Origin of the sequence: Blautia pseudococcoides (assembly GCF_001689125.2) — a bacterium.
In the GTDB taxonomy this organism is placed as follows: Bacteria; Bacillota; Clostridia; order Lachnospirales; family Lachnospiraceae; genus Blautia; species Blautia pseudococcoides.
In genome coordinates this window covers 4,760,093-4,990,778 of the sequence record NZ_CP015405.2, presented here as the reverse complement: position 1 = coordinate 4,990,778, position 230,686 = coordinate 4,760,093, and the positions used below count along the sequence as shown (strand labels likewise).

Annotated in this window: 193 protein-coding genes, 6 pseudogenes and 2 riboswitches (2 of these 201 cut by a window edge); of the genes and pseudogenes, 37 read left to right on the top strand and 162 right to left on the bottom strand. The window is 42.5% G+C overall.

The genetic code is table 11. The features are described from left to right. The 11 genes from A4V09_RS23390 to A4V09_RS23340 form a co-directional block, all read right to left on the bottom strand. Window positions 1–47, bottom strand: partial view of a hypothetical protein gene (locus tag A4V09_RS23390; protein ID WP_065544454.1) — the 5' end (the start) only. 181 nt of this gene lie to the left of the window's left edge; only the first 47 of its 228 coding nucleotides appear in the window; its start codon is at window positions 45–47; its stop codon lies beyond the left edge, outside the window. Window positions 48–774: 727 nt separating this feature from the next. Then, the gene (locus A4V09_RS23385) at window positions 775–1,476 is read right to left on the bottom strand and encodes a response regulator (RefSeq protein WP_065544453.1); all 702 of its coding nucleotides are present in this window, start codon (window positions 1,474–1,476) and stop codon (window positions 775–777) included. Continuing rightward, window positions 1,469–4,048 (bottom strand): ATP-binding protein, encoded by a 2,580-nt coding sequence (locus A4V09_RS23380; protein ID WP_065544452.1) that lies wholly within the window; start codon window positions 4,046–4,048, stop codon window positions 1,469–1,471. Before A4V09_RS23380 ends, A4V09_RS23385 begins: the two co-directional genes overlap by 8 nt. 99 nt (window positions 4,049–4,147) lie before the next feature. Then, a complete protein-coding gene (locus tag A4V09_RS23375) occupies window positions 4,148–4,798 on the bottom strand; it encodes a potassium channel family protein (protein WP_065544451.1) in 651 nt (216 codons plus the stop codon). Window positions 4,799–4,825: 27 nt separating this feature from the next. Beyond that, window positions 4,826–6,172 (bottom strand): TrkH family potassium uptake protein, encoded by a 1,347-nt coding sequence (locus A4V09_RS23370; protein ID WP_065544450.1) that lies wholly within the window; start codon window positions 6,170–6,172, stop codon window positions 4,826–4,828. 207 nt (window positions 6,173–6,379) lie between these two features. Then, a complete protein-coding gene (ytvI, locus tag A4V09_RS23365) occupies window positions 6,380–7,537 on the bottom strand; it encodes a sporulation integral membrane protein YtvI (RefSeq protein ID WP_065544449.1) in 1,158 nt (385 codons plus the stop codon). Between the two features lie 297 nt (window positions 7,538–7,834). Next, window positions 7,835–8,446 (bottom strand): NUDIX hydrolase, encoded by a 612-nt coding sequence (locus tag A4V09_RS23360; RefSeq protein ID WP_065544448.1) that lies wholly within the window; start codon window positions 8,444–8,446, stop codon window positions 7,835–7,837. Window positions 8,447–8,448: 2 nt separating this feature from the next. Next, window positions 8,449–9,087 (bottom strand): ECF transporter S component, encoded by a 639-nt coding sequence (locus tag A4V09_RS23355; RefSeq protein ID WP_065544447.1) that lies wholly within the window; start codon window positions 9,085–9,087, stop codon window positions 8,449–8,451. A 149-nt stretch (window positions 9,088–9,236) separates the two neighbouring features. Then, window positions 9,237–9,355, bottom strand: a riboswitch (FMN riboswitch). 244 nt (window positions 9,356–9,599) lie between these two features. Continuing rightward, a complete protein-coding gene (locus A4V09_RS23350) occupies window positions 9,600–10,202 on the bottom strand; it encodes a tyrosine-type recombinase/integrase (RefSeq protein WP_084043754.1) in 603 nt (200 codons plus the stop codon). 39 nt (window positions 10,203–10,241) lie between these two features. Then, entirely contained in the window at window positions 10,242–10,979 is a 738-nt protein-coding gene (locus A4V09_RS23345; RefSeq protein ID WP_065544446.1) for a CPBP family intramembrane glutamic endopeptidase, read from the bottom strand. Further along, window positions 10,976–11,551, bottom strand: a complete 576-nt coding sequence (locus tag A4V09_RS23340) for a TetR/AcrR family transcriptional regulator (protein ID WP_065544445.1) — start codon at window positions 11,549–11,551, stop codon at window positions 10,976–10,978. The genes A4V09_RS23345 and A4V09_RS23340 overlap by 4 nt, the downstream gene beginning before the upstream one ends. Window positions 11,552–11,751: 200 nt before the next feature. Here A4V09_RS23340 and A4V09_RS25665 point away from each other — a divergent pair, with 200 nt between their 5' ends. After that, window positions 11,752–12,180, top strand: a complete 429-nt coding sequence (locus tag A4V09_RS25665) for a helix-turn-helix transcriptional regulator (protein WP_330396474.1) — start codon at window positions 11,752–11,754, stop codon at window positions 12,178–12,180. Between the two features lie 189 nt (window positions 12,181–12,369). Here A4V09_RS25665 and A4V09_RS23330 read toward each other — a convergent pair whose 3' ends face one another. The 7 genes from A4V09_RS23330 to A4V09_RS23300 all read right to left on the bottom strand — a co-directional run bounded on the left by A4V09_RS23330 (window position 12,370) and on the right by A4V09_RS23300 (window position 18,772). Then, window positions 12,370–12,666, bottom strand: a complete 297-nt coding sequence (locus A4V09_RS23330; protein WP_065544444.1) for a Txe/YoeB family addiction module toxin — start codon at window positions 12,664–12,666, stop codon at window positions 12,370–12,372. Continuing rightward, entirely contained in the window at window positions 12,667–12,918 is a 252-nt protein-coding gene (locus A4V09_RS23325) for a type II toxin-antitoxin system Phd/YefM family antitoxin (protein ID WP_065544443.1), read from the bottom strand. A gap of 285 nt (window positions 12,919–13,203) precedes the next feature. Then, the gene (locus A4V09_RS25035; protein WP_065544442.1) at window positions 13,204–13,419 is read right to left on the bottom strand and encodes a GlsB/YeaQ/YmgE family stress response membrane protein; all 216 of its coding nucleotides are present in this window, start codon (window positions 13,417–13,419) and stop codon (window positions 13,204–13,206) included. Window positions 13,420–13,612: 193 nt separating this feature from the next. After that, on the bottom strand, window positions 13,613–15,598 hold the full coding sequence (locus tag A4V09_RS23315; protein ID WP_065544441.1) for an alpha-glucuronidase family glycosyl hydrolase: 1,986 nt from the start codon (window positions 15,596–15,598) through the stop codon (window positions 13,613–13,615). Window positions 15,599–15,637: 39 nt separating this feature from the next. Then, entirely contained in the window at window positions 15,638–16,498 is an 861-nt protein-coding gene (locus A4V09_RS23310; RefSeq protein ID WP_331481677.1) for a carbohydrate ABC transporter permease, read from the bottom strand. After that, window positions 16,485–17,390: a carbohydrate ABC transporter permease gene (locus A4V09_RS23305; RefSeq protein WP_065544440.1), complete on the bottom strand. Its 906-nt coding sequence runs from the start codon at window positions 17,388–17,390 to the stop codon at window positions 16,485–16,487. Before A4V09_RS23305 ends, A4V09_RS23310 begins: the two co-directional genes overlap by 14 nt. 71 nt (window positions 17,391–17,461) lie before the next feature. Beyond that, window positions 17,462–18,772, bottom strand: coding sequence for an ABC transporter substrate-binding protein (locus A4V09_RS23300; RefSeq protein ID WP_242963897.1), 1,311 nt, complete (start codon window positions 18,770–18,772; stop codon window positions 17,462–17,464). Between the two features lie 307 nt (window positions 18,773–19,079). Between A4V09_RS23300 and A4V09_RS23295 the strand changes: the two genes are divergently transcribed. From A4V09_RS23295 to A4V09_RS23285, 3 genes are all read left to right on the top strand, one after another. Then, window positions 19,080–20,858, top strand: a complete 1,779-nt coding sequence (locus A4V09_RS23295; RefSeq protein ID WP_065544439.1) for a sensor histidine kinase — start codon at window positions 19,080–19,082, stop codon at window positions 20,856–20,858. Further along, window positions 20,852–22,375 (top strand): response regulator transcription factor, encoded by a 1,524-nt coding sequence (locus A4V09_RS23290; protein WP_065544438.1) that lies wholly within the window; start codon window positions 20,852–20,854, stop codon window positions 22,373–22,375. The genes A4V09_RS23295 and A4V09_RS23290 overlap by 7 nt, the downstream gene beginning before the upstream one ends. 490 nt (window positions 22,376–22,865) lie before the next feature. Beyond that, window positions 22,866–23,888 carry a reverse transcriptase family protein gene (locus tag A4V09_RS23285; protein WP_065544437.1) on the top strand — a complete coding sequence of 341 codons (1,023 nt, stop codon included), beginning with the start codon at window positions 22,866–22,868 and terminating at the stop codon, window positions 23,886–23,888. Window positions 23,889–23,921: 33 nt separating this feature from the next. Here A4V09_RS23285 and A4V09_RS23280 read toward each other — a convergent pair whose 3' ends face one another. The 4 genes from A4V09_RS23280 to kduI form a co-directional block, all read right to left on the bottom strand. Next, the gene (locus tag A4V09_RS23280; RefSeq protein WP_065544436.1) at window positions 23,922–24,707 is read right to left on the bottom strand and encodes a DUF7402 domain-containing protein; all 786 of its coding nucleotides are present in this window, start codon (window positions 24,705–24,707) and stop codon (window positions 23,922–23,924) included. 70 nt (window positions 24,708–24,777) lie between these two features. Then, a complete protein-coding gene (locus A4V09_RS23275) occupies window positions 24,778–25,416 on the bottom strand; it encodes an RpiB/LacA/LacB family sugar-phosphate isomerase (protein WP_065544435.1) in 639 nt (212 codons plus the stop codon). Between the two features lie 45 nt (window positions 25,417–25,461). Further along, window positions 25,462–26,262, bottom strand: a complete 801-nt coding sequence (locus A4V09_RS23270) for a gluconate 5-dehydrogenase (protein WP_065544434.1) — start codon at window positions 26,260–26,262, stop codon at window positions 25,462–25,464. Between the two features lie 42 nt (window positions 26,263–26,304). Continuing rightward, entirely contained in the window at window positions 26,305–27,168 is an 864-nt protein-coding gene (gene kduI, locus A4V09_RS23265; RefSeq protein ID WP_065544935.1) for a 5-dehydro-4-deoxy-D-glucuronate isomerase, read from the bottom strand. A gap of 202 nt (window positions 27,169–27,370) precedes the next feature. Between kduI and A4V09_RS23260 the strand changes: the two genes are divergently transcribed. Next, the gene (locus tag A4V09_RS23260) at window positions 27,371–28,234 is read left to right on the top strand and encodes an AraC family transcriptional regulator (protein ID WP_065544433.1); all 864 of its coding nucleotides are present in this window, start codon (window positions 27,371–27,373) and stop codon (window positions 28,232–28,234) included. A 100-nt stretch (window positions 28,235–28,334) separates the two neighbouring features. Here A4V09_RS23260 and A4V09_RS23255 read toward each other — a convergent pair whose 3' ends face one another. Both A4V09_RS23255 and A4V09_RS23250 read right to left on the bottom strand, forming a co-directional pair. Next, window positions 28,335–28,562, bottom strand: coding sequence for an HPr family phosphocarrier protein (locus A4V09_RS23255; RefSeq protein WP_065544432.1), 228 nt, complete (start codon window positions 28,560–28,562; stop codon window positions 28,335–28,337). 142 nt (window positions 28,563–28,704) lie between these two features. Next, entirely contained in the window at window positions 28,705–30,759 is a 2,055-nt protein-coding gene (locus A4V09_RS23250; protein ID WP_084043751.1) for a glycoside hydrolase family 127 protein, read from the bottom strand. Between the two features lie 162 nt (window positions 30,760–30,921). Between A4V09_RS23250 and A4V09_RS23245 the strand changes: the two genes are divergently transcribed. After that, a complete protein-coding gene (locus tag A4V09_RS23245; RefSeq protein WP_065544430.1) occupies window positions 30,922–31,767 on the top strand; it encodes a helix-turn-helix domain-containing protein in 846 nt (281 codons plus the stop codon). Here the strand turns inward: A4V09_RS23245 and A4V09_RS23240 are convergent. Then, window positions 31,761–32,753 carry an N-acetylmuramoyl-L-alanine amidase family protein gene (locus A4V09_RS23240; protein ID WP_065544429.1) on the bottom strand — a complete coding sequence of 331 codons (993 nt, stop codon included), beginning with the start codon at window positions 32,751–32,753 and terminating at the stop codon, window positions 31,761–31,763. The genes A4V09_RS23245 and A4V09_RS23240 overlap by 7 nt on opposite strands. After that, the gene (locus A4V09_RS23235; RefSeq protein ID WP_065544428.1) at window positions 32,750–33,628 is read right to left on the bottom strand and encodes a helix-turn-helix domain-containing protein; all 879 of its coding nucleotides are present in this window, start codon (window positions 33,626–33,628) and stop codon (window positions 32,750–32,752) included. Before A4V09_RS23235 ends, A4V09_RS23240 begins: the two co-directional genes overlap by 4 nt. Before the next feature lie 134 nt (window positions 33,629–33,762). Here A4V09_RS23235 and A4V09_RS23230 point away from each other — a divergent pair, with 134 nt between their 5' ends. After that, the gene (locus A4V09_RS23230; RefSeq protein ID WP_065544427.1) at window positions 33,763–35,076 is read left to right on the top strand and encodes a glycoside hydrolase family 27 protein; all 1,314 of its coding nucleotides are present in this window, start codon (window positions 33,763–33,765) and stop codon (window positions 35,074–35,076) included. Window positions 35,077–35,403: 327 nt separating this feature from the next. On the opposite strand, the gene A4V09_RS23225 is transcribed toward A4V09_RS23230, so the two are convergent. From A4V09_RS23225 to A4V09_RS23215, 3 genes are read right to left on the bottom strand one after another with little or no spacing between them, the layout of a single operon-like run. Then, window positions 35,404–37,053, bottom strand: coding sequence for a DUF2264 domain-containing protein (locus A4V09_RS23225; protein ID WP_065544426.1), 1,650 nt, complete (start codon window positions 37,051–37,053; stop codon window positions 35,404–35,406). 10 nt (window positions 37,054–37,063) lie between these two features. Further along, complete coding sequence (locus A4V09_RS23220; protein ID WP_065544425.1) at window positions 37,064–38,203, bottom strand: glycoside hydrolase family 88 protein; 1,140 nt, start codon at window positions 38,201–38,203, stop codon at window positions 37,064–37,066. 41 nt (window positions 38,204–38,244) lie between these two features. Next, on the bottom strand, window positions 38,245–42,408 hold the full coding sequence (locus tag A4V09_RS23215) for a family 43 glycosylhydrolase (protein ID WP_242963896.1): 4,164 nt from the start codon (window positions 42,406–42,408) through the stop codon (window positions 38,245–38,247). 205 nt (window positions 42,409–42,613) lie between these two features. Here A4V09_RS23215 and A4V09_RS23205 point away from each other — a divergent pair, with 205 nt between their 5' ends. Further along, window positions 42,614–45,079, top strand: a complete 2,466-nt coding sequence (locus A4V09_RS23205; RefSeq protein WP_065544424.1) for a glycoside hydrolase family 2 TIM barrel-domain containing protein — start codon at window positions 42,614–42,616, stop codon at window positions 45,077–45,079. Between the two features lie 24 nt (window positions 45,080–45,103). Then, a complete protein-coding gene (locus A4V09_RS23200; protein WP_065544423.1) occupies window positions 45,104–46,480 on the top strand; it encodes an MATE family efflux transporter in 1,377 nt (458 codons plus the stop codon). A 289-nt stretch (window positions 46,481–46,769) separates the two neighbouring features. On the opposite strand, the gene A4V09_RS23195 is transcribed toward A4V09_RS23200, so the two are convergent. From A4V09_RS23195 to A4V09_RS23130, 14 genes are all read right to left on the bottom strand, one after another. Continuing rightward, window positions 46,770–47,714, bottom strand: a complete 945-nt coding sequence (locus tag A4V09_RS23195; protein WP_065544422.1) for an AraC family transcriptional regulator — start codon at window positions 47,712–47,714, stop codon at window positions 46,770–46,772. A 4-nt stretch (window positions 47,715–47,718) separates the two neighbouring features. After that, complete coding sequence (locus A4V09_RS23190) at window positions 47,719–49,464, bottom strand: glycoside hydrolase family 35 protein (protein ID WP_089280607.1); 1,746 nt, start codon at window positions 49,462–49,464, stop codon at window positions 47,719–47,721. A 126-nt stretch (window positions 49,465–49,590) separates the two neighbouring features. After that, the gene (locus tag A4V09_RS23185) at window positions 49,591–51,177 is read right to left on the bottom strand and encodes an extracellular solute-binding protein (protein WP_065544421.1); all 1,587 of its coding nucleotides are present in this window, start codon (window positions 51,175–51,177) and stop codon (window positions 49,591–49,593) included. Window positions 51,178–51,259: 82 nt separating this feature from the next. Next, window positions 51,260–52,168 (bottom strand): carbohydrate ABC transporter permease, encoded by a 909-nt coding sequence (locus A4V09_RS23180; RefSeq protein WP_065544420.1) that lies wholly within the window; start codon window positions 52,166–52,168, stop codon window positions 51,260–51,262. 12 nt (window positions 52,169–52,180) lie between these two features. Next, the gene (locus tag A4V09_RS23175; RefSeq protein ID WP_242963895.1) at window positions 52,181–53,143 is read right to left on the bottom strand and encodes an ABC transporter permease; all 963 of its coding nucleotides are present in this window, start codon (window positions 53,141–53,143) and stop codon (window positions 52,181–52,183) included. 233 nt (window positions 53,144–53,376) lie between these two features. Then, window positions 53,377–54,414, bottom strand: coding sequence for a LacI family DNA-binding transcriptional regulator (locus A4V09_RS23170; RefSeq protein ID WP_065544419.1), 1,038 nt, complete (start codon window positions 54,412–54,414; stop codon window positions 53,377–53,379). Window positions 54,415–54,739: 325 nt separating this feature from the next. Then, window positions 54,740–55,048 (bottom strand): helix-turn-helix domain-containing protein, encoded by a 309-nt coding sequence (locus tag A4V09_RS23165; protein ID WP_065544418.1) that lies wholly within the window; start codon window positions 55,046–55,048, stop codon window positions 54,740–54,742. 8 nt (window positions 55,049–55,056) lie between these two features. Then, window positions 55,057–55,473: a response regulator gene (locus tag A4V09_RS23160; protein ID WP_162291129.1), complete on the bottom strand. Its 417-nt coding sequence runs from the start codon at window positions 55,471–55,473 to the stop codon at window positions 55,057–55,059. Between the two features lie 16 nt (window positions 55,474–55,489). Next, the gene (locus tag A4V09_RS23155) at window positions 55,490–57,181 is read right to left on the bottom strand and encodes a sensor histidine kinase (protein ID WP_065544416.1); all 1,692 of its coding nucleotides are present in this window, start codon (window positions 57,179–57,181) and stop codon (window positions 55,490–55,492) included. A gap of 14 nt (window positions 57,182–57,195) precedes the next feature. Continuing rightward, window positions 57,196–58,839 (bottom strand): type 2 periplasmic-binding domain-containing protein, encoded by a 1,644-nt coding sequence (locus A4V09_RS23150; protein WP_065544415.1) that lies wholly within the window; start codon window positions 58,837–58,839, stop codon window positions 57,196–57,198. Window positions 58,840–59,136: 297 nt separating this feature from the next. After that, window positions 59,137–60,942 (bottom strand): aminopeptidase P family protein, encoded by a 1,806-nt coding sequence (locus tag A4V09_RS23145; protein WP_065544414.1) that lies wholly within the window; start codon window positions 60,940–60,942, stop codon window positions 59,137–59,139. A 24-nt stretch (window positions 60,943–60,966) separates the two neighbouring features. Continuing rightward, the gene (locus A4V09_RS23140) at window positions 60,967–63,108 is read right to left on the bottom strand and encodes a Tex family protein (protein ID WP_065544413.1); all 2,142 of its coding nucleotides are present in this window, start codon (window positions 63,106–63,108) and stop codon (window positions 60,967–60,969) included. A gap of 67 nt (window positions 63,109–63,175) precedes the next feature. After that, window positions 63,176–64,657: a xylulokinase gene (xylB, locus tag A4V09_RS23135; protein WP_065544412.1), complete on the bottom strand. Its 1,482-nt coding sequence runs from the start codon at window positions 64,655–64,657 to the stop codon at window positions 63,176–63,178. A gap of 1 nt (window position 64,658) precedes the next feature. Next, complete coding sequence (locus A4V09_RS23130; protein ID WP_065544411.1) at window positions 64,659–65,372, bottom strand: helix-turn-helix domain-containing protein; 714 nt, start codon at window positions 65,370–65,372, stop codon at window positions 64,659–64,661. A gap of 211 nt (window positions 65,373–65,583) precedes the next feature. Here A4V09_RS23130 and A4V09_RS23125 point away from each other — a divergent pair, with 211 nt between their 5' ends. Continuing rightward, window positions 65,584–66,186 (top strand): hypothetical protein, encoded by a 603-nt coding sequence (locus A4V09_RS23125; protein ID WP_065544410.1) that lies wholly within the window; start codon window positions 65,584–65,586, stop codon window positions 66,184–66,186. Window positions 66,187–66,234: 48 nt separating this feature from the next. Here the strand turns inward: A4V09_RS23125 and A4V09_RS23120 are convergent, their stop codons facing one another. Further along, window positions 66,235–66,666: a DUF2752 domain-containing protein gene (locus tag A4V09_RS23120; protein ID WP_065544409.1), complete on the bottom strand. Its 432-nt coding sequence runs from the start codon at window positions 66,664–66,666 to the stop codon at window positions 66,235–66,237. Between the two features lie 103 nt (window positions 66,667–66,769). On the opposite strand from A4V09_RS23120, the gene A4V09_RS23115 reads away from it, so the two are divergent. Further along, a complete protein-coding gene (locus A4V09_RS23115) occupies window positions 66,770–67,546 on the top strand; it encodes a DUF975 family protein (protein ID WP_065544408.1) in 777 nt (258 codons plus the stop codon). A 717-nt stretch (window positions 67,547–68,263) separates the two neighbouring features. Here the strand turns inward: A4V09_RS23115 and A4V09_RS23105 are convergent. The 13 genes from A4V09_RS23105 to A4V09_RS23045 all read right to left on the bottom strand — a co-directional run bounded on the left by A4V09_RS23105 (window position 68,264) and on the right by A4V09_RS23045 (window position 80,586). Continuing rightward, a complete protein-coding gene (locus A4V09_RS23105) occupies window positions 68,264–69,469 on the bottom strand; it encodes a cofactor-independent phosphoglycerate mutase (protein WP_065544407.1) in 1,206 nt (401 codons plus the stop codon). 11 nt (window positions 69,470–69,480) lie between these two features. After that, a complete protein-coding gene (locus A4V09_RS23100) occupies window positions 69,481–70,698 on the bottom strand; it encodes a homoserine dehydrogenase (protein WP_065544406.1) in 1,218 nt (405 codons plus the stop codon). Between the two features lie 4 nt (window positions 70,699–70,702). Beyond that, on the bottom strand, window positions 70,703–71,146 hold the full coding sequence (locus A4V09_RS23095; protein ID WP_065544405.1) for an ACT domain-containing protein: 444 nt from the start codon (window positions 71,144–71,146) through the stop codon (window positions 70,703–70,705). 74 nt (window positions 71,147–71,220) lie between these two features. Further along, a protein-coding gene (prfB, locus tag A4V09_RS23090) for a peptide chain release factor 2 (RefSeq protein WP_099421556.1) occupies window positions 71,221–72,343 on the bottom strand; the annotation gives its coding sequence in 2 pieces (ribosomal slippage) (window positions 71,221–72,267 and window positions 72,269–72,343; 1,122 coding nt in all). Window positions 72,344–72,379: 36 nt separating this feature from the next. Next, the gene (locus A4V09_RS23085) at window positions 72,380–72,622 is read right to left on the bottom strand and encodes a hypothetical protein (RefSeq protein ID WP_065544403.1); all 243 of its coding nucleotides are present in this window, start codon (window positions 72,620–72,622) and stop codon (window positions 72,380–72,382) included. Window positions 72,623–72,757: 135 nt separating this feature from the next. After that, window positions 72,758–75,328: a preprotein translocase subunit SecA gene (gene secA, locus A4V09_RS23080; protein WP_065544402.1), complete on the bottom strand. Its 2,571-nt coding sequence runs from the start codon at window positions 75,326–75,328 to the stop codon at window positions 72,758–72,760. Between the two features lie 180 nt (window positions 75,329–75,508). Continuing rightward, window positions 75,509–75,952, bottom strand: coding sequence for a winged helix-turn-helix domain-containing protein (locus A4V09_RS23075; RefSeq protein ID WP_242964168.1), 444 nt, complete (start codon window positions 75,950–75,952; stop codon window positions 75,509–75,511). 101 nt (window positions 75,953–76,053) lie between these two features. After that, window positions 76,054–76,593 carry a ribosome hibernation-promoting factor, HPF/YfiA family gene (gene hpf, locus A4V09_RS23070; protein ID WP_065544400.1) on the bottom strand — a complete coding sequence of 180 codons (540 nt, stop codon included), beginning with the start codon at window positions 76,591–76,593 and terminating at the stop codon, window positions 76,054–76,056. 209 nt (window positions 76,594–76,802) lie between these two features. Further along, window positions 76,803–77,261: a hypothetical protein gene (locus A4V09_RS23065; protein ID WP_065544399.1), complete on the bottom strand. Its 459-nt coding sequence runs from the start codon at window positions 77,259–77,261 to the stop codon at window positions 76,803–76,805. A gap of 239 nt (window positions 77,262–77,500) precedes the next feature. Next, complete coding sequence (gene dapB / locus A4V09_RS23060) at window positions 77,501–78,259, bottom strand: 4-hydroxy-tetrahydrodipicolinate reductase (RefSeq protein WP_065544931.1); 759 nt, start codon at window positions 78,257–78,259, stop codon at window positions 77,501–77,503. Between the two features lie 130 nt (window positions 78,260–78,389). Then, on the bottom strand, window positions 78,390–79,280 hold the full coding sequence (dapA, locus tag A4V09_RS23055; RefSeq protein ID WP_065544398.1) for a 4-hydroxy-tetrahydrodipicolinate synthase: 891 nt from the start codon (window positions 79,278–79,280) through the stop codon (window positions 78,390–78,392). A 76-nt stretch (window positions 79,281–79,356) separates the two neighbouring features. Beyond that, a complete protein-coding gene (locus A4V09_RS23050) occupies window positions 79,357–79,845 on the bottom strand; it encodes a cob(I)yrinic acid a,c-diamide adenosyltransferase (protein ID WP_065544397.1) in 489 nt (162 codons plus the stop codon). A gap of 105 nt (window positions 79,846–79,950) precedes the next feature. Next, window positions 79,951–80,586, bottom strand: coding sequence for a single-stranded DNA-binding protein (locus A4V09_RS23045; RefSeq protein ID WP_018593169.1), 636 nt, complete (start codon window positions 80,584–80,586; stop codon window positions 79,951–79,953). A gap of 197 nt (window positions 80,587–80,783) precedes the next feature. Between A4V09_RS23045 and typA the strand changes: the two genes are divergently transcribed. Both typA and adhE read left to right on the top strand, forming a co-directional pair. Then, the gene (typA, locus tag A4V09_RS23040) at window positions 80,784–82,613 is read left to right on the top strand and encodes a translational GTPase TypA (RefSeq protein WP_065544396.1); all 1,830 of its coding nucleotides are present in this window, start codon (window positions 80,784–80,786) and stop codon (window positions 82,611–82,613) included. 240 nt (window positions 82,614–82,853) lie between these two features. Next, the gene (gene adhE, locus A4V09_RS23035) at window positions 82,854–85,472 is read left to right on the top strand and encodes a bifunctional acetaldehyde-CoA/alcohol dehydrogenase (protein WP_065544395.1); all 2,619 of its coding nucleotides are present in this window, start codon (window positions 82,854–82,856) and stop codon (window positions 85,470–85,472) included. 149 nt (window positions 85,473–85,621) lie between these two features. Here adhE and A4V09_RS23030 read toward each other — a convergent pair whose 3' ends face one another. The 5 genes from A4V09_RS23030 to A4V09_RS23010 form a co-directional block, all read right to left on the bottom strand. Further along, window positions 85,622–85,885, bottom strand: a complete 264-nt coding sequence (locus A4V09_RS23030) for a type 1 glutamine amidotransferase family protein (RefSeq protein WP_242963894.1) — start codon at window positions 85,883–85,885, stop codon at window positions 85,622–85,624. A 79-nt stretch (window positions 85,886–85,964) separates the two neighbouring features. Beyond that, window positions 85,965–87,092 (bottom strand): polysaccharide deacetylase family protein, encoded by a 1,128-nt coding sequence (locus A4V09_RS23025; protein WP_065544393.1) that lies wholly within the window; start codon window positions 87,090–87,092, stop codon window positions 85,965–85,967. Window positions 87,093–87,419: 327 nt separating this feature from the next. Beyond that, window positions 87,420–88,835, bottom strand: coding sequence for an alanine/glycine:cation symporter family protein (locus tag A4V09_RS23020; protein WP_065544930.1), 1,416 nt, complete (start codon window positions 88,833–88,835; stop codon window positions 87,420–87,422). 127 nt (window positions 88,836–88,962) lie between these two features. Then, window positions 88,963–89,057, bottom strand: a riboswitch (glycine riboswitch). Between the two features lie 148 nt (window positions 89,058–89,205). Further along, complete coding sequence (locus tag A4V09_RS23015) at window positions 89,206–90,396, bottom strand: dicarboxylate/amino acid:cation symporter (protein ID WP_065544392.1); 1,191 nt, start codon at window positions 90,394–90,396, stop codon at window positions 89,206–89,208. Between the two features lie 36 nt (window positions 90,397–90,432). Next, a complete protein-coding gene (locus tag A4V09_RS23010; RefSeq protein WP_065544391.1) occupies window positions 90,433–90,993 on the bottom strand; it encodes a manganese efflux pump MntP in 561 nt (186 codons plus the stop codon). 191 nt (window positions 90,994–91,184) lie between these two features. On the opposite strand from A4V09_RS23010, the gene A4V09_RS23005 reads away from it, so the two are divergent. Then, a complete protein-coding gene (locus A4V09_RS23005; RefSeq protein ID WP_065544929.1) occupies window positions 91,185–92,759 on the top strand; it encodes a glycoside hydrolase family 43 protein in 1,575 nt (524 codons plus the stop codon). A gap of 103 nt (window positions 92,760–92,862) precedes the next feature. Here A4V09_RS23005 and A4V09_RS23000 read toward each other — a convergent pair whose 3' ends face one another. From A4V09_RS23000 to A4V09_RS22775, 48 genes are all read right to left on the bottom strand, one after another. Continuing rightward, window positions 92,863–93,516: a CatA-like O-acetyltransferase gene (locus tag A4V09_RS23000; RefSeq protein ID WP_065544390.1), complete on the bottom strand. Its 654-nt coding sequence runs from the start codon at window positions 93,514–93,516 to the stop codon at window positions 92,863–92,865. A 211-nt stretch (window positions 93,517–93,727) separates the two neighbouring features. After that, entirely contained in the window at window positions 93,728–94,369 is a 642-nt protein-coding gene (locus tag A4V09_RS22995; protein WP_065544389.1) for a putative ABC transporter permease, read from the bottom strand. Between the two features lie 299 nt (window positions 94,370–94,668). Beyond that, window positions 94,669–95,772 (bottom strand): sensor histidine kinase, encoded by a 1,104-nt coding sequence (locus A4V09_RS22990; protein WP_065544388.1) that lies wholly within the window; start codon window positions 95,770–95,772, stop codon window positions 94,669–94,671. Window position 95,773: 1 nt separating this feature from the next. Further along, the gene (locus A4V09_RS22985; protein ID WP_065544387.1) at window positions 95,774–96,421 is read right to left on the bottom strand and encodes a response regulator transcription factor; all 648 of its coding nucleotides are present in this window, start codon (window positions 96,419–96,421) and stop codon (window positions 95,774–95,776) included. Between the two features lie 17 nt (window positions 96,422–96,438). Then, on the bottom strand, window positions 96,439–96,996 hold the full coding sequence (locus A4V09_RS22980) for a hypothetical protein (protein ID WP_157123553.1): 558 nt from the start codon (window positions 96,994–96,996) through the stop codon (window positions 96,439–96,441). Between the two features lie 229 nt (window positions 96,997–97,225). Continuing rightward, the gene (locus tag A4V09_RS22975; protein ID WP_065544385.1) at window positions 97,226–98,272 is read right to left on the bottom strand and encodes a DUF4340 domain-containing protein; all 1,047 of its coding nucleotides are present in this window, start codon (window positions 98,270–98,272) and stop codon (window positions 97,226–97,228) included. Window positions 98,273–98,288: 16 nt separating this feature from the next. After that, a complete protein-coding gene (locus A4V09_RS22970) occupies window positions 98,289–100,409 on the bottom strand; it encodes a glycoside hydrolase family 3 C-terminal domain-containing protein (protein WP_065544384.1) in 2,121 nt (706 codons plus the stop codon). Window positions 100,410–100,646: 237 nt separating this feature from the next. After that, window positions 100,647–102,212 (bottom strand): response regulator transcription factor, encoded by a 1,566-nt coding sequence (locus A4V09_RS22965; RefSeq protein ID WP_065544383.1) that lies wholly within the window; start codon window positions 102,210–102,212, stop codon window positions 100,647–100,649. Then, a complete protein-coding gene (locus tag A4V09_RS22960) occupies window positions 102,205–103,995 on the bottom strand; it encodes a sensor histidine kinase (protein WP_065544382.1) in 1,791 nt (596 codons plus the stop codon). The genes A4V09_RS22965 and A4V09_RS22960 overlap by 8 nt, the downstream gene beginning before the upstream one ends. After that, entirely contained in the window at window positions 103,955–104,122 is a 168-nt protein-coding gene (locus tag A4V09_RS24760; protein WP_157123552.1) for a hypothetical protein, read from the bottom strand. Before A4V09_RS24760 ends, A4V09_RS22960 begins: the two co-directional genes overlap by 41 nt. A 7-nt stretch (window positions 104,123–104,129) precedes the next feature. Then, a complete protein-coding gene (locus A4V09_RS22955) occupies window positions 104,130–104,978 on the bottom strand; it encodes a carbohydrate ABC transporter permease (protein ID WP_065544381.1) in 849 nt (282 codons plus the stop codon). A gap of 4 nt (window positions 104,979–104,982) precedes the next feature. Beyond that, window positions 104,983–105,885 (bottom strand): carbohydrate ABC transporter permease, encoded by a 903-nt coding sequence (locus tag A4V09_RS22950; RefSeq protein ID WP_065544380.1) that lies wholly within the window; start codon window positions 105,883–105,885, stop codon window positions 104,983–104,985. A gap of 230 nt (window positions 105,886–106,115) precedes the next feature. Further along, window positions 106,116–107,483 (bottom strand): extracellular solute-binding protein, encoded by a 1,368-nt coding sequence (locus A4V09_RS22945; protein ID WP_065544379.1) that lies wholly within the window; start codon window positions 107,481–107,483, stop codon window positions 106,116–106,118. Window positions 107,484–107,730: 247 nt separating this feature from the next. Beyond that, window positions 107,731–109,110: an extracellular solute-binding protein gene (locus A4V09_RS22940; RefSeq protein WP_065544378.1), complete on the bottom strand. Its 1,380-nt coding sequence runs from the start codon at window positions 109,108–109,110 to the stop codon at window positions 107,731–107,733. 176 nt (window positions 109,111–109,286) lie between these two features. After that, on the bottom strand, window positions 109,287–110,534 hold the full coding sequence (locus A4V09_RS22935; protein WP_065544377.1) for a hypothetical protein: 1,248 nt from the start codon (window positions 110,532–110,534) through the stop codon (window positions 109,287–109,289). Continuing rightward, a complete protein-coding gene (locus A4V09_RS22930) occupies window positions 110,535–111,425 on the bottom strand; it encodes an ABC transporter ATP-binding protein (protein WP_065544376.1) in 891 nt (296 codons plus the stop codon). Window positions 111,426–111,436: 11 nt separating this feature from the next. Further along, window positions 111,437–112,219, bottom strand: a complete 783-nt coding sequence (locus tag A4V09_RS22925; protein WP_065544375.1) for a hypothetical protein — start codon at window positions 112,217–112,219, stop codon at window positions 111,437–111,439. Beyond that, window positions 112,206–112,739, bottom strand: a complete 534-nt coding sequence (locus A4V09_RS22920) for an RNA polymerase sigma factor (protein WP_065544374.1) — start codon at window positions 112,737–112,739, stop codon at window positions 112,206–112,208. Before A4V09_RS22920 ends, A4V09_RS22925 begins: the two co-directional genes overlap by 14 nt. 153 nt (window positions 112,740–112,892) lie before the next feature. Further along, window positions 112,893–113,696: an LPXTG cell wall anchor domain-containing protein gene (locus A4V09_RS22915; RefSeq protein ID WP_065544373.1), complete on the bottom strand. Its 804-nt coding sequence runs from the start codon at window positions 113,694–113,696 to the stop codon at window positions 112,893–112,895. Between the two features lie 39 nt (window positions 113,697–113,735). Beyond that, complete coding sequence (locus A4V09_RS22910; protein ID WP_065544372.1) at window positions 113,736–120,266, bottom strand: discoidin domain-containing protein; 6,531 nt, start codon at window positions 120,264–120,266, stop codon at window positions 113,736–113,738. A gap of 332 nt (window positions 120,267–120,598) precedes the next feature. Then, the gene (locus tag A4V09_RS22905; RefSeq protein ID WP_065544371.1) at window positions 120,599–121,363 is read right to left on the bottom strand and encodes a hypothetical protein; all 765 of its coding nucleotides are present in this window, start codon (window positions 121,361–121,363) and stop codon (window positions 120,599–120,601) included. 21 nt (window positions 121,364–121,384) lie between these two features. Next, window positions 121,385–121,633 (bottom strand): barstar family protein, encoded by a 249-nt coding sequence (locus A4V09_RS22900; RefSeq protein ID WP_065544370.1) that lies wholly within the window; start codon window positions 121,631–121,633, stop codon window positions 121,385–121,387. After that, window positions 121,630–122,127, bottom strand: a complete 498-nt coding sequence (locus A4V09_RS22895; RefSeq protein WP_065544369.1) for a ribonuclease domain-containing protein — start codon at window positions 122,125–122,127, stop codon at window positions 121,630–121,632. The genes A4V09_RS22900 and A4V09_RS22895 overlap by 4 nt, the downstream gene beginning before the upstream one ends. 14 nt (window positions 122,128–122,141) lie before the next feature. Further along, entirely contained in the window at window positions 122,142–122,969 is an 828-nt protein-coding gene (locus tag A4V09_RS22890; protein WP_065544368.1) for an HAD family hydrolase, read from the bottom strand. Between the two features lie 18 nt (window positions 122,970–122,987). Next, window positions 122,988–123,320: a nucleotide pyrophosphohydrolase gene (locus A4V09_RS22885; protein ID WP_065544367.1), complete on the bottom strand. Its 333-nt coding sequence runs from the start codon at window positions 123,318–123,320 to the stop codon at window positions 122,988–122,990. A 107-nt stretch (window positions 123,321–123,427) separates the two neighbouring features. Beyond that, window positions 123,428–123,577 carry a hypothetical protein gene (locus tag A4V09_RS24755; protein WP_157123551.1) on the bottom strand — a complete coding sequence of 50 codons (150 nt, stop codon included), beginning with the start codon at window positions 123,575–123,577 and terminating at the stop codon, window positions 123,428–123,430. Window positions 123,578–123,948: 371 nt separating this feature from the next. Then, window positions 123,949–124,776: an alpha/beta fold hydrolase gene (locus tag A4V09_RS22880; RefSeq protein WP_065544366.1), complete on the bottom strand. Its 828-nt coding sequence runs from the start codon at window positions 124,774–124,776 to the stop codon at window positions 123,949–123,951. A 21-nt stretch (window positions 124,777–124,797) separates the two neighbouring features. Beyond that, window positions 124,798–126,081, bottom strand: a complete 1,284-nt coding sequence (locus tag A4V09_RS22875) for an MFS transporter (protein ID WP_065544365.1) — start codon at window positions 126,079–126,081, stop codon at window positions 124,798–124,800. Between the two features lie 4 nt (window positions 126,082–126,085). Further along, complete coding sequence (locus A4V09_RS22870; protein WP_065544364.1) at window positions 126,086–126,802, bottom strand: ABC transporter permease; 717 nt, start codon at window positions 126,800–126,802, stop codon at window positions 126,086–126,088. Further along, entirely contained in the window at window positions 126,799–127,515 is a 717-nt protein-coding gene (locus A4V09_RS22865) for an ABC transporter ATP-binding protein (protein WP_065544363.1), read from the bottom strand. Before A4V09_RS22865 ends, A4V09_RS22870 begins: the two co-directional genes overlap by 4 nt. A gap of 89 nt (window positions 127,516–127,604) precedes the next feature. After that, window positions 127,605–128,258, bottom strand: coding sequence for a TetR/AcrR family transcriptional regulator (locus A4V09_RS22860; RefSeq protein ID WP_065544362.1), 654 nt, complete (start codon window positions 128,256–128,258; stop codon window positions 127,605–127,607). Between the two features lie 180 nt (window positions 128,259–128,438). Next, on the bottom strand, window positions 128,439–128,942 hold the full coding sequence (locus A4V09_RS22855) for a GNAT family N-acetyltransferase (RefSeq protein WP_065544361.1): 504 nt from the start codon (window positions 128,940–128,942) through the stop codon (window positions 128,439–128,441). A 17-nt stretch (window positions 128,943–128,959) separates the two neighbouring features. Further along, window positions 128,960–130,435, bottom strand: coding sequence for a bifunctional metallophosphatase/5'-nucleotidase (locus tag A4V09_RS22850; RefSeq protein WP_065544360.1), 1,476 nt, complete (start codon window positions 130,433–130,435; stop codon window positions 128,960–128,962). 26 nt (window positions 130,436–130,461) lie between these two features. Beyond that, on the bottom strand, window positions 130,462–133,728 hold the full coding sequence (locus A4V09_RS22845; protein ID WP_065544359.1) for a UvrD-helicase domain-containing protein: 3,267 nt from the start codon (window positions 133,726–133,728) through the stop codon (window positions 130,462–130,464). 265 nt (window positions 133,729–133,993) lie between these two features. Beyond that, window positions 133,994–135,964, bottom strand: coding sequence for a glycoside hydrolase family 127 protein (locus tag A4V09_RS22840; protein WP_330396473.1), 1,971 nt, complete (start codon window positions 135,962–135,964; stop codon window positions 133,994–133,996). Beyond that, complete coding sequence (locus A4V09_RS22835) at window positions 135,952–137,997, bottom strand: glycoside hydrolase family 31 protein (protein ID WP_065544357.1); 2,046 nt, start codon at window positions 137,995–137,997, stop codon at window positions 135,952–135,954. Before A4V09_RS22835 ends, A4V09_RS22840 begins: the two co-directional genes overlap by 13 nt. Before the next feature lie 37 nt (window positions 137,998–138,034). Continuing rightward, window positions 138,035–138,877, bottom strand: a complete 843-nt coding sequence (locus tag A4V09_RS22830) for a carbohydrate ABC transporter permease (RefSeq protein WP_065544356.1) — start codon at window positions 138,875–138,877, stop codon at window positions 138,035–138,037. A 2-nt stretch (window positions 138,878–138,879) separates the two neighbouring features. Then, window positions 138,880–139,785 (bottom strand): carbohydrate ABC transporter permease, encoded by a 906-nt coding sequence (locus tag A4V09_RS22825; RefSeq protein WP_065544355.1) that lies wholly within the window; start codon window positions 139,783–139,785, stop codon window positions 138,880–138,882. A gap of 117 nt (window positions 139,786–139,902) precedes the next feature. Further along, window positions 139,903–141,195, bottom strand: a complete 1,293-nt coding sequence (locus A4V09_RS22820) for a sugar ABC transporter substrate-binding protein (protein ID WP_065544354.1) — start codon at window positions 141,193–141,195, stop codon at window positions 139,903–139,905. A gap of 214 nt (window positions 141,196–141,409) precedes the next feature. Continuing rightward, on the bottom strand, window positions 141,410–142,156 hold the full coding sequence (locus A4V09_RS22815) for a response regulator transcription factor (protein WP_065544353.1): 747 nt from the start codon (window positions 142,154–142,156) through the stop codon (window positions 141,410–141,412). Further along, complete coding sequence (locus tag A4V09_RS22810; RefSeq protein ID WP_065544352.1) at window positions 142,128–143,909, bottom strand: sensor histidine kinase; 1,782 nt, start codon at window positions 143,907–143,909, stop codon at window positions 142,128–142,130. Before A4V09_RS22810 ends, A4V09_RS22815 begins: the two co-directional genes overlap by 29 nt. Window positions 143,910–144,128: 219 nt before the next feature. Next, window positions 144,129–144,761: a DUF3786 domain-containing protein gene (locus tag A4V09_RS22805; RefSeq protein ID WP_065544351.1), complete on the bottom strand. Its 633-nt coding sequence runs from the start codon at window positions 144,759–144,761 to the stop codon at window positions 144,129–144,131. A gap of 18 nt (window positions 144,762–144,779) precedes the next feature. Further along, window positions 144,780–147,893: an alpha-mannosidase gene (locus A4V09_RS22800; RefSeq protein ID WP_065544350.1), complete on the bottom strand. Its 3,114-nt coding sequence runs from the start codon at window positions 147,891–147,893 to the stop codon at window positions 144,780–144,782. A 247-nt stretch (window positions 147,894–148,140) separates the two neighbouring features. Further along, window positions 148,141–149,382: an MFS transporter gene (locus A4V09_RS22795; RefSeq protein ID WP_065544349.1), complete on the bottom strand. Its 1,242-nt coding sequence runs from the start codon at window positions 149,380–149,382 to the stop codon at window positions 148,141–148,143. A 9-nt stretch (window positions 149,383–149,391) separates the two neighbouring features. After that, the gene (locus A4V09_RS22790; protein WP_065544348.1) at window positions 149,392–150,726 is read right to left on the bottom strand and encodes an ABC transporter substrate-binding protein; all 1,335 of its coding nucleotides are present in this window, start codon (window positions 150,724–150,726) and stop codon (window positions 149,392–149,394) included. 22 nt (window positions 150,727–150,748) lie between these two features. Then, entirely contained in the window at window positions 150,749–151,588 is an 840-nt protein-coding gene (locus A4V09_RS22785) for a carbohydrate ABC transporter permease (RefSeq protein ID WP_065544347.1), read from the bottom strand. A 12-nt stretch (window positions 151,589–151,600) separates the two neighbouring features. Beyond that, entirely contained in the window at window positions 151,601–152,509 is a 909-nt protein-coding gene (locus A4V09_RS22780) for a carbohydrate ABC transporter permease (RefSeq protein WP_065544346.1), read from the bottom strand. A gap of 275 nt (window positions 152,510–152,784) precedes the next feature. Continuing rightward, window positions 152,785–153,720, bottom strand: coding sequence for a sugar phosphate isomerase/epimerase family protein (locus A4V09_RS22775; protein WP_065544345.1), 936 nt, complete (start codon window positions 153,718–153,720; stop codon window positions 152,785–152,787). A gap of 276 nt (window positions 153,721–153,996) precedes the next feature. Between A4V09_RS22775 and A4V09_RS22770 the strand changes: the two genes are divergently transcribed. Continuing rightward, complete coding sequence (locus tag A4V09_RS22770; RefSeq protein WP_065544344.1) at window positions 153,997–155,793, top strand: sensor histidine kinase; 1,797 nt, start codon at window positions 153,997–153,999, stop codon at window positions 155,791–155,793. A gap of 3 nt (window positions 155,794–155,796) precedes the next feature. Beyond that, entirely contained in the window at window positions 155,797–157,275 is a 1,479-nt protein-coding gene (locus A4V09_RS22765) for a helix-turn-helix domain-containing protein (protein ID WP_065544343.1), read from the top strand. Between the two features lie 60 nt (window positions 157,276–157,335). Here A4V09_RS22765 and A4V09_RS22760 read toward each other — a convergent pair whose 3' ends face one another. Beyond that, entirely contained in the window at window positions 157,336–158,172 is an 837-nt protein-coding gene (locus tag A4V09_RS22760; RefSeq protein ID WP_065544342.1) for an MBL fold metallo-hydrolase, read from the bottom strand. A 270-nt stretch (window positions 158,173–158,442) separates the two neighbouring features. Between A4V09_RS22760 and A4V09_RS26610 the strand changes: the two are divergent. The 3 genes and pseudogenes from A4V09_RS26610 to A4V09_RS22750 form a co-directional block, all read left to right on the top strand. Further along, a pseudogene (locus tag A4V09_RS26610) lies at window positions 158,443–158,659 on the top strand (transposase zinc-binding domain-containing protein); the annotation flags it as partial. A 262-nt stretch (window positions 158,660–158,921) separates the two neighbouring features. Then, entirely contained in the window at window positions 158,922–159,107 is a 186-nt protein-coding gene (locus A4V09_RS22755) for a hypothetical protein (RefSeq protein WP_065544341.1), read from the top strand. Between the two features lie 257 nt (window positions 159,108–159,364). After that, entirely contained in the window at window positions 159,365–160,315 is a 951-nt protein-coding gene (locus A4V09_RS22750; protein WP_065544340.1) for a hypothetical protein, read from the top strand. Between the two features lie 157 nt (window positions 160,316–160,472). Here A4V09_RS22750 and A4V09_RS22745 read toward each other — a convergent pair whose 3' ends face one another. From A4V09_RS22745 to A4V09_RS22730, 4 genes are read right to left on the bottom strand one after another with little or no spacing between them, the layout of a single operon-like run. Beyond that, complete coding sequence (locus A4V09_RS22745; RefSeq protein WP_065544339.1) at window positions 160,473–161,957, bottom strand: glycoside hydrolase family 32 protein; 1,485 nt, start codon at window positions 161,955–161,957, stop codon at window positions 160,473–160,475. Window positions 161,958–161,968: 11 nt separating this feature from the next. Continuing rightward, window positions 161,969–163,639, bottom strand: a complete 1,671-nt coding sequence (locus tag A4V09_RS22740) for a type 2 periplasmic-binding domain-containing protein (RefSeq protein ID WP_065544338.1) — start codon at window positions 163,637–163,639, stop codon at window positions 161,969–161,971. 13 nt (window positions 163,640–163,652) lie between these two features. Then, window positions 163,653–164,549, bottom strand: a complete 897-nt coding sequence (locus A4V09_RS22735; protein ID WP_065544337.1) for a carbohydrate ABC transporter permease — start codon at window positions 164,547–164,549, stop codon at window positions 163,653–163,655. Between the two features lie 17 nt (window positions 164,550–164,566). Continuing rightward, a complete protein-coding gene (locus A4V09_RS22730; RefSeq protein WP_065544336.1) occupies window positions 164,567–165,505 on the bottom strand; it encodes an ABC transporter permease in 939 nt (312 codons plus the stop codon). A gap of 339 nt (window positions 165,506–165,844) precedes the next feature. Between A4V09_RS22730 and A4V09_RS22725 the strand changes: the two genes are divergently transcribed. Then, a complete protein-coding gene (locus A4V09_RS22725) occupies window positions 165,845–166,870 on the top strand; it encodes a LacI family DNA-binding transcriptional regulator (protein WP_065544335.1) in 1,026 nt (341 codons plus the stop codon). On the opposite strand, the gene A4V09_RS22720 is transcribed toward A4V09_RS22725, so the two are convergent. After that, window positions 166,867–167,793 carry a DUF4982 domain-containing protein gene (locus tag A4V09_RS22720; protein WP_162291127.1) on the bottom strand — a complete coding sequence of 309 codons (927 nt, stop codon included), beginning with the start codon at window positions 167,791–167,793 and terminating at the stop codon, window positions 166,867–166,869. The two genes, A4V09_RS22725 and A4V09_RS22720, sit on opposite strands and share 4 nt — an antisense overlap. A gap of 62 nt (window positions 167,794–167,855) precedes the next feature. Here A4V09_RS22720 and A4V09_RS22715 point away from each other — a divergent pair, with 62 nt between their 5' ends. The 10 genes and pseudogenes from A4V09_RS22715 to A4V09_RS22665 all read left to right on the top strand — a co-directional run bounded on the left by A4V09_RS22715 (window position 167,856) and on the right by A4V09_RS22665 (window position 174,455). Next, window positions 167,856–169,073: an AAA family ATPase gene (locus A4V09_RS22715; RefSeq protein WP_084043745.1), complete on the top strand. Its 1,218-nt coding sequence runs from the start codon at window positions 167,856–167,858 to the stop codon at window positions 169,071–169,073. 12 nt (window positions 169,074–169,085) lie between these two features. Next, window positions 169,086–169,307 (top strand): hypothetical protein, encoded by a 222-nt coding sequence (locus A4V09_RS22710; protein WP_065544332.1) that lies wholly within the window; start codon window positions 169,086–169,088, stop codon window positions 169,305–169,307. A 270-nt stretch (window positions 169,308–169,577) separates the two neighbouring features. Then, window positions 169,578–169,880 (top strand): DUF6788 family protein, encoded by a 303-nt coding sequence (locus A4V09_RS22705; protein WP_065544331.1) that lies wholly within the window; start codon window positions 169,578–169,580, stop codon window positions 169,878–169,880. Next, window positions 169,877–170,368 carry a DUF3990 domain-containing protein gene (locus tag A4V09_RS22700; protein WP_065544330.1) on the top strand — a complete coding sequence of 164 codons (492 nt, stop codon included), beginning with the start codon at window positions 169,877–169,879 and terminating at the stop codon, window positions 170,366–170,368. Before A4V09_RS22705 ends, A4V09_RS22700 begins: the two co-directional genes overlap by 4 nt. After that, window positions 170,368–170,607 carry a hypothetical protein gene (locus tag A4V09_RS22695; protein ID WP_065544928.1) on the top strand — a complete coding sequence of 80 codons (240 nt, stop codon included), beginning with the start codon at window positions 170,368–170,370 and terminating at the stop codon, window positions 170,605–170,607. Before A4V09_RS22700 ends, A4V09_RS22695 begins: the two co-directional genes overlap by 1 nt. A gap of 2 nt (window positions 170,608–170,609) precedes the next feature. Beyond that, window positions 170,610–170,825: a DUF3791 domain-containing protein gene (locus A4V09_RS22690; RefSeq protein WP_065544329.1), complete on the top strand. Its 216-nt coding sequence runs from the start codon at window positions 170,610–170,612 to the stop codon at window positions 170,823–170,825. A gap of 594 nt (window positions 170,826–171,419) precedes the next feature. Then, window positions 171,420–171,881, top strand: a complete 462-nt coding sequence (locus A4V09_RS22680; protein ID WP_242963892.1) for a helix-turn-helix domain-containing protein — start codon at window positions 171,420–171,422, stop codon at window positions 171,879–171,881. 2 nt (window positions 171,882–171,883) lie between these two features. Further along, the gene (locus A4V09_RS22675; RefSeq protein ID WP_065544327.1) at window positions 171,884–172,771 is read left to right on the top strand and encodes a HipA domain-containing protein; all 888 of its coding nucleotides are present in this window, start codon (window positions 171,884–171,886) and stop codon (window positions 172,769–172,771) included. A 112-nt stretch (window positions 172,772–172,883) separates the two neighbouring features. Beyond that, the gene (locus tag A4V09_RS22670; protein ID WP_065544326.1) at window positions 172,884–173,105 is read left to right on the top strand and encodes a hypothetical protein; all 222 of its coding nucleotides are present in this window, start codon (window positions 172,884–172,886) and stop codon (window positions 173,103–173,105) included. Between the two features lie 295 nt (window positions 173,106–173,400). Further along, window positions 173,401–174,455: pseudogene (locus A4V09_RS22665) on the top strand (tyrosine-type recombinase/integrase). Between the two features lie 410 nt (window positions 174,456–174,865). Here A4V09_RS22665 and A4V09_RS25820 read toward each other — a convergent pair. From A4V09_RS25820 to A4V09_RS22640, 7 genes are all read right to left on the bottom strand, one after another. After that, window positions 174,866–174,988: a hypothetical protein gene (locus tag A4V09_RS25820; RefSeq protein ID WP_274537181.1), complete on the bottom strand. Its 123-nt coding sequence runs from the start codon at window positions 174,986–174,988 to the stop codon at window positions 174,866–174,868. Window positions 174,989–175,707: 719 nt separating this feature from the next. Further along, on the bottom strand, window positions 175,708–176,430 hold the full coding sequence (locus A4V09_RS22655) for a class I SAM-dependent methyltransferase (RefSeq protein WP_065544325.1): 723 nt from the start codon (window positions 176,428–176,430) through the stop codon (window positions 175,708–175,710). A gap of 44 nt (window positions 176,431–176,474) precedes the next feature. Next, window positions 176,475–179,399 (bottom strand): type 2 lanthipeptide synthetase LanM, encoded by a 2,925-nt coding sequence (gene lanM / locus A4V09_RS22650; RefSeq protein ID WP_065544324.1) that lies wholly within the window; start codon window positions 179,397–179,399, stop codon window positions 176,475–176,477. Window positions 179,400–179,796: 397 nt separating this feature from the next. Next, window positions 179,797–179,949, bottom strand: coding sequence for a hypothetical protein (locus A4V09_RS24750; RefSeq protein ID WP_157123550.1), 153 nt, complete (start codon window positions 179,947–179,949; stop codon window positions 179,797–179,799). A 564-nt stretch (window positions 179,950–180,513) separates the two neighbouring features. Next, window positions 180,514–180,669: a hypothetical protein gene (locus A4V09_RS24745; RefSeq protein ID WP_157123549.1), complete on the bottom strand. Its 156-nt coding sequence runs from the start codon at window positions 180,667–180,669 to the stop codon at window positions 180,514–180,516. Window positions 180,670–180,820: 151 nt separating this feature from the next. Then, the gene (locus A4V09_RS22645) at window positions 180,821–181,702 is read right to left on the bottom strand and encodes a sensor histidine kinase (protein WP_157766999.1); all 882 of its coding nucleotides are present in this window, start codon (window positions 181,700–181,702) and stop codon (window positions 180,821–180,823) included. A 421-nt stretch (window positions 181,703–182,123) separates the two neighbouring features. Further along, window positions 182,124–182,840 carry a LytR/AlgR family response regulator transcription factor gene (locus A4V09_RS22640; protein ID WP_084043742.1) on the bottom strand — a complete coding sequence of 239 codons (717 nt, stop codon included), beginning with the start codon at window positions 182,838–182,840 and terminating at the stop codon, window positions 182,124–182,126. Window positions 182,841–183,112: 272 nt separating this feature from the next. On the opposite strand from A4V09_RS22640, the gene A4V09_RS22635 reads away from it, so the two are divergent. The 4 genes and pseudogenes from A4V09_RS22635 to A4V09_RS22620 all read left to right on the top strand — a co-directional run bounded on the left by A4V09_RS22635 (window position 183,113) and on the right by A4V09_RS22620 (window position 185,726). Further along, on the top strand, window positions 183,113–183,469 hold the full coding sequence (locus tag A4V09_RS22635; RefSeq protein WP_065544321.1) for a helix-turn-helix domain-containing protein: 357 nt from the start codon (window positions 183,113–183,115) through the stop codon (window positions 183,467–183,469). A 782-nt stretch (window positions 183,470–184,251) separates the two neighbouring features. Further along, window positions 184,252–184,838, top strand: a pseudogene (locus A4V09_RS26605) (IS110 family transposase); the annotation flags it as partial. An 11-nt stretch (window positions 184,839–184,849) separates the two neighbouring features. After that, on the top strand, window positions 184,850–185,389 hold the full coding sequence (locus A4V09_RS22625; RefSeq protein ID WP_408606844.1) for a Mu transposase domain-containing protein: 540 nt from the start codon (window positions 184,850–184,852) through the stop codon (window positions 185,387–185,389). Beyond that, window positions 185,379–185,726: an ATP-binding protein gene (locus tag A4V09_RS22620; RefSeq protein ID WP_242963891.1), complete on the top strand. Its 348-nt coding sequence runs from the start codon at window positions 185,379–185,381 to the stop codon at window positions 185,724–185,726. The genes A4V09_RS22625 and A4V09_RS22620 overlap by 11 nt, the downstream gene beginning before the upstream one ends. A 21-nt stretch (window positions 185,727–185,747) precedes the next feature. Here A4V09_RS22620 and A4V09_RS22615 read toward each other — a convergent pair whose 3' ends face one another. The 13 genes from A4V09_RS22615 to A4V09_RS22555 all read right to left on the bottom strand — a co-directional run bounded on the left by A4V09_RS22615 (window position 185,748) and on the right by A4V09_RS22555 (window position 201,149). After that, on the bottom strand, window positions 185,748–186,548 hold the full coding sequence (locus A4V09_RS22615) for an ABC transporter permease (RefSeq protein ID WP_065544318.1): 801 nt from the start codon (window positions 186,546–186,548) through the stop codon (window positions 185,748–185,750). Continuing rightward, complete coding sequence (locus A4V09_RS22610) at window positions 186,545–187,342, bottom strand: ABC transporter permease (protein WP_065544317.1); 798 nt, start codon at window positions 187,340–187,342, stop codon at window positions 186,545–186,547. Before A4V09_RS22610 ends, A4V09_RS22615 begins: the two co-directional genes overlap by 4 nt. After that, window positions 187,326–188,318, bottom strand: coding sequence for an ABC transporter ATP-binding protein (locus tag A4V09_RS22605; RefSeq protein WP_065544316.1), 993 nt, complete (start codon window positions 188,316–188,318; stop codon window positions 187,326–187,328). Before A4V09_RS22605 ends, A4V09_RS22610 begins: the two co-directional genes overlap by 17 nt. A 2,210-nt stretch (window positions 188,319–190,528) precedes the next feature. Continuing rightward, on the bottom strand, window positions 190,529–191,728 hold the full coding sequence (locus A4V09_RS22600) for a radical SAM protein (protein WP_065544315.1): 1,200 nt from the start codon (window positions 191,726–191,728) through the stop codon (window positions 190,529–190,531). 16 nt (window positions 191,729–191,744) lie between these two features. Next, entirely contained in the window at window positions 191,745–192,521 is a 777-nt protein-coding gene (locus A4V09_RS22595; protein WP_065544314.1) for a bifunctional 3-deoxy-7-phosphoheptulonate synthase/chorismate mutase, read from the bottom strand. A 19-nt stretch (window positions 192,522–192,540) separates the two neighbouring features. Further along, window positions 192,541–193,737 carry a methionine adenosyltransferase gene (gene metK, locus A4V09_RS22590; RefSeq protein WP_065544313.1) on the bottom strand — a complete coding sequence of 399 codons (1,197 nt, stop codon included), beginning with the start codon at window positions 193,735–193,737 and terminating at the stop codon, window positions 192,541–192,543. Between the two features lie 85 nt (window positions 193,738–193,822). Continuing rightward, a complete protein-coding gene (locus A4V09_RS22585; RefSeq protein ID WP_065544312.1) occupies window positions 193,823–194,929 on the bottom strand; it encodes a radical SAM protein in 1,107 nt (368 codons plus the stop codon). A gap of 24 nt (window positions 194,930–194,953) precedes the next feature. After that, entirely contained in the window at window positions 194,954–196,312 is a 1,359-nt protein-coding gene (locus A4V09_RS22580) for a class I adenylate-forming enzyme family protein (RefSeq protein WP_065544311.1), read from the bottom strand. A gap of 26 nt (window positions 196,313–196,338) precedes the next feature. Next, entirely contained in the window at window positions 196,339–197,241 is a 903-nt protein-coding gene (locus tag A4V09_RS22575) for a glycosyltransferase family 2 protein (protein WP_065544310.1), read from the bottom strand. 2 nt (window positions 197,242–197,243) lie between these two features. Next, entirely contained in the window at window positions 197,244–198,335 is a 1,092-nt protein-coding gene (locus tag A4V09_RS22570; RefSeq protein ID WP_065544309.1) for a radical SAM/SPASM domain-containing protein, read from the bottom strand. Window positions 198,336–198,348: 13 nt separating this feature from the next. Continuing rightward, window positions 198,349–199,065: a PIG-L deacetylase family protein gene (locus tag A4V09_RS22565; RefSeq protein ID WP_065544308.1), complete on the bottom strand. Its 717-nt coding sequence runs from the start codon at window positions 199,063–199,065 to the stop codon at window positions 198,349–198,351. Then, window positions 199,028–199,903, bottom strand: a complete 876-nt coding sequence (locus tag A4V09_RS22560) for a sugar phosphate isomerase/epimerase family protein (RefSeq protein WP_065544307.1) — start codon at window positions 199,901–199,903, stop codon at window positions 199,028–199,030. The genes A4V09_RS22565 and A4V09_RS22560 overlap by 38 nt, the downstream gene beginning before the upstream one ends. A 34-nt stretch (window positions 199,904–199,937) precedes the next feature. Next, window positions 199,938–201,149, bottom strand: a complete 1,212-nt coding sequence (locus tag A4V09_RS22555) for a DegT/DnrJ/EryC1/StrS family aminotransferase (protein ID WP_065544306.1) — start codon at window positions 201,147–201,149, stop codon at window positions 199,938–199,940. 269 nt (window positions 201,150–201,418) lie between these two features. Here A4V09_RS22555 and A4V09_RS22550 point away from each other — a divergent pair, with 269 nt between their 5' ends. Then, window positions 201,419–202,582 carry an IS110 family RNA-guided transposase gene (locus A4V09_RS22550; RefSeq protein ID WP_065544305.1) on the top strand — a complete coding sequence of 388 codons (1,164 nt, stop codon included), beginning with the start codon at window positions 201,419–201,421 and terminating at the stop codon, window positions 202,580–202,582. A 114-nt stretch (window positions 202,583–202,696) separates the two neighbouring features. On the opposite strand, the gene A4V09_RS22545 is transcribed toward A4V09_RS22550, so the two are convergent. The 15 genes and pseudogenes from A4V09_RS22545 to A4V09_RS26600 form a co-directional block, all read right to left on the bottom strand. Continuing rightward, window positions 202,697–204,784: a radical SAM/SPASM domain-containing protein gene (locus A4V09_RS22545; RefSeq protein WP_162291126.1), complete on the bottom strand. Its 2,088-nt coding sequence runs from the start codon at window positions 204,782–204,784 to the stop codon at window positions 202,697–202,699. Between the two features lie 97 nt (window positions 204,785–204,881). Next, window positions 204,882–206,615: a B12-binding domain-containing radical SAM protein gene (locus tag A4V09_RS22540; protein WP_065544303.1), complete on the bottom strand. Its 1,734-nt coding sequence runs from the start codon at window positions 206,613–206,615 to the stop codon at window positions 204,882–204,884. Window positions 206,616–206,956: 341 nt separating this feature from the next. After that, window positions 206,957–207,211 (bottom strand): acyl carrier protein, encoded by a 255-nt coding sequence (locus A4V09_RS22535; RefSeq protein WP_065544302.1) that lies wholly within the window; start codon window positions 207,209–207,211, stop codon window positions 206,957–206,959. 50 nt (window positions 207,212–207,261) lie between these two features. After that, window positions 207,262–208,185 carry a radical SAM protein gene (locus A4V09_RS22530; RefSeq protein WP_162291125.1) on the bottom strand — a complete coding sequence of 308 codons (924 nt, stop codon included), beginning with the start codon at window positions 208,183–208,185 and terminating at the stop codon, window positions 207,262–207,264. A 51-nt stretch (window positions 208,186–208,236) separates the two neighbouring features. Further along, complete coding sequence (locus tag A4V09_RS22525; protein ID WP_065544300.1) at window positions 208,237–209,649, bottom strand: glycosyltransferase; 1,413 nt, start codon at window positions 209,647–209,649, stop codon at window positions 208,237–208,239. 2 nt (window positions 209,650–209,651) lie between these two features. Then, window positions 209,652–210,593, bottom strand: a complete 942-nt coding sequence (locus A4V09_RS22520) for a 3-oxoacyl-[acyl-carrier-protein] synthase III C-terminal domain-containing protein (RefSeq protein WP_065544299.1) — start codon at window positions 210,591–210,593, stop codon at window positions 209,652–209,654. 17 nt (window positions 210,594–210,610) lie between these two features. Next, window positions 210,611–211,687, bottom strand: coding sequence for a 3-dehydroquinate synthase (gene aroB / locus A4V09_RS22515; RefSeq protein WP_065544298.1), 1,077 nt, complete (start codon window positions 211,685–211,687; stop codon window positions 210,611–210,613). After that, entirely contained in the window at window positions 211,674–212,330 is a 657-nt protein-coding gene (locus tag A4V09_RS22510; RefSeq protein ID WP_065544297.1) for an HAD family hydrolase, read from the bottom strand. The genes aroB and A4V09_RS22510 overlap by 14 nt, the downstream gene beginning before the upstream one ends. Window positions 212,331–212,343: 13 nt before the next feature. Then, on the bottom strand, window positions 212,344–213,558 hold the full coding sequence (locus A4V09_RS22505; protein ID WP_065544296.1) for a DegT/DnrJ/EryC1/StrS family aminotransferase: 1,215 nt from the start codon (window positions 213,556–213,558) through the stop codon (window positions 212,344–212,346). After that, window positions 213,558–214,004, bottom strand: a complete 447-nt coding sequence (locus A4V09_RS22500; RefSeq protein WP_065544295.1) for a type II 3-dehydroquinate dehydratase — start codon at window positions 214,002–214,004, stop codon at window positions 213,558–213,560. Before A4V09_RS22500 ends, A4V09_RS22505 begins: the two co-directional genes overlap by 1 nt. A 12-nt stretch (window positions 214,005–214,016) precedes the next feature. Beyond that, on the bottom strand, window positions 214,017–214,931 hold the full coding sequence (locus A4V09_RS22495) for an ROK family protein (RefSeq protein ID WP_065544294.1): 915 nt from the start codon (window positions 214,929–214,931) through the stop codon (window positions 214,017–214,019). After that, entirely contained in the window at window positions 214,924–215,994 is a 1,071-nt protein-coding gene (locus tag A4V09_RS22490) for a Gfo/Idh/MocA family protein (RefSeq protein WP_065544293.1), read from the bottom strand. The genes A4V09_RS22495 and A4V09_RS22490 overlap by 8 nt, the downstream gene beginning before the upstream one ends. Before the next feature lie 15 nt (window positions 215,995–216,009). Continuing rightward, window positions 216,010–216,873, bottom strand: coding sequence for an NAD-dependent epimerase/dehydratase family protein (locus tag A4V09_RS22485; protein WP_065544292.1), 864 nt, complete (start codon window positions 216,871–216,873; stop codon window positions 216,010–216,012). A gap of 30 nt (window positions 216,874–216,903) precedes the next feature. After that, on the bottom strand, window positions 216,904–217,614 hold the full coding sequence (locus tag A4V09_RS22480; RefSeq protein WP_084043736.1) for a 4'-phosphopantetheinyl transferase family protein: 711 nt from the start codon (window positions 217,612–217,614) through the stop codon (window positions 216,904–216,906). A 1,349-nt stretch (window positions 217,615–218,963) separates the two neighbouring features. Beyond that, window positions 218,964–219,403: pseudogene (locus tag A4V09_RS26600) on the bottom strand (transposase); the annotation flags it as partial. Between the two features lie 426 nt (window positions 219,404–219,829). Here A4V09_RS26600 and A4V09_RS22470 point away from each other — a divergent pair. Continuing rightward, a pseudogene (locus tag A4V09_RS22470) lies at window positions 219,830–221,016 on the top strand (IS256 family transposase). 288 nt (window positions 221,017–221,304) lie between these two features. Here the strand turns inward: A4V09_RS22470 and A4V09_RS26595 are convergent. Both A4V09_RS26595 and A4V09_RS27065 read right to left on the bottom strand, forming a co-directional pair. Next, window positions 221,305–221,649, bottom strand: a complete 345-nt coding sequence (locus A4V09_RS26595; RefSeq protein ID WP_084043735.1) for a transposase — start codon at window positions 221,647–221,649, stop codon at window positions 221,305–221,307. Window positions 221,650–222,375: 726 nt separating this feature from the next. Further along, window positions 222,376–222,453, bottom strand: a pseudogene (locus tag A4V09_RS27065) (hypothetical protein); the annotation flags it as partial. Window positions 222,454–223,130: 677 nt separating this feature from the next. Here A4V09_RS27065 and A4V09_RS22455 point away from each other — a divergent pair. Further along, the gene (locus A4V09_RS22455; protein WP_065544289.1) at window positions 223,131–223,790 is read left to right on the top strand and encodes an abortive infection family protein; all 660 of its coding nucleotides are present in this window, start codon (window positions 223,131–223,133) and stop codon (window positions 223,788–223,790) included. Window positions 223,791–224,023: 233 nt separating this feature from the next. Here A4V09_RS22455 and A4V09_RS22450 read toward each other — a convergent pair whose 3' ends face one another. The 9 genes from A4V09_RS22450 to A4V09_RS22410 all read right to left on the bottom strand — a co-directional run. Further along, the gene (locus tag A4V09_RS22450) at window positions 224,024–224,704 is read right to left on the bottom strand and encodes a TIR domain-containing protein (protein WP_065544288.1); all 681 of its coding nucleotides are present in this window, start codon (window positions 224,702–224,704) and stop codon (window positions 224,024–224,026) included. Between the two features lie 25 nt (window positions 224,705–224,729). Then, the gene (locus A4V09_RS22445; protein ID WP_065544287.1) at window positions 224,730–225,137 is read right to left on the bottom strand and encodes a hypothetical protein; all 408 of its coding nucleotides are present in this window, start codon (window positions 225,135–225,137) and stop codon (window positions 224,730–224,732) included. Between the two features lie 51 nt (window positions 225,138–225,188). After that, window positions 225,189–226,379 (bottom strand): toll/interleukin-1 receptor domain-containing protein, encoded by a 1,191-nt coding sequence (locus A4V09_RS22440; RefSeq protein WP_065544286.1) that lies wholly within the window; start codon window positions 226,377–226,379, stop codon window positions 225,189–225,191. Between the two features lie 362 nt (window positions 226,380–226,741). Further along, window positions 226,742–226,918: a TnpV protein gene (locus A4V09_RS25025; RefSeq protein ID WP_198168563.1), complete on the bottom strand. Its 177-nt coding sequence runs from the start codon at window positions 226,916–226,918 to the stop codon at window positions 226,742–226,744. A 13-nt stretch (window positions 226,919–226,931) separates the two neighbouring features. Continuing rightward, on the bottom strand, window positions 226,932–228,410 hold the full coding sequence (locus A4V09_RS22430; RefSeq protein WP_242963889.1) for a MobA/MobL family protein: 1,479 nt from the start codon (window positions 228,408–228,410) through the stop codon (window positions 226,932–226,934). Between the two features lie 442 nt (window positions 228,411–228,852). Further along, window positions 228,853–229,086, bottom strand: coding sequence for a complexin-2 (locus tag A4V09_RS22425; RefSeq protein WP_065544285.1), 234 nt, complete (start codon window positions 229,084–229,086; stop codon window positions 228,853–228,855). 108 nt (window positions 229,087–229,194) lie between these two features. Further along, window positions 229,195–230,175, bottom strand: coding sequence for an AAA family ATPase (locus A4V09_RS22420; RefSeq protein WP_065544926.1), 981 nt, complete (start codon window positions 230,173–230,175; stop codon window positions 229,195–229,197). A gap of 102 nt (window positions 230,176–230,277) precedes the next feature. Beyond that, window positions 230,278–230,667 carry a plasmid mobilization protein gene (locus A4V09_RS22415; RefSeq protein WP_065544284.1) on the bottom strand — a complete coding sequence of 130 codons (390 nt, stop codon included), beginning with the start codon at window positions 230,665–230,667 and terminating at the stop codon, window positions 230,278–230,280. Between the two features lie 2 nt (window positions 230,668–230,669). After that, window positions 230,670–230,686, bottom strand: the final stretch of a protein-coding gene (locus A4V09_RS22410) for a site-specific integrase (protein WP_065544283.1). The gene runs 1,039 nt beyond the window's last position; only the last 17 of its 1,056 coding nucleotides appear in the window; its start codon lies beyond the right edge, outside the window; the stop codon is at window positions 230,670–230,672.

The window sequence follows — 230,686 nt, the reverse complement described above, 5'->3', positions numbered from 1 at the left end:
CTTTTTCTCTCCTCCTTCCTCGCCCCTCCAACATCCCACGCCCTCACTTCCCCTGACCCTCCAGCGCCACGCCCTCACTTCCCCTGACCCTCCAGCGCCACGCCCTCTCACTTCCCCTGACCCTCCAGCGCCACGCCCTCACTTCCCCTGACCCTCCAGCGCCACGCCCTCACTTCCCCTGACCCTCCAGCGCCACGCCCTCACTTCCCCTGACCCTCCAGCGCCACGCCCTCACTTCCCCTGACCCTCCAGCGCCACGCCCTCACTTCCCCTGACCCTCCAGCGCCACGCCCTCACTTCCCCTGACCCTCCAGCGCCACGCCCTCACTTCCCCTGACCCTCCAGCGCCACGCCCTCACTTCCCCTGACCCTCCAGCGCCACGCCCTCACTTCCCCTGACCCTCCAGCGCCACGCCCTCACTTCCCCTGACCCTCCAGCGCCACGCCCTCACTTCCCCTGACCCTCCAGCGCCACGCCCTCACTTCCCCACCAACACCTGAATCCCATTAAAAACACCGTGGCCGGCAGTCTTCTCCCGGTACTGCGTTGCGCAGGGCTTTTAGGAAGTCTTAATGCGAAACAGCCAAAGATTGGCAGATAAAATTGGGTTCACAAAACCCAATTTTAAGCGGTGCTGAGATGTAAAATCATCGGATTTTACATCGATTCGCCGCGGTTCTGTCAATCTTTGGCTGTTTCGCATTTAGACTTCCTTAAAGCCTGAAGCCGCAGTACCGGGAGAAGACTGCCGGCCACGGTGTTTTTAATGAACACTACTCCCTCTTAATCATCCGATACCCAATCCCAATATGCGTCTGAATATACCGAGGCTCCGAAGGCTCCTCCTCAATCTTCTTCCTAAGCGTCGCCATAAACACCCGCAGGGAAGGCACATCACTCTGCATCACATTCCCCCACACCTCATTCAGTATAAAATTATGTGTCAGCACCCTTCCCACATTCTTAGCCAAAAGACACAGCAGCTTATACTCAATAGGCGTCAAATGGATCTCCTCATCCCTGATAAATGCACATCCCGAAGCATAATCAATCTTCAAATCCCCATTCTCAAAAACAGCGTTATCCTCCACACCCCCGCTGCTCTGATACATGGCCCTGCGGAGACTTGCCCGCAGCCTTGCCAGCAGTTCCTCCACACTGAATGGCTTTGTCAGATAATCATCTGCCCCCGCGTCCAGGGCGTTTACCTTATCCGCATCCTCACTTCTGGCACTCACTACAATAATAGGCACATTAGACCAGGATCTCACCTTTTTGATCAGATCCACACCATCCATATCCGGCAGCCCCAAATCCAGTATGATGACATCCGGCCTCTGAGACACAGCCTCCATCAGGGCCTGCGCCCCGTTTTTCGCCATGTGGTACCTGTATTCCTGCATATCCAGTGTGGTTGCCATCAGGTTTCTGACTGCTTTATCATCCTCCACAATAAGTATCAATGGTTTATTCATGTATCACAACCTCCTCTGCCGGCAATGTGAAATAAAAAACACTTCCCCGGGGCCGGTTATCCCTTACCCCGATTTCTCCGCCGTGTGCATTTATAATAGATTTACAGAGGGCAAGTCCCAGGCCCAGCCCGCGCCTGCCGTCCCCCTTCTGGTTCTCCGCTGTATAAAACATCTGAAACAGTTTATCTTTCTCTTCATCCGCCACACCTTTTCCATTGTCTGCGATTTCCGTCCACACAAATCCATCCTTTTGAAACACGTGGACCTTGATCTTGGACCCGGGCGGCGTATATTTAATGGCATTATCAATCATGTTAATAAACACCTGCACGATCAGTCTGGTATCCATCTTTGCCATCAAAAATTCATTATCCTGCTTCACAGTGATCCTGTGTTCTCCGCTTTTTCTGTCCAGATGGTGCATGGCCTCGTTGATCACATCATCCAAAAGTTCCGTCTGTCGTTTCAGATTCATGGCGCCGTTCTCAATTCTGGTGACCGAAAGCAGATTTTCTACCAGATTGATCAGCCAGATGGCATCATCATAAATATCCCCATAAATTTTATGCCTCTGCGCTTCCTCCATCTGGGCACCGCCGTTGAGAAGCACACTGGCATTTCCGGAAATACCTGTCAGCGGCGTGCGCAGGTCATGGGATATGGCACGAAGCAGATTTGCCCGCAGACGTTCCTGCCTGGCATTCATCTCCATCTCTTTTTTCTCCTCATCCAGCCTCTGCTTTTCAAGTGCCAGAGCACATTCATTCAGCATGGCAAGGAGCAGGCTTCTCTCAAAGGCAGTGAGTTCCTCGGCTCCCATAACGATCCCTGCCACTGCCAGCGCTTCTTTTCTGCCCCTGACAGCCAGATACAGGCATTTTGCCCCGGGCAGCGTATCTGTTGTGGCACCGGCATGTTTATTGTTCTGGTATACCCAGGATACCACTTCCAGTTCTTTCTCATTGATATACTGCTCTGCATCCCTCATCTCCCGGTTATCCGTCCGCGGCACCAGACTGCCCGCTTCATCCGGCATATAGAAAATGACCATACGGCCCAGCATTTTCTCCATCTGCACCATAGTCTCTGAGATGATCTGTGAAACATCCCTGGCTTTCTGCAGCTTCTGGCTGGTTTCCAGCAGAATTTCCGTGCGGTAAGCCTTCTCCGCGGCCTGGTGTGCCTGTTCCTTCACCCTGGTGGTCAGGGTGGAGATGAGGAATGCCACAAGGAACATAATAGTAAACGTAACGGGATATTCCGGCCCATAAGCTTTCAGGGAATACCTGGGAAGCGTGAAGAAAAAATTAAAGGTAAATACACTGATAAAAGAACTTACCAGACTATACGCCTTACTCTCTGTCCACATAGCAGTGAACACCACTCCCAAAATATACAGCATGATAATATTGACCTCTGAAATCCCATGGCTGTACATCCAGCTTCCGATGCCTGTTGAGGCAATCAGCACTCCCACTGTTTTCAGGCTGTCTTTCAATGTAAATCCTGTGCTGCTGTGCCTGATCCTGAATCCCGCTGTCCCCGTATTTCCCTCCATGGAGGGAATGATGTAAATATCAGGATTAGAGCCCAGAGCTGTAAGCCTGTCGGCGAAGCTGACTCTGGAAAATGAAAGACCTCCCATCCATTTTGTCCGGCCCAGTACGATTTTTGACACCCCGGCCATTCTGGCATATTCCGCGATCTGCTGAACCACATCATCCCCATACATGGTAATGACCCTGGCCCCCAGTTTTTCAGCCAGCTCCATATTTTCCCTCAAAATCTTCTTATCATCATCCGGCAGATTTTTATCGTGGGATGTCTGTACATACAGGGCCGTAAAAGCACCGTGAAAGGCATCTGCCATACGTGCAGCCGTTCTGATCACCCTGCCGTTGGAGGGGGATGGCGATATTCCTGTAAGGATATGTTCTCCCGGATAAGAGGTTTCCCGTACCGCCTCCCCTTTCTCGGCGATCTTATTGATCCGGTCCGCCATTCTTCTAAGTGCCATCTCCCGCAGGGCAGTGAGAACGCCCGAGTCAGCCACATTATTTCCAAGACGTTCCCGCACTTTTTCCGGCTCCGCATCCACGAATTCCACCCGGTCGGCCTGGTCAAACACTTTATCCGGAACCCGCTCCCCTGCGGGCCTGCCAGTCAGAGAGGATATCACATCCGAAAGGCTCTCGATCTGCTGTACATTCAGGGTTGTATATACATCTATCCCTGCCCAAAGTAGTTCTTCTATATCCTGATAACGCTTTCTGTGCCTGGAGCCGGGCACATTGCCATGGGCAAGCCTGTCAATGACTAAAAGCTGCGGCTTTCTTCTGATCGCACTGTCTATATCAAACTCAGGAGACAGCTTCCCCTGGTAATTATGGAAAACAGGTGCAAGCCTTTCCATTTCCTCCCGCAGTTCCCATTCCAGGGGAATACAGCCAATCACCACATCGCAGCCCTCTTCTTTTCTTTTCCCTGCATCCCGCAGCATCTGCACTGTTTTTCCGGTACCTTCCGCATAGCTGAAAAATATTTTCAGTATGCCGCCTCTATCCAAATCCATTGATGCTCCCCTTTCTGTGCTGCTTACATCACTCCCGGTAAAATATGCGGTTATCTGACGGAAGTTAATAGGTTTATTATAGCTGGCAAAGAGCGCCGGCTATCTCGCCTTTGCCAGCGCTCTTACATCTTTGTAATGTCCCATTATGATCAGGGTTTCACTCCCCCGGAAAACATATTCCGGGCGGGGCAGAGGGTAGATTTCCTCCTGTTCCTTGACTGCCAGGATACTGATATGATATTTATTCCGCACTCCTTTTTCCACAATAGATTTTCCTACCCACGGTACCGGCACAGGGATTTCATAGATGGAATAATCAGGCGTAAGTTCAATATAATCAAAAATATTTTCCGTGCCGAATTTTACGGCCAGCCGTTCTGCCATCTCTCTTTCGGGATAGACTACCTTATCCGCCCCGTTTCTGAGAAGGAATTTTGCATGTACATCCCTGTTGGCCCTTGACAGGACAAAGGGTGCGCCATAGTCCTTGAGAAGCGCTGTGGTTTCCAGGGAACTCTGAAAATTATCTCCAATCGCCACCACACACAGATCAAAATTCCCCACCCCCAGAGAAGCAATAAAATGCTCATTGGTGGTATCCCCAATCTGCGCATTAGTCACCAAATCAAGCGCGTCATTGACACGCTCCTCATTTATGTCAACCGCAAGGACTTCATTTCCCTCTTCAATCAATTTAGCGGCCATATGTCGCCCAAAGCGGCCCAGTCCCACAACAAGAACCGATTTCATATTTTACTTTTCCTCCTTTAATAGGCCTCAGCCTACAGATACTTTTTCCATTGGCAGTTTTGACGGTATACACGCGATCCTGTTGCCGAAAGCGATGAGTATAGTAATACCTCCAACTCTTCCGATAAACATGAGCAGGATCAAAACGATATGTGACACAGTGCCAAGCTGGGCTGTGATTCCAAGGGACAGTCCCACCGTTCCGATCGCGGACGCGGCCTCGAACAGCGCATCCTGGATCATGACTCCGTCTGCAGAGGATATCAGAACCGTTCCCACAAGGATCAAAAGTCCGTACAGCATGGTCACACAGCTTGCGTGCCGCAGGGCATTTTCCTCCATTCTCCGGCGGAAGCACTCAATATCCTTTCGTTTCCTGAATTCCGACCAGATACTCAAGATCATAATAAACATGGTAGTTGTCTTGATCCCTCCTGCAGTGGAGCCTGGGGAACCACCGATAAACATCAGCCCCACCATGAGGATTTTGCTGCACCCGGTAAGGGTTGTCAGATCCACGGTGTTGAAGCCTGCCGTTCTGGGCGTTACAGCCTGGAAAAACGCACATAATACCTGTTCGCCAAAACTACGCCCCTCCATGGAGGGTTTCCCCAGTTCAAAGAAAAACATAAGGACAGCTCCGCTGAAAATCAGAATGGTTGTTGCCATAAGCACCACCTTGGTATGGAGCTTATAATTTTTATAGTGCCATTTATGTTCCCTGATATCTGACCAGACAAGAAATCCCAGTCCTCCTACTATTATAAGAAGCATAATGGTAATACTGACCAGCGGACTTCCCGAAGCGGTCATCAGAGAAGAACCAGGTTCAAAATTCCCCATCAGATCTATTCCCGCATTACAGAACGCCGAGATAGAATGAAATACGGAAAAATATATGCCTTTTCCAAGTCCAAGCCTGGGAACAAAATAAAAGCTCAGCAAAATGGCTCCGATCCCCTCGAATAATACCGTTCCGCCGAACACAAACTTTGCCATACGCACGATCCCGCCCACCTGAGGTGCAGCCACGGATTCCTGCATCAGAAGCCTCTGCGACAAACCAATCTTTCTTTTTGTAATAGTAAGCGCGGAAATGGCAATTGTCATAAATCCAATGCCGCCTATCTGTATCAACAATAAGATAACCCCCTGGCCGAATGAGGACCAGAATGTATAGGTGTCATGCAGAACCAGTCCTGTGACACATGTTGCTGATGTGGCAGTGAACCAGGCATCCATAAACGGAACCGCAGTCATCTGCCTGCTGGACACAGGCAGCATCAGCAGAAGCGTACCTGTGGTGATCACCGCCAAATATCCAAAAACTATGAGTTTCGTTGTGGTCCAGTGATGTTTCTTTATTCCTGACATAAGAGTTTTCCACCCTTTTTATTCTCTTTATGTGTTGTTCTGTAACGTAACTATTCCATATCTTCACAGTGACAGGCCTGCTGAGTAGTTATCCTGTAACTACATATTCTAAATTCTTTTATATTAAAACGGCGTAAAGCTATATCAAGGACACATTAAGATAGCATAAAGATTTATTTGCTCTTTATGCTATCTTGTCCTGTTCTCTTATTCTTTATTCTCTAGCTGTTCGTCGTCCCTGGTATTGCGGTAAAAACATTCCAGAAGGTCCTCCAGCGCTTCCTTTAGGGACTGAAGAGGCTTGTCAAACATTCCGGATTTATAAAAATTGATCGCAACAGCACCAATGGGTACTGCAAGTATCATGCCTATCACACTGCTGATACGGTATCCTGTATACATAAAAATCAAAGTAAGCAGCGGGTCCATGCCAATGGAATCCCCTACCATCTTGGGCTCTATGATCCTTCGCAGCAGTTGTGTGACCAAATACAGAATGATAAGCCCAACCGCAAACTTTGTATCACCGGACAGCAGTTTAAAAACAGCCCATGGAATAAGCGCAGTACCGGTTCCGAAGAACGGCAGCATATCCAAAAAAGAAATGAGAAACGCCACCAGAACAGCAAAGCTCACCTGCAGAAACAGAAGTCCCACGCAGAGTATAGCCCAAATGATCGCCATGATCTTAAACTGTGCCTTAAAATACCCGCCGAAAACTTTCTTGAAGCTGTCTGAGAGCACCTTCCATTTTTCCTGTATGATCTGCGGCGTGTTATTCCGCCCAAACTCCAGGATCCCATCCCTGTCCGCAATGAAGAAATACGCTGACAATATGGTGAAAATAATGGAGATCAGAACACTCGGAAGATGCTTTGCCAGGTCTCCCGCATAGCCCACAGTCCACTCGCTCATATTACCCACCATTTTTCCGATCCGTTCTCCCAGATCATCCTGTATATTGTTGATAGAAGTCTGTACATTTTCCGGAAGCTGTTTCATGAATTTATTCAGGTTATGTTCCACCTCACGGAAATCCTCCCGGAAACCGCCGTAAATATCCGGTGCCTGGTTGATCAGATCACTGGTCTGCTCCACTGCTTTTGCGCCAATAAAATAACCGGCTCCGATTATGGCTGCCAGAACTGCTATAATGATCAGCATGGACGTATGCTTTCTGGCTATCTTCATCTTACGCTCCACCATACGCACCAGCGGACTTGCTATCATGGCAATGATCCAGCCGATGACAAATGGCATAAAAAATCTGAGGAATTTGATTCCCAAAACAATGAACAATATAACACCTAAAATGGTAAACAACGCCGCCAGAATACCTTTTACATACTTTTTCCACTTCTTCATATCTAAATATCTCCCATGCCTGCCTGTTTTGACTGCTGTCATTGCAATCTGACAGTAGCCGGGGCAGATCTTGCCTGCACCGGCTACTTTAAGTATACTCTCATCCGCAGGGGATACAATGCATATCCCGTTAATTTTTTATGAAAAATTTGCGAACTATATCTGGTTGTTATTTTTTATGATCCGCATTCCGGATTTTGAATCTGATGCAGCCTGACAGTTACCTCTAACATAAAATCAAGCATCTCTGAACATGAAATATTTCATTCGTAAAAGAAAAAGTGTCTGTTTATCCTGTCAGATTTTCTTGAGAAAAGCAAAGGGTTCCTCATCATGCAGAAAATGCATCAGCATATATGCTGTCATGATGGCCGCCTTCTCTTCCCTCAGGATCCTCCTGACTTCTTCCCTGTCCGCCAGCACGATCTCCAATTCCTCAGAGTCCTCCAGCCCGTCCCCGGAAACCTGGCCGGAAGTATAGCCATATACCGTGGCGCAGGATTCATCAGTCATGCCAATGGTTGTGAAGTAAGGCTTTTCGTACGCCTGATCCACATCAATGGGGGACAGCTCAAGTCCGGTTTCCTCTTTCATTTCTCTGATCCCGGCCTCTTTGTAATCCTCACCAGGCTCTACCAGGCCTGCCGGAAACTCATAGATATAACTGTCAATGGCATAGCGGTACTGACGCACCAGCACCACCCTGTCCTTTTTCTCTCCGTAAAGGCTGTAAATGATCACACCATCCGGGGTGTTTCTCTTTGTCCTGATCTTCAGTTCATGTTCTGTCTTTGCCCTGGACGCCACGTAGTAATGGCCTTTTCTGCCTGTCTTACTCTCCACGTCCAGGTGGTAGAGATTCACATGGGGATTCTCTGTAAGCGGCGTTACTTTTTTTATTTCCGGCATTTTTATTCTCCTCGCAGTAATACTCTGATCCTTTTATAAATAAGCAGTGTGACGGCAGATATGATACACCCTTTCACCAGATTAAAAGGGGCCACTGCCAGCACTACAAAGGTAAACAGGTTGTTGATCGCGGGATGGATGGATGTGCCCATCTGAATAAATGCGCTTACCGGCATGCCAAATGCTGCCCCATATGCGGGAAGCAGGATAAATGCATTTACCACGCAGCCTACAACAGCCATTGAGATTGTTCCTATCACCATTCCGATCACGGCAAACTTTTTATTTCTGCGGTATTTATAGAAAAATGCTGCCGGAACAATGAAAGAACATCCAATCAGGAAATTGGCGATCTCACCTACCCCCGCTGTGGCGGAGCCATGGATAACTGCATACAGCAGCACCTTTAAAAGCTCAATCATAATACCAGCCACCGGCCCCATAGCAAACGCCCCTACCAGTACCGATACTTCTGAGAAGTCCATCTGATAAAACGGCGGTGCGATCACCGGGATAGGAAACTCGATCATCATCAATACGGTAGCCACTGCCCCAAGCATAGCTACCTGTGCCAGTGTCCTGATCTTAGAACGATTCTGCGCCCCTGCAGGCCTTTTGTTTACAATTGCGTCATTACTCATTTTCATTCTCTCCTTTTTATGATGGTTTCATAAAAGGAAATTCTTCTTTTCTGTCATTGATGTGCAGATTCCATCCTGGTGTCCTTGCATTGGACCAACGAGAAAATGCCCTGAAATCAGGGCATTGATGAATTCTGTATTATGACATACATTTTCTTCTCTCATCCAGACTTTAACTGTCGGTACCGGAATCACACCGGTTCAGCCATTTACATGGGTCGCGGACTCTACCGCCGGTAGGGAGTTACACCCTGCCCCGAAGAATTTTCTTTTATTCTATTGGGAATTATAGCGCATTTGACTATATTTTTCAAGGGTTTTTGTGGATGTATATATAAAACTTTATATGATTTTTGATTATCTCTTTAGAAGTTCTTATATGCCGGCATATCCTGTATTTACAGGCATTTCCGGCATTTTTCGTATCGGAAGATACTCACATATACTCTTATATCTGCTTAGGTTTTTGCTTTCGGAAGTAGTAATTTGAGTAGTAAAACTGGATTTTACTACTAAGCAACTAACCGCAGCATTTCCGCTTTTGCACTGTCGAAAGTAGCGTGTGCGTAATAGTTCAGCGTCATGGTTATGTTGGAATGTCCCATAATGTACTGTAATGCTTTCGGATTCATTCCGGCATTTGCCATAGTGGTGCAGAACGTATGACGTAAGGTGTGCGGGGTCACTGTCTTTGGTAGGGCTTCCTTATGGTGCTTGTTGTACTTCTTCACAAGCCCCCGGAACATGGTATCATAATTGACTGCCGTTTCCGGGCAGCCGTCCCGGTTAAGAAAAAGGAAACTGCTGTACCCTCCAATGATAAGTGGCTTCGCGTTCCTGCGTCGTGTCTGTACCCGCTTCAATGCTTCAAATACCTTTGCGCTCATGGGGATTTGACGAATACCGCTTTTTGTTTTCGGTGTTTCAATATAGTAACCTGTTTCCTTAATTCTCAAAAGTTGGTGGTCTACATTGATTATCCTGTTCTCAAAGTCAAGGTCGGTATCGGTCAGCCCGCAAAGCTCGGAAATTCTTAATTCTGTATCTTCTCTATTTTTTAACCTTGTTTTATTTCCACAGATGGGACATAAAATCCAATTTTCTTTCTTATTCATCACTTATCCTCACTTATAATTCACATGGAACACTTAAATTTAATTGACTATGGCTATAATAAATGAAATTGTTGAGAATAAATTACATAAGATATGAGAAACCATGCAAAAATATATATTCTTTTTCCGATAACTGATATACGCCATAGGTAAAAATACAAAAATACGAAAAATATTATGAAACGGAAGCCAAAAATGATATAACGAAAAAATAATGGTTATAATTACTGGTGTCCATTTTTCATATTCATTGTTATGTGCTGTTAAATATCCACGAAAGAAAAATTCTTCTGTAATTGGACCAGCAAAAACATTGAATATAAAATACACTGCACAAGTAGCTAAAATAATATTTTTAGGAAAACTCTTTATGTATTCTATATTACTCCAATCAAAACCAATAGGCAAAAACAACAATAACTTTTCACGAAACGTCAACAGTAGCGCGTTCTCAAGTGGCTGAATTGTAAACGAAAATATTCCTGCTATGCCAAATAATACGAATGCAATAAAGAATATATGTTGTATAGACTGTTTCTCTTGTCCAGTCAGTGCAACCTTAATTGAATATCTGCCATAGTTTTTTTTACTCTGCCGTAACATTAGGAACCATTCAGCAGGTAATAAAAACAATCCCCCTAATATACAGAATATCAAAATAGTCGGTAGTTGTGGTAATAGTGTTCCGATTATAAGATATAGAGTAGTGAATATCCCTGTTATAACAAAAACCATTGCTATTGTTTTCTTCAGTCCTATCTGTGTTGCGCTTTTCATAATAAATTCCCTTCTTTCATCAGATACATTGCTCCCAAATAAGCATTAGACAAAGTTTTTATACAATATGTCTTATCATATATCATTGTATTGTTAGCAAGTAGACTGGCTATTCCATGTGTTACCAAGTAAATTTGAGAAAAGATACTATATGCTTGTTTTATATCTACCTCTGCTTGTATTTTCAAAACAGAAAATACGGCACCCAGATTTTCTTCTGTAAGCCAATCAGAAAGATTTCCACTTGTATAGTAATTTGAATGAAATAGAAATCGAAAAAGATTTTTTTCTTCTACGGCAAATTGAATATATCTCATTCCCATTTCTAACGTAGGTCTTTCATAGTTACCACTTAAATCTGTCACATAACTAATGTGAAATTCTCTTCCTTTTTTATGGGCTGCAATTCGGACATCTTCAATTCTTTCAAAATAATATAAGATAGGCTGTGTTGAACAGCTAAGTTTTTTTGAAACAGTCCTTGCATTTATATTTTCTGCGCCCTCCTGTCTTGCAATTTCAAGTGCTGCATCTATAATCATTTCTCTTGTAATTTTTGCCTTTGGTGGCATTTATCACACCCCCCTCCTTTATTATAATTATCGTTATATAACAACAATTATAATAAAGGAGGGGTCTACTTGTCAATACTGCTTAATGTATGGTTTGCATTGAAAAATGGTAATATGCTTTATTCCGGTCAATACTATGATATGTGTAATCATATCTCGCAAAGGAGATGAACAGTAAAATGTAGTTGGGTGAAATGACTATGAAGCAGAGTAAAGAAAAGTTTGATTTTAAGGCTTTTGGGCAAGCCATTAAAGCAGCAAGGAAAGCAAAGGGAATATCGCGCAATCAGTTAGCGGACACGCTGAACATTGCGCCGCGCTATATCGCGTCCATTGAAAAAAGCGGGCAGCACCCGAGTTTACAGATTTTGTATGAGCTTGTAACCTTGCTTGATGTATCGGTAGACCAGTTCTTTTTCCCGGAACGGAAATCAAGGCTTTTTCTGCCCCTACTGCGTAACATGAGGGCAAAAAATAGCGGCGTTCCTGTTACCCGGTTGGGAGTAAGAAACGCCGCCTGTGCGGTGTTATATTTCATTATTCATGCCGACGTGCCGCGCCTTTTGGTCGCGGTGGCTTTGGGGTTTACTCGCAAGATAGGTCAGGCATATCAAGGCGCAATCCGTTAAAAGTAGTAAATCGGTAGTAAATTCAATCTCAAATCCTGCGAACGTGCCTGTATTTCAAGGGTTTTTTGAGGTAATCAACATTTTTCTACAGAATAGTTCGGCCATCACATATATACCTATAGCAGTGGCAGCAGGATGTGGAAAAACACCAGTCAAGGAATAATATGTTCTCCTAACTGGTGTCTTTCATTATCTCATGCCATCGTAATGTGACCACATACGAATTATTTTAATTGTGCCCTGATACTCAACATTATCAATCTCAACTGCTTCAGCATAAATCTGGTATACAAGTCTCTGTTGAATATTAATCCTTCTTGAATAAAAACCTTGTAGGTTTCCTACCAGTCCTTCATATGGTGGTGGGCTTTGAAAAGGATCCTCCCGGATAATTTCTATCAGTTCCTTTGCCTTTTTATCTAGTTTTGCTGATTTAAGTTTTTTGATATCCTTCACAGCCTGTTTTTCATATACGATTCTATACATCTACCAGTCTACCTCATCCTCTGACAAACATTCCTCAATAGGTGTGTTTCCACCAGTAACAATAGATTCCGCCATTCCTGGTATGGAAATAAGGTATAATGTTTCTTGTATAGCATTCCAGTCATCCTCGGATAATAGAACTGCATTTTTTCCTCTGTTATTAGTGATCGTTATAGGTTCACTAGTCGTATTAACATCTGTAATAAGCTGATATAAGGATTCTCTTGCTTTCGTTGCATTTATTGCAGTCATGGTATCATCTCCTTTTCTATATTATACCGTACGTTTTTGCGTACGTCAAGACATGTTTTGAATATGGCAGCATTCGGCTTCTTCCGCCATATCTTTATCCACTTGGAATGAATTTGCTGTCAGGGCGATGATAGGGATTTTTGCTGCATAGGGTGGCGTATGGCTCTGGCTGCTGAGAATCACATCACGGTACGGCAAACTATGCGACATAAAATTGACCGCGCAGATTCCGGAGTCTTATAAAAAAGAGAGCCGGAGGAATTTACTCCCCCGGCTTCGCTGTTTTCACAAATGCTCTGTATCTGTCCAACTCCATTTCCACCGGCAGCACGGCCGCCTGCAGCAAAACCCTTGTGGCTGACCGGCGAAGATAACGGCACTGCCCACAAAGGAGCCAGCGATTCCGGTGATGATCGTTCTAATGAAGCCTCCTTTTTTCACGTCCATGATCCTCCCGGCTATCCAGCCGGATATTATACCTATCACTAATGATGTAAGCATTTTTTCCTCCTATTATTAGAACTCTTATGGAATATCTGTTCCATAGCTGAATTTCTCCTGCTATCAAAATTATCCGTAACAATAATATCATTGTACCATTATCATAAAAATATTTCACCAGTATCTTCCTGATTTCTACACAAAATCCCCCTGCCTGTAACATCACTGTTATCAGACAGGAGGATTTTATTTCTCAAAAGATCTCTCTTCCCATTTCGTCCGGAATCATGGATTTTCTATAGAAGAAACTGTTGATCACATCGCACCATTCCCGGCTGTTTTCTGCCTGGCGCATAAAGCGTTCTTTGACTCTTTGAAAAATGTGCTGCGGAATTTTATCTTCCAGGCAGTTCCAGTCTCTCTGCATTTTTTGAACATCAGCATATCCCTCAAAATGACTGTCATATATATGCTGAATCAATGTTTTCCCGGAACGCAGCCGGTATGTATAGGGAACACGGTGGAAAAACAGCAGCAGATTCTCCGGGCAACTTTCGGTATCTCTGTACAGAGCTGCATTTTTCTCAAAATACTGTTCACTGTATCCGGTGCCCTTTTCGCTTCTGTCCACACCCACGGCCAGATGGTCAGCCCTGTGGTAGGTGCCCCATTTGGAGTATTCGTATCCTTCCGGATTCGGCCCATAGTGGTATGCAGGGTTTACCATAAAACCGATTCCCAAAGGCGCCGTATATTTTTCGTAAACTTCTCTGGAACGAAGAAGGATATCTGAGATCATCTTCTTCACATCACTGTCTCTGCTGATCTGCAGGGAAATCCACTCCTGCACGATTTCTTCTGCTGATATCTGAGGATTCCAGGCCAGGCGTCCGAAGCCGTACAAGTTGGCGCCTGCAAGGTCATGTCCTGTCCAGTTGGCGTCCTTTCCTGTGTTGGCGACAGCAGCCATGCCGCATTTCTGCTGTCCGAATGTCCTGCCGGAGACTATGTCCGCAACTGTATCTTGGGGTTTTCCACAGCCTGTAGAAAAATTCAGCACTTCTTTCCACATGGGAACAAGATAACACACATCAATCTGCTGGCCTGTGTATTCCTGAGCTATCTGTACTTCAAGCATCTGGTTGGTGTGCTGCAGGCCGCCGAAAAGGGGATGCACAGGTTCTCTCACCTGGAAATCAATGGGGCCGTTTTTGATCTGGAGGATCACATTGTCATCAAATTTTCCGTCCAGAGGCATAAAATTGTCATACCCGGCACATGCACGGTCTGTCCTGCGGTCCCGCCAGTCCTGCTGACAATTGTACACAAAGCATCTCCAGATGATCGTTCCTCCATAAGGCTTTACCGCACGGGCCAGCATGTTGGCGCCATCCGCATGGTTCCTGCCGTATGCAAAAGGACCTGGACGTCCCTCAGAGTCCGCCTTTACAAGAAAACCTCCCATATTGGGAATCCGGCTGAAGATTTCTCCGCATTTTTTCTCCCACCAGTTCCTCACTTCCTCATTCAGCGGATCCGCGCAGGGAAGCCCGTCCAGAGTCATGGGCGCTGCAAAATCAATGCACAGATACATGGAAATACCGTATTTCCCAAAGATACCGGAAATCTGCTCCAATTCGTTATAGTGCTTTTCTGTGATAAGCCATTCTGCCCCGTCCCGGACATTCACATTATTGATGGAAATTGCATTGATTCCAACGGAACAAAGCAGTCTGGCATAATCTGTGATCCGCTTCGTTACGCATACTTTTCCGTTTTCATAAAAAAAAGAGTTTCCTGCGTAACCGCGCTCAATGCTGCCGTCTATGTTATCCCACTGATTCAGCATTCTAATGGGGTTCTGCGGGTTTTCCTGAAGGGAAATACCCGTGATATCTTTTCCTGCGGAAACCATAAGAAGAAACCGGAAGGTTCCGTACAAAAGTCCGTTTACCCTGGCTGCACGGATATGGATTCTGTCATTTTCTTCGGTTATCTCATATCCTTCCATCCCCAGGTCCAGTGTCGGATCTATTTCTAACCGAATTCCTGCTTTCTCCCTGTCATCCGTCTTGATGATCTGAATGTTGAATAGTTTTTCAGATGCCGTCTCTATTTCCTGCAGAGCGCTTTTGACCAGCTCTCCGTTTTGGTCTGTATAGACAGACTCAAAAAATTTCCTGTTCTTCTGATTTTCTATCGGTTCATATGCAAGCCATGCCTGCTCCCAGTTACACATAATTTCCTCCTAGTCTCTCTTCTTTCGGATATTCTTTTATCAACCCTTTAATCCCGAGGTAGCGATACCATCCGCCAGATATTTCTGGAAGAAAATAAATATCAGCACAATAGGCACAATGGAAAGCGTCGCCATTGCAAACATGGCACCATAATCTGAGGAAGAACCCGGATCACAGAACAATTTGAGAGCCAGGGCAACCGGATACATGGCAGCATCATTGATATAAAGCAGCGCTGACATAAAATCATCCCATCTCCACATAAAGGAGAAGATACCGCCTGTGATCAGCGACGGTGCCATTAGCGGCAGAATGATGCGGAAGAAAATCCCATAATAGGAGCATCCGTCAATCTTAGCGGCCTCGTCCAGCTCTGTGGGGATGCCTTCAATAAAATTCATCATCAAATATACGAAAAATCCCTGAATGGCAAAGAAAAACGGAACGATTAGCGGAGAAAAACTGCCTACCCAGCCTAGCTTTTCATACCACAGATACTGGGGTACCATAAGGATCTGTCCCGGCAGCATCATGGAGGCCAGCATGGCGCCAAACAAAATCTTCTTGCCCCTGAACTGGCATCTGGCAAAGCCGTAAGCCACACAGGCGGAGGATGCCAGCGTACCGATGGTACCCACAACTGCTATAAAGAGAGAATTTTTAAAAAAGGTACCAAAGGACACGCCCGCAAAACCTCTCCAGCCATTGGAATAATTCTCCAGTGTAAATGTTTCAGGAATCAGGCTTCCCGCTGTTGTAAAAATGGTGCTTGTCTCCTTGAAAGAGCTCATGAACATCCAGCAGAGCGGATACAGCATGGCTAATCCGAAACCGCAGACTAAAACATGATAGACAACTGTTCTTATATTCTTCGTTTTCACAATCTCACCCCTGTTCATATACCCAATATTTTTTCGTCTTAAACAACACAAATGTGATCACCGCAATAATGCCCAGCATAACCCATGCCATTGCGGATGCATATCCGGATTTGCTGAAGGAGAAGGACTGCTGGTACATATACACAGCGTAAAATAAGGTGGTATCCATAGGTTTCCCCTGTGTAATGATCAAACTCTGTGTAAACGCCAGGAACCCGTTGATCACCTGCATAACCAGATTAAAGAAAATAGTAGGGGTCAGAAGCGGCAGGGTAACGCGGAAAAACTTTGTCACCTTGCCCGCGCCGTCTACATCTGCTGCCTCATACAGAGATTTTGGAATCTGCTTTAATGCGGAAAGGAAAATCAGCATGGAGGAACCGAACTGCCACACAGCCAGCAGGATCAATGTCCAGATCGCTGTCCTGGTATCACTGAGCCAGGCAAAGTTTGTATCAATTCCCAGCATTCCCAGAATGCTGTTCACAACACCGTCAGGTGCAAACATCCTCTTCCATAAAATAGCCACTGCCACAGAGCCGCCGATGATGGATGGCAGATAGTATGCAGCACGGTAAAAACCTGTAGCTTTTGTTGGTTTCACCAGTATCATAGCCACCAACAGGGCAAAAATAAGCCGCAGCGGAACAGACACCAGCGCGAAATAAAGAGTCGCTTTGATGGAATGCCAGAACACTTCATCATTTGTAAACATATCTATGTAGTTCTTGAGTCCCACAAACTCCGGCGGGGACAATATGTCATAGTCACACAGGGAGTAGTAAAAAGAGATTCCCATAGGTATGATCAGAAAAACCAAAAATCCTATGATAAAAGGAAGGCAGAATACAACTCCTGCTGTCTTTTCCTTATTTAAAAACTTGTATAATTTTTTACTGGTAGGTTTCAAAATCTTCTCTCCTCTCTAAAGGCAGAAAAAGGGCTGCCGCCGTCCCAAAGACTACAGCAGCCTTGATCATTTTATTGATGTTCCGCGTAAATTTCGTTTGCGCTGTTGAAATATTCCTCGGCAGCCTGCTCCGAAGTATATTCCCCGTATTTCACTTTCTCCTCCAGCTTTCTCAGCAGATCCTGAGCCTCGCTGGTCCCCTCCGGTGCCAGAGGCGGCAATGCACTGGAATTGGGCGTGATCACGTCTGTGATAAATGCAGCATTTTCCTGGTCTTCCTGGCTGAGCAATGGCATGATCTCCTCTGAAATCTTGCTGGACACCGGGATTCCTCTTTCTGCCAGTAGAATCTTGTATGCCTCTGAAGAATTTGTAAAATAATTCAGCACTTTGACTGCCTCTTCCGGATTTTTCGTATCAGCGCTCACACAGTAATACATACTAGGTTTTACATAGTTGGATTTTTTCGGGTCTGTGGATGGTATGGTTGTGATCGCAATGTCTGTTCCCTCCGGTGCTGCTGTCTGGTAAGCGGTCAGCATGGCAGAACCATTGATCGTACACCAGGTCATATTGTCCGGGTTGGAGCCGTATACCATTGGGTCTTCCTCAACGCTGGCTGTATCAGCCGCCTGGCTGGGGGAGATGTGCCATCCCTCTTTGACACCGTCTTCAGAAATTTTAAAGTAATCTACATAGTCCTCTGCGCTCTCTCCGCCAAGTTTATCCACTACCTGAATCTCATTGGCCCTTGCGTAGACTTCCATGTACATTCCGTAATGGATGAGGTTTGCCCGGTAGCCTGTCTTATCATAGACCTGTTTTGCGATTTCGATAAACTCATCCAGAGTCATATTGTCCTTGATCGTGATCCCCAATTCATCCAGCAGAGTCTTATTATAGAACATACAGGAGGCACTGGTCCCGGCTGCAACGCCGTAAATCTTGTCTCCCACCTTGCCCATATTGACTGCGTCTTCTGACAGATTGGAGGTATCCAGAGTTCCGTCTTCAATATAGGGTGTTAAATCTAAAAGCTGGCTTTTGTCCACGTATTGCTGCAGATATGACATATCCATCTGGATGATGTCCGGCATTTTTTTGCCTGCCGCTGAGGTAGCCATTTTACTCCAGTAATCATCCCACTGGAAGAACTGTCCCTTAACTGTGGTTCCCTCTTCTTCCTTATATTTATCCAGTACCTGCTGTGTACGCTCATTTCTTACCTGGTTTCCCCACCAGGCCATGGTCAGTTCCCCTGATGCCGCTCCCTCTTTACTTCCGCTTCCGCTCTTGTCTGATCCGCACGCTGTCATGGAACCCGCTGCCAGTGCACATGCCAGTGCCACTGCTGCTGCTCTTTTTAAATATTTCCTTTTCACCTGTTTTTCCTCCATATTTTCTTTTGAGAAGCTCCTCTTGATGTATCTCATTATATAATGGTTTTCCCCGGATGAAAATTGATAAAACTTACTTCCAAACACAAAAAACACACCTGCAGCAGCAAAAAAATTACTTTACCTGTAAATAATTGACTTCCGGCATTTTTTGTTTGTTTTTTCCGGGTAAATCAATTGCACTTTTATCTTTATTTTACTATAATTTTTTTAATCCCCTGTTTCTCTCCCCCAGGGAGGCGAGGGCAGAGGAGACAGATTTCATTTCACACTGAAAAGAAGGGCGTAGACCATGAAAAAAACGGGAAGAATACAAAGCATGTCCCTGAAATACAAAATACTGACCGTTATCCTGACCGGATTTCTGGTGCTTTTCCTGGCCGGGATCGTCAGTCTGAATTTTGTGTCAAATTCTTATGAAAAAAAGCTGTACAATTCCATTGCGGCCACTCTCACCGATTCCGCACTGGAAATTTCCGACCAGCTTCAGTACATTGATACTATTGTGGATTCCATACTGGCAAACCAGACCATACAGGACAGTCTGGACCGGTCAGGCAAGAGCACCCAGAACTCCGAAAAACAACTTTGTTTTAACCAGGTGTACTCCACTCTTTGTGATTATTTCTTTATTTTTAACAGTGACGCCATTTCTTATATCTCCGTGTTACAGGGAAATGATGTCATCAGCACTTCCAACCGGAAGTTCCAGACTGTACCGGAATCTGTCCGCAGCAAACTGCTCAAGACAGCCTGGGACAACCAGGGAGCCACTGTGACGGTCACAGATCACGGGCCTGACTACGGGATCTTCATTGTAAAGGAACTGCGGAAAATAGAAGGTCTCAGTCTGGATTCTCTGGGTGTTCTGATCATAAATATAGATATGGATGCTATTATCTCTGCCGCCACAGCCGCCAGCGCGGAGTTTGAAGATATCTCTTATTACCTGTATGATGATAACAGCCTCATATTTAATGACAGTGCGCTGTCCCGGGAAGATTCCGACCAATTGTATAAAGAATTAAAAGGAGACTATGATGTTGTCTCCCTGAAAAACGAAAAACTGTTTGCTGTTAGTGGTTTGATTCCCATCTATGGCTGGAATTATATCTGCACAGTCTCCTATACTTCCATCTATCAGGCCATCACGCTCTCCAGCCAGTCCTTTTTCCTTATTATGGTATTGGCTGTGATCATGGTGGGGATTTTCAGCACCAAACTGGTCTTTGCGCTTTTCAGGCATTTTGACCGTCTTATTGAAAATATGAAACAATTCGGGGAAGGCAAATACGAGATTGACGCTGCGCCCAGGGCATATCAGCAGGATGAAATCGGGCTTCTCTATAAAAATTTCGATACCATGGTAGAAAAAATCAATACCCTGATCAATGAAAATTATGTCAATGAGCTGCTGAAAAAAGAGGCTCAGATCAAGGCAATGGAAAGCCAGATGGACCCCCACTTTCTGTATAATACTCTGGACTCTATCAACTGGCGGGCACGCATGATCAAATCAGAAGAGATTTCTCAAATCACCACAGCCCTTGGAAACCTGCTGCGCTTGTCTCTCGGCAACAATTCCAAGGACTTTACCCTGCGCCAGGAGCTTACCATTGTGGACAATTATATTATCATACAGAAAATCAGGTATCAGAAACGGCTGGATTTCTCTGTGAAGATCCCTGACAGCCTCCTGGATATTCCCATTCCCAAATTCACGCTGCAGCCATTGCTGGAAAATGCCATCCGCTATGGTTTGGAGGAATCCTCCGAAACCTGCTATATTACCATCACTTCCCATACAGAGGACAACACGGTAATCCTGAAGATCATGAATACAGGTTCCGCCTTTGAGGAAAATTTCATGGAAAAGCTGCTGGACGGGGAAATACAGCCTCACGGATTTGGAATCGGAATCCTGAATATCCACAAACGGATCCAGATGACTTACGGCAGTGAATACGGACTGCATTTATATACCATTGAAGATGAAGAGACTTATGAAGAATGTGCAGCAGCAGAAATACACATTCCTTATGCACAGAAAGAGGAGAACAAACCATGTTAAAACTATTGATCGTGGATGACGAGGAAATGATCTGCCAGGCCATTGCCAACATTATTGACTGGAAAGCCTATAATATTCAACTGGTGGGAACCTGTACAGACGGGGTGGAAGCCTATCACACCATTCTGGATGAATGCCCGGATATTGTGATAACAGATATTAGGATGCCCGGCATTTCAGGCCTGGAATTGATCGAGAGGATCAACCGCACGGATTTGTGCACCCAGTTTGTGATCCTCTCCGGATACGGGGAATTTGAGTATGCCAAGAGAGCTATGAAATGCGGCGTCCAGCATTATCTGCTGAAGCCCTGCACAGAGATCCAGATCATTGACTGCATTCAGGAAGTGACTAAGGATTACTATAAAATCGCTTTTGCAAGGGATATGAAACCGGAGCAGGACAGCCGGGCTTTCCATAATCTGCACAAAACCCTGATCCGGAATATCATACGGGAGGGAATCTCCTGTGCACAGGTGACAAATACCTTTTTTGACTTGTACGAACATTATATTAACCTGACGGATGTGCCTTATCAGTTCTGCAGCGTCTATTATCTGGAGGAGAAAAATCTGGCAGGATGCCTGGAACGGTTTGATGACTACTGCCGGGAAAATATGCCGGATGTGGAACGTTATGCTGTCTATATTCAAAATGTCCTTCTGGTCTTCTTCCCTAATTTTGAGACCTCCTATGTGCAGCTTGACAGCTTTTTCAAGGGCCTGGATTTCCCCGGACAGACGGTGTCTGTGGAGTACAGCCGTATGAGATATGCGGATCTGAAGACTCTGCTCACTATGCTGATCCAAAAACTGAAACGGTACGATATTCTTTATTTTATAGACGGCACAGATGCAGTCCCCAATTTTAACTATGGGCAGATTGTAGACCGTGTAAACCGGCTGGTGCCTGTGCTTGCGGATAAAAATGCAGAGGGCAGGGAGGAGATTGTAATGGAGCTGAAAAAAATACTCTATGCTATTTCCAATAAGGATTTTCTGCTCCAGTTATCGGATAATATAATTATCTCTTTGGGGACACAGCTCCCCTCCCACACACTGCCGGAAATCACGGATTTTTTGTACCAGCTCCACAAAGAGGAGGATACAGGCCGTATTGCAGAGTCCGTGCTGGATTATATGAATAAGCTTTCTGAAGTGCAGTCTTTTAACACCAAACAGTACAGCCCTTTTATCTCGCGGCTGATCGACTACATTTATGAACACTACTCCAACCCGGATCTGACGCTGAAATGGATCTCTGAAAATTATCTGTATATGAATGTGAACTATGTAAGCCGCTGTTTTACAAAGGAGACAGGGGAAAAGTTTTCGGGATTTCTTATGAAATTAAGAGTGCAGAAGGCAAAAGAGATTCTGGCTGCCCGGGATACGGAGCAGATCCAAAACGTGGCCCAGCTTGTAGGTTGCGGGAATACGCCTTATTACTTCAGTAAGATTTTCAAAAAGTGTACAGGGCTTACGCCCTCGGCTTATGTGAAGAAGATGGGGAAATAATATAAAAAACGCTGGGACAGCCACTACATAAGCCGCCCCGGCGTATTATATCTCCGGTCACCTCCCCTGGATCTGTGCTATCACTTCTTCCGCGCTCATCCTCTGGTCATATGCTGACCTGGCACGTGACTTATCATATACGGATGCCAGGTTGTTTTCATATTCAGTGGCCGCTATCTGCGTAAAGGGCTGCAATATAGTAGAAGGCATGAGTTGATCTATAACAGTTGTCAATTCCGACACCCCTATGTTATGATAAGACTGCGGGACCAATAGCATATCCGGTATATTTACGCTTTGGTGTACGGAACCGGTGGGGCGGCGAGTCGCCGCCTGATCATAAACAGGGAGACATTAGACTTCCGAACGCTCCGAGGTACTTCTGCACACTGCGTGTGCTGTACGGCCGTCGGCCTATGTACATCTGCGCATTCTCCAGAATCACCTTCTTGTATTGTTCCCGCAAAATTCATATCCGGGATGTGGTTAAATGGCAGGCAATGATTTATGGAAATATTGTGAGGCAAAGGAAGCAGAAGATGTACTGCGCTCCTTTCATTTGCTGGAAGGCACAGGCGTCAGTGATGAGAAATATCTGGCATGTCTTTATGCAGTCAGCAATCACACAGAAGAACATTACCATACTGCAGTTATACAAAAAAAGAACGGCGGGATGAGAAAGTTATCGGTACCCGGCACACTGCTGCGGACAATACAGCGGAATATTGTAAAAAATGTATTATGCGAGCGTTCCGTCTCCCAATATGCAACTGCATATAGAAAGAAAGCTTCCATCCTGGAAAATGCCCGGCCCCATGTTGGTGCTGAAATGGTGATGAAACTGGATATCAAGGATTTTTTTGACTGTATTACCTTTCAGATGGTATATCAGTATGCATTTCCGGCGATCTACTATCCGCCTTCCATCCGGATGCTTTTGACTTCCCTGTGCTGCCGGAATGACCGTCTGTCGCAGGGAGCCCCCAGTTCCCCGGCAATCTCCAATCTGGCTATGCGTTCTTTCGATGAATATATGGGGGCCTGGTGTGGAGAACGGCAGATCCAATATACCAGATACTGCGATGACCTAACCTTTTCCGGTACTTTTGATCAAAAGGAAGTAAAGCAGAAAGTCCGGAATTTTTTGCATGTACTGGGATTTGAATTAAATAGAAAAAAGACAAGAATCCAGTTTCAGTCCCATAGACAGACCGTGACAGGACTTGTAGTAAATGAAAAAATGCAGGTGAGCAGAGAATACAGAAACCAGCTCCGCGCAGAGATTTATTATTGTCAAAAGTACGGAGTAAGCTCACATTTGAACAAGATGGGGAATCCTGCCTGGATGAGGGAGGATGAGCCGGATGTTAAAAGATATCTGCAGTATCTGCTGGGAAAAATAAATTATGTGCTGGCAGTAAATCCCCATGATGATCTTTTTTGTAAAAAAAGAGAGGAAATATCTCTTATGGTCAGGGAAATATCTACCCAGAACAACACGCATATCTCATAAATCCCCGCCGGCAAAAACCGGCGGGGATTCCCATTAGGCTTCCGTCCCATACACTTCCAGCTGCACAAGCGCCGGAAAGGGGGACGGTTCCTCTGATTTTATCAGTTCTCCAATCTGAAGCCATTCTATCTTTTTCTTCTCAAATATAAATTCCTGGGCGTCCCCAGTCTTTTTCAATTCCAGTTCCATAGCGCTGCCGTCCGAAAATGTGACAGTCGCCTTTTTCCACCAGTTGTCATGAGGGTAATCCGCTCTCGTATAAAGGACAATCCGGTCAGCCTCCACCGTCCGTCCAAATTCCAGCTTCATGGCTGCATCTGCCCGCTGGTTGATACCCCAGGATTCATAAGGCCACTCCCCGTGGCAGGCCGCCGCAGTGATACCGTCAACAGCATTCATGGCTGCAAAGACAGACTCTCCTCTTGTCTCCACATTGGCTGATACGTGTGGGTAACAGTTTGTCTCCCCATGACAGTCATTCACATTCAGCGCCAGGTTCCGGTATGCCTCATATTCAAAAGAATAAGCTTTTCGGATGTGGATCAAATGCCTGCTTCCGAAAAATGTCTTGGGTGACATATTGACCCGCTTTTCCCCAAAAGGAATCTTGTACCATATATTTCCTGTCAGATAGACCAGGGAATGGCCTCTTCCGTCATCCAGGGACAGCCAATAGAATGCAGGTGTCTCAGCAACCTCCGCTACGATCTGATCACCTTCCCTGTATTCCCCACAGTAGGGAAGGTTCACTTCTCTTTCCCCGCGGGCAACCGCCAGTGTGAAGCCGTTTTTGTCCTGTACTTTTAAACTGATAGACATCTCTCTACCTCTTCTCTCTTTCTATTTCTGCACGAATGCCTGTCCGTTTCACCAGACAGGCATTCAGGTATTAATTCAGTACTTTCTTCACTGCCTCTGCCATCTCTTCACATTTGCAGTCAGCAAAGAAATATTCCCGGAATTTTTCGCCGCTGAGTGCGCCTTTTACAAGCTCCTGATCCAGGTTTTCTAGAATCTCGGGAAGGGCTCTGTATGTCACCTCTTTTACCTTGTCCAGGATCTGTTTGTTGCGTTTCTCCGGGACTGCACGTTCCCTTGGGTATCCCTGTCCGCTCTCCTCACAGAAAAGTTTCTCAAAGATATACTGGAGATTCAGGTCTCCGCCCCAGCCAAACCCTTTTGCAAAGGGAATGGCAATGGCATTGCCGTCATTGATCTGGGCAAATGTGTAGGCATCCAGAGCGTCCTCCACATGACCGCATATCACCCCTGGAAAGGAGTTGCAGGCCAGCATTGCACCCTCGCCTGTACCGCAGCCGGTGATCACATAATCGGCCGCACCGGAATTCAGAAGAACTGCCGCAAGGATCCCCACCTGTACATAGGTGAGCTGGCAGTCATCCTCTGCTGTGTACATACCGTAATTGCGCACCTCATGCCCCATGGGTTCCACTACTGTTTCCAATGCATGACAGATGATTTGGTTTTTGGCTGCCTGGCTGTTTTCATTTATTAAAGCAATTTTCATGATCTTTTCTTCCTCTCCTATGATCGCTAAAAAGTAAATTCTTTATCACGGCTGTTTTCCAATATATGCCAGAATCCCTCCGTCCACATAAAGAATATGGCCGTTTACAAAATCAGATGCATGGGACGCCAGGAAGATGGCAGGTCCCATCAGGTCCTCCGGGGTTCCCCAGCGCGCCTGAGGTGTTTTGGCAAGGATGAACTGGTCAAATGGATGTCTGCTGCCGTCCGGCTGCTTTTCTCTGAGAGGTGCTGTCTGGGGTGTGGCAATATACCCCGGCCCGATGCCGTTGCACTGGATATTATATCCGCCGTATTCTGACGCTATATTCTTTGTCAGCATTTTCAGGCCGCCCTTTGCAGCCGCGTAAGCGGAAACCGTCTCACGGCCCAGCTCGCTCATCATGGAACAGATATTGATGATCTTGCCGTGTCCTTTTTGCATCATGCCGGGAATCACTGCTTTTGACACAATGAACGGTGCGTTCAGGTCAATATCAATGACCTGGCGGAATTCCTCTGCTTTCATCTCTGTCATAGGAATGCGCTTGATGATACCTGCGTTGTTGACCAGAATATCAACGGTGCCCAGTTCTTTCTCAATATCAGCCACCATTTTTTCCACCTGGGCCTCATCCGTCACATCACAGATATAACCTCTGGCGTCAATTCCTTTGGCTTTGTAGTCAGCCATAGCCTTATCCATGTGTTCCCGGCCTCTGCAGTTAAACGCGATCTTTGCACCGGCTGCTGCATATGCCTCCGCTATGGCAAATCCGATCCCGTAGGCAGCTCCTGTCACCAGGGCGACTTTTCCTTCTAAAGAAAATAATTTATTTGTTTCCATATAGGTATCTCCTCTCTTTTTTCCTGTTATCATGTTCTTTATTTACAGGATATCCCGGTTTCTGATGCCGTCCATATCGTTAAAGTCCTGGTTTTCTCCCACCATCCCCCAGATAAAGGTATAATTTCTGGATCCCGAACCTGAATGGATCGACCAGCTTGGGGAGATCACTGCCTCCTCATTTCTCATAACAATATGTCTTGTCTCCTGAGGTTCTCCCATATAATGCATGACAAAAGCATCCTCCGGCATGTCAAAATACAGATATACCTCCATCCTTCTGTCATGTGTATGGCACGGCATAGTATTCCAGACACTTCCCGGCTCCAGGCTTGTCATTCCCATCTCGAGCTGGCAGCTCTCCACCTGGCCCGGAAGAATATATTTGCAGATGGTTCTGTGGTTAGACTGCTCCAGGCTTCCCAGCTCCACCTTGTTTTCCTCTTTGATGATCACCACATCTTCCTCTTCTGTCCCCTCTCGTTTGATCAGCACAGTGGGGTAGGAGGTGTGTGCGGGAGCGCTGTTAATATAAAATTTCGCCGGATTTTCCTTGTCTGCACTGGTAAATGTGATGTCCTTTTTGCCCATGCCGATGTACATTCCGTCCCTTGGCGCCACCTGGTAAGTTCTGCCGTCCACACAGATGCTGCCCGGACCTCCGATATTGATAACCCCCATCTCCCGTCTCTGTAAAAAATATTCTGCTCTCAGTTCATCTCCTGCCACCAATTTCAGCTCTTTTTCGGCCGGAGTGGCGGAGCCGGTGATGATTCGGTCAATGTGGCTGTACACCAGCTTGATCTCATCGGGTACAAACACGTTCTGTATTAAAAATTCTTCTCTGAGACGCTGGGTGGTATAGTGTTTCACGTCCCTGGGTGATGCTGCGGTTCTGAGTTCCATAATGATTCCTGCCTTTCTTTTGCTTTCCCTTATCGTTATCCTCATCTTATCATGACGAATTTTCGGTTTCCTGTGTTTTTCTTTCGGAAATATTGCAAATCTTACACGGATGTTTTATACTAAAAATGTAACGGTTCCATACCTTCACAGTTACGGCCACAGAACCCAGGTGGCATCCGTTGATCACCAGGAGGAAACATCCATGAAACTATATAGTTCCTGTAAAGAAGGCATACGTTCCTGTATTGAAACGCAGACATTTTCCGTTGCGCATCTGTACAGCTATGAGAAGCCTATGGATATCCATATCCATGACTGTTATGAAATTTATTACTCCATCTCCGGCGGAAAGCAGTTTTTGATCGACAACCGATTCTATACTTTCAATCCCGGAGATATTTTCTTTATAAATCAATATGAAAGCCATTATCTGTCCCAGATCGACAATGTGAAACACGAGCGGATCATTGTCTCCATCTACCCTGATCACCTGAAGCAATGCTGTTCCGGCAAGACCGATCTGAACTACTGTTTTACCTGCCGCAATACTAACTTTGGACACAAGATTTCTCTGTCCCTTGAGGAACAGAAACGCTTTCTGTACTTTATACATAAGCTGTCCGAGAATAACGAATACGGACAGGATATTTTAGACCACGCAGTATTTCTCCAGCTTATGACCTTTTTAAACGGCATCTTTCTGAGAAACTGCAGCCACGACCTGCCCCGGCATGAACCTGTCGGAAGCCGTCATGAACAGATGGACGCCATTCTTTCCTATATTAATCAGCATATCTCTGACGATCTTTACATTGAGCGGCTGGCTAAACACTTTTATATCAGCACCTCTTATCTGTGCAGGATATTCAAGAGTGAAACGGGAACCACCATCAATAAATACATTACTGCCAAGCGCATCACCCTTGCCAAATCATATCTTTCAGAGGGATATTCTGTCACAGATGCCTGCATCCGCTGCGGCTTTGGGGACTATAGTAACTTCCTGAAATCTTTTACAAAAGCTGTGGGTATCTCCCCCAAGAAATACGCCCAGTTCTCCGCATAAAAACAACCCGGCCCCCAGAGCAGAAACTACTCTTCGAGCCGGGTTATCTTACGGGAAACGGGTGCCTGTTTTTACGGGGCAGGGAACTGCCGGGCTAATTCTATGCTGCATATGTCCGGATCAGCTGCTCCAGATTTCCGACGCCCTCATCGGAATAAATTTTCAGTTCTACTTTTTTACCGGCGCCGATGGCCATCATTCCCATAATGGATTTGGCATCCACCATATAGCTGCCGTAGCAGGCATCAATCTGGAAGGGAGCCTCTGATACTTTGTTTACAAAATTCACAATTTCATTTACTTCTTTAAAACAAACTTGAACGCACATAAAACCATTCTCCTTCTTTTAGTCTTTATATGATCCGTGATTTTCTTCTTATTCTGAGTACATTATAATCGAATCTTTCAGAAATAAAAATGGATTATTTTTCGATTTTATGTGATATTTTTTTACTTTTTTCGCCTTTTTTCTATTTTTCCTGTCTGACCCAAACTGTCATTTCATTTTCTCCTCGGTTTGCCCAGACATAATATGGTATGAAACGAAGCTTAACCGGTTCCTTTACAGCCGCTTTCAGAGAGTGATATAGCCCCTTCCCAAAAGACGGCAGCTTCTGCCGGAATCCATCCGCCACAACAGAAGTGACCGGTTCCCCTGCCACTGTATAGACTTCTGTCCGGGTCCCTGCACTGCAGTCCACTGTAAGCAGATGGAGATCTGCCCCATTGTCGGCCTCCTCCAGGCAGTACACCACAGGGCCTCTTGCCACTGCCACCCTGCCTATGTCCTCCCGGACTCTGGGGTCAGCCTGCAGGATTTTCACATCCATGGCAAATTCCAGAGTCATGGGCTCTCCCGGATTCCAGCTTTTTGTCACATACAGGTAACCATCCCTCATGACACAGGCACCGTCCTGCACGCCCTTCAGTGTAAAACCGGTTTGAGCTTTCTCTCCCTCCGCTTCCTCCCTGCACCAGTCCGGAATACGGAGGGCTATGGTAAACGGTACGGATTCCCCCCTCACCTCTATGGCCACCTTTCCGCTGTGGGGCAGCCCGGAGCTGATGGAGATGGTCACTTCTTTTCCATTCACCTGCTTTTTCACAATACTTCCCATATAGAGATGTACAAACAAGGTATCTTCTGTCTCTGTGAAGGCGTAAGCGCTGAGGGAGCTCAGCAGCCTTGCCAGGTTGGGAGGACAGCAGGAACAGCCGAACCATTTCTGCCGCACAGGTTTCACATGCGCTTTCCTCTCATCTTTATGGCAGGCCTCAGGATTTACTTCCAGTGGATTCACATAGAAAAAGCTTTTCCCATCCAGGGCCATACCGCTGAGTATACAGTTGTACAGTGCCCGTTCCATCACATCCCCATACCTGGAATCAGGCTTCATCTCCAGCATTCTCCTGGCAAAAAATACAAGGCCTATGGCTGCGCAAGTCTCTGCGTATGCCGTGTCATTGGGCAGGTCATAATTGAAAGAAAATGCTTCCCCTATCTGGGTGCCGCCTATTCCTCCGGTGATATACATCTTCCGGTCCACCATATTATCCCACAATTTTTCGCAGGCTTTATACAGGCTCTCATCCTGCGTCAGCCTGGCTATATCTGTCATTCCCGAATAGAGATAAACCGCGCGCACCGCATGGCCCACCGCTTCCTCCTGTTCCCGTACAGGAATATGCGCCTGATTGTATGCGTAGCGGAGTCCACCGGGCTGATCTTTCACACCTTCCGGGTGTTCTTTATCAAAATAATAGGGTCTGCGGCCTCTTTCATCCACAAAGAATTTCCCCAGGTTCAGATATTTTTCCTCCCCTGTGGCCTCAAACAGGCGGACCAGTGCCATCTCCGCGATCTCATGGCCCGGATACCCCTTGCATTTTCCCTCTTCCGGGCCAAAATGTTCTGCCGTATAGTCCGCATATCTCATGGCCGCTTTCAGCAGTTTATCTTTTCCCGTAGCCTGATAATAGGCCACTGCCCCTTCGATCAAATGTCCGAGGCAGTACAGCTCGTGATGGTCTTTCAGGTTTGTAAATATTTTATCTTTCCCGTTCAGGATATAATAAGTATCCAGGTAGCCGTCCTCCTGTTGGGCGGCACAGACCATATCAATGGCATGGTCCGCTGTTTTTTCCAGCTCCTGGTCCCGGTGCTGGGTGAGGGAATAACCCACCGCCTCAATCCATTTATAGAAATCACTGTCCTGGAAAACAAACCCGTAAAATTTATCTTCCGGGTGCCGGGGGTCCTGGGGAAGAGCCTCAAAGCCGCGGAAGGTATAGGAAGGTTCCCGGAACGTTTCCCCCCGCTCTCTTCTCTCCAGGTTCTTCTTACCCGCGATCTTAAAATTCCTCATACAGTAGCTGGGCACAGCCCCCTCTACCTGGTCATTCAGTGCATCCCACTGATAGGGCAGCATCTGGGTTCTCACCAGCTCCATCTCTTTTTTCCAAAAATCATCGGTTATCTGCACGCTCCTCAGAGAAAGGGGCCTGCTGAAATTTTTTCTGTCCATTTTATCCATCCTCCATCTGCCTTTTTGGGCTGCCGGCAATATCACTTACCGTACTTGATCTGTCATGATAATTTTAACAGATCTTTGCTTTCCTATCCATTGCCAATGCGGAATATCACATGTATAATATGGAAATAATGCTATAGAAAAGGAGAGTCTCTCATGCTTCTTATGGAAAAAATGGCCCATCGGCAGATAACCAGCGCCAACTATATTACATCCATTAACGGCATGGTCCATCCTGACCGTGTACTTTCAGAACATGATTTTCTTTACATGCTGGAAGGGGACTGGGAGATCATGGAGGATGGAAGTGTATATGAAATGCACCGGGATGACCTGCTGATCCTTGGCGCCGGCAGGCACCATTACGGCGAAAAACCGTGTAATCCGGGAAACAGGCATATGTATTTCCACGTGCTGCCTTCCCCTGCTGAGAAGGGCGAAAAAAACGGCATGGAAAAAATGGAACCATCCACACTTTTTCCATGCCATACCCTGCTGCACTGCCGCCACAATCCCCACATCCGGATGTATTTTGAAGAGATCATATCCGCGTTCTGGTCAGACAGTCCTGAAAAGCTCTGCCGCCTCTCCCTGCTTTTTAATCTGTTGTTATGTGAAATCGCAGAGCATCAGGCTGCCCCCAGAGAAAAAGGGCAGTCTGATGCTCTGGTGGACGAGATCTGTCGGCAGATACAGTCTAACCCCCAGAGGTTTTACACTGCCGGGGAAATGGCGGAAGCTCATTTTATCTGTGCCCGTACCTTGAATAACCGATTTCAGAAAGCCTGCCAAAAGACCTTCTATGCCTATCAGATGGAGACCAAACTGGAGATGGTGCGGTATTTTTTGATACACCAGCCTGATGCCCCTCTTCATGAGGCTGCAGTCAACTTTGGATTTTACGATGAATTTCATCTGAGCAAGGCTTTCAAGAAACAGTTTAAAATGTCTCCCTCCCGGTTTCGGAAATACCATGCCTCAGGCAATGCACAAACCTACTGAGCGGCTGCAAAATAGGCATCTATGCCGTCCGCAATTCCCTGTACCATATTTTTCTGCATCTCAGGGTCCTGCATTCTCTCATCATCACTCTGGTTGGTCATAAAACCCATTTCCAAAATGGTCACCGGAACTGTACTCCAGTTGATGCCCGTCATATTGTCATAGAGCCTTACGCCATTGTTTTTAATGCCTGTTGCCTGGCAATAAGCATTGATGATCTCCTCCCCCAGCCTGCTGCTTTCCTCATGAAGCTGCCCCACATAGGGATTTTCAGCAGATGGGATCATAGTCATGGCACCATTTGCACTGTTGTCCCCGCTGCCGTCGGCGTGGATCCTGACAAGGATCTGCGCACCGTTCTTGGCAGCAATCTGAGCACGTTCCACATTGCTGACGGCGGTGTCATTGTCTTCTCTTGTCATGATGACCTCATAACCGCGGTTTCTAAGCTCTTCCTGAAGCTGCATGGAAACAGCCAGGGTCAGTTTATATTCCGGGACACCGGTGTAGACGCCCTGGGTGCCTGATGCAAATTTATCCTTCATCTCCTCAGAACCGGGGCCAAGGGGTTCCGTTCCCCCTGTATCTGCTCCCGGTCCCTGATGTCCGGGGTCGATGGCTACTTTTCTTCCGCTGCTCTTCTGCTCCGCAGGAGGCGCTTCCCGGGCATCTGCTTCCTGTGCATCTGCTGCCTGGGCGCCTGCTTCCTGTGCATCTGCTTCCTGTGCATCTGCTTCCTGGGCGCCTTCTGCTGTCCCTGCCTCCTGACCGGCACCTGCTGCTTCCTCCTGCTTTGCTTCCTTCAGCGCCTCCAGTTCCTCTTCCAGAGATTCCGACGTTTTCTGCATTTTATTTATCTGCCTGTCCATACGCTTCATTTCCTGCTGAAGTGATCTGCTCTTCTGTACACCCGCCGCGGCAAAGACTGCAAGCACAGCGGCCAGCACAAAGATCAAACTGCCGAAAATAATTCCCATTTTTTTCATTCTCCCATTCCTTTCCTGCTGCATTTACCGTTTCCATTGCTCTCCCTGTAGCTGCCCGGGCTAATACCCACATGCTTTCTGAAGATTTTTGCAAAGTAATTTCCATTGGAAAATCCGTTTTTTCTGGCGATACGGTCTATACTCCACGCTGTGCCCAGCAGATCATTCATGGCAGACTGCAGACGGAGTCCTGTCAGATAGGACAAGGGTGCACACCCCATCTCGTCTTTAAACACCCGGGACAGATGCTCCGGGGATAGATCCAGTCTGGCTGCCAGTTCCTCTATCCCGGTAAGTCTTTGGTATTCCTCCTCCATGATTTCCGCTGCCCTCTGCACGGCAGAGCTTTTTTTCTGTGCTGCCGGATGTTCTGTCTCCCTTAACAGAGCGCAGAGAAAACGGTAGAGAAACTCCCCGCCCTCGTATTTTTGCAGCCGTTCTCCGTTTGTCAGGCGATTCTGCAGATGCAGTGCCATGCGGATCGGCGGGCTGCTTTCATCCGGAGACATAAGATTCGGGCATATATTTCTTATTTTACGAACAAACGGAAGTGCCCCGTCTCCCAGAAAATGCAGATATAAAAATTCCCACGGCTCATCCCGGCCATTTTCCAGATAGTATCTGCTCTTTTCAGGAAACTGCACCAAAAAACCCTGCCCCCGCTGCACCTTGTACCTGGAATCATTTTTTTCAAATACGCCCTCCCCTCCAAGTGTATACTGAAAGAGAAAGCCTTCGTATCCCGGCCTGTCATCATTGTAAAAATCGTACGTTTCCCCTAACCGGCTCTCCACGCCGCCGTCCAGCAGAACCAGCGGCTGTCCCTCCATGTCGTCCTGATTCAGGACGCCGAATATCCCCCTGTTGTACTCCATCAAAAATTTACCTCTATATATCAGATTTCTATTCTTTTGTTTTCCACACAATCTTATTATAATTAGTGTTATGGAAAAAGTCAAAAGATCAAAATAAGTCAAATTTCTACCCGAATCATACCAGGAGGTTTTTTATGAACAAAAACAGTTTTGCAAAAGTCCCGCCTATGGGCTGGAACAGCTATGATTATTATGACACTGCCGTAAATGAAGAACAAGTAAAGAAAAACGCGGACTACATGGCAGCACACTTAAAAGAATACGGATGGGAATACATTGTGGTGGACATCCAGTGGTATGCACATAAAGCAGGTTCTAAGAGAGAACAGTTCCAGTACATTCCCTTTTCCGGACTGGAAATGGATGAATATTCCCGCCTTCTGCCTGACCCGGAGCGCTTCCCCTCCTCGGCCGGCCAAAAAGGATTCGCTCCCCTGGCTAATTATGTACATAGCCTGGGACTGAAATTCGGCATTCATATCATGCGCGGGATCCCCCGTATTGCAGCCCAGGACCATATGAAAATAAAGGGCAGCGAAGTCACTGCCGACATGGCAGCCAACCCTTATTCTATCTGCCCCTGGAACCCGGATATGTACGGCCTTAATCATTCTCCTGCTGGACAGGCTTACTATGATTCCCTGCTGGAACTGTACGCATCCTGGGGTGTGGATTTTATTAAATGTGATGATATCTGCAACACCTGCAACCAAAGCCCTCACCGGGAGAATCAGTATAACGCGGCCCATGAGGTGGAAATGCTGGCAAACGCCATCAAACGCTGCGGGCGCCCCATTGTATTCTCCCTCTCCCCCGGACCTGCCCTGATCGACAGAGCATGGCATTATGAGAAATATGCCAATATGTGGCGTATTACGGACGATTTCTGGGATGACTGGAAATATTTAAAGGATATGTTTCGCCGCTGTGAACTGTGGCAGACACAGGTTTCGGAAGGATGTTATCCCGACTGTGATATGCTCCCTCTGGGGTGGATCGGAAAGGGCTTCGGCAAGGAGCGCATGACAGGCTTCACCAGAGAAGAACAGCGGACCATGATGACCCTTTGGTGCCTTTTCGGTTCCCCTCTTATGCTGGGCGCAGAGATGACCAAAATGGATGACTGGACCCTGTCCCTGCTCACAAACCGGAAGGTACTGGCACTGCTGCCGCCTTCCTGCCGCCCCAGACAGATTTTCCTGGATGAAGATAAGGCGGTCTGGACTGCATGTGATGAAAAAGAAGGGACTCTGTATACCGCACTGTTTAATCTCAGTGATGAAACTGCTTGTGTCAGTGTCGGTCTGGACGACCTTGGAAAAGAGTTTGAGGAGGACGCTGCACTTACCGATCTGTGGGACGGAACATCCAGCCGCAGCGAGAACCTGGAAATCCGGGCTATACTTCCTGCACATGGATGCGTGCTGTATCAGGTTCTTATAAAATAGGATCCCGCCGGAGGAATTTCCTATGTGATAAAGAATAAGCAGCAGTCTGTGAAAACTAAATTTCACTTTGACTGCTGCTCCTTATTTTTTATATCCGCACCATACATTCCTTTTTAATCTCTGTGTAGCCCTCATCCCGCAGCTCTGCATCGTATTTCTGTTCCTTTATCTGCCGCAGGGCAGACTCACATGCTTTCTCCATATGGGAAAACTTTACGGAGAAATGGTTTTCTTATCATGGTCTCCCGCCTTTCCCTTTTTCCCAATTATACTTCATTAACAGAAATATATAAAGCCCCTTTTCAGTATAAAAAAGGGGCTTTATCTTTAATATAACACTTCCGTCTCTATAACATTTTTCCCTTTCCGAATCTCATATTTCACAACAGGGATCAAAGTTTTGCTGTGAATCAGATTGGTATTTGGGTCCGGCTTGATGACCATGGATTCCCCTTCTCCCTGGAGGGAGCGCACCTCACATCCCTCCGGTTCCCCCATGGGCAGGGCAAACCCGGCGTCATAGGCGGTGCAGTCATAATCACTTTCAATGGTATGTATTCTTCTGTGTCCCGCTCCGGTGGGAATGATACGGGAATGCACCAGGATTCCCGGCAGGGGAGACCATACGGAGACAATCTGTTCTTTTGCCACCTCATAGCTCTTTGCCTGCCCGCGGATAAAAATATGTCCCAGCACTTCAAAAGACAGTACACTGTCCGGTGCAGCTTCCTGAACATTCACCGGGGATCGCATCACGCTGAAGCCATATTTTGTGGAGTAGGCGAACTTGGCGTATTTTTCCTCGGTATGGCCATGAACATGTCCAAAGGTACGGCCTCCCGGAAGGGCCACCACATTGCCGCCGGCTCTTCTCTGTATGATCATATCCGCCTTCTCCAGGTATTTCTCTGACTGAAGCAGAGGAAGAGGCGCCGCCTCGCAGGTCCAGAAAGGGTCATTCTCCGGCAGGGCAAGGCATGCGAAGGCCTTCATGGCCCAATAGGGCGACTGGGGAGAATTGTAGCTCTCGGTCATCTGCAGATTGGGGTAACAATACCCAATTGTCAGAAGCCCCGAAGGGTCAAAGATTGGCAGATTCATCCAATACTCCAGATGCCGTACAAGGATCCCCTTCATAACGGGCAGGGGAAGAGGTTCAATGTGCGCCATGACGCAGGCAGAATAAAAGGCCGCCTGTGCAAAGCGGTAAGTCAGAGAGCGCCCATAGGGAAGCGCACTGCCGTCCTCTGCAAACCAGTACACAAAATCTTTCCCAAACTGCTCCGCCCGTTCCAGATAACGCCTGCACCGTTCAGGATCCTCCTCCTTCATGACCATTGCGTACACAATTCCATAAAACTCCATGGCAAACGGAATATAATAATCCGCCTGCCCGTTCTCTCCGTCCAGATACCAGCCGCCGCCAAGGCAGCAGGACTCAATGAAATCCAGGCTTTTTTCCATTCCCTCTTTGTCATAGGGCATTCCCGTCTTTCTGAGCGCCGTGTTCACCAGGATGTGGAAGAAACGCCAGTTACAGTCACAGCATTTATTTCGGTTTATCTCCCAGAGCCAAACACTAACCTGTTTTTTCTCCTTTTCCGTCAACGGCTCCCAGATTTTCTCTCCTGCAAACAGGATGGCAAAGGCAATGGCAGCCATCTCCACCAGCTTCTGGTCATAATCCTCACATTTGCCCCAGTATTCCACTGAAGCAGGGTCTGTACCGGAAACCAGACCCTGCCTGTATATCTTTTCAAAGGCTTCATCACTTCCGCCCCCTGCCCAGAAGGCAGCCAGTCCCCAAAGAGGGCGCGAAAATCCTTCCATCCAGGCACTCTCATCCGGATAATGGGCGCTGGTGCAGCCTATGTTCAGACGGGCTTTTTCTTCACTGTAATACGGTTTCAGCGGGTTCAGGATCTCCAGCATCCGTTTCTCAAAATCCTGCCTCGTGTTCAGCTTTCTCTCTTCCATAACGCACCTCCTACCAAATCCAGAAATCTTTTCCCATCAGCCGCAGAACTGCTTCTATAAAGAAATAATCCCCGTAAATAATGGGTACCTGAAGATTCTCACCCTCATCATGATACGCCACTTTTCCCATACCGAGAACCCCGTCCTCATTCGGATTCCAGTTACAGAAATGTTCCTCCATGGCGCGCAGGATCCGCAGGGCACTCTTCTCATACAGACTCTTCTCATTTTCCGGCACATGTTTTGCAATCTCCAGAAGGCCGCAGGCTGCGCAGGCACCGGCTGTGGAATCATAATACAGCGGCTCCTTGGGTGCTCTGAAATCGCACAGGGGAAGATAATCCGTAAGGGATACATTTGCAATGAAATAGTGGGCTGTCTGCTTTGCCGCGTCCAGGTATTTTTGTTCTCTTGTGTGGGCATAACTGATGGCAAATCCATAGACTGCCCAGGACTGTCCCCTGGACCAGGAAGACCCTTCCCCATACCCCTGCCCTGCCGGAGCTTCCAAAAGCTCTCCGGTCAATGGGTCCAGTATGGCAATGTGATTACAGGAACCGTCCGGGCGCAGTATCTTCTCCATTGCTGTGTCTGCGTGTTTTCTGGCGACCGCTTCAAAACGCGGATCTTTTGATTCCTCGGAAGCCCAGTAAAGCAGGGACAGATTCATAAGACAGTCAATGATCATCCACCCTGCCTTATCGTCATTCCAGGCGCGTATGAAATTTCCCAGCACATTAAATCTGCCTGCCAGCAGATTGGCTGCGTGCTGGCCTCTGATATAGGACTCATGACTGCCTGTGAGCCGGTAGTCCGCCACTGCTGTGTGCATCCACATGAAGCCCACATCGTGGTAAAGCCCTTCATATTCCTCCATGGATCTGTCCAGGCGTTTCTCCACATTTTCCGCTTTCCTGCGGTATATTTCCTTCCCTGTGGCGTGATACATCTGCCACAGGATCCCGCCCCAGAACCCATTGGTCCACCAGGCGATATCCCGTTCTCCCAAGTCCTCCTCATAGTATCCGTTTTGGGGAATGTAGGGAATTTTATCCCCCAGCCTTTCACATTCCTTTTCCATTTTCAGATGGAATTTTGCAAAGGTTTCTTCCAGCCATTTACAATCTGCTTCTGATAAAAATTTCTGCATGAATCTGTTTCCTCCGAATAATAATTGTGATATCTCTTCCTCTATGGATTTACATATACCGGTTTCAACAACCCGTCTGCTCCGAATTCCACCCGGTCCATACAGGTCTCACGGTGATAGCCTTTTCCCTCCGGATAATCACTTAAAGGAGTGGCAAATCTATGATAAGCCATGTAATAAGTATCTTCCCCGGACCCTTTGAAAATGCAGTGATGGCCAGTCCCCAGCACGTCCGTCTCCGGCCTCTTCAGAAGCACGGGATACAGGTATTTCACAGGTCCGTACAAACTTTCTGATATACCGTAGTTCACATGATAATCCTCACATCCGGTATCCTCACATGACCAGGTAAAATGATAAATCCCCTGCCTTTTCAGAACAGTCACAGCCTCTCTGAAATCCTCTGCGCCCTCCAGGTTTTTCATGGTTTCCGGGCAGATATGAAGCAGGTCGTCACTTAACTTTACAATGGCCGGCTCTCCGTTTCCGAACAGCATATACACCTGCCCATCCTCTTCATAGATGGAAGGGTCTATCACCTGGCTCATTTTTACCCCTGCGGCCTGCACCATTTCAGGGGTCAGCAGAGGTTCCGGCTGTGCCCCAAATCCGGACACCGGCGAATCACTGACAGCTGCACCGATACAGGAAACACCATCCGGCCTTTTTGCGCAGAAATAATAATAAAACCGTCCATTCCGCTGAAAAACAGCGGGAGCCCAGGCCGAACCCACAGACCAGGGAACCTGCTCGGAAGCAACGTCCAAGAGGATGCCCTCGTCCTTCCATTTTCTCAAATCTTTGGAGGAGAACACATGGAATTTTGTTCCTGACCAGTGTGAAAAACCGTCTGTTGTGGGATATAAATAGTAAGTCCCATTAAAGTTCAGCACATCCGGGTCTGCATAAAGCCCCGGAAGTATAGGATTTTGTCTGCGGTGCAGCCTTAAGATACAGATAGATTCCGGTTTTATGTCAACTTCAAATCTGTTGCTCTCAAACGCGGCTGCCATTACCTTGGGAGATACCAGATCCGGGTGTTCAAACGTGTTTCTGTCCTCTCTCCCAAATCCATCCATTCTGTATAGGCTGCCTGCAAAACGGCTATTTTCCTCACCCTCCAGGCATATCTGTACCTTCTGCTCCCAAGGCAGTACATTGACCAGTTTGATGATCATATCTCCTGTGTCTTTTTCCAGGCTGCTGGTAATATAAACCGGCTCTGCCAGAACCGGAAGCACCTCTGTCTCCTGCTCCGGGACTCCGTCTACAAATGTCTCCACCTTTCTGCCCCGAACACGGATCTCCAGGTCGTAAGTTCTTCCCACTTCCACGCTGCGGGTCCGCTGGATCAAACAGGAATTTCTCCCATTCACATCCTCACCGATGATAGAATCTTCATTGGCCCATCCGCCAATTCCCCAGAACAGGCGGTTTTTCTCATCCTGCTGCCCAAAACTTATGGTAAATCCCTTTTTGCCGCTCAACTCTCTGGCATGCAGATGAATGGTATAGTCTCTGCTGCTTACATCCATGAGCTTTTTCTTCGGTTTGTCAGGGTTCACCACTGTTTTCGGATATGTATACTGTTTCCCTGTATCTTCCTCTGTGATCACGATATTGTCAAATACCACCTCGGATTCATTGGCCTCCAGGACAATGCCGCCGGGAAGACTGTCCGGATACCTGCTCAGCATTACGGACGGACCCTTGTCCTCAATTTCCTGCTGCAGCACCACATCCCCGTGATGGTTCATAAAAAGTTTCTGTACATAATAATTGGGAGAAGGCACCGCCCCTTGGTTATCCATCCATATCATATCCGGTTCCCAGTTTACATAATCCCTATGACAGAACAGCGGTGCATAGCATGCCAGTTTTACTGCATGGGCTGCGTTCTGCATTCCCACCATAAAAGATGCTTCTGCCAATGCATTGAACCAGGTATTATCATGAGAAGCATACTCTCCCAGAAATACCTTAGGACCATTTACAGGAAATGCGTCGTAGCGGTGGTGATGGGCAATAAACCATTCCGGGGACTGGTAATAATGTTCATCCACCAGATCGGCGCCCTCCTCTCTTGCGGACCGCCACCCTCTGTCGTATTCTCTGCCTGCCGCAAAGGGACCGCTGGTGCCAATTATCCGTATCTCCGGATATTTCTCCCGGACCGCCTTATGGAAAAGAGGGTACCGTTCAAAAAACGGCTCTCCCACCTCCTCATTACCGATACCGATATATTCCAAATGAAACGGCTCGGGATGCCCCATTTCCGCCCGCCTGGCGCCCCAGAAAGAGTCTGTATCCCCATTGGCAAATTCGATCAGATCCAGTGCATCCCGGATATATTCTTTCAGTTCGTCTCCCACAGCCCCCTCATGGGTATGGGGATTATATCCCCCGGGAAGTACCGGAACAGGCTTTGCGCCTAAATCTTCGCACAGCAGAAAATATTCATAATACCCCAGTCCCATGGTCTGGTTATATCCCCAGTTATTTCGGCATGCAGGGCGGTTTTCCACAGGGCCGATGGTATTCTTCCACCGGTACAGGCTGTCTCTGTCTTTGGCGTGCAGGGAACCGCCGTGAATCAGGCAGCCTCCGGGAAAACGCAGAAATTTAGGATGCATTTCCTCCAGAAGCTGCGCCAAATCTCTGCGCAGGCCGTTCCTTCTGTTCTTATAGGTATGTCTTGGAAACAGGGATACAAAATCAAGTTCCACGCAACCGCTCCCCTTTGCTGTTACAGCCAGTCTTCCCTGCCTGTCATCCATAGGCGCCTGCAGCGTAAGCTGGTATTTCTCCCAGTCTTCTGTCATTTGAATACTTGCACAGGTATAGACCTGTCCTTTTGCGGAGCGCAGGGAAACTTCCAATTGCTCACAATCTCCCCTCTCTTTTCTGGCATAACAAGTAAAGTCATAGCACTCACCTTTTTCAAGGGAGATTCCCGGCCCGAATCCCAGATTCCAAACACCGGTATCCTCCCCTGCTTCCGGTATTTCCATCACCAGATAATGGGGATTTTCAGGGAAAAGGCCATGTTCTTTTTCCACGCGGAGTTCTGTTTTCCCGCCCTTTTCAATCTTCTCCCAGGCTGTCAGTCCATGATACTCCGGGTTGTCTACAGAACAAAATTCAAAGGCACGGTTCTGAACCAGTTCCGCATATAATCCGCCGTCTGCCGCATGGTTCAGATCTTCAAAAAAGATACCAAACAGGTCCTGCATCTCTGCTTTTTCTGCTTTTGTATTAATCTTTACCTTTATATCAGGTTCTGCATTTTTGCTGCCCCAGCGCTTATACAGGCGCTGGTATTCGCTTTCATTCAACACCAGCACAGACCCGTGGCGTTTGCAGACATTTCCCATATCATAATCCACTGCCTCAGCCACTTTAAAGTCACCGTCTTCCAGACTTGTACAGATGAGGGGAAGGTATCCGAGTCCTTCTGCAAACCGGTCCACCATAAGGCACCACTTCCCTTTTTCCCCCATGGGGAATGCCGCCGGGCCTTCCACTCCCATAAGAGTGCTCAATTGTTCTGCCCAAACCTCCGTAAATTCTCCCTGCAGGCTTGTACCTTTGTCCATGCGTATATTTTTATTGGTTTCATCCTTTGAGAATCGGTAGAAAACGCCTTCTTCCTCTATAATGGTGGTGTCTATTACATGATGGTCCCTCTCAATGTATTTTTCCGGTGCTGTGAACACCCTAAAATCTCTGGTATAGGAGCAATAGATTCTTTGTTTATGAGCTGAGTCCCCCGGCTCTTTTGTCATGGAGGCCCAGAACACAAGGTATGATCCCTTCTCCTGATCATATATGGCTTCCGGCGCCCACGCACAGCCGGCCCCCGGGATTCCCGTCTCAAAACTCCAGGGTTCTGACCAGTGAAGCAAATCTTCAGAGCACCAGACAATGATCCGGGTACTCCCCTCCATCTGTGCTGCCGTCCAGCCTTTATTGCCGGCAATCCTCAGATCTGTGGCAATAATATAAAACTTTCCATCTATGACAGACTTTATTATAAATGGGTCTCTGACTCCTTTTTCCCCGATCCCGGACCGGATCACCGGCCTGCCCCCGTTCAAATCCTGCCAGTGCATCCCATCTCTGCTGAGGGCAAAATATACCTGTTCTCCATCCGGAGACTCCCCTGTAAAATGTACAAATAAATAACCGTTTTCTCTCTGATCCATGCAGTTTTTTCCTCCTTGCTCATGCCATGTCCGGCATTTTGAAATCGGTTTCATTTTTTTTATTCTACTACACCCGGCGGACTTTTACAATGCCTTTCGGGAAAAAGGTCGCTGATTTACAATAAGTCTCTCCCAATTCCATTGTTTTCTTCTGCCGTTTCCTTATAATATGTTTTAGCAGAAAAAGAAACTAGGAGGTATTCCATTGAATACAACATTTTATCCCATAACCCAAAGCTGCAGATTCCATCCGGGAGACTGCCCGGATGCATGGCAGGCATGGTATGATGACTCAGCCTGGGAGACGGTTTTGCTCCCTCACGACTGGTCGGTAACCCTTCCGTTCTCCAGGGAATATTCCAGTGGTACCGGATACCTGGCAGGCGGCATTGGATGGTATCGGTTCCGTATCACACCCCATGGATCCTGGAAAGGTAAAAGGCTGTCTCTGGCCTTTGACGGTGTCTATAAAAACAGCCGTGTCTGGTGCAACAGCTACTATCTGGGAAACAGGCCAAACGGATATATTTCCTTTACTTATGATATTACAGAGCAGTTTTATTTTGACCGCGAAAACATCATCTGTGTCTGTGTGGACCACAGGGATATTGCGGATTCCCGCTGGTTCACCGGTTCCGGTATCACCCGAAAAGTACAGCTCACAGTACAGGAACCTGTGCATATGGTCCCTTACAGCGCGGCTTTTGAAACACCTGAGGTATCCCCTGAAAAAGCGGTCTTTCGTGCATCCTGTGAGATAAAAAACGATACCTTGCAGGATGTACGGGCCACCGTTAAATTCAGGCTGCTAAAGACGGGATATGAGGGTTTTTCTGCCAATGAAACACAGGGAGGGCAGGCTGTAGCCAACCCTTCGGCTGCTTCTATGGTGCAGGCCGAAGCTTCTGTCAATATGTGCTTCCCCGCCGGTACCGTATGCAAGGCCGAAGCCTCCCGTGAGCTCACTGCCCCTGTCCTGTGGTCTCCGGATTCACCGGAATTATATACTTTGGAAACCTGGATCTGTCCGTCCGCTGAGTGTGATTCGGAAGCTGGCTTCACTACAGAATACAGGGTTGACACACGCAGCGTCGGATTCCGCAGTATCTGCTTTGATGCAGACAGAGGCTTTTTCCTGAACGGCAGAAACACACTGATAAAAGGAGTCTGTGTCCATCACGATGCAGGCTGTCTGGGCGCTGCCGTGCCCGCCGCAGTATGGCGCAGGCGCCTCAGAAAGTTAAAGGATATGGGATGCAATGCCATACGGATGAGCCACAACCCCCATATGCCGGAGCTTTATGACCTCTGCGACAGGATGGGTTTTCTTGTCATAGATGAAGCGTTTGACGAGTGGGAAGGTCCCAAAAACAAATGGAGCACCGGGCATAATGTGTATCCCCCAAAGCACCAGGGCTATTATCTGGAGTTTCCCCAGTGGCATAAAGAGGACCTGACAGCACTTGTCCGCCGTGACCGCTGCCATCCCTCTGTTATCATGTGGAGTATCGGCAATGAGATCGACTACCCCAATGACCCTTACTGCCACGCCTCTTTCACCACCATGACAGGCAACAATGATGCGGACAAACCGGCGGAGGAACGGCAATATAACCCCCAAAGGCCGGATGCCGGACGCCTGGCTGTGCTCGCACAAAAACTGTCCAAAATCGTGAAAGAAAGTGACAAAACCCGTCCTGTCACCCTGGCGGCTGCTTTCCCGGAGCTGTCTTTGGGACTGGGATTCCTGGACTCTGTGGATGTTGCCGGATATAACTACAAGGAACATCTCTATGAGGAAAGCCACCGCAGATTCCCCGGCAAACCATTTATCGGAAGCGAAAACGGCCACAGCCTGGAAGCGTGGAGAGCAGTAACGGAAAAGCCCTGGATCTCAGGACAGTTTCTCTGGACTGGAATTGATTATCTGGGGGAAGCAAAAGGCTGGCCCATCCATGGCTCCGGTGCAGGGCTTCTGACACTTGCCGGATTTGAAAAACCGGGTTATTACCGCAGGCAGAGTCTATGGTCCACCAAGCCCATGATACATCTGTCCACTGCCCGTCTGGACGCTGACCGGGGGGAATGGACCCCTGTTGCTGATACCTGGAACTATCCGGAAAAAGAAGATGTACTTATAAAGTGCTACACCAATCTGCCCCGGGCGGAAATATGGCTGAATGACAAATGCCTGGGCACTTTTGAGAAAAACCAGGACGCGGATGCCATTACCCTTTCCGCTGTCTACACCCCCGGCACACTGAAGGCACTGGGAACAGCTTTGGATGGAACGAAAGTCTCACACACGCTGATAACTACAGGCGCTGCCTGCTGCGTATCCCTGCAATGCTTTGAGGACTCCCCAAATCCCGGCCCCCAACCCCTGTTATATCAAATTGAGGCACTTATGAGAGATACCTGGGGCAATCCTGTCCTCTCCGACTCTTCCCTCCTGCATGTGACAGCAGATAACGGCAGCATATGTGGGCTGGAGAATGGAAACCTGGCGGATGTGACGGATTACAGCGCCCACTTCAGACGGGCATATTGCGGCAGATTATTAATTTATGTAAACCATATCAATGAGGAAAAGGAAGTGACCATCACTGTTTCCGGTGACGCGGAGGCAAATATCAAACCGGCGGTTCTGATACTTCCTCCTTTAAAGTGACAGAGATAGAAAGAAGGTGACTCCATGAAATTCTTTCATTATGACAAAACCCTGAGCATTATGAAAACACCACAGGGCACCATGACCCTGTCCCGCATCTTCGTACCCTTTTTTACGGAAATGCTGCTTCTTAACATGATGGGCACCATCAACACCCTGATGCTCTCCCATTACTCAGATGATGCTGTGGCAGCCGTTGGCTCTGCCACTCAGCTTCTGGGTATGATACTCACCTTTTATACCGTGATCGGCACAGGCGCGTCCATCGTCATCAACCACAACCTGGGTGCCGAAAATACAGAAAAGGCTTCTGACGCTGCCTTTACCTCCATTCTTTTGTGCGGCACATTAAGTTTGGTTCTGGGCACCTCTCTTTCCCTGGCAGCCAGGCCTCTTCTGGGCCTTATGCATCTGGAAGGGCAGGTTTTGGACTATGCAGTCACCTATTTCCGGATCGCCGTGCAGTTCTCATTTTTCCAGGCAGTGACATCCAGCGTCTCTGGCATTTTCAGAAGTTATGGGAAGCCTAAGATATCTGTCTGCGTATCCCTGACCATGAACTGTATGAACGCCGCACTGGACTATCTGATCATTTTCCGCCCGGTAGAACTTCCCCTTTCCGGGGTTTCGGGCATTGCTGCCGCCTATGTATGCAGCCAGTTGTTCGGACTGCTCCTGATACTCACTTTCCTGCGGAAAATACCGCTGGGTCTGAATTTCAGAAAAAAAGGCCCCGCTTCATTGAAAATTGTCACAACTATGCTGAAGGTGGGCATTCCGGGAGGTGTCAGCACCATTTCTTACAATCTTTCCCAGGTAGTCTCCACCTCCATCATTGCTATATTGGGGGTTGGTGCTATCTCCACTAAAATATATGTATCCAATATTGTATTTTACGTGTATGTATTCGGCATGAGTCTGGGATTATCCACTTCCCTTATGATAGGGTGGCTCGCCGGAGCGGGTAAGTATGAGCAGGCATACAAGCTAAATCTACAGAACCTGAAACTGACCATAGGCGCCAATGTGACCCTTTCGTTCCTGATCTTTCTTCTGGCAGAGCCTTTGCTTGGATGCTTTACCTCGGACCCGCAGATCATTGCCATGGGCAGGCATCTGATGTTCATTGATATCCTGGTAGAAACAGGCAGGGGATTCAACCATGTGGAGGAAAATTCCCTGCGCGGCGCCGGGGACGTGGTCTATCCCATGACGGTATCTATGATATCCTGCTGGACCATGAGTATTCTCTTTTCCTATATTCTGGGAATCCGCATGGGGCTTGGCCTAGCGGGATGCTGGACCGCCTTTGCCATGGACGAATTTTTCCGCGGAACTGCCTATCTGATACGCTGGAGATCCAGAAAATGGACCACGAAAACAGTCTCGGCCCATGTCTAGTCTGCAAAACGGGAGCACCATACAGGTACTCCCGTTTTGCAAAAAAATCAGAGTGATCGTCAGTTTTTTCAACAGATTCAATCACACATTCATGTCTCTTTGTCTTTATATTATAATTAATTCCCACTAACAATAAATTGCCTGAATAACTTTCCAGATTCTTAATATAGCGTTTCTCTTTAATCTGATTTACAGCACCCGTTAATTCACATTGCACCAGACATTATACATACATTATAATGCAGCACTTGCTGCTGCATAAATTATGGGATGCCCTTTAGGGTATACTTTATTGCAAATTTCCGTTACCGTCCTCACACTCCATCTCCCGCATCCCTGCCAAAGCCCCATACTGCCCCGGTGATATCCCCGTATACTTTTTAAACACCTTGCAAAAATACCCGTCATCCTTAAACCCCACCCGGTATCCCACAGCGGAGATCTTCATGGAAGTGGTAGCCAGCAGCTCCATGGCACGGTGTATGCGTATTTCATTAAGGCAGGCAAAGATGGTTTTTCCGATGTTCTTTTTAAATACCCGGTTCAGATAATCAAAATTACAGGAGAACTCCTCCTCAATTCCTGCACCAGATATCTGCCGGTGATAATTCTCATTCAAATAATTCAAAAGCTCATGGACCCGGTGATAGGAGGATGGAATCCCGTGGGTGGGCCTGGCAGTCCAGGATGACAAGGCCTCCCTGGAGATTGCCACCAGGGCCTCCATAAAGCGGCACTCACACGCCACTTTATAATTCTCCATCTGGTTTCTATGTTGTTCCATGGCTTCCTGGATCAGCTTCAGCACCCGCAGATAGCCTCCCTTTCTGCCCAGAGAAACGTGTTTCGGCAGCCACAGGACGTCATCTCTGTACCGCTTATGGGAACCGCTGTCCTGCTGCAGGCAGGTTCCCCGGATTTGCAGAAGATTCTCCATAAAACCCGGCTGCACCTCTCTTCTGTAAATCTGGGGATGGCGGAAATGGATATAAAAATACTCACACCCGGAGGCCTTCCGTCCTTCGTGCACAAAGTCCGTATCCAGCAGAAGTACATCTCCCTCCCTGAGTTCATACTCTTTTTCCTCTTCCCTCAGGTACAGCACCCCCTGCTTCATAATATACAGAATATATTCATCCGGCTGCCGCTTTCTGTGTACATAGGGCGGCTCCAGCACGGCTGTGTCCACCAGTCTGATCTGTGGCAGGATATTGGCATTTATTTCATAATACATTGCCTCATCCAAGGTCCGGTTCACCGCAAAGTGAGATGCTGCCCGGGGTTTTTCCCTCTGTCTCAAAAATAAGGATCGTATTTTCCCCTTCTCTCAACAGCGGGGCCGGTATATATAACCGCTTCTGCGGACCGATTTCCCAAAAACGCCCGATATTAAATCCATTGACCAGCACACAGCCTTTTCCCCATCCGGTAAAGTCAAGGAAGGTATCCCCTGTCTCGTCAGTCTCAAATGTAAATTCATAGAATCCCGGCTCTCCCGCTTTGATCGGGACCCCAAAATCGAGACCGCTTAAATCTTCCATTGGCAGGCAGTATTCTGTCCAGTGATAATGTTGGTGCCCGTTGATCTGCACGCTTCTGTCGATTCCTTTGCGCTGCTGCTCAAGAGCCGGCCCGAAGTTGACACGGCCCATATTTTCCATCAAAATGGAGATCTTCTCCCCCTTCCGGACCGGATTCTCAAATGTATACTCTGTCAGCAGTTCCCTGTCATACAGTGTCAATACAGGCTTTTCATCCACAAACATATTTGCTCTGTCATTGGCGCCCCACAGACGGATTTTTTCAATAGGTCCCTCGTATTTCAACGGGCTTTCATACAATATGTATCCGTATCCCTGGCCCAGCTTTTCCATGGACTGAGGATATACACAGTCAACCGGCAAGGCTATGTTTTTCAGGTTTCCGAAAAGCCCGGCTTTTCTGGCTGTCTTCAGCGTTCCGTAGTCTTTTCTTTTTATCTCCGTACTCAGACTTACTTCCGGTATCTCCGTATATTTGCTGATAACCCGGCGGAACGCTTCATATTTTGGTGTGATCCTTCCGTCCTCAGTCAGCAGGGCGTCATAATCGTAGGAAGTCACGTCCGGAGTCAGCTCATCATAGTAGTTGGAGCCATTTGTAAATCCAAAATTCGTACCGCCCTCAAACATATAAATATTCACATGCCCCTCAGACAGGATTTCATCCAAATCCTTCACATGCTCATCCAAATCTCCGGTCTGATGGCATTCCACACCCCAGTTGTCAAACCAGCCCACCCAGAACTCCATGCACATAAGGGGCTTGTCCCCTATCTTCTCACGCATAATGGCAAACTGTTCTTTTCCCTTGGAGCCAAAATTTCCGGTCTGCAGGACACCGTCTATTTTTCCGCAGTCAAAGGCATCTCCCCACGGACCGTCTGAAGTTACAAGCGGAACCTCACATCCGCATTCTGTCATGAGATCCTTCATGTATTCCAGATATTCCCTGTCATCACCATAGTAGCCATACTCATTCTCCACCTGCATCATAATGACCGGACCGCCCTGTGTATACTGCAGAGGCGCAATGACCTTAAAAAGCTCCTCATAGTATGCTCTCACATGCTGCAGATAAGGCTCATACATGCACCGAAGGCGCATACCGTCCTCCCTCAGAAGCCAATAGGGAAGTCCGCCGAATTCCCACTCCGCACAGATATAGGGAGACGGTCTTAAGATCACCAGCAGTCCCAGCTCCTGGGCCGTCTTCACATAACGGGCAATATCCAGAATACCGCTGAAGTCAAACACGCCTTTCTCCTTCTCATGAAGGTTCCAGGGAATATAGGTCTCAACCGTATTACATCCCAAAGCCTTTAACTTTTCCAGTCTGTCCCTCCAATATTCAGGGACCACACGGAAATAATGCATCCCGCCGGAAATAATTTTGATCTTTTTTCCGTCCAGATAAAAATCTTCCTTTATCTCAAATTTTTCCACAGTTACTCCTTTCTGAACTTTCATTTGTTCATACGGCAAATGGGAATGCCAAATGCCGGGCACTTTTCTCTGCGCCAGTATTGGTATTCCCATGCGTTTTACTAAATTTTCCTAATTATGATTTTATCACTTTTCGCCTCTGAATGCATCAATATCTTTCTGAATAGATGCTTTTACTTCTTCATAGCCGGCTGCTTTGAGTTTTTCCCTCATTTCGTCAATTGCCTTGTGAGGATCTTCATATTTTCCATAACCAAGCTGTGGCAGATACTCAGATAACACGTTGGCAATGGCTGCCTGCTGTGTCTCGATCGCATTTTTGTCAATGATCAGGTTTTCAAATTCATAATCATACGCAATCTTATCATAATTATCTATCATATCCTGGGTGCCTTCCCACCAGCTTACATTCTGCAGTTCCAGGTCGTCGTTACGGCCGCACCAGAAGTTGGCATCCACTTTGTCAGTTGCCTCATCCCATCCTTCCGGATAATCCAGCTTGCCGTCCTCTGTCACAATGTAGTCTGTTCCCTCAACACCATAGTTGATGTAACGGTAGCATTCTTCATCATTGCGGAGTAGATCATACACCATAAGGGCTCTCTCAGGGTGTTTGGAATTGGCACTGATCGCTGCGGCACCGTGAGTCTTGATGGGTTTTGCCACATTGTTGTTTTCCTGTCCCCAGTAATACATTTTCACATCAGAACCCGGCTGTTTTACATCCATGTTGGGTTTTACCTGTGAATAGTAAGTCTGGCTGTGGTGCTGGTCTGCCGCGCAGGTACCTGCATACATTTCCACTCTGGTATCGCCGTCATAGTTCAGGGCATCCTCACGCCATACGCCGATCTCATTCCATTCTTTCATGATATCTGCCGCTTCATAGATCGCATCGTCCTCCATGAACGGAGAAGAAACGGTATAGGGATCTTCTTTGGAGGTAAACCAGAATTCATAATTACCTGCATTACATCCGATAAGCGGACGGTAATTTGTATTAGATAAAATATATGGCTCCAGAAGGCTTCCCAGGTTATTCTTTCCTGCATCCCACGGAACAACATCCGGCTTGTTGTCTTTTACATATTTGAAATACGTTGTCAGTTCGTCAAATTTTGTGATGGTTCCGTCCGTGATGCCTGCCTCTTTTGCCCAGTCTCCGCGGTACATCATTCCATGGTTTGTATACTGGGTGTATTTATCCTCAGGGATGAACATGATCTCATCGTTCAATTTGCAGATATCCCAGTTGCCGTCAGCGTCAACCTGTTCCCAGGTCTTCGGTGCGTATGTCTTCAGCATATCTTCTGTCAGGGGCAGGAATGCACCTTTCTGCGCATTTTCCCATCCGTACAGCCAGTCTGTAGCGGTTGTGATAATGTCAAGGGATGCGTCACCGCTTAAAAGCTGTGTATTATACTGTGTCTGCCAGTCAGCCCACTCAACATAAGTGAGTTCCAGCTCTGCATTTACTTTTTCAGTCAGGACTTTGTTTAACTCTTTCAGCATCTCATCTAATCTGCCGTTGGAAGGTTTGTTTCCCAGAACCAGCATATTGATGACTTCATGGCTGGATGTGTCAATAGTTCCGTCCTCTTTCACTTTGGAACCTCCGTCACCGCCTTTGCTTCCGCAGCCTGCCAGGCTTGCTCCCATTAATACAGCCATGGTCAGAGCCAGAGTACGTTTTACTGTGGTATTCTTTTTCATTTTGATCCTCCACTTCTTATATTTTTTATTCATATAAATCCCTTACAGGGTAATTCATATCAGTCAGCAGTTACAAAAATCATTAGCCTTTTACCGCTCCCACGGTGATACCGGAGATAAAATACTTCTGTACAAAAGGATACAAAAATACGATCGGTCCGGTTGCCACAACTGCTGTGGCCATCTTCAGTGTATTGGACGGAAGGTCTGCAACCGTCACAGCAGCACCGGCCATTGAATTCTTAAGCGCAGCCGCCTGGTTTATAATGTTGTACAGATAATACTGCAGCGGTTTATAATCCACCTCTGAACCCAGATACAGGGATGAGAGGTACCATTCGTTCCAGTAGCCCAGAGCCAGAAACAGGCCCACAGTTGCCAGTGCCGGTTTCAGCATGGGCAGAACAAGGGAAATAAAAATCCTGAAGTCTCCGGCCCCGTCAATTTTACCGGACTCGGTGATCTCAAAGGGCACGGATTTTGCAAAGTTCTTCATCAGAATGATCAGCCACGGTGTCATAAGCAATTGGAAGAACACGGCAAAGTATGTACCTTTTAACTGCAGATATCTGGATACCCAGATGAAAGTGGGCGCCATACCTGCGGAAAACAGGGTTGTAAAGTATATGAAAAAGGATATTACATTCCTGAAGGGAAAATCCTTTCTCTGCAGGGCATAGCCGGTCATGGCAATGACGAACAGTCCTACAAGGGTTCCGCAGACCGTAAGAAGAATCGTGACTGCGTAAGAGCCCAGTATCATTTTCGGGAAACGGAACACCCAGGTATATGCATCCAATGTGAATTCTTTCGGAAGCAGGCCGAACCCTTCCTTCATGATCACGCTCTCTGTACTGAATGAAGCCGATATGATAAGAATAAACGGCAGCAGACAGATCAGCGCAAAAGCTGTGATCACCAGATAAGAGATCATTTTTACGATCCAGGTACTGGCGTCCTGTTTTATCTTTGTCTTATTTTGATTCTGCACTTTATTCACCTCCTAGAATAATGCGTAATCCGGATCGATCCGTTTTACCAGCCAGTTACTAAACATAACAAGGGCAAATCCAAAGATGGACTGGTACAGCCCCACTGCAGACGATGTAGAGAAGTTGTTCTGCGTTGTCATGGTCCTGTATACAAACGTCTCAATAATATCTGTTGTCTGGAAGAGCTGGGAGTTATTGCCTACCATGTTCCAGAATAAACCGAAGTTACCCTTCATAATGCCGCCTAAAGCAAAGAGCAGAAGAATAATAAATGTAGGTTTCAGGCTTGGAAGGATGATGTAGCGGATTCTCTGCCAGCTCGTTGCTCCGTCCACTTCCGCGGCCTCCATCATACCGGAATCAATGCCGCAGATCGCTGCAAAATAAACAACCGAACCGTATCCTGTCTGCTGCCACATCTGACAGAAGATAATGATAAACGGCCATATACCTGCCATACTGTAAATCTTGACAGGGTCTCCGCCTGTTTCACGCAGCAGTGTATTTAACGCACCTGTATCGTAATTCAGGATATTAAATGCGATGGCTCCGATCAATACCACAGAGATGAAATACGGCAGGAACATAATGGTCTGGGATACCTTTTTAAAATATTTGTTACGCACTTCGTTCAGCATAACGGCAAGTGTGATCTGCACCACATTGCCCAGAACAATAAAGACCACATTATAAAGCAGGGTATTTCTGGTCAACTTCCAAAGTTCACCGGATTGAATCAGGAATTCAAAGTTCTTCAGCCCCACAAACGGACTGCCGAAAATTCCTTCCCGGAAATTATAGTTCGTAAACGCTATGTACACACCCGGCAGGGGGCAGTAATTAAAGACTACAAAAAACACCACGGCAGGAAGACACATCAGCAGCAATGTCCGGTTGTCCTTTACTTTTTTCCAGAATGGCTTTTTGGCACCTGCCATGACCGCTGTTCCTGTTTTATTTTTCCTTGCTTTCACATCATTCTCCTCCTCTTTTTGAAATCGGTTTTAACAATTGCCTGCTTCCACTCATTCTCCTAGGTTAAACACACGTACATTTCCTCCTGTTCTTGTTCTATTTTATTACAACTGCCCTTTAACTGCAGATGTTTTTATGTATTTCCACGATACCCATGCCCCTTCTATTGAAACCCGTTTCAATATGGGTATGATTTACCTTTTCTATGTTTTAAGATTATTTACGTTTTCTCTTATCCGTTATACTTTGCCGTGGACTCACGGATCACCAGTTTAGGGGGTATGAGCTGCATTTTGGACGGATCTTTCCCCTCGATCGCCATGATAGCTGTCTCTACCAGAGTATTGGCGAATCTGTCATAATTATATCCCACACTTGTCAGGCATGGTGTCTCAGATTCCGCGATAAATGTATCATCAAAGCTTAAAATGGAGATGTCTTCCGGTATAAAAAGTCCGTGGCGGCGGATAGACTGCATAATGCCCATTGCCATAAAATCATTGATGGCAATGACCGCTGTGGGAAGTTCTTGTCCGCTGTCGAAAATCCTGTCCATCACCTGAAGCCCGCACTCCACGGAATACTCCGGTGTCTCCACAATGTCATCTGCCGAAAATGCGATCCCATGTTTTCTCAGACTGCTTCGGTAAGTGACCCGCTTTGTATAAGTGGAATTCACATCTCTCCTGCCCCCAATAAGCGCAATCTTTTGGTGGCCGTACCCAATGAGATGCTCCATGGCATCCTCCATGGCCTTTTTCTGATCTATATTAACCTGGTAGCAGTCACTGCCGTCCAGTTTGCCTGTGATGACCACGGGGATCGTATCTGTGATCTGGTTGATCTTCTCCACATACTCCTCGTCTGAAACCATCTCGTCCACTTTGCCGCCGATCATGATCAGGGCATCCACCCGCATCTCGATCATCTTCTGCAGGTTCTGTTCCTGAAGCTCCATATCATTCAGATAATTGCTGAGCATCAGGCTGTAGCCTCTTTCATTGGCAGCCCTCTCACAGGCCACGGCAAGTGTTGCATAAAAAGGATTTCTGATATCCGGGATCAGGAAACCGATGAGCTTTGTCTTTGTGCTGCTCAGACTGCGCGCCATGGCATTTGGCCGGAAATCATATTTCCTGATCAGAGCCTCCACCTTGATCCGCTTCTCTGTGCTGACATTGGCATTGCCTGTCAGGACCCTGGAAACGGTTGCCGGGGATACGCCTGCTTCCTTTGCGATATGATAAATACTAACTCTCTCTTTTCCCATTGTCTCACCTGTTCATATATAATGTATAGATTGTAATACTTCCAGTATAATATATGAAACCGCTTTCTACAAGACAAATCTTACAAATCACTGCTTTGTCATATTCACCAATGGATTTATCTATATTATAAAGGGAGAATCACAAAATGCACATGTAATTATTTTTTTATTTTGGTACTTTTTTTGATTCCAGGTAAAAACTTTACCAGCTTTTGTTCAATGATGTATAATCGTTCAGACAGGTCTGCACTGCGCTGACCGTATAAATGTGTGGCGGCAGCAGGCATCCGGCTATCGGGAAGCGGTTTTCTAAACTGTTACATTCCTACAGATTCTTCCTATATTTACTGGGGGAGATCCCTGTGTTTTTCTTGAAAACCTTTATAAAATAAAAATAGTCGTTATAACCTGTCTGCTCTGCAATGGATTCCACGGAAAGGCTCTCATCCGCAAGCAGCTCCTTTGCTTTCTGGATTCGTTTTGAGGTAATATACTCTGAGAAGGAGAGTCCCAGCTCTGCCTTTAACTGGCTGCTCAGATAACCGGTGCTGATCCCGTAAGCCTCCGCCAGGCCGGAGAGGGTGATATTTTCTGTGTATCTCTCCTGTATCTCCCGGATGATCTTGTCCATCATGGAAGAGTTTATGGGTTCCGCCGCAGATACTTCCTCCCCCCCCCCCGCCCGCTTCTGAATGCTCCCAGCAGTCTTTCCAGAACCTGGTCCAGCTTCTCCTGCTCCACTGGTTTCAGCAGATAGTCAAATGTCCCCATCCGGATCGCGGACTGGGCATACTCAAATTCTGCGTACCCGCTGATAAAGATCACTTTCACATCCAACCCTTTCTCTCTGAGTTTCTCCAAAAGCTGCAGACCGTTCAGGCCTGGCATACGGATATCGGAAATCAGGACATCAGGCTTTTTCTCCAAAATCTCCTCCATGGCAGCCACCCCATTGTTTGCTTCCCCGATCACCTGAAACGGCAGTCCTGATTTTTCAATCTGCTTTTTTAAACCGATCACCACCCATGTTTCATCATCTGCCAGATAAATCCTGTACATTTTCACCGCCCCTTTCTTATACCTCATCCGGTATTATAATTGTGATTTTTGTCCCCACTCCCAATCTGCTCTCTATCCGAAATACCACGTCATCCCCGTAAAATAACTTTAGTCTCTGGTATATATTCGCCACTCCGATCCCCTTCTGTCCGGTTGGCCTGCTATCCAGATTGTCCCGCATCCATACCAGTTTTGCCGGTTCAATCCCACAGCCGTTGTCCTCCACCACAAACCTCATATGGCGCTCCCCCTCCATATGTATGGATACGTTTACTTCCCCGTCCTCCATTTTCTGTTCCAGACCGTGGAATACGGCATTTTCCACCAGAGGCTGAAGCATGAGCTTGATCACCCGCTTCTCTTTCACTGCCTCATCCATCTTAATGTCCACATCTATTTTTCCCATGAAGCGGTAATCTATGATCTTGGCATATTCCCTGATATAGCTGACTTCCTCCTCCACACTGACAATGTTATCCCCTTTTACGGCAAAGCGGAATACCTTTGACAGCGCCATAGTGATTTCCGCAATGTCCTCCACCTCATAGTAAAGTGCCATGGAACAGATGCACTCAAAGGTATTATACAGAAAATGAGGATTGATCTGATTTCGGTAGGCTAAAACCTGAAGTTGTTTCTTGGCGATTTCCGCCTCATACATTTTTTTCTGGGATTCCTGGATTTCCTGGTTCATCTTCTGCTGTTTGTCCAGCATATGATTCAGACTGTGCACCACTGTACCGATCTCATCCTCCCTTCCTATCTCCATTCTCTCCTCAGGCCTGTACACAATCCCCTGGATAAACAGGTCCACCCGGTGCAGAGGCCCTACAAAACGTTTATAACAGAACCATACCAGCAGTATCAGGAGGGCAAATGCCAGCACATACGCTGTGGTCACAAATTTTTTGCCGTTCTCGGTGCTGCTGCTCATTTCACTTTCCGGTATACGGCTGACTACTTTCCATCCGTCCATGCGCACACTGCGCACTTTCACATAATAGCCGTCCGTGCTCCTCATCATACTTCTGTCCAGCTCTTCCAGCCCGTCATTTCCTCTGGATGCTATTATCTGATCATTGCCGTCAAGCAGATATACCTGTGTATTCTCCGTGGTCTGGGAATCCTCCAGAAGCCCTGACAGGTTATCTGTCCGCATCATCATCACACACATGCCAATCTGAATGCCGTACTTCCGGTTATTCAGATCATAGACCGGGAAATATACCGTGTAAAAAGGCACCCCGGCCTGATTCAGATAAAATATATCTCCAAATTCCATCTTCTTCTTCAAAAGTGTTACAAAATCCGGGTTATTTGCCGCCTTTCCCATAGCTGCGATCTGGTTCAGAGAGGTGTCATAGAGATAGATCCCGGCTATGTCACTCTCCAGCAGAACCGTATTGGAAAAAATCTCCGACAAATCCTCTGACGCCATAACTCTGGACACAGGGTCCATGGTAAAATAATCATATGTTGTGGGAGAATAGGCCATGGCGGTAGCTACATGGTTCAGTGTGTCATGGAAATCCTCCATCTTTCCTTCTACCTGCAGCAGAATCTTTTCGTTCAGATCAATGGTCCGGTCCCTGAGCATTCTGCTGGAATAGCTGTCTGTAACCGTGTAGGCTGCCAGCAGGAGGAACATGATAAGGGCAGTGAACGCGATAAGCTGAAGCCATAAACTGTCTTTTAATCTCTTCCTCATTGCCGTCCTCTCCCTCATTTATTTATTTTCTCTATGCTTACGCCGTATTCCCTGCAGTTTTTCTGGTAAATCTCATTCTTATAGGCATCCAGACTTTCAATTCCTATTTTTTTCAAGGTTTCTGTCATCTCCGTGTACCTGGATTCGGCTTCCTCCCTGCTTTCCGCCAATATGATCCTGGGGATCTGTTCCTTTTCATATTCCTTTATCCGCGCATCCAGAATGCCTTCCTCACTTTCCGGCGGAATATCTTCCGCTGTCAACGGAAGCAGGGATTCATCATAGCTGACCGTACTCCCGTGGCCGCCGTACGCTGTGAATATATCCTTTTCCGCCGCTGTGCTGCTGCCCTTTTCCGGTTCCGGCAGCACGCTTCTCTCCCAGGAAAAATTATCAAACATCCACCATGCCCCCTGCCCGGTCTGCCCGTAATCCAGGGACGCTTTCTCACCCTTCTCTGTCTGCAACACATATCCCCGGTCATCCAGACAATAATCACTTCCCTCATATCCAAAGCTCCAAAATAAAAGACCGTCATTACTGGTCATATAGTCCAGCCAGGACGCAACCTTCCTGGGATTGCTGCAGTCCTTTGAGATAAATGTTCCCAGCCAGCCTGTGGGTGCCCTCAGATTTTTCCCAAGGACCGGCGTCTCCCCGCCTGAGGAAAAGACGGGGCCAGAGGAGACCCATTTTGTGTAATCTATCCCGCTGTTGGCCACATTGCCAATAAAACACAATACATTTCCCTTGGCCATCAGGGTCTTTATCTTGGCGTTTTCATAGGTGAGCTGTTCCGGGGACGCGTAGCCTTTCCGTATAGCCTCATTTAAAAACAAGAGTGCGTGTTTTGACTCCGGCTGCAGAAGGATATCCCGGTAGTTCCCGTTCTCATCTACTCGTTCCGCGCCAAAGGTGTATTCCAAAAATTTCACGGTAGGGTCAATATATCCCTTACCATCCACCAAGAGAGGGATCACTGCCTCCCCGCCTACATCCAGGTGCATATTTTTTACCTGTTCCCAGGCAGCAAGGACCTGTTTTTCTGTCTGCACATCCGCAATGGCCAGCCCTGCTTTTTCCAGCAGCTCCCTGTTCCATATGATCGTATTGTTGTCACTGTTATTGTTCCAGTCCTCATAGAACTTAGAACTGGGCTTCCAGATCTTCCTGGAATCCTGGGAATTCATATGGGAGGGATAAGCATACCAGCCGCCGTCCCGCTTTATCAGCTCTCTTTTAATATCCTCCGGGAAGGATGTCAGAAGATGGGAATCCGGGCAATACCGTTTTAAAAACTCATCCAGGTCCCATACCTTTCCGGATGTGATAAGCTGGCTGATGGTCGTCTCATCTGTGAGTGAAATAATATCCGGCAGTTCATCATTGAGCAGCATAAGGCTGAGCTGCGCATCCGCGTTCTGCGGCGGTACGGTAATATCCAGGGCCAGGCCGGTCTTCCCGGTAATATCCCCGGTAATGGTTCCCTCCTCCGTGCTCCAGGAGGGCGGTTCCCAGAAATTTACATCGCAGAACAGGGAAGCGGTCACATATGGCTCTTTCTCCTCATGATCTGTTTTGTCCCGCACCACACTGCATCCTGCGAGCAGCAAGGCCCCTGCTGTGAGGGTGAGCAATATCATCTCTCGTATCTTCATCTTTTCCTCCATTTATGTCACCAAATCCGTAACCGTTCAGACCCCCGGACTGTTACCGAAATCCTCTGCTTTTATTTTATCATTGCAGGCACTACATTGACAATGCTATTCCCAAATTGTTTTTTCATAACAGGGACTTTGCCGCAGCGGATCAGACATCCGAATTGTTATATTTTGCCGCTGTCAGCAGGAGGATCTGTGAACAATATCAGTGTCAAAAATAAAAAGCGCTTATATCCATAACTAAGTACAGATATAAGCGTTATTATATGATGATCCTACTGATAACTGCAGAAATTACAGCTTAATCTCAGCCGTAGCCTCCCAAAGCCACTCACGCTCCTCCTGGTTTTCCAGAAGAGGTGCTATGGTTTCATACACGTGTTTGTGATAAGCATTGAGCCATTTGAGTTCTTCTTCTCCAAGCAGTTCCGGCAGGATAGCCTCCCGCTCGAAGGGAACCAGGGTCACAACCTCAAATTCCATGAACTGGCCGTAGGCATTTTTCTCACCTTTTCGGCACATGAGCAGATTCTCGCAGCGGATTCCGTATCTGCCTTCCAGGTAAAGTCCCGGTTCGTCGGAAATCAGCACACCCTCCTCCAGAGGCACATAGCCGCCCGGACGGACCGCGCTGTTCCAATTAATATTCTGGGGTCCCTCGTGTACGTTCAGAAGGAATCCCACACCGTGTCCTGTACCGTGGTTGAAATCAAGGCCTCTCTCCCACAGCGGGCCTCTTGCCAGGCAATCCAGATGCGCTCCGCCCATTCCATACATAAACTTTGCAGTTGCCAGACGGATGTTTCCCTTGAGCACCAGTGTGAAATGTTCTTTTTGTTCCTGTGTCAGCTCACCAACCGCAATGGTTCTGGTGATATCTGTAGTCCCCTGCCAATACTGTCCGCCGGAATCAATGAGAAAGAATCCTTCCGGCTCCACTTTGGCGCAGTCGTCTTTGGCAGGTGCATAATGGCACATCGCCGCATTCGGTCCGTAGGCGCAGATGGTTCCAAAGCTCAGATCCAGGAAATCAGGGTCCTGGGCACGCAGTTCATAGCTTTTCTCTGCAGCGCTGTACTCTGTTATCTCCTCTTTTCCCACATTCTGCTTCAGCCAGTATATAAACCGGCACATAGCCTTTGCATCCTTTATGTGGGCTGTGCGCACATTTTCCCTCTCCACCCGGTTCTTCATGGCCTTCATGGGTTTGGAAGGGTTAATACCGTCCACCTTCTTAACACTGCCCGGTATCTTTTCAAACAGAGCATAATTGACCACCGATTCATCCAGCAGAACGGTATCCTCATCCTTAAATTTTTTCACGTCCTCATATACCCGGAAATATGAAAGGATGGTGATCCCGGCCTTCTCAAGCTCTTCCCTGACTGCCGGGGATACGGCTTCCTCCTGTACATAAAAGAATACGTCCTGCTCGGTAAGGATCACATAGGATAGGATAACAGGATTGCACTCAATATCATTGCCTCTGATGTTCAGCAGCCAGGCAATGTCATCCAGGCTGGAAAGCAGATGGGTATTGGCCCCGTTCTCTTTCATGGTCCTGCGGACATCTGCCAGCTTCTCTTCTCTGGATCTGCCTACATATTTCACATCCACAAGAAAGGCCTGCTCCCGTGACATCATAGGCCTGTCATCCCAGATTTTCCCGCCCAGGTCGTCCTGGCACAGAAAACGGCCCTGCTTCTTTTCCATCATATCTGCATAGGCCTTTCCCTGGCTGATACTGATGGTTCTGCCGTCACATCCCAGGCAGCCGCCTGCCGGAATATTTTCCTTAAGAAACTCGTCCACTGTGGGGACTCCCTCTTCCCTCATTTTCATCAGGGTAACACCTGTGTCCTCCAGCTCTTTTCCTGCCTGGATAAAATACCGCCCGTCCGTCCAGAGATAAGCGCTGTCTCTTGTCACCACCAGGGTTCCCGCGGAACCGGTGAATCCTGACAGCCAGGCGCGTACCTTGAAATACGCCCCCACATACTCTGACTGGTGAAAATCCGCAGTTGGCACAAGGTACATGTCCATGCCTAATGCTTTCATCTCTTCCTGCAGCTTCTCAATCCTTACTCTGTTTACATTCATTCCCGACCCTTCCTTTCCGTATCCTTAGATACCTTTCATAGTAAGAGAGATCCTCTTCTTATTCAAATCCACACTGAGTACCTTCACATCCACAACGTCACCGACGCTGACGGCCTCCAGGGGATGTTTGATAAACCGTTCTGTCATCTGGGAAATATGCACCAGGCCGTCCTGATGCACACCGATATCCACAAATGCTCCGAAATCAATGACATTTCTCACGGTTCCTTTGAGAACCATGCCCTCTTTTAAGTCCTTCATATCCAGGACATCCGTGCGCAGCACCGGTTTGGGCATCTCCTCCCTGGGATCACGGCCGGGTTTGGTGAGTTCTTTTACAATATCCCTCAGAGTCATCTCCCCCACACCCAGCTTCTCTGCCATCTTTTTGTAGTCCTTCACATAATATACCGCATTGCCGCCAAAGATATCCACAGGCTTCATTCCCATACTGTCCAGGAATTTTTCAGCAGCCACATAGCTTTCGGGATGGACACTGGTGGCATCCAGGGGATTTTTACCGCCTGTGATGCGCAGGAAGCCCGCACACTGCTCAAAGGCCTTCGGTCCCAGCTTTGCCACTTTCAAAAGCTGTTTTCTGTCCTCAAAGCGTCCGTTTTCCTCCCGGTAGGTTACTATGTTCTTCGCAATGGCCTTGCTGACCCCTGACACATACTCCAAAAGAGAGACAGAGGCCGTGTTCAGATCCACACCAACCTTATTCACACAGTCCTCCACCACGCCTGACAGGGCTTCCCCCAGCTTCTTCTGGTTCATGTCATGCTGATACTGGCCCACTCCGATGGATTTCGGGTCAATCTTAACCAGCTCTGCCAATGGGTCCTGGAGACGTCTTGCTATGGATGCCGCGCTTCTTTGCCCCACATCAAAGTTGGGGAATTCCTCTGTGGCAAGTTTACTTGCAGAGTATACGGAAGCTCCGGCCTCATTGGTGATAACATAATGCACCTTCTCCGGAATTTCTTTTAAAAGCTCTACGATCACCTGCTCCGATTCCCTGGAAGCGGTTCCGTTGCCAAGAGAGATCAGAGTGATACCGTATTTTTTGATCAGCTTTTTCAAAGTTTCTTTTGCAGCCGCGATCTTAGCCGGTGTAGTGGGCGCTGTAGGATAAACCACCACCGTATCCAGCACCTTTCCAGTGGGGTCTACCACAGCCAGCTTACAGCCGGTACGGAAAGCCGGGTCCCATCCGAGAACCACCTGTCCCACAATAGGAGGCTGCATAAGAAGCTGTTCCAGGTTCTTCTTGAAAACCTTGATCGCACCGTCCTCCGCCTTCTCTGTCATATCATTGCGGATTTCCCTCTCAATGGCAGGACCGATCAGACGGCTGTAGCTGTCCTCCACCACATCCTTCAAAACAGGGGTAGTGTTTGGATTGCTGCGGGTGATCACTTGTTTTTCCAGGTAACGGATAACATCCTCTGTGGGCGCCTCTATTTTCACGGTCAGGATTTTTTCCTTCTCCCCCCGGTTCAGGGCCAGGACTCTGTGGCCTGCCACTTTTGCGATGGGCTCCTCATACTCGTAATACATCTCATAGACAGACTGCTCTTTCGGGTTCTTGGCCGCAGAGATCACCCTTCCCTTCTTCACGGTCATATCCCGGATACGGATACGGTAGTCCGCTTCATCGGAAATGCTCTCAGCCACTATATCCTTTGCGCCTGCAATAGCATCCTCCACTGTCCCCACATCTTTTTCCTCAGACAGAAATGCCTTTGCTTCCTCCTCCAGAGACTTGTCCGTCATCTGCAGCAGAATAATGTCTGCCAGAGGTTCCAGGCCCTTCTCCTTGGCGATAGTGGCTCTTGTACGGCGTTTCGGACGATACGGACGATATAAATCTTCCACAACCACCAGAGTCTGGGCTGCCAGGATCTGCTTTTTCAGCTCCTCAGTCAGCTTGCCCTGCTCCTCAATGCTGGCAAGCACCTGTGTCTTCTTGTCCTCCAGGTTGCGCAGGTAATTCAGGCGTTCGTACAGATTTCTCAGCACTTCGTCGTTCAGCGCACCGGTGGCTTCCTTACGGTAACGGGAAATAAACGGTATGGTATTTCCCTCATCTATCAGTTTAACGGCAGCTTCCACCTGCCACTTCTCCACTTTTAATTCTTCTGTCAATGTTAAAATGATATCCATGGGGTTTCTCCTTTTATCCTTCATTCAAGTTTGTCATATAACACCTTATCAATAGGAAAGGAATTTGTCAAGAAAACAGCGTTTTGTTTCTCTGATAAAGCTCCATAAAACGGGCAAAGCCTTCCCTGTAAATCTTCACCCGCTCTTTATCCGGGACTGTCACCTCAGTTCCCGGACGAAGCAGCACGCCGCACGCCTCCTCATAGGAAGAAAACGCACCGCAGCCCACGGCTGCCGTCATGGCAGCTCCCACACAGGCCTGTTCCGCCTCCCCTGCTGTATGGATCTCCGCCTCAAATACATCTGCCTGTATCTCCCGGAAAAGCTGTCCCCTGGCTCCGCCGCCGGATGCGATCACCCTGTCAAAATGGATTCCCATATCTTGAAATATCTCCAGTGATTCCTTCAGCCCGAAAATAACGCCCTCCATTGTGCTTCGGATCAGATGTTCCCGGCTGTGGTACAGACTCATGCCAAAATAAATCCCCCGGGCATTAGGGTCATTGCAGGGACAGCGCTCTCCGCTCAGATATGGAAGAAAGAGGAGTCCGTCACTTCCCGCAGGGGCTGTCCCTGCCAGGTTCGTCATCTCCTCAAAATCCCTCATATGAAGCATATTATCCCTGAGCCACTTCAGAGCCACACCTCCGGTCAGGGAGGAGCCCTGTATCTCCCAAAGCCCTCTGCCTGTATGGCAGAAGGTATTTGTGCGGAATCTTGTGTCATAGACCGGTTTGTCAAGGGCACAGGCCACCTGGCTGGCAGTGCCAATATTACAGGAGAGGATTCCCGGCTTAATGATCCCGTTTCCGGCCAGCTGCATCATGGAATCACCGCCCCCCAGAAATAAAGGCGTCCCCTCCATGATCCCTGTTTCCTTTGAACAGGAAGCACTGACACTGCCTCCCCTTTCAAAAGCTTCCCCGCAGACCGGAAATATTTCCCGCTCAAGGCCAAGCCTGTCGATCAGTTCCCAGGCCCACTGCCTCTTTTTCACATCAAATATGCCTGTGGAGGAGGCATCAGTCACATCCGTGGCTGCCTCACCGCACATACAAAAGCGGATATAATCTTTCGGCAGCATGACTTTTGCAGTCTTTGCGTACCGCTCCGGTTCATGTTCCCGCATCCAGAGCAGGGAGGATACGAGAAACCCTGTACAGGGCGTATTTAAGGTGATCCGGTTCCACTCCTCCCCGGATATGGTGTCCCAGATATGCCCAATGGCATCCTGGGAGCGCTGGTCTGCCCAGATGACAGCATTTCGCACCGGCTTACCGTTTTTGTCCACTGCTGCCATACCGTGCATCTGTCCTGAAAAACTAATGCCCCGGATATCTGCCGCTGCCCCGGGGTGTTTTCCCAGCAGCGCCCTGATGCATTCTTTTGTCTGCTGCCAAAGATATTCCATATCCTGCTCTGCCTCGCAGGGTGTTTTTTTTATCATGTCATATCCTGCTGCCTCTGTGCCCAGCACCGCGCCGTCAGCACCCAAAAGCATAACTTTCACACTTGATGTCCCCAAATCTATTCCGCAATAATATTCCATTTCACTTAGCTCCCTCACCCGGCCTACATTCCCAAAGTCCGCATCCTTTTCGGATAAATGCCTCCAGTTCATCCTGCAGTTCTTTTTCAAAAGCTTTCCATATATGATTCAGACAGGACAGATTTACTACGTCTTCTTCCAATATGATGGACGGCAGGTATCCCAGGTTCTCATAGAGGGAAGCCACTACCTCCGCATTGGCCCTGGTATTTCCCTTTTCAATCTCCCTGTAGCGCTTCACACTCACGTCCAGGACATCTGCCATCTCACTCTGGGTCATTTCATTTGCCATACGGATCTTGTACCAGATGGTCCGCTTGGAGGTATGAGGAAATACCTGATACCTGAGAAGTTCGATCTCCCTGGTAAAAAGCGCAGCCGCACTCCCTGCTATCTGCGCAGCTTCCATGCCCTGCTGTACGGTCCAGACAATGAGCTGGAGCAGCTCTGCTCTCTTCTTTTTGCTGCACTGTTCCATCAGTTCATCCAGTACCGTTCGGAGGCTGCCGCACCCTGAGATCAGGTAATCCACATCTATATTGTTCTTTTTCAGATTATACAGCTCCTCACCGGAGATGATCTTTTTCCCCTTCTCCAGCTTGCTGTAATGGCTCTGCGTAATCCCCATGACACTGCCCATGTTCTCCTGGCTCATGTTCTGCATCTGCCTGTACGCATTTAACCGATTTAACATTTTATCATAAGCATTGCTCATGGTTCATCCATTCCTCACTTTAAGTTTCACGTATTGGATAGTTCCATGTTCAATTGTAAATTGTTTCTCTATGCCCTTTTATATCCTATTTGTGACTACCCCTTATATTTTCCAGTCTTGCCCTATTTTCCTATCCATGATAGAATGTAGTTTGACAAACGAGAAAAATATACTTATATAATTGAAAATACATGAAATGAGGTTTGACTTTATGAATGATCCTTATGATGAGAATAACCAGGAGATGGGATATGGGCAGGAGCCCCCGCAGGGTCCCGTCATCTATCCGGAACCGCCGGCAGAACACATCTATGAAGGCAGTCCCGGATTTGCTTCCGCTGCCCTTACAATGGGAATCCTTTCCCTTGTGTCCATGTGCTGTTTTCCGCCTTTGGCACTTTTATTCGGAGGGCTTGGCCTTCTGTTCGGCATTATATCAAAGGGAACCTATGCCCGCCCCGGCAATGCCAAAGCCGGCATGGCACTTTCCTCCGCTGGAATCGCCATTGTGGCGGCGATTGTCCTGTTCTTTACTTCCACCATGCTCTCCACCAGTGAGGGGCGTACGTTTTTCAGCCAGTATCTGCATATACTGACACATCCTGAAGAATACACGGAAGATGACATTTATGATTTCCTGCAGGATTACCTGTACCGTAATACAAACCCAGGCAGTGGTTCCGGCAGCGGCATCACTTCCCCCTACGGTCAGGATAATGATCATGACTATGAAAATCCGGACCGGCCGGATCACAATGACGGTGGACAGGATCACTATTATCCCGCACCGGATGAGGGTGATAAATTTATCTAAATGTTTATGAAAGCGTCTGACCGGAGCCTGCTCCCATGCCGGACGCTTTTACAATATATCAATTCCCCATACCAGCTTCAAAAGATTACGCACCACCCACTGGATGAGTATAATGGCTGCTGCCAGATAAAGGTACAGGTCGCGGTAACGCATTCCCACTGCCAGCCTGCCCCTGGTCAGGTATTCTAAGGTGTGGGAGATCATATACCAGGCAAAGACAGCAGCAGTGTACACCACCACCGGATGACAGAGAAAGGATTTTACGATCTTCCCCTGGAAAAGGGCCGCACATGCCCTGGTGCCTCCGCAGCCCGGACAGTAATAACCTGTCAGCTCCAAAAAGATGCAGGGAAGGGAAAAGATTTTCATCTGCATATGAAGGCCCCTGGTCAATCCTGCAAGGACTGCGGCGGCTCCAAAGAGCATCCACCCCAGTATATATAGGCTTTTTTCTTCTTTTTTACTCATTCGCGGTTCCATTTTCACCTCTTGTAACCTCGTTTAATTATGTTATAATAAGCATGATAACGTGCCGGAATTGCCGGCCATTTCCTTAAATACGAAAGAATGGAGATTTTGTTTTATGAAAAGAAATTCTGCTGCTATAAAGCTGATCGCCCGTGAAAATCTCTCCGGCAGATACGGCACCCCCATGGCTGCGCTGCTTCTGATGTTACTGTGCAGTCTTCTGCCTTCTATGTTGATCACTAATACCATGAGCACTGCCACGGTCCTGGGGATCGTGACCACCCAGCTTCTCAATTATATGGTATCCCTGCTGGTGGCTGTTGTGGGCGCAGGCTATGCCAAGCTTATGCTGAATATCAGCCGCGGTGAAGCTTTTGCGGTAAAGGACTTGTTCTTTGCCTTCTCACACCACCCTGACCGTTTCATCGTTGTCCACTTGATCCTGCTGGTTATACAGTTTATCTTTGCCCTTCCCTTTGACCTGCCGGGTTATATGAACAAGGACATGTCTGATAATGCCATTCTGCTTCTCATGCTCTTCGGCAGTCTGACGAATCTGGCGGTGAACATGATACTTGGCCTGTTCTTCGGCCTTGCAGACTATCTTCTCCTGGACAACACGGACATGAGTGCCATGGAGGCAATGAGAGAAAGCCTGCGGCTTATGAAAGGAAATAAAGGACGTCTTCTCTACATGGACCTGAGCTTTATCCCCCTTATGCTGCTGAGCCTGCTTTCCTGCTATGTGGGATTTCTGTGGCTGACACCGTATATGAGAGCTGCCGGCGCTGTGTTCTATATGGACGTTACCGGTGAACTGGATACTCCCAGGCCGAAACCTGCGCCACAAGAGAATGACAGTTACAATAATTCATATTGGACCGGACAGTAATTATCATACATCCAATTTAAGAAGATAGCAATAATTGATAGGTTTTATACCTGAAAAATCTAAAAACAGGCGGCAGAAAGTATGTTATGTAAACTTTCTGCCGCCATTCTGTTTTATCTCTTTTTTGAGGTGCGATAAAAGGAATAGTCGTCATATTACTCTGCAGTACATGGGCTGCAAACTCTGCCCTCATATGGTCTGATGATAATGGGTAGCTAGTACGGCATCTACGTGTTTTACGGCAAAAGGATCTAATACAAAAGGAACAGCTCTTAGATTGGGCTGCATATTCCTGGCACCACTCCTGAACTTCTATTGCCTTTTCTGCAGTCAGCCTCCTGACAGATGTCTCTGTCTCCTCTTTATAAAGCGTATACACTGCCATATCTTCCCTGATCTCAGGAGCACATTTGAGGATTCTGTCTATAGCCTCCTTACTGTGGGACGTCAGAAACACGAACGCCAGGTACGAAAATCATCCGGCTGTCCAAAGCTCTCCAGCACCTCTAAAACACTGGTTATTCCGCAGTTATTATCTCCAGTTAGTATATTGATTTGTGCCAGGTTGTCTAATTTCAAGGATCTTATGCCGTTCACAATCATTTCTTTATAATTCATCTTTATAACCCGGATTCCATATAAAAAGCAAGCAGGAACACGGCTTAACGGCCGCAGTTCCTGCTATATCTTCTTTTTCATATTTATCTTTTCGTATGACTATTTAGCCTCAAACAAATACCCCATCAGCTCATGCCCTTTTTCCACCAGCTCCCCGCTCTTAGAAGCCTCCTCCTCGTTATACGTCCAGTCATGTGTCTCCTGTCTCCTGCTGTCATACAAGAGATAAGGAACCGGGTTGGCTGTATGTGTCTTCACACAGATAGGGGTCGGATGGTCAGGAAGGACCAGCATCCGATATGCCTCGCCGGATGCATCCAGCGCGTCTTTTACCGGGCGGATCACCCTGGCGTCCAGATATTCGATCGCTTTTATTTTCTTTTCCACACTGCCCTGGTGGCCCATCTCGTCCGGTGCCTCCACATGGATATACGCAAAATCGTATCCCTCTTTCAGCAGTGCGTCCACAGCCGCCTGTGCTTTTCCTTCATAGTTAGTGTTCAGGCCGCCGTTTGCGCCTTCCACGGTGATATTATACATATCCGTACCCACCGCAATTCCTTTTAGCAGATCCACTGCGGAGATCATGGCGCCTTTCTTGTGGTATTTTTCCTCAAAAGAAGACAGGGCAGGCTTTGTTCCTGCTCCCCAGAACCACAAGCTGTTTGCCGGATTCAGACCATTTTTCTTTCTCTCCTCATTCAGAGGATGGTGGGCCAGAATCTCATAGCTCTTTTTCTGCATGTCCAAAAGAAGCTGTTCCTTGGGCAGATAGTCTTTAATACCTTTTCCTCGGATATCGTGGGGCGGTGTCAAAGGCACCACATCGCCTTTTGCCCAGATCAGGCAGTGGCGGTAGCTGGTTCCCACATAGAACTGGAACATTTCGTTCTGCAGCTCTTTTTTCACCGCTTCTAACAACACCGCAGCATCCTCTGTGCTGATGTCATCGGAGCTGTGGTCTAAAATCCTCTTGTCTTCGTAATTCTCCTCTTCCTCGGAGAGTGTGACAATATTGGCGCGTATGGCAACATCCCCGTCTTTCATTTCCACACCGATATTCAGTGCCTCCAGAGGAGAACGCCCTGAGTAATATACCTTGGGGTCGTAACCCAGAACTGACAGGTTCGCTGTGTCACTTCCGGGATTCATCCCCTCCGGTACGGTCTTTACCATACCAATCTCCGACAAAGCCGCCAATTCATCCATAGCGGGGGTATGGGCATACGCCAGAGGCGTCCTGCCGCCCAGTTCTTGAAGCGGCTCATCAGCCATTCCGTCGCCTAATATCAAAACGTATTTCATTCTCAGCACCTCTATGCACGAACGCGGATTCTTGTGATAATGTCCGGAAGTTTGGCCGCTTTCTCTTCAAACGCCGCCTCACTCATGGGCGCTGTGACAAAACCGAATTCTCCCGCCACATCAGGCACACCCACTGTCTTTACTTTTCCAAACACTTCTTCCACACTGCCGATATCGCCTGTCATGCTGCCTTTGATGCGCACAAAGAAAGGATGCTCCACATCTTTGATGTCCATCCGTTCCAGACGTTTGCTGCTCCAGCTCATCATGATATTTCTGTGCAGATGCTTTGCACAGTCAACCACATCGCCCACCACCGCACTCGCAGTGGGAAGCTTGCCAGCGCCGCTGCCGTAGAACATGGCGTCGCCCAGCACATTGCCGTGTATGAAAATAGCGTTAAATACACCGTTTACGCTGTAGAGAGGGCTGTCCTGCCCTACCAGCACCGGGCTTACCATGGCATAAAACCTGCCGTCTTCCCTTTTGCTGGTTGCCAGCAGCTTGATGCTCATGCCAATGCCTTTGGCATATTTCACATCCTCCACCGTGATCTTAGTGATTCCCTCTGTATAAATGTCCTCATAATCCACATGGCATCCGAATGCCAGGGAGGAGAGAATGGCAATTTTCCTGCAGGCATCAAAGCCTTCCACATCCGCCTCCGGATTGCGCTCTGCATAGCCTTTCTCCTGTGCCTCTTTCAGCACATCCTCAAAATCCGCATTCTCCTCCGCCATTTTGGTAAGGATATAGTTGGTTGTTCCGTTTAATATACCGGAAATCTCGTCAATCTCGTCCGCTGTCAGAGAAGAGTTCAGTGGTCGGATAATGGGGATCCCTCCGCCGCAGCTTGCCTCGAATAAATAGTTGATGTCTTTTTCCCTGGCAATCTCAAGAAGCTCCAGTCCGTGTCTTGCAACCAGCTCTTTGTTGGATGTGCAGACACATTTGCCTGCCTCCAGCGCACGCTTGGTAAAGGTATAAGCAGGCTCCACGCCCCCCATAACCTCCACGATGATCTGTACTTCCGGGTCATTGATAATGGTCTCAAAATCATGCACAAGAACATCTTCCACCGGGTCTCCCGGAAATTCTCTCAGATCCAGCACGTATTTGATATTGATCTCCTCGCCGGCCTTCTTGTTGATGCTCTCATGATTGGTGTTAATAACTTCCACAACGCCTGAACCTACGGTTCCGTATCCTAAAACTGCTATCTGTATCATGCTTTTACTCCCTGCCTAAGATTTTCAGATAATGTACGCCCTCAATGTGCTCTATTTCATCCACCATAGTCTCCGCATCCCCCTGTGTGGGCAGGATCTCCACGCTGATGGTCAGACTGGCTATCCCGTTGATCGGAATACTCTGGTGTACGGTCAGAATGTTGCCGTGATACTGGGCAATGGTCCTTAATACCGCAGAGAGCAGCCCAGGCTCGTCATCCATCTGAAGTATGAATGTAATGTTCTGTCCTTTGGTTTTTTCTTTAAAAGGAAAGATATCATCCTTATATTTATAAAAGGAACTTCTGCTGATACCCACAGCTTCCACTGCTTCCTGCACCGTGACAGACCTTTTGGATTCCAGTAGTTTCTTGGCTTCCACTACCTTCAAGAGGACTTCCGGCACTGCTTTTTCTGTTACTACAAAATACCTTTTATTGTCTGACATTTTCTTCCCCTTTGTTTGTTCTTGGAATACATTTGTATGTCTCCAAAAGATATTAGCACATTTAGGCAATTTTATCAACTGTTTTTCTTATTTCCCAAAGCAATCCACTTTAAATAGGCATTGATAAAGTTATCAATGGCACCGTTCATAACCGCATCCACATTTCCGGATTCCTCGTTTGTACGATGGTCCTTCACCATAGTGTACGGCTGCATCACATAAGAACGGATCTGACTGCCCCAGCCAATGTCTGTCAATTCTCCCTGGATACCGGAGAGTTTCTGTTCCTGCTCCTGCTGTTTCAGAAGAAACAGCTTAGCTTTCAGCATCTGCATGGCCTTGTCTTTATTCTGGAACTGTGACCGCTCGTTCTGGCACTGTACCACGATCCCTGTGGGGAGATGGGTGATTCGTATGGCGGAGGAGGTTTTATTAATATGCTGTCCGCCCGCACCGCTGGAACGGTAGGTGTCTATCCTCAGATCATCATCTTTGATCTCTACGTCCACATCCTCCTCAATATCCGGCATTACATCGCAGGATACAAAGGAAGTCTGGCGTTTACCCGCTGCGTTGAACGGTGAAATACGGACAAGACGGTGAACGCCTTTTTCAGACTTCAGATATCCGTAGGCATTTTCCCCGTTGACCTGGAAAGTCACAGACTTGATCCCTGCCTCGTCCCCATCCAGATAATCCAGTACCTCTGTGCTGAAGCCGTGGCGGTCCGCCCACTTCATATACATACGGTACAGCATACTTGCCCAGTCGCAGGACTCGGTTCCGCCGGCCCCTGCATGGAGGGTGACAATGGCGTTGTCCTTGTCATATTCTCCTGACAGAAGTGTTTTTACACGGATATTTTCAAAGTCCGTGATAAACTCATCCAGCATTTCCTGGATATCCGGGATGACGGAGGCGTCATTCTCCTCGTATCCCATCTCTATCATCAGCTCGATCTCTTCCTTCTGGTTCTGGAGCTTGTTGTAAATCTCTATATCTTCTTTGAGGGTGCTCAGCTCCTTCATCATCTTCTGGGACCGCTCCGGGTTATCCCAGAAATCCGGCGCCTCCATTTCCCTCTCTAATTCTTCAACCCGCTTTTCCTTATTAGCCAGGTTAAAGTGAATCCCTCACTTCCACTAATGGTCCTGTGTAGTTGTTCAAAGTATATTTGAACTGGTCTAATTCTACCATTTAGCTTCACCTCTTTCTGTGAATATTTTTTTATTTTTATTCTTCGTCGATCTCCACAGTCACCATGTAAATGGATACCTGCTGTTCGACCCTGCGCACAGTGCCTGCAAGCTTTGTGAGCGGCCGTTTCAGATTGCTGGACATGGCGATGGCATCCTTGATGGTATAATAATACATCATACCTGACATGGTGCTGGCCCTGTCCTCCTTCAGATCTACGCGGTCGCCGGGTTTTACCAGACCCTCGCGCTCCATGGTGAAATCCACCATCTGTCCCATTTTCTCACCTTCCTGCTCACATAGGATGTGTTTTATACACACCCGTATACTGACATATACCGGGGCCGTTGCAGCCCGGAAAATCCCCCGGATGTAACAGCCCCGTATATTACTGTGGTCTTTTGTGTGTACTGTTTAAACCGGCTTTCTGCCGCAGCACTGTTTATATTTCTTACCGCTTCCGCAGGGGCAGGGATCATTTGGATATACCTTTTTCTCTGCTCTCTGTACCGGTTTTTTCGGACCGGATTCATCCTTGTTGGTGCCTGTCACCTGGGCAACCTGCTCTCTCTCCACTTTCTGCTCGATCCTTACATGGTACAGCAGACGCAGGGTGGTCTCCTGGATGGCGGAGATCATGGTGTCAAACATTTCATATGCCTGCATCTTATACTCTACCTTTGGATCACGCTGGCCGTACGCCTGCAGACCGATACCCTGGCGGAGCTGGTCCATATCGTCGATGTGATCCATCCACTTCTGGTCGATCACCTTGAGAAGGATCACACGCTCCAGTTCACGAAGCTGCTCCGGTTCCGGGAACTCTGCCTCTTTCTCCTCGTAGAGCTTGACTGCCTCTTCTTTGAGATTCTGTTTTAACTGGTTCTTCTTCAGACCTTTTACTTTTTCTTTTGTGATCGGCTGCAGCGGAATGGTGGGAAGAAGGACACTGTCCAGTTCTCCCAGATCCCATTCTTCAGAATCCAGGTCATCGGAGATGCACATGTCAACCGCATGTTCCACGGTATCGGTGATCATCTTGTAGATAGATTCCCGCATGTTTTCTCCGTCCAGAACCCGGCGTCTTTCTTTATAAATGATCTCGCGCTGCTCGTTGTTTACCTGGTCATATTCCAGCAGATTCTTACGGATTCCGTAGTTGTTGCCCTCAATCTTCTTCTGTGCTTTCTCAATGGCACTGGAGAGCATTTTATGCTCAATCTGCTCGTTCTCCGCAACGCCCAGGGATTTGAACACAGACATCAGCTTCTCGGAACCGAACAGACGCATCAGATCATCTTCCAGGGAAATATAGAAACGGGATTCACCCGGGTCTCCCTGACGTCCGGAACGGCCTCGCAGCTGGTTATCAATTCGTCTTGACTCATGGCGTTCGGTACCGATGATCTTCAGGCCGCCTGCCTGTCTGGACACATCGTCCAGCTTAATATCCGTACCACGGCCGGCCATGTTGGTGGCAATGGTAACCGTTCCCGCCTCACCGGCATGGGCCACGATCTCAGCCTCCATCTCATGGAATTTGGCGTTCAATACCTGGTGCTGGATGCCCTCGCGTTTCAGCATACGGCTTAAAAGCTCCGAAGTCTCAATGGTAATGGTACCAACCAGCACCGGCTGTTTTTTGGCATGTGCTTCTTTGATGGCCTCAACCACAGCACTGAACTTTTCTTTCTTTGTCATATAAACAGCATCGTCGCTGTCAATACGAGCCACCGGCTTGTTGGTGGGGATCTCAATAACATCCATGCCGTAAATGTCACGGAACTCTTTCTCCTCTGTGAGCGCAGTACCGGTCATACCTGACTTCTTGACATATTTGTTAAAGAAGTTCTGGAAAGTGATAGTGGCAAGTGTCTTGCTCTCTCGTCTCACCTTTACATGCTCTTTTGCCTCGATGGCCTGGTGAAGACCGTCTGAGTAACGGCGTCCCGGCATGATACGTCCCGTGAACTCATCCACGATCAGGACTTCGTCGTCTTTTACCACATAATCCTGGTCACGGAACATGAGGTTGTGGGCGCGCAGCGCAAGAATGATATTATGCTGGATCTCCAGATTTTCCGGATCTGCCAGGTTTTCAATGCTGAAGAATTTCTCTACTTTATGGACACCCTGCTCAGTCAGGTTGACGATCTTGTCCTTCTCATTGACAATGAAATCCCCGGTCTCGATGATCTCCTCTCCCATGATGGCTGTCATCTTTGTCATTTCCCCGCTGGCCTCACCGCGCTCCAGCTGTTTTGCCAGTATATCGCAGACTTCGTAAAGACGGGTAGACTTTCCGCTCTGTCCGGAAATAATAAGAGGTGTTCTTGCCTCATCGACCAGCACGGAGTCCACCTCATCAATGATGGCATAGTGCAGATCTCTCTGTACAAGCTGCTCTTTGTAGATCACCATGTTGTCACGCAGGTAGTCGAATCCCAGCTCGTTGTTGGTCACATAAGTGATATCACACGCGTACTGCGTGCGTCTCTCGTCATTTTTCATGGAGTTCAGGACCACACCTACGGTCAGTCCCAAAAACTCATGGACCTTGCCCATCCACTCCGCATCACGGTGTGCCAGGTAATCGTTGACGGTTACAATGTGTACGCCTTGTCCTTCCAGTGCATTTAAATATGCCGGGAGTGTGGAAACAAGGGTTTTACCTTCACCTGTCTTCATCTCGGCAATACGGCCCTGATGAAGGATAATACCGCCGATGAGCTGCACCCTGTAGTGCTCCATATTCAGCACACGCTTGGCAGCCTCTCTCACCGTAGCAAATGCTTCCGGCAGCAGGTCATCCAGTGTCTCTCCTTCTTCCAGACGTTTTTTATATTCCCTGGTCTTACCGCGCAGCTCGTCGTCACTTAACGCCTGCATGGTGGGGCGCAGAGCTTCGATTTTGTCCACAGTGGCAGTGATACGTTTTAATTCCCTCTCACTGTGGGTTCCAAACATTTTTTGAACTAAACTCATGTTTTATGCTCCTAATTTTCCAATTTTCAGACTGCTGTAGGGTTTCCATACAAATAGGAAAACCTATTTTCGTGGATATTATTCCACATTACTTTATATTGTAACACTTTCTTTCTTTGAAAACAACAAAAAAAAGAAGTCCGGCAAACCGGACTCCTCCCCCGCAGGCAGTTTCCTGCGTTACTGCTTCACTCTTTGTTTCTCACTTGCGATCACGGCAGCCCCTATAGCACCTGCATACTGTGCCAGACTGTGGGTACATACCTCCAGCTTCAGATATTCCTGGAGCGTTTTTCGGAATATTCCATATCTTGCCACACCGCCTGTAAAAAACACTTTGGACTCACTTTCAAAGGCTTCAAATTTTTCCAAAAAGCTTCGCCCCTTAGGAGTCAGTACGGAACCGCCCCCATTCCTGCCTCCGGTCTGTTTTGCCACCAGTTCAAACCCCAGTTGGGTTTCCGCATTACGGAGTATCTTCCATGCCTTGCTGTAGGCAATTCCCATCCTCTTCACTGCGGCATTCATGGAACCTTCCGTGTCTATCAGCCGGAGAAGCTGTGCTATCCCTTTTCCAAAAATCTTCTGTCCATCATCACCGCACAGTCGCAGTGATATGTTCATTTTCAAAGTCTTATTCCCCCTTTTTCATTTCAGAATTACTGTAATTCTTTCTTCCAAAAAGGCTCCGGATTCACCGAAGCCTTTTTTCACTCTTATTTTTCTTATTCATTAAAATCCGGCTCGATCAGCCCGTAAGTATTTCCCTTTCTCTTATAAACAACATTCACTTCTTCCGTCTCAGCATTCAGGAAAACGAAAAAGTTGTGTCCTAACAGTTCCATCTGTACACATGCATCTTCTGGATACATAGGTTTGAATCCGAATTTCTTGGTACGGATGATCTTGATCTCGTTGGTATTCTCATCTTCAAAGTCCTTCTCCATAAATGCCTGCTGGAAGGTCCCTGCGTTCTGTTTTTTGTCGATGATTTTTTTCCTATATTTTCGTAACTGTCTTTCGATGATCTCTTCTACCAGGTCGATGGAGACATACATATCGTTACTCACCTGTTCAGAGCGGATGATATTACCTTTTACCGGAATGGTCACCTCAATTTTCTGACGTTCTTTTTCTACGCTCAGTGTTACATGTATCTCGGTGTCATCTGTGAAGAATTTTTCCAGCTTTCCAAGCTTGTCCTCTACCGCACTTCTTAATCCGTCCGTAATATCAATGTTTCTTCCGCTTATAATAAACTTCATGATGTCCAACCCCTTTAACGTGTATTTTACAGGTTGTTTACTCCTGTAATGTATTCTTATTATATCAATATTCCTGCGTTTGTTCAACAGTTTTTAGAAAATTTTAACTATTATAAGTTTTTTGTATAGAGTATTGTTTCCTTACTTTGCAATACACTATATGTAGTGGCAGATACCCGGTTTCCTGGTGTATCTGCCGCATACAGAAATTACGGAGTATTTGTGGTAGTATTGTTGTTATTGTTATTGGCATTGTTGTCTGTGGCATTGTCAGCGTTATTTTCCACTGCGTCGCCTACATCCTCTGCTCCTCTTTTCACATCATCGCCCAGGTCTTCCACACCGTCTTTGATGTCTTCACCAAGGTCACCTACCATGCCGTCGCCTGTGCCGGCTTCTCCGCTTCCTGTACCTGTGTCATTGGCTGCGCCGTTATCTGTTGCAGGATTCTCATTGTTCCTGTCAGTAGTGTTGGCGTCATTTGCCCCATTCTTGTTATCATTCGCCTTGTTGTCACCAGCTTTGTTGTCACCGGCTTTGTTGTCACCGGCTTTGTTGTCCTCTGTTGCTGCATTGTTGTCACCATTATCTGTGGCACCGCATCCGGCTGTCACGCACAGTACACCGGCCAGAAGGACACTTAATAAAAGTTTCTTCATCTTACGCATGGTCGTTTCTCCTTTTCCTCTTTGTACTTAACGATAAAAGGCACTTTATTGGCACTTTTACTGTCACGATTAATATGTGCGTTTCCGTAAGATTTTATGTATGGGCAGATATGCCGGATAAAATGGAAAAACCGCCGTAAAACAACACTGCATCTACACAGTCTTACGGCGGTTTAAAAATAAATTTTAAATTTTTACATAACAGTATAAAGCCCGCACTGCGCACTTCCCGTTAGTGATCAGCCATTGATAACATTGCTCATATTGTACATGCCCGGGCCTTTACCCTTCAGAAATTTGGCAGCCTCCACAGCACCTTTGCCGAATACGGCTTTCGAGTACGCGGTGTGCTTGAATTCGATCACCTCGTCCGGACCTGCGAAAATCACTTCATGTTCTCCCACAATGCTTCCCCCGCGGACAGCAGACAGGCCGATTTCCTTGGCATCACGCTTCTCACGGGTCTGGCTTCTGTCATAGACATAGTGATATCGGTTGTCCATGGCTTCATTCAAGCTGTCCGCCAAAGCCAGGGCCGTACCGCTGGGCGCATCCACCTTCTGGTTGTGGTGCTTTTCAACGATCTCCATGTCAAAGCCTGCCTGGGCCAGAACCTTTGCAGCCTCCTGCACCAGCTTCAGAAGTGTATTGATCCCCAGGGACATATTGGCGGAGCGCAGCACTGCTGTACTCTTGGATGCCTCTGCCACATGCGCAAGCTGCTCCTCACTAAGCCCTGTTGTGCACAGGACCAGAGGCAGCTTCTTTGCCGTACAATAGGCCAATACAGATTCTGTGGCTTTTGCAGATGAAAAATCAATCATCGCATCTGCCTGCACATCACAGTCATTTATATTGGTGAACACCGGATATCCGTTGTCACGGTTATCAACAAGATCTATGCCCGCCACAATACAAGCCTCCGGGTCATCTTTCACAAGTCCGCATATGACCTGCCCCATATGACCGTTGCAGCCGCTCATAATTATTCTAATCATCTTTTGTACCTCTTTCATAGCTGTTCCGTACAGGGCTGTACATTTGCTGCACAGTCTGTACCAAAAAATAAAATTTGCTATCACAAGCTCCATCACCAAAGGCGGTCTTATAAAACGGATATGGCTGGTATTATGCCAGCTTCAGGCCGAATTTTACCATTTCCTCTTTCAGCTTTTCCCTGCCTGCCTCTTCCATCTCTGTGAGCGGGGAACGGAGCGGACCTACCTCCATGCCCATCAGGTTCATGGCAGCTTTTACAGGAATCGGATTAACTTCCAGGAACAGGGCGTTGATCAGAGGCATGGCATTTAACTGCATGTCACAGCTTTCTTTTACATCCCCGTTCAAATATTTTTCTACCATATCATGGGTGTATCTCGGCGCAACGTTGGAGAGCACAGAGATCACACCTTTTCCGCCCAAAGACATAAGCGGTACGATCTGGTTGTCATTTCCGGAATAGATATCAAGCTTTCCTTTGGTCAGAGCAGCCATCTCCGCTACCTGTGCAATGTCCCCGGAAGCTTCCTTGATACCAACAATGTTCTCCACATGCTCCACTAAATATGCAACCGTCTTAGGCTGGATATTAATCCCCGTGCGGCTTGGCACATTGTAGAGGATCACCGGAATTCTAATAGACTCAGCAATTTTTGTGTAATGTTCGATGAGGCCCTTCTGAGTAGCCTTATTATAGTAAGGAGTTACAAGGAGAACTCCGTCTGCACCATACTTTTCCGCCTCTGTGGATAAGTAGATCGCTGTCTCCGTACAGTTCGAGCCGGTTCCGGCGATGACCGGGATCCTCTTATTCACTTTGTCAATTGTGTACTTAATGGTCTCCAGATGTTCTTCATGGGTGAGCGTGGAAGACTCTCCTGTGGTTCCGCAGATCACGATGGAATCTGTACCCTCCTTAATCTGTTCCTCCAGAATTTCTCCCAGTTTTTCAAAATTTACGTCACCATTTTCTTTCATGGGTGTAACGATCGCAACACCTGCACCTGTAAAAATAGCCATTTTTCTCCTCCTTATGTCTGCAATACTGCTTTTTCTTCCTGTGTTATCAGCAACTTTTCGGCTGTTTGTACAGCCTTTATTTTATAACCTCCAGAGAAACAACCCTGTCGGCTGCCTCCCTCAGACGCACGGGCACCACATTACCGGTCAGAATCAGCTCAGTCTCCTCATCCTTCGTCCGGATCAGTTCCTCAACCTCTTCCTCGGTTATGATCCCGAACTCCACCGCTCCCAGAATTTCGTCCAGAATCAGCATGTCACATTCCTGTGTAACCAATACCTTTCTGGCGTAGTTAAGACCATTCCTGATATTGCAGTTTTCTTCCTGCTTCTCCTCATCACTCAGATCTTCGTAATACTTATCCTTTTTCTCAAATCGGAACAGCCTTACATTCGGTTCCAGAACAGACAGGTAATCCAGCTCGGAAGTTGCTCTTCCTTTCAGGCACTGGATGACAATTGCAGTCTTCCCATGACCCACAGCACGTATCGCCTGCCCGATCGCCACACTGGTCTTGCCCTTGCCAGGTCCACAGTATATCTGCACTAATCCTTCATTTTCCATACATTACACCTCTTGCGGATTCTATGACGCTTTATTTAAGAGTTGTGTATATATTACTACACATGGCCAAATAATGCAATATTGGAATCTCAGGCTTCATCTCATTTAGCTGTATGTCTCTCCATATTCCAGCTTGCTTACAGATACCTCGTATGCGATCCTTTTTTCAGTGTCTGTCTCACTCAGCTTCTTAATATATTCCCTGCTCTGGATCCTGCCCCAGATATGCAGGCGTCCGCCCACCTCGAAAGATTTGGCAAAATTGGCGTTTCTGCCCCAGCAGATGCACGGTATGTAGTCGGATTTTCCATAAGGCCTGTTCACAGCCAGCAGGATATCTGCGATCTCCCTGCCCAGCGGCGTCATACGATGGACCGGCGGCTTACAGATATATCCATTCAATTCGATAAGATTTGTCTCTATGGATTCGTCTTCCTCCTCCACAAATGTAAGTTCCCGCACAAACACAGAGAGAACCAGACGGTTTTTCTTCTCCTCATGTCTGTTGTAGGAGCGGAACTGCCCCTGCACTTGTATGTACTCGCCGATATAGCTCTGTGTCACATCCACCAGCCTCTCGGAAACCATGAGCGGTATTCTGTCCTCGGAACCGCTGAGACGCTTTACCAGCACATCCACCATGTAGAATCCTTCTCCGTATACCTCGTGACTTTTCTCAAACTCTGATGCGATGGCTCCCATGATGGATACCTGATTGTTTTCAATTATTTTATCTGCCATTGAATTATTTACCCCTTCCTCTGACTTGTATTTTGTCTATATCATATTTATTCTGGTCATACTTTTTTTAGAACAACTTTTTTTCATTTTTTTGAAAAAAATATTTATTTCCACTTTGTATTTACTCATAAGTGTGATAGAATGTGACTGGATTTAGCCGTAAAAATGCGGTTTTTCCATTAGAAAAGAGGTTATTTATGAAAACGAAAAGAGAAAACATCAGAAACGTAGCAATCATTGCCCATGTTGACCACGGCAAAACGACTCTCGTGGATCAGCTTCTGAAACAGAGCGGTGTCTTCCGCGAAAACCAGGAAGTCCAGGAACGCGTTATGGACTCCAATGATATTGAACGCGAGCGCGGTATCACAATACTTTCTAAAAATACAGCAATTTACTATAAGGATACAAAAATCAATATCATAGATACACCAGGCCATGCAGATTTCGGCGGCGAAGTGGAGCGTGTCCTGAAAATGGTGAACGGCGTCATCCTGCTGGTGGATGCCTTCGAGGGCGCTATGCCCCAGACCAAATTCGTGCTGAAAAAAGCCCTGGAGCTTGACCTGCATGTTATTGTATGTATCAATAAGATCGATCGCCCGGAAGCACGTCCCGATGAGGTGATCGACGAGGTGCTGGAACTCCTTATGGATCTGGATGCCTCTGATGACCAGCTTGACTGTCCGTTCCTGTACGCCTCCGCCAAGGCAGGCCATGCAGTTCTGGACTTATCTGATTCACCGGAGAATATGGAGCCTTTATTTGAGACCATTCTCAAATACATCCCTGCTCCGGAAGGTGACCCGGAAGCAGGCACACAGGTTCTTATCAGCACCATTGACTACAATGAATATGTAGGACGTATTGGTGTGGGCAAGGTGGAGAACGGTTCCATCTCCGTAAACCAGGAAGTGCTCCTTCTGAACCATCATGACCCGGATAAAAAGAAAAAAGTTAAGATCAGCAAACTCTATGAATTCGACGGACTCGGAAAAGTAGAGGTAAAAGAAGCAGGCTTTGGTTCCATTGTAGCCATATCGGGTATTGCGGACATCCATATCGGTGATACCCTCTGCTCACCGGACAATCCGGAAGCCATTCCTTTCCAGAAAATATCAGAGCCCACCATCTCCATGAATTTCCTGGTAAACGACAGCCCGCTGGCAGGTCAGGAAGGTAAATTCATCACCTCCCGCCATTTAAGGGAGCGCCTGATGCGTGAGCTGAATACTGACGTGAGTCTCCGCGTGGAAGATACGGAGAGCACAGACTGCTTTAAAGTATCCGGAAGGGGTGAGCTTCATCTCTCCGTATTGATTGAAAATATGCGCCGGGAAGGCTACGAGTTCGCAGTCAGCAAAGCGGAAGTCATCTATCACGAAGATGAGCGCGGCAAGAAAATGGAACCTGTAGAGATCGCCTATATAGATGTACCGGAAGAATTCTCAGGAACCATCATTAATAAATTAAATGAGCGTAAAGGTGAACTGCAGGGCATGAGCCCGTCAAGTGACGGAACCGTGCGTCTGGAATACCATATCCCTTCCAGAGGACTTATCGGTTTCCGCGGCGATTTCCTTACCTCCACAAAGGGTACCGGAATCATAAACACTGCCTTCGACGGCTACGCTCCGTACAAAGGTGATATGTTCTACCGCAAGCTTGGTTCTTTGATCGCCTTTGAGGCAGGTGAGACCGTAACCTACGGCCTCTTCTCCGCCCAGGACAGAGGTACACTTTTTGTCAGCGCCGGCGAGAAAGTGTACAGCGGTATGGTGATCGGCGAGAGCGCCAAACCGGAAGATATTGAGCTGAATGTATGTAAGACCAAACATCTGACCAATACACGCTCCTCCTCCGCTGATGAAGCCCAGAAGCTCACTCCGCCAAAGGTTCTCAGCCTGGAGCAGGCGCTGGAGTTCATTGACACAGATGAACTGCTTGAAGTGACCCCTAAGTCCCTCAGGATCCGCAAGAAAATTCTGGACGCCCGCCTCCGTAAACGTGAAGGGTATAAAAAATAATAAATGCAGATGCCGTTATACCGTCTTTGGTATAGCGGCATTCTTTTGTCTGTATTTTTCAGAATATTCTGCAATATTCTGACTTTTAATAATTTATACAAAATATTTATTGGTTTTTGTTGTTTTTCCATCCATTTTATGGTAAAATAATTTATACCAACCGATAAGACGGAACATAAAAATTTCAAGTACTTCAATTGAGTAAGGGCTCAAACCCAAAAATTTTTAAGGAGGATTTCTATGGCAAAAAATCCAGAGAACAAAGCCCCGGAACCCGTCAACAGCGTGGAAGCACTGCAGGAAAAAATCGCTTCCATGAGAGAAGCACAGAGAAAGTTTTCCGCCTTCACACAAGAGCAGGTAGACAGGATTTTCTTCGAGGCAGCCATGGCAGCCAACAAACAGCGTATTCCGCTGGCAAAGCTGGCTGTCGCCGAGACCGGAATGGGCATTGTGGAGGACAAAGTTATCAAGAACCATTACGCAGCCGAGTATACTTATAACACATACAAACGTGTTAAGACCTGCGGTGTGGTGGAACAGGACACCTCATACGGCATTAAAAAGATCGCTGAACCGGTGGGCATCGTGGGTGCGGTCATCCCCACCACCAACCCCACATCCACAGCCATCTTCAAATGCCTGATCTGTCTGAAAACAAGAAATGCCATCATCATCAGTCCTCATCCGAGAGCTAAAAAATGTACCATCGAAGCAGCGAAGATCGTACTGGATGCCGCAGTGAAAGCAGGCGCGCCGGAAGGTATTATCGGCTGGGTTGAAGAGCCCACCATTGAGCTTTCCAACGAACTGATGAAATCCGTGGATGTTATCCTGGCAACAGGCGGCCCCGGAATGGTCAAAGCCGCGTACTCCTCCGGGAAACCGGCGATCGGTGTTGGTCCCGGTAATGTCCCTGTTATTATGGACAGCTCCTGTGATGTACCTACGGCGGTATATTCTGTTATCCATTCCAAGACCTTTGACAACGGCATGATCTGTGCTTCTGAGCAGTCCGTTACTGCAGTGGCAGATATCTACGATGATGTGAAAAAGGAATTTATAAAGAGGGGCTGCCATGTGTTAAACAAGACAGACCTTGACAAGGTACGCAAGATCATCCTGACAGAAGCCGGTACCGTCAATCCTAAGATCGTAGGCCAGCCTGCAGCAGTCATTGCAGAGATGGCAGGCGTAATTGTCCCCAAAGAGACGAAAATCCTCATCGGCGAGGTAACTTCCGTGGATATCTCAGAACCATTTGCGCATGAGAAATTATCCCCTGTCCTTGCCCTCTATAAAGCAAAGGACTTTGATACAGCACTAGACATGGCTGACCAGTTAATCAAAGACGGCGGCTATGGACATACTGCATCCTTATATATTCATCCGTCCCAGACGGAGAAAATGGCACAGCACGCAGACCGCATGAAGGCCTGCCGTATCCTGGTCAACACCCCATCCTCCCATGGAGGAATCGGTGACCTTTACAACTTCAAGCTGGCTCCGTCCCTGACCCTGGGCTGCGGTTCCTACGGCGGCAACTCTGTATCCGAGAACGTAGGTGTCAAACACTTGCTGAATACCAAAACCGTTGCCGAAAGGAGAGAGAACATGCTTTGGTTCAGAGTCCCGGAAAAGGTATATTTCAAAAAAGGCTGTCTGCCGGTTGCTCTCGATGAGCTGAAACACGTATACGGCAAGAAAAAAGCCTTCCTGGTAACCGATACATTCCTGTATCAGAACGGCCATACCAAACCTATCACAGACAAACTGGATGAGATGGGCATTCCGTACAGCTGTTTCTTTGATGTAACACCTGACCCCACTCTGCAGTGTGCGCAGAAAGGCCTGGAGCAGTTAAATGCCTTCGGCCCTGATGTGATCATTGCCCTGGGCGGCGGTTCCGCTATGGATGCTGCCAAAATCATGTGGCTCATGTATGAACACCCGGAATGTGATTTTGAGGATTTAGCCATGGACTTCATGGATATCCGCAAGCGAGTCTATGAGTTCCCCAAGATGGGAGAAAAGGCACTGATGGTATCTGTTCCCACATCTTCAGGTACAGGTTCCGAGGTAACACCTTTTGCCATCATCACGGACAAGACCACCGGTACCAAATGGCCTATCGCAGACTATGAACTTCTGCCAAACATGGCGATCATAGATGTGGACTTCATGATGAGCCAGCCAAAGGGACTGACAAGCTCCTCCGGTATTGACGCCCTGACCCATGCCTTAGAAGCATACGCTTCCATTATGGCTACCGATTACACCGATGGTATTGCGCTGAAAGCGGTACAGCTTATCTTTGATTATCTGCCGTCCGCATACGAGAATGGCGCCGGTGACCCGGTTGCAAGAGAGAAAATGGCAAATGCCTCCACACTGGCCGGTATGGCTTTTGCCAATGCATTCCTGGGAATCTGCCACTCCATGGCGCATAAGCTGGGTGCTTACCATCATGTACAGCACGGCATAGCCAACTCCCTGCTGATCGAACTGGTAATGCGCTACAACGCTGACCCGGCTCCGGTTAAGATGGGAACCTTCTCCCAGTACCCTTATCCTCACGCAAAGGAGAGGTACTGCGAGGTTGCACGTTTTATCGGCATCAAGGGCAAAAACGATGATGAAGTGTTTGACAATTTTATCGAGGCCATTGCCAAACTGAAAGAAAGAGTTGGAATCAAGCGGACGATCAGAGAATATGGCATAGATGAGAAAGCATTCCTTGCTACCCTGGACCAGATGGTGGAAGATGCCTTCAATGACCAGTGTACAGGTGCCAACCCCAGATATCCGCTGATGTCTGAGATGAAAGAAATCTATCTGAAAGCTTATTACGGAGAATAAATAATCCTGAAATTTATATGGGCGGGTGTTTTCACCCGCCCATTTCCCCTCTTAGCCCCTTCCTGTTGTCAGAATTTTGACCAATGTACCGGCGCTACCCCCAGATATCCTCTGATGTCTGAGATGAAAGAACTTTACTTAAAGGCATATTATGGCGAATACCTGTGTATTTCAGCATTGCCGGTAAGCTCCGGATGAAAAGCCAGGCCAAGCTGACTGCCATAACGGGCTGCTACTAATTCCGCCAGTGACATCTCTGCATCACCCCACACCTCTTCTATATAAGGCGCCCGTATAAATGTCATGGGAAACTGCCCTATTCCCTTCATGTCCTCAACAGTCTGAAAACTTCCCAACTGCCTGCCGTAAGCATTGCGCCTGACAGTGACCGGCATACCATCCTCTTTAACCATGCCAGTTCTCATGATGGGCATAAAAATACCCCTCAGGCATCTCTGTCTGAGGGGGTATGTCCGTAATTCACCTGCCACACTACTCTACCTGCTGCTCTCCTTCGCCGAAGAAGTAATGAGCGGCACCATTTTCCAGCTTTATACCCTTGGCTTCTGCCAATTCACTTACGGTTACCAGTTTGTAGCCTTGTTCCACCAGTTCCGGGATCACACGGATAGCTGCTTTTACAGACCATTCATGAATATCGTGCATCAGGACGATAGAACCGTCTTTAACATTGTCAACGGTCACCTGATACGTCTGGTCCTCACTCTTAGTCAACCAGTCCTTTGTATCAATACTCCACATGATCACCGGCATCCCAACTGCGGCCTGCACGGACTCATTATAAGCGCCGCCCGGCGGGCGCATCACAGTCGCAGGCACACCTGCCGCACTGGAAATGGCATCATTGGTCCTTGTGATCTGACTGGTGACACTCTCAGAATCTAACGTAGTCAGATCCAGATGGTCATATGTATGATTCCCCAGTTCCATACCGGTATCCTTCAAATCCTTCACTACATCAGGAAACGCCGCTGCATTGGAACCCAGCATAAAGAATGTAGCCTTTGCATTATTTTTTGTCAGACAATCCAGCAGTTCTTCTGTATGTTCCCCCGGACCATCATCAAAAGTCAAGGCAACCATGGGCCGCTTCTTTGTCTCATCGTATTTTCCGCTGTCATCAAAAAAGTAGTCTTCACCTTCCAGCTCCAGCCATCCGGTTTTCATATAGCCGTTCTCATCAAAATAGTATTTCGAGCCGTCAATCTCTTTCCAGCCACCTTTAAAAAAGGTTCCGTCCGTGTCACGGTACCACCAGCCCTTGTCGTCCTGCTGCCAGCCCATCACACCGGCGGATGTCATTTTCGCCAAATCTGCGGCTCCCATAACCGGCTGTTTTGTGGCTGCTGATGTGTCTTCCTGGGAGGTAGTCTGAGCCTTAACCTCCACAGCGCCTTCTTTCGGGACCCCTGTCTTACCCGAAATCAGCTTATGTATGCCTGTTCCCACCAGACCGATCACCAGCACCAATACTGCTGCCATAGCTACCAGGCGCATTATCCTTCGTCTGCGCATCTGCCGCTTCTTCTCAAGCCTTCGTCTGCGCATGCGTTCCTGTCTTCGCCGCTCGTACTCCAGATCTCTTTCGTCTTCCATCATTATACTCCCATCTCCGCTTACACTAGATATTCCATTTCATGATACCTTTTTTCTCGACAAGTTGCAACAGCAAATCTCTTAATTTTCCTTAAACCGGACGACTTTCTTTGTTCTTATTATAATACATTTCGACAAGTTTGCATAGTCTAATCTTTACTATTTTTATCCATTTTTTTGTATAAAAAATCCAGAAGGGAAATTACGGCTGCTTTTCTGACTGACAGCCGTTTTTTCACTTCCGGATGTTCCAGAGTATGTCTGTATCCATTACTATACACCTCTGGCCATATCTCTGCTCTCTACAATTAAGCCTGCACCTCTGAAATATCATTCAGCAGCTTTCCCGAAATAAGCTTTTGTCTCCGCAAACACTACACGGCTCAGAGCTGCCAGCGCGATCAGATTGGGGAATGCCATGAGGGCATTGAAGATATCGGCAATGTTCCATACAGCCTGCACAGTCATATAAGGTCCGATAAAAATTGCCAGGATATACAGCCAGCGGTACCCCTTGACCACCTTCCTGTTTCTGTTGAAGAGATATTCAATGCAGCGCTCCCCATAATAATTCCATCCCAGGATGGTAGTAAAGGCAAAAAACACAAGGCATACCATCAGCACTACCGACGCCACAACAGGTGGAAACGGCAGCCCTTTCTGGAATGCGGCGGTTGTAATAGCCACACCCTCCAGTCCTGCGTTCCAGGTTCCTGTCACAACGATGGACAGGCCTGTCATTGTGCATATGACAATAGTGTCAATAAAAGTACCCGTCATAGATACAAGACCCTGACGAACCGGAGATTTTGTCTGTGCTGCCGCGGCTGCGATAGGCGCACTGCCAAGTCCCGCTTCATTGGAGAAAATACCTCTGGCAATTCCCTTCTGCATGGCAACCATCATGGTTCCCATGGCACCTCCCGCCAGGGCGCTGCCGGAAAACGCGCTTTTTACAATAGACACTGCAGCAGCCGGAATCTCTCCCAGATGGGTCACAAGGATAATAAACGCAAATATAAAATATAAAACAGCCATAAACGGCACAACAACCTGAGAAACCTGTGCAATCCGCTTCAGCCCGCCGATGACTACCAGGCCCACGCACACAGTCAGAATAAGACCCGCGATGACGGTGGCAATAGAGTAACTGCCGCCCAGCAGAGATACCGTATTGGCTTTTTCCGGGTCAAAAAAGTTGCATACCGCAGAGGATATACCATTTACCTGGGTAAAGGTCCCGATTCCCAGAAGCCCCACGCCGGCTCCGAAAAAGGCGAATATCTTAGCCAGCCATCTCCACCTGACTCCCATTCCGTTTTCTATATAATAAAAAGGTCCGCCCAGCACATGCCCGTCACTGTCAATGGTACGGTATTTTATGGCAAGAACGCCCTCTGCGTATTTTGTGGCCATACCGAAGAAGGCTGCCAGCACCATCCAGAACAGCGCTCCCGGGCCGCCTGCCGCAAGAGCGGTTGCCACTCCCACAATATTACCCGTACCGATGGTGGCTGACATGGCTGTACAGAGGGCGCCGAAGCTGGTCACCTCACCGTTGCCCCCATCCTCATTCTTAACCATGAACTTCAGTGCTTTTCCCAGATGCCTGATCTGTAAAAATCCCATTCTCACCGTCAGGTAAATACCTATCGTTAGGATCAAAACGATCAGCGGCGGTCCCCACACCACCTGGTCAAACCATGTGATAAAGTGATTCACTTTCTGCAAAACTACCTGTAACATTTTTTCTTCCGTCCTCTCTTTTTCATAAATACCACACGCCGTATGTTTTCTGTTATCATAAACAAAAAAGACTGTGGTTTCCCACAGCCTCCATAAGAGTACGACAAAACATATACAAGATATTATCTGTGTATACTCTGTCCTTTTGCCTGAGAGATTGGCAGCTGATGAAACTGCTGTACACCTTCGGCGCTCTTACTGAGACTCTCCAGAGTCGTTGTTTTCACAACGTTTTATACTTTATCATATTCGTCTGACAAACACAAGTGTTTTTTTTCATACAGTCCGGCCTTCTGCCAACTTGTTCTGGCAAGACAAACGCCGGGCTGCATGAAATGCAGTCCGGCGCAGACCTGTTGAACGATCACGATCAGAATTCTATATTCAGCTCCTGCTCTTTCACATTGTGTTTCTCCGCATATCCTGTTAAAAACAGAGTCAGGGCACCGTCTCCGGTCACATTGCAGGCTGTTCCGAAGCTGTCCTGAAGCGCGAAGATCGTCAGCATCAGAGCGGTTCCCGTCTCATCAAAGAGCAGGACACCTGTAATAAGCCCCAGGGACGCCATAACCGTACCGCCCGGCACACCAGGAGCTCCGATGGCAAACACACCCAGCAGCATACAGAACAGCACCATCATCCCCACAGACGGCAGCTCACCATAGAGTATTTTAGATACTGTCATGACAAAGAACACCTCTGTCAGCACAGAACCGCACAGGTGGATATTTGCAAACAGCGGGATACCGAAATTCACCATATCTTTTCTCAGGACTTTTGACTTTCTTGCACCCTCAAGAGCCACTGCCAGAGTCGCTGCACTGGACATAGTACCCACTGCGGTCAGATAAGCAGGTCCGTAGTATTTCAGAACTTCCATCGGGTTTTTTCCGGAATATGCACCGGCTATACCGTACAGAAGCGCAAGCCAGATGTAATGTCCTGCCATGACGATGACAATGACTTTTAAAAATACGGGAAGCTGCTTTGTGATCGTTCCCTCATATGCCAGTCCGCAGAAGGTGGAAGCAATGAAAAACGGCAGTATGGGAATAATGAATTTTGTCACGATCTTCAGCACGATTTTCTGGAACTCATCCAGAATGGCGGTTGTATAGCGGGCTTTTGTCCACGCTGCCGCCAGACCCAGCATGATGGAAAATACCAGCGCACTCATAACCGGCATGATCTGCGGGATATCAAGCTGGAACACCACATTGGGCAGTTCCTTCAGCCCCTCCACCTCAGACTGTATGGACAGGTGGGGAATCAGCCCGTAGCCTGCCCCCATTGCCATAAATGCAGCTCCTATGGAAGAAATGTAGGCGATGGACAAGGCCACGCCCAGCATTTTTGACGCGTTATTTCCCATCTTGGTGATGGACGGCGCAATAAATCCAATAATGATCAGGGGAACACAGAAGGTGATCACCTGCCCCAGAATGTATTTGACAGTCACCACCACATTCATGACAGCCTCGTTTGCCACAAGGCCGATCACCATACCCAGAACTACGCCGATCAACAGACGCACCGGAAGGCTTTTAAACAATTTTTTCATCTCATTTCTCCTCTCTCTTTTTTGATTCTTTGTTTATCACAGTATACCCAGATGCTCCAACAGTATTTTCAACCCCAGGAGCACCAGTATAATACCGCCCGCAAGTTCCGCTTTGGCTTTGTACTTTGTGCCAAAGACATTTCCCACCTTCACTCCAAAGATGGAACAGACAAATGTGACAATGCCGATGAAGCTGGCAGCTGGAACGATGGCCACATCCAGAAAGGCAAAGGTGATCCCCACTGCCAGCGCGTCAATGCTGGTTGCCACAGCCAGAGGGAACATGGTCTTTACATCCACCCCGGCCACAGGACAGGATTCTCCTTTATCCAGGGACTCCCGTATCATATTGATACCGATAAATCCCAGCAGGATAAAAGCGATCCAATGGTCAATGGCAGTTATTTTGCTCTTGAACTGTACTCCCAGCAGATAACCGATCACCGGCATCAACGCCTGGAATCCGCCAAACCAGAGGCCAATGGCTGTCATGTTCTTTATGCTCAGCTTCTCCATGGAAAGCCCTTTGCAGATAGAAACAGCAAAAGCATCCATGGACAGGCCAACCGCCAGCGTAAATAACGTTAATAAATCCATAGTTTTCTCCTGTTCATATGTATTATGTTACTACTTTCATTGTATTGCCCATTATACTATACGGAGCTGGTTTTGTAAAAATGTTTTTATCACGTTTTTTTCCAGGGAAAAGGCGTTTTTTTCTATTTACCAAAATGGATTCCCTGCCTATAATGAAGAAAATGGAGAAATTTTGTAAAGGAGAATACGATATGCTAAAAGAAACTTTTCACAACCCGCTTCTGCCGGGTTTCTACCCGGACCCATCCATCTGCCGTGTGGGAGATGACTACTACATGGTGACCTCATCCTTTGTCTACTATCCAGGACTTCCCATTTTCCACAGCAGGGATCTGGTCCACTGGGAGCAGATCGGCCACGGCATCCACAGGCCGGATCAACTCAACTACAAAAACTGCGAAACCAGTGAGGGGCTTTGGGCACCCAGCATCCGTTTCCATGAAGGGACCTTTTATATTATTAATACGTTCGTTTCCGAAGGACGTGAGGCAAAACGCGATAATTATATCATAACAGCAAAAAATCCTGCAGGACCCTGGAGTGACCCGGTTGTGGTGGACGGTGCTGACGGCATCGACTCCAGCCTGTTTTTTGATGATGACGGCTCTGTATGGTACGTGGGTAACTTCATCAGTGAGGAGAAGCTCTATGAAGGGCATCACGGTATTTACTTAAATGAATTAGACCCTGATACCCTGCAGTTCAAAGGCCCCAGAACCATTATCTGGGACGGAAAGAAAACAAGAAGCAAGTGGATCGAGGCCCCCCATATTTATAAAAAGGACGGATATTATTACCTGTTAGTGGCAGAGGGCGGTACCTTTGTCACCCACAGTGTACAGATGGGGCGCTGCCGTACCATTGACGGTGATTATGAGATCTGCCCCAGAAATCCTATTCTGACACACAGGCATATGCCTCTCCTGAATCCAATCTCCGTTACCGGACATGCAGATATTGTGGATACCCAGAACGGGGAATGGTGGATGGTGCTGCTTGCTGTGCGCCCCTACCAGGGCGGGCACTACAATCTTGGACGCGAGACTTTCATGGTGCCTTTTGTATGGGCAGAAGACGGCTGGCCTATGATCGACAATGAAACAGGGCTTGTGCAGGAGGAGGAGCGTCTTCCCAAACTGCCGCGCACCATATATCCGCTTATGCCGGAATCCGACAATTTTGAAGACGAAACCCTCCAGATGCAGTGGAATACCATCCACCCTCCAGTAGAAGCCTTCTATTCCCTCACAGAGCGCCCCGGCTTTCTGCGCCTTATGACAAGACCTCAGGTCATGGAAGAGATCTGCACCCCGTCTTTCATCGGACGCAGACAGCGGCACAAAAGCTTTTTGGCAAAAACCGCCATGGAGTTCCAGCCTGCTTCAGACTGTGAGGAGGCAGGTATAGCGCTGGTACAGGATGACCGTTTCCACTATCTGATGGTTATGAAGAAAAAAGACGGCACACCTTTCCTGCAGTTCTACAAAACAGAAAACGGCTGCCGCACTCTGGTAAAAGAAACAGAAATAAAGGACAGCAGACGCCTGTATTTAAGTGTTCAGGGAAATACCACTGACTACGATTTTTATTATGGGTACAGCGAATCCGAACTGCTTCCTTTCCTGTCCGGGGTGGACGCCTCTCTTTTAAGCTCTGTTGTAAACAACGGGTTTACAGGTGTATATCTGGGCATGTATACCAGTTCCAACCACCAGCCCAGTACCGGTCACGCTGACTTTGACTGGTTCCAGTATCAGGGTCAGTAATCTTTATTATGTAAACTCACAGGCCGGGGCGCAGATATCCGCGTCCCGGCCTGGTCATCTGTATCTGTGCAGGAACCCAGACTCCTGCCCGCGGCTGTACAGGCTATGCAGAAAACGTATCCAGATTTTCCTGGAGCATACGGAAAAATTTCTCTGCATGATACCCGTCATTTGCTGCATGGTTAAAGTTTCCCGTCACGGACATCTTCATCCTTCCGTCCCTCTCCTGATATTTTCCCACTGTGATAAAAGGTATGTAACTCTCGCTGCCCGATCCTGGATTTACGAAGGAAGCCGGACGCACATAGCAGATGGACGCATACGCCGTGTTCGGCAATATGGTTATGTCCACGCAGCCCGGGACAGGATTCCCGTAATAGTACAGGGTGCTGCCGTTCTCGGCCTTCTCCTTATCTTCCAGAAACGCTTTATAGAAGCTGTTAAAATCCTTGTCAAAATTGGTGACCATATGCGTAAACAGATGCCCTTCCCCTTTACGCATAAGCGTATAGCAAGGGCTCAGGCTCTCGTAATACCCTATGGCTCCGTCCACTTTTGCACAGCGGAAATCCACATCACTGTTTACCGTATTGGCAATACACCAGCATATGGACGGATAGAATTTATAACCTTTCTCATGTATGGCCCCTAAAAAATCCGTGACATCTGCCTCCGCGGTCAGATTATAAGTATATCCTGCAAAACGTTCAAAAATTTCTTTTCTCTCCCAATTCTCATAGTCAATTGTATAGAACATAGCCGCCTCCTTGATCTGTTCCTTTTTCTTACAGCATATCTTTTTTTCACAGATTGCACAAGCAGTATTTGTAACACTTCAGCCTCCTCACCGTTCCAGGCTTCCCCCCATGCCCAACCGTCTTATCCCGGTGTGACACAAAAAAGGCACTGCCCTGTGTACGGCAATACCTTTTTTATTTGGTCAAATCTATTAGTCTACGCCTCCGGCGTTAAAATATCCATCTTGTAGTTTCAGAAACATCCATGGTAATCCCAGGCCCCATTTTGGGGTATATGGCTGAAAACACCAAATCAACTGTAAACAAAGTGATCAGTACAACACAGAGTACGATCATCCCTGTCCGGGGGATCTTTCTGAACAGATGATCCATAGCCGGTGCTGCGATATAAAGGATCGCGCAGGCACCCACTGCAAACAGTGCCAGTACCTCCAGACACACACGGCCGTTAATGTTAAACAGGCTTTCACTGTAGTCCCAGTATTTTACGCCCCTGAACTGTTCCAGTGCCCACCCCGTTGTATATTCCAGAATACCGCTGCCCACATACGCAAATACAAATACATGAAGCGGCTTGTCAGCAAATCTTTTCAATAACACCAGGGTCATCACACCGCCCACACCATAGATGGGAAGCCATGGTCCCCATGTGGTCCCTCTGTTGATGATTGCCCCGTCGATAAATATGTGAAGGAATACTTCCCACAGCCATCCAACTGTTGATGCGGAAAAGAAAAATAAGATCATGCTGGTCAGGGAATAGGCCCTGTCATATTCTGCTGCTATAAATCTTTCCTGTGTAAACTGTCTTCTCACGCCTTCTGAAATTCTCACCACCATGTCTCTAGCCATCTCTTTCCCCTCCTTTTATTCTTTCCTCTTCTTTATTATGACTATATCTTATCAGCGAAAAAACAAGAAGCAATTGTAAAAATCCGAAAGAAATTATAAAGATATTATTTAAAAATTCCTAATTTCTCTGAACCCATGCTATACTATACGCGGCACATCTGCTCTTCCCGTAACTGCCATATGGCCTTTGCTGTGGAGAATCTGGAACTGCATGAGTAAGGTTTTGATCCTATCAAAGGGAAGGCCGGACCTGCGCTGCAGAAACGCCGGTCCGGCACCCTTCCCTATGAAGTATCCGGTTATATTCTTATTTTTACGGTTGTCCCTTTTTCTTCTGAGGATTCATAGTCCATCTTCCATCCATGGAGCTTTACGATCTCATAGCACAGACCAATTCCGTAACCGTTCCGTTCGGCTTTTGCCCTTGGAAATTCATGGTTCCGGTTCAGGTAATTCAGCTTCTGTTTCTCTATGTATTTTCCGTCGTTCCATATATTCACACAGTGATCCGAAGCTGTCACGGCCACATGCTCCCCTGCGTTTACCGCATTGCTGATCAAATTCTTAAACAGACATTTGACCAGGGATACATCACCCTCTATGACCCCCATATGGTTTTCCACATGAATACAGGGGTATAACTTTTTCATCTCCCCAAGCAGCTCCTCCATGTCAGCCCTCTGATACTTAATATTTCCTTCCCTCAGATTTCCCATGACCAGCAGTCTGTCCACCGTCTCTCTGAGGCTGCAGGCTTCCTTTACAATCTGCTCCCCGGCAAAGAAGCGGTCCTCCTCCGTGATCCTTCCCATCTGGATATACTGCCCGTACCCCTGCAGTACAGTCAAAGGGGTCCGCAGTTCATGTGCAATGTTATTGATTGGCATGTATATTTTCTTCATGGTCATATAAAGCATGGAGCCGATCACAGCTTCCAGAAGCAGGCCTGTCACCAGGAAGGACAACAGCCTTCTGTTCTGCCCACGGTATAAATCCTGTATGTTCTCCATATAGACAACATTGCAGTCATCCTCCCCGGTGCCGGTCTGTCCCATGACCGCTGCATGGCGTTCCCCTTTATATGTGACAATATCCGCGTTTCCGGCGATCCCCACTCCTTCGGGAAGGTGGTTCACAATGGTTCTCGCCCCGCGGCTCACGTTAATATAGATCCTGTTCCTGTAATATCCCTGTCCCAGGTAGATCAGCTTGTCCTCCCCGCCTTCTGCTCCAATGAGCCCCTCCACCGTATAGGCAAGCTGCTGCTGTCGCTTTATCACATCATCCATGCGGGTTTCCAGGTCATTCTTAAATCCCATGGTGGACAGAAGAAGCAGGGAGAGATTGAGGATCACCAGAAACAGAACATACGCTGCCAGATAATTTTTCTTCCAAAGCTGCATATCATATCTCCAGTCTGTATCCGTATTTGAAAACGGTCCTGATATAGTTCTCCAGCCCCAGTTTTTTCCGAATCCTCTGGATATGGACATCCACAGTCCTGTCATCCCCGAAATAGTCCATGCCCCAGGCCATATCCAGAAGCTGGTTTCTGGAAAGCGCTATATTCCGGTTGACCAGCAGTACCCTAAGAAGTTCAAACTCCCGGTTTGTAAGCTCCACATCCGCCCCTGCTCTGATGACCTTATGCCTCTCTATATCTACCCTCACATCATGAATGGCAAAAATTTTTTCCTCCCTGTGGAACCTTCTGAGCACTACCTGAACCCTGGCAACCAGCTCCTCCATTGCAAACGGCTTCACTATATAATCCTCCGCCCCGCTGTTCAATCCCTTTACCCGGTCTGTCACTTGGTCCCTGGCTGTCACATAGATGACCGGAACGCCGCCTATTTGTTCCATCACCTGAAATCCGTCCATATCCGGAAGGTTAATATCCAGAAGCACAACATCCGGTCTCTCCCTTTCCGCTGCCCTGAGTGCCTCTCTGCCGGTGTATGCCTGAGCGCATTTGTGTCCCGTCATAGCCAGGGTTCTTTTCATCAGTTCATTTATGCCCTGCTCGTCTTCCACTATTAAAATATCTGCCATTTGTATCTGCCTTTCTGTCAGTTTTTCGGATGCTCCGAAGTGTTATAAGCGATCTCGCCTATAGCCACCAAATCCTCTGCCGTCAAATCTTTTATCCGGGCGCTCTTTGCATGCAGCCCATGTTCCCGGCAATAGGACTCAAGAACCTGCTTTCCGCCGTCAAAAGCGTAGACATCACCAATATAAGTTTCCAGTGAGTCCATTCCCTCTCCCTTTTCCATCAGAAGTGGCTTTTCCCCCATCTCATCCAGAAGCCAGAGTGCTTCCTCATAATTTCTCATTTCGCGGGTTATGTCTTTCATGGTGGCGCTGTTGGGATCCAGGCCGTATTTTTCACACACCTGCTTCACGATATCCTGATTCTCCACGGTTTCTTTGTACAGCGTATCTTCATCCCAGGGTATATAAACTGCTTCCTCCTGTGACAACTTCTCCTCTGCCGTCTCCTTTACCTGCTTCTCTGCCGCATTCTGTCCGTAAACCGCCAGGGTCCCCGCCGCTGCAGTGACACACAGAGCTGCCGCCACCGCCACGGCTGCGGTCTTATGCTGTTTGAATTTTTTACGCATCATCATGATTCCTCCTCTTTTTCAAACCTGTTTTATAAGGATTTTCTTTTACATTTACAGCATAAGCGCTCTATGTTGCAGAGTTATTACAGGGAAAAAACGAATTTGTTTTTTAACTATAGCAGTCAGGGATGGATTTTTCAAGAGCCGGAAAGAATGGATATCTCACGAAAAAAGAACCGTACTGCATGAATCTATATCTGCAGCATGGCTCTTTTTTCTATATTTCATATGATCAAAATGCTTTTTCTATCTGCTCTCTCAGTGTATCCACATCCGCGGATCTCACCAGAAAATGTTCACTGCCGTTAATGGATATGCTGTCATAGGTATCAGCATAGGAATAATATACCAGCTCCACTTGGGGGGCCTCCTCCGTATTTCTATGATACACCACACGCAGCTTCTCTTCCCTGTCACCTTCCGGCTGGCTGCCTTCCTCTATCTCGGAATCCAGCATCACAGTTAAAAGGGCCTGGTAGACATCCGTAAACTCCTCTTTTTCCACTTTCTTCCCGTTCATCTTATACCTGTCCTGGGATGGCTCCATGGTGTATGTTTTGCCGCCTGTCTGGATCTCCACGCTTTCCACAGTCTCGATATTTATGAGAGCCGGGACTTTCAGGATGTAGTCAAAAGGATTCAGTCCGTAAACAGCGTCCAGCAGAGCGGAGGGGACTCTGTACACAGCACCCTCATATCCCTCCACAGCCGCGTAACGGTTTCCTTCCCCATCCGCACTGCCTATGAGAAGTGTCGCTGTACTGTCTGCATATTTTGTCTGTTTGGCAGTATCTGCATCCTGGGTATTTACAAAGTCAATGGTTATTTTGGTGGTGGTGCCCGTGATTCCCGTATCTACCCCATCTTCCACTGCCACCGGCGCAGTCAGATCCATCTCTTTGAGCATATCAAACAGGGTGTACATAGTCTCTGTATTGACTGTCGCGGTCTCATCATAGGGATTCAGTATTTCCCAGTAGTCAAAATCCATCTTATAATCAGCAGGCTCCTTGGACAGGTTGAAGATTTCATTTCCGTCCTGTACAAGCACAAGCCTGCGGACTCCGTCTGAGATGAACTGAGGATGTTCTGACACTGTCATCCCGGGCTTCTCTTCTGCGGATCTTACTTCACTTTTCCCTTTTTTCGTCTCTGTCGTTTCCGTCTTCTCCTGGGAGGAAGTCTTCGCTTTGGTCTCCTGGCCGCAGCCGGATAGCACCCCGGCTGTCAAGGATGAGACAATACCCAAAAGCAACAGTTTCCATAAAATTTTCCTCATATCCATCTCTCCTGTCTTATATGTTTAAATCCAGTTCCACTGGTTTTCTTCCTGTCAGTTTCTCACTCCTCGCATCCGGCTGGGAGGTTCCCGCAAATAGTTTAAAGTGTCTGCTGTCAACGCGGCGTCCACCATTCTCATCCACAACATTCATAGCTGCGCCGGCAACGGTAACCGTCATGGTCCTGCTCTCTCCTGCTGCCAGGGAGACACGTTTGAATGCGCACAGGCTGCAGTTGCGAACAGCCAGAGGGGATTCCATATCCTTGATATAGATTTGTACCACATCCTCCGTTGCTGTGCCGCCGTCATTTTTCACTGTCAGCTTCACCTGAATATCCGACTGGGCGGTCACTTCCCCTGTGATCTCTGCATCCGTCACGTTCACGTCACCGTATGTGAGCCCGTATCCGAAAGGATAGAGTGCCTCTTTTTCCATGTAGCGGTATGTACGGTTTTTCATGCTGTAATCCGTGAACTCCGGCATTCCCTCCAAATCTCTGTAGAATGTGATCGGAAGTTTTCCGGAAGGTGAAACCTTGCCGAACAGCAGATCTGCCACTGCTTTTCCGCCTCTTGCGCCCGGATACCAGGCAAGAAGAACGCCATTGCAGTTTTCATCCGCATAATTCATATCTATGGCACTGCCTGCCATAAGCACTACGATGGTGGGTTTGCCCACTGCTGCCACTTTCTCAATAAGTTCCTCCTGTGCTTTCGGCAGATGAAGGTCCTGTTTGTCACCGGACGCATCACTGTTTCCGGTATCTCCTTCTTCCCCTTCCAGCGTCTCATCCAGGCCTACACAGAGAACAACCACATCGCTGTGTTCTGCTGTAATAACAGCCTCTGAGATCCTGTCCTGGTTCCATGCCAGATTCTCCACTTTGTCTTTATACAGGTGGCAGCCCTCTGAATAGAGCACACGCACCTCATCGCCCACCTCATCCTGGATGCCTTCCAGAACGGTAATATATCTTGAGGAAGTTCCGTGGTAGTTTCCAATGAGGGATGCACGGCTGTCCGCGTTTGGTCCGATAACACCGATGGTCTTCAGTTTTGACTTGTCAAGAGGCAGGACACCATCGTTCTTTAAAAGGACACAGCCCTTTCTGGCCATATCCAGGGCTTTCTCCACATGCTTTTTGCACTCAACCACTTCGTACGGAATATTGTCATACTCACTTCCGTCAAAAAGACCTAAGAGGAAACGGGTAGTGAACAGTCTCTCGGCTGCCAGCGTGATATCCTCCTCTGTAATAAGGCCGTCTTCTATGGCGCCCAGCAGGTGCAGGTAGGTATTCCCGCAGTTTACATCACACCCTTTTTTCAGGGCAAGGGCAGCGGACTCTCTGGCATTTTTCGTGATCTTGTGATTCTCGTGGAAATCCTTGATAGCCCAGCAGTCAGAGGTGAAATGTCCCTCAAAGTTCCATTTTCCCCTTAAAACGTCTTCCATAAGGTAAGTATGGCCGCAGCAGGGCTCCCCGTTGGTCCGGTTGTAGGCACCCATGACAGATTCCACATCCGCCTCTGTGACCAGAGCCTCGAAGGCCGGAAGGTATGTCTCCCACATATCTTTCATGGTTGCCTCAGCGTCAAACTCATGGCGGATGGATTCCGGACCGCTGTGTACAGCGTAATGTTTGGCGCAGGCAGCGGCTTTCATCACCTCACCGTCACCCTGGATACCCTCCACGAATTTCACACCCAGCCTGGAGGTCAGGTACGGGTCCTCACCGTATGTCTCATGGCCTCTTCCCCAGCGTGGATCACGGAAGATATTCACATTTGGTGACCAGAATGTGAGCCCTTTGTAGATATCCCTGTCTCCGTGTTTGGAATACTCATTATACTTTGCACGCCCCTCAGTGGCAATGATATCGCCCACCTTTTTCATCTCTTCATCGTCAAAAACTGCCGCCATGCCAATAGCCTGCGGAAACATGGTAGCCACACCGGCTCTGGCAACACCGTGCAGGGCCTCGTTCCAGTAATTGTAGGTGGGAACACCCAGGCGCTCCACAGGGGAAGCATCATACTTTAACTGGGATGCCTTCTCCATAAGTGTCATTTTAGATACCAGTTCTCTTGCTTTTTCTCTTGCAATGGCTCTTTCTTTTTTGTGGTCTCTCATCAATCGTTCTCCTTTAATTTTCTATTTTACATACCCTTCTGCAAAGGACGGCCTCACAGCCTTTTTCTTCCTTCATCTTACACCATACCTGCCGAAACCGCATATACTTCTTTGCTGCGTATTGTATCCACACGCCAAAAAGGTATGGTACTTTTACCTATAGATATAGTGTACCATACCTGCATCCCAGCCGTAATAAAAAAAAGTTACTTCCTTCTATAAAATTCTTCCTTTCTTCTATGCATTATGCTGTATCTCCTCACGGTATTTTGTGGGAGATCTTCCTGTGTGTTTCTTGAACGCCAGGGAGAAATAATTTGTGTCACGGTATCCCACCATCATGGCAATTTTTCCGGTCTTCATGCTGGTGGTCTCCAGCAGGGATTTGGCCTTTTCAATCCTTTTCCGCACAATATACTCATTACATCCCTCTTTTGTCACACGCTTAAAAAGCCTGGAAAAATAGTTCGGCGTAATATACAGGCTGGCTGCAATATTGGATACCGATAACTCCTCTGTCAAATGCTCGTCTATGTAATGCTTTGCCTTTGTTATGATCTCGTGAACATTCTCCTCCTCCTTGCCCAAAAGCTGGGAGATAAACATACGGGTCACCTCACAGGCCTCCTCCCGGTCTGCGCAGATCAGGCTTTTGGAGAGGGAATCCAGCTTTCCTGACTCCACCTCCCCGGAATCTCCCATGTAGGAAAAATACAGGGCAGATGCGATCTCAAAGCAGTTTCTGCGCACCATGGCAGGTGAGAGATTATAGGACTGAGTAGCTTTTGAAAAGGTATTGAACGCTTTCATCACATAGTCTGTATTGCCCACATTGGCGCACATGATCCCTTTCAGCTCTGCGTAGATATCCCGGAAAATATCCGCCTTATTCTGGGCCCCGAAGGTCTGCACAATATCCCGGATCCCCTCTTTTTCATTATCCAAAAGAAAGCGGGCGTCATTGTAGGAGATAAACAGATTGGCAAATCCATGCACCGCACTTCCCACCACCATCTTGGGTTTGGCGTCAAATTCATCCTTCAGGATATCGGACAGCTCCTCAATGGCATCCAGCACCACGTCCCCGGTCTCTGCCTCAAACCAGGTAATGGCAATGGTTCCGTCATCATCCGAGAACGTGATGCCTCTCTCCTGGGCATCCACCATGCCCATGCATACATTTTTCACAGACATGGCCTGGAAGTTCTCCTCCGTGGGCTGCTGGTTCATGTACAGGGTGGGCACGATCAGCATAAGCTTCAGCTCCATCTCTGTGTCAAAGTGATAATACTCCCTCAGATTATCCAGCAGCTTGCCCATGTCGTCCCGCTTGTGCACCAGATTCCGCATGTAGTGCTCCAGTTCTGTCTGTTCCGCCGTTCCCTGGGTTCTCTGGAGAAGCCTTAAATTCTTTTCCTCGGCTTTTAAATCTTCCAGATAATTTACCTGCTTGCCCACGGCCCGCGCAAGCTCGTCCTCCTCTATGGGTTTCAGGAAAAAATCCTGCACCTGCAGGCGGAGGCTCTGCCTTGCATACTCAAAGTTATCGTATCCTGTCAGCACGATCACCCTCAGCTCCGGTACAATCTTCCGGGCTGCCTCGATCAGCTCCAGCCCCGTCATCTCCGTCATCTGGATATCAGATATCATGATCTCCGGTTTCTTTTCCCTTATAATGCCCAGGGCTTCCTTGCCTGAGGCCGCGTCGTAAACTTCAATGATTCCAAGGCTCTCCCAGGGCAGCACTTTTTTCATGCCCAGACGAATCATTTTTTCGTCATCCACAATCAATATTTTATACATGGATCATCTCTCCTCGTATGATACCGTCTTCCACTTGTGTCACATAAGGCAGGCGTATTTCCACTGTCACGCCGCCGGATTCATTTCTCAGATAATAAAGTCCGTACTCCTCTCCATAGAGAAGTTCAATCCTCTTGTTTACATTCCGCACACCATATCCAAAAGAATCATCATATTCTGAGAGATGCTGGTTCATCTCATCAATCTGCTGCTGACTCATGCCCGTACCTGTGTCAGCCAGGGTAATAAGCACATCGCTGCTGCGTTTTCTCACTTTTAAAAACAGACTTCCTGTCTTCCCTTCCTTCACCTTGATCCCATGGTAAATGGAATTCTCCACCAAGGGCTGCAGTGTCAGCTTGGGAATCATCACATCCGAAGCAGCCTCCTCCACATCAAACTCACTTCCGATTATATCATCATACCGCATATTCTGGATGATCAGATAATTCCGCACATGTTCCAGCTCCATCTTCAGCGGGATCACGTCATGGCCGCCGCTTAAACAGATACGGTAATATTTTGCCAGGGCTTTCACCAGGGTGGAGATCTCTTCATTGCCGTCCACCATGGCCTGCCAATGGATACACTCCAGGGTATTGTACAGAAAATGAGGCTGTATCTGTGACTGGAGCGCATTGAAGCGGATCTGCTCAATCTGATGCTGCTCCATTTTCACCTGCTCCATGAGTACCAGGATTTCCTCCATCATGGAATTGAACCCAACTGCCAGCTTGGTAAAGTCCTCTCCCATATGCTCCACATTAATGCGGGTCTTCAATGAGCCGGAAGCCACGTCATCCATTTTCCGCACTACCTTATCCAGCGGACGGTATACCTTGCTGATGATCCTCTTAACCACCAGAAGACTCACAGTCAGCAGGAACAAGAGGATAAATGCCATGAAGAAAATAGTCCGAATACTGGATTTATAAAGCTCCATCATGGGCACGCTGCTCACCACATAGAACCGCCAGTTGGAAACCTTCTGGTAAATATACAGCCTCCCGTCCATACTGAAGGTTCCTGATTTCTCCTTCATTTTCGGGATAAAGTCCACATTGGTGCCGATCTTTTCCTTATTCCTGGAGGAGATCAGCATCCCCTCCGTGTCCACTACCATGGATTCCAGCCTTTTTGAGCTGTCATACTCCAGGATCTGCTGCAGACTTGGGTCTGTAAAATTCATACAGAGAAGCCCCAGTTCCCCCAGCACCCGGTTGGTGTCATAGATGGGGAAATAAATATTCAGGGTGTATCTGCTGCCGTTATAATAAGCATTGTTAAAACACATCTTAATGGAGCTGTCCTGCACGGTCTTGCACTGCTGGGAGTCGTGGGAATAAACCTGTGTAAACTGTGCTGCCGAGATGGCGATCTGCCCTTTGTATATGTAATCATCCGGGGATTTTCCCACGATCGCAATAAAATTCATATCTGAATGCATATTGGAGATACTTGACAAAATGTTGTAGGCACTGTTTTTGAGTCCGCCGCTCTCTTTTGAATAATTGGCCGCCTTCAGATATTGCTGTATAGACGTATCCATAACGGTTGCAATAGCAAGCGTTTTGTAATTGTCCAGAGAACTTTTGAAGTTTTCAGCCGTGGTGCTGTTCTGGGCCTGCAGCAGTTCTATGGACTGCTGCTTCATGGACGTCACAGAGGATATGGTGGATACCGCCAGAACGATCAGGGTAGTGGCTATAATAGATACTGTCACAAGAAGCTGCATCTTTTTGTCAAATTTCCACCGGCTTATTTTTTCCATCCACTTTTTCATACGTGTTACCGCCCTTCTGCTGTTTTCTGATTTTTATCATACCACGTCCCACAGCCATACGGCAATTCTCATTAACTGGAAAAAGCTGCCACCTGGATAACGAATCCGGCAGCAGCTTTAAAGTCACAGCATACTCATCCTTTTACGGCACCTGCTGTCATACCTTTCACCAGTTTATCCTGGAAAATGATAAACATGATGATCATAGGCAGAAGCGTCAGTGTCAGAACTGCCATGATCATAGGGGTGTTCATGGAATACTGGCCCTGGAATTCCCAGATTGCCAGAGGCAGGGTACGGTTTGCGGAGGACTGTGTCAGTGTATAGGCAAAGGAGAACTCATTCCACATATTTACACCGTTATAGATTGCCAGTGTGGCCAGGCCGGGCTTTGCCAGCGGAAGGATCATGGAGAAGAACATCTGAATCTTACCGCAGCCGTCAATCTCGGCGGACTCTTCAATCTCCCGCGGTATCTCTTTCATAAAGCTGGTCAGAATGAACACGGAAATAGGAACCGCAAAGGCAATATATGGTCCGATCAGCGCCCAGATACTATCATACAGGCCTGTGCTTTTTGCCATTTTGAATACCGGGATCAAGGTGATATGGACCGGTATGGACATACATGCCACGATCAGCGCATAGATCGGATTGGCCAGTTTAAACTTGAACCTTGCCAGCGGGTAGGATGCGCAGGCTGCGATGAACAGCAGCAGGATCAGGGAGATGGCAAGCACGATCACACTATTCTTGAAATAGGTACCGAATCCGCCTTTTAACACTTCCGTGTAGTTGCTCCAGTTCAGGCTGTCAGGAAGCTGGAAGACACCTTTTGTCAGCATCTCAAACTTCTCTTTGAAGGAGTTCAAAACCATAAACACAAAGGGCATAAAGGATACAGCCAGCCAGAAAATCGCCAGGATAAAGGCAACGGTCCAAGCTGTTACGCTTTTTGCTTTACTCTTTTTATAACTATCCATTTTTTCAGTCCTCCTTCTTTCCATTTAACAACTTCATGGTGATCAGGGATACCATACTGATCAGGATAAACATACCGCCGGCCACTGCAGAACCATAACCCATGTTGAAGGTCTTAAAGGATTGCTTGTACATATAGGTGGCCATCAACTCTGTGGAAGTTCCTGGCCCGCCGCCGGTCATAACATAGATCAGATCAAAGTATTTCAGGGAACCAACCATGGAGAGGATCGCTGCACTTTTCATGGATGGAACCAGAAGGGGCAGTGCGATCCTCCAGAAATACTGTCCTCTGGTAGCTCCGTCGATTCTGGCTGCTTCAAATACGTCATAAGGTATATTGGTAAATGCCGCCATAAAGTAAACCATGTAGAACGGAGTAAACTGCCAGCAGATAACCATGATAACTGTCAGGAGGGCTGTCTTGGGATTACCCAGCAGGTCAATGTTTCCGCCTCCGAACCAGCCTGAAATTGTGCTCACCAGACCGCCGTTTGTTGCCAGTGCATATGTAAAAAGAAAACCGATCGCAACAGATGACATTAACAGGGGAATGAACCAAACCACTTTAAACGGTGTCAGTTTCTTTCCGCCGAAATCCAGGAATGTTGCCAGCGCGAGACCAATGGGAATCTGAATACAGATGGAAAGAACCATTATAATAACATTGTTCTTGAACGCGATCCAAAAACTGGTGTCAGCAATTAATTTTTTCCAGTTTCCAATGCCGATAAATTTCTTAGCTGCAGAGATTCCGTTCCACTGATAACCGCTTGTGATAAAGGTATCCACGATTGGGTAAAAAATAAATACAACCAGTAAAACAGTTACCGGTGCCAGGAAAAGCGCCGCAACTTTTCGTGTGTTTCTCTGTCTTAACTGTGCCAGAGAAATACCATTTTCCTTCATAATAGAAGCCCTCCTTTTTGTTTCTTAACACTTTCTTTTCTTATTATATATACTAGCAAACAGGCTGCTGAAAAGACATAGAACAATCTACGCATTATCTATAAATATCTGCCTTTTAAGAACAAAAATTTATAGAAAAAACAGACGCCTGCCCACAGAACCCTCTATATGCGGAAGGTAAAAAAGCGCCCTGTCCGCAGAGGACAGAGCGCTTTTAATAACGGTACGTTTTATTCGGCTTTTGTGCTTAAATAGTCATCCATTGCAGTCTGCATGGAGTCCTGAGCCTCCTGAGGAGTCATGGTCAGACCAAACACTTCCTGTAATCCGTCAAGATGAGCCGTTGCAACTGCCGGCGGCAGATACTGGTCATACCAGAGCTGGATCTCCGAAGCGCTGTTTGCTGTCTCAACGATTTTTTTGGCTACCGGGTCTGTGATCTTATCTTCAATTCCTTTTACCGGCGGAATCTTGCCTTTTTCAATTTCAAAATCAATCACTTCATCAGACAGATGTGCTTCTGCACATTCAAAAGCTGCTGCCAGCTTTTCGCCTTCACAGTTGAATGTGATGAACTGGTCACCTACAGTACCAATCTGGATGTTTGCATCTGCATCAGAACTCTCGATCGCCGGGAATGGGAACCAGTCAATTTTCTGGTAGAATTCTTCGCTGTCGGAGGAGAAAGTACCTGTATACCAGGAACCGCACAGCAGCATGCCTGCTGTCTCCTGATACATCAACTGTTTTGCCTGTCCGTCATCTTCGCTCAGAGAGTTTACACCTTCCGGGAAATACCCTGCATTAACCCATTCCTGGATCTTTTCACCAGCTTTGATGAAGCAGTCATCTGTAAATTTGCCCTCACCTGCAACTGCTTTCTGGAATGGTTCCAGTCCGCCGTAGCGTGCCGCAAGGCTCATGAAATACATGGAACCTGTCCATTTGGAACCGTTAGCCAGAGCAAACGGAGTAATGCCGTTGTCTTTCAGTGTCTTACAGATATTCTCTAAGTCACCGAGGGTTTTCGGCTCTGAAAGTCCGTATTTCTCAAATATTTCTTTGTTGTAGAATATACCTGCAAGAGATACGTTCTGGTAAGGAACTGCGTACACATGGTCATTGTATGTAGCCTGCGCAACGGCTGCGTCCATGAGTTTATCCTTAATATCAGATGCGTTGAACAAGTCATCAATAGGCTGTCCAAAACCGGAATCTATATATTCATACATAGGACCACCGGACCAGTTAGAATACATATCCGGGCACTCACCTGAGCTCATGGCAACTACCAGTTTTTCTTTGTAGGTATCATTCTGGGTGGGTACTACTGTAACGGTATAACCTGATTCTGTCTCGGAATTGAATTTGTCTACTGCTTTTGCAATAACATCCTTATCCGGGCTTTCTGTTCCGATATTCCAATAAACGATTTCTTTGCTGTCATCACCGGAATCTTTTGTTTCTGCTGCTTTCTTGCCTGTAGAATCACTTTCACCTGCACTGCTGTTCCCGCCGTCGCTGCCGCATGCACAGAGTGACGCTGCCATGAGAGCTGTCATAGAAAGAGTAACCAGTTTCGCCATTCTTTTTTTCATACTTTTCCTCCTTAAAATGAAATACGTGATTTTGCTTTATGCATTATATCATAGCCCTCTTTTTGCCTAATAACCATAAAATAAAGTGTCCACATTATATAATATTCTTACCTGAACAGCAGATTATTTATATAGTTTTTCCCACTGTGAACAAAAGAATCCCTCTGAAAAGGGAAAAGCCGACAATGAAAATCTCCCATTGCCGGCTTTCTGCTCAAATCCAATATTCTTCTTTATACTGAGATGATCAATCCCCGCTATGGCTGCTGTTGTACTCGTCCATTGCCTTCTGCAGCTCTTTATTGGCCTCCTCAGGTGTCATGGTAAGTCCGAACAATTCCTGGCAGGTGTCTTTATGTGCCTCTGACACTACCGGCGGCAGATACTGGTCATACCAAAGCTGTACGGAAGATGCATTTGTGGCAGCTTCCAGGATCTGCTGGCTGACCGGATCCGTGATCATTTCTTTTGCTTTTTTAACAGGAGGGATCTTTCCGTTTTCTACCATGAAGTCTAATTCCTCATCATCATAATAATAGCTTGCCATCTCAAAGGCCGCATCCAGTTTCTCACCTGTACAGTTGAAGGTGAGGAATCCGTCACCGATGGTACCGATGATGATAGAAGCATCTGCAGAGGAATCGTCAACTGCCGGGAACGGGAACCATCCTAATTTATTATAGAACTCTTCGCTGTCCTGTTTAATGGTGCCTGTATACCAGGAACCGATACAGGTCATAGCCGCCTTATCCTGATATAACAGCTGTTTGCCCTGTCCGTCATCCTCACTGAGTGAGTTTACACCCTCCGGGAAGTATCCTTTTTTGACCCATTCCTGAATCTTTTCTCCGGCATAAACAAAGCACTCATCCTCAAAGGTGCCTTCTCCGGAAACCGCTTTCTGGAACGGCTCCAGACCGCCGTAGCGGGTAGCCAGGTTCATAAAGTACATGGAGCCTGTCCATTTGGAGGCATTGGCAAGGGCGAAGGGAGTGATGCCGTTCTCCACCAAGGTATCACATACCTTTTCCAGTTCGCTTACCGTTGTGGGGACTTCCAGGTTATACTGCTCAAACATTTCCTTGTTGTAGTATACACCGGAGATCGCTATGTTCAATACCGGAAGTCCGTATACCTTTCCGTCATAAGTTCCCTGTTCCAGGGCTGCATCCATAAGCACATCTTTTAAATTATATTTCTCTATATACTCATCAAGAGGCTGGCCGAATCCTGCTTCCACGTACTCGATCATAGGGCCGCCGGACCAGGTCTGATAAATGTCAGGACACTCACCTGAACTTACCGCTACCACCAGCTTTTCTTTATAGGTATCGTTTTGAGTGGGAACGTAAGTCACCTGATACCCTGTCTCCTTTCCCTTTCCGTCATTGTACTTGTCAATAGCATAATTCCAGATGCTCTTGTCCGGGTCTTCTGTGCCGTTAGCCCACATTATAATTTCTTTGTCCCCGTCTTTGCGGTCGGACGACGCGGTACCTTCTTCCTTTTTCGTCTCATCCCCACCGCTGGTTTTGTCATCCCCTCCGTTGGAACCACACGCACCGAGAGCTGCTGCCATAAGTACGGACATGGAAATTGCCGCCAGTTTCATCATCCTTTTCTTCATATTCTTACCTCCTAGCATTATTTAATATGAACTAATATTATTGTCTTATCATAGCATCCGTTGTGCGTATTTCCCATTTAATAAAGTGTTCTTCTTCTATAATATTCTTACATCTTGTGCAATTATCCCATAAACAAGCAGTGGAGAGATCCATATTTTGGAACCCTCCACTGCTATTATTTTGCTATATACCGATTATGAAAACAAACGGTCAGGACAAAGAACAGCGGAATTTCCACTGCCAATACTGCCGGTATTGCATGAGGTACCCAAAAAGAGGATGACCCCAGATTAATAAAATTAAAATCAAACAGTTCATATAAAAAACAGTTTCCCAGTCCAAGCCCTCCTGTGGGCAAAATACATCGTATCCAGCCGGCCAGATTTCCACTGCCCATCTGTCCGATAACAATGGGCAGCAGACAGATGGCCATAGCGGCAATCGCCGCTGCAGAGACACTTCTGCATCTGGAGGAAATCATCAGAGTGCACAAAACTGCCGCTGTAATGGTAAGAAGTCCAACACCTGCTCCCATCAAAAGCATCTGTCCCAGATTCAGATCAGACAGGTTGACTGCTGAGTATAGCATCTGTATGGAACTGTTCATACATTCCGCGCCGAATATACCTCTGGTGAGTGACAGAAAGATCGTAACGCCTGCAGTCACCGTGAGCGTGGATATGAGGAGCATAACCATGACCCTGACAACTGCCAGCCGGATTCTCCCGTATTTGGTACACCGCTGGATATCATCTGCCTTTGTCTGGTGATCCGATGAAAAAATCGGCGCGGCCAGCAGCACACAGATAAATTCCAGGAGAAGAAGGTAGAGGATCAGATAGTCCGTGGCATCCTTATTAAAGCCCGGATAATATTCGTAGGGCTGTTCCACTTCCGCATAAAGTGCTTTTGCCTTCCTCTGGGCATCCGGATGCTTCTTCTGTTCCAGGTCCATCAGACTGTCCAGACGTTTTGTACACTGCTCATAAAAACTTTGGGCGTTCCCTGGGTCTATCTCCATAATATCCGGCGCAATACCTGTTTTACTGTCAGCATTCACTTCCCGCACCACATGAATGATGGCTTCAACAGGCAGGATTTTTTCATTATATACATTGCGTGGAAAGTCCTCACTTGCTGTAGGACCATATTGTTTTACACAGGCCTGATAGGTTTCCAATGCTGCCTGGATCTTGTCCGGTGTTACAGCTCCGGCGGAAACCGCCTGTTTTTCCTTAATTATTTCTATGGCTTTTCTACCTGTTATCGTTACCTGTTCACCGCTTCCGTCCAGGTAGGAATACTGCATAAAACTCATTGGAAAATAGGCCATGACAAAAGATAATAAAAACGCGGCTGCCAGAAGGAACCATACAGCCCGGGTCTTCATAACCCTTTTACATTCTGCTTTCAACAGACGCATTTACTCCGCCTCCTTTTCAAATCTGTCTTCCGGAAACAGCCAGAGGTACAGATCCTCCAGCCTTGGCACTTCTTTTTTGGAATCCGCGATCCCCGGATCTTCAGACAAATATCTAATGGAGACCATTCCGTTCTCCTCATTCTTCAGATTTACGATCTGCAGCTTCCTCTCGTACTTGGCAAGCTGCTCCATGGGTATGGAACCGGTCCAGACCTTGCCCTCCACCATGGTCACCAGCTCCTCTGTGGTACCGGAAGCCAGTATCCTGCCGTCTTTCATCACCGCGTTGCATGTGGCGATATATTCCACATCTGATACAATATGGGTAGATATGAGGACAATCCTGTCATGGGAGGCAAATTCCGAGAGCAGATTGCGGAATCGGACACGTTCCCCCGGGTCGAGACCGCTTGTGGGTTCATCCAGGATCAGTACCTCCGGCTCATTGAGCAGGGCCTGGGCGATCCCCACCCTGCGCTTCATTCCGCCTGAAAGCTTTATGATCTTTTTCTTTCTCACTTCCGCAAGTGACATGTTCTCCAGAAGTTCTTCTATCCTTCTTTTGCTTTCTTTTTTGGTCAGCCCCTTCAACACTGCCATGTACTCAAGGTAATCCTGAACTGTAAATTCAGGATAAAAGCCAAACTCCTGAGGCAGGTAGCCGAAGATATCCCTGTACTTCTCCCCCAGCACCTGAATAGATATGCCGTCATAGAGAACCCTGCCTTCGGTGGGTTTCAGGATTCCGGCCACCATCCGCATAAGGGTAGTCTTTCCCGCTCCGTTGGCCCCCAGAAGTCCCCAGACTCCGGGTGTCAGCTTTAGGCTGACTTGACTGACTGCTGCCTTGTCTTTATATTTTTTCCATATCTGATCAATTGTCAGCTCCATCTTATTCCTCCTTATATCCATGTATCCAATGCAGTCTCTCTTCTTTCCACTTTGTTAAGCTGGATCATGTCCCACAACACTGCCCCTGCACAGACAAGCGCCCACCCGGCCTGGAAAGACTGCTCATAAAAACCGTAACAAAAATAATACATCAGCAAAAGAACCACCACAGTTCCCGCCCCTGCGGCAAGGCAGGTTATGAGCACGTATTTGATCTGCACATGCACGGCAATGGTTATATAAATACTCCCCAGTATGAGAAAAGGTACCAGCAGGTATAATACCGCAACGCCCGGATCTCCTCCCATGCCCCCCACCGTAAGGAAAAACAGCAGTGTCAGCATCAGAAGATCCCCAGCTCCGATCATTACCAGCCGGGCGATCAGCAGGCGGTTTAAAGAGAACCGGGAAACCTGTTCTGTCTCTGCCATCTGATAGCGCCTGGACCTGGCTAGTATGGGCAGAGTGGGAAAGAGCAGAAGAACACTTCCAAAACACAGCAGCACCGGAAGATGCCGGCCCCACAAATACGCGATATCACCAGCGCAGAGCGTATAGATCAAGAAATACATGACAGCCAGAGAGGCTGCCTGCATACTCCATATTTTCCAGCCTAAAAATCTGGCCTGGCTTGTCATGAACTGCCAAAAAGAAATCCTCTTTTTCCCGGAAGCGGTGCGGTATGCCTGTCTGGCTGCCAGCATCACAGCCTCTCTTCCTCTCTCTTCCGTATCCGGTTCTGTCTTTTCATGCAGGCATTGCAAAAGCTTTTTTTCTATCTCAGATTTCCTCATGCAGAATCCCTCCTTTCCCCAGTTCCTTTTTCATCCGCTTCAGTGCTGCCCGCAGTCTGGACTGTACCGTTCTTTGCGGCAGATTCAAAATCTGTCCGATTTCTCTCAGTGTCAGGTCATGGGCAAACCGCAGGTATATGATTTCTCTCTGCTCTTCCGGCAGTTCTTTGATGAGCAGCATAAAGTCCATCTCTGTCTCAGCTCTCTTAAATCCTTGTTCCAGGCATTCAAGCGTATCCGGCATCTGTTCCTCCTGATGTTTTTTTCTCCACATGTCCACACACGTATTGGATGCCACCTGGTATAAAAAAGCACGGAATTTCCCCTTGTGTATATATCTGTCCAGATACCGCACGGTCTTTAAAAAAGTCTCTTGTACGGCATCCTCTGCGGTCTGCCTATCCGCTGTGTGGCAGACACAGTACCGCAGAATATCGGTATAGTACAGGGATATTAGCTCATCCAGGGCGCTCATATCTCCATGTTCCAGTTTTTTAATAAGTTTGTCTTCACGCGTCAAGATTTTCCTCCTACAGGGCGTCCCCTGTATAATAAAACGTATCTAAACATGGAAAATGATTAGATTCTTTTCATTTTATCAAAAAAAGTCATAAAAAAATACCGGTCTGCATAGTATCCTGCAGACCGGCACCCTTTTATAACTGTTTTTCCATTATGATTCTTTTTTCTTTTTTGCTGCTACGGCGGCTATCACTACCGCTGCCGCTCCAACACCCAGAACAGGGAATAAAATGTTGGTATCATCCCCGGTCTTTGCTGATTTGGAGGTTGTTGTGCTGTTTCCGGATTTTTTGGCTGGGGTAGTGGCGGGTGTGGTTCCCTTATTGCCGTTTCCGTCGTTCTTGTCACTGCCCTGGCTGCCATCATCCCCGCCCGGATTTTTGTTATCGTCTCCGCCCGGTTTGTGGTCATCTCCGCCCGGTTTGTGGTCATCTCCGCCCGGATTCGGATTTTCACCCTTTGCTTCCACAGTAATGGAGGCAGTATGCATTTCATTATTCCCTATATTACCGCTGTCTCCGGCCAATTCCTCAATATCTACCTGAATGTCCGCTGTATCCCCGGCTTTAACGCCGTCTGCCAACTGGAATGTCATATCAAGGAGACTGCCGTCCTCTGCAAGTGGTGTTGAAGAAGCGAATGCTGCTACAATCTCTCCTTCCTCCTTATTTCCTGTCAGGCAGTCATTGACTTCACACAGGGCCCCGGACAGCGCACCTCCGGCGCTGTCCGCAGTGAGGACAAGTTTGGATGCATCGTAATGGATACGAATTTTTCCATTGGTCACTTCCTGGGCGTTTGTGATCTCACAAGCCACCTGAACCTGGCTGCCCTCCTGAGCCTTACCCGGGTTTAATGCGATTTCTGTTCCACCTGCGGCCCAGACAGGCATTGCCTGTACAAACAGAAGTGCACTCATACATAACATTGCTATTTTCCTGGTTCTCTTTTTCATATAGGTTACCTGCCTGTTCTCCTGGATTTTCCTTTAAAATCAGAATGTAGTAATTTTCTCTGCTGACAACTGCAGGATTCTGGTCGCATCTGTTGTGTTGGTTTCATTATCTACATTCACGTCACCAATCAGAATCTGCTCTTCTGTCAGTTCTTTGAGACCTACGCTGTACTGCAGGAGCAGTGCACTGTCTGCTGCATTTACAACGCCGTTCAGATCCACGTCACCGAGAAGTCTTACCTCTTCCACTTCCTTTGTAAGTTCTGCTACTGCTGCATTGATCTCATCCTGAACTGCCTCCGGATCGTCATAGACTATCTGGGCTTTGTCAAGAGCTTCCTTCAGGCCTTCAATGCTTCCTGCCAGATATCTGCCTGAATTGTTTAAAATTTCCTGCGCTTTTGCCATAACGGTTTCCAGTGCTGCCTTGTTGCCTTTGAAGACAAGCCCTGTAATGGCTTCTTCCAGTGCCTGACGGGCTTCTCTGGCTTCCTGCCCTGTCAGTTCTGTATTAGCTGCTGTCTCTTTTGCTGCTTTGAGCTGGTTCTGAAGTCTCTCCACAGATTTCGCCGTGTACTTGCCGCTATCCTGAAGGATGGTCTCTGCCTGCGCAATGATCGCATGCAGACGGGCAAAGTCTTTATCTAACATCTGAGATACTGCAGTGAGCAGATTTGTTGTTGCCTCATTGACTGCCTGCTGTCCTGCCTCTACCTCGTCTTCGCCGTAAACGGTGTCAAATACAGTCTTAGCTGCCTCTAATGCATCTTTAACTGCCTGAACACTGCCTTCTGTATAACGCTCTTCTGTCACAGGATCTGCAAGGATAGCTTCTGCTCCCTGGATCGCAGCTTCCAGACCGAATTTCTGTACGCCCGGTTTCAGTGCTGTGATCGCATTGATCAGTTTTGAGAATGCATCATCAATCTGTCCCTGGGTTGTCTCAAGGCTTGTCAGAAGACCATTTGCCTCATTCAGAGCCTCTTCCACTGCTGCCCAGCTCTCCGGTGAGAAGGACTGGCTGCCGTTTGCAAGATTCTCTGCCATGGTGATAGCTAATTCCAGACCCTTGGTGTCTACAGTTAAGCTGACCTGTACGGTGAAGGATGCAGTCATAGCTGTTTCACCCTCTGTATAAGACACTGTTATTTCTTTTGGTCCGATCACGCTGGAATCAAATCCAGTGATGGTGTATTCGTCCGCATTCAGTGTCTTTGTGGTGCCATCATTGTATACGGCCTCCACTACGATTCCCTCTGCGTTGAATTCATCGCCTAACAGATAGTCTGTCTTGGCATTTTCTGTGTTGACTGTGAGGCCTTCAAGGGCGGTCTGTACCAGCACATCTTTTGCATTGCCAAGGGCTACGATGGCATCGGTGATCTCTTTCTGCGTTGTGGCGTTTTCCACAACAGCTTCTGCTGCCGCGATCGCTTCCTGGAATTTCTGATAGCTGTCCGGTGTATAACCGTCCGCTTCAATTCCCTTCATCTCCTGGATCAGGGCTTCCAGACTGGATGTCTCAAGTTTCTTGAAGGTTACTTCCAGCGTGTGGTCTTCAATTACATATTCAAATGTAACTTTATTATTTTCCACTACTGCCGGTTTGCCGTCAATAAGCACTTTATCAACAGTATAACCTTTATCCGGTTTGATCACAAATGTTTTGTTTGTTTCACGGTCTACCGATACATCACCCGTCTGGCTGACGGTTCCGTTCTCACCTGCTGTTACACTGATGGTATGTGATGGAACTTCATCGCCGTAGTATACTTCTTTTACAGTCATGTTGTGTAAATTTCTTCTGCTCTGCAGTGTATACTGTCCGGGTTCTGTGCTGTAAGGAACATTGGATGCACTTCCTAATTCAGTTCCGTCATACCACAGAGTCAGGTCGTATAAACCTGCTGCTTTGCTGGCACTCGGTACAAATCTGAAAATGATCTCATGTTCTTCATTGGGTGTAAGCGCATGGCCATAGATAAAGTTGCCCCAGCCTCCGTCTGCCGTTTTATCATAGAACCAGTTTCCGCCGCCTGCATCGTACCCGAACATGATTCCGTTTCCAACAGTAAACAATGTCTGGTCTGCAACACTGTCTGTAGTAAAGCGGATACGGAATATCCCCTGGTTGATAGCGGTGGCATTCATATCCTTAGCAACTCCGCTGCCGCCGATAGATAATAACATACCTTCATCCGTAAGCTGTCCGGAAGCATTCGCATATTCAAAGTTTGCCTCATCTGCTGCCGCAAAGTCCTGATAGTAAGTATCATATTCTGCAACGTTGACCACTTCGGTAAATGCCTTCATAGCTGCTTCCAGCTTCACATATGCAGCTTCATACTCAGAAGCTTCCTTTCCTTCCGGAACTGCTTTCGCTTCCTCAATAGCTTCTTTGAATGTATCGACTGCTTCCTGGGTATATTCACCCGGTTTCGGTCCCACTACTGCTGCATTCATCTGCGCTTCTGCATCCTGGATCAAAGCGCTTAAATCTTCATATGTAAAGTTATTCGGTACATATGTGAGCACTTTTTCCAGTGCTGTCACATGGCCTTCCGCATTGCTGAAGGATACATTAACAGTTACCGGTTTCCTTGTTGCTCCCTCTTCTGCCGTAAAGGTTACATTCATCAGTTCCGCAGCCTTCTTGAATGCATCCTGTTTCTTGATTCCATAAGAGAAACGAACCGTCTTGGTTCCGTCCTCATTATCTGTTACTGTTGGGTCTACTGTTTTCAGAAGTGCCTCTTCATTTACTGCGGCACTGTCTGTATTTAAGGTGATCTGAGCCGGATCATATGTATATTCCACAACTGCATTTCTGTACTTGTTGAAAATATTCTCCAGGCCTACGTTTACCTGATAGTTATGGTTTCCTTTGTCCTCTGTATTTACTGTTGCTGCCGGGCTTCCCGTGATCTCCTCACCGTAAACACCCAGCTCTGTCATGGACATTCCCCATTCATTGGCATTGCTGATGGAGACAAGCGCTACATACTGTGCTTCTGCCGGATCAAATTTCACCAGATTCAGTCCCGGATAAGCGCTGTTTACTGTCTTGACCGTATTCCAGGTCTCTCCGTCTGCAGAGACCTGCACCTCATAATCTGTGGCATAAGCGCCTGGTGTCCAGTCAACCGCAACGGTATCTACCATATATTTCTTTTCCAGATCAACGCTGATCCACTGGCTGCTGCCCTGTCCGCTGCTGTAACGTGTGGACTGGCTGCCGTCAACTGCGTATTTTGCTGCCATGGAGTCTTCTTCCTGGCCGCTTGCGTCTGCCGCTTTGTTCAGTGCCAGGTTCTCGCCTGTGATCTCCTGATAAGGCTCAACGATAACTGCATTGACAATGGCTTTTCCCTCGGCTGCTTTCAGTCCGATATCAATCAGACCGTCCTGTGCCTCCGCTGTAACCGTGATATCGTATGCTTTATTCTGCTCCGGAATGGTAAATCCTTCTTCCACTACAGAACCGTTGACACTCACATCAAATGTTCCAGGTGTAAACTCATCTGCGCTTGTATCATTAAAATACAGTTTTACTCTGTAAATTCCAGGTGACACTTTGAATTTGTATCCAAAGTCTTCACCTGCACGTCCACTCTTCAGTGCAGTTCCAAGCCCGGCATCCGGTACAGGTTTCCCACCGGCAAGCTTGCTGTTGATCTCCTCTGTTGAGGTGGAACCATTTGCGTACCAGCCGCTTCCTGTGGCTTCAAATTCTGCATCCTCAAACAGTCCGTCATGGTTGCCCATATTGGATGTATCGGAATTACCTGCATCCAGTCTCATATTCACTTCTGACATAACAGCCATATCTGCTGCGATACCATTCAGGATTGGATCAGTCATTGTTCCGGCTTCTTCACTGTATGCACTCTGAAGTTTCACAGTGATAACACCGCCTGCAGGATACACAGAACCGATTTCAATAACATCTGTGTCACCGGACAAGGTGTATCTCTCTTTCACTACCTCACCGTTTACCAGAACGTCAAAAGTACGTCCGGCTGTATCTTCCATCTCAGAAACATAGAGTTTCAGGTTGTGGGAAGCATCTGATGCGTAAACCTTGTATTCAATTGTGTCAGCAGTAACGCCTGTAGCATATACACCGCTGCCGCTGCCGGTCAGTTTGGTATACTCCTCAACATAACCGGATAATTTTTTATTTGCGTCGTAAGCCCGGTCAGCGCTGAATCCGTCAATGGCATCTCCGCCTACATTATAGGACTTGGAATGCTCCTGAAGGACAAACTGCCAGTCTGTACCTGCTGTGCCCAGAGAAAGTGTTCCGTCATCGTTGCAGACAAGGAAGTTATCCCCGGATCTCAACTGATGAAGGCCGTTCTTCCTGTCAACCGCTGTCCAGACAGTGGAATCTTTTTCAGACAGAACTGCACTGTCACCATCCGTATTTAAGTATAAGTACGCATTACTCTCTGTATCCCAGATTTTAACTTTATAGCCGCCGCCTGCATTCTCCATGACAAACTGGCTGCCTGAAGCGTTGACTTCCAGGCCATTTTCCCCGCTTGTAAGATATGCTCCGCATTCCGGATCATATACTTTATATCCCGCATTGCTCTCAAGTGCGAAGTCTGCACCCTGAACGCCTGTCATTTCCATAATACCGATATCAGGTGCGCCGTCATAGAGGGCATTTCCAAAGAAGTCGGTCTTTGCATTTCTGTCTGAAGTGTAATCCCAGAGTCCTTTGTTTTCCGGGCTGGTTGCCGGAACTACATTGACATACACACCATTGCCGATAGCAGGTGAACCTTCCTTCAGCGCGTAGGCTTTCAGGGATTCCCAATTGGATGTAGCTGTCATACCGTCATCGCTGATCGCAGCGCTCTGGCCGCCGCCCGCATTTTCAAAGAGCGGATCTGCCTGGATCGCATTAGGGATTTCACCGGGATCATGAATGCCGCTGGCTTCATATACCAGGTTTCCTGCCTGCTGCAGATAAGAGTTGTTCCAGCTTTCCGCCGTTGTCTCCGCACTGCCCCATTTACTGGCCACTTCTTCATTGTAGTTATAGTAAATGTTGTTGTACATATGCCAGTTGTAAGCACTTCCCATAGCGGAACCGCCGCCGTTGCTGTGATTGAATACCCAGTTTGCGCCATCGTAATAGAATACATTATTGTAAATGTAACTTTCCGAATTGGTATTTCCTGCTCCGTGACGCCATGCAAGGCCGTCATTCTGGCTCACATTATAACGGATAACATCTGTATTGTTATTACCCATCATAAGCATAAAGCCCATAGGCGTATCATGGCTGTAATTGTACTCAAAAATGCTGCCCGCACACCAGTAATCACTGTCGTAAGAGCAGCCGTCCTGGTTGTAGGCCGGGCCGTCAAAGCTCTCATTATAACGGAATAAGGTGTCAAAGGAGTTCCATGCCCAGATACCTGCATTGGCTCCTTTTGCGCGCATAGCCTGTCCGTTTACCACGTTGTGCTCAACTACTGCGCCCTGTGATTCACAGACCAGAATACCGTCACCGCCGATATCACTCAGATAGTTTCCGACAATGTGAAGACCTCTCTGTGCCTGGTCTTTATAGCGGATATTGTCATGACGTACACCGTCATTGGCTGAGTTGTTATCCGCGTCATTATTGGGGTCATATCCGGCTTTATCCGGGTCATTGTTTCTGAACTGATCCAGGTCGGAAAGGCGGATAGCCTTGATCCCTGTACGGTCACACTGGTCAATTCTGTTGTTTTGGATGGTTACGCCGTTGAAGTAAGGAAAGACTCCTGCTTCTGAGCTGAAGATAACCTCAATACCAATACCGCCGTCAACTTTGTTTACACCGCGGTTTTCATTTCCGTCTACATCATGTACATAACAGCCGTCAATAACGACAGTGTTGTACTCTCTGCCGCCGTCTAATGTTTTGTTTACAGTTTCCCGCTCATCAATGGTAACGTGAATACCCAGACGTCTGGGAATTACATCGTCGCTTCCGGAATTCAGGTTGTTTGGATCTCCTGCATCGCTTGTCTCATTGAATGCGTCATCATTTGTGACTTCCAGTCCTGTTACATATGTATACTCCATATTCTGGATCAGGACCGCCTCTTTGTAGCCTGCATATTCAGGTGTACCGTCCCCATTGGTGCCGCCGGTCCTTCTGAATCCTCCTGCATTGATAACAGGCATGCTTCCCTCGCCATATGTGTTGATCACGATAGGCTTCTCCTCGGTTCCTGTTCCTTTCGGTGCAAGCTGCTGGTTGTCAAAAATGCTGCCCTTTTTCAGGCTGATGCCGTCTCCGGGCTGCAGTTCAATTGTGTTTACCTTAGCCAGAGTTTTAAATGGATTTGCCTCCGACCCGTCACCGCTTTCATCACTGCCCCCTGCACTGTCCACGTGGTAAACGGTTCCCGTGATTTCAGGAATTGTCTCTGTAGCTGCCTCAGATATGCTTCCCTGGTCTTCTACGGCCGCTTGTATATAGACCGGGAAATTAACTGAAGTGCAGACAAGAGCTGTAGCCAGAGTAGCACCAAACGCCCTGTTCCATCGCTTCCATGATTTCATACATTGCTCTCCTTCCAAAAGAATATTTACGCAATGAGCTTCAACACGCTGCGCTGATCAGCTTCCGTCATTTTGACAGGTGTTGCATTGCCGTGTCTTCTATTATAGTCCACATATAAACATAAATTTTTACGAATTCTACCTGTTTTTCGTCATTTTCGACCATTTATAATCCCAAAAGATACAATCATGCAAAAAATTTATATGATTAAGCAAATCTTTCAGCAGTCACTCACCTTTTTTTATTGATTCTGCAACAAAAAAAGACATCCTGTATACCTTTTTTATTGGGTATGTGAATGTCTTTTTTCCTAATATATGTATTCGTGTTTTTATTTCCCTTCCAAAGCATCCTTGACAGCCTGTACCAATGCCTTCTCACTGGGTATTTCCACTTTGGCAGCCTCTGCCATCTCATGTAAATGTTCCTCATACTTACGATCCAGAACAAGGTTTTTGGCATATGTCTCCACTGTTTCATACTCCTCATTGTTGAAATAGTCCGGGTCTGCATCGTAAGCTGCCCTTGCCTCCTTATCCGATGCAGTGAGCACTTCTTTCTTTATCAGTTCTCTTTTATTCTGTAGGGAGAGATTTTCATTGAAATAATCATAGAACTGGTCTGCTGTATACCGGGTCATTCCAAACACGGTCTCGTTATTTCCCTTTTTCTTCTCTCTATCCTTATTCTCTTTTTCCATGGCCTCCATCAGGGAAGGATAGTCAATTGCATCAGCAAGGCCGTTGTCCATAGCCTCCTTCTGCATGGTTTTCATTTGTTTTAACTCATCTACCACTGCGTCAGCCAGGTGTTCATATGCGGTCTTTCCTTCCGCCTCTGTTTCCCAGGTGAAATCCGATATATCAATTCCTGCCTTAGCCGCTATCTTTTCCCTCTGATGCAATTTGATCTTGCTGGCAACACAAGCTGCCTCTTCCTTGTAAACCGGCTGCCCGTCAACGGAAAACACCGCGTTCTCTGTTCGGCTCTTCATAAAAAATATGACTGCTGCCGCCGCTGCCACGGCTATGACCGCCAGAAGAAGCCATATTCGTTTCTTTGATGATTTTCCATTGTCTTTCTGCACTTTACCCATTTTCTATCTCCTGTGTTTTTATTAGCCAATCACTTGAAGACCCTCATTCTCCCCGGAGGCATCCAGCAGGACCCGCCATATCCGCAGAAAATAATCCTGTGCCAGCTCCCGGTTCTCCACCTCTATCTCCATCTCTTCCTTATCTGTAAGGCAGTCATACAATGCATCCAGATTACCCCCGCAGTAATCCGGAAGTTCTAATTTTTCCTTCAGATATCTGTGCGCTTTCTCCTTCTCGTCCATACATAATGCGTCCAGGACTACCTTCATAGATTCTCCTCCCCGTATAAAAGCTCAAAGGTCTCGTAGTGGTCCTCTGTATAGTACACGAGGCCGTCATCTGAATAGACGATCCTTTTTGCTCCCCGGTAACTTCCGTCGCTGTCAATATCGCATTCATAATACTGCCGTCCCTCTTTTTCCGGCAGGTTTCCCTCATAGTTGCCGAACCGGTCTCCCCCGATACTCTTACCCGGTGCTGCCTCAGCCAGATTTCCTTTGCTGCTGACCCATCCGGCCTTCTTTGCTTCCTTTTTCGTGATAAAGTTATCCGGAAGTTGTCCAAATTGGTGAATGTAAGCAGCCACATCCTCTTTTGAGGTATAGCTTCCCGATTCTTCAAGGGAAGCGGCTGCCTGCTGGGTGTCTTTGTCCGTCCCGCCTGTCATACTGTCTGTGGTGCTGGTACATCCCGTCAGAAAGCAGAGCAGCAGCACCAGAACGCCGCAGATATATTTTAACTTATGTTTCCAATTCTGAATCATACCTTATGCCTCTCTTATAGTTTAAGTATATTTCTGATGCCATATGCAACGCCGCAGGCTTCATTGGACAGGGTAATATGATCCGCGGCCTCTTTACATTTTGGGGATGCGTTCTCCACTGCAATTCCAATTCCCGCAAATGCCAGGAGCTCGGCATCGTTATCCCCATCCCCGAAAGCCGCAAGTTCTTCCTGCCGCAGTCCAAGGTGATCCAGCAAAAAGGCAGCTCCCGTGTGCTTTCCTGCATCTTTATAGGAAATCTCCAGGAGCTGCGGGACGGATGACGTGATATACACATCCTCTGCCTCCCCATCCAGCATCTGCCACAGCCTGGACTTCAGTTCCGGATCACTTATGATCACATCCATGCCATCCAGTACAGACCCATGGGCGCAGATAAAGTCCCAAATATCCTCCACCGGTTTTCTGGTTCCCCGGATATAGGGGACTGCCCTGACATCGGCACCAAACTGTATGGGATCCTCCACATACGCCCTGGGCGCATATGCCTCCCCATCCACAAAGGCCTCAAAGGTCACAGGAAAGTTTTTTGTCAGATTTAGGATCCGATGCACGGAGTCCTCTGTCATCTTATACTGTTTCAGACACTTTCCTGCGGAAAGATCATATACAGCCGCTCCGTTTGATGTGATGGCGTACCGGATCCCCTTCATTTTTCTGATGGCTTCAGGGAAAGTGGAGAGGGCTCTTCCGCTGGCTGCCACCACCTGCACGCCCTTTTCCATGATCCCCTCCAGCACCAGCCTGTTTTCCTCCGGCAGATATCCATCCCCGTCCAGTGTTGTCCTGTCAAGGTCAAGAGCAATACATCTGATTTCCATAAAAACTCCTTCCCGCCGTTATTTTCCGGGCTTCGGATACTTCACCGCATTTTTTATCATCTTATCGCGGATGATCTCATCAATATCAAAAGAATACATCTCGGCAAAGCGCAGTGAAAAAATCAGCGTATCTGCCAGCTCCTCCCCAATGCGTTCTCTCTTTTTCTCATCTTTCATCATTTCCTTCATCTGGTCATTGGATTTAAACCGGAACAAATCCATCAGTTCATTGGCCTCTGTGGAAATGCCGATGGACAAATCCTTAGGATTATGGGATTTATTCCAGTGCCTCTCTTCGCAAAAATCAAATACCCTCATTTTTAAGTCTGTCACGGTTGTATTGTTATCCATATCATCTGTCTCCTTATGTTTTTTATGGTATGCCTCAATTCAGGGAATACTGTTTCATGATTCCCTTTCCGCTGTTCTTCGCATCGTAAAGCGCATAATCAGCCGCCTTAAACCTCCGGGGTAAGCCCCAGATCCTCCATGCCGCTGCCTGCCATATCCTGGTCCCAGTGGGCCAGCACCTCCCCTCTCTCTTTATCTATGGCAAAGAGAACACTCCCCGCATCCACCGGGACCCTGTACCATCTGTTTTCTGGCATTTCGCCCCTGCAGCCCCCCAATTCAGCGCTAAAATAGCCAGAAGCGCTACGGCGACAACGTAGCTGATATACCTGGTAAAAATTTTCTGCAGAAAATTTCCCCTTTCCCACCCTGTACGCCGCTGATCGCCAGCGGCCTCACGCTTTTTAGATATTATAGCATAGAAACGCACAAACCGCATGCCATTTCTGACATGCGGCAAATACTCTGCATCTGTTTTATTACTGTTCACGCGCCACTGTCCCGCCAGGTGTTTTCAGGCCGAAGGCATGAAAAGCCCGAGGCAGCCAGCGCCATATGGAGCAGAATGCTCCATATCTGTGCATCGCGAAGCGTGTTGCTGGGCACGGAGTCAACAGTAACTCTGTTTTCAACGGGCCTGCGGGTTTGTTCTGACTGCCCGGAGAAATATTTTATTAAAGAGGGCCAGCTCATCATACATGATTCCATGCCCGCTGTTCTCCAAGGTCACAAGCTGGGAACAGGGAATTCCCTCCTTCTGGATACGGGCCAGGTCATTGGACACTACCACGTCTTTCCCTCCGTGGATGATCCATGTGGGAACATGAACACAGGCCAGGTCACTGCGCCCGTCCTCGTCCCTGAGCGAGATCGCTGTTCTGACTGTAGCAATGCCGGTAGCGGAGAGGGATATATCCTGGAACCACTGTTTTACCGGCTCCCGGTGGGGTGTGGCAAAAAGCTGCTCATGGCTGAAGTTATAAGCCAACTGCGGTCTGTCCGTCTCAGCCAGGGAAATCAGGCCATCCACATATTTTCTGGTAAGTCCGTATGGATAGCCTTTCCGCTGTGTCCAGGATGGGGCAGCGGCGGCAAGAAGAATCAGCTTATCCACCCCGTAGCCGCAAAACAGCCGCATATAACGCAGCACAATGGCTCCTCCCATGGAAAAACCTGTGAGAATGAATTTTTTCAATCCCATGGATTTCACCACATGATAAATATCTGCTGCCATCTGGTCATATCCATAACCGCAGGCCGGCGCATCGGATTCACCAAAACCTCTCAGGTCAATCGCCACCACATGGTATCCGCATTTTGTCAGCAGTTCGATCTGGTACTCATAAATCTCATGTGAGAGCGGCCACCCGTGGACCAGAAACACGGTCTTGGAGCACTCCTTGTTGAACTCATAGACAGCGATCCTGGTGCCGTCGTTAGATCTTACATAGAACATAAACGAAATCTACTTTTTTCTTTATTTATATGCACCGGACACGGCCTCTGTTCCGCTGTCCAGTATCCCCTCCGAGATCCATATTTTTCTCAGATACAGACCCACGAAAATACTGGCAATGCCTGCTGTCATAAAGATTGCCCATTCCAGACCTCTGGCCTGCTCAAACACAACACCGTACACAGCCTGCCCCAGAGGCTGGGAACAGGTGGCGATGGCCATAACCCAGGAGATCACTTTTCCGATCAAATGTCCCGGCGTTTTCATCTGCACAAAAGACATTGTCTGTACCGTAAATAAAGTTGCACACAGCATGATCAAAAATGCTCCCGCGGCCAGTACCAAATATTTTCCCATATCAGGAACCGATGAATACAGAATTCCGCCCATGGGGAACATGAGCAGGGCCACAGCCACGATCAGCTTCCAGGTATCTCCAATCTTGATCTTACCTCCCAGAATTCCTGCGGCAATTCCACCTGCAATTCCGCCGAAAGCCATGATTCCTGACAGATATCCGTACATCTGGTTCGGATCAGCCTTTTGGAATTCAAGTACCTGGGTACAGAGGACCGGAAGCCCGATGATCAGCAGGGAGGATATGAATAAATTCACAAACGCTATAATAACAGTGGCTTTGCCAATCACCTTCTGGCTCTTTGCAATAAAATGTACGCTCTCCTTTAAGTCTCCGAAAATAATGCGGAAAGCTCCCATATTGGTCTCTCTTTTCGTAAATGGAATTCTGATAAAGATTTCCATCACAGCCGAGAGGAAGAAACACACCATACTGATGGCAAGCACCACATGGATCCCCTTCATACTGTAAAAGATGCCGCCCAGCACAGGTCCTAAAAGTCCGGCCAGGGAAGATACTGTGTTGATAACGGCATTGGCCTGCACCAGTTTCTCCTCAGGCACCAAAAACGGCATACTGGCCTGCACAGACGGCTGATAAAGACCGGAAATACTATAAAGCAGGATCAGTGCCGCAAGGATCAGCGCCACAAGGTTCACCTGTCCTGACAACAGAAGAAACAGCAGGATAATTCCGGCAGTGGAAAAATCCAGCACTACCATGATGTTTCTTTTATTCACCCGGTCCGCGATCACACCTCCAAGGGGTGACATGATAAGCAGCGGCAAAAATGCCAGCGCTGACACCATCCCATACAGGGTAGGAGACTGGGAAATGTTAAGCAGATGCAGAGGAAGGGCAAACCTGACCACCGCATTCCCAAACAGAGAGATGATCTGTCCCATAACTACCAGCATAAAATCTCTTGAAAAACCGTTTTTCTTCATATATTTATACCTCCATATTCTCTATTTTGTTTGTAAGTCCCACATAACATCCCAGACCTGCGGCCAGGGTAACCGTCATGATCCCAATCATGATCCAAAGCCCCCTGTCCGCTCCCAGCATGAAAAGGTTTGTCACCGGGCATATGAGGATAACGGAAGTTACCACAGAAGCCACCAGTGATTTTTTCCAAAAACCAATACGCATGGAAATCTGTCCTATAGAGGCTGCCATCACGCCCAGTACCACACCTGCTGCCAGCACCCTCCCTATCTCCGTTATGCCAAAGGTTTCGGGCATGAAATGAAACAGATTGGCCGCCATACCCACCACAAGAAAGCACAGTGTCTCACAGAGTAACGTAGCTGTAAATATAAAGCCCCACAGCAGGGTACATTTTGCCTTCAGGACCGATTTTCTTTTCACAGGGTAAGAGAAGAGCAGAAGCGCATTTTTCCCTGTATATTCTGTCACCACCAGCCTGGCTGCCATAGCGCCGCCCAGGACCGCAAAACAGGACATGATCAGTCCGGAAACGGGCAGCAGCACCCCTTTCCAGGTGGCAAACAGCAGCGCATCGTCTTTGGTCACACTTCCCTCCTCCAGTTTGGGAAGCAGCGGAAAGGCAAAGGTCATGATCAGACAAAACACAGCGATCCCCACTGCTGCCAGCAGATAGCCCTTAAAGTCCGTTCTTCTTAATTCCAGCTTTATCAGCTTCATATCTGTTTCCTCTTCATAATGTCAATGACGTAATTTTCAAAATTTTCTCCGTATTGTTTTCTCATCAAAGACGGGGAGAACTCCTCCACAATTTTTCCCTGTGCCAGGATGCCCACTCTGTGGGCAAGCTGCTCCATTTCGCTCAGAATATGACTGGAGACCAGCATCGCTGTACCTTTCTTTGCCAAAGCCAGCAGAATATCTCTCACTTCCTGTATTCCCACAGGGTCAAGGCCATTGACCGGTTCGTCCAGCAGCAGACAATCCGGGCTATGGAGCATTGCCCTTGCAATCCCCAGCCGCTGCTTCATGCCCATGGAAAATCTGGAGACCGGCTTTTTTCCTGTCCGCACCAGCCCTACCTGCTCCAGGGCACCGTTAATATCACTTTCCTGACCCATGTATGCCATATGGATCTCCAGATTCTCCCTGGCTGACAAGTGATCGTAAAATATGGGCGTCTCGATCAGAGTGCCTATCCTGCTCTGGATCTTCTCTCTGTACTCCCAGCTGTCTCTGCCTTCTATCCGCACTTCTCCCTCGTCCGGCTGCTGAAAACCGCCGGTTATTTTCATCAGTGTGGTCTTTCCGGCTCCGTTGATTCCCAACAGGCCGTAAATTTCACCCTTCTTCAGATTCAGGGAGCAGCGTTCCAGCACACTCTGTCCCTGAAAACTCTTAGACACTTCCCTTATTTCTATTACTGCATCCATCGTTTCTCTCCTTTTAATACCGACCGTAGGTATGTATAATGATAAAAAATAAGCTGCCGGTTCAGACAATGCTGCCGGGCAGCCTTATATTATTTATATTCATTATAAATCTCTGTCAGTTCCTGCAGTCTGTTGATAGTTTTCTCATCCACAATGTCAAGACCAAGGGCCTCCAAAATCTCCTTAAAACAGAGGCATTTCCTGAGTGTCTCCTCAGGGGTGGAATCCATAGTCATTGGATTGATCCATACATTCCCAAGCAGAAGCAATACTTCCCCTAACTCTGCCGGATATTTTGTATGGATGCTGCCGTCCTTTATCCCCTCTTCCATGATGGGGGTCAGATATTGGGGAGCCGTGATATCAATGGTTTCCCGCATTACCATGGACAATAGCTGCGGATTATCTCCAAGTCGGGGGGCGGAACGAAACATATCTTTCTGCTCCGGACGGTTGAGGGATTCAAAAAACAATTTTTTTAGTTTTTCTTTTCCTGTAAGCGTCTTATCGTCTCTTATCCGGCGCAGCAGAACTTCCGACCCTTCCGTCATGCGGTCTGTCACAGCAGAGAGGATTTCCTCTTTTGACTTAAAGTGGTGATAAATAGCGCCTTTGCTGAGTCCTCCCAGATGATCCACGATATCCTGGATAGAAGTCCGCTCATACCCCTTTTCCACAAAAAGTCTGCCTGCAGTTTCCAGAATCAGATTCACTGTCTCCTCCGGATATTTATTCCGTGCCATATTGTACCTCCATAGTTCTTTGGATTATATTCAAATTAACATACCATCGGTATGTTTGTCAATCGCTTTTATTGTTGCTTTTTTCCACATGAGGAGTAAAATAGTGAAAGAGCCGTCCTGCATGGGTTTGAGCGTGTATGATACTTTCCCATGGATTACCCGGATATCTGCAGAGATGCTTTAAAAAATCAGCTGCATATGGTTCCAGACTGCATTTCCGTGACAGGAATCCGCTCTGCCGTGGCAGACAAAGCCAAATTTTTCATAGTAATGGATCATGTGGTCCTTACAGGTCAAAATGACTCCTTTTTTCCCCTCTTGTTTTGCGGACTGTATCAATGCATTCATAAGTTTCTCAGCGATGCCCTGTCTTCTGTACCGGGGCAGAACATTGAGGCCGAATACGGTCTGATAGCTGCCATTTGGATTATGTAAACCAACATTGTGATACATCTCGTCAGGCAGATATGGTTCATCTGTCACGCCTCCATTGACAAATCCCACTAATTTTCCTTCTGTTTCCGCAGCAAAAAACTTTTCAGGAAATGCAGCCAGACGCTCTTTTATGGCCTCCACGCTGGCTGCTTCCGCTGCCGGGAAACAGGCCGCCTCAATGGAGGCCAGATATTCACCTTCCCCCGGCTGTGCATTTCTTATGGATATATTTGATTTAGATTCCTGCATTTTATATTTTTCCTTTCTTAATCTGTTGTTTCTGTTCTTTTTTCATAAACAGGCCGCAGAGCATTATGTTCTCTAAAATATTCCTCAATAGCAGTTCGGATATTTCCCGTCACAGTCTTCGCCTGCTTCCGCCCCTCCATGGCCTCCCGGTCAAGCCCCAGGAAACTGTCTATATTATTGTAGTGGAACAGTTCCAGGCCCACGGCAAATACGGCATCATCCTGTATTTCTTTTCCGTTAAACCGTGCTTCTGTCAATACCTGGCTGCCTGTGGAATATACAATATGGATGCCTTTGCTGAACTGATAATATTCGGAATCGTTGTCCTTAGCACGGAAGCTTTTCTTCATGGCATGGAGAATTCCTCTCTTCAGTTCTTTTCCTGTCAATTCAATACGGACCAGTGTCTCATCATAGGGATACATATTCAGCAAATCCCCCACCGTGATAATGGGTCCTATTTCCTCCGCCCTGAGGCTTCCGGAACCAAGCATGACGATATCCAGTCCAAACTGTTTTTTCAGCGCATCACAGAACAGATTCCCTGCGCTTGTGGATTGATAGCGGCTGGGATGGGTGGCTTTTCGCACCATGCTGGCCAGGACCGCTCCGTATTTTTCATCCGTTACTTTTTTAAAGTCATAGATCAGGTGTTCCAGTTCCTCATTTCTTTCACAGTGCGCGTCATCAATAGGAACCGTTTCCCATGTGTAGCTCTCAACGGAATTGGTATCCGTGTTTACCTCTATCTCAAAACGTCCGATCTGGTCAGTTCCGATCCCGGCCTGTACAATAAGGATGTTATTCACCTCTGCGGGCGCGTCCAGATAGGTGTGGCTGTGACCGCCGATGATAACATCCACACCCCATCTGGGGTCAAGCTGTTCGGCAAGCTTTAAATCTTCCGCAAATCCAATGTGTGTGAGGAGTATGGTAAAATCAATATCCACGTTTTTATAACTGTTGCAGATAATGCCCACTTCCCTGGCTGCATCGGTCAAATCCACAAAGGTTCCAAGGAGCATGTCTGATTTTGCCTTACTCATAATGTCTTCCGTCAAAAGGCCCATAACAAGGATTTTCATACCATCCACTTGAAGGATTTTGTGGGACCGGAACAAACGCATACCTGTTGGCCTGATGTAGATATTTGCATTTACGATGGGGAATTTACAGCAGCGCTCCAAAAACAACAGATGCGCAATGCCGTAATCCAGTTCGTGATTTCCCAGGGAGACAATATCAGGTCCCAGGACATTCATGATTTCTATTGTGGAGATTCCCTTGAATTCAGTATCTATGAGAGAACCCCTGAACATATCTCCTGCGATCATGTATAAGGTATTGGGAATGTCTCTTCTCACTTGGTTGACATAACCTGATAAAAGAGAGACGCCTCCCACCAGTTCATTATCAATTTCCTCTGCAAGGAAATCACCGTGCATGTCATTGGAATGCAGAAGTGTCAGATGTTTTATATTCTTTTGTGTCATTCTTTTTTCCTCTCAGTCTGCTTCATTTACAGGAAGTCGAAAAGGCTTAACTGCTCTCCCCCGTCGTTTTGCTTTCTTTTATCAGCAATTTCTCTCCGCAGGGATTCCTCCGGCAGATCCTCCAGAAAGGCAGAGGTTTCCCGGGAGGTGGTGAGTATCAATTCCTCTTTGGCTCTGGTCATTCCCACGTAAAAGAGCCGGCGTTCTTCCTCAATGTCAGTGATGAAATTCTCCCGGATACCTGCGCTGTCTTCTTTCTTTTGATGAGAGTCCCTCTCATAAGGTATCACGCCTTTTCTGACGCCATAGATAATCGTCACTGGGAATTCCAGGCCTTTTGAGCCGTGGAGTGTCATGAGTGTGACGCAGTCGGCTGTATATTTCCTGCCGCCGCAGCGTTTCAGATCACTTTCCACACCAAGGCAGACGGCATCCATGAATTCCTGCATGGATTTATAGAAAACGGTCATTCCAAGAAGCTTGTTTACAGCTATATCATCTGTAAGATTCATGTCTTCTATCCATTGTTCCAGGACTTTCTGCGGTTTTCCTTTCTTTAGGAATGGAATATACTTCCCCTGCATGGTTTCAAAAATACTGCCGCTTATCTGGTTTGGTTCCAGGTCCCACAGTAATTTCAGGCAAAGATTCCTGTTCACTGTGTCATCCTGATCTGTCAGGCATCGGAAAAAGCAGATGCATCCCCGGACGGTCTTTTCTGCAAGAAAATCCTCGCGCCCGGCAATCACATATGGAATGCCCTCCCTTCGCAGACATTTTTCCAGAAGTTCAGCCTGGCGGTGTGTTCTGTACAATACTGCAATATCGGCAAAGCTTCTTATTGTATGCTCCGTACGTGTTTCCTGTTTTTCCTGTGCATCCAGCATATCAATTCCGCCAATCAGGCGGTTGATCTCTTTAGCGGTAAATATAGCCTCCCCCATCTCGCTTCCGGCTGTGACAAGGCGGACCTGCGTGTTGTCCGGCCGGTTGGGGTGGATAACTCTCTCCATGCCAGGATTTTTGGATATAACCTTAACTGCGCTGGAGATCACCTGAGGTGCGGAACGGTAGTTTTCGGTCAGGCGGATGATATTAAGGTCTGGGAAGTGGTTTTTTAAATGTTCAAAACATTTATCGTCTGAGCCGCGGAAACCGTAAATGGACTGGTCCGGGTCGCCGATGACAAACAGCTCTCTGCCCCGCTTTGCCCACTCCATGATCAGTCGGTACTGGATTGGGCTGATATCCTGAAATTCGTCGACGTGTAGGTAATGGAAGCTCTGTGCCGGAATGGTTGGATCAGATTTTATGAGGTTCAGGGTTTCCGTAAGCAGGTCGTCAAAGTCAAGGATATGCAGGGATTTTAATGTCTGGCTGTATTCTATGTATGCGGCGTGTTCGGATTCTGTTATGCCAAGGGCGGTAAACGGTGTATGTTCTGACGGAGCTTTCTCTTCACGCCTGCCGTCTGAAAGGTCTGAGAACACATCGCTGTTTGTTTTGATCCGGGATACTTTCTGGAGGAACTGTCTGGGTTTTATCCCCAGATTCCTGCTCTTGACTATGTCTGCGGCAATATCCAGGGTTTCCGTCTCGTCGGCAAGGGTAAACTGCATACCTTGTTTTTTCAGCAGATCAAGGCAGATGGAGTGGAAGGTGCCTACCTGGATCAGACGGGCTGATCTGCCTTTTCCTAACCGCTGCCTCAGACGCTCCTGCATCTCGGCGGCAGCTTTATTCGTGAACGTAACTGCGGTTATCTCTGAAGGCTTTACTTTTCTGGTTTCCAGAAGATAGAGGATGCGGGATATGAGTGTCTTAGTCTTCCCGGTGCCCGGACCTGCTATGACTGCCACTGCCCGGTCTACGGACTGGACGGCCTGCTGCTGCCTGGGATTCAGAGGCTGGGGGGCAGGAAGAGTGGGAAGGGTGTTTTCCCGTACATCATCTGATTGTCCTTTTCTCTGTACAGTTCCTGTATTGCCTGATATTTTATTCGTATTCCGAATGCTTTCCATGCTGTCAAAAAGGCTCAACTGTCCATCCAGGTTTTCTATTTCTGTCTGCTCAAATAATTTTATGGTGCCATACTCTCCGTCAAAACCGGGGATTCTCTCCACTTTTCCTTCCCGCAGCCTCTGGATTCCCTCAGTGATCAAATGCCCGGAAACGCTTCGGATCTCTTCCAGGGGCATTATGCGCAGTATCTCAAATTCAGGTCCCAGTTTCCGGAGCATTTCTTCATACTGCCTCACAACCTTTCTGCTTGCCGCGGAATATCCCACAGACGCGCCGATAACTTCCGGCAGCGGTACAAGGCTTTCAAATGCTTTCGCATCAGCTCTTAGAAATCCTTCCGGGCGGTCAGCTAACTGTTCCACTCTGTGAGACACTCCAATCGTGAGTTTCCTTCCGCAGACAGGGCATTTACCCTGGTATTTCTCTGCCTCCGGAGGGCTTAAACAGAGATGGCATTTTCTGTGCCCGTCAAAGTGATATTTTCCTTCTTCCGGGAAAAACTCTATGGTTCCTGCCAGACCGACTCCCTCCTGAATAGCATTTCTTAATCCTTCATAGGTAAGTTCGATGTTAAGCAGGTTGGCCTCCCTGCCCAGCTTTGCAGGGGAATGGGCGTCAGAATTTGAAATAAGCTGGTATTTATCAAGGGCAGATATCCTCCAGTTCATAGGCGGATCTGAGGAAAGTCCTGTCTCCATGGCCCGGATGTATGGCGATAAGTCATCAAAGCATTCCTCCACTGTATCGAAACCGGAAAACGCCCCAAATAAAGAAAAATGAGGTGTCCAGATATGGGCCGGCACATATACGGCATGCGGACACAGCTCCAGCAGGATTTCCAGCAGGTCCCTGCAGTCTAATCCCAATATTGGACGTCCATCGGAATGGATATTGCCGATGCTTTCCAGTTTCCCGGAGATGATCTCCGCATCCTCCAGTCCCGGAAGAAGAATCAGGCTGTGTACTTTACGGACTTTATCCTTTTTCTTATAGATAGAGCTGATCTCGCCTGTAACCACAAAACGCGGCTGCATGGCTGCTGCCGCTGTAGAATCCTGTATTCTATATTCTTCCTTCAGCACATACAGCCCATCCTCCGCCGGTTCCAGCTTTTCCTGCAGTTCCTCCCTCCAGGCAGGATGTGTGAAGTCACCTGTGCCGACTATCTGGATTCCCTTCCTGCGCGCCCAGAGATCCAGATATTCCGGTGTGCAGTCCCTGCTGGTGGCACGGGAATATCGGGAATGAATGTGTAAATCTGCGATGTACATTTCTTATCACCTTATCCTTTTTGACGTTAAATGGTAATTACGATTATCATGTATCAGTTAGTATAACATTTTATCCGCGAAATTTCCAACTTTCTTAAATGTCCTTTTCCTATAAATATATTTTTTTATAACACAAATCCGGCATTGCTGCCGGATTTGTCACTGCTATAAAAATTATGTACCAGAAATAAAAAATGTATATACGGGTTCCTCTGATTCCCCCAAAGTCCGGTTTAATGACAGTCTGCTTTCAATACGCGTCTTATCATTGCGTATTGTCCTGATATTCTTTCATCACCCGCAGCCACACACGCATCTCCCCTTCCCCCCTGTTATTCCACATACAGTACGGCACCGCTTTAACCCTGCATTTCTCCAATCGTTCCGTCACAGGCTGATATAATTTCCCTTCCCATCCTTTTTCACTTACGCGCCAGGCATCCGCTAAAACAGCGGTAGTCCCTCCCAGTAAATCCTCCTGAAATACCGGCTCTATACTGCCGCCGGCATCCAGTACGACAGCTCCCAGATTTTTTCCGTTATCGGCTTCCTCCAGACAATACACCAAAGGTCCCCGTACGATTGCCGCCTTCCCTGCATCCGAAGCAACGCGGGGATGGGCACACATCAGGACAGGTTTTAAAGGTATTTCAAAAATAAACTCTGCTTGGCTCTCCCAAACTGTTTTTTCAGTGTACAGATATCCCTTCTCCCGTCTGACTGAAACTTCTTTTCCGCTCTTACTGATCATCTGCTCCACTTTTGTCCATCCAGGCTCGCGTACTGCAAGGGAAAACGGAATTCCTTCATGGTTTTCCACTGTTATTTTCACCTTGCCGTCATAGGGATAATCTGTCTGGACAGACACAGATATGGTGCCTTCCTTTAATTTTACTGAGCACTTTCCGGCGATAAAAAGATTGACAAACAGAGTATCCTCATTTTCAGAATAAATATAATTCCCAAGGCCGGTAAGTGTACGGGCAATATTGGGAGGGCAGCAGGCAACACCAAGCCACTTTCTCCGGGAGGGAAGTACATGATGAAGGGTTCTGTTTGCTTTTAACTGTTCCGGTACCACCTCCAGAGGATTCACGTAGAAAAATTCTGTCCCGTTTAACGACATACCGCCAAGGACTGTATTATAAAGCGCCCTCTCGGCGATATCCATGTATTTTCCGTCTCCCTCTACCTGGAACATTCTCAGTGAGAACATGGCAAGCGCTACAGAAGCACACGTCTCCGAATAGTTATAATTGTTAGGCAGGTCATAATCACAGGTAAAACATTCCCCGTCAGCCGCTGCCCCTACGCTGCCGGTGATAAACATCTGCGCGCCGGTAATATGATCAAATAGTGTTCTGCAGGCATCCAATAAACTCTCATCTCTGCATTCGTATCCCACATCAGCCATAGCCGAATACAAATATAAAGCCCTGACCGCATGTCCGTCCGCCTTCTTCTGCTTCCGTATCGGCTTATGCGCCTGTATATTATTATATCCCAGATGCTCAAACTCAGGAAAAATGTGATGGAACCCGTCCATCTTCTGTTCTTCCTCAAAGTGGCTGGGACTCTGACTGCCCCTGATATCCAGGAAATACTTTGCCATATTCAGATACTTTTCATCTCTTGTCAGACGGTAAAGCTTAACAAGTGCCAGCTCGATCTCAGGATGCCCGGGACATCCATGGATCTTTCCTTCATCCGGGCCAAAGGTATTACAGATACAGTCTGCCAGTCTGCATACGATTTTCAAAAAAATGTCCTTCCCCGTAGCCTGATAATATGCCGCTGCAGCTTCGATCATATGCCCGGCAGTATATAATTCATGTCCTTCCCTTAAATTGCTCCATCTTCCCAAAGGCTCCTGAATGGTATAATATGTGTCCAGATATCCGTCCTTCTGCTGCGCCCTTCCGATCAAATCTATAACTTCATCAGCCTCTTTTTCCAGTTCGCTGTTCTTTTCTCCTTCCAGGCTGTAAGCCAGGGCTTCCAGCCATTTTGCCGCATCCGTATCCTGAAATACCATTCCGTAATACTTTCCTGTACTCTCTTTTGCGGCAATTTTAAAGTTCTCAATACAGTGGCTTTTCGCCGCATCGCTTACCCTGTCATTCAATACTTCCCATTGATACGGCAGCATCTTCTCCCGCACCAGTTTAATATATCTGCTCCAAAATCTGTCCTCTATCTTCACATCTGACAGCTTTGGCGAAACTAATTTTTCCATCCGCATAAGCCTCCCTCTGCCTGTCCCCTGATTCTCTCATACTGCCCGGATCCCTCTCTGATAAAAAACGGTATCACTTCCAGAGGTGTAGGGTACATCAATGTCTGACCGCCTTCATACATTTTCCCATTATAATAATCGATCCATCTGTCTCCTTTGGGCAGATATACCTCTCTGGAAGTCATCCCCGGATACGTGACCGGTGCTGCCAGAAGATCCCTTCCCAACATAATTTCATCTTCAGTCTCCCAGCAGTTTTCATCTTCCGGATAGTTAAAGAACAGGGTTCTGAGCATGGGCAGTCCTGTTTCGGAGGCCCCGGCTGCTGTTTCCTCCACATAGGGACGCATTCTCTCCCGCAGCATCAACAGCTCTTTTAGAATCCCATAATTTTTTTCTCCGTAACTCCATACCTCATTTGGTCCGCAGGTATTAAAGTCGAACATCCCGCTGTCCACAACTTCCGGCAGGGTTCCGGAGGGGCGGCGATGACCGTGAAGCCGGCATATCGGACTGAACACGCCAAACTGGAACCATCTGACAAGAAGCTCACGGAATTCTTCACTCTCCGGATCTCCGCCCCAGAAACCGCCGATATCACTTGTCCACCATGCAATTCCGGCCATACCGGCATTTAAACCTGCCTGAATCTGCATACGGAAGGAACGGAAACTGGAATATATATCCCCGGACCACAAAAGTGTCCCGAATTTCTGGCTGCCTGCCCATGCACTTCGGGTAAGATTCATGGGATCTTCAATCCCGTCTTTTTTCATTCCGTCATAGATGGCCTGACTGTAACAAAGCGGATATATGCCGCCAATTTCTCTGGCAGAGCCAGCCTGGTAACGGTAAATATCATAATCAAACTGCTGATATTCCGGTTCTGCCTCATCCAGCCAGAAAATGCGGATACCGTATTTCCCATAGTTCTCTTTCAGCTTTTCATATAAAAACTCCCTTGCTCCCTGTGTTGTGGGATCAAAAAATACCTGAGCGCCCAGACAATGATACTGTGTCCTCACCCCCCGGTCCGCCCTGGTCAAAAATCCCAATTGTTTCAGCCTGGCATAATTCTCACTGTACGGCTCCACTGTAGGCCATACAGATACCATGAGTTCAACGCCCATCTCTTTCAGCTCGTCCACCATAGCTTTGGGATCAGGAAAATATTCCGGGTCAAATGACCAGTCTCCCTGATGTTTCCAGTGAAAAAAATCTATAACTATCACAGATAAGGGAAGTCCTCTTCTCTTATATTCCCTGGCAGTTTCAAGTACCTCATCCTGGTTGTGATACCGCAGCTTACTCTGCCAGAAGCCGGACGCCCACTTCGGAAATTCCCCCGGCCGCCCTGAAACTGCCGTATAATTTTCCAAAATTTCGGCTGGTGTCTCCCCTGTTGTGATCCAATAATCAATTACGCAGGATGCCTCTGCTGTCCATCGGGTCAGGTTCTTGGCGAAATTAACAGTTCCCACTGCCGGATTGTTCCATAAAAAGCCATACCCTTTATTTGAAATGTAAAAAGGAATGCTTGTCTGAGAATTTTTATGGCAGAGTTCAAGCTCACATCCCTTTAAGTCCAGATATTCCATCTGATATTGGCCCATGCCGTAAATTTTTTCGTTTTTATTTGACTGAAAAGTCATAACCGCCTTCGGTACGGTGCCGCCCCATTCTTTCAGGACGCGGGCGTAATTCTCCGTCGCCATCATATCCACCGGAACCTCCCTGGTTTCCCAGCGTTCCTTCAGAATTTCCACGTTCTTCTCATTATAGAAAGTAATATAACCGTATGTATTGATTCTTGCGCATATTTTACCATTTGTTATACTGGCAGAATCCTCTGAGATTTTAATGATCGGCTTCACTTCACCCTGTGGTTCCAAAGCCCAGTCCTTTTCCGGCATTTTCTCCAAATGTGTACTTCTGACCCGCAGGCTGTCCCTGCCCCATGCCTCAATGTACAGCAGTTCATCATCATACCGCCAGCTTAAGCGCTCCTGCTCACCTTTTACAATACCTTTCATCCGATGTGTCTCTCCTTTCCAAAAATCACCTGAACGATCAGCCCTTCACGGCACCGCCCACCAGTCCGCCCACAATATACTTCTGCAGGCATACAAACAACACCACGATTGGCAGCACAATGATCACACCATATGCCATGATCATATTCCATTTTGTTCCGTATGCATCGAGAAACTGATAGATCCCGGATGTCATGGGAAGCAAATCGCCTTTGTTGTTAAAGGTTATGGAATACACCAAATCATTCCATGCAAAAATAAAAGAAAATGCCGCAGCCGTTATGATACCGCTCTTACATATCGGCAGTGTAACTCTGAGAAATGCCGTAAAGTAATTACACCCGTCAATTCTTGCCGCCTCCTCTATCTCCTTGGGGCATTCCATGAAAATAGGCCTGAGCACCATGATCACAAATGGAATGGATATTGTAGCTGTAGCCAGGATAGGCGCAAGATATGTATTCAAAAGCCCCGCTTTGTTATAGATCAGGAACAGTGGCGTCAGCACCAGGGAACAGGGTAGCATCTGTGTTGTCAGAAAAATCATCAGGATCGGTTTCTTCCCCGGAATCTTAAATCTTGACAGCCCATATCCGGCGGGAATAGACAGGACAAGTGAGAGCACCATGGAACCTATGGCTATGATCCAGCTATTCTTAAACTGAACAAAAATGTTAGCTGTATTGGATTTATTCTGAAACTGGTCTATGTAATTCTCCCAATGGATCTCCTTTGGAAACCATGTCTGTACCTGCGCAAAAATCTCAGTATCGGATTTCAGGGAACTGATAATGATCCAGTACATGGGAAAGAGAAATATTGCCGCTATTATAACTGCTATTATGGTATCAATCATGTTTTTTGTCCGCTGCTTCATCATAGTCAACTCACCTCATCTTTTCCGATCAATTTCAGATATACCAATGCCACCACGAACAGGCAGAGGAACAATACATTTGCCACAGCCGCCCCCTGTCCGAAATAATAAGTCTTAAAGGAAAGACGGTACGAGTATGTGGAAAGAACCTCTGAGGCATCCACCGGCCCTCCTCCTGTAGTCACATAGACCAAATCAAAGACTTTAAACGTATATACAAATCCCAATATCAAAACAGAAAGAATAGACTGCTTGATCATCGGCACAGTAATATAGAAAAACCTCTGTACGGAATTTGCACCGTCAATAGACGCACTCTCATAGACATCCTGGGGGACATTGTCAAGACCGGTTGATAATAACAGCATATTAAAAGGAATTCCCACCCAGGTATTGGCAATGATAAGCCCCCAGATAACTGTTTTTTCATTCAGCAGCCATTCCACAGGTGCTTTCACAAGATGCAGATTCATAAGAATATCATTGATAACACCGTTTGTGGGGCTCAGCATGAACTTAAACATAAGTCCTACCACTGTCATGGGAAGCATATAGCTGATTACCATAAGGCCCTTTAAATATCTCGCGGCCTTAAATTTTTTACTGAAAAACATAGCAAAAGCAAATCCGATCATAAACTGAAATACAATACAAAAAATTGTATAGAAAAATGTATTTTTAACAGCCTTCCACATGGTTGGGTCACTGAAAATCGCTTCATAGTTCTTAAGACCGATGAATTCCGCATGGCCTATGCCTACGCTTTGTGCTGTCATATCAAAAAAGCTGATATAAAAATTATACAGAATGGGAAATCCGATCATAGCGACCATAAAGATCAGCGCCGGCATAATATATGCATATCCGTTTCGTATTTCCCGCCTGCTGTTTCTGGAATATTTACTGCCCATAATGTCCGCTCCTTTTCAGGTATTTAGAGTCAAAAAGTCTGCCGGGATTTCTTAAGACCGAAAAACCCGGCAGACTCCTGGTAATGTCAGTTGCCTGTGATCGGCAAATGCAACATTTTATTTTTTTAATGATTCCTCAATATCCGCAATTGCCGCGGCTGCATCCCTGCATGCCTGCTCCGGCGTCTTCGCCTCTGTCAGCGCACTCTGGCAGGCTTCAATGATAACATTATCCACCTCTGTCCATTTTGGATAGGGCCCGCGTGGTTTTGTATTTTCCATCTGTTCAGCAAATACCTTCATCTCCGGATCATCTGCAAACTCTTTATCAATATCCACATCGGAACGGGGAGAGAATTTTGCTACACTCTTTGCGTAAGGAGCAGAAATTTCCTTTCCGCAAAGATATTCAATAAACTCAAAGCAGGCGTCAGCATCTGCATTCTTTGTGATACAAAGAGCTTCGCCTCCCAGACAGGATGCAGGTACTTTGTCCTGCGGAATGGGTACAACTCCCCAGTTCTTATCCGGCGCATCATTTCTGAGTGTCCCCACGTTCCAGGACCCGTTTACCATCATTGCACAGTTGCCGGAGGCAAATTGTTTGCACACGTCAGCCTGTGACCAGTTTAAAACTTCTTTATTGGCAAATCCGTTTTTCACGAAATCAGAGTAATAAGTCATGGCCTTTATGCTGTCATCCGATCCCATATCCGCCCAGTCCCCCTCTGCTGACCAGAGGAACGGCATAAACTGGAATGTACACTCCGCATTTTTGATCGCTGAAAATCCCAGGCCGTAGACACCATCTTTTGTAGTCTTTTTGGCTGCATCCACCAGCTCCTCCCAGGTTGTCGGCGCTTCCACGCCCGCGGCTGCAAGCATATCCTTATCATAAAACAGGGCAAGGTTGTTTCCGATATAAGGAACACCGTACATTTTGCCTTCATATACACAGGAATTTGTGATACTGTCCAGGAACTGGTTTTCATCCCATCCGTCAAATTGTTTCTTGATATCCTGGAATACCCCCATCTCTCCATAATTGATCACTTCCGGGTTGTCCACAAATACCATATCCGGCAGTTCACCTGCCATATTGCCGATCGTGAGCTGTTTTGTCTGCTCATCCCTGGCAACCCATTCTGTCACAACAGTTGCCTTTTCACTCTGTGCATTAAAATTATCTATCATCTCCTGGAACGGCTCCACCTCAGGAGATACCATACTATGCCACAGTACAACCTCCGTTTTTCCCCCGCCGTCAGAATCTTTCCCTGTATCTGCTGTTTTTTCATCCTTTGCAGCTTTTGCTGTGTCCGCCTGCGTATCACCTGAATTTCCACAGCCAGCCATCAGGCCTGCCGTCATCATTCCTGTCAGTGCCATCGCCAAATATCTTTTTTTCATTTCTTTCCTCCAATACTCTGTGTTTTTGTTACAACTTGTTGCCTTTTTCAAATACCGGTATTTTTACTGCTCTCTTTAAGATGATTTTATTATATCAGTTTTCATTTTCAGACAAAATTATACGATTTTAACAAAAGTGGATTCTTTTGCACAAAAAAATGACCAAATATATGTTTTTCACTACACATATCAGGTCATTTTATCTATTTTCAAATCATTCTATTTTGTCTTCGTTTTCACCATACTGAAGATATTTTTTCGGGGATACTCCTGTAACCTCTTTAAATACCCGGCAAAAATATTTCACGTCCGAATATCCTGCTTCAAAAGCAATCTCATATATTTTTCTGTTTCCCTTCTGCAGCATTTCCTTAGCCTTGCCAATCCGGTACTCTTTCAGATAATTGACAAAAGGACGGCCAACCTCCCTGGAAAACATACGGCTCAGATATTCAGGTGTTACCTTATACCTCTCCGCCAGATCATCCAGTGTCAGTTTATCCTGATAGTGTTCATGTATATATCCGATCACCTTTGTGACAAGAAGAGAATAAACCGCCTCCTCCTTTTTTGCCTCCCGGCGGACAGGCTTCAGTTTTTGCTCCAGCCGCTCCATCAGGTCTTTGATCTTCTGCACAGTCACCGGCTTCAACAGATAATCCGTCACACCCAGAGAAATTCCCTGCTGCGCAAAAGAGAACTCTGCATAACCGCTCAGGATCACAAACAGGCAGTCCATATGGATCTTCCTCAGGCTTTCAATCATTTCCAGTCCATTCATCCTGGGCATCTTAATATCCGTGATAACGATGTCAGGTTTCACCTCTTTAACCAGGACCATTCCATCACAGCCGTTATCTGCATAACCTGCAATATGATATTCCGGATTGATCTTCTCAATCAGATGCCCCAGTCCTGTCTGGGCCATATATTCATCCTCCACAATCACTACTTTTAGCATATACTTCCTCTCCATAAGGTATTTCCACGGTTACCACTGTTCCTGACGTCTCTGAACTATAGTAACGTATGAATGCTTCTCCTCCGTAATAGCTCTCCAGTCTTGCCCGTACATTATCCGTGCCGATATCCCCTCTGTTGTCCTTACGGTTAAGCCTTGCCAGCGTCTTCTCCCCTATTCCCTTTCCGTTATCCTTAATAACAAACCGCAGCCGATTCCCCTCTTCCATGGATGCTTCAACTGTGATCTTTCCATCTTTTTTCATTTCATTAATGCCATGCACCACACAATTTTCGATAATAGGCTGCAGCAGCATTTTATGTATCAGAATATCTTCCGCTTCCTCCGGTATACGGATAATAAAGGTAAACTTATCTGAAAAACGTTTCTGCTGCAGAAAAAGATACTTGTTCAGCCATTGTTTTTCTTCTCTCACCTGTACCATCCCGTCTATATCCGTAATACTGTATCTGAGCAGGTCCGCAAGACAGGAAATCATCTCACTGATTTCATATTCCTCATTTTCAATAGCCCTCCAATTAATACTGTCCAGGGTATTATAGAGAAAATGCGGGTTAATCTGGGATTCCAGAGCGCGCAGCTCTGCCTGTTTCTGCCTTGTCACCGCCTCCTCTGTCTGGGCACGCTCCCGTTTCAGCCGCTTTATCAGACGTTCAATACTTTTTGACATCTGGTTAAATTGCTGGATGACGGGATAAAATTCATCTTCTATGGTGGCATCAAGCTGCATCCCCACCTGGCCTTCCCCTATTTTCTTCAGGTTCATGGAGAGCATGCTGAGATTCCTTGTAAAATATTTGCTCAGTGCCCAGACCACTGCGACAAACGGTACAATAAAAATAATACCAATCAATATAGTCACCTGCCGGAAACCGTATAGATTTTGTTTTATTTCTTTAAGGTTTACATAAGACCTCAGTGTCCAGTTTGATTTTTCAATCTGATTTTCCTTTATCAACTGGCTTTTGTCTGATTTATCAGTACCTTCCGAGATTTTTCCTATTCTGTCTTTCTCCTGGGAGTATATGATTCTTCCCTGGGGGTCTATAACCTCCACCATATCGTTCCACTGGGACTCTTCCTCATCGCCGGTATCCAAATTTTGAAAAAATTCCATGCCGATTCCCATGACAAGCACTCCCACATTACTGTCAGCCACATAATCCTGAACAGGTATGGCTATATAAAATAGATCAATCTGCCTGCCCCCGGCAAGTTCTTCCTGGATTGTGGGCAAAAACACGGCTGATTCCGATTCTTTTGTCTGACTGCACAGTCCCAGACGCCGCTCTTTGTCAGACCACATATTATTGTCATAGACACTGTTGAATTTCTCGTAGGTATAGTAGTTTTCTCCCTGATCATCTATGTATGTCATACTCTGGACTGCCTCCAGCATCTGACCATAGGATATGAATTTACTACGCAGGGTTGTTTTGCTCTCCACCGGCTCTCTGCCACGGTTGAGGCTGTCCATGGCCCCTGCCACCGCAGGGTCTACTACTGTCTGGTAAATCAGATCAAACACCTGCCGCAGATCCAGTTCAAGAAAACGGACACGCTGGGTAATCTTATAATCGGTCAGTTCGTAGGCCTGTTTTTCAAGATTTTTTGCCGCCACATTAAAAATTATCGAGGAAATAATGACTGCAGGCATGACGGTGGCAACGATCAGGGCTATGATCATACGTCTTGTCCAGGATATTTTATGGAACTTTTTTTGTATGGGCATTTTGTTGATTTCCTTCGTATTTTGCAGTGTTTTGGGGGGCTTTGATGAATATTATAGACATTTATGGCGGGAAGGGCAAGATAATTAATATGGTTCCCATGGTAAAAAAAGAAAATTGGCATAAACCCTGCGTTTATGCCGCTTTTCCTATATATTTCAATGGCCGTACTCTACCATGAAGTCCATAAAAAATCTTATGGCGCCAGGATGATCAAATATTCAACCTTCCTCACATTCATCTTTCAAACGATTGAGTATATGTGTGATGGCAAACATCAGTGTTTCGTAATGCATATAATCAAGAATGTTCTTATCTGTCAGAATCTGCAGACTGGCGGGAAAGTCCTCATCAGATTCCCAGAAACACAAGGACAGGGGAAGAAAAGGAAACAACGCAAGTTCATAACCCACATCTCCTTTTTTTATTTTTCTTCCCCCAAGGATCTCACAGGCACGGGCCAGTTTATTCGTTTTCCCGTCAAAATACTGCCCTGCATTTTGAAAAAAATCATTCCCTTTTGCTAAGGTACCGCCTTGGATAGAAGCGAGACTTCCTACATTTACCCATTCATCAGCGAGATAACAATTCTCCTTAGAATAACAAAGCACATCATATATGGTCATGACTTCATTATAATCTGCCTTTTCTTCTGTTTGGAAAAAGTCATTTGACCAAGTTACAGTTCCCTTCAAACGGTCAATGCGGTATCTTCTCCCGACAAACGGAATATAAATATAGTTTTTGTCATGTTCCAGCGCGAACTTTTGAATCATTCTCTCCTGATCATACTGCAAAAATACGCCTGCCATATGGTTTTTCATCTTTTCATAGTTAGATATATTGTTTTTCACGATCCTTTTTCTCCACTTTTACAGATACAGTTTAAAGGTCTTGATCATAAACGGTGTAACCTCAAAGGATACTTTGGAGCCTTCCACCGCCTCTCCGCTGTCATGCTCCAGTAAATTACAGGGCACGATACGTTTTACATCAAACTGGGAAGTAAGGGTCACTTTTCTGCTTCCGCCCCTGCACTCATGCAGCCTCACGATCAGGCAGTTTTCATCCTCCGCTTTCTTCACTGCATCAATCTGCACACAGCCCGAAGACACTTCCACAATCTTTCTCCGGTCTGTAAATACACCGGAAACAACCTGTGCAGGCAGGTTCAGCTGGTTGGCAGCTTCGATGGTGCCGCCTTCTGTCACATTTCCAATATGGGGATACAGAGAATAAATAAATTCATGCACCCCTTTGTCTGCCATGGTGTCCGGATAAACTGCGCTCTTCAACAGGCTTAACTTTACTGCATTGTCCTTGATGCTGTAACCATATTTACAATCATTCAACAGGCTGACACCATATCCGTTTTCTGAAAGGTCTGCCCATTTATGTCCGCAGACTTCGTATCTTGCCCAGTCCCAGCTGGTGTTCCAGTGGGTGGGGCGCTCTGCATGTCCGAACTGGATATCATAGACTGCCTTTGTGGAACGGATATTGGTGTAAAATGCAGTTTTCAGAAGTCTCTGGGTCTCCTGCCAGTCTGCCCGGGTGACAAAATCAATTCTTCGGGAATCTTTATACACTGTCATATCCTGCCGGATGGTGGACTTGTGGTACTTAAATACAAAGCGTACCACTGCTTTTAACGCTCCCTTTTCCACCAGTTCTACAACTTCTGCCAGCTTTGCCGTTTCTTTTTTCTGGGTATAGAAAATATCAATATCCCAGGCATCGTAATTAATGGGCTTGTCCTCATAGATTTCCAGTACATTTCCGGGCTGTCCCTTTTTCAGCACAGACCTGTCCGCCTCTTTATCGAAAATCTCAGTCAACTGTCCGTCCTCGTTCCAGGAAATGGTGTAGATTGGAGTTTCCAGTGTATTTCCGTCAAATGAAAAGCTGTCACCGGAAGTATCTTCAGCTTCATAATGCACATCTTGAACAGGCTCAAACTTCACGGCAACTGCCCCAAATGGTTCCGCCTCCACCAGAACTTCATATCCGCCTGCAGTCTTCTGGGCTTCCAGCTTTTGTCCCTTTTCATCTGCAAATCTTCCTGTCCCTTCTTCCGAAATCAGAACCAGCTCTTTTCCACCAAAGCTATTGGTGGTGTATACGCTGTACACATGCGCTTCCGGTTTTGAAACAATTTTAAGCGCATCACCTGTTATCCGGTCTGCCCTCTCCTCCGCAATGCCATAGTTTACATGGGAATCCTCATAAACTTCATGGATGGAAGAGCCCGGGATAATATCATGGAACTGGTGAAGCAGCACACATTCCCAGTTTTTATTCAGCTCCTGCTGTGCGTAATTTCCGCTCAGGATGTAAGACAGAGAGGACAGCCATTCTGTCCGGGCCAGTTTGTTTTCCAAACGGCGGTTTGTTTTCTTATTATATGCCTGGGATGTATACGTTCCTCTGTGGTATTCCAGATACAGTTCCCCATCCCAGGTGTGGACGTAGCGATCCGTTTTCTCCACATTTTCATGCATTCTGCGGAAGAAATCTTTCGCCTGTACAGCCTTTATTTTCGGCAGACCAGGAATCACGTCCATGGCTCTTCTCAGTTCCAGCATATCCCTGGTAACACCGCCGCCTCCGTCACCGTAACCATAGGAGATCAGCGTCTCGCTGCTCAGTTCCTTGTTCTTAAATTTCTTCCAGCTTCCGATCACTGCATGAGGTGTCACCATTCCGTTATATGTGGCATATCTGGTGTCTGAGTCCTGTCCCTCACTGGGGGTATTTACAAAATAAGTCAGCACCTCGCTTCCGTCAATCCCTCTCCATCGGAACAGGTCATCGGGAATGCTGTTAAACTGGTTCCAACTGATCTTGGTAGTCATAAATGTGTCTATCTCACACTGTTTCAGAATCTGAGGCAGCGCCCAGCTGTAACCGAATACGTCAGGCAGCCACAGATACTCACATTTTTTTCCAAACTCCTTCTCCATAAAACGGGTCCCGTGGAGGAACTGGCGCACCAGTGCTTCACCGGAGGAAATGTTACAGTCAGCTTCCACCCACATGCCGCCGTCGGGTTCCCATTTGCCTTCCGCCACTTTTTCTTTGATCTTGGCATACAGTTCCGGGCAGTCTTCTTTGATATATTTGTAAAGCTGAGGCTGGGTCTGAAGGAAAATAAACTCATCATACAGTTCCATCAGGCGGAGCACGGTAGAAAAAGAGCGCTGTGCTTTCTCTCTGGTGTGCTTCAGCCGCCACAGCCATGCCACGTCAATATGGGTATGTCCTACTACGCTGACTGTCACATCGGTATGTTTCTTCATCTGGTCAAGCTCAGTCATCAGAACCTCATAGGCTGTCTCCACTGTCTCATAGAAATATTCCTCATCCCAGTTGATAAACTGAAACGCCCGGTCCAGAGCGGTTTTCAGCCTCACATACTGCTCGTTGTCCTCCGGCATCAGCCGCAGTGTACCGGTGATGGCTTTTGCGAAATAATACAGCTCATCTGTCGTCTTATGCAGATACGCCACATCCGCCTGTTTACACTGATGGAAAAAGGTGCGGTGTGCGCCGCCCCCTTCCAATCCGGTCCAGAGAAGGAATGTGAGACGTACCGCTTTTCCCTCCTCCCCATGAAAAATAACTTCATTGTGGTTGGTATCCACGCCCTGATATGGATGTTCATCCACATACAGCATGGACTCAAATCCGCTGTTGTAACCTCCTCCGGTCTCACCAAAGTCAAATAAACCAACTACTTCACAGCCTTCTTTTGCTTTTGGCAGTGTCACCCCTTTTTCAATCCACAGATAACGGTCTCTTCCCACAAAGGAATTGTTGATTCCGAACTCCGGCCCTTCTATTTTCTCGGGCAGTCCGCAATAGCTCTCGTCTTTTGGAAGATTTCCCTCCATAGATATGAACGGCGCGATGCACTGATGGCCAAAATATCTGCGCCGGCCCAGTTCGCTTACTCTTCTTTCAAACTTATCCAGTGTCAAAAACATTTGTTGCTCCTCCTAATAGTAAAATTTTGCTTCTCTCAACTGATCTTTTATTTATACTTTAAACAAAAACTTCCTTTTTGTCTTGTGTTTCTGTGAATTTTATGTGTAAATTATAATATTTATCTCCGTCATATGTGGCTTTTTTCATTCTTCACTTACACCGATAAAAAGGTGTGCAGATTTTTACTACATATCTGCACACCTTAATTTTCATTCCTGAATTCTCATAATTTTAATGGGACTGTTATCAGTATTCCGTATAAATATTCTTTCTGATATTCCCCCAGCGTTTTATAGGTATTATGCAGCAGAACATTCCGGCAATTCCACACAGACACCAGGCAAATTCTGTTCCACCCCAACCAAACTTTTCTGTCAGCGCACCGAACAGGATACTGGCTGCTGCACTTCCCAGGTGGGTAATGGCATTTAAAACCCCTGTTGCGGTAGATACTTTACCTTCACCACGGAAATGCATGGGCAGTAAACTGACAAACAATGTATTTACTCCTGTCATCATACTGGTAACCACTGCAAATACCACCATACTTCCCGGAAGGGAAAGTCCTGTCATCATCAAAGCAATGCATAAAACAGAAACCCCAAAGAAAACTGCTCCGGTCTTGGTTTCATTCTTAAAAAGCGTCCGGTTCCCATATCCTGCCATATAGACACCTGACAGATTCACTATGGGAATCACCATAGAAATAATAACCGATAATGACGAACTGATGGTAAATCTTTCTATCAGATAAGTAGGTATCCAGGTTGTCAGTCCATCTTTTAATACGCCATGAATAAACGCAGCAGTAAGCATCCACAAAACCCCGGAAGCTGCCAGAGATATCTCCTTTTTATTTACCTGCCTTTTGCCGGGCTGTGTATTCTGAATTGGCTTCTGAACTTTTTCAGCTTTTTTCTCAATGATCGGAATTGCGGTCTGCCACAACAGCACAACTGCAGCAAGCCAGATTCCGGCACTCCAGAAACAGTATCTCCAGTTTGCTGCCTTTAGCATAACTGCATCCAGAAGATATGCCGCAAGCATTCCCGCCGGAGCTGTAAATGACAACATTAAGATAATATTTACCGACTGCTGTCCGTAAGTCAGATTTATCACCATCTTTACCACCGGCGGCCAGATCATGGCCTGGGATACACCATTTAAAAACCACAGAATCTGCATTCCTGTAACGCTGTCAACAAACGGAAATAATAAATTGGCCGCTGTAGTCCCAATCAGACCAATGGAAACCAGTTTCTTAGGCGAAATTTTGTCTCCCAGAATGCCGCAGGGAATCTGAGCCAGTCCGTATGCCAGATAAAATGCCGCCGCAACACTTCCCAGCTCTGTTTTCCCCCACAATCCTGTCTGAGTCATATCACCCATACTTGCAGAAAAATTCAAACGTCCAAGATAGATCGAAAAATATACGATCCAACATACCATTCCCAATGCTGCTGCACTGTTTTTTCTTGCATTTTTCATATTTTTTATCTATTCCTGATTTGCCCAGTATTCATCCAATGCCTGCTGCGCAATAACTGCCGCGTCATCCAGCGCTTCTTTTGCCGGTACATTTTCAATCTCGATCAGGTCACATGCATCGGACAAAGCCGTCATTACGTCACCACCGGTAATATCATGCCACTTTCTGCGTCCAAGTTCAGCCTGTTCGATCGGCACAAGTGCCTGTGGATTCTTTTCCAAATATGCTTTATACTCTTCATCTTCTTTTACAGAACTGCGTACCGGTACATATCCTGCACTCATAGAGAAATTTTTTGTTCCCACTTTATTAAGATAGGTAAGAAATTTGAAAGCTGCCTGTTTTTCAACATCCGGTGCTTTCTTCACAATTGCCGCTGTAATGGGGTCTACATAAGGTTTCGGCGGGTTGTCGTTAAATCCGGGCTGCACATGTGCCGCAATAATGTCAAAATCAAGGTCTCCCTGGTCTCCGCTGGAACCTATATATCCTCCGGCCCTTCCCTGCATTACATCATCAATGGTCTTATACCAATATTCCCAGCCGTCTCCGCCAAAGTGGATTCCCATGATTTTCTCTTCATTGATCCATTTGCGGGCAGATTCCATTGCTTCCACAAATGCGTCACTGTTAAAGGTAACGGTTTTCTCGTCTTCACTTACAATGGTTCCTGCATTACTGCATGCAATGTCAACCAGACAGTCAGGTCCGGACATTGGCTCAAATCCGAAGAAATTGGGTTCCTCTGTTTTATAATGTTCCTGCAGCGTACGTGCTGCATCAGCAACATTCTGCCAGGTAGCAAATACTTCATCCGGATCCAGGCCCACTTCTTCAAACATATCTTTTCTATAGTAAACTACCTGTGTAGTTCCCCATACCGGAAGGCTGTACACATAACCTTCACTGTCCCGGCAATAATCCATGAAGGCTTCTATAATGTCATCTTTGTCAAATTCAGGATCTGCAGCAATATAATCATCCATATATTCCAATACCCCTTTTTCCGCAAACGTAGTGGAGTCTATGTGGCTGCCCAAATAACAGGCCGGAACTTCTCCGGATGCAATCGCCGCCTGCAGCATCTTACTGGTCTCCTCATAGCTTGACTGAACCACACCTTTCACAACAATCTCATCCTGTGACTCATTAAAGGCTACAATCATCTCTTCCATAGTCTCACCCAGAGTTCCCCCCAGCCCGTACCAGAATTCAATTTCCACCGGGCCTGAAGCGCTTTCGTTTCCGCCCTTTGCTGTATTTCCGGATTCAGACTTTCCGCATCCAACTGCTGATACCATTGTCAGCATTGCCAGTGTCAGTGCAATTGTTCGTTTTTTCATTTTCGTTTTCTCCTTAACTTTTTTATTCTTTTACCGCAGCATCACTGGTAATTCCGTTTAAAATCCAACGTTGTCCGAAAAAGAACAGTAACAACAATGGAAATACGATCACACAACATGCTGCCATAATAGTTCCCCACTTCAATCCATAAGCACCTTCCGATGTGAAGAATGCCTGCAGGCCCATGCTCACCAGGTATTTTTCTTTATCGTGAATCAATAAGGAAGGCCACATAAAACTGTTATAACTGCCCAGGAAGGAAAGTAATCCCAGGGTAACAAACGATGAAACTGACATGGGGGAAACTACCTTCCATAGAATCTTCCAATGTCCTGCCCCGTCAATACGTGCCGCTTCCACAATACCCGGACTGATCTGTGCAAATACCGTTCTTAAAAAAAAGATATTAAAAATACTTGCACAACTGGAAAAAATATAGCCGGCATGGGTATTCATCAATCCTAATTTTGATAAAATCACATATGATGGCACATAAGTTGTACTGGCCGGCATAATGTATGTAATCATGATCAATGCGATCAAAATATTTTTCCCGCGAAAATGGATATGAACCAGCGCATATGCAAACATTGCTGAATTAATTAAGATCACTGCTGTAATAATAACCGCTGTGTAAGCACTATTCCACATATATTTAAAAAATGTTCCGTCTGCCAGAGCATCTCCGTAGTTGATCCACTGTGCCACTGAAGGAAAAACCTTTGGCGGAACTTCCCAGATTTCATTTTTCGTCTTTATGGAATTGGTGAACATCCATAGAAATGGAAATGCTATTAAAAAACTTGTCAAAACCAAAACCACATGAACCAGACTATTCTTTATTCCTTTTTTTCTCGTCACTGTTGTCACCTCCTAGTTATAGAATACGGTTTTCTTAGAAATTTCAGTCTCAGCCCAGGAAAGAACCACAGTTATAAGCACCAGCACCACTGCCACCGCTGAGGCTTTTCCGGTTTCAAAATTTCTGAACGCTTCCTGATAGTAATAATATAGCAGTGTACGGGTGGAACCTGCCGGACCTCCCTGTGTCAGTACCTGAATCTGGTCATACGCCTGAAGCGAACTGATACTGGACATGATAACCAGGAAAAATGTTGTAGGAGATATCATTGGAAGCGTAACTTTCCAAAACTGCTGAAATCCATTGGCGCCATCAATGGCTGCTGCCTCCTTCAAACTCTGCGGAACCTTCCGAAGCGCTTCCATATAAAAGATCATGGTCCAACCGATACCCTTCCATACAGTCACGATCAAAACACTGAGCATCGCTGTACTGCTGCTTTGTGTCCACTGACTGCCGGGAAGTCCAAAGAGCCCCAGAATATAGTTCAAAATCCCCACACGTGGTTCAAAAATCCAGGACCATACCACACTAACTGCAACCATGGGTGTGATATACGGTGCGAAGATCACGGTACGATACACCCCGGTTCCTTTTCTTGCTCCATTCATCAATAATGCAACCAATAACCCTAAAACAATCGTCGGAACGGTGCTCCCCACTGCAAAAACCAGTGTATTCCACAGTACGTCCCCAAATTTAGGGTCCCTCAACAGACTGGCAAAATTCTTAAGACCCATGAAGTTGATATTTTCAGACATCATATCCCAGTCCGTAAAGCTGAGCCCACCGGACCATACTACCGGTATTACCCAGAAGATCAGCAGCGGAATCAACGCCGGCACCACAAACAAAATCCCTGTGAGATTCTCTTTCCGTGAATAATGCACTTTTGCTTTTCTCTTTCCCTCTTTCTGCATATTTTCACTTTCCTTTCCCTTTTCTGTTCTTACTCAAATTCATATCTGAATTGTAGCATCCGCATTATTCATTTTACATATCTTTATTTGCCAATGAATGTCTTCTTTTGTTCATCTCGTACAGGCATATGTGGGACCCGCGCCATACTATATGGCATTTTTATACAATTCATATCCGATTGACACAAAACAAAAGGGCGGCAGAAACTGCTTTTTTCATACAGTTCCCGCCGTCCCTTCAATAAGTTACATTTTTTATTACCTGAATTCTCTTATCAATCACAAACACTTTCCGAAGCTTTTGCATCCAGTATCATTTGATGAAATCTGAGAGCTCTCTCATGACAGTCTTTCAGCAGACTTATTTCTTCCTCATGGGACTCAAATGCTTCTCCATATTTTAATCCTACCTCAAAATCCGCAGGAAGATCTATTGGAGCTTTTGCCACCCAGCGGGCAATCTGATCCCAATCCAGCACTCCGGTAAATGGTACTCTATGAGCATCTGCCATCACCACCGCCTGCGCGTCATTCAACTTTTCGGGTGCAATGGAATCTGTATCCTGAAGGTGTGTCGCATAGAGACGGTCATAATATTTTTCCAGGAATACATAATAGTTATCCTGGCTCATAATACTGGCATGACCGGAATCATAACACAATCCTATAAAATCATCATCATACCTGTCAAAAATTCTCTCATACTTATCAATCTGGTACTTCATAGGCGTCAGCAGAAGGTTCTCCAGTGCAATTTTTACCCCCGCCGCTTTCGCATAGCCCTGTATCTCATCGAAGGAACGGTATACCTGCCGGTAATAATCTTTCATATTACTTTCATTTTTCTCAAATTCCCGAAATGGAAGCTGCATATGTAAAACCATTACATTTGCTCCCATATGCGTACACAGATCAATCCTGTTTTTTAAAAGGTCTGCTCCCGCCAGCCGCAAATACTCATTTGCGTTTGTGTAATCTTTTCGGCTTCCCCCCTCCGTTGCATGAACAGAATGTCCCTTTACTCCGTAATGTTTCAGAACTGCTCCTGCCTGAAGCATTTCACTTTTACTGTACATATATTCTTCCGACCAGTCATGGATCCACTGTGTATGCGTAAAACCCGCCTCCGCCAGACAACATATCTGATGTTCCATACTTGCCCAATCATGCAAGTCATTGTTATAGTCTGTATTTACTGATGTTTCCAACATATATCTTTCCCCCAATTATTATTTTAGCCTGCCGCTTTTGGTACTACCGGACTTAGCTTTTCCGCATCCAACCGCAATTGTTTCATATTCCAAAATTCATATTTGAAGTATAGCATCTTTCTTTCTTAATCTACATATCATCTTTTGCTATTGAATATCTTCTTTTGTTCATTTCGTATAGATATGCATACAAATTAAAAGCCTTATGTTATAATGTCCACATATTAGAAGTAATTATATCATTTATTACATTATTCCAATATATTGGAGGTGCCTATGAGCTTTTTCACCAAACGAACACTGGTTCAAAAAATATGTATATTATCCCTGCTCTTTTTGACGATTCCCACACTGTTTTTTTCCTTCTATCTGTATAAAAAACAAACACGGGAATTACACACACAGTTGATTCATGAACAGGGCATAGCGATCGAACAGACAACGAAAACACTGGATAATATTCTTACTTCTATTTCAGACCTTTCAAGAGATATTGCCTACTCACAACCCCTGAATAATTATCTCGGAAAACATTATCGTATGGGGCTGAATAAATTTCCTGTATGGTCTGAAAAATATCTGGGCGAAATCATTGCTTCTATCAAATATTCTTTAAAATACAGAAATCTGGGTGTCAACACAGCCAACATTTTTACAACAACTCCTCTGGAGGAGGAAGGCAGCTATTTCTGGTCTGCAGACCGGCTTGTAAATCTGGATTTTTTTCAACAATTTCAGGAAGCAGAAAGCGAATTTGGCCTTTTTTATCTCGATGCGAAACAAACTGAAGTTTTTCATGATACCTGCGGATACTCCACAAGTTCTGCAGACAAAAATATCATCCTGGTCATACAAAAAATCAACACAGAATACCAGGGTTCCTGTATGGGATATATTGTTTTTGAATGCTCCCCGTCCAAAATATTTCCGACTCTGTTTCGTCCTTCGCAAAACGGAAATTATTTTGCCTGGTTTCAGGACTCCCAAAAAGGTTACGGGGCGGAACCACCCCAAAACCTGGAGGAGCTTCTTAATGATGATGCAGATTCCGCTCCGTTTTTCATAAACTCCGGTAAAGAACAATACATCTGCTGTATGATGGAGCATTTTGACATTATGATCATGAACACGCAGCCGCTTACTTTTTATTCCAGTAACCGCCCTGTGTTCAGTCTTTCCCTGGCACTGGCCTCATTTGCTGTACTTCAGTTTATACTGTTAACAATTTTTATCCGAAAATCTTTTCATCAGCTTCACACCGACCTGAACCTGATGGATGCCATTATTGCCCACGGCTTTAAAGAAAAAATTCCTGAGACACGTTCCGACGAAATCGGCATGATCGCCCACCGATACAATATTTTACTGGATAAGATAAATTCCCTGATACAGGAAACCGTAGAGAAAGAAACCACTCAGACTCAGGCTCAGCTAAAAGCTCTGCAATATCAGATCAATCCGCATTTTATCTATAACACACTGAGTATTTTTTCCGGATACGCTTCCCAGCATGGCCAGGAAATACTTGCGGAATCTATCGCCTCCTTTGGGCAGATTCTCCGCTATAACATAAAAAATGATGGACTGTACGCAACGATTGAATCAGAGCTTCGCACTGCTGTCTCTTTGATCAACGTGTACAATATCCGCTATTTTAATCAATTGCGTTTAACTACAGATGTTCCTGAATCCGTTCAAAAGATACAGATCATTAAATTTTTACTGCAGCCTCTTTTGGAAAATTCCATTCTACACGGATTGGTATCGCCTAACACTTCACTGCATATACACATTTCCATTAAACCACTGGCTGATTTTATGGAAATACAGGTTTGCGATGATGGAGACGGTATGTCACCGGACCGATTATCAGAGGTATTATACAGCCTGGAGCATCCTTCTGAAACTTTACTGGATTCTTCCAACGGCACATTTATCGGACTGCAGAACATCTATAGACGACTGAAACTTTTTTACAGCCAACGTGCTCAGCTTACAATTGAAAGCCGTGAACACCATGGGACTACTATAATAATTCATATTCCGGCTGACGTAATAAAGGAGGAGTCATGAACTATGTACAATATCCTGATTGTCGATGACGAATATTATATCTGCGAGGGCCTGCATAACAAGATTCGCCTGCTTAATTTCCCGGAAGCCGGCCAAATCCGAACCTGCCTGAGCGGGGAAGATGCCCTTGAAATTTGCCATACATACAAACCTCAGATTGTATTTACTGATATCAAAATGAACGGCATGGATGGTATCAGCCTGATTCATGCTTTGAGCAAAAAACTTCATCCCGTCCAGTTTATTGTGCTCAGTGGATATGATGATTTTGATTATGTAAGAGGCGCTTTTCAGAACGGAGCCATGGACTATCTCCTTAAACCGATCCTCAACGATAGTCTGGCAAAAGTTCTCGCAAAAGCTTTCTCCGCTTTTCAGAGTTATCCACATGTTCCTCACAAATTCCGGGAAAATCTTTTCCACCTTTCGGAAAATCTTTTGCAGAAGCTGACACAGCTTCCCGCTAATGGGACTCCTTCCGCTTCTTTTCTTACCGGTCTTGCCAATGAAGGAATTGAGGATAACTGCTGTATTGCCATATTGGCTTTTCGTTCCCCTCAGACCTATGAGGCAATGAACCATAAGATCAATGCGGTTTATGATACCATCAGCCATGTTTTATGCAATACGTTATCACAGTTTGAGATTGTTATTATCTGTGCTGCCGAAAGTTATGAACCCCTCAAAAATCTTCTTCTGGGTACTATTGATGCAAACAAAGATTCCTGCGTGGGGTGTCTGATGTCTCCTTCCGACATATCCGGTATTGCCCGGCTTTTTCAGAGAGCACAGGAATATATCTGTCTGCGTCTTCCCCTGGGATACGGACATCTCTTTACAGATATGACGCCAATGGCAAAACAGGGCATTCCTCAAAAGCTTAAACATATGATGAATCAGTTTATCCAAACACCTTCCCTGATTGCCAACAGTGCACAGCGCATTACTTTTATTAATAAAATCGAAGAGCTCACCATACCAGATTTGAACATTTTTTATCATTACTTTAACGAGGTACTCGGTGCAGCCTTATCCACACTAAACTATTTTGAACTGAGCCAGCGCTGTCCTCCTCTCTCTTCTTTTTCGGATTATGAGAGTCTGGAAAACTACCTTTATAATAAACTGTCCCGGTATTCACAGCAAATTTCCCAGCATCCTGAGTCTTCCAATTCTTTGGATATGGTAAAAAATTATGTGGATACGCATTACATGGAGGAACTGACGCTTTCCGCTTTAGCTGACCGTTTCTTTATGAGTTATTCCTATTTGAGCAAGTCTTTTCATAAGACATTCCATATGCCCTTTCAGGAATATCTGCGAATGGTCCGTATGGAACATGCACTGGAGTTTTTGAAGAATCCCAATCTCTCCATTCAGCAAATCGCAGCAAATGTAGGGTATGAAAACGCGTTTAATTTTTCCAGAGCCTTTAAATCCCAGTACGGCGTTTCTCCGAATCATTTTCGTAATAATTCCTGATTCATTACAGACAGAAAGCCTCAGAAAAATCTGAGACTTCCTGTCTGAAATACCTTTGCTTTACTTACCTATTTCTATACACATACCATCAAAAGCCGCCTGAAATACAGTATCTTTCAGGTCTTCTGTCATCCTTTCATATGTCCAGCCGCCATTATGCGAGAAATGTGTCACTACCCATGCAGTCTCCTGATCGGCTACCCCTTCTTTTTCCATTCTTTCTTTTAATTCCAGAATGTCTCCAAATCCCATATGTCCGTGGTAGAATGATTTTCCCTTTCCCATGGTGCAGTCCATACTTGCACCGGTTAATTTTTTACCTCTTAATCCCTCCCAGAATTTCTCGTCCGGAATTCCTGTATCATTGCCATATAAGAAGGCTGTGTTCTCTTTTTCAATTAAAAACAATAACGCGTCTTCTGTCTGCATATGTCTGGCAGGCAATGCTGTGATTTTGTAATTTTCTATCTCCAGTTCGTCAAATGGCTTAATTTCAAGAGGAATAATATATTTCCATATATCTTCAACGGAAAATCTTTCTGCCATCTCCTTTAAAAGACGGATAACCGCACTGTTTCCGTAAATATGAAGCTGCTCGGCTCCCCATTTTTTTCCGTATTCCGGATGACGCATGAATAGATCCATAGGATAAAAATGATCATCATGTGAGTGGGTAATCAAAAGATGCGAAACTGCTGACAGATCTATTTTATTTTCTAATGCATGTTTGTAACTGTCTGCCGGGAAATCGATCAGCAGCTTTTCATCAATCAATGCCTGGGATCTCGTTCTTACTTCTCTCTTACGGTGTTCTCTGGCATATGTACATAACGGACAATTGCAAAATAAGGCTGGGATGCCCTCTGCTGCTGCGGTGCCTAAATATTTAATTTTCATGGCTGCCATCTCCTTTATATTATTTTGGTTTTTTGATGTATGAGTTAAAATGTTTTGCTGTAATACCTTCCTTTGAAATTCTTAACACTTTTTGTCTCCTGCATCATGTTTTTAGTATAACAATTCATGCCTTTATATAACATATCTTTTGTATCATATATCTATCATTTTTTATCGACTTATAGGATTGTCTGAAAAACTGTCTCTGATAATAATATGCCTCTTTATGAAAAAAAGATTATGTCCCACCAATGTCATGGCCTATAAAAAATGGTGATACAGAAGATGCTTACAGACTATTACAAATTTATCGAATACGATATTAAATCCAGACCTATTGTTTTGGAAAATATTGAAAAGGTCATCAACTGCGGGAATCCCTCTTATGGCGGGACCATGTATTGCTGTCCACATTGTGGAAACCTTTATTCACTGCCATTCAAAATTTTGCCCCACCTTTGGAGCAAAGTATTCCAACGACAGGTCTTTCCATAGATCAAAACACTGATTCCTGATCTCAATCCCGGAGTAAGCACTTTCTGCTCACCATGGCTATGACCCTCTACAATGTCCAAATGTAAAAAAGAAATACTTTATGAGCTATATCATAAACACTAAACAGGTTTATTTGGAGGAATTATATAAAAGGACAATGATAAAGCTAAGTATTTATCCCCGCTCCCAGCCTGCTTGACTTCTTTTCCCATCTGTTCCATACTTTACTTATTACAGATTGGAGGCTGATACAAATGGATCAAAAGTATATAGACGAACTCAGGCAAAAATATATCAAAAGTCCGCCTGAAGGAATGTCACCCAAACTGGTCAGAAGCATGACCGATTCCGATTTATTGGATATGCATTACTTTATAACGGAAGATGATGACCTTTGCGATGAAGAATTTGAAGAAGGATTCTATATTTACATCTTTTAACCACCACCTGTTTTCTATGCATATTTTTAATTTGCAATTTACTTAAAGTGTTCTCCGACACGAGAACTTTCCTTTAATACAATAGGAAGACGCAATTGGCTGTTTGCCAAAAGCATCCGCGGTGCACAGGCCAGTGCGACTGTGTACTGCATCACAGAAACTATGCTTCTGAATGGACTGAAGTCATAGAATTATTTTCCGAATGGGATAATTTTTGGATAAAATTACATTTGCTGTTTTAGAAAGGAGAATGAGAGATGAAAAAAAGCACAGATAATTCAGCAAATACAAAAAACTTTAAAACGAACTTAAATAAAGCAGCCAAAAATACTGGCACAGCAGTTTCTTCTACAACAGAAAAGGCTAAAACAGCCCTCACAAAATCTAAAGATTTCATTCTTAAAGCGGTTGACACAAATGGCATTGGGGAAATTGGCATTGAGGATTTTATAATTATCGGCTTACAAACTCCTGGAATCAAAGTAAACCGGGCTGATTTTTTACAACGAGAATTGATGAAAAATTATCCTCCAGAAGTTATTGAGTCAGCTATTACACATAATCCGGCTTATGCTCAGATATCAGCTTGCGAAATTGACAAAATCGCAGATGAAGTAATAAAATTTGAACGGAACTGTGTCTCTGGAATTTTTGCCGCACTAGGCGCCCCCGGGGGTGTCGCCATGGTTGCCACTATACCTGCTGATTTAGTTCAATATTATGGCTATATGCTACGTGCCGCTCAAAAGATTATGTATTTATACGGTTTTCCAGAGATCGACACTACCAAAAAAGAGCACAAATTTGATTCAGAAACTATGAATTTACTAATCATTTGTCTTGGAGTTATGTATGGTGTTCAAGGAACAAATACTGCCCTCAAAGCAATGGCAACTGCCCTTGGAAAAGGTGTTGAAAAGAGATTAATGAACGCCGCCCTTACAAAAGGAACTATCTACCCAATCGTGAAAAGCGTTTCAAAGTGGTTTGGAGTCAATATGACAAAACAAGTGTTTGCCGGTTTCTTTAAAAAAGCTATTCCCGTTGTTGGCGGAGTAATCGGCGGCGGTATTACATATTTATCTTTCAAACCTTGTTGTGACAAGTTAAAAGAATCTTTACGTGATACATTATTAAGTAATCCCGATTATCATTCTACCAAAGAAGAAGATGTTATCATTGACGCTATTGAAATTCAAGAAGTGTAAATTTATTATTTTTAAATAACTAGAGCCATTTTAGAACCAAAGGACATAAAACAACCCCGGAAATGCCAATTTTATCAACATTTCCGGGGTTCTGTCCGTTATTCAAACGTAAACGCACCATAGTCGGTACTGTCATTTAACTTGCCGCACAATCTTTTTATTCTACAACAACATCGTGTTTCACAATATCTATATAAGCTGTTCCGTCAGCATTAAATAGAATCTTATCTGCATCCAGCGGTGTATAAATAAGAGAAGTCATTGCCTGGGCACCGTCATTTACAAATAGTTCAACCGTATATTTGTCCATTAACACACGAAGTTTGATTTTTCCATTTCTGCCTTCCACATTCATGCTTCTACGGCAGATAAAGTCTCTCCTCAGTCCAGAATAATTTCGGTCAAAGGAAACGGTTCCTTTTTTTGCATCATAAACGATTTCCGAATAAAAACTCTCATTCTTTGCCAGTTGAATCCAGAATTTTTCATACCCGCCTTCCTGAATTTCAATGGTCATGTCAATTTCTCTTCCGGAAATCCCATTCAATTCTGTTTTTTCCTGAACCGGAATATTGTTATACATAACTGTATTTGCGTAATAATTTTCCAACTCTTTTACCGGAAGCTGATATAACCTGCTGTTTTTTACATGAATTTCTCTTGGAATCGACATAAGCCCAGACCATCTAAATTCTCCCGGAGTCAAATAGTTATCCCATGACTGCATCCATGCAATCATAACTCTGCGTCCATCTTTCGTTTCCAGAGTCTGTGTTGCATAGAAATCCAGACCATAATCAACGGCACTTACAGACTCCCGTATGAATTTTACCTGCTCTTTGTCATATTCTCCAATCAAACAAAGTGTTCCGTTTCCATTGTGAAATTCCAGTCCCTCCGCATACATATCCTGCGGTGATGTCAAAATAACACACTTTCCTTCAAGCTGAAACATATCCGGACATTCCCACATTTTTCCATATCGGTTCTCACACTTATCTACAACACCACAATACTTCCACTGCTTCAGATTATCTGAGGAATATAACAGCAACTGTCCGCTTCCATCCTCATTTCGACTTCCGACAATCACATAAAATATATTTCCGTCTTTCCAGATTTTCGGATCACGGAAATCGACCTTGCTGGCTCCTTCCGGAAGCATGTCCGTTCCTATGATCGGATTCACATCAGACTTTTCATAATCAACGCCATCTCCGACTGCTATACACTGTGTCTGACGTTCAAAGTGTTTTCCTTCTTCATCTTTTCCAACAACGACATCGGTATAGACCAATACATGTTTTCCTTCAAATTCTATGGCGCTTCCCGAAAAACATCCGAAACTATCGTATTCCTGATCGGGCGCAAGACAGGCAGGCATCTGCTCCCACTTAATAAAATCTTTTGATTTAAAATGCGCCCAATGCATCGGTCCCCATTGCGTACTGTATGGATGATACTGACACATTAAATGTATTTCATCCTGAAACACCGAGAACCCATTGGGATCATTTACCCAGCCGATTGGGGCACAGGCATGAAAAGAAGGTTTTTGTCCTGCAGGAATGTCAGGGATTTCATTCCTTTCATATTCTCTTGCTTTCTGCAGCAATCCATTCATATCTTTTTTATTTTCCATATAATATATTCCTATTTATCTGCACTTAACGATTTCTGGTATTCATCAAAATACTTCTGCTTAATTTTCAAATACTCCTGCAAACCGTATTTGTCCATTTTCTCTAAATATGCATCCCATTCTTCATCAATACCGCCATTCAAAATCCAGCTTGCCTTCATCTGTTCTGCGTATTTCCTGATATCTGTATCAAGCTGAGAAACTCTATTGGTATCTTCAATACTCATGAACACATTCGGATATACATACTTGCTGTTCATATCCTTCAGATAAGTTTCATGCATATTATCAAGTCTCCACTTTGCATCTGCCGGCCATGTCACATACACATCATAATAATCATTCAGCACCGCCAGCGGGCCATTCACAGACTGTCTTTCACGTACCTCAACCGGTGAATTATTTCCCAAATCCATATGCTTCAGCATCTTTTCGCCTTCGCTGTTTGTACTCATTTCAAATATGTTGGCAGCATCCTTCTCTCCATACGTTCCCCAGTTGTTCTGTGGAGACTGGATTGGTGCATACATCTGATCGATCCATGCAGCCGCAAGTGCAGTATCCCGACAACTTGTTGTAAGAACACAGCGTCCACGGTCAAATCCGCTTGTCTCACTGTTGTTTTGCCTGGTAACATTCACAAGCCCTTCCGGTCCTGCAAGTGCCGGCAGCATTACATAGTCATCATAATTGTCGATATTTCCGATATCCCATGTAAAGCAAAGACCATATCTGTGATTCTTTCCTTTTGCGACATAGGTGGACCACACCTGCGTAAATGCTTCCGGGTCTATCAGCTTTTCTTCAACCAGCTTATGCAGCCATTTAACTCCTTCTTTATAGCCTTCCTGAACTGCCGTATAAACTACCTCTCCGCTATCTGTCACTGCGAAGTGATCCCCCGTGTCTCCATACCCCTCTCCAAATCCATTGATTAAGATTGCCGGATCCTGATCTCCGTTGTTGATGATAAACGACATCGGAATCACATCACCTTCTACACCACATTCTTTCTGAATCTTATCTGCGTTGTCTCGGAATGCAATCAATACCTGTTCCAGTTCCTCTGTTGTAGACGGTACTTCCAGTTCAAGGCAGTCCAGCCATTTCTTATTTATATACGGAATATTACCAATAGCCTGAATCGCTTCTTTTCCTTCTCCAAGCTGCTCAATCCACGGAAATGAATAAATATGTCCGTCCGGTGCTGTAACCATTGTCCGATACTCCGGATATTTTTCAAAAACAGTCTGTAAATTTGGCATATATTTATCAATCAGATTTTCCAATGGAATAATGATTCCCTGCTTTGCATATCTCAGCAAATCATAATCATTCATTCCGGCTGTAAACAGTCCATCCGGAAGATTTCCAAACTGCGCCAGTGCAAGATTCTTTTTATCAGCAAACTGATCTGCCACAAAACAGGTCCAGTCAATTTCCACATTTGTCTGTTCTTCTAATCGCTGAAAAATCAGCCTCTCATTTGGATCCTGTGTACTGGTTGCCGGAGCACTTGTAATAAAAGACAGTTCTTTTTTCTCTTTTAACGGAAATGTTACTTCTTCTGCCGGTGTATCCGGATTTGTATCTGCAACCTGTGCACTTTCTCCGACGCATCCGGCAAGAGAAACCATCATAATCAGTGATATTCCCAGTGCAAATATCATTCTCTTCTTCATCACTCTTTCCTCCTTAGCCCTTTACGGAACCCACCATAATTCCCGAATCAAAATATTTCTGGAAAAACGGATACATAATTAACAATGGTAAACTGGATACTACGATCGTTGCATATTTCAAAAGTTCTGCAACCTTTGCCATCTCAGCCGTACTCTGGATATCCGCAATCATACCAGGCTGTGGAGTATTCTGTACCAGTATGGAGCGAAGCACCAACTGTAACGGCTGTAAGTCTGCGTCATTCAGGTAAATCATGGCGTCAAAGTAACCGTTCCACATACCTACAAAAGACCACAATGCCAATACCGCAATAATCGGCTTACACACCGGAATCATAATTTTGAAAAAGTGCTCTATCTCACTGGCTCCATCAAGCTGAGATGCTTCACGCAGCTCCTTCGGAATGGATTGATAATAGGTTCTTGCGAGAATCATATTCCATACATTGAATGCACCCGGAATCAGAATTGCCCAGATTGTATTTACCAAGTGTAATTGATTCACGAGAATAAAGGTCGGAATCAATCCACCATTAAAAAACATTGTGACGATAAATATTGCATTAAAGAATTTTCTTCCGACAAATTCCTTCTTAGACATCGGATATGCTGCCAGTATGGTAACAAACACTGATATTACTGTAAACGCTATAGAATAGAAAAAGGAATTGGCAAATCCTCTCCATATCATTTTATTTTCGAGTACACGCTTGTACGCATCCAGAGTCCAGTCTTTTAAATGAAAGCTGATCCCCTGATTGTTCAATACATTAGGATCCATGAAGGAAGCAGCTACAACATAAACCAGCGGAATCAGTATTGCAAGAGCAAAAACACCAAGGAGTATATATCCAATGGACAGAATCATTTTATCGGACGTTCCCAGTTTCATTCTTCTTCGATTTTCCATTTTCACTTGCCCCCTTCTTATAATCCTTCTCCATCGTTAAGTTTTGCTACTACCTTGTTTACAAAAATCAACAGGATAATGTTAATTACGGAATTAAACAATCCAACCGCTGTAGAATATCCGTAATCCCCATTCAACAGACCGACTCTATACACATATGTAGAAAGTATTTCTGATGCCGGAAGGTTCATATCCGTCTGCAGTGCATAGGCTTTTTCAAATCCGATACTCATGATATTTCCTGCTTGCAGAATAAACTGAATCACAATAATATTTTTAATTGCAGGCAGCTGCACATACCATATCTGCTGTAAGATATTTGCTCCGTCTACAATTGCGGCTTCCTCCAGGTCTTTGCTTGCATTTGCCAGAGCCGCTGTATACATGACAGACGCCCAGCCGGCGCCCTGCCAGATTCCGCTGGCTATATAAATAGTACGGAATGCCTCCGGCATGGTCATCCAGTTTGCATCAATCCCCAAAACCTGATTCAGCGGCCCTACCGGTGACAAAAACATTCTGACCATACCACAGAGCACAATGACAGAAATAAAATTTGGTGCATAAATCAAAAGCTGGATTTTCTTTTTTATTCCGGTTCTGCGAATCTGGTTTAGCAAAAGAGCAAGAATAATCGGTATCGGAAATCCCCACAGCAATCCATAGGCACTCAGTTTCAATGTGTTCAGAAGATATTTCATAAAATCCGGAGACGATAAAAACCTTCTGAAGTAATCCAGTCCCACCCATGGGCTGCCAAATACCCCTTTTATTACATTGTAATCCTCAAAAGCAATCAATACTCCTCCCATGGGAATATACTTGAAAATAATTGTCAAAAGAAGAGCCGGCATTAAAAATATTACATATAACTGCCAGTTTCTTTTGATGTAGCCAGCTTTTTGGCGAAAAGTCTGTCTACCGGCTGAAACACTTTTTGCATTACGAAAACTCATTGTTCCCTCTCCTCCCTTTTACATTTGCATCATTTCCTGATAAACATGTAACATTGCACTGATTCATTGTGCACTTTGTACTGTTTCTTGAGTCTATACTAACATTTGCACACCTTTTTGTCAATTATATTTTTACATATACCTCATTTATTTTTACATTTACACCTTTTTCATCTGTAAACAAGCCGGTATGCCAATAAAAAACAGCTTTTAATCCATCACATTTTTACATTTGACAAATCTTTTTAAATAAGTTACATTTAATAATGAAGTATAACACCCTCATAAAAGTATTTATACAGATTATACGATCATCATATTTAAAACAGGGAGGTATCTATGGGAAAACGAATTACCATTCAAGATATAGCTGATTCATTAGGGGTATCAAGAAACACCGTATCAAAAGCCTTAAACAATACCGGTGTGCTGGCAGATGCTACAAGAGACAGAATTTTGCAAAAGGCTGCCGAACTGGGATATAAACAATTTTCTTACTATCCACCTTTAGCTTCCATTCCAAAACCAGAAAATTGTGAGATTGCTCTTTTTACCCGTTCTATGCCGAACAGTTCTCATTTCGGCTCAAAACTTTTAAATACTTTTCAGGAGAAAATCAGTTCTAACGGATACCGATTATCATTTTTTCTGATTCGTGAGCAGGAATTTGCGGAATTACAGCTCCCGGCCGGATTCGACCTTTCAAACACTGCCGGAATCATCTGTTTAGAACTATTTGATTACGCATACAGTCAGATGCTCAGCAAGCTTGATATTCCACTGCTTTTTACCGACTGCGCCTCTAACATTGATTTCACTACGCTTGATGCGGATTTTCTGTTTATGGAAAACCGAAGCAGTATTTCCAGCGTCGTGCAGACTCTCATAAAGGACGGACAGCACCGGCTTGCGTTTGCAGGAGATATCAATAACTGCCACTCATTTTTTGAACGATATCAGGGATTCAGTGATGCGCTCAGACTCTCTGGTCTAAAACCGGTTACTGACGAACTCTTAGCAAACGAGCCCTTCCATACTGTTGAACAGCTTGCATCACATATCAAACAACTGCCAGAACTGCCAGATGCATTTATATGTGCAAATGATTTTGTCGCCATGGACCTCATGAAGGCGCTGAAGAAATGCGGCTTATCGGTCCCTAAAGATGTAAAAATTACAGGGTTCGATAATTCTGCTGAATCCCAGATTATTGAACCACATTTAACCACTGTCCATATTCCAAGTTCTGCTATGGGATATATTGCTGCGGAACTGCTTCTTTCCCGTATCGAAGAACCAGGTATTCCATATCGGACAACTTATGTTCGCACTGTAATAAAATACCGGGAATCATCCCGTTACTAAGTTTCTGCATATAAAGTCACAAGGGCTGCCAATCCTAATTGCCCCTTGTGGCTTTTTCCGCCTAATGCTTTCACTCCTGCCTTTGCCTGTGTATTTTCCGGAACTGCCTTTATTTTTACTGCCTTTCCCGTTGTCTCTATCGTGCTGCGGGATACTTCTTTTCTGCCCGTGCTGCTTACTGCTGTAAGGATGCCAGGCTCATATTCAAGCTCAAAACTTGCGCAATAAGGGGCTTTTTTGCCTGCCGGTTTTCTGCCAGGGCTTTTTTCGTTCAAAAACAGCTCCAACCATTCTGCGCCTGAGTACACGTTCACTCTTATCGGCTTTCCTTCTTCACCTTCTAAATTCCAGCTTTGCTTTTCCTCTGTCCTGCTAAATCCAAGCATCTTAATCTCCGCAAGGTCGTGGTAAGCCGGAGGCTGCACTGCAATACAAGTGCTCTGGTCCCCCCACACGTTCTTTCTGTAAATCCCCTGCACCGTCGGTACTCCGTTAATGTCAAAATCTGCACAGTTTGAGAGCCGGTACGGGTATTCTGTCTTCACCATGATATCCATCATGCCGAATACATTGTTATATTTTTCCTCTTCCTCCTTCGGAACATGGACACACCTTCCAAGTCCCGCTTCTCCTATGTGATTCCAGCAGGTCCAGACAAAGTCGCCTATCACCTCCGGGTGCTCATCCATAATTTCTTTAATCAGATCACTGGTCCGGGCGTAGCTTTCTGTTCTCATAACAGCCGCGTTGGGATATTTTTTGATAAGAGAAGGAAAACGGAAATAGGAGTAGTGGGTATCTATAACTCCCGTATAATCGGCTACTGCTTTTGTAATGGATGCATCTGTTGTCGGTGGAAACATTTTCTCTATCTCCGCAGTCATTTCGGATACAGTGCTGTCCAATACACCGTATTTCTGCATGACTTCCTCCAGCTCATCCGGATTCCACTTTTCTATTGTGATACCTCCGACAATCACCGGCCGTGTGCCGTCAGCCTCGCGCTGGCGCAGATGGTACTGGAAAAACATCCATACTGGAAGCAGCTGCTATTGCAGTTGGAACTTTTATCTCTGCTATGGATGGGCTTACGAATTACAGAATCAGAAAACATGATGCTCATAATAAATATTTCAATAAGGGAAGCGTTGTTGATGTTCAGCCACAATTCCCAGTAGAAATTACCACACAAAGTGAAATCAATGGTGAAAAAGTTCAATGGATTAGATCATTAAATTCAGCAAATGGACGTGATAGCATATCAAATACAAAAGAACTAACAAGCATTGCAATTAGGTATCAAGAAAGAATTAGAAATGGTGATACTAATTTAGTATTGCCTATTATATCTTATTATGGTATAGGACGTTTATGGAATCAACATAGGGAAAAAAGGAATAATACATTTAAAAAAAGCACAAGAAGTAATGGCTATCTTGATAGTTTAGATGGTGCAGCCAATGACAAATTTATGATGAAATGGTTCCAGGAAATGACCATTCAGCAATATCAGAAAGGACAAATATTACCTGAGTTCAAAGCTGTTTGTCTTGCAATGGAGCAGTGTTTTCAGTCTATTTCTGGCTATCAGAATGTAAAAGTACAATTTAATTTGGATACACATGAAATCGATTTAATGTATCTTGCTCAAGATAATAACTTTAAAACGATTCCACTTTCGCAGCTTAGTGATGGTTACAAGTGTACAATCAGTTTAGTTGCCGACATTGCTTATAGAATGGCTATTTTAAATCTTCAATTACTAGAACATGTTTTAACCGAAACGGATGGTATAGTCTTAATAGATGAAATTGATTTACATTTACATCCATCATGGCAGCAGAAGATTTTAACAGATCTGATGAAGATTTTTCCAAAAGTCCAGTTTATTGTAACTACTCATGCGCCGGCCGTGATTAATTCTGTAGGCACAGAAAGTTTAATGATCATCAAGGATAAAGAGATACTTTGCGCTCCTGATGAAACTTATGGAAAGGATGTTAACACAATATTTAGAGAAGTAATGGGTGTTTCTGAGAGACCAGAAGATGTCCAAATGTTATTTAGCAAATTTTATAACTTCTTGGATAACAAAAACTTTGTAGGAGCAGAAGCGGCATTAGATAGTCTCGAAACGATCTTAGGAAATAACGATACCAAGGCTAATTCCTGCCGTGTAAGATTAGAATTAGAACGGCTATAAGAGATTGGTAACATGATAAAGATAAACAAAGGCAAAGAACCTAAAGAACTGATTGCATACAAACAGTTACCAAATGTAGCGTACGAAGAAATGACATACGAATTAAAAAATATTGTTCTTGATGACCTATTGAATGATGCTTATAACAAACTGCACCAGTATGTAGAATCCGTTTTAGTAACGAAAAGAAACCCGGAGGAATCAGCAGATACTTTCGGTGCCAGGCTACCTTAGGTAAACCTTGAAAAGCTTCTGCAAAAAGGACTAGTCGTAAAGGTGTGCCTTGCCCTTCCAGATACTTCGATACACGTACTGTTTACAGTGCGTGTACGTATCATCTGGCATGAACCAAGCGTATGCTTAATGCGTGACTGGATTTATTTACCGAGTGCATAAAAACTTGATCAAATCATACATAAGGTACGGGATATATTTCTCTCACTTTACTCCACACTATGTTGATATTTCTTGAAATGTTGGGTATAATAAAGATAGGTGAGAACAATGAGTTTAATTATCAGTACCGTAAAAAAAGAAAAACAGCGGATCGATTATATGCTGGAAAAATACCGAGAAATACTGGCAGGGCTTCCGAAAGGTACGATCTCTGAAAAGAAAGTCAATGGGAATACCTACTGCTACTTAAAATACCGGGATGGCAAAAAAGTGGTGTCAAAATATATTGGGAAAAATGATGTTGAATCCATACGCGAACAAATTGAAAAGCGACGCCATGTAGAGGCAATGATACAATCCCTGACAGAAGAACAAAAACTTGCCAAAAAAGTATTGGAGGGAAAGATATGATCTTATATCACGGAAGTAATGTGGTGGTTTCAGAGCCGAAACTGATTAAGCAGAACCGTTTTCTGGATTTTGGATTTGGCTTCTATACAACTACCAATAAAAAACAGGCGGTTTCTTTTGCGGAAAAGGTGTATCGCAGACGCAAAGAAGGCGGAAAGATTGTCAATATCTATGAGATTGACGAACAGAAAGCCTTCTCGGAATGTTCGGTGCTTCGTTTTGAATCTGCAGATGAAGCGTGGCTGGATTTTGTATCGGATAATAGATCTGGCAATTATGAGGGACCGGAATATGATTTTGTTTATGGCCCTGTTGCAAACGATGATGTTTATACGACCTTTACCCTCTATACATCCGGTGTTCTGACAAAAGAGCAGACATTGGAAGCATTAAAAATCAAGAAACTGTATAACCAGTTGGTCATAAGCTCTGAAAAGTCATTGAGTTATTTGAAATTTGCAGGAACTTTACCGGAGGTGGAATGGTGATGGACGAAAAGAAATTTGAAGCTATGCTGACTTTGATCGTACCAAAGGTTATCCACTTGATTACGGAAAACTATCCCTATGATGAAGTTACAGCATCTAAAGAGTTCTATGATTCAAAAGTTTACTCTCTATTGGAGCAGGAAGATACAAAGCTGTGGCATTTCAGTCCTTTGACATTATTCAATATGTTTGAGGAAGAAAAAAGGACCGGAGATTTCATAATCCCTGAGGAGGTGTGATTATGAGCAAAGAAGGAAATTTTTTAGTGTACTGTATTGAAAAATATAAATCTGCAAAGCACCTGACCGGAAAACAGGTCAGTGAACTGTTTTCCCAATACAATGTATGGGACTATATTTACTCATGTTTTGAAGCGCTGCATACGACCGGAGATAATTATATTGTAGAAGATATTGACCTGTATATTGAGGCACGTCAACAGCAGACAATAGCGTAAAACCAATAACAGCTACCCGCTTATTCTAACCGTTTGTCTAGAACAAGCGGGTTTTTCTATGACTAAAAGGAGGTGTCGTATATCGATAAGATGGAGTTCTACAGCAGTGCATACTTTTTTGGCACCTTACAGCTAGCATTCTTATTTTAGGGTTTCAGATACCGGATGGAATGGTAAATCTTGCCGTTATATTCGACACGGATAGCCAAACGAGGATTTATTAACACGGTGATCGCGCGTCGGGCATTGATAATGGGGAATCCTTCATCCAAGATCTGAAAACAACGGTTTTAAAAAAAGGTTCCGACTGTATCTATTTTTCGTGTGTGTTTTTAACACAAAGGATGGAGTCAAGATCAACTCCTTTTGCTATGGGGAGAAAAATAGACTCTGCTTCCGGTGTGACAGAAAACCTCTGATTGAAAAGTTTTCGATACTCTGTTTCTAGAAAGTGGTTCGCTTCCGACAGGGTCTTTCTCAAGTGAATCCTAAGAAGACATTATCACAAGTTAATAACATACAAATCTCTTTATTGCTTGACAAAAAGGTCGGCATACCGATACAATATAATTAATTTAGGAAAGGATGATGTATATGAATTTGCAAACCTATCTTAATTTAAAAAATATCACAAAGTATCATTTATCTAAAATTAGTGGTGTTCCTAAAACAACGGTTATAGATATATGTTCTGGAAAAAGTTCCCTGCAAAACTGTTCTGCAAGAACAGTATGGCAGCTTGCAAAGGCTCTCGGATGTACGATGGAAGATATGATGGAATGGGATAATATAGAAGATAGATATAACACGAAAACTGGCCTCCCTCTTAGTCAGTCATATTTTGAATGTGGCTTACCATTATATCTACAAAAATCAATTAAAAATATGTCCGCTTCATGGGAAATTGAAGACAGTGGAAAAAAAGATTATCACTGGGATATTGCATGGAGCGAACTAAATGCGGATATAAATTCCGCAGAATCAGGACAGGAAATATCAACAGAACAGGCGTGGTATTTACGAGAAAAGTATTTAAGAATGAAACGAGGTGACTAAATATGATTGATTTCACAAATTTGCCTATACGTAACAAAACTTATGCTGGAGCAAATGGAAGCAAGATTTCTGTTATTTATAATGGAGAACAGTATATGTTGAAGTTTCCAGCAATTCCTTCAAAAAATAGGGAAATGAGTTATAGCAATGGTTGTGTGTCGGAATATATTGGTTGTCATATCTTTGATAGTATAGGTATTCCCGTACAGGAAACATTGCTAGGGACTTATACACGAAATGGACGAAAAAAGATTGTAGTTGCGTGTAAAGATTTTACAGCAAACGGATTGATTCTCCAAGATTTTGCATCTTTGAAAAATACAATGATTGATTCTATTCATAACGGATATGGAACAGAGTTAAGTGATATTCTTATGACGTTAGAGGAACAGACTGCTATGGAACCTCATGTTCTCATTACATGGTTTTGGAATATATTTATTATAGATGCTTTAATTGGAAACTGGGATAGGCATAATGGAAATTGGGGATTTCTTTATAATAACAACACGGATGAAATCACACTTGCTCCCGTATATGATTGCGGAAGCTGTTTATTCCCTCAAGCAGATGAAGAAATTATGAAAAGAACATTGGAAGATCCGGACGAAAGAAACCTGCGTGTATTTGAAATACCATTGTCCGGAATTAAAATTAATGGGCAAAAGATACGGTATTTTGATTTCATATCTTCTTTGCAAAACTCAGAGTGTAATATGGCATTAAAGCGTATTGTACCTAAAATTGACATAAAAGAAATTAATAGAATAGTGGACAAAACTCCATTTATATCTAGCTTACAAAAAGATTTTTATAAGATGATTCTAAAAGAGCGTAAAGAACGAATTTTAGACTATTCTTATCAAAAACTTTGTAGACAAGAAAAATAGAAAAACTGAGCTATTATTCAACTCTTTAATGTTACATCGTAACACATATTTACAATGCGCGAAGAGAATTTTTGGTATACTTATATAACTCAAATAAAAGAGTGAACAAACAATGAAGTATTACGAAATGCAAAAACTTGTAGCATATAGACTAATAAAAAGTAGTAGTGATAAAACATTTAAAGAAGAAGATATAAATTCTGTACAAGGAGCCGGCTGGATTATTCCTACAGAAGTCGGCATAGATACGTTATATTTTGAAGGAGATATAACATTTGCCTATATTGTTTACCAAAATAGGCATTCAGAGTATTGTATTTCAAGGCAACCATGATATGCTTTCTTTGAATCATAGGTGGATGATTGATTACTAAAACAGAAGATTCCGAACATTATCTAAAGATAAGATGGAATAGTGGATAGACCATGTTTCATTGAATCATATTAGTATGAATATTATGGTTATCAATCTATACAACAAATTCATAGTTTTTCATATAGATTGACGAAAAAGACACTCTCATGGTATAATTTCTATGAAATACAGTTTTTCTTTATTAACTGGTATTAAATGAATTTTAGCTTATACCTCACTTAATTTTATTTATTGTTTAGGAAGGATAAAATTTATGGAAAGAACAACATACCATGAACAATCTGATATACAAAACATTTTGAAGCTTCGTCAAATATTAGAAACACTTCAGCTTTTGCAAAGGATTATTTTCGTGCCATTGAAACAACCACTACCACAAAAACTCGAATTTCCTATGCTTACGATATTCGTATCTTTTTTCAGTTTTTAATTCAAAACAATCCTGCTTTCCGGAAATTTAGAACACAAGATTTTAACCTTCAGGTTCTTGATCAGATACAGGCTATAGATATTGAAGAATACATGGAATACTTAAAAGTATATACAGATTCTAAAGGTGAATCTGTTATCACTAACGGAGAACGCGGTCTAAAAAGAAAAATATCTACTCTACGGAGTTTTTACACATATTATTTTCGGCACGAAATGATTCAAACAAACCCAACACTTCTAATAGATATGCCTAAGATTCATGATAAAGCTATTATACGGCTAGATCCAGATGAAGTTGCTAGGTTATTGGATTATATTGAAAATTGTGGTGATAAATTATCCGGACAAAAACGAGCATATTATGAGAAAACTAAAGAGCGTGATTTAGCAATCATTACTCTTCTCTTAGGCACAGGTCTGCGCGTTTCCGAATGTGTGGGGTTAGATGTAGAAGACTTGGATTTTCGAAATAATGCCGTTAAAGTCACACGTAAAGGCGGCAATGAAATGCTTGTTTATTTTGGCGAAGAAGTAGAAAAGACTTTGAAGAGCTATCTTGAAATACGGGAAACAATCACACCAGTAGCCGGACATGAACACGCACTCTTCTACTCTACTCAAAGAAAACGTATTGGAATCCAAGCAATTGAAAACTTAGTTAAAAAATATTCCAAAGAAATTACGACTGTCAAAAAAATCACTCCTCATAAACTCCGTAGCACTTATGGGACTTCATTATATCAAGAAACCGGTGATATTTATTTGGTAGCAGATGTTTTAGGACATAAAGATGTAAACACTACACGAAAGCACTATGCTGCAATTGATGATCAAAGGCGTAGAAAAGCCGCCACAGCTGTTAAACTACGAGAATAATTTTATCGTATTCAACTTTTTCAAAGTTTCACTCTTCAACATATAACCGAGGTTGGATTCCCGTAATATAATATGATTTATATTTATTCTGATTTTCCTTCTACAAAACAATTCACATCTGTCAAACGGATGCCAGACTACGATTATCCGCAAGGAATTAGCTTCGCAACGGAGCCACCAAAAAGCTGTGGACCGAATACATAGAGGATTGTCGTGCTAACGGTGATGTCCACTCATGTATTTGCAGTTCGTCTATCACATCCAACAGGACGAACGGAAAGACGCTCTACCATGCATATCAACCGTAAACCGAGCGAACAGGTTGAGGTTGACTAGGCCGATGATTCTGCGACACTCGTTGATTCTGATACCGGAGAAGTTATCAAAATCTATATATTTTTGGTGTGATGTCATACAGCTCTGATAACTGCAAGACTGCAGTTGCTCATAACGGTGCTTGGAAAGACCAGCAGATCAATGAAACGTATCAGGAACTGGCTGAACATTATAGCACAGCGATTGTTCCAACTCATGGCAGCGATTCCTAGCATAAACCGAATACTGAAGGAACAGTGGGCAATATTTCTACCTGGATAACAATAGTCCTTCGTCTTCTCTCTTGAAGAATTGAACTGTGTAATAAGAAAAAAACTTAAACTTTTCAACCAAAAATTTTTTCAAATGATAGAGGGCTTTCCTTCTTCGTCTACATTTTATTTTCCAATTGATTATAATGCATTAATGACCTAATATTATTCCTTATTTTCGGGGAATAAATGAAGTAATCGTGTGAAGTTATAAAATTGTTGTAATTGTTGAGCTGCTTCTCTAAGTTATCCAGTTAACTATCATCAAATTCTTCCAAATTATTAGTATAAAATAATATAATTATAATCTCATCTTCATATAAGTGAATATATAAAAATAAGTTTGTACCCAGTGCACTACATCTTCTACCTTTTTTCTGGTAAAATCAAAAGAGATATATTTTTCCAACACTCTCCACTTTCAAATGGATTTTAGTGATAACAGTCAACAATAATTATTACCAATACATCTCCATACCAAAGATACGAACCACACATCAAATTATAGGAACATCCTCTAATCTCTGTAGCTTTCTTAAAAATATGCTTAGTAGCTTTTCTGAAAAATTATTTTATATATCAATGAAAATATTTCTACTTAGGCAGATAAAATATATGGCAAATACATAAGCACTTAGTTTCTAAATGTCTATTTGTCTAAACGCCTAATCATTTACTTTTCGCAAAACAATGGCAATAAAAGTCAGGTAGTTTCTAGCGCCCGCTTCTATAGCAATGCAATCTTGTTTTGCATACTTATTGTTTTGTTTTAGCCAATCACTCCAAGCCTCTTCACTACTTTTCATTTCATAAATATCAACAATTTCTGCTTTACGACAACAACTAATTAAATTTTTCCAATATTTGATATCATGTATAGTGTTAAGCTGATTCTGAGACCAGACAGATAACACCTCAGGAGAATATTGACCTGGAAAATTTTTATTAGTTACTGGTACAGAAATATAAACATATCCACCTTTTTTGAGAAATGAAAGTAAATTATTATCTAGGTACTTAGAATTGCAACCAAAATAATTATAAGAATCGATACTTATAATTCCATCAAAAAAATTTTTTTTAAAAGGAAGCTTATTGGCATCTGCCAAAACAGGTACAATTTCATTTTGGGAGAAGCCCATATTTTCAAAGAATACCTTATTTTTTCTTGGATTAATACAAATATCTGTCGCATATACTTTAAATCCAAATTCATTAGCAAGATATACAGAAGATACTCCCTTACCACAACCCAGATCGCAAACATATCCATTTTTTGCAATACAATTATTCGATAATAATTCTATAAGTAATTTTATAGGATTGGGCCCCATGATTTTTGATTGTATTTCTTTGCAATTATACTCAATATTTTCCAATTTTTTCATATTTAAATACTTCCTCCATAATAATCATATATGTTTTATACTTACTATATGTGGATTCTCATGATATCAGGTAAGTTCGAATCAAGAATAGACAAAAGAATATATCCTATTCCTGTTATACCGGTCATAAATCCAACATTATATTTTTCTGTCTGATGATACTCATTAAATAATAATTCATAAGCACTTGCAATGATTTTGTCTTCATACATAACTTTTTGTATATGATTTTCCATTTCCAAATAACGCAAAATATTAAAATTTCCAATTTTCCCATGACATAAGCAATACTGATCAAGTTTAAATGTAATATTTTTAAAGTTTTCAATATATTTTTCATATGTACAATTATCCATCATAAATTGCGAAAGTTCTTTTCTGACCATTAAAATCCCGCCTAAACCATGGCACCAGTAAGACTTCAGTTCACTATTTAAATAAATATCTTCCTCCTGTACTAGCCATAAGATTATGTCCATATATTCTTTTTTCTTAAAATATTTATATAGCCTTAAATATGCTAGTGTTATACCACTGTATCCATGAGCTACCCCTTCTTTACATTTAAGCAATACCTTGTTATGTTTTTTGATATAATTTATAAGAAAATCGGCATAATAGACAGCTTTTTTAATATAGAGTTGTTTTTTAGTTATGGAATAAAGCTCCGTTAATCCTATAATTAATCCTGAATTACCATAAAGCAAATCAAAATTATCAAAATATATTTTCTCTAAAACTATGCTACAATGGTATTCCGCATATTTAATGAACTTATAATCATTTTTTATTTTATATAGAACTAAATACGTATAAATTATAGAAGCATCTCCACACATTATTCCAACATTTTTAACACAAGAACTCTTAAGATGAGATGTATAAGAAAATACTCTTGATAATGCTCTTTTTTCGAGCTCCATGTACTTATTTGTATCATAAATTTTATTGTATGCTGCCAAAAATATGACAATACCACAGATCCCATTGTATAAGTAAAAATCCGTAATATTGAATTGATGTTGAGCATCGTTATTTATCCAAGAAATATTATTGTGTGTATCATCAGTAATCTTTTCCTCGTCCAATAATCTTATTACATAATTTGTATATCGTGCAATTAATATATCTCGATTATACTTACATTCTCTTTGTAATCTTGATATGTGTATTTTACATTGTTTCCATAAAGGAATATTTAGTGATTTATATAATATTTTTCTTTGAAATTTCAAATCAGTATCAGATAAATATTTTGATACTTCTAAAATATATTCATACGGTGAAATATGGATGAAATCATTTATAATTACATTATTATTGTGATAAATGTCTTTACTATTTGCACTAAGCTCAAAATAAGGTATCTCTCCTTTTAACATAGATAGCACTTCTGTTTTATATAAAATTAAGTGTTCTCGATCTGCATTATCTTCAACGTTTTGCAATAACACCAATTCTCTTTTTCCCCCATCCGTCATAAAATTAGGATGATATGATAATTGAAGTAATTTATAGTAAAAATTTGTATAATTTATCAAAATTCTTGTATGAGAGAAAAATAATTTATTTAAATAAACATTTTTATATTTTAGAATATGATTATATGCCAATGTAAACCCTGCATCAATATCTTTGATAAAACTATCTGCTTCGTAGAAAATACCAGCATACTTAGGCCTATTTTTCTCTACTTGCACTATTCCGTTTTGCAGCTCTACTTTCATGTTTTTTGTTTTAGGATTAATAATGCGAGAAACTTTAGTTTTCAAAATTACTCCCTTTTTTGCAGTTATCCCTGCAAATTTATAGCTTTCTGGATTATTGGTTGGTAAAATTCCACTCCCCACTACGGACCTTGAATATAACCATTTTACTTTTTCTTCAAAATTCATATTCATAGTAAATTTATTTATTCTACTACAAGCAACCTCTATATCAATAAAAACAGGAAATTCTGCAGATGCAATAAGGTTTTCATAATGCATATCTTGAATATCCATAAAATAACATAACATTATATGTATGCCGACCCGTTGGTAATATCTTTTTATTTCACCTAGCGATTGACATTCCTTATATATTATTTCTTTTTCCCATCCATAATCCTTCCTATCAATCATGATATACTGTGGAATTTCTAAACCTTCTATTTTACATAAGAGGTTAAAATAATCATAATACATTTTTTTAAGACCTAATGAATGAGGTTTAAAAAAAATTGCTTTACCATTTATTAACTTTATTTTAATAGTTGCCTTGCTATCTGAATGAATGTCACCGACAAACTCATAATTTGACATTTCTATAGTGGCTAATTTCATTCTATTTTTAATTAATTCTTGATCATTTTCCCAACACATTATAAAATAATTAATAAATTTTGTATAATTAAATATTTTATCTAGTAAACAACGTAATAAAATTGGATAAACCTCTATTATTTCATTAAAATATTTCTCGTCAGTCAAATAGTTATTTAAAAAAATTTTATAGCACAACCCTTCATCTTCTACATTAATTTCTTCTTTTACTAAATCAAATTCTCTTAATAAAACCCTAAATCCTATTTTTGAGAGCAAATAAAAAAGTGTTGTTTCGAATCCTTTACCAAATAATTGAGTAATTGTCGTACCATATTTCTCTTTAACATAATATCGAGCTATTTTAATAAATGGTATATAAAAAGTATAAAAAATTTCTTTGTTAATTTCTGATTCATCAAAATTTTCTAATTCATATTGCTTTTCTCTATATATATACAATAATTCTAAATAATTTTTATCAATAGTTATATCATATTTTTCAGAATCATTTAAATAGCAATAAACTTCTGAGAAAGTTTTGCTTAAATATTCAATCTTTCTTTCACCTAAAATTTTTTCCCAATACTTACAATTGAAGTTTTTTTTTGTGGAAAAATCCAATTTTTTATATTGCCTCTCAAATAAATAACTATATTCTTTCATACAAATCCCTATCTCCAAAATAGCCAATTTTTCACTGTAACATATACGGTAAACCATTAGTATCATACTAGTTTTAATCAATAAGATAATATTTTCATAAAATCATGAATTTTCACGTTGTTCCACAGATAAGGTCACACATAAAATTCGAGTAAATAGATCCTCATAAAAACAATTTTTTCTGATAGGGAATACTAATTAGAGAATCTTTCAAAAGTTTCCCAAATCATCACCAAAACTGATTTGAATGAGATACCAACAGCTAAAACTCTGTCATTTTTACAAAAATTCAGTTTCTACCATTTCTTCAAAACAACTCCCGTTTCCTCTACCATCTTATAATTCGTAAATTTAAAATTACTCCAGCCCGTTGCGAGTTGGAGTAATTCGCTATAATTCACATACAATTTTTGATAGATTGGAGTTTTTCACTCCAAGATGCCAGATCTGCCAGCTGTTCATCGGTCATATCTTTACTCGACCAATGCTCCAGCAGAAATTTAAGATATCCATAAATATTCAAATCGTGTGCTTTTGCCATCTCAACCATTGCATAAACCACTGCACTGACATTCGCTCCGTCTACTGAACAGCCAGTTCTTCCGGCCTATTGCATCAGGTCCGGAGATATCCCCTAACATGAGAACTCCTGAAGCAGACGGAATGTCCTGGTGCCCAGAAATTCGAATTGGTTACATTTGATATCTATTTATCTAACCAATAGTATTACTATTTGAATGGTCACCATCTCCAATTGTTTAAAGTGGTGCCTCATCTAATCGTGTTACATGTAGTGCTATTAGAGTACAAACTTTACGAACATACGCCGTACTCATAGCCTTCATATGTTATAACGAGATAATCTTACTACATTTATAAGCACGATTTGAGGGCTAGAAAACCTGCTGGAATAATTATTTGCGCATCTAACTTTGTCATAGAACACAAAAGCCTTCTGTTCATAGACTTCTGATACTAATTAAAATCATCAGCATCACCTTCTGGAAACAATTATTCCATAATTCATTAGATTTCTTCAAACAAAATAAAAACTCATACCAACTATAATAAATGTTTTACAAACGAAAGCATTTATCATACGCAGGTATATCTTCTAGCAACAGATCAATGTCAAAAAAGAAGAAGTATCAATTGTCCACATTGTATCAGATGTGGATACAACACGTCGCTCATTATCCAACTCCTTGATTTCTTCAATAATATCTCCAATTTCATTACTTCTACTATTTCTTTTAGAATATCTATCCATACATTTCTCTCCTTTATATTATATACATATTTTTATTTATTATATCATGTGTATTTCACTTAAACAAAATGCGGCGCAAATTGCATTTTTTTGACCTTTAACTAATCTTATAAACCATTAACTATTTCAATTCTGTAACCATACAGTCTGATTATCTAAAAATAGTAATATTTACATAAAAAATATTGGAATCATAATTATATTCAAAGTAACCACCATATTCTTCTATGACTTCCCTCGCACTATCTAACCCTAAACCATGTAGGTCTTTATTTTCTTTTGAAGTTATAAGTTTACTATTTTTATATATGGGCTTAATGATGAAACTATTGCTAATCTGTATTTTAAGCATTTCATTTATATGATGAATTTTCACATATATCCAACGCTTTCCTTTCTCAACTTTTTCACATGCTTCAATTGCGTTTTCTAACAAATTATATAATACAATAAACAATTTTTCATCCGAAATTTTATATACCGACGTATCAATAATGGAAATATCATATTCTGTCAAAATATCCTTCTCCATAGCTTCACCTATTTTATAGTTCAAGACAATATCTATTGATTCATTTCCAGAATAAAGTTTTCTTTCTAATTGTGAAATAGGTTCAAGAATGTCCTCTAGAAAATGCAATGCTTTATCTATATTTCCCTTTAGTAGATGCTTTTGCAATAATGTTATATGTGCATTGTAATCATGAAATAATGTTCTAGATTTTTCATAATACTTTTTTAATTCCTGATAATTTCTTTCTAACATTTGTGTCCTTAATGAAATTACTCTCTTTTCTTCTACGACGTTTTTATAGGTAACATAACCTGCTAATATAACTACTAAAAGGATAACTATCATTAAAAAATTGTAGTATGATGAAGCTAGTTCTGTCACTAATGTATCTACATATATCTTTTGATAATATATGATTCCAATGAATTCAATTATAATAATTGCTACTATAGATTTGTAATGCTTTTTTATTTTTAAATTTACTATCCTTTTGATAAAATAATAATATATTGATAACATAACCAACCTGGTAATAAATAATATAATAATTCTTTGTATACATAAATTACGGCTAACATAAATACTTATCCTATCATCTTGCAATAAAATAGACACAGAAAAAATCATAAACATATCTAATAAAGTTAGACTAAAATAATATAATGCTGTACACAAAAAACTTTCTTTTAGAGTTGTGTTATATATTATCTTGAAGGAAATACTTAAAACAATTATAACAAACAAAATTAATATTATTGAGTATAATCTAATATTTCGATTAATATCTTCAATTAATGCTAAAACTATTATAATTATCCAAATAATTTTACTACTATACAAACTTTTATTGTTTAAATTCAGTATCTTGAACAAGAAAAAGGTACTTAACAAGACTTCAAAGAGTCCCAATAAAAATTGAATTATATTTAAAACTAACATATTATTTCCACTTCCAATGTTGATGAATCTTTTCCTTGACTGAATCTCTATAAGTTCTACTTACTTTTAATTCTTCTCCATTTCTCAAAAATATTATATTATGCTCTAATCGCATTATATGAAAAATATTTACGATATAACCTTTATCAATATATATAAACTCAGTTGAATCGAGGTTAGCATACACATTTTTTAATGTATCCCTTAAAGTTACATCATTATAGCGAGTTTTAAATATTACATATTTTTGTTGTTTAAAAATATAAAAAATATCTTTAAATAATATTTTTCCATATCGATTTTGCGTAATTATAGTATAATATTCACGTTTATCTTCTTCCATTCTTTTCCATATAGACTCAAGGGTATACCACAGTTTTTGCTTAATCTGACTTTTCATTATATATTGATACGCATTGTAATCAAAGGCATTTAAGGAATATTTTATATAAGATGTTATAAAGATGATATAACTGATCCTATCCTGTTTTCTTATCTTCTTTGCTAATTCTAAGCCATTAACTTCAGACATTTCTATATCTAAAAAATATATATCATAGTTTTTTTGTTCATCTATTTCATACAAAAGTAATTGTGCACATGTAAAAGCATTTACATTGCATAAAATATTTTTTTTATAACAAAATTTTTTTATTATACTTTGTATTTCCTGTAAATACTCTTCGTCGTCATCTACTATAGCAATATTAATCATCATTAGTACCCCCAAAACAAATAATATCTGTTTTTCACAATTCAGAAGCCTAAATATTATCCAGAATATTATAATTAAAAATATGTATACTTATAATTCTACTTTTTATGGGAAAACTATGTAATATTCTATTAGGACATATTATACCAATAGGCACACTTCAATCAATTAATTTCGGCCTTTATCCCGTCTTTATTTAGACATATTGCACATTTAAGTTATTAAGAAAATTTAAATTTGCATTTACAATACATACATAATACTGGAGGTGCAATATGAACAACGAAAAAATAGATAATTATATATACTTAGGACAACGGATAAGAGAAAAAAGAAAAACTCAAAATATAACACAAGAGTATTTGGCTGAGCAGGTTGATGTAGGAACTACACATATTTCTCATATTGAGACAGGATATACTAAATTAAGTTTAAAAACTTTTATAAAAATAGCCAATGCTTTAAATTGCTCTGCTGATGAATTATTATGTGATTATGTAAATGTTTCTTCAAAAGTTTATAAAAATGAATTATGCATCTTATTAGAAAACTGTAGTGAAAAAGAAATTAGATTCGTTTTTAATATAGTAAAATCCTCCTTAGATCTCTTGCATAAATGTAATTTTAATTAATATTTAAATTATATCATAAATTAATTTATGGGAGTATCCCAAGGTTAACGTCATTAAGTTAAAATTCTTAAAAGAAAGAGACCTTCGCTATATCAAAGAAGATTCTCTTTCTTTTTGGATATAGACATATAAAAATTCAAAAAAGAGCTTGACAGATTACTAAAAATTTGTGGCGAAGCCCTTTGATGTATATATTTCAAGGAGGTGCTGCATGAAACCCGCAGATATTAAAGAAATCCAGACGAGATAATTGATTAGCTTGCTCATAATCCATATCCCTATCTTTCTCATCCGGATAAAGTTTTTACAAGGAAGCGGAAATTATGCTTTAAAACTATTATTGAAATGATAATGGGAATGGGAGGCGGAAGTTTATCCGAAGAGATATTTGAATGTTTTGATTATGCTGAATATACAGTCACAGTCTCTGCATTTGTACAACAACGAACCAAAATCAAACATGAGGCATTGAATTTTTTTCAAAACAATAATTAACGGCTGTGACAAACATCTTCTATTCAACGGATAGCGATTATTTGCTGTAGACGGTTCAGATTTTAGACTTCTCACAAACAAAACAGTTACTTTTTCCTTTATTAAAAATAATGATGAGACAAACAGGCATAATCTGTTACATTTAGATACCCTTTATGATTTTTTACAGCATGTTTATATTGATGCATCTATCCAGTCCAAAATTGGCATGAATGAGCACAAGGCTTTGGTAAACATGATAGACTGATCTGACATTTCAGATAAAGTCATTGTTATAGCTGACAGGGGCTATCATTGACTTTATCAAGTCCGTAGATGGAGAATCCCGTATTGTTATGGAACATAGGACACTATTATGAATCACTAGCCCTCAAACTTTCTCAAACTGGTCTCTTTGTCAGTGCGGTTAATCCTAAACTAATTAAAGATTTTAATGGAAATTCTCTCCGTAAGATTAAATCCGATAAAGCAGCTGTTATAAAAATCGCCTGTTACCCTCTTGACAGTTGGACAGAATTAAAACCGTATAGTGTTATAGACGAGATACATAATCAACTAAAAGCTATGAATCGTCAATTTTGTTTTACATGAAGCATAAAACCGCAATAAAAAACAATTTTATTGGCATTTTTAATCAGACTTATCCAGGCGTAAGTTCCTACTTTAATAGCTTTGCTCGTGTTGATGCTAGTCAAAAATGGATGAATTTTGCCACCACCTATTGATATATGATTGTGTTCGGAAAATTCTATAAACACATACTGCCTATTATCAAAAATGGTGTAAGAGCAAGAAGTACAACTTCAGTACAGCTAAAGCGGAAGAGGTCTATAAAGCAGCCAAAGAACTTGTTCCTGTACTACCAAAGGACAACTACCACATTGCATAGATTTCCAGAACTATTCAATCCCTTATGAGTATGTGCGTAAGAAAGTGGATATACGGTACACTAAGAGCAGTATTGAGGTTTATTACAAAGGGAATCGGATCTGCAGCCATAAACGCTTTTATGGCCGCCGCAGGCAGTACTCCACGATTCTGGAGCACATGCCTGTCAACTATCACTTGTACAGTGAATGGGATAAGGCAAGATTCCTGAAGTGGGCATCTGGTATCGGTGAGTCAACCTATCAGGTGATCCATGGGATCTTTGATTCCTACCGGGTCAAAGAGCAGGCTTATAAGGGATTCCTGTCTCTCCTGAAACTGGCTGATAAATATACTTCAGAAAGATTGGAACATGCTTGCAAAGTAGCTTTGGAGCGAATTCCCAGCCCGCGATATAAAAATATCCGCCTGATTCTGGAATCTAGTAATGACAAGGCTGCTAGCCCATCAAGTCAATCTTCTGAGATGATCCATAACGAAAGCTATTCCCTGGTCCGTGGGGCTTCTTATTACGGAGGCGGCAGCCATGAAAAATAATACGGTGAAAAAGTTAAAGTCTATGAGGCTGCCTGCCTTTGCCAAAGCTTATGAAAAACAGATCGACCAGGAAACTGAATACTGTTCCATATCCTTCCGTGAACGTCTCATGCTATTGGTTGATGCGGAATACGATTCACGACATAATAACAATATCAAAAGATTAATCAAAAACGCGAAGTTCTCTGACTCATCTGCATTTCTTGGAAACATTGAATATCTGCCGGACCAGCATCTAAACCGGGATCTTCTGGAGAGCATGGCGGATAATGACTACATCCGCCAATGGCTGAATGACCCCACCTTTATAATAAATCATACTTCATCAATTTTCTAATTATTTAATATTTATCATATTTCAATTAATACTGTCGTAATGCCTAATACCTCTTTTCCATATAGTATAAGTAATCAATGTAAATACAAGTACAACTATTAAACCATATATAAACTGATATGGAGACATTTCATTTATTAAGCTTTGCACTGGAAACGTTGCTATAATGCCATATGGTAAAATTCCGTAAAATAGAACTTTAAATATTCCATAAAATACTGTTCCCGGTATCTGCATACATAATTCTATACTTACCATTTCCAATTGTTCTAGACCCAATATTGAAGTCGTGTAAAATGCAATTGAACGAAATAGGATTTCCAATTCATAATATAGTAAAAACATAATCGAAATCCAAAACATATATGCAAAAACTTGTTTTATTGTTATTATGTGTTCAATCATCCTCATACCATATGTGATTATACAACAACTCAAAATAATTAATGGAATCGATCCAGGATTAATTTGTTCGAAAGTAAATCTTAATAAAGGACTTACTGGTTGCGTTAAATATAAATCCATTTCTCCAGTTTTTATTTTTTCTGGTATTTTTAAGATTCCAAAAAAGCAGATAACCATATTTAATGCATTAATTAAAGAAAATGTTCCTATATATATTATCATTTCCGCCTTTTCCCAACCACCGATATTAGAAATGTTCTGATAAATTATCTCAAATACTGCTATCTGAATTAAAAATAAACTCGCATCAACAAAAAATGGTCCAAAAAAGCTCAATCTAAACATCATAAGATTCTGAAATCTTAATTTAGCTAACGCTTTAATAATTCTTATATTTTTTTTTACTTTTTTTATCATATACCTACCCCATCATACATCTTAACATTGTTTTTCCAGTACTTAATTATAGAAATTTGCATCATTCCACACCAAAATATCATCACTATTAAGCCAGTAATTATTTCATTCACACAGCTCTGTCCTATAAAAATCATGGATGGCAAATAAGTAATATAGTAGAATGGCAACATTTTCATAATATTAAGTATCCATTCTGGAAATAGCGCTAACGGTATAATTCCTCCCGTTACCAATAACACAACATTATCCTTAATTAGTAGAAACGTACTTATTTCTTCATATTTAAAAACTAAGATACCTAACAAAAAATTTAATTGTATCATAAATAAGAATCCCAGCACTATCAAACATAATGCACCTATAATAGCTGACAGATTGGTAATGAAAACAAAATCGATTCTAAAAACTAAGACCCAAACCATCGCAGATAAAATGTCCCATACTAAGTAACTTGGAATTTTCCCTAGCATCATAGATATAAAATAGCCTTCCGTATTTATTGGCAAAATTAAATACTTTGTGAATGTTCCTTGTCTTACGCTCATGGAAATTTCCGTACTTATTTTTTTGGACATATCCATTTGTGATAAAAAGGATTGTATTATATAATATGACATCATACTATTTAGAGAGAAACCATTTATCATAGATTCCCCTGCAAATATAGCATTCCATAGTAAATATGCAAATATTATCCTTGTGACTGAAAAAAAAACACTAAACAATACATCTGCTCTCCAAATAAATTGTACCTTAAAGTAAACTTTCATTACCTCAATGTACTTGTTCATAATCATTGCTCCCTTCTTGGTAAATCCGCTCAACAATAGTTCCTATATCTTCTGTTTCAATCGAGATATCTCTAGGATTATATTTCAATATTTCTCTAATTACTCTACCGGCATTTTCTTGATCAACTACAATTATCTTTTTTGATGGCTTATCTACAATTATTTCTACTTCCAACCCTAAATTTAATTCTAAATTATTATCAAACAGAACATTTATACACTTATTCTTTTGATACTTTTCAAAAAGATACGAAGTATTTCCATCGTATATCTTACTACCATTATTTATAACTATAGTTCTTTGACACATACTTTTAATATCTTCCATATAATGAGATGTTAAAAGTATAGTTACATTTTTTTCTTTATTAATGACTTTTAAATATTCTCTAATCTGCTTAGCTGCTATAGCATCAAGACCTATTGTAGGCTCATCCAAAAATAAAATTTCAGGTTCATGCATCAATGCAACCATTAATTCCATTTTCATTCTCTCTCCTAATGATAATGTTCGTACTTGTACATCCAATAAGCGATTTATTCCTAGTAAATCAGCAAAATATTTCCTATTTTGACAAAATCTCTCCTCAGAAATGTCATAAATTTCTTTGTACAATCGTAATGTATCATTTACTGTAAGTTCATAAAATAACTGGCTTTTTTGTCCCATGACAATTGCATATTTTTTTTTAAATTCAGGTTTCAAATCATTTGGATAGTATCCTAACACATTAATCTCACCAGATGTTGGACTAATTATCCCCGTCAACATTTTTATCAATGTTGTTTTTCCTGCTCCATTAGGTCCTATAAGACCTACAAATTCTCCTTGGTTAATTGAAAAAGTTATTCCATCAACCGCCCGTTTTGGGACATATTGCCTTGTAAACAATCCTTTAACACTTTCTAATATTCCTTCCTTTTTTACATATCTTTTATAAATCTTTGTTAAATCCTTTACTTCTATAACCGCCATATAAAATTCTCCTTATAAAACTATAAATCTTTTTAAAATGATTTGCTTGTTCCATTATCCTATTATGCCAGCATCTAACTATTTCGGTTATTATTTATTCTTTTATATTCTTTTAATTTCTACTATAAACTAACATAATGCTTATTTTGAAAGTGTAAGTTATTTTCAAAAATATAAACTTTGACCATTTAGTAACCGGCAATCAAACGACTACAATATCTAACTGTAGGCCATCCCCTTGACTTGAAAAAATCTTCCTCGTTCATGTAGCGTTAAATTGAATCCCCAACCGGTTACTACTACATAACACAGTCTGACACATACAAACATCAAAGCATTCTATACTCATGTAAAATGTTGTTTACTTTTGTTCAATGTTTAGTATCACGCTTGAAATACACGCTAGTATTATTAGTCCAAACCCAAGTCAGTACTGAACAAAAAAACCCTAATAGGCTAAAGTTTTTTCAAGGCCATACTTCACCTTTTTACTAGCTGAACTACCTTCTCTTTTCCCTGCATGGATTAACTTTTCAGCTTGCTTATCAAGCAAGACTATTTAATCACTATTATGCACAAAATCCTTTAAATCGTGCTTTATAAAGTCTTCATTGAATATTACGGTAAAGCCGAACCGTCAAGTCAATGTAGCACAATTCACTTGTCTGAACTGACGGAGTTACCTGTTGATAGTTACTCAGTCTAAGCCAAATTCATGCCATATGCCTCTATCGTAATGATCGATCGATACTCTCACAATATTAATCGAAATACAATTCATAATGGCATCTGCAAAAGTTCTCTCTACTGCAGGTGTGCTGATACCGCTCATTTTCCTGAAGCTGGCAAAGAAAAATGGTCAATGACTTTCTTTATGTATTTATAAAATAGTTCAAAAAAGATTTCTAATTTCAGATTCTGTAAGTTTAAGCAGAAGTCATTCACCAATAGTCAGTACAACTAACTCGGTATATTTCTTCAATACACTGGCGAAGGTGCCAAGATTTCTGGTACCTGCAGATTCAGCATCAGTTCAATTCAAGTATCTCTTACCATTTCTAGTATTCCTAGTGAGCAAGATGTTTCCGTATTCTATGATATATTTACAAGTGACCAAACGGCTGTTCAAAGTTTTGTTCAGTTTGTCAAGGGCAGCACCACTACAACGAGGCATCCATCTTTACAATTAGTGTTCCAGTAAGTAATCTACCAAATCCAAGATCATGAATTTGGACTAGCTCTCACTCTCCGAAACGGTGATTCAAAGTAATGAAGTATAATCAATTTGATTATATAATCTTATCCGATATGGTTCTATAACCTCCTCTAGTGATTTTTATTGTAGTAATCTAGTTCTTCCAAACCAATATATGACATATTCTTATTATCATGAAATCTCATTCTTATAAAATTTATTATACATCACCTTAGCTTTTTCCTTCTCCGACTCTAATAAACTAGTTCCATTAAATTCTATTTCCTGAATAAAAATCTTCTCCTAAATTCTATCTAAAATAAAAAACCATGAAACTATAGCCTAGGCATATAATTTCATGGTTAAAATAAAATATATATGATATAACTGAATTCTTTTACATTTTATGAAGAATGAAATTAAAGCTTTCTAGATACAACAACAAAACAATACGTGTAAACTCCTCGTATCATTCCATTTCGTACAATATTTAATTCAATATTGGTCTTTTGTATTCTACAATGCTTAACATACATTTCTCCTTTTTTATATCATATAATACTATTCTACTTTAGTCAACTACTATATTTTTTATTACAGTTCATATGTCCCCAGAAGGCGATCTGCTGTATACTCGTACAAGGAACAAGAAATCTTTTGACAATTACGAGGAACACCTTTTTACGAGTAAAAAAGCCTCATTAGTTAAACCAAATGTCAAATAGAATTTTGCAAGTAGCACTTCTTGAATAATGTCCTTTATTGTTCTCTCTTGATTCCATGTTCCTATATAAATTCACTTAAGAATCTTGACATTAGCAGTTCTCTAAGCAGGTAATAGTTAATTCTATGCATACGGACTGCAAAAGTACAATACCCCTCTCCATTATCTTAACTCATGAAAATTGTTTTATAGTAGAATGTCTTTTGATTGATCCTTTATGTCCATATTTTTTTCAACATCCTATTAACCCTTTAATACGTCACCATCACCCTTCTTAACAAATTAACTTTATCATATTATTTGATATGTATTCTCACAAATATAATAGCCTTTTTCTTTTCGTATAAATTCCTCTATATTATATCGGTTTCTAAATATTCTATAATTATGACTATCCATTCTACTCTTTTTTTCTTTCTTACGCCGTTCAAATGCAACCATTATCTGCAACCCACGTTTTTTCATTTCTTCTTCTCTAATTTTTGATTTAAAATTATAAGAAGCAGTTCCTGGAATGTCAGAATAATCATGAATATAATAATAATCAAAATAGGCATCATTTTGCACAAATTCCAGTAATTTACTAAACTGTGCATCTGTTTCACCTGGAAATCCATATATGAAATCTGTAATTATTATTGTTTTTGGAGATACTTCCTTTAACTTTATTACCATATCATATATTTCAGAAAAAACAGTATCTCTCCCCATTTTTTTTAAAATTGCATCATCAACATGTTGAAGGGGTATATGTAAATAGGCAAAAATATTCTTCTCCGTCAATCGTATAAATTCTTCTTTATACTTTATTAAATTATGGGGGTGCAGATTTTCTATATAAAATTGAATAGTAGAATCCATCTGTATTAACTTGTCTAGTAAGTTTATAATATTCTCCCCATTATCATACCCATATACGGAAGTATCTGTTCCTGATAAAGCTACATTTTTATATCCGCATTTAATGGCAACAGCGTACTCTTCACAAATATCTTGTATCTTCTTACTTTTTATACTTCCGTGAGCTTTATTAATGATACAATAAGTACATCTTCTTAAACAACCTGTAGAAATAATAATGGTAAATAATTCGTTTGGGTATTCATCTGAAAATTTATATACATTTGGTGTTTTTATATCAGAGAATTTATTCTTAGCACAAATTATTTCATCTAAAATATTTTCTTCTCCATATGCTATCATACGACCATCAAAAATTTGTTGAAGCTTATCCCTATATGTAATAGCTTGACATCCCATTATAATAGTAGATTCATAATCTCCCTTTTTGGCATAAATATCTGATAATGCATTTTTCACATACAAGTACACTAAGTCTATAGCCCCACAAGCCACTATGATAATCAAATCCGCATTTAAATCCTTACTAATTTCCCAGTTGTTTATACGAAAATATTTCTCTAACCTACTAAAATATCCTGCTAACTCATCGCATTCTAAATTATTAGAAATTATAGTAACTTTTTTCATCAATATTCTATTCCTTTCATAATTTTAAATTCTTTAACACATTTTCAAATTCATTTATCGACAATTGTTGTTTTTGATCTGATAATGCCTTATCTGGATTAGGATGTACTTCAACCATAAGTCCATTTGCCCCTGCAGCGACAGAGGCCTTAGCCATGGGAACAATAATATCCTTTCGCCCAAGAGAATGACTCAAGTCAACAATAACTGGAATTTCAGTGTCTTCTTTTATAAGTGCTACAATTGATAAATCTAAAGTATTCCTCGTTGATGTTTCGAATGTTCTTATTCCTCTTTCACAAATAATAATGTTATCATTTCCGTTATTAAGGATATATTCTGCTGCTAACATTAATTCTTTATATGTAGACATAAAGCCTCTTTTTAATAAAACAGTTTTCTTTAATTTTCCAAGTTCTTTTAATAATGGATAATTATACATATTTCTTGCTCCAACTTGCAATATATCTACACAACTTTGAATGTCATCCAAATCGCGAATATCCAAAATCTCCGTAACGCCAATCAAATTGTATTCATCACATACTGCTTTTAAAATATGTAGACCTTCTTTACCTAGGCCTTGAAAACTATACGGAGAGGTTCTAGGTTTATAAGCACCTCCTCTAATGTATTTCAAAGAATGTCTTGAAATACATTGTGCTACTTTTGACATTTGCTCATATGACTCTACTGCACAAGGGCCTGCCAAAATCACATTCCCATCCATTTGCTTATTAATTTCTTTAAACTGTCTTTTATAAATATTTAACGTTTTCATATCATTATCCATATTGTTTTTTTACTCTTTTTTAACAGACTGTTTTTACTAGTTGTTTTATTTCATCTACTTTATCCAATTTCTCCCATGCAACATTTAAATCACTTCTTCCAAAATGCCCATATGCAGCCACTTGCTTATAAATTGGTGTTTTTAAATTAAGTGAGGTAATTATTCCATTAGGAGTTAAACTAAATACTTTATGAATAATTTGTATTATCTGTTCATCACTAATTATACCGGTACCAAAAGACTCTACTGCAATAGAAAGTGGGTTAGCCACTCCTATCGCATAGGATAATTGTATTTCACATTTTTGGGCAACACCTGCAGCAACAATATTTTTAGCAATATATCTAGCCATATAAGCCCCTGAACGGTCAACTTTAGTCGGATCCTTTCCTGAAAAAGCTCCTCCGCCATGGTGGGCAACACCTCCATATGTATCCACGATTATTTTACGGCCTGTCAGTCCACTATCACCTTGCGGACCGCCAACCACAAAACGTCCTGTCGGATTAATAAATATTTTTGTTCTAGAATCAATCATATCGGATGGTAAAACAAAATCTATAACCTGATTTCTAATATCTCTTTCCAATATTTCACGGCTTACATTACTATCATGTTGTACTGAAATCACAACCGCCTCTATTCTAGAAGCAATTCCATTATTATATTCCACAGTTACTTGACTTTTTCCATCTGGCCGCAAGTACGCTAATACATTTCTTTTACGTAAGTCATCCAATCGCTTTACTAATTTGTGCGCCAAAACTACAGGATAAGGCATATATTCCACAGTTTCATTAGTTGCATATCCATACATCATTCCCTGATCCCCGGCACCAATTGTTTTTTCTACATTTGCTTTTTCTACCTTTGTTTTATACTCTAACGATTGATCTACTCCTTTAGATATATCTTTCGATTGTTCGTCTAATGATATTAGCACACCACATGTTTGTGCATCAAAACCTCCAGCTAAATTGTTATACCCAATATCACTTATTGTATTTCTTACTACTTTAGAAATATTAAAATTTGCTTTTGTAGTAATTTCTCCCATAACAATTACTAGGCCAGTTGTAATACAAACTTCACAAGCCACTCTACTTTCAGGATCTTGCTTTAAAGCTGCATCTAAAATTGCATCTGAAATTTGATCACAAATTTTATCCGGATGACCACTTGTTACTGATTCTGATGTAATAAATACTTTACCCATACTTTTTCTCCTTTTACATATCTTATAGTTCTTTTGTTTTTTATCATTTGATATATCTACCGTTAAATTTTCTCTGTTAAACCAGCTATTTTACATTTTTTATTATCTCTTTACGTAACTCGTTCATCATTTTTAAAGTTGTTTTTCCAGAAAACAGTTGCATATTACATAGCTCTTTATCACTTATTTTACCTTCAAAATAGAGATTAATAATTTCAGAAACCGTAAAACACTCTCTACAACTTCTTAACTTAGGTGGAAACATGTCATATATATTATAAATTCTATTTTTTTGAATTTGTTCTATAATCTCTTTTCTATTTTGAGAATTAATATTTGCAACACGCACACTCCAGTCCATACAACACGAATAAATATCTCCATTATAAAATGTTTGTACAATGGCTTTAGGGATATAACATTTTATATTTCTATATCCATTTTCATAATAATTCATTAAACTTTCAACATATTTTATAGGAGGCAATACTTTGCTATATAAATCATACCGTTCAAGAATTTTGAATAACTGTTTTTGATCCTGTTTCGATGGAACAAACATTTCACTTCCTTTTCCCCTTACCGGAAACGGTAGCAACAAAATATCCCCTTCTATATCATTAAAAAACTTAACAACTTCTTCATAATCTTTTGTATTTCTATCCGTTAAACATGATGCTATTTCTAACGGGATTCCCAATTTAATTATATGATTGATATTATTCAATATAATCTCTTGCTGGTAGCTACTATGTACTCTATGTGCATTTAACTCTTGTGTATGCCCATCTAATGATATATGTAACACACAATTACCAAGTTCCTTAATTTCTGATAGTATGTAAGGTGTTAAAAAAAAACCATTACTAATAATTTGTACTGTCTCAAATTTTTCATGTATTTTTCTTAATAAATACATGATATTTTTTAAAAGAAAAAGTTCTCCACCACAAATTCTTAATATTGGAGTTGGAAAGCACTGCGTACTATTCATCAAGACATTTGCAACATAGTCAAAAAATTCTATATTATCACCCGATTTATCATAATACTTTGAAATTTTATATGGAATACTTTTCTGCTCTACTGTTGCATTCGAGTATATACAGTAATCGCAACTAAAATTACATAATTCAGGTAATATACAAAAATCATTCATTATATATGTATAGCCAAAACTAGATACTTTCAAATTTTCCACCTCATTATATTTATCCTATAATTTACTTTTACCCAATAAATTTCTTTTTATAAATGGCACAAATTCAATTTGTGTTGGGCACTTGTACATAGTCATTTTTTTTATGCAGTGTTTATAAATTTCATGCTTTGTTATTCCCTGCCCTACGATTATTGCTTTGACATATTCGCTTTTATCATTTTTTACCCCTTTTACAACGATGCAGTCCTGTACACCTGGATACATACGTATCACTTCTTCAACTTCATACGGATTGACCTTTTTCCCCCCTACATTTATTAATTTCTTTAATCTTCCCACTATAAATACATTCTTATTATCATCAATATATCCCAAATCGCCCGTTATAAAATATCCTTCGGCATCAAAATCATCATTTGATTCGTATGCATATCCCTTCATCATATAAGCTGCCTTAACCCTCAATTCTCCCACATTTCCTATTTCTAATTCATCCCCACATGAATTACATATTTTAATACAAACCCCCTCCATCGGCTTTCCTACAGACAGAACAGGTTCTGAAGTCATTCTCGATATAATGCCTCCTGTTTCCGTACTCCCATAATTTGCACATAAATCTATCCCGTATTTATTTCTCATCTGATCATATAGCTCTTGAGTAACTTGTCCTGCTCCAACTAAAGCAGTCTCAACAGAATTTAAAGTATACTTTTTATTTGTATTGGTTCTCAATAGTAGCTTAACCATTATTGGAACTAAAACTAATATTTGAATTTTATTCAATTCAATAACTTTCAAAACTCTTCTAGGAACAAACTCTTCTGTCAAAAACAAAGTACAGCCACTCATAAATGCTGTCATAAATGCAGCTCCTAATGCAAATGAATGATAAATAGGTGCAACACTTAATATGCTTTTAGAGCTATTCACCTTCATTAATTTCTTATAAGTCATTCCTTCCTTACATAAACTGCTAAGCGTTCTCACACATACTTTTTCATGCGCTGTTGTTCCAGAAGTTAAATGATAAATACCACACTTCTCTTCGTCTGGAAAAGAAAAACTCTTGCAACTATTTTTGTCGTCTTTAATACTATTATATAGACCATTATCAAAAATTTTAGCCCCTCTTTTTTTATACTTACGTATAAGTTTTTCAGCATCATCCTTGTCAATGATTGGCATAACCCAACATCCTATTAATAAAAAACTAAGAAAAAGAATTACAAAGTCTATTTGCGAATCGATACATAATATTACAACATCCTTTGGTCTAAATTTGAGTCTACTTAAACTATTACTAAGTATACATAGCTGACTATACAATTCTTTATATGTAATTTTCTTATAATAGTTATCTATTGCCACTTTTTCTGATTCTGCATATAAACATAACTTATCAAACAGCATTTATATCCCCCCTCTCAATAGAACTATTAATCAATATAATTTCTACAATAGTTTAAAAACTCCTGTTTGTTCCATTTTCCTTCAACGAATTTTTCAAACGCAATAATTGAAATATCCTGATGCTTACTATAAAAATGCTCCAATGTTTTATGATGCTCTAACTTATAATTTTTTCTATAATGTGTCATATGAAAATTTGCAGCTAAATATGAATAAGCAAATTCTTTCCCTTGCTGGTATAGCCTATATCCAAGTTCTAAATCTTCACATCCCCATAATATTCCAAATTGCTCATCAAACCCAGATAATTCTTCAACCCAGCTTTTCGGAATACTTGTATTGCCCCCATTAAACATTAGCCATCGAAATTTACTATTCATTTTATATATATTCTCAATCACATCTTCAAATGTAGAAACCTTACCTTTTGAAGATATTTTTGCATCAAAACTACTATAAATATCCTCTTGATTTATACACATTTTTAAAAGGTTATGATAATTTCTAATATGCTTAATTTCATCATAAAATTCTCCGGTACTCGGGTCCTTAAAAAAGCGCAATGAATTTAAATTATAAATTCTTCCATGTACTATTTTAGTATTTTTTTCTTGTATATTTAAATGTTCCTGTATAAAATTAGGGCTTAATATTAAATCATCATCAATGAAAAGCAATAGATCAAATTTGGAATGTCGAATACCTATATTTCTGGCAGCGGCACGTCCAACATTATTTACCTTATAATATTGATAATTGAATTGAAAATTGCTACTCATAAAATAAGCATCTGTATCATCGGTAGAACCATCATTAATAAAGATTACCTCATACTTCTCCTTACTGATTTTTTGGCATAAAAGAGACGTAATAGTTAATTTAAGTCTAGGTAATTTATTGAATGTTGGTATAATTATACTTATTTTCATATTCATCCTTTCATATGACTTTTAAACTCTTTTAGTATTAATTGTATCTCTGGATTAGCATATAAAGGTAACTGAACTATGTCTTGAAAAGACATATGATTTGAAAAATATAAGTTTATTATATCTAACGATGTCATGCATGAATGACAATATGGTAATCTGGGCTTGTCTTTCAAAAATAGTTTATAAATTTTATCATTACTCATGTTTTTTACGATAGTATTAGGTGCGTCATTTAAAATATTTCCTATTTTATTAGTCCAACAATTGGGGCATGGTACTATGTCTCCATTATCAAATAGCTGGATCATGACTTTAGGAATTACACATGGAAGTTCCCTTTTTTGTCTCAAAACATTAATTACCTCTTCAATATATTTAGGAGAAGGTAAAACGTTTTGAAATTCGGAATATCTCTTAAGTATCGTTTCAAACTGTTCAATTTGATGCTGATAAGGAAAATATTTCTCTCTAATTTTGCCTCTAATTGGAAAAGGATATGCCTTTATTTTTCCACAATATCTTTGCAAATACTCTAAAAATGACAAATAAGACCCTGTATTTACATTTGTCAAAACACTCCCAACTTCTATTTCAAAGCCATAGGAATACGCTAATTCTAAATTAGCCAATAATTTATCATTTGCCCTTTTATTTCCAATACGGAATTGATTTTGTTGTAATGTATTTCCATCTAAAGATATATGTAATTGGCAATTTTTTACTTTAATAAGCTTATCCAACAATTGCCTATCTAACAATGAACCATTGGTAATTACTTGAATTGCTTTAAAATGGGTTTGTTTTCTTAAAAATTCATCAATATTTTTAATAGCAAAAAGCTCTCCACCACTGATTCTTAATATGGGAGCATCAAATAATTTTAAAATTTTTTCCATAACCTGATCTAAACGTTTTGCCAGTTCACTATTTCGCTCATACACAATCGCTTCATTTCTTTTCTTATCATTATGACTATTATTATCAAATTCATTTGATAAACAATATTTGCAATTAAAATTGCAAATATCTTCCCTTATAACAAAATCAATAAAAAGTAAATTAATCTTCCCATCTTTCATATATAATTTCATTTTAATCTCCATATTAAACTACATTTTTCAACCTTATTTTCCATATTCTTTCTGCACTCATATGTTTTGAAAAGCTTTGAGCATAATTAATAATTCTGTTTATCATTGTCGTTCCTATTTGACTTCTATAAATTTTGAGAAGATGTTCTTTTTGTTTTATATAGTCAGAAATATTAATCAAAATCACTTCTAAATCATAATTATCCCGAATAAATACTGATAATGATATATCTCGCCATTCAGAATTAAGCGCATACGGTAGTTCTTCATAAATATAAAATTGAATCGTTTTATGATTTTCTTTAGCAAATTGAAAAAGAGCCTCTTTTACAATTAAATGATCAATATGCTTTCCACACCCCATTGGTATATATATTTCATCAATTTTCCATTCTTTACAAATTCTTGAAATTTCATTTTTTATTATTGTAATTAAGAACTTCTCTTTCTCTGTCAGCTGGCTATTTAGGATTTTGCTTAAAGGTATATTTTCTCTCATTTGTATTTCAGGGAGATGACTATAAATAACTTCACATCCCATATATGAAATTGCTCTATTTTCTTCAAGCATAATGTCATTCATATGCGTATGCTTTTTGGTTATTGTATAATTTTGATTCGAAAACACGTCCCAAATAACAAAATTGTTTCCTTGGTATTTTAAAATGAACCCACCAAGTGAAAATGCAGCATCATCTGGATGTGGAGATATTATCAATTTTCTTTTCATTTGTTTTACCCATTAAAATTATTTTTTCTAAACTCATATTTAACACTTTTAAAGATTCAAATTGCGATTGCCCATGTTTTGCAAAAGTCTCTATTGTTAAATAACCATTATATTTTAATTTCCTAATTGACTGCATAACCTCTTTCCAGTTTACTTGTCCTTCTAATGGATTAACAAATTCAATTAAAGTATTATTTCTTCTTTTTCGTATATCTGTAATATGAACTTTACCAATTCTATTCAATTCATTAATCCACAAATCAGGAGGAGTAAAAAAAGCTGCATTTCCTATGTCAATACATGAACTAACCCAACCAGAATCAATACTATTACAAAAATTTGCAAATTCTATCGGACTTAGCAACAATCCTTGCCATACATTTTCTACGCACAATAACACTTGTTTTTTTTCAGCATATTCGGCTAATCCTTTAATTTGTTCTTCCGCCCTTAAGATACAATCTTTATATGAAAATATGTTAGTTATTTTCCCTGGAGAAATAGATATCGAAGGAATATTTAATTCATGAGCAATGTCTAACATTTTTTGACATATATGATATGCTTTATTTCTCTCACTTTTCTCTTGAGAAATTAAGCTAATATTATTTAATAATAAAGTAGACATACTACTAATTTCTCCACCGATATTATCTATACTCTTTTTTAATTGATGTAAATCGGAAAGCTTAGAATTATAGGCAATATCTCCATTTTCCCATAAAGAAACCTCCAGCCCATCAAACCCTGCCATTTTAACTTCTTTTAAAGCATTAATTACAGAAATATTACCTGATATACCACCTTTAAGCGCCCAAATAGTAATAGATTTTTTCATATAAAGCTCCCCTTCCAAATCTATTGATAAAAAATTAGTTGCTTATCTCATAACAATAGGTTTGTATTTTCTTTATTCCTAATATAATATCATCCATATCTTCATATGTTCCCAGCAAAACATTTTGATGAATCCAAACTGCTTGTTTACAGATCATTTCAGTTATAGGACACTTATTATTTCCTGTTTGAGGCAATATAGGCACTCTATATAACGGAGATCCATATCCTTCATCACATGGTATACCTTCACAATTCAGAGCTAATATAAATCTCTTTCTACTTAAACCTTGAAAATATTCTTTATTATAAGAAAACGTAAAAAGATGATAATCTCTCATTCTTGCTTGCCAAAGTGTACGTGTCGGTTCAATTCCCTCAATATCTTTCATTTTATCAATCAAATAAATAGCATTTTTATAACGTATTTGTTCATATTTATTATTAGATTTTAATTGTGCTACTGCTACTGCAGCTTGAAACTCTGTCATCCTATAATTTGATCCTAAGGTACTATATTCATACCATTTCCCATTGAATTTTCGTCCACACATATGTATGGAATATGCCTTTTCATAATAGTCTTTCTTGTTAGTAACTAGTATTCCACCTTCACCGCATGTCAAATTCTTAGATGATTGTAAGCTGAAACAACAGATATCCGATAACTGACCCGGCGTTTTTTCATTCCATTTTGAATTAATAGCATGTGCAGCATCGCTAATCAAAATTAAATTATATGTTTTAGCGATATTATGTATTGCATTAAAGTCAACAAGCTGCCCCGCAAAGTGTACTAAGACAATAGCTCTTGTTTTTTTGCTAATACAATCTTCTATTGACTTTGGAGAGATATTCCATGTAGCTTCATCAATATCTGCAAAAATTGGCTTCCCCCCAATTTTTAAAATGCATGACACGCTTGAAATAAAAGTATATGGTGTTACAATTACTTCATCCCCCTTTTCTAAGCCAATTGTTTGCAAAGCAATCTCTAATGCAGCAGTACCACTTGATACCGCCAATGCATATTTGGTTTTCTGCATTTTAGAAAAACACAATTCTAATTTTTCAATATACCCTGAATTTAATTTACAAGTGGTATTACTATCTTGGGCCGTTCTAGCCCATCTTCCACTTTCCAACGCATTGAGAATATATTTTTTATCCTCTTCACTTATATAAGGATAGTCTGGAAAAGTATTTATTCTTGTTTTATCTCCTCCAGTAATTGCTAGTTTACCCATTCTTTTCTTGTATGATGTTTATAGAAGCTAAAACATCACATTTTCCTTTCTTTTAGTGATGTGACATAATACATTCAGATGCTGTGGACTTTTGATTTTCTTCTGTAGTCCAACTACTTAAAGGAGTGTATTGCCACGGTTTTATCTGAATCATTTATAAGCTGGATGTTGCCACGAGGGAATTCCTTCCCGAGCACTTATTTCAATCAAGTCTATGAGGGTAAACACCTGTGGAATTGTCACAGTATCACACTCAGAAAGGAGATCTTATGATTTACGTAGGCATTGATATTGCCAAACTCAACCATTTCGCCTCTGCCATTTCTTCAGATGGTGAAATTATGCTTCAACCGTTCAAATTTACAAATGACTATGATGGCTTCCATCTGCTGCTTCACAAGCTCCATTCTTTGGATCCTGACAGCCTCATCATAGGTCTTGGATCAACGGCTCACTATGGCAACAACCTTCTTGAATTCCTTGTCAAACATAACTACAAGGTCTGTGTCATAAACCCTATCCAGACCTCTGCAATGCGAAAGAACAACATTCGCAAAACAAAAACGGATAAGGTAGATACTTACATAATTGCCAAAACTTTAATGATGGATCCTCACCGTTTCTTTTCGCAGCATGATCTTTCAATCATGCACTTAAAGGAATTGGGGCGTTTCCGCATGAAACTAATCAAGAAACGTACCCAGGGCAAGATCCAACTAATGTCGTATGTTGATCAGGCTTTCCCTGAACTGCAGTATTTCTTCAAATCTGGCATCCACCAGAAATCTGTGTATGCAGTTCTTAAAGAAGCACCTACGACCAAAGACATTGCTTCTATGCACCTGACCCATCTGTCACACTTGCTTGAGGTTTCCTCCCACGGTCATTTCAAGAAAAACACAGCGACTGAATTAAGGATTCTGGCACAGAAGTCTGTCGGTTGCAACGACAGTTCTATATCTACTCAGATAACTCAGACCATTGAACTAATCGAGTTACTGGATAGCCAGGTTCATGACGTTGAATCTGAAATGGAATTGATTGTCAATTCTTTGGATTCCGTCATTATGACCATTCCGGGCATTGGTTTTATCAATGGCGGAATGATACTGGGCGAGATTGGCGATATTACGCGCTTCTCCAGCCCTTCAAAAGTGCTTGCATTTGCTGGTCTTGATCCGACTGTCTATCAGTCTGGAAACTTTAATGCCAGCCATACCAAGATGTCCAAACGTGGGTCTCGTCCCCTTCGCTACGCTTTGATAAATGCAGCACATAACGTTGTCAAAAACAACAAAACCTTTAAAGATTACTATGATCAGAAAATCTCAGAGGGAAAGTCCCATTACAACGCCTTAGGACATTGTGCCGGGAAGTTAGTTCGCATCATTTATAAAATGCTCACTGACAACGTTTCATTTAATTTGGATTAATATCTGACCGTTCATATATATTTTTAAAAAGCACCCTATGGGAGCTCTATTAAAGTTAGCCATTTTTCCGGTCAGAAAATAAATATAATTTTTTGCTAATTTAGGGTTGACTTTTCATAGCTGGTCTCCTTTGATCAAATTGCATGTTGGATCCTCTTCATTATAATCATCCTTATACTTCAATGCTACGGCTGGGCATCCCCCATGGCAAAAACGCCATTCATTGCAATCAGAACATGATCCCTTTCTTCTTAGATTCTTTTCTCTCTTTTCTATAACATTTCGCATTTTATCCCATCTAAGTAATATTTCCGGAAATGAATTGGATCTAATATTACCAACACAAAACCTATCGCTCGCCATCATTGCCGTACAACCTGTCACATCTCCTGTTGATGATATTACAATCGAATTACTATATGCCATACAACCTAAGAATGGATCAAATTCGATGTTTAAGCTAACATTACTTTTTGTAGCTTTCTTTCTTTTTCCCAATATTAAAGGAGCAATATAACCAGGCATAACAATAGTAATCTCAAAAAATCTGTCATTCTGGGAAGCTGTAATCCATTCATTTACATCTTCATAAATTGAAAGGAAAGAATTTAATTCCAAATTATCATATAGTAGTTTTTCATCTTTTTGTATGTCTAGTAGTCTTAAAATATTTATAAATTTAAAACCTTGAATATACGCAAAGTCTAATAGTTTCTTTATTTCAAAATTATTCTCTTTCATAGCCACGAAATTTAGTCCAAGGTTTTTATAACCCACTGACTGTATAAATTTAACACCTTCCATAGCCCTCTCAAATGCTACACGACTCCCCCTAATTTTATTATGCAATTCTTCATTGGTAGAATCTAAAGAAATATATATCCGATTCACTTTTCTGAGAACTTCTAAAAACAGTGACGATTTCTTTAAAATCATTGTTCCATTAGTAACTAAAAATATTTCGGTTCCTTTATACTTCTTTATTTCAGAAACGATTTCATCTAACTGATCATGCATTAAAGGCTCTCCGCCACTAATATCATACTTCATTACACCATTTTCATATAGTTTACCAATAAGACTCTTATATTCTCTTAAAGACAATTCTCTGTTTCGTATAGATACATCATGATGAGATCCGGAATAACACATTTTACAGTTTAAATTACATAATATTGTAGGGTATAGATATGCTTTATTTGGAAGTTTAATCTTGTTTGGTATATAGTTTTGAAATAATTTATCGTTTTCTGTTTCAATTACAATTATATCATTAAGATATTCTATTGCTTTTAACAAATGCTTTCCTTCATATGCTATTGTATAACGCATTATACCTATTCCCACACTTTTCCATAAAGCTAGTAATTGATTATAATTTCTAATAGTATCTCTATATAAAGGCCAAGTATCCAAAAAATTATTAGCATATTTTTTTAGTAACTCGATCATAATAATAGGGCCACCAAAGGATACTATATTTCTATATATTTCTAGTAATACGTCATTGTCCTTCCTTTTTAAATTAGCAAAATCTAGCAGCATCCCCTGTAACACATCTAATGATTTAGTCCCGGAAAAATAGTTATAAAGGATACTTCCTACTATCGCTCTATGTTTCTGGTTTCCTTGGTAGGAATGCATATCATAGCGCACAATATCATCTACTTTTTTACATGTTTCATCCAAGGCATATTCGGGTTCTATTTCCCACAAAATAATACTTTCGTGGTTTATTTTCACATTTTCAAAATTCATTGAAGAGACAAATAATTTATAGTCAAGCTCTCCTTTATAATTTTTTATATTATTACCCGGTATACAATTATCAATTACCCATACCTTACTCTCTCTTTCGATCCCATAAATTATAAGATAATGTGCATGGTGACTCCGAATATTCTTAGGCCAATAGTTTAAATAAAAAGCATCAACGTTAATCATAATTGGAACATTATGTTCAATTCTATTTTCAATATAGCAAATAGCTTTCCCTACGTCCTTGAATATATTACGTTTCAAAGAAATTGTACGTTTTCTAAGTTCATTTATTAATTCTGTATAACTTACATCGGGATCAAAGCACATCAAGGTAGGATATTTTTTTTCATGGCGATCAACCCATTCCCCGAAATGATAATTATGGCCTATATTGGCATAAATATTCTCTTCAAACAATTTTCTGTCATAGTACTTAGCCATACTGGTCAAATTGCTTAAGAAGCAATTTTTCCCACTATATGTAATTAATTTATTTGATGACTCAATTAGCAATTTACTATCCTCTCCGTTATTGATATTAACCAATGTCAATGAGCCTATTAATACCATCACACAATTCAGGTGTTTGCTCAAAATATTTCTTTTCATATAAAAACACGATATTTTCAAATTGGCTCTTGATATTGCTCATATCAGAATTATTTGATAAAAGATTTTTTTTCATGCATAAAAGTAATTCATATATTAGACTATCCAAATTCCGTCTCCATCCCTTTATACTGTGTACCAAGCTAAAAAATTCCTCTTTATTGTTCTTATCATCTTTATCATATTTAAGATATCTTTCACTTACATATTCCGGGAAAAAATCCTCGATTAACCAAGTCAGCTTATTTATCTGAAGGATTACCCCCTCCCAGACCGCATCAACACATTTATCCTCTATACTATATTCCTTTGATATTAACTCTTTACATAGTGCTTTAATTTCACATTGATTTTGTATTCTTTGAGAAATAATACTCTCATTAACTTCTGGAATGAATCCTTCCAATTTCAAATTCTCTTCAGCCTTACTTCCTCTAAACAGAACCATTTTATTAAACATATTCATTGGGATATTATCCTCAAATATTTTCGTTTCTATAATAAAATCAATTGTCTCTATTAAATCTTTTCTATTAGTTTTAGGACTTACCATTATCATCGCTGGCTCTAACAAAAATCCCATTTTCTTCACTTCATTTATTGCATCCTTATTTTTTTGTACTGAAATGCCTTTTTTCCACAAATTCAGTAATCTTTGCGATCCACTTTCTATTCCTAACAAAACATCTTTTAACCCGGCTTTTTTCAAAAGCATTAGCATATCATGTTCAATAGAATCTGCTCTTATCTCTGCATGAAAGCTTATTTTTATATTGTTTTCGATAATCTTTTTTGAAAACGTTTCGAGGCGTACCTTTGCATCGTCACCATAGCCTATAAAATTAACATCGCAAAAGTATAAATACTCTACCCCAAATTCTTTTACTAAATATTCAACTTCATAAAACAAGGATTCTCCGCTCCTACAACGCCATTTTACATTTTCAAGGCAACTTGACTGAGGTGCAGTACAATATATGCAGTTTCCTTTGCAACCTCTACTTGAATAAATAGAAGCTGTTCGTGTATTAAATCCTTTGTTTTTCAGAAAATAGAGACTATCTCTTGCCGCAAAAGGTAAACTAGATAAATCTTCAATACATTTTTTCTTCCTGTTATAAATAATATTATTGTGATCAATATATGCTAGCCCTTCTATGCTTTTCCAATTCTTTTTTTCCTCTATACTTTTTACCAGATTGAGTATTGTATATTCTCCTTCCCCCCTTATCACAGAATCTATTCTTAAATTCGTTTTAAGTAAATAATCATACATACAAGAAGCACACGGTCCTCCTATCGAAATATGACCCTCATACCCTCTATTTCTTAATTCGTAAATTATACTCAGTGTATTGAATAACTGTAGCTCATAAATTATACTAAATCCCACCAATAAAGGTTGAGCAAGCATTATTTGATCAATAATTTCCCTATTGGACCTACTTTCAATATTACTATTAATAATTTGTACAGAATAATTATTCTCTCGTAAAAATGCTGCTAAACATGCTATACCTAAATTCTCCCGATATCGATTAATATACGCACTAAACATTGGATTTAAACTTAAGTTTTTAATATCTTCTTTAACTCTTGTTTCCCGATATATATTTCTGTCACTTATATTAATTTCCATAGCTGCAACTAAAATTACATCCACTTCTAATCTCCTTTTACTACAATACGTTTATGGTTAATGCTCCTTACAACCAGGAACAAGACCTTAAGCATTCATTTCGTTCCTTAATTTATGAATTAATAAACAGTTCCTTATTCACAGCATTCGTTTTATGCAGGTTGATCTGTCTTTTGTACGTTTTTGAGTAGCCAACATTGTAAATCACCATCATGATCTTGGACATTCCAATTAGTGGCAGAGACATAATATGTCCATATGGATTACTTGAATCAATAAATTCCTGTAAATCTATCATAAATATTTTTCAACCTGCATAAAATTTCCAATAATGATTAATTTAGTCTTATCTTTTTATTTGCATGCTATAATTTTGTAATAATATTTACTAAATAATTAATACTTTGGAGAGATTCCACATTGAGTTCTTCATCTGGTATCTCGATATCAAACTCTTGCTCTAACCGTAACATAAACTCTAAAGCATCTACAGAATTCATCATTAAATCTGTAATTAGATTTGTATCTCCACTAAGTTGAATGTCCGTACACTCCTGGGAATATTCCTCTTTTAACATTTCATATATTTTATTAAATACTTCCTCTTTTGATTTAGTCATACTAATCCTCCTTCATATTTTAATGACATAATATTTACTACTATAAAAATTTAGATTTTATTAAATTCAGCATATTCTTTAAAAAAAATATCCGATTTTGATTTAATACACTTAGTACATTCTAAGGGCTTTTCTTTAGCAATTAGAATTTTTTTTATTCTATCATATAAACTATCTAGATCATCCTCAATAATATTACCTATTGGTTCTGAATCTCCGAAATATTCACATGAGCACTTCAGAAAATTTCCCTCAGTATCTATTGTATCCATATACTTCAGTGTAAGACACCAAACTGGCAAATTGAAATTAACAGAAATGTGATGTTTTTTATTACAAATTAATTCATCAAAGCTCTCTAAATTCCCCGCCCTATTCCATATTGGTTTTTTTCCAGCGAATGCAATTCCCAGATTGCCCCAAAACTCTTTCATTTCATTTTCAGTTGAACTAACTTCATTTGACTCATTGCATAAAACTTGTAATAAAACATTTTGATTACTATTCTGTTTTAACCAATTCTTTATATCGCACAGATTTTTAAAAGTTACATCAAAATCAAGTTTCATTATTTTTTTATACTCATCTGGCTTTATTGCATGAACACTTACATTGATTGTACTCAATCCAGATTCCACTAACCTTTTTGCCCTCTGTAAAGATAATAATTGTCCATTTGTAATTATTGAAGTAGAAAACCTATTTTTTCGACAAATCTGTATATAATTTTCTAACTCATCATTTAATAACGGCTCTCCTCCACCAGCAAAAATTATTCTGGGTTTAGCTTTGTCATCATAATATGTGGTATATTTTTCAATAATATTTTCAAAACGATCTATTGTCATTCTAGAAACGCTATTAATTCTTCTAGTAGTTGGACAATGAAAACATTTTGCATTACAAAAATTACAAACTTCTATTTCTACTTCGTGACACTCATGTTCTATATTGAATAAATCTTTAAATGCCATATAATTTTTCATGATATTTTAAATTTAAAATATCATATCCTTTCTTCAGTCTTACTTTGTTTCATTAACTTGTTCAATGTAGTGCAAAATTTTATTGCCTGTATTACACTCTTCAAAATCAAATGTAGCTTCGTCAAATTCAATTTCTAATTTGTTTTCTAAAAGAACAAGCATTTTTATAAATGATATCGAATTTACTCCATATTCATCTAAACGTTTATCAAAGTCTATTTCTAAATTTTCTTCAAATTCAAACGCTTCTCTCATACAGATCTCTACTAATGCTTTTTTATTCATAATAATATCTGTTCCCCTTTCTTCCAAAAAATTGCAATAAAATTTTTTCATCTCTAAAATTTCATTATCAAAACAAATACTCTTACTCCATTTAATACTATTTTCTCTATATCTGGAATAGCGTTCATCATCACTTAATATACTGTCTATTGCAGCAGCCATAGCTTCAATATTTTTATAAGGAACTACAAGGCCATTATAATCATCATGCAACCATTCACGCTCTCCACCAATTCCTTCAAATGCAACTATCGGAATACCATTTAACATTGCCTCATACCCAGGATAACCAAAACCTTCTGCATATACTGAAGGAAACACTAATAATCGAGCTTTAGTAAATATCTCTCGATATTCTTCATACGGCTTATGACCTAGAAACTCTATTTTTTTCTCTATGCCATTTTCAATTGCAAACTTGACAAGTGAAGCAACATATCTTTTGTCTCCAGTCCCTTCAATAAGTAGTTTCCAATTATTATTTTTAAGCTTTAGTAGACTCTTAAGAAGGAATTCCGTTCCCTTATGGTAAACAATTCTTCCTGCAAACAGTATAATATTATCTGTAGGAGGTTCACTATATTTTTGTGGTGGCCTCATTATTGGTGGCATTTTAAAAATTTTTTTCTCAGAAATACCCATTTTTATTAAGTATTCTTTATTAGCTTCCGACAACACTACAAATTGGGGGACTTTTTTTAATAATTCCAATTTTGTTTTGTATGAGCAGCAATCATTTTTATTAATACATTTGTTTTTCAAACAAACATTTTCAACAAAAGAAATATCGTGCTTGTGCTTGTAAATATCGTCATATTTGCAATATGCATTATCAAAATGTTGCTTAGCACAAAATGGTCCCCAGTCAAATATTGAACGTACAGTGTTATAATTATTAATACAATACTCAAAATAATCGTTGTTAATATCTGAATGAATGTGAATAATATCCGGGTTATATTCACTTATATAATTATAGAAATTATCTTTTTCTAAAATATCAATATGAAGAACATTTAGTTTTGGATCTAAATAATATGGAGTTATTTCCAATGCTAAATACCTATTTTCTATGCCATATTTTTTCAAGTGATCATCTAATTTTGTAAGAATTTGATAAAGCCCTCCATGTGGCCCAATATAATCAACTATATGTAATATTTTCATAACTACACCCTTTCAGTAAATTGTAGTAATATACTATTGCAATTTACACTAGAAAAGATTTCCCCTATTGCAAATAAAACAATTATATCACCATCTTTGAGTACCTTTTGCTTTAGTAAAACTTCTAAATTAAGTATTAAATCTACATCTCCAACATGACCAAACTTTTTTACATTTTCCCAACAAAAAACGGTATTAGTTAAGCCGTATAATAAAATGAACATTATTTCATATATTTCTATATTTAAATTCTGATGAATCATATATGAAATACTTTCTTTGGATAAGCCATTAGCTTTAAGCAAATTGTCTATGAGTTTTATGCAATATTTCATCATATTCAAGTTTTTATTAAATCCAATACGGCCTATATAGGGTCTAGTTTTCAATTGAAAATCTAAAATTTGCAATTTAGCATTATCCCCTTTTATCTCCATTATAGCTGCTCCATCACTGATAATTGAATGAGGTTTATAGCGTTCACTTATCCCATGCATCATATTAGCAGACATAATTAATGCCCTCTCGTTACTCTCTAGCAATTTATATGCTAACGCAATAGCACATGCACAGCTTCCACATTGCTGATTGATTTCTATTATTGAAGCATTAAATAATTTATATTTATTCTGTATTTCATTAGGTATTCTTTTTTCATCTGTTGTATTTATTGACTCAGAATTTGTATAAATAATATATTTTATACTCTCCAAGTTTGGCGAAATTTTTCTAATATACTTTTCAACCAAAGAATCAAAAACATCAACTAGCTGATATTTTTCACCTATTTTAATTTTGTTAAAACCCGATTTCCCAGCAAAATACGATTTTATCTCTTCTAAATTTTTGTTTTTTTTATTTTCTTTGGCATATAAGTCAAAGAAATCCCCTACCTCCATTTCTTCTTCTGGCAACCATGTTGCGATAAAATTTATACCTGTCATTTTCTCCACCCTCTCAATTAAATTTTCTTTCTAAAAATTTCTATAACATCACTATCAATTTTTAATTCCTGATATAGAATTTCTTGCGTATCTTTCACTAACACAAATAAAGGATCTTCTCTCACTTTCTTCTTATCATATTGTATCTTATTAATAATCTTATCCCACTCCAAAGTTTCGATAATAGTTGGTAACCCAATTTTATTTAGCAATGATTTAATAAAATAATATTTTTGTTTAGGAAAATTTTGAAGCATAACAGATAATTTCAATGCAGCAATTAATCCCATTGAAACACTCTCACCATGTGAAAATTCATAATTGTACGCACTTTCTATGGCATGTCCTATTGTATGTCCAAGATTTAAGCTTTTACGGATAGTACTATCATATTGATCTTGCATAATCACTTGTAATTTTATAGTGCAATTTTTATAGATAAAGGGCATCAGAAAATTCTTTTCTCCCAAAAGTATCTTTTTATAATTTAAATCTATAAAATTTAATAGCTCTTGATCTCTTATAATAGCGTGTATTATAGCTTCTACCATTGCATTTTTTTTGTTTTGAATATCTAAACTATTAAGTACTGATACATTTATGTAGATCAATGCCGGTTGATGAATTGTTCCTATTATATTTTTATTGTCTTCAAAATTAATCGCATTTTTTCCTCCTATTGAACTATCAATTTGGGCTAACAATGTAGTAGGTATCTGGATTAATTTAAGACCTCTATGATATGTTGCTGCTACAAATCCGCTAATGTCACCTATTACTCCACCACCTAGAGCTATTACTAAATCTTCTCTATTTGCTCCTATTTTTAATAATGCCTTGTATAATTTATTGACTGTTGAAAAATTTTTACTTTTTTCTCCCGGCTTTATTATAAGAGGATATATCTTTTGTCTAGATATATTTATTGCTTTAATAAGTGATTCCAAATATAATTCTCCAACTGCTGTATCCGTAATAATTATAACTTTTGTCTCATCACTGTAGAAATCAAAAGCGCTTGTTATATTCAAGAAATTATCATCAATAATTACAGTTTGATTAATATCATTTAGTTTTATTTCAATTTTCTCCATAATTACCTTTCATTTTACTAATCAATATTTCTTCTAATTCCTTTATTGAATTGACCAATATATCTGCGCCTGCCTCTAATAATTTAGATTCCGTAGATTCTCCCCATGTAACACCAATGCTATACATCTTCGCTTTTTTTGCCGCAATTATATCATTTATTCCATCTCCAACCATCAAACATTCTGACGAGTTTACACCCCATAACTCCATACATTTATAGATACTTTCTGGATTCGGTTTAGGATACATTACATCATCTGAACAAACAACAAATGAAAAAAAATGTTTAATATTAAAATGTTCTAAAATTTGCAAGGTTCTTTCTCTATCTTTCCCTGTACATATAGCAATCCTATATTTTTCATAAACCAAATTCTCTAGCATACTATAAACATTATTGTATAACTCAATCATAGAATAATTATCTGCACTTATTCTTTTATACACTGGTATCATTTCTAGAGGTAAATTTAATATTTTAAATATATTTTCCAAACTATTACCACTATTATCAAAAAATTGTTTATATGGAATTTCGCCTTTTCCTACAATCATTTCATAAGCGGATTTTAATGCATTTTTTTGTAAATTATGAGAATCTATAAGTACCCCATCAAAATCAAAAATAATATTTTTAAACAAAATGATTACCCTCTTACTTATTAACATATTTCTGTATTTTTTTTATTGCAGATGCGATTTCAAACATATCCTCTTCATCACCGAGTAACGTATAATGGGGTATCCATACAACACTATTTGCTACATCATACGCATTTACCAAGATATTTTTATCACTATCTATATATTTAGGTATTTTCCCATAAAAACTATTATTTTTAAAAAATCTGGTTTCCGATAGAACTGGGAAGCAACAGAATGCTGGCACTCCTTCAGCCTTCAATAGTTCAATAAATACATCTCTTTCTAAGTTGCCAAAATACCTAGGATCGTACTCAAACATGTACATATAATATGGCATATTCGTAGCATAATCCAAAACAGTTTGTGGTTTAATTCCTTGTACATCTTCAAGAAATCTATTCAATTTTTTAGCGTTCTGCACTCTTTTATCATTAAATAACTGCAGCCTTGATAGTTGACCTAATAAGATTGCTCCTTGAAATTCATTCATCCTATAGTTTGATCCTAAAACACTATGTTCATAAACTATATCTCCTAATGGTCTGCCAACTCCATGAATAAGAAATGCTTTATCTAATATTTCTTTACTATTAGTAACAATGGCTCCGCCTTCACCGCATGTAATTAATTTTCCATTTTGAAAACTAAATGTTCCGATATCCCCTAAAGATCCTAAAGATTTTTCTTTATATTTTCCTCCATGTCCATGTGCCGCATCTTCAATTACATAAATATTATGTCGCTTAGCTATATCACATATTTTATCCATATCACAAGGGTGTCCTGCCATGTGAACAGGAATAACAGCCTTTGTACGCTTTGTTATTGCCTTTTCAAATGCATCAGCATCCATACAATATGTATCTCTATGGACATCCACTAAAACTGGTTTAGCATTACAATATATAACTGCCGTGGCAGTCGATATAAATGTTATTGCTGGAACAATAACTTCATCGCCTTTTCCTATACCAAGTGTCGTCAAAGCTAGCTCTAACGCATGTGTTCCGTTAGTTACACCTAAACAATATTTTGTATCATGCATTTGTGCAAATTTTTTTTCAAATGTTTTCACTTTATTACCGGTCATTCTCCACCAATTTCCAGTATCTAATACCTCTTCAATCTCATTACGCTCATTTTCATCAAAGTATGGCCACCTAGGAAATGGTTTTCCTTTAGCTTTCTCTCCACCATAATAGGCTAAATTATTTTGATACTTCATTATGAATTCTTCCTCCCTTCTAAATATAAAATGCTTGCATGAAACGCCATATCATATGTAAAATCTTTAAATCCAACGACAACACCTATCGCATGTTTTGAAAAAATGCTTTTTGCATGCCATCCTCCCCTTTGATAGATATTCGACATATGTACTTCTATAAAAGGTATTTGATAAATATTAATCGCTTCTAAAATAGAATATCCATTAATTGTCAGACTAGCTGGATTAATTATTATTACATCTACCTCTTGGCCATGTTTATGTATATATTCGACAATATCCCCTTCATAATTTGACTGATACGATGTTATATCAATTCCCTGACTTCTACCTAAATTTTTAATTCTTTCTTCAATATCTCCCCATGGTATTCTTCCATAATAATTTTCTTCTCTTCTTTCCAACAGTTCCATATTAGGACCATTTATTATTAATATATTCATATTCTTTTTCCTCTACTCTTTCAAACATAAAGCACCAAATACACCCGCATTTTCATTACATTTTGATTCAATAATATTAACTGATCGTTTAAAAATTTTAAGTTGCTCATTTACTATCTCTTGTATTTTAGGAATATATTCTATAATAAATTGCACCATTCCCCCACCTAAAACAATATGAGAAATATCAAACAACATAACTAAATTATATATGCAATTTGATAATATATTTATAAATCTGAATAATAATTTAGATTCTATATTTCCATTCATTTTCACTTTATTCATCAAAGACTGGATATCTGCCGCTTTTTTATTTGATTCTCTAAAATAATCGTTTAGTAGAGCTTTTCCAGATATAATCGATTGATAACACCCACGCTGGCCACAACTGCACAAAGAATCACCTAGTCCAGAAATAACATGTCCAATTTCACCAGCTTTTCCAAAATCACCTACATAAAGACTTTTATTAATTATAATTCCAGCACCCAATCCTGTTCCTATAGACAAATAAATCATACTGTTTAACTTTCCTCTATATCCATAATAAAATTCACCTAGGGCTCCACAATTTGCATCATCCTCCATAAGCACCTCTGTGCCATATTTTTTCTTTAGTTTTTCTTTAATATTACAGCCCTCCCATTTTGGATTATTGGACCAATAGATTATTTCACCAGTTTTTCTGTCAAAATTTGCTGCTATAGACAATCCTATTCTATTTATTGCCAGTTTTTCTTTTTCTAAAATCATATCAATAAATGTAAATAATTCATCTTCTATTTCTTCGAATAAATTATCTCTAATACTTATTTTCTTTTTTACTATTTTGTATTGCGTATGATCATTAAGAGTATTAGTTTTTTTAATTCCAACCCTAATATATGTTCCCCCAATTTCTATTCCCAATATCGTATTAATCATATACAACACTCCCTATTGATTTATATATCATTTCAATCGTTTTAATAGTAAATAAAGCATCATTTGGATATACTTTATTATATCTATTCTCTTTTATCGCTTTAACAAAATAACTTGTCTGATTTTTAAATGCATTCATGGCTTCATTACGCTTTCTATCAAATATAATTCTTCTTATTTCAGACTCACTATCTATTTCTAACATGTCATATTGTCTACTGTAATTGTTACTAAAACCAAATATCGTGTTCAGCCTAATATGCCCCAAATCATAATATAGGTCAAATATAGTACAATCTTCCATAATATCGCTATCCCAGCTCAATTCCAGTTCGGCATAAATCCTTTTTAAATAAGAAATTTTAAATTTGATATATGTCTCAACATCAAAATCAAACCCCTGCTTTACATCATAATCACACCATTTAGCTCCCTTTTTTCCATGAGATTGTCTAACACAATCTACATTTATTAATTCTATTTCAGGGTTTTTCATAAATCTTCCCACAATGTCTAACACATGTGACCCAAGATCTACCAAAACACCTCCACCTGCCATTTTTTTATTCGTAATCCATGTTCCAGGCCTTGGTATTCCGTCCCTTCGAAGCCATTTTGCTTTAATACAATTAAGTTTTCCTAAGTTAAACTGTTCAACTACATTTGACAATTCAATGATATCATTTCTATACCTATTTACGAATCCAGATATCAACAGTTTATTCCTATCTCTTGCTAACTTTACGGTACTTAAATAAGTTCTACTATTCAATGCGATTGGTTTTTCACACAATACATGTTTATTATACTTTAATGCCATATTACAATAATATGAATGTGTAATATTAGGTGTACATATTATAACTGCATCAATCTCTGATTCTAATAATTCATAAATATTATTATATATTTTAGATATCATATTTCTTCCAGCTACTTCTTTCGCTTTTTGATGATTATCATCATAAATACCATAAACTATAGCATCTGGTATTTCTTGTACGGTTGTAATATGAGCCTTTTCTGCTATCCAGCCACAACCTATAATTCCTATCTTTATCATATTTCACCTTTTTAATCATATCCTATATTTTTTGTTGTAAAATTCCATTAGCATCTCTGATATACTAATATTTTCACTCCAATTCAATTCTTTCTTTATTTTTTCTCCGATAATTATGCTATTGAGTTCTATACTCTTTCGCTCACTATTAAGTATTACAGATTTAGACTTTGTTATCTCTACTATTTCTTCTACAAGTCTACCAATTTCAATAACTTCCTTAGATGCTACGTTATATATACCAGATATATCACTAAATAGAATACGCTCTATTAGCCTACAAAAATCGTTAACATGCAAAAACTGCATATTTTTATTATATGGTACAAATATATCGATTAGTTTATTATTAACTGCTTGTTCAAATACAACTGGAACTAATGCAACATTTTTTTGTGTTGGCCCTATAATATTTACTGGTCTTAAAATAATATAATGATTGGCATCCACTTTTTCTCTTAATATCTTTTCAGCAATATATTTTGAGTTTTTATACATAGTATCACGTGTTAATTTTGAGTTTTCATCTATATATTTACTATCTGTTTTATAGATTAATGAGGTAGATACAAAGATAAATTTATTAAATTTACATGAATGTATAGTATTTTTTATACCATCAATATTGTTTTCTTTGATAGCTTTAAAGTCATAATTAACGTTAACATTCGTACGACTAATTCCAGCTAAATGAATAACATAATCATACTCTTCATTAATATAGAAGCTTCTTCTAACGTCAATTTGATAATATTTGTGAGTATATCCAATTGAGGCCTTTTGCAACCCAATCCCATGAACAAAAATTCCCTTTTTATATAGATAATCCGCTAAACATTTACCTATGAAACCATTAACACCCGTAATTAAAACTTTCATAACATATAACCTCTTTTTCCCAAATTACATTTATTCAATATGTATATTTTTAAGATGAGGACAGGTAAAAGTACATATGAAATCCTTGATAACAAAACTAATGGAAATATATTGGCTAAAATATTTATAACTACTTACAATATGATTATTGGCTACAAAATTGCACCCCTTTATCTCATAAAACCAAAAAGGAAGTGTTAATCCTGTCTTTAATATTTTTGACAAGGCCTCTTTCGTTGTCCATAAAAGCGTTAAACTTTCTATTGAAGTCATCTCTAAATATTTAACATTTAATCTTTCTTCTTTCGACGAACATCTAATAAGCACTGCTAAATTTTTATGTGTCACTCTTTCTATATCAATTCCAAATGGGAACTCATATAAAAAAGCTACGCTTGCATATACATCCCTTTCATGAGAAATACTAATTTCGACATTTTTTTTGCTTTTAATGTGTACTACAGGTTGTCCTAATATTCCTTTCGTTATTTCAATATCTCTTAAATTTTTATCTCTAATTAACAGAGAAATTGTTTGTTTTGCCGTATATCTTCCTAAAACATAGCTTTTCTTCTTGATTTCTGATGTTAATGCATTAAATTCATTTTCTTCTGATTTCGTCAAATATTTTTTGAAATTTAACGCAGTAATCTCTGGTGAATACTGAAAAATTTGCACAATAGCAATAATAATATTTTGATAATAAATTTTTTTAATCATTTTTTGTTTGACTTTCATCATTATCACGTCCTTTTGTATCTAATATACACTTAATCACATCTAAAATACTAAAATTGTCTTAACTTGCATTATATTGTCCCTATAAATTGATAATCATATAGTACAAAAATTAAAGTAGACAAAATCACTCTTTTTCATAGGATTACAACAACAAATCGGAAACGGAATCGGACAAAAATCCAGACTACTATAAGGTTCTGAAAGGAGCCTTTACATATTCCAAAGAGAAAACTCTCTCGGTTTTCAAATCCTCCAAAGCATATACGAAATCCTGCTCTAGATATTAAACTTCATTTAATCAAGCGTTGTTTTAAACAAAGTGGAGTATAAAATATGTATCAGAAGATATTGTCTATAGTAGAGTCGATATTTGCCAATGATACGCAAAACTTCTGCAAAAATATATTAGATCTTATGAGTTATAAAAGTATTTTTTCAAAGACTTTATCAAAACATTACTCAGGAAAAATCCACTGTTTCTTCTTATGAAATAGAATAGTCTTAGAAACAAATACTTGAAATACGAATTTTGAAAAAAACAATTAACGTGTAAAAAAAGACACAGCACCAATCAGACAGTTCTCAACGACCGGACGAAGCAATAATCATCGATGCCTTGAATATTCACTGCTGTTACTGTTCGAAAAACTGCAGTGATTACTATCAGAAAAAAGTGCTGCTTCAACTATGCAAATTTATTTTCATTAAATACATATCAAAGAATTGTTTGCTGAAACTAAAAAAAGATCTTGTTACCGTATAATACATTTTCTAAATTAAACGGGGAGATATAATCGTTTCCAAAAAGACTATGCGCAGATTAAGAAGGAAGAAAATTGGGTAGTAAAAGAAAAAAAGAATGGTAAAATATGATTCCTATGCAGATGAAAGCACATCACCTGTTTTGAATAAAATAGAAAGGGCTTTCTCTGTAAGCGACATGGTATTAAATAGTTATCGGATATTATTGAGTTTGCTATTCCTTCAGAAAAAAGTATATCTTTCGAAGATCTTGGATTGTTTTGACTATTCATTAGTTGCATGGAGAATATAGCTATGTCCTAATTGCATCTTGGCGAATACAATATTGAATAATACCATAAAAAATTGTCTCCAAATGAAAATCCTATTGTACATAACAGCAAAGAAACACACTAGAAACGGATGGACAAACTGAATAGAAAGAATGGATAGGACCAGAGCCGCTATGCGGGGCGTTAGCAGCTTTATATCGGTGAGATTTTTTTATTCTAAATAATTATCAATTGTTTCACCGAACAACATAGACATTGAGACTGGGATACTCATATTTATTTTAGTATAGATAGAAACAGCTTTAAGACAATATCTTAAAATAAGAGAAAAAATATCTCCTGTAGCCAGTCACAAGCACGCACTCTTCTGCTCGGCGTGGAGGCACGAAGAAACTTATTTGCGCCTGCCGTCGTATAAACGTAGTCCTTTTTTGCCCTCTGAACATTTTTATTCATAAACAAATATACCGGATCATTTTGCGTCTAAGTTTTTATTAGGCAATCCATGACTTGAAAGAGGGTTTTCCGAAGTTCAGTAGAGCCTCGTTTGGATGCATGAACACTTTTTGCACATAAACACCAAATTAATTTACACTAGGATCGATACCTGCAAATGCAGTGATGACACTTTTCTGAGTAAAACGTGTAACATCTCCAATCTCGGCTATTAGTTGAGTACCAAGGGATGAGCCAACACCTTTCATTGTCATAACAACAGGATATTCGGGAAGTTTCGCATCTGTTTCATTCATCAAATTAAGTCAATGAGTGAACGGATACACTTACCGTATAATGGACCTCGAATGGAAACAAAATACCCTCTCCGTATGGGTGCAGAATCGCGATCATGCTCTTACCTTTAGAAACATCAATACCTACTGCATTCATAGATTCGTCACTCCTAATAATTATTACAATGGTAACATACCTGTTTTACTCATTACCTGTTCAATCTACTGTGGTGTGACACGAACGTATCATATGCTAGTTCAGCCTGCATAAAACGAACGCTGTGAATGAGAGCTAGTTAACAGACTATGATGAGGACGATATATCCAAGGAGAGCCATGTTATACCATTGCTCTTTCATTCTAACAGCTTCAGTAACAAATATGGTTAGTATGTAACTGGTTTATTACATAACTAACCATATTTGTATTGTAGTAGGAGAACCTTTTATTATGGCAAAACAGAAGAAACCCGTACATCGGGTACAAATGACAGAAAGAAAACGTAACATTATCCGTCAGTTTCTGGAGGAATACGATATTCAGACAGCCGAAGATATTCAGGATGCTCTGAAAGATCTTCTGGGCGGAACAATTAAAGAAATGATGGAAGCAGAAATGAATGATCATCTCGGATATTAAAAATCTGAGCGTTCCGATAACGATAATGATCGAGATAATTACAAACGCAAACATATAAACAGCAGTTATTGTTCCATGGAAATCGAGGTCCCTCAGGATCGAAAATCCACATTCTAGCCTCAAGTCGTAAAGAAGCATCAGAAAGATATTTCAGATATTGATCAGAATATCATTTCCATGTATGCTAAGGGAATGACCACCAGACAGATTTCTGAAACAATTGAAGATATTTACAATTTTGAAACTTCGGAAGGATTTATTTCTGATGTGACAGATAAGATTCTTCCCCAGATCAAAGACTGGCAGAACCGCCCCCCCTAGATGAAGTATATCCAATTCTTTTTATCAATGCGATCCACTATTCCGTTCGGGAAATGGAGTAATCCGCAAACTGGCGGCATATGTGATCTTAGGGATCAAGACAGAAGACAAAAAAGTTCTTACTATTCAGGTCGGCGATAACGAAAGCCCTAAATGCTGGCTAGCTATTCTAAATAAGTTAAAAAATCGGGGGTGTAAAAGATATCCTGATTCTTTGTGCCGACGGACTAACCGGGAGCAAAGAAGCCACCACAGCTGACTTCCCCAAAACAGAATACCAGCGCTGCATTGTCCATCAGGTAAGAAACACACCGAAATATATTCCGGATAAAGACAGAAAAGCATTCGCAACAGATTTGAAAACCATCTATCAGGCATCAGATGAAAAGAGAACTCTTGCAGCACTTGAAAAGTTAACAGAGAAATGGACACCAAAATATCCGAATTCCATGAAATGCTGCAAAGATAACTGGGATGCGATTTCTCCGATTTTCAAATTTTCAGCAACCGTCCCAAATGTCATATATACAACCAATGCCACAGAATCCTTGAATTCCATATATCGGAGATTAAATCAGCAAAGAAGCGTATTTCCAAGTGATACGGCTTTGCTGAAGGCATTATATCTGGCAACCATCGAAACCACTAAAAGATGGACCACTACTATCCGGAACTGAGGCCAGGTCTACGGCGAACTGAATATCATGTATAAGAGACGGCTTCCAGAATAAAAGAACAGCTTGGTTAAAACAGGGGAAAAATCCGCCTGCTATTGACGTGCCATCCTCTGGATGGTATATATAACACAAAGGTGGAATGTACAATTTCTAAGCATTCCACCAAATCCTATCATAGAAGAATCCTATTTACAGACTTTTTGGGACCTGTTGACAAACTCACTTTTTCAGTGTTTCTTTCCGCATGATTTTTTGAAATGCCATAAAACGACTGGTAAATTCGGTTATTCAAACCGTTTTTACCAGTCGCTTTAGATTTAATGCCGTTGCTGATAAGAGGCATTCTTCTGTCGCTTTCTGAAGGCCTCTTTTCTGGATTTTATTCAATTTATGTTCTCGTTTTAAAACTGCGAATGTTCCTTCGGCCCATATCTTCCTAAGCCGCATGACCCTCAGATAATCACTGGTTCCTACTTTCTTGCCATTTCGATAAAAAGAGGGATAATAAGCACTCGCATTTATTCTGACCGTACCGAGATCTGTGGCACAAGCTGAAAAATCCGGGCAGTTTTTACATTCCTTTTTTGAACGGCTATATAAACGGTAATAGTTCTGCGTTGACTTTTTATAAATTAATTTCTGAAATGCTAAATATTCTCCCTATCTACCTACAAAGCAATCTGTTTCTTCCTCATAACAGAATCCTTTTTTTCATTACATTGTTCTGATATTCACGGATAGCTGTATAACTATGAATTTCTAATAACTCCAACCATCTGTATACTGCGCCTATATCATATCCGCCATCTGATCCAATTTCCTGATATTTACAAGGCTGTCCTTTCAAATGTTCCAAGATAATATCACCTTCCCTCTGGTTAGCAGGATAACAAGCTAATACCACGACTGATATCCACCGTCATCTCCACCAGATAATCTAGCCCCATTTTACGAGCCTGTTGGATATAACCACTCTCTAGATTCGTCCAGCTTTTTAATTTTTTTACATTCTCCGGTTCTTTATAACCAGGCACGGACGAAAAACTCTGCTTCTAGTTCTTCCATATATTTAACAGTGGAACGTTGGACCGTTTCAACTGCCTCATGATGAATATCCCAGGATACATTGGACGGAAGGAATGAACCATCATCAGCAACACCGATTTTTCCGGATACAATTCCAAACTCTATACCCTTCAGTACAATCTCATTAAAAATTTCCCAGAATATATCGGTCTCTTGAAAACGTCTTCTTTTATTCTGGCTAAAAATTGAGTAATCCGATACTCTATGTATAAGATCACTTCCACAAAACTAGCGGTGCGCAAGAGTTAGAGATACTTCCTCCTCAAGTCTCTGCTATGATTTGATCCCATAAAGATAACCAATCAGCAGCATTTTTATCAGAACAACGGAATCGATAGATTTTCTGCCAACATGGTAATAATAGAGGCTTGCCTTTTCGTACTATAAAATCAGAATTTACACAGTTTTTAATCCGTCTTAGAAGATGATTCTCTGGAATCATAGAATCTATGTCAAGGATTACCATATGGCTTTATCCACTTTGTTTTTCCATCATAAAAAATGACCTCCTGCAATTAAAATAATAAATATACCATACAGAAAGCCATTTCGCTTTAATTTTTGTCAACAGGTCCAAAGCTTAACATTCCCAATGTTAACACTATCGATATAATCGATTAATCTTATAGTAAACCCTTTTAATAAACCTCTGTCTAGATTTCATCAAAAAATCTGCCTATTTCTAAGCAAATTCTCTTAAGTTTACGAGGTCGTGATATGTGGATAATTTAGTTATTTTTTAACGATTCATTCCATTTTACTATAGAAGAAGTTTAATCTCAAAATCTTTTTCATAGTTTCTCACTTGATAAAAAAATAACAGTAGAAACTTCCGCTCAAGCTATTATCCTAATAGCTCAATATAAAAATTGTATGACATTCTTAGCATAACTATCTATTATCTTTCGTGTCAAATACACTCTTCCTTACTCCCCAATTATAGAACCATTTCCACTTATAAAGTTCTTGAACTTTTTTCCTATATCTTTCATCCGATACTGGAAGTTCAAGATAATCCACTGCTCCAAGTGCCAACACTTCAAATTGATCTTCTCCTAGACTTTATAGACTTCACATGGCATTTTATCAATGGATTGAAGGAAGAAACAGAAATAAAATACAATGATGATTATTGCCAAAAAATTGATGATTCTCTTTCAGAACTAAATTACCGTTTTAAGCAAAATAATTTAGGTTACGAGTATATAAATGGTGAACTTATTCGCATTGATAACAAATTACTTCATGGAGTTGTCATTAAACCTGCATTGTACTTATTAAATTCTGAAGATTTTAATGGTGCAGAAGAAGAATTTCGTAAAGCATTTGAATACCGTCGAAAAGGCGATAACAAAAATGCTATTTTGGAAGCACTAAAGGCATTTGAAAGTACCATGAAAACAATTTGTGATAAAAAAGAGTACACATTTGACCCAAATAATGATACCGCGAAAAAATTAATTAATATTCTTGAAAACAATTCATTTTATCCTAGCTACATGAATAATCATATTGCCAATCTTAGAACCACTTTAGAAAGTGGACTTCCTGTTTTACGAAATAAAAATGCAGGTCATGGGCAAGGAGCAACTGTTGTAAATATATCAGATGAATTTACGGAGTATGCTCTAAATTTAGCTGCTACTAATATAGTCTTACTAGTCAAAATATATCAATCCCAAAAATGATGTGGTCAAAACGTGGTCACAGAGCATATAAAAAGCCCGCAAATCCGCATAGTTGCTAGGTTTGTGGGCTTAATTTTTTTATTCAAACTCTGGTGCGGATAATATGATTTGTAATACTATTGGTATACTTTAATATCTTTTATCATCATATTCTCTATGTTTTTCAACCTGATTTTTATCATTCAAAATTAGTAGAGCCAAAATAGAGTCACTTTTCATGGAAAAAGCTCTCATCACACTTCTTTACATATTTCATAATTATCAATATTATCTTGTCTTTCACAAGCACTTTCAATATATGTACTATAATTATTAATAAAATCGCTCCATTTAACAGCTTTGATATAACTAAATTCTCCATACCAAATCACGGAACCTGTATCACATACTTTCTTACTTGCATTCTTCAGATTAAATTTATTTTTCCGAATAATTGCAAACAACTTATCTGTATGATGTGTTGTACATCCGCTTCCACAACAATTCTTACTTTCTAAATAATAAGAATACGAACCATTCTCATCTGGCAACACCACTGCTATCATTGCATTACTCCTACTTGTAACAGCATCTCCATTCTTATTCTTTCTTGAAACCTCTTTCAATGAGTATGAAATCTCCCAGGGTATCCATTGATCTTTTTCAGCTTGCCAACTTTCTTTCATACCTGGTGATATAAATACCACGGTAACTGAACTATCATATATTCTGTCTTTCAGTTTTTGCCATATGGTCTCCTCTGACAAAACACTTAAATCCTCGCCATCACTTTCGCCCTTATAAATATTATCCGAGGGGTCTAATAAATCCTCAAACATTGTAACGTAATCTCGTACAGAAGAATTCTCATAAACTGACAGGTTTTCTACTTGGCTATCTGCATACTTATATGAAACAAATATCTTTTTCCCCATAATATATTTCTTTCCTTTCAGATATTTATATATGCGTGATTATTATAATACCTGTACAAACTGCTGCTAAAGGCAAATAAAACCACAATTCCGTTTTTGAAAATAAACAACTACAATAACAATTTTTATCAGTATTAAATTCCTGTATTGTCGCTGTTAAAGAAAAATCAATATTATTCTCTTCAGTCATCCGAACCTTATCATATAATGAGCGATACAATCTTCCTTGAAGTAAATAATATGCATCTAATCCCCAAAAAACTAATACGGGAATATATGCAACGAGAAAATAAAGCTTATTTGTATCTTTACCTGCTAAAGCAAAAATTCCTGCAACTAATGTTACTGCCCACCCTTTTAGCATAAACGAATTATTTGACATTCGGTTTATGACGTCTTGCACTAATTCTAAATGCTTTAGTTTCTTATCCATACTTTCCTCCCTAAATCCAAATTCCTATTAGCCTAATCATTGAATATTAGATTACGATTTGTTTCCTATTAATACATAATTTTTATAATCAGAATCCAAATACCACTTATTGTTCATTGGTGATAATACAAATTTTCCATCTGCCACATCAACCTTTTTCACGCAAAAAATCGGTCTTTTAAACTGTTCGAAATAATTCAGTTCATATTTACACCATATAGAATTGATTGAGTTAGTAGACTCGACAAATATTATTGCATTTGATTGTTCTAATCTTTTCTCTATCACTTTCAAAGTTGCATCACATATTAGATGACGTTTTAAATAATCTACATCATTTATCCAATCACAAAATATATTATATCCTTTTCCATTTTCATAAGATATTAATTTTTGGACGATAGAGCTATCTTTGCTACTGTGAGAAATAAAAAAATCAAATCTCTTCATCTTCTGCTCTTTAGCATTCTCAATTCTATATTCCAGTTCATCTGGATTTTTAGGAATATCATAATGTTCATTAGGATATATATTTTTCAGATAATCTCTTGTTTTTTTATTTTTTGTATGTACTTGCATATATTTCTGACTACGTGCCCTTGGTTGGTAATTAAAACTTTGTAGATGATAAAATGCAATCCAACGTAACTGTTTATTTAATTCTGTATCATTTAACTTGTAAAAAAACTGTATTACCTTTGGGCTATAATATTTTTGCAACTCCACGATAATATACATTCTGTCCTTTTGAGATGTATCTTTTCGCTCATATAAACCTATAAGCTTATCAATATATGACGGTGTCATTTGCTGTGTTTTTAACTTCGCATTTTCTACTTTTTTGTTAATTTTTTGTATTTTTGATTCTCTTTTTTTCCATAATAATTCTATTTCATGTAACTGGATTTTTTCATTATATTCTAGAGCATATTTTTTTCTATATTCGGATGAAATAAGCCTCCTGTATTCTGGTACATTTTGCAGTATTCTTTCAGGTGCCTGCATATTATAACGAGTCTTTCCTTTTATACTTTTCAAATATCTATCCTTTTTATTATAATACTCACACTTTATTTCTACAGATTGCCATTCATGTGGATAATATTTTTTTAACAGTATAATTATATCTTCATCTTTATAATTTTTAGGCAACAATTTTTTCAGTGTTTTCAACTCATCATTCCACATAGACTCAATGTCTCTAATCTCATGATTATAAATGTGTTTTGTTACACCTGGCAATTTAACATGCCCCCTCTTCAGTTATAATCCAAATTATTCTATCCTATCTAATGTAATACGCAAAATCTCAAAATCTCTATCGTTGCAAGTCTATTTTATCATAATTTTCTTTATTTTACCATTGCTTTTAAAATACAAACACGGAGCAGTCACCCACTCCGTATCCTCATTACCAATATACATTTCCTTCAACACAATTTGTTTTGCTGAACACCTAATATTATTCATCACTCCAATCCACTACTTCTGATTCTCTGCTTTAAGCTGTTCGGTCACTTCACTCCACACCTTTCCATCATCTGCTCAATCAACACCTCCATCCGTTGCTCACACTCTACATCCCTCCTGTGTAGATACTCATTTTAGTCACCATTCAAAAACAATCTAAAATATTCCACTCCACGATACACCTGAAAGTATCTGCGCCTCATACGTCTATACTTCTCGATCGGATAATCCGTCTCCTCTGTCAATTTCAAATCTGGATAATCTTCCAATGTATAACTAATCCCGTTTCCTCCAACAATGTGTTTCTTCATCTGCCATATCCCCCTATCTAGCTCCTCTGTCCCTTCTCTGTACAGAGCTTGGATTACCCTTTCTTTGTTTTATCTGTTCTTCATGTTTTTTTAGCCTCGCACGGATACTTTTCGTCTGTGTTTCTCTACCTTCACCATATGTCTGTTTCCAATCACTAACAGCCTGCCTATACCACGCATATTCTGTCCTTGATTTCTCATGTTCCACTAGAAACGCCCTTACATTCTGATAGCCACATGATGTGACAATATCAGTCAATCTCTGTTTCATAAGCTCTAATTGCTTCTTCGTCTGCTCAATTTCTCCTTGCAACTCCTTACGCTTTTTTCCTTTGAAAATACCTTTGCACTCGTGTAATTCCATTTCCTGATTTCCAAGCCTCTGTTCTTTCTGCAAGATTGCCCTATTCTGCTGTTGTAACTTCACATAAATCTCTTCCAATCTTGGATATTCCGTCGCACGAGCAGACTTTTTAGGTTTAGCCGGGATTTCTTCCTCCGGCACTTCCTCAACCTCTTTCAGCCTGTCTGATTGCTTTACAGACAATACCGTTTCCAATTTCCCTTGTGTCTCATTTGCTTTCACATCAAATTTTCTAGTCAAGTTAATTAGCTGTATAATCAGAAGTTCCAATACCTTAATTGCCATCTCAATGATGTTAATAAACAGTTCTGGATAACCACCAGACTGCTGAATGGATAGGCTGGCTTTCCTACCAATTTGCACCTTTCTAACCTCGATAATCTGCTGTTCCGGCACTCCACTGAGTAATGCCCTGTCAACAGTCTGATTCCACCTTTTCCGTTGTAAATTGTCAGCTTCCATCTGCGCTGCTTTCGGATTGTTCTTTCCAATCTTTTTCATTGGAAGATAGGCGCTCTTGCGGTCAAACACCTTTAATTTTTCCTTATCATCTCTAACATAGATATTAATAAGTTCTGTATAGGATTTCTTCATCTCGTCCAGAAAACTGTCGCTTTTGAATCGGCTGTTCTTAATGGTAAATAATTTTCGCTCATATACCTCGCCTTTGGGAATAATCCTACATTCATCTCTCATCTGACCACTGTCATCCAATATTTCTTTTTTAGTTCTAACGTGCTTTCCTGTCTCGTTGTAAAACATATTTCTGGCAGCAACCTTTTCTATCGGCTCATCCAACAATTTTCGTTCAGAAAAGATAAGATGGTTATGATAATTGGTCTTGCGCTTATTATGATGTAATGCTGAAATGCACTCTACACCATAATTCTGTTTGAAGTGATTAGTAAATACCTCCAACAACCTGCTTGAATTATAATCCACAAAACTCTCTGGCAACGCAATAATTAGTTCTCTGGCCTCAATGCACTTTCCACCTGCTCCACTCTTGATAAATTCCTCTTGGTTGCACTTTGCTAATTCCCTCCAGAATTTTCGTTCAGTAGTTTCATACACCGAATACAGATTTTCCTGCCTGGCATAACTGGAGATATAGTTGATTCTTCCCATCAAATTCGTCAATTTTGACATTTGTATAAATGAATTTCTTACTATTAGCAACACCTCTTTCCAACACCGCATTATAATGCAAACGCCACTGTGAGTAGGTGCATAGGCACCTGTTTACGAACTCTACGCTGCTATCAGCATCGGCCCTCGGCAGAGCGAAATACCCGGAGCATAAACGAAGTTTGTGCGATGGGTGTATTTCGCTTCTCAAACGCCGAAGCGGCTTAAAAGCCATCAACACATTAAGAACTGCTATCACTCATGAACTTATCTTGGCGTATCCGCCCATTTTACATGCTTGTATCCTAGCCTTTTAAGAACAAGGCACTTTGCAGATTCCTTGTTCAATACCAGTACCCCTCCGACTTCGCATTCAGTATTCTCCCTTGTCCATATAACACAGGGGCGTGACACGCTCCTGTTAATAGCACCGAAGAAGAAACTACCAACGAAAATTCTCTAACATTCCACGTTTATCAAGATATTCCTGTCTAGCTTTTTGCTTTTCTTCCTCTGTCGGAGCAGACTTATATTTGGAATATAATAATCGCATCGTTATCGAATCCATCTTATCCATCAATCCTTTTTTAATCTCTGACTGTACCTCATCCATATCCAGTAGGTGATATTTCATCAACAAAACAAATAATTCCTCCGGTATCTGTATCTGCTTCATTTTTTACTCTCCTTTTCAAGTCCGCAACAATGCAAAGTCTATAGTCTTTGCGACCTTGCAATGCCCATCTCCGCAAACTCTATATAGTCTGCATTGTTGCGTTCTTCCCTATTTCGCCTTAATATTATCCAGTTCCCAATACCATAAGTTGTTGATTTTCTTGGCTTTAATTTTCAGTTCTTTCTTGGCATTTTCCAATGTCCTTTTAGAAACACCTTGTTCATCAGCCAGATTAAAAATTTCTCTGCTTTGCATGGCATTATTGGTTTTAGCAAGTTCCCGAAGTAACTGCTTTGCCTGCTCCAATTTGTTCGCTTTAGGTGCCAATCCCCCCAACAATTCATCTGCTGAAATTTCATAATCGCCTAACCAGACAAAACCTGTTTCTTCCAACTCAAAGGCTTTGGGATGTCCGAATGGCGCCAGATTATTTTTTATCTGCACAACTGCCCTTATATTCGCCTGTCCTTCTACTCTGCCTACCAGCAGAACACTTCTTGCTACTGCAAAGAAATCAATCGAACCCATACCTCTATATGCCGCCTTGTTCCCTGCTGCCTTATTCATATGACCAATAAGCACAATAGCACATTTATATTTCTCTGCCAGAAGTCCCAGCTTCTTTGTCATATCCCTTGCTTCATTTGCCCGGTTCATATCCATTCCACCGCCTAAATAGGCTTGTATTGGGTCTAAAATGAGTAACTGAGCATTTGTCTTGATAATTGCTTCTTCCAACCTTTCATCCACCATAGAAAGTGATTTCTCACTTTCATCAATAACCGCTATTTTCTCGCAATCTGCCCCAGCCGCTTCAAGTCTTGGCTTGACTGTATCTGCCAATCCATCCTCTGCAGTCTGGTAAATAATATTGATTGGCTCGGATATCTGCATAGCTTCATCGATACCAATCCCATTTGATAACTTAGCAGCTATATTCAAGACCAATGTGGTCTTTCCATCTCCAGGATCTCCCTGTATGATTGTCAGTTTCCCATACGGTATAAATGGATACCATAGCCATTCTATTTCCTGTGATTCTATCTCTGACATTCTGATTAATTTTAATTCTGTTTTTTGTTCTTCCACAAAATCCTCCATTCTAAAAATCTCATTGATACTCCGGAAAACCTCTGTTATACTTAGTTTGTAAGTAAACAGATAACAAAGGTTATCCAGTTACCAGAAGTCCTAACAGTTGCCGCTGTCGGGACTTTTTCCATTGTTTTCTTCTGTTTTCTGCCAAAGATATTTTGCTCCATCTAACATCCACAAAATAGCCTTGAGCATATCCAGACAATCATTTCTCATTTGCTCCAATCCTTCATCCGACAATGTAACTTCCTGCTGTTCAAATTGACTCACAATATCTGCAATATTAACTTGCATAAGTTGTAATTCCTCTACCAGCCGATAGATCACTTCCTTTTTCCCAACCACACATACTCTGTTATAAATACAGGAGCGAACAAAATAATCTTTCTTTTGCATACCACTGGCTATAATCTTTGCTTCAATTTCATCACGCTCTCTTGGAGATATACGAAAGCTGATTGTTGGATATTTGTGTACTCCACTCATAGTTACTCCTCTCCGTTGG

Coding starts and splice junctions, on each gene's coding strand:
- A4V09_RS23385 (WP_065544453.1), bottom strand. CDS start 1,476: ATGAATAAACCATTGATACTTATTGTGGAGGATGATAAAGCAGTCAGA.
- A4V09_RS23380 (WP_065544452.1), bottom strand. CDS start 4,048: ATGGATTTGGATAGAGGCGGCATACTGAAAATATTTTTCAGCTATGCG.
- A4V09_RS23375 (WP_065544451.1), bottom strand. CDS start 4,798: ATGAAATCGGTTCTTGTTGTGGGACTGGGCCGCTTTGGGCGACATATG.
- A4V09_RS23370 (WP_065544450.1), bottom strand. CDS start 6,172: ATGTCAGGAATAAAGAAACATCACTGGACCACAACGAAACTCATAGTT.
- ytvI (WP_065544449.1), bottom strand. CDS start 7,537: ATGAAGAAGTGGAAAAAGTATGTAAAAGGTATTCTGGCGGCGTTGTTT.
- A4V09_RS23360 (WP_065544448.1), bottom strand. CDS start 8,446: ATGCCGGAAATAAAAAAAGTAACGCCGCTTACAGAGAATCCCCATGTG.
- A4V09_RS23355 (WP_065544447.1), bottom strand. CDS start 9,087: ATGAGTAATGACGCAATTGTAAACAAAAGGCCTGCAGGGGCGCAGAAT.
- A4V09_RS23350 (WP_084043754.1), bottom strand. CDS start 10,202: ATGAATAAGAAAGAAAATTGGATTTTATGTCCCATCTGTGGAAATAAA.
- A4V09_RS23345 (WP_065544446.1), bottom strand. CDS start 10,979: ATGAAAAGCGCAACACAGATAGGACTGAAGAAAACAATAGCAATGGTT.
- A4V09_RS23340 (WP_065544445.1), bottom strand. CDS start 11,551: ATGCCACCAAAGGCAAAAATTACAAGAGAAATGATTATAGATGCAGCA.
- A4V09_RS25665 (WP_330396474.1), top strand. CDS start 11,752: ATGAAGCAGAGTAAAGAAAAGTTTGATTTTAAGGCTTTTGGGCAAGCC.
- A4V09_RS23330 (WP_065544444.1), bottom strand. CDS start 12,666: ATGTATAGAATCGTATATGAAAAACAGGCTGTGAAGGATATCAAAAAA.
- A4V09_RS23325 (WP_065544443.1), bottom strand. CDS start 12,918: ATGACTGCAATAAATGCAACGAAAGCAAGAGAATCCTTATATCAGCTT.
- A4V09_RS25035 (WP_065544442.1), bottom strand. CDS start 13,419: ATGCTTACATCATTAGTGATAGGTATAATATCCGGCTGGATAGCCGGG.
- A4V09_RS23315 (WP_065544441.1), bottom strand. CDS start 15,598: ATGTGTAACTGGGAGCAGGCATGGCTTGCATATGAACCGATAGAAAAT.
- A4V09_RS23310 (WP_331481677.1), bottom strand. CDS start 16,498: ATGAACAGGGGTGAGATTGTGAAAACGAAGAATATAAGAACAGTTGTC.
- A4V09_RS23295 (WP_065544439.1), top strand. CDS start 19,080: ATGAAAAAAACGGGAAGAATACAAAGCATGTCCCTGAAATACAAAATA.
- A4V09_RS23290 (WP_065544438.1), top strand. CDS start 20,852: ATGTTAAAACTATTGATCGTGGATGACGAGGAAATGATCTGCCAGGCC.
- A4V09_RS23285 (WP_065544437.1), top strand. CDS start 22,866: ATGGCAGGCAATGATTTATGGAAATATTGTGAGGCAAAGGAAGCAGAA.
- A4V09_RS23280 (WP_065544436.1), bottom strand. CDS start 24,707: ATGTCTATCAGTTTAAAAGTACAGGACAAAAACGGCTTCACACTGGCG.
- A4V09_RS23275 (WP_065544435.1), bottom strand. CDS start 25,416: ATGAAAATTGCTTTAATAAATGAAAACAGCCAGGCAGCCAAAAACCAA.
- A4V09_RS23270 (WP_065544434.1), bottom strand. CDS start 26,262: ATGGAAACAAATAAATTATTTTCTTTAGAAGGAAAAGTCGCCCTGGTG.
- kduI (WP_065544935.1), bottom strand. CDS start 27,168: ATGGAACTCAGAACCGCAGCATCACCCAGGGACGTGAAACACTATACC.
- A4V09_RS23260 (WP_065544433.1), top strand. CDS start 27,371: ATGAAACTATATAGTTCCTGTAAAGAAGGCATACGTTCCTGTATTGAA.
- A4V09_RS23255 (WP_065544432.1), bottom strand. CDS start 28,562: ATGTGCGTTCAAGTTTGTTTTAAAGAAGTAAATGAAATTGTGAATTTT.
- A4V09_RS23250 (WP_084043751.1), bottom strand. CDS start 30,759: ATGGACAGAAAAAATTTCAGCAGGCCCCTTTCTCTGAGGAGCGTGCAG.
- A4V09_RS23245 (WP_065544430.1), top strand. CDS start 30,922: ATGCTTCTTATGGAAAAAATGGCCCATCGGCAGATAACCAGCGCCAAC.
- A4V09_RS23240 (WP_065544429.1), bottom strand. CDS start 32,753: ATGAAAAAAATGGGAATTATTTTCGGCAGTTTGATCTTTGTGCTGGCC.
- A4V09_RS23235 (WP_065544428.1), bottom strand. CDS start 33,628: ATGGAGTACAACAGGGGGATATTCGGCGTCCTGAATCAGGACGACATG.
- A4V09_RS23230 (WP_065544427.1), top strand. CDS start 33,763: ATGAACAAAAACAGTTTTGCAAAAGTCCCGCCTATGGGCTGGAACAGC.
- A4V09_RS23225 (WP_065544426.1), bottom strand. CDS start 37,053: ATGGAAGAGAGAAAGCTGAACACGAGGCAGGATTTTGAGAAACGGATG.
- A4V09_RS23220 (WP_065544425.1), bottom strand. CDS start 38,203: ATGCAGAAATTTTTATCAGAAGCAGATTGTAAATGGCTGGAAGAAACC.
- A4V09_RS23215 (WP_242963896.1), bottom strand. CDS start 42,408: ATGGATCAGAGAGAAAACGGTTATTTATTTGTACATTTTACAGGGGAG.
- A4V09_RS23200 (WP_065544423.1), top strand. CDS start 45,104: ATGAAATTCTTTCATTATGACAAAACCCTGAGCATTATGAAAACACCA.
- A4V09_RS23195 (WP_065544422.1), bottom strand. CDS start 47,714: ATGTATTATGAAATAAATGCCAATATCCTGCCACAGATCAGACTGGTG.
- A4V09_RS23185 (WP_065544421.1), bottom strand. CDS start 51,177: ATGAAAAAGAATACCACAGTAAAACGTACTCTGGCTCTGACCATGGCT.
- A4V09_RS23170 (WP_065544419.1), bottom strand. CDS start 54,414: ATGGGAAAAGAGAGAGTTAGTATTTATCATATCGCAAAGGAAGCAGGC.
- A4V09_RS23165 (WP_065544418.1), bottom strand. CDS start 55,048: ATGATGGACAAGATCATCCGGGAGATACAGGAGAGATACACAGAAAAT.
- A4V09_RS23160 (WP_162291129.1), bottom strand. CDS start 55,473: ATGTACAGGATTTATCTGGCAGATGATGAAACATGGGTGGTGATCGGT.
- A4V09_RS23155 (WP_065544416.1), bottom strand. CDS start 57,181: ATGAGGAAGAGATTAAAAGACAGTTTATGGCTTCAGCTTATCGCGTTC.
- A4V09_RS23150 (WP_065544415.1), bottom strand. CDS start 58,839: ATGAAGATACGAGAGATGATATTGCTCACCCTCACAGCAGGGGCCTTG.
- A4V09_RS23145 (WP_065544414.1), bottom strand. CDS start 60,942: ATGAATGTAAACAGAGTAAGGATTGAGAAGCTGCAGGAAGAGATGAAA.
- A4V09_RS23140 (WP_065544413.1), bottom strand. CDS start 63,108: ATGGATATCATTTTAACATTGACAGAAGAATTAAAAGTGGAGAAGTGG.
- xylB (WP_065544412.1), bottom strand. CDS start 64,657: ATGGAATATTATTGCGGAATAGATTTGGGGACATCAAGTGTGAAAGTT.
- A4V09_RS23130 (WP_065544411.1), bottom strand. CDS start 65,372: ATGAGCAATGCTTATGATAAAATGTTAAATCGGTTAAATGCGTACAGG.
- A4V09_RS23125 (WP_065544410.1), top strand. CDS start 65,584: ATGAATGATCCTTATGATGAGAATAACCAGGAGATGGGATATGGGCAG.
- A4V09_RS23120 (WP_065544409.1), bottom strand. CDS start 66,666: ATGGAACCGCGAATGAGTAAAAAAGAAGAAAAAAGCCTATATATACTG.
- A4V09_RS23115 (WP_065544408.1), top strand. CDS start 66,770: ATGAAAAGAAATTCTGCTGCTATAAAGCTGATCGCCCGTGAAAATCTC.
- A4V09_RS23105 (WP_065544407.1), bottom strand. CDS start 69,469: ATGAAATACGTTTTGATATTAGGCGACGGAATGGCTGATGAGCCGCTT.
- A4V09_RS23100 (WP_065544406.1), bottom strand. CDS start 70,698: ATGATACAGATAGCAGTTTTAGGATACGGAACCGTAGGTTCAGGCGTT.
- A4V09_RS23095 (WP_065544405.1), bottom strand. CDS start 71,146: ATGTCAGACAATAAAAGGTATTTTGTAGTAACAGAAAAAGCAGTGCCG.
- A4V09_RS23085 (WP_065544403.1), bottom strand. CDS start 72,622: ATGGGACAGATGGTGGATTTCACCATGGAGCGCGAGGGTCTGGTAAAA.
- secA (WP_065544402.1), bottom strand. CDS start 75,328: ATGAGTTTAGTTCAAAAAATGTTTGGAACCCACAGTGAGAGGGAATTA.
- A4V09_RS23075 (WP_242964168.1), bottom strand. CDS start 75,952: ATGAACATATCACTGCGACTGTGCGGTGATGATGGACAGAAGATTTTT.
- hpf (WP_065544400.1), bottom strand. CDS start 76,593: ATGAAGTTTATTATAAGCGGAAGAAACATTGATATTACGGACGGATTA.
- A4V09_RS23065 (WP_065544399.1), bottom strand. CDS start 77,261: ATGCGTAAGATGAAGAAACTTTTATTAAGTGTCCTTCTGGCCGGTGTA.
- dapB (WP_065544931.1), bottom strand. CDS start 78,259: ATGATTAGAATAATTATGAGCGGCTGCAACGGTCATATGGGGCAGGTC.
- dapA (WP_065544398.1), bottom strand. CDS start 79,280: ATGGCTATTTTTACAGGTGCAGGTGTTGCGATCGTTACACCCATGAAA.
- A4V09_RS23050 (WP_065544397.1), bottom strand. CDS start 79,845: ATGGAAAATGAAGGATTAGTGCAGATATACTGTGGACCTGGCAAGGGC.
- A4V09_RS23045 (WP_018593169.1), bottom strand. CDS start 80,586: ATGGCAGATAAAATAATTGAAAACAATCAGGTATCCATCATGGGAGCC.
- typA (WP_065544396.1), top strand. CDS start 80,784: ATGAAAACGAAAAGAGAAAACATCAGAAACGTAGCAATCATTGCCCAT.
- adhE (WP_065544395.1), top strand. CDS start 82,854: ATGGCAAAAAATCCAGAGAACAAAGCCCCGGAACCCGTCAACAGCGTG.
- A4V09_RS23030 (WP_242963894.1), bottom strand. CDS start 85,885: ATGGTTAAAGAGGATGGTATGCCGGTCACTGTCAGGCGCAATGCTTAC.
- A4V09_RS23025 (WP_065544393.1), bottom strand. CDS start 87,092: ATGATGGAAGACGAAAGAGATCTGGAGTACGAGCGGCGAAGACAGGAA.
- A4V09_RS23020 (WP_065544930.1), bottom strand. CDS start 88,835: ATGTTACAGGTAGTTTTGCAGAAAGTGAATCACTTTATCACATGGTTT.
- A4V09_RS23015 (WP_065544392.1), bottom strand. CDS start 90,396: ATGAAAAAATTGTTTAAAAGCCTTCCGGTGCGTCTGTTGATCGGCGTA.
- A4V09_RS23010 (WP_065544391.1), bottom strand. CDS start 90,993: ATGGATTTATTAACGTTATTTACGCTGGCGGTTGGCCTGTCCATGGAT.
- A4V09_RS23005 (WP_065544929.1), top strand. CDS start 91,185: ATGCTAAAAGAAACTTTTCACAACCCGCTTCTGCCGGGTTTCTACCCG.
- A4V09_RS23000 (WP_065544390.1), bottom strand. CDS start 93,516: ATGTTCTATACAATTGACTATGAGAATTGGGAGAGAAAAGAAATTTTT.
- A4V09_RS22995 (WP_065544389.1), bottom strand. CDS start 94,369: ATGGCTAGAGACATGGTGGTGAGAATTTCAGAAGGCGTGAGAAGACAG.
- A4V09_RS22990 (WP_065544388.1), bottom strand. CDS start 95,772: ATGCAGCTTTGGAAGAAAAATTATCTGGCAGCGTATGTTCTGTTTCTG.
- A4V09_RS22985 (WP_065544387.1), bottom strand. CDS start 96,421: ATGGCAGATATTTTAATAGTGGAAGACGAGCAGGGCATAAATGAACTG.
- A4V09_RS22980 (WP_157123553.1), bottom strand. CDS start 96,996: ATGATGATGCGTAAAAAATTCAAACAGCATAAGACCGCAGCCGTGGCG.
- A4V09_RS22975 (WP_065544385.1), bottom strand. CDS start 98,272: ATGAGGAAAATTTTATGGAAACTGTTGCTTTTGGGTATTGTCTCATCC.
- A4V09_RS22970 (WP_065544384.1), bottom strand. CDS start 100,409: ATGAGAGACCACAAAAAAGAAAGAGCCATTGCAAGAGAAAAAGCAAGA.
- A4V09_RS22965 (WP_065544383.1), bottom strand. CDS start 102,212: ATGTATAAAATATTGATTGTGGATGACGAAAAAATGATTCGTCTGGGC.
- A4V09_RS22960 (WP_065544382.1), bottom strand. CDS start 103,995: ATGAAAAAGTGGATGGAAAAAATAAGCCGGTGGAAATTTGACAAAAAG.
- A4V09_RS22955 (WP_065544381.1), bottom strand. CDS start 104,978: ATGGATAGTTATAAAAAGAGTAAAGCAAAAAGCGTAACAGCTTGGACC.
- A4V09_RS22950 (WP_065544380.1), bottom strand. CDS start 105,885: ATGAAGGAAAATGGTATTTCTCTGGCACAGTTAAGACAGAGAAACACA.
- A4V09_RS22945 (WP_065544379.1), bottom strand. CDS start 107,483: ATGAAAAAAAGAATGGCGAAACTGGTTACTCTTTCTATGACAGCTCTC.
- A4V09_RS22940 (WP_065544378.1), bottom strand. CDS start 109,110: ATGAAGAAAAGGATGATGAAACTGGCGGCAATTTCCATGTCCGTACTT.
- A4V09_RS22935 (WP_065544377.1), bottom strand. CDS start 110,534: ATGCGTCTGTTGAAAGCAGAATGTAAAAGGGTTATGAAGACCCGGGCT.
- A4V09_RS22930 (WP_065544376.1), bottom strand. CDS start 111,425: ATGGAGCTGACAATTGATCAGATATGGAAAAAATATAAAGACAAGGCA.
- A4V09_RS22925 (WP_065544375.1), bottom strand. CDS start 112,219: ATGAGGAAATCTGAGATAGAAAAAAAGCTTTTGCAATGCCTGCATGAA.
- A4V09_RS22915 (WP_065544373.1), bottom strand. CDS start 113,696: ATGAAAAAGAGAACCAGGAAAATAGCAATGTTATGTATGAGTGCACTT.
- A4V09_RS22910 (WP_065544372.1), bottom strand. CDS start 120,266: ATGAAATCATGGAAGCGATGGAACAGGGCGTTTGGTGCTACTCTGGCT.
- A4V09_RS22905 (WP_065544371.1), bottom strand. CDS start 121,363: ATGGGTAAAGTGCAGAAAGACAATGGAAAATCATCAAAGAAACGAATA.
- A4V09_RS22900 (WP_065544370.1), bottom strand. CDS start 121,633: ATGAAGGTAGTCCTGGACGCATTATGTATGGACGAGAAGGAGAAAGCG.
- A4V09_RS22895 (WP_065544369.1), bottom strand. CDS start 122,127: ATGATTCAGAATTGGAAACATAAGTTAAAATATATCTGCGGCGTTCTG.
- A4V09_RS22890 (WP_065544368.1), bottom strand. CDS start 122,969: ATGGAAATCAGATGTATTGCTCTTGACCTTGACAGGACAACACTGGAC.
- A4V09_RS22885 (WP_065544367.1), bottom strand. CDS start 123,320: ATGGATAACAATACAACCGTGACAGACTTAAAAATGAGGGTATTTGAT.
- A4V09_RS24755 (WP_157123551.1), bottom strand. CDS start 123,577: ATGCCAGAAAACAGATGGTACAGGGTCCCGGTGGATGCGGGGAGTGTT.
- A4V09_RS22880 (WP_065544366.1), bottom strand. CDS start 124,776: ATGTTCTATGTAAGATCTAACGACGGCACCAGGATCGCTGTCTATGAG.
- A4V09_RS22875 (WP_065544365.1), bottom strand. CDS start 126,081: ATGAAGAAAAACGGTTTTTCAAGAGATTTTATGCTGGTAGTTATGGGA.
- A4V09_RS22870 (WP_065544364.1), bottom strand. CDS start 126,802: ATGAAGCTGATAAAGCTGGAATTAAGAAGAACGGACTTTAAGGGCTAT.
- A4V09_RS22865 (WP_065544363.1), bottom strand. CDS start 127,515: ATGGATGCAGTAATAGAAATAAGGGAAGTGTCTAAGAGTTTTCAGGGA.
- A4V09_RS22860 (WP_065544362.1), bottom strand. CDS start 128,258: ATGGCACGGAATAAATATCCGGAGGAGACAGTGAATCTGATTCTGGAA.
- A4V09_RS22855 (WP_065544361.1), bottom strand. CDS start 128,942: ATGCAGGAATCTAAATCAAATATATCCATAAGAAATGCACAGCCGGGG.
- A4V09_RS22850 (WP_065544360.1), bottom strand. CDS start 130,435: ATGACACAAAAGAATATAAAACATCTGACACTTCTGCATTCCAATGAC.
- A4V09_RS22845 (WP_065544359.1), bottom strand. CDS start 133,728: ATGTACATCGCAGATTTACACATTCATTCCCGATATTCCCGTGCCACC.
- A4V09_RS22840 (WP_330396473.1), bottom strand. CDS start 135,964: ATGGAAAAATTAGTTTCGCCAAAGCTGTCAGATGTGAAGATAGAGGAC.
- A4V09_RS22835 (WP_065544357.1), bottom strand. CDS start 137,997: ATGAAAGGTATTGTAAAAGGTGAGCAGGAGCGCTTAAGCTGGCGGTAT.
- A4V09_RS22830 (WP_065544356.1), bottom strand. CDS start 138,877: ATGATGAAGCAGCGGACAAAAAACATGATTGATACCATAATAGCAGTT.
- A4V09_RS22825 (WP_065544355.1), bottom strand. CDS start 139,785: ATGGGCAGTAAATATTCCAGAAACAGCAGGCGGGAAATACGAAACGGA.
- A4V09_RS22820 (WP_065544354.1), bottom strand. CDS start 141,195: ATGAAAAAAAGATATTTGGCGATGGCACTGACAGGAATGATGACGGCA.
- A4V09_RS22815 (WP_065544353.1), bottom strand. CDS start 142,156: ATGCTAAAAGTAGTGATTGTGGAGGATGAATATATGGCCCAGACAGGA.
- A4V09_RS22810 (WP_065544352.1), bottom strand. CDS start 143,909: ATGCCCATACAAAAAAAGTTCCATAAAATATCCTGGACAAGACGTATG.
- A4V09_RS22800 (WP_065544350.1), bottom strand. CDS start 147,893: ATGTTTTTGACACTGGATAAGTTTGAAAGAAGAGTAAGCGAACTGGGC.
- A4V09_RS22795 (WP_065544349.1), bottom strand. CDS start 149,382: ATGAAAAATGCAAGAAAAAACAGTGCAGCAGCATTGGGAATGGTATGT.
- A4V09_RS22790 (WP_065544348.1), bottom strand. CDS start 150,726: ATGAAAAAACGAACAATTGCACTGACACTGGCAATGCTGACAATGGTA.
- A4V09_RS22780 (WP_065544346.1), bottom strand. CDS start 152,509: ATGCAGAAAGAGGGAAAGAGAAAAGCAAAAGTGCATTATTCACGGAAA.
- A4V09_RS22775 (WP_065544345.1), bottom strand. CDS start 153,720: ATGTTGGAAACATCAGTAAATACAGACTATAACAATGACTTGCATGAT.
- A4V09_RS22770 (WP_065544344.1), top strand. CDS start 153,997: ATGAGCTTTTTCACCAAACGAACACTGGTTCAAAAAATATGTATATTA.
- A4V09_RS22765 (WP_065544343.1), top strand. CDS start 155,797: ATGTACAATATCCTGATTGTCGATGACGAATATTATATCTGCGAGGGC.
- A4V09_RS22760 (WP_065544342.1), bottom strand. CDS start 158,172: ATGAAAATTAAATATTTAGGCACCGCAGCAGCAGAGGGCATCCCAGCC.
- A4V09_RS22755 (WP_065544341.1), top strand. CDS start 158,922: ATGGATCAAAAGTATATAGACGAACTCAGGCAAAAATATATCAAAAGT.
- A4V09_RS22750 (WP_065544340.1), top strand. CDS start 159,365: ATGAAAAAAAGCACAGATAATTCAGCAAATACAAAAAACTTTAAAACG.
- A4V09_RS22745 (WP_065544339.1), bottom strand. CDS start 161,957: ATGGAAAATAAAAAAGATATGAATGGATTGCTGCAGAAAGCAAGAGAA.
- A4V09_RS22740 (WP_065544338.1), bottom strand. CDS start 163,639: ATGAAGAAGAGAATGATATTTGCACTGGGAATATCACTGATTATGATG.
- A4V09_RS22735 (WP_065544337.1), bottom strand. CDS start 164,549: ATGGAAAATCGAAGAAGAATGAAACTGGGAACGTCCGATAAAATGATT.
- A4V09_RS22730 (WP_065544336.1), bottom strand. CDS start 165,505: ATGAGTTTTCGTAATGCAAAAAGTGTTTCAGCCGGTAGACAGACTTTT.
- A4V09_RS22725 (WP_065544335.1), top strand. CDS start 165,845: ATGGGAAAACGAATTACCATTCAAGATATAGCTGATTCATTAGGGGTA.
- A4V09_RS22720 (WP_162291127.1), bottom strand. CDS start 167,793: ATGCAGAAATACGGTGTATTGGACAGCACTGTATCCGAAATGACTGCG.
- A4V09_RS22710 (WP_065544332.1), top strand. CDS start 169,086: ATGATAAAGATAAACAAAGGCAAAGAACCTAAAGAACTGATTGCATAC.
- A4V09_RS22705 (WP_065544331.1), top strand. CDS start 169,578: ATGAGTTTAATTATCAGTACCGTAAAAAAAGAAAAACAGCGGATCGAT.
- A4V09_RS22700 (WP_065544330.1), top strand. CDS start 169,877: ATGATCTTATATCACGGAAGTAATGTGGTGGTTTCAGAGCCGAAACTG.
- A4V09_RS22695 (WP_065544928.1), top strand. CDS start 170,368: ATGGACGAAAAGAAATTTGAAGCTATGCTGACTTTGATCGTACCAAAG.
- A4V09_RS22690 (WP_065544329.1), top strand. CDS start 170,610: ATGAGCAAAGAAGGAAATTTTTTAGTGTACTGTATTGAAAAATATAAA.
- A4V09_RS22680 (WP_242963892.1), top strand. CDS start 171,420: ATGAATTTGCAAACCTATCTTAATTTAAAAAATATCACAAAGTATCAT.
- A4V09_RS22675 (WP_065544327.1), top strand. CDS start 171,884: ATGATTGATTTCACAAATTTGCCTATACGTAACAAAACTTATGCTGGA.
- A4V09_RS22670 (WP_065544326.1), top strand. CDS start 172,884: ATGAAGTATTACGAAATGCAAAAACTTGTAGCATATAGACTAATAAAA.
- A4V09_RS25820 (WP_274537181.1), bottom strand. CDS start 174,988: ATGAGTTGGAACAATCGCTGTGCTATAATGTTCAGCCAGTTCCTGATA.
- A4V09_RS22655 (WP_065544325.1), bottom strand. CDS start 176,430: ATGAAAAAATTGGAAAATATTGAGTATAATTGCAAAGAAATACAATCA.
- lanM (WP_065544324.1), bottom strand. CDS start 179,399: ATGAAAGAATATAGTTATTTATTTGAGAGGCAATATAAAAAATTGGAT.
- A4V09_RS24750 (WP_157123550.1), bottom strand. CDS start 179,949: ATGGTTGAGATGGCAAAAGCACACGATTTGAATATTTATGGATATCTT.
- A4V09_RS24745 (WP_157123549.1), bottom strand. CDS start 180,669: ATGGATAGATATTCTAAAAGAAATAGTAGAAGTAATGAAATTGGAGAT.
- A4V09_RS22645 (WP_157766999.1), bottom strand. CDS start 181,702: ATGTTATCAATATATTATTATTTTATCAAAAGGATAGTAAATTTAAAA.
- A4V09_RS22640 (WP_084043742.1), bottom strand. CDS start 182,840: ATGATGATTAATATTGCTATAGTAGATGACGACGAAGAGTATTTACAG.
- A4V09_RS22635 (WP_065544321.1), top strand. CDS start 183,113: ATGAACAACGAAAAAATAGATAATTATATATACTTAGGACAACGGATA.
- A4V09_RS22620 (WP_242963891.1), top strand. CDS start 185,379: ATGAAAAATAATACGGTGAAAAAGTTAAAGTCTATGAGGCTGCCTGCC.
- A4V09_RS22615 (WP_065544318.1), bottom strand. CDS start 186,548: ATGATAAAAAAAGTAAAAAAAAATATAAGAATTATTAAAGCGTTAGCT.
- A4V09_RS22610 (WP_065544317.1), bottom strand. CDS start 187,342: ATGAACAAGTACATTGAGGTAATGAAAGTTTACTTTAAGGTACAATTT.
- A4V09_RS22605 (WP_065544316.1), bottom strand. CDS start 188,318: ATGGCGGTTATAGAAGTAAAGGATTTAACAAAGATTTATAAAAGATAT.
- A4V09_RS22600 (WP_065544315.1), bottom strand. CDS start 191,728: ATGAAAAAAGTTACTATAATTTCTAATAATTTAGAATGCGATGAGTTA.
- A4V09_RS22595 (WP_065544314.1), bottom strand. CDS start 192,521: ATGGATAATGATATGAAAACGTTAAATATTTATAAAAGACAGTTTAAA.
- metK (WP_065544313.1), bottom strand. CDS start 193,737: ATGGGTAAAGTATTTATTACATCAGAATCAGTAACAAGTGGTCATCCG.
- A4V09_RS22580 (WP_065544311.1), bottom strand. CDS start 196,312: ATGCTGTTTGATAAGTTATGTTTATATGCAGAATCAGAAAAAGTGGCA.
- A4V09_RS22575 (WP_065544310.1), bottom strand. CDS start 197,241: ATGAAAATAAGTATAATTATACCAACATTCAATAAATTACCTAGACTT.
- A4V09_RS22570 (WP_065544309.1), bottom strand. CDS start 198,335: ATGAAATTATATATGAAAGATGGGAAGATTAATTTACTTTTTATTGAT.
- A4V09_RS22565 (WP_065544308.1), bottom strand. CDS start 199,065: ATGAAAAGAAAATTGATAATATCTCCACATCCAGATGATGCTGCATTT.
- A4V09_RS22560 (WP_065544307.1), bottom strand. CDS start 199,903: ATGAAAAAATCTATTACTATTTGGGCGCTTAAAGGTGGTATATCAGGT.
- A4V09_RS22555 (WP_065544306.1), bottom strand. CDS start 201,149: ATGGGTAAACTAGCAATTACTGGAGGAGATAAAACAAGAATAAATACT.
- A4V09_RS22550 (WP_065544305.1), top strand. CDS start 201,419: ATGATTTACGTAGGCATTGATATTGCCAAACTCAACCATTTCGCCTCT.
- A4V09_RS22545 (WP_162291126.1), bottom strand. CDS start 204,784: ATGGCTAAGTACTATGACAGAAAATTGTTTGAAGAGAATATTTATGCC.
- A4V09_RS22535 (WP_065544302.1), bottom strand. CDS start 207,211: ATGACTAAATCAAAAGAGGAAGTATTTAATAAAATATATGAAATGTTA.
- A4V09_RS22530 (WP_162291125.1), bottom strand. CDS start 208,185: ATGGCATTTAAAGATTTATTCAATATAGAACATGAGTGTCACGAAGTA.
- A4V09_RS22525 (WP_065544300.1), bottom strand. CDS start 209,649: ATGAAAATATTACATATAGTTGATTATATTGGGCCACATGGAGGGCTT.
- A4V09_RS22520 (WP_065544299.1), bottom strand. CDS start 210,593: ATGACAGGTATAAATTTTATCGCAACATGGTTGCCAGAAGAAGAAATG.
- aroB (WP_065544298.1), bottom strand. CDS start 211,687: ATGGAGAAAATTGAAATAAAACTAAATGATATTAATCAAACTGTAATT.
- A4V09_RS22505 (WP_065544296.1), bottom strand. CDS start 213,558: ATGAAGTATCAAAATAATTTAGCCTATTATGGTGGAGAGAAAGCTAAA.
- A4V09_RS22500 (WP_065544295.1), bottom strand. CDS start 214,004: ATGAATATATTAATAATAAATGGTCCTAATATGGAACTGTTGGAAAGA.
- A4V09_RS22495 (WP_065544294.1), bottom strand. CDS start 214,931: ATGATTAATACGATATTGGGAATAGAAATTGGGGGAACATATATTAGG.
- A4V09_RS22490 (WP_065544293.1), bottom strand. CDS start 215,994: ATGATAAAGATAGGAATTATAGGTTGTGGCTGGATAGCAGAAAAGGCT.
- A4V09_RS22485 (WP_065544292.1), bottom strand. CDS start 216,873: ATGAAAGTTTTAATTACGGGTGTTAATGGTTTCATAGGTAAATGTTTA.
- A4V09_RS22480 (WP_084043736.1), bottom strand. CDS start 217,614: ATGATGAAAGTCAAACAAAAAATGATTAAAAAAATTTATTATCAAAAT.
- A4V09_RS22450 (WP_065544288.1), bottom strand. CDS start 224,704: ATGGGGAAAAAGATATTTGTTTCATATAAGTATGCAGATAGCCAAGTA.
- A4V09_RS22445 (WP_065544287.1), bottom strand. CDS start 225,137: ATGGATAAGAAACTAAAGCATTTAGAATTAGTGCAAGACGTCATAAAC.
- A4V09_RS25025 (WP_198168563.1), bottom strand. CDS start 226,918: ATGAAGAAACACATTGTTGGAGGAAACGGGATTAGTTATACATTGGAA.
- A4V09_RS22430 (WP_242963889.1), bottom strand. CDS start 228,410: ATGGGAAGAATCAACTATATCTCCAGTTATGCCAGGCAGGAAAATCTG.
- A4V09_RS22425 (WP_065544285.1), bottom strand. CDS start 229,086: ATGAAGCAGATACAGATACCGGAGGAATTATTTGTTTTGTTGATGAAA.
- A4V09_RS22415 (WP_065544284.1), bottom strand. CDS start 230,667: ATGAGTGGAGTACACAAATATCCAACAATCAGCTTTCGTATATCTCCA.